Source organism: Flavobacterium weaverense (assembly GCF_003688495.1).
In the GTDB taxonomy this organism is placed as follows: domain Bacteria; phylum Bacteroidota; class Bacteroidia; order Flavobacteriales; family Flavobacteriaceae; genus Flavobacterium; species Flavobacterium weaverense.
On sequence record NZ_REFH01000010.1, the window covers coordinates 230687 to 461372 of the forward strand.

The 230686-nt window shown below is 32.4% G+C and carries 201 protein-coding genes, 2 tRNA genes and 1 riboswitch (1 of these 204 only partly in view); of the genes, 75 read left to right on the forward strand and 128 right to left on the reverse strand.

Translation table 11 applies throughout. From position 1 onward, the window contains the following. Positions 1 to 173: 173 nt before the first annotated feature. The 9 genes from BC961_RS10875 (at position 174) to mtaB (ending at position 9245) form a co-directional block, all read left to right on the forward strand. Entirely contained in the window at positions 174 to 755 is a 582-nt protein-coding gene (locus BC961_RS10875) for a nucleotide exchange factor GrpE (RefSeq protein WP_121925883.1), read from the forward strand. 57 nt (positions 756 to 812) lie between these two features. Then, entirely contained in the window at positions 813 to 1931 is a 1119-nt protein-coding gene (gene dnaJ, locus BC961_RS10880) for a molecular chaperone DnaJ (RefSeq protein ID WP_121925884.1), read from the forward strand. 135 nt (positions 1932 to 2066) lie between these two features. Continuing rightward, positions 2067 to 2990 (forward strand): ABC transporter ATP-binding protein, encoded by a 924-nt coding sequence (locus BC961_RS10885; RefSeq protein WP_121925885.1) that lies wholly within the window; start codon positions 2067 to 2069, stop codon positions 2988 to 2990. A gap of 55 nt (positions 2991 to 3045) precedes the next feature. Then, positions 3046 to 4362 (forward strand): ABC transporter permease, encoded by a 1317-nt coding sequence (locus BC961_RS10890; RefSeq protein ID WP_121925886.1) that lies wholly within the window; start codon positions 3046 to 3048, stop codon positions 4360 to 4362. A 220-nt stretch (positions 4363 to 4582) separates the two neighbouring features. Further along, a complete protein-coding gene (locus tag BC961_RS10895) occupies positions 4583 to 5746 on the forward strand; it encodes a sigma-54-dependent transcriptional regulator (RefSeq protein ID WP_121925887.1) in 1164 nt (387 codons plus the stop codon). A 223-nt stretch (positions 5747 to 5969) separates the two neighbouring features. After that, the gene (locus tag BC961_RS10900; RefSeq protein WP_121925888.1) at positions 5970 to 6674 is read left to right on the forward strand and encodes a DEAD/DEAH box helicase; all 705 of its coding nucleotides are present in this window, start codon (positions 5970 to 5972) and stop codon (positions 6672 to 6674) included. A gap of 24 nt (positions 6675 to 6698) precedes the next feature. Further along, positions 6699 to 6917: a DUF2007 domain-containing protein gene (locus BC961_RS10905; RefSeq protein ID WP_121925889.1), complete on the forward strand. Its 219-nt coding sequence runs from the start codon at positions 6699 to 6701 to the stop codon at positions 6915 to 6917. 29 nt (positions 6918 to 6946) lie between these two features. Then, positions 6947 to 7750 carry a Cof-type HAD-IIB family hydrolase gene (locus BC961_RS10910; RefSeq protein ID WP_121925890.1) on the forward strand — a complete coding sequence of 268 codons (804 nt, stop codon included), beginning with the start codon at positions 6947 to 6949 and terminating at the stop codon, positions 7748 to 7750. Positions 7751 to 7916: 166 nt separating this feature from the next. Further along, positions 7917 to 9245, forward strand: coding sequence for a tRNA (N(6)-L-threonylcarbamoyladenosine(37)-C(2))-methylthiotransferase MtaB (mtaB, locus tag BC961_RS10915; RefSeq protein ID WP_121925891.1), 1329 nt, complete (start codon positions 7917 to 7919; stop codon positions 9243 to 9245). Positions 9246 to 9357: 112 nt separating this feature from the next. Here the strand turns inward: mtaB and BC961_RS10920 are convergent, their stop codons facing one another. Then, a complete protein-coding gene (locus BC961_RS10920) occupies positions 9358 to 10074 on the reverse strand; it encodes a 3-ketoacyl-ACP reductase (protein WP_121925892.1) in 717 nt (238 codons plus the stop codon). Between the two features lie 235 nt (positions 10075 to 10309). On the opposite strand from BC961_RS10920, the gene BC961_RS10925 reads away from it, so the two are divergent. Further along, positions 10310 to 11176: a L,D-transpeptidase gene (locus BC961_RS10925; protein WP_121925893.1), complete on the forward strand. Its 867-nt coding sequence runs from the start codon at positions 10310 to 10312 to the stop codon at positions 11174 to 11176. 103 nt (positions 11177 to 11279) lie between these two features. On the opposite strand, the gene BC961_RS10930 is transcribed toward BC961_RS10925, so the two are convergent. The 5 genes from BC961_RS10930 to BC961_RS10950 form a co-directional block, all read right to left on the reverse strand. Continuing rightward, positions 11280 to 11558 carry a DUF2805 domain-containing protein gene (locus BC961_RS10930; protein ID WP_121925894.1) on the reverse strand — a complete coding sequence of 93 codons (279 nt, stop codon included), beginning with the start codon at positions 11556 to 11558 and terminating at the stop codon, positions 11280 to 11282. A 127-nt stretch (positions 11559 to 11685) separates the two neighbouring features. Beyond that, positions 11686 to 12504, reverse strand: a complete 819-nt coding sequence (locus BC961_RS10935) for a sterol desaturase family protein (protein WP_121925895.1) — start codon at positions 12502 to 12504, stop codon at positions 11686 to 11688. A gap of 46 nt (positions 12505 to 12550) precedes the next feature. Next, complete coding sequence (locus BC961_RS10940) at positions 12551 to 13159, reverse strand: alpha-ketoglutarate-dependent dioxygenase AlkB family protein (RefSeq protein WP_121925896.1); 609 nt, start codon at positions 13157 to 13159, stop codon at positions 12551 to 12553. A gap of 4 nt (positions 13160 to 13163) precedes the next feature. Beyond that, on the reverse strand, positions 13164 to 13517 hold the full coding sequence (locus BC961_RS10945; protein ID WP_121925897.1) for a DoxX family protein: 354 nt from the start codon (positions 13515 to 13517) through the stop codon (positions 13164 to 13166). A 64-nt stretch (positions 13518 to 13581) separates the two neighbouring features. Next, complete coding sequence (locus tag BC961_RS10950; RefSeq protein WP_121925898.1) at positions 13582 to 14493, reverse strand: EamA family transporter; 912 nt, start codon at positions 14491 to 14493, stop codon at positions 13582 to 13584. A gap of 239 nt (positions 14494 to 14732) precedes the next feature. Here BC961_RS10950 and BC961_RS10955 point away from each other — a divergent pair, with 239 nt between their 5' ends. Then, complete coding sequence (locus BC961_RS10955; RefSeq protein WP_121926126.1) at positions 14733 to 16841, forward strand: TonB-dependent receptor domain-containing protein; 2109 nt, start codon at positions 14733 to 14735, stop codon at positions 16839 to 16841. A 123-nt stretch (positions 16842 to 16964) separates the two neighbouring features. Here the strand turns inward: BC961_RS10955 and BC961_RS10960 are convergent, their stop codons facing one another. The 12 genes from BC961_RS10960 to htpG form a co-directional block, all read right to left on the reverse strand. Further along, the gene (locus BC961_RS10960; RefSeq protein ID WP_121925899.1) at positions 16965 to 18131 is read right to left on the reverse strand and encodes a DUF1501 domain-containing protein; all 1167 of its coding nucleotides are present in this window, start codon (positions 18129 to 18131) and stop codon (positions 16965 to 16967) included. Positions 18132 to 18147: 16 nt separating this feature from the next. After that, on the reverse strand, positions 18148 to 19536 hold the full coding sequence (locus BC961_RS10965) for a DUF1800 domain-containing protein (protein ID WP_121925900.1): 1389 nt from the start codon (positions 19534 to 19536) through the stop codon (positions 18148 to 18150). A gap of 233 nt (positions 19537 to 19769) precedes the next feature. Next, positions 19770 to 20381 carry an SOUL family heme-binding protein gene (locus BC961_RS10970; protein WP_121925901.1) on the reverse strand — a complete coding sequence of 204 codons (612 nt, stop codon included), beginning with the start codon at positions 20379 to 20381 and terminating at the stop codon, positions 19770 to 19772. A gap of 103 nt (positions 20382 to 20484) precedes the next feature. After that, positions 20485 to 21078: a hypothetical protein gene (locus tag BC961_RS10975; protein WP_121925902.1), complete on the reverse strand. Its 594-nt coding sequence runs from the start codon at positions 21076 to 21078 to the stop codon at positions 20485 to 20487. A 323-nt stretch (positions 21079 to 21401) separates the two neighbouring features. Beyond that, the gene (locus BC961_RS10980) at positions 21402 to 22658 is read right to left on the reverse strand and encodes a WG repeat-containing protein (protein WP_121925903.1); all 1257 of its coding nucleotides are present in this window, start codon (positions 22656 to 22658) and stop codon (positions 21402 to 21404) included. 77 nt (positions 22659 to 22735) lie between these two features. After that, the gene (locus tag BC961_RS10985; protein ID WP_121925904.1) at positions 22736 to 22951 is read right to left on the reverse strand and encodes an FUSC family protein; all 216 of its coding nucleotides are present in this window, start codon (positions 22949 to 22951) and stop codon (positions 22736 to 22738) included. 127 nt (positions 22952 to 23078) lie between these two features. After that, entirely contained in the window at positions 23079 to 23618 is a 540-nt protein-coding gene (locus BC961_RS10990) for a lipocalin family protein (protein WP_121925905.1), read from the reverse strand. A gap of 413 nt (positions 23619 to 24031) precedes the next feature. Further along, positions 24032 to 24697, reverse strand: a complete 666-nt coding sequence (locus tag BC961_RS14960; protein ID WP_121925906.1) for a CPBP family glutamic-type intramembrane protease — start codon at positions 24695 to 24697, stop codon at positions 24032 to 24034. A 346-nt stretch (positions 24698 to 25043) separates the two neighbouring features. Further along, positions 25044 to 25598, reverse strand: a complete 555-nt coding sequence (locus BC961_RS11000; RefSeq protein WP_121925907.1) for an REP-associated tyrosine transposase — start codon at positions 25596 to 25598, stop codon at positions 25044 to 25046. A 247-nt stretch (positions 25599 to 25845) separates the two neighbouring features. Further along, on the reverse strand, positions 25846 to 27072 hold the full coding sequence (locus BC961_RS11005) for an epoxide hydrolase family protein (RefSeq protein WP_245980897.1): 1227 nt from the start codon (positions 27070 to 27072) through the stop codon (positions 25846 to 25848). A gap of 69 nt (positions 27073 to 27141) precedes the next feature. After that, the gene (locus BC961_RS11010) at positions 27142 to 27891 is read right to left on the reverse strand and encodes a helix-turn-helix transcriptional regulator (protein WP_317126968.1); all 750 of its coding nucleotides are present in this window, start codon (positions 27889 to 27891) and stop codon (positions 27142 to 27144) included. A gap of 326 nt (positions 27892 to 28217) precedes the next feature. Beyond that, on the reverse strand, positions 28218 to 30119 hold the full coding sequence (gene htpG, locus BC961_RS11015) for a molecular chaperone HtpG (protein WP_121925908.1): 1902 nt from the start codon (positions 30117 to 30119) through the stop codon (positions 28218 to 28220). A gap of 180 nt (positions 30120 to 30299) precedes the next feature. Between htpG and BC961_RS11020 the strand changes: the two genes are divergently transcribed. From BC961_RS11020 to BC961_RS11030, 3 genes are all read left to right on the forward strand, one after another. After that, positions 30300 to 30776 (forward strand): lipocalin family protein, encoded by a 477-nt coding sequence (locus tag BC961_RS11020; protein WP_121925909.1) that lies wholly within the window; start codon positions 30300 to 30302, stop codon positions 30774 to 30776. 17 nt (positions 30777 to 30793) lie between these two features. Next, positions 30794 to 31486, forward strand: a complete 693-nt coding sequence (locus BC961_RS11025) for an OmpA family protein (RefSeq protein WP_121925910.1) — start codon at positions 30794 to 30796, stop codon at positions 31484 to 31486. A gap of 767 nt (positions 31487 to 32253) precedes the next feature. After that, a complete protein-coding gene (locus BC961_RS11030) occupies positions 32254 to 33201 on the forward strand; it encodes an ABC transporter ATP-binding protein (RefSeq protein WP_121926129.1) in 948 nt (315 codons plus the stop codon). A 213-nt stretch (positions 33202 to 33414) separates the two neighbouring features. Here BC961_RS11030 and BC961_RS11035 read toward each other — a convergent pair whose 3' ends face one another. Beyond that, positions 33415 to 35826 carry an alpha/beta hydrolase family protein gene (locus tag BC961_RS11035; protein ID WP_121925911.1) on the reverse strand — a complete coding sequence of 804 codons (2412 nt, stop codon included), beginning with the start codon at positions 35824 to 35826 and terminating at the stop codon, positions 33415 to 33417. A 324-nt stretch (positions 35827 to 36150) separates the two neighbouring features. Here BC961_RS11035 and BC961_RS11040 point away from each other — a divergent pair, with 324 nt between their 5' ends. Further along, positions 36151 to 37158 (forward strand): 3-oxoacyl-ACP synthase III family protein, encoded by a 1008-nt coding sequence (locus tag BC961_RS11040; protein ID WP_121925912.1) that lies wholly within the window; start codon positions 36151 to 36153, stop codon positions 37156 to 37158. A gap of 103 nt (positions 37159 to 37261) precedes the next feature. On the opposite strand, the gene BC961_RS11045 is transcribed toward BC961_RS11040, so the two are convergent. Beyond that, the gene (locus BC961_RS11045; protein WP_121925913.1) at positions 37262 to 39670 is read right to left on the reverse strand and encodes a TonB-dependent receptor domain-containing protein; all 2409 of its coding nucleotides are present in this window, start codon (positions 39668 to 39670) and stop codon (positions 37262 to 37264) included. Between the two features lie 281 nt (positions 39671 to 39951). After that, positions 39952 to 44238 carry a T9SS type B sorting domain-containing protein gene (locus BC961_RS11050; protein WP_121925914.1) on the reverse strand — a complete coding sequence of 1429 codons (4287 nt, stop codon included), beginning with the start codon at positions 44236 to 44238 and terminating at the stop codon, positions 39952 to 39954. A 203-nt stretch (positions 44239 to 44441) separates the two neighbouring features. Between BC961_RS11050 and argS the strand changes: the two genes are divergently transcribed. The 4 genes from argS to BC961_RS11070 all read left to right on the forward strand — a co-directional run bounded on the left by argS (position 44442) and on the right by BC961_RS11070 (position 50094). Further along, positions 44442 to 46220: an arginine--tRNA ligase gene (argS, locus tag BC961_RS11055; protein ID WP_121925915.1), complete on the forward strand. Its 1779-nt coding sequence runs from the start codon at positions 44442 to 44444 to the stop codon at positions 46218 to 46220. Between the two features lie 329 nt (positions 46221 to 46549). After that, positions 46550 to 47899, forward strand: a complete 1350-nt coding sequence (gene ffh, locus BC961_RS11060) for a signal recognition particle protein (RefSeq protein WP_121925916.1) — start codon at positions 46550 to 46552, stop codon at positions 47897 to 47899. A 153-nt stretch (positions 47900 to 48052) separates the two neighbouring features. Further along, the gene (locus BC961_RS11065) at positions 48053 to 48934 is read left to right on the forward strand and encodes a bifunctional 5,10-methylenetetrahydrofolate dehydrogenase/5,10-methenyltetrahydrofolate cyclohydrolase (RefSeq protein WP_121925917.1); all 882 of its coding nucleotides are present in this window, start codon (positions 48053 to 48055) and stop codon (positions 48932 to 48934) included. 233 nt (positions 48935 to 49167) lie between these two features. After that, positions 49168 to 50094 (forward strand): magnesium transporter CorA family protein, encoded by a 927-nt coding sequence (locus BC961_RS11070; RefSeq protein WP_121925918.1) that lies wholly within the window; start codon positions 49168 to 49170, stop codon positions 50092 to 50094. Positions 50095 to 50141: 47 nt separating this feature from the next. Here the strand turns inward: BC961_RS11070 and rluF are convergent, their stop codons facing one another. The 4 genes from rluF to BC961_RS11090 all read right to left on the reverse strand — a co-directional run bounded on the left by rluF (position 50142) and on the right by BC961_RS11090 (position 53876). Beyond that, entirely contained in the window at positions 50142 to 50954 is an 813-nt protein-coding gene (gene rluF / locus BC961_RS11075; protein ID WP_121925919.1) for a 23S rRNA pseudouridine(2604) synthase RluF, read from the reverse strand. A gap of 162 nt (positions 50955 to 51116) precedes the next feature. Further along, on the reverse strand, positions 51117 to 51959 hold the full coding sequence (locus BC961_RS11080; RefSeq protein WP_121925920.1) for an alpha/beta fold hydrolase: 843 nt from the start codon (positions 51957 to 51959) through the stop codon (positions 51117 to 51119). Between the two features lie 39 nt (positions 51960 to 51998). Beyond that, a complete protein-coding gene (locus tag BC961_RS11085; RefSeq protein WP_121925921.1) occupies positions 51999 to 52778 on the reverse strand; it encodes a zinc ribbon domain-containing protein in 780 nt (259 codons plus the stop codon). Between the two features lie 3 nt (positions 52779 to 52781). Next, complete coding sequence (locus BC961_RS11090) at positions 52782 to 53876, reverse strand: Nif3-like dinuclear metal center hexameric protein (RefSeq protein ID WP_121925922.1); 1095 nt, start codon at positions 53874 to 53876, stop codon at positions 52782 to 52784. Positions 53877 to 54313: 437 nt separating this feature from the next. On the opposite strand from BC961_RS11090, the gene lpxK reads away from it, so the two are divergent. Beyond that, entirely contained in the window at positions 54314 to 55351 is a 1038-nt protein-coding gene (gene lpxK, locus BC961_RS11095; RefSeq protein WP_121925923.1) for a tetraacyldisaccharide 4'-kinase, read from the forward strand. After that, complete coding sequence (locus BC961_RS11100) at positions 55323 to 56135, forward strand: purine-nucleoside phosphorylase (protein ID WP_121925924.1); 813 nt, start codon at positions 55323 to 55325, stop codon at positions 56133 to 56135. The genes lpxK and BC961_RS11100 overlap by 29 nt, the downstream gene beginning before the upstream one ends. A 4-nt stretch (positions 56136 to 56139) precedes the next feature. Here BC961_RS11100 and BC961_RS11105 read toward each other — a convergent pair whose 3' ends face one another. From BC961_RS11105 to recF, 13 genes are all read right to left on the reverse strand, one after another. After that, positions 56140 to 58305 (reverse strand): tetratricopeptide repeat-containing hybrid sensor histidine kinase/response regulator, encoded by a 2166-nt coding sequence (locus BC961_RS11105; RefSeq protein ID WP_121925925.1) that lies wholly within the window; start codon positions 58303 to 58305, stop codon positions 56140 to 56142. A gap of 18 nt (positions 58306 to 58323) precedes the next feature. Next, positions 58324 to 59337 carry a type I glyceraldehyde-3-phosphate dehydrogenase gene (gap, locus tag BC961_RS11110; protein WP_121925926.1) on the reverse strand — a complete coding sequence of 338 codons (1014 nt, stop codon included), beginning with the start codon at positions 59335 to 59337 and terminating at the stop codon, positions 58324 to 58326. Between the two features lie 35 nt (positions 59338 to 59372). Next, positions 59373 to 60242 carry a lipoyl synthase gene (gene lipA, locus BC961_RS11115; RefSeq protein WP_121925927.1) on the reverse strand — a complete coding sequence of 290 codons (870 nt, stop codon included), beginning with the start codon at positions 60240 to 60242 and terminating at the stop codon, positions 59373 to 59375. A 275-nt stretch (positions 60243 to 60517) separates the two neighbouring features. Then, positions 60518 to 61339: an energy transducer TonB gene (locus BC961_RS11120; protein WP_121925928.1), complete on the reverse strand. Its 822-nt coding sequence runs from the start codon at positions 61337 to 61339 to the stop codon at positions 60518 to 60520. Between the two features lie 423 nt (positions 61340 to 61762). Then, on the reverse strand, positions 61763 to 62314 hold the full coding sequence (locus BC961_RS11125) for an RNA polymerase sigma factor (protein ID WP_121925929.1): 552 nt from the start codon (positions 62312 to 62314) through the stop codon (positions 61763 to 61765). Beyond that, positions 62305 to 63411: a glycosyltransferase gene (locus BC961_RS11130; RefSeq protein ID WP_121925930.1), complete on the reverse strand. Its 1107-nt coding sequence runs from the start codon at positions 63409 to 63411 to the stop codon at positions 62305 to 62307. Before BC961_RS11130 ends, BC961_RS11125 begins: the two co-directional genes overlap by 10 nt. Before the next feature lie 99 nt (positions 63412 to 63510). Further along, positions 63511 to 64125, reverse strand: coding sequence for an FMN-binding negative transcriptional regulator (locus BC961_RS11135; RefSeq protein WP_121925931.1), 615 nt, complete (start codon positions 64123 to 64125; stop codon positions 63511 to 63513). Positions 64126 to 64195: 70 nt separating this feature from the next. Continuing rightward, positions 64196 to 65209, reverse strand: coding sequence for a UDP-N-acetylmuramate dehydrogenase (gene murB / locus BC961_RS11140; protein WP_121925932.1), 1014 nt, complete (start codon positions 65207 to 65209; stop codon positions 64196 to 64198). A gap of 124 nt (positions 65210 to 65333) precedes the next feature. Then, on the reverse strand, positions 65334 to 66395 hold the full coding sequence (locus tag BC961_RS11145) for a glycosyltransferase (RefSeq protein WP_121925933.1): 1062 nt from the start codon (positions 66393 to 66395) through the stop codon (positions 65334 to 65336). 2 nt (positions 66396 to 66397) lie between these two features. Continuing rightward, positions 66398 to 67069 (reverse strand): DUF2461 domain-containing protein, encoded by a 672-nt coding sequence (locus BC961_RS11150; RefSeq protein ID WP_121925934.1) that lies wholly within the window; start codon positions 67067 to 67069, stop codon positions 66398 to 66400. A 6-nt stretch (positions 67070 to 67075) separates the two neighbouring features. Continuing rightward, positions 67076 to 67774, reverse strand: coding sequence for a thioredoxin domain-containing protein (locus BC961_RS11155; RefSeq protein WP_121925935.1), 699 nt, complete (start codon positions 67772 to 67774; stop codon positions 67076 to 67078). 170 nt (positions 67775 to 67944) lie between these two features. Further along, the gene (locus tag BC961_RS11160) at positions 67945 to 68655 is read right to left on the reverse strand and encodes a thioredoxin domain-containing protein (protein ID WP_121925936.1); all 711 of its coding nucleotides are present in this window, start codon (positions 68653 to 68655) and stop codon (positions 67945 to 67947) included. Between the two features lie 22 nt (positions 68656 to 68677). Then, positions 68678 to 69757 carry a DNA replication/repair protein RecF gene (recF, locus tag BC961_RS11165; protein WP_121925937.1) on the reverse strand — a complete coding sequence of 360 codons (1080 nt, stop codon included), beginning with the start codon at positions 69755 to 69757 and terminating at the stop codon, positions 68678 to 68680. A gap of 232 nt (positions 69758 to 69989) precedes the next feature. On the opposite strand from recF, the gene BC961_RS11175 reads away from it, so the two are divergent. The 6 genes from BC961_RS11175 to BC961_RS11200 all read left to right on the forward strand — a co-directional run bounded on the left by BC961_RS11175 (position 69990) and on the right by BC961_RS11200 (position 76244). After that, a complete protein-coding gene (locus BC961_RS11175; RefSeq protein WP_121925939.1) occupies positions 69990 to 70766 on the forward strand; it encodes a tetratricopeptide repeat protein in 777 nt (258 codons plus the stop codon). Between the two features lie 126 nt (positions 70767 to 70892). Then, positions 70893 to 71468 carry a 6,7-dimethyl-8-ribityllumazine synthase gene (ribH, locus tag BC961_RS11180; RefSeq protein ID WP_121925940.1) on the forward strand — a complete coding sequence of 192 codons (576 nt, stop codon included), beginning with the start codon at positions 70893 to 70895 and terminating at the stop codon, positions 71466 to 71468. 165 nt (positions 71469 to 71633) lie between these two features. Further along, on the forward strand, positions 71634 to 73475 hold the full coding sequence (gene mutL, locus BC961_RS11185; RefSeq protein WP_121925941.1) for a DNA mismatch repair endonuclease MutL: 1842 nt from the start codon (positions 71634 to 71636) through the stop codon (positions 73473 to 73475). After that, positions 73472 to 74218: a rhomboid family intramembrane serine protease gene (locus BC961_RS11190; RefSeq protein WP_121925942.1), complete on the forward strand. Its 747-nt coding sequence runs from the start codon at positions 73472 to 73474 to the stop codon at positions 74216 to 74218. Before mutL ends, BC961_RS11190 begins: the two co-directional genes overlap by 4 nt. Positions 74219 to 74238: 20 nt before the next feature. Then, positions 74239 to 75108 (forward strand): rhomboid family intramembrane serine protease, encoded by an 870-nt coding sequence (locus BC961_RS11195; RefSeq protein WP_121925943.1) that lies wholly within the window; start codon positions 74239 to 74241, stop codon positions 75106 to 75108. Positions 75109 to 75197: 89 nt separating this feature from the next. Further along, positions 75198 to 76244, forward strand: coding sequence for an endonuclease/exonuclease/phosphatase family protein (locus BC961_RS11200; RefSeq protein WP_121925944.1), 1047 nt, complete (start codon positions 75198 to 75200; stop codon positions 76242 to 76244). A 168-nt stretch (positions 76245 to 76412) separates the two neighbouring features. On the opposite strand, the gene BC961_RS11205 is transcribed toward BC961_RS11200, so the two are convergent. From BC961_RS11205 to BC961_RS11250, 10 genes are all read right to left on the reverse strand, one after another. After that, positions 76413 to 77039, reverse strand: coding sequence for a WbqC family protein (locus BC961_RS11205; protein WP_121925945.1), 627 nt, complete (start codon positions 77037 to 77039; stop codon positions 76413 to 76415). A 75-nt stretch (positions 77040 to 77114) separates the two neighbouring features. Continuing rightward, complete coding sequence (gene lepB / locus BC961_RS11210; protein WP_121925946.1) at positions 77115 to 78668, reverse strand: signal peptidase I; 1554 nt, start codon at positions 78666 to 78668, stop codon at positions 77115 to 77117. Positions 78669 to 78777: 109 nt separating this feature from the next. Next, complete coding sequence (dapB, locus tag BC961_RS11215) at positions 78778 to 79476, reverse strand: 4-hydroxy-tetrahydrodipicolinate reductase (protein WP_121925947.1); 699 nt, start codon at positions 79474 to 79476, stop codon at positions 78778 to 78780. A gap of 248 nt (positions 79477 to 79724) precedes the next feature. Continuing rightward, a complete protein-coding gene (locus tag BC961_RS11220; RefSeq protein WP_121925948.1) occupies positions 79725 to 80285 on the reverse strand; it encodes a DUF5683 domain-containing protein in 561 nt (186 codons plus the stop codon). Beyond that, positions 80285 to 81184 (reverse strand): ParB/RepB/Spo0J family partition protein, encoded by a 900-nt coding sequence (locus BC961_RS11225; protein WP_121925949.1) that lies wholly within the window; start codon positions 81182 to 81184, stop codon positions 80285 to 80287. The genes BC961_RS11220 and BC961_RS11225 overlap by 1 nt, the downstream gene beginning before the upstream one ends. A gap of 4 nt (positions 81185 to 81188) precedes the next feature. Beyond that, positions 81189 to 81956, reverse strand: a complete 768-nt coding sequence (locus tag BC961_RS11230) for a ParA family protein (RefSeq protein ID WP_121925950.1) — start codon at positions 81954 to 81956, stop codon at positions 81189 to 81191. A 636-nt stretch (positions 81957 to 82592) separates the two neighbouring features. Continuing rightward, positions 82593 to 82841 carry a GIY-YIG nuclease family protein gene (locus tag BC961_RS11235; protein WP_245980899.1) on the reverse strand — a complete coding sequence of 83 codons (249 nt, stop codon included), beginning with the start codon at positions 82839 to 82841 and terminating at the stop codon, positions 82593 to 82595. A 159-nt stretch (positions 82842 to 83000) separates the two neighbouring features. Next, complete coding sequence (locus BC961_RS11240) at positions 83001 to 83210, reverse strand: GIY-YIG nuclease family protein (protein ID WP_245980900.1); 210 nt, start codon at positions 83208 to 83210, stop codon at positions 83001 to 83003. 120 nt (positions 83211 to 83330) lie between these two features. Continuing rightward, positions 83331 to 83579, reverse strand: coding sequence for a GIY-YIG nuclease family protein (locus BC961_RS11245; protein WP_245980903.1), 249 nt, complete (start codon positions 83577 to 83579; stop codon positions 83331 to 83333). A 47-nt stretch (positions 83580 to 83626) separates the two neighbouring features. Beyond that, positions 83627 to 83701, reverse strand: a tRNA-Pro gene (locus BC961_RS11250). Positions 83702 to 83860: 159 nt separating this feature from the next. On the opposite strand from BC961_RS11250, the gene trxB reads away from it, so the two are divergent. After that, positions 83861 to 84808 carry a thioredoxin-disulfide reductase gene (gene trxB, locus BC961_RS11255; RefSeq protein WP_121925954.1) on the forward strand — a complete coding sequence of 316 codons (948 nt, stop codon included), beginning with the start codon at positions 83861 to 83863 and terminating at the stop codon, positions 84806 to 84808. A gap of 164 nt (positions 84809 to 84972) precedes the next feature. Here the strand turns inward: trxB and BC961_RS11260 are convergent, their stop codons facing one another. The 5 genes from BC961_RS11260 to BC961_RS11280 form a co-directional block, all read right to left on the reverse strand. Beyond that, positions 84973 to 85806: a GIN domain-containing protein gene (locus tag BC961_RS11260; RefSeq protein ID WP_121925955.1), complete on the reverse strand. Its 834-nt coding sequence runs from the start codon at positions 85804 to 85806 to the stop codon at positions 84973 to 84975. An 81-nt stretch (positions 85807 to 85887) separates the two neighbouring features. Next, the gene (locus tag BC961_RS11265; protein WP_121925956.1) at positions 85888 to 86628 is read right to left on the reverse strand and encodes a head GIN domain-containing protein; all 741 of its coding nucleotides are present in this window, start codon (positions 86626 to 86628) and stop codon (positions 85888 to 85890) included. A 2-nt stretch (positions 86629 to 86630) separates the two neighbouring features. Next, a complete protein-coding gene (locus BC961_RS11270; RefSeq protein ID WP_121925957.1) occupies positions 86631 to 88361 on the reverse strand; it encodes a PspC domain-containing protein in 1731 nt (576 codons plus the stop codon). A 2-nt stretch (positions 88362 to 88363) separates the two neighbouring features. Further along, positions 88364 to 88696 carry a PadR family transcriptional regulator gene (locus BC961_RS11275; protein ID WP_091255259.1) on the reverse strand — a complete coding sequence of 111 codons (333 nt, stop codon included), beginning with the start codon at positions 88694 to 88696 and terminating at the stop codon, positions 88364 to 88366. Positions 88697 to 88920: 224 nt separating this feature from the next. Continuing rightward, complete coding sequence (locus BC961_RS11280; protein WP_121925958.1) at positions 88921 to 89376, reverse strand: DUF4870 domain-containing protein; 456 nt, start codon at positions 89374 to 89376, stop codon at positions 88921 to 88923. Positions 89377 to 89570: 194 nt separating this feature from the next. Between BC961_RS11280 and BC961_RS11285 the strand changes: the two genes are divergently transcribed. Next, entirely contained in the window at positions 89571 to 90023 is a 453-nt protein-coding gene (locus BC961_RS11285; RefSeq protein WP_121925959.1) for a DUF4442 domain-containing protein, read from the forward strand. 88 nt (positions 90024 to 90111) lie between these two features. Here the strand turns inward: BC961_RS11285 and BC961_RS11290 are convergent, their stop codons facing one another. The 5 genes from BC961_RS11290 to BC961_RS11310 form a co-directional block, all read right to left on the reverse strand. Continuing rightward, entirely contained in the window at positions 90112 to 90333 is a 222-nt protein-coding gene (locus tag BC961_RS11290) for a hypothetical protein (protein ID WP_121925960.1), read from the reverse strand. A 316-nt stretch (positions 90334 to 90649) separates the two neighbouring features. Then, a complete protein-coding gene (nagB, locus tag BC961_RS11295) occupies positions 90650 to 92578 on the reverse strand; it encodes a glucosamine-6-phosphate deaminase (protein ID WP_121925961.1) in 1929 nt (642 codons plus the stop codon). Between the two features lie 37 nt (positions 92579 to 92615). Beyond that, positions 92616 to 93998 (reverse strand): sugar MFS transporter, encoded by a 1383-nt coding sequence (locus tag BC961_RS11300; protein WP_245980904.1) that lies wholly within the window; start codon positions 93996 to 93998, stop codon positions 92616 to 92618. A gap of 76 nt (positions 93999 to 94074) precedes the next feature. Then, complete coding sequence (locus tag BC961_RS11305) at positions 94075 to 94950, reverse strand: sugar phosphate nucleotidyltransferase (RefSeq protein WP_121925962.1); 876 nt, start codon at positions 94948 to 94950, stop codon at positions 94075 to 94077. Between the two features lie 26 nt (positions 94951 to 94976). After that, positions 94977 to 96053: a GHMP family kinase ATP-binding protein gene (locus BC961_RS11310; protein WP_121925963.1), complete on the reverse strand. Its 1077-nt coding sequence runs from the start codon at positions 96051 to 96053 to the stop codon at positions 94977 to 94979. A 559-nt stretch (positions 96054 to 96612) separates the two neighbouring features. Here BC961_RS11310 and BC961_RS11315 point away from each other — a divergent pair. Beyond that, entirely contained in the window at positions 96613 to 97653 is a 1041-nt protein-coding gene (locus BC961_RS11315; RefSeq protein WP_121925964.1) for a LacI family DNA-binding transcriptional regulator, read from the forward strand. Positions 97654 to 98186: 533 nt separating this feature from the next. On the opposite strand, the gene BC961_RS11325 is transcribed toward BC961_RS11315, so the two are convergent. Beyond that, complete coding sequence (locus tag BC961_RS11325) at positions 98187 to 98648, reverse strand: Lrp/AsnC family transcriptional regulator (RefSeq protein ID WP_121925966.1); 462 nt, start codon at positions 98646 to 98648, stop codon at positions 98187 to 98189. A 492-nt stretch (positions 98649 to 99140) separates the two neighbouring features. Here BC961_RS11325 and BC961_RS11330 point away from each other — a divergent pair, with 492 nt between their 5' ends. The 6 genes from BC961_RS11330 to BC961_RS11355 all read left to right on the forward strand — a co-directional run bounded on the left by BC961_RS11330 (position 99141) and on the right by BC961_RS11355 (position 113994). Continuing rightward, the gene (locus BC961_RS11330) at positions 99141 to 102257 is read left to right on the forward strand and encodes a SusC/RagA family TonB-linked outer membrane protein (RefSeq protein WP_245980906.1); all 3117 of its coding nucleotides are present in this window, start codon (positions 99141 to 99143) and stop codon (positions 102255 to 102257) included. Between the two features lie 9 nt (positions 102258 to 102266). Further along, complete coding sequence (locus tag BC961_RS11335; protein WP_121925967.1) at positions 102267 to 103964, forward strand: RagB/SusD family nutrient uptake outer membrane protein; 1698 nt, start codon at positions 102267 to 102269, stop codon at positions 103962 to 103964. A gap of 90 nt (positions 103965 to 104054) precedes the next feature. After that, positions 104055 to 105386, forward strand: a complete 1332-nt coding sequence (locus BC961_RS11340; RefSeq protein WP_121925968.1) for a DUF3472 domain-containing protein — start codon at positions 104055 to 104057, stop codon at positions 105384 to 105386. A gap of 136 nt (positions 105387 to 105522) precedes the next feature. Continuing rightward, positions 105523 to 106839, forward strand: coding sequence for a Gfo/Idh/MocA family protein (locus BC961_RS11345; RefSeq protein ID WP_394345448.1), 1317 nt, complete (start codon positions 105523 to 105525; stop codon positions 106837 to 106839). A gap of 257 nt (positions 106840 to 107096) precedes the next feature. Further along, positions 107097 to 112982, forward strand: a complete 5886-nt coding sequence (locus BC961_RS11350) for a PKD domain-containing protein (RefSeq protein WP_170151312.1) — start codon at positions 107097 to 107099, stop codon at positions 112980 to 112982. Between the two features lie 7 nt (positions 112983 to 112989). Continuing rightward, positions 112990 to 113994 (forward strand): PorP/SprF family type IX secretion system membrane protein, encoded by a 1005-nt coding sequence (locus tag BC961_RS11355; RefSeq protein ID WP_121925971.1) that lies wholly within the window; start codon positions 112990 to 112992, stop codon positions 113992 to 113994. A 323-nt stretch (positions 113995 to 114317) separates the two neighbouring features. On the opposite strand, the gene BC961_RS11360 is transcribed toward BC961_RS11355, so the two are convergent. The 6 genes from BC961_RS11360 to BC961_RS14735 all read right to left on the reverse strand — a co-directional run bounded on the left by BC961_RS11360 (position 114318) and on the right by BC961_RS14735 (position 123583). Beyond that, the gene (locus tag BC961_RS11360; RefSeq protein ID WP_121925972.1) at positions 114318 to 115856 is read right to left on the reverse strand and encodes a Fic family protein; all 1539 of its coding nucleotides are present in this window, start codon (positions 115854 to 115856) and stop codon (positions 114318 to 114320) included. A gap of 423 nt (positions 115857 to 116279) precedes the next feature. Then, the gene (locus tag BC961_RS11365) at positions 116280 to 116771 is read right to left on the reverse strand and encodes a hypothetical protein (protein ID WP_121925973.1); all 492 of its coding nucleotides are present in this window, start codon (positions 116769 to 116771) and stop codon (positions 116280 to 116282) included. Positions 116772 to 117243: 472 nt separating this feature from the next. Further along, positions 117244 to 118782, reverse strand: coding sequence for a Fic family protein (locus tag BC961_RS11370; RefSeq protein WP_121925974.1), 1539 nt, complete (start codon positions 118780 to 118782; stop codon positions 117244 to 117246). A gap of 326 nt (positions 118783 to 119108) precedes the next feature. Beyond that, a complete protein-coding gene (locus tag BC961_RS11375) occupies positions 119109 to 120377 on the reverse strand; it encodes a hypothetical protein (protein ID WP_121925975.1) in 1269 nt (422 codons plus the stop codon). Between the two features lie 304 nt (positions 120378 to 120681). Continuing rightward, on the reverse strand, positions 120682 to 122856 hold the full coding sequence (locus tag BC961_RS11380) for an ATP-binding protein (RefSeq protein ID WP_121925976.1): 2175 nt from the start codon (positions 122854 to 122856) through the stop codon (positions 120682 to 120684). A gap of 193 nt (positions 122857 to 123049) precedes the next feature. Further along, on the reverse strand, positions 123050 to 123583 hold the full coding sequence (locus tag BC961_RS14735) for a hypothetical protein (RefSeq protein WP_170151313.1): 534 nt from the start codon (positions 123581 to 123583) through the stop codon (positions 123050 to 123052). Positions 123584 to 123681: 98 nt separating this feature from the next. On the opposite strand from BC961_RS14735, the gene BC961_RS14840 reads away from it, so the two are divergent. Next, a complete protein-coding gene (locus BC961_RS14840; RefSeq protein WP_245980909.1) occupies positions 123682 to 124200 on the forward strand; it encodes a hypothetical protein in 519 nt (172 codons plus the stop codon). Next, entirely contained in the window at positions 124166 to 124687 is a 522-nt protein-coding gene (locus tag BC961_RS14845) for a helix-turn-helix transcriptional regulator (protein ID WP_245980911.1), read from the forward strand. The genes BC961_RS14840 and BC961_RS14845 overlap by 35 nt, the downstream gene beginning before the upstream one ends. A 43-nt stretch (positions 124688 to 124730) precedes the next feature. Here BC961_RS14845 and BC961_RS11395 read toward each other — a convergent pair whose 3' ends face one another. The 12 genes from BC961_RS11395 to BC961_RS11450 all read right to left on the reverse strand — a co-directional run bounded on the left by BC961_RS11395 (position 124731) and on the right by BC961_RS11450 (position 137975). Next, positions 124731 to 128183, reverse strand: a complete 3453-nt coding sequence (locus tag BC961_RS11395) for a DEAD/DEAH box helicase family protein (RefSeq protein ID WP_121925977.1) — start codon at positions 128181 to 128183, stop codon at positions 124731 to 124733. Positions 128184 to 128220: 37 nt separating this feature from the next. Continuing rightward, positions 128221 to 128583, reverse strand: coding sequence for a Fic family protein (locus BC961_RS11400; RefSeq protein ID WP_121925978.1), 363 nt, complete (start codon positions 128581 to 128583; stop codon positions 128221 to 128223). Positions 128584 to 128647: 64 nt separating this feature from the next. Next, the gene (locus BC961_RS11405; RefSeq protein ID WP_121925979.1) at positions 128648 to 129142 is read right to left on the reverse strand and encodes a type II toxin-antitoxin system death-on-curing family toxin; all 495 of its coding nucleotides are present in this window, start codon (positions 129140 to 129142) and stop codon (positions 128648 to 128650) included. A 2-nt stretch (positions 129143 to 129144) separates the two neighbouring features. Then, positions 129145 to 130197, reverse strand: a complete 1053-nt coding sequence (locus BC961_RS11410) for a DNA-binding protein (protein WP_121925980.1) — start codon at positions 130195 to 130197, stop codon at positions 129145 to 129147. Between the two features lie 179 nt (positions 130198 to 130376). Then, positions 130377 to 130793, reverse strand: coding sequence for a hypothetical protein (locus BC961_RS11415; protein ID WP_121925981.1), 417 nt, complete (start codon positions 130791 to 130793; stop codon positions 130377 to 130379). 375 nt (positions 130794 to 131168) lie between these two features. Then, positions 131169 to 131714 (reverse strand): hypothetical protein, encoded by a 546-nt coding sequence (locus BC961_RS11420; RefSeq protein WP_121925982.1) that lies wholly within the window; start codon positions 131712 to 131714, stop codon positions 131169 to 131171. Between the two features lie 11 nt (positions 131715 to 131725). Continuing rightward, complete coding sequence (locus BC961_RS11425; protein WP_121925983.1) at positions 131726 to 132889, reverse strand: restriction endonuclease subunit S; 1164 nt, start codon at positions 132887 to 132889, stop codon at positions 131726 to 131728. Continuing rightward, positions 132889 to 134442, reverse strand: coding sequence for a class I SAM-dependent DNA methyltransferase (locus tag BC961_RS11430; RefSeq protein WP_121925984.1), 1554 nt, complete (start codon positions 134440 to 134442; stop codon positions 132889 to 132891). The genes BC961_RS11425 and BC961_RS11430 overlap by 1 nt, the downstream gene beginning before the upstream one ends. 394 nt (positions 134443 to 134836) lie before the next feature. Then, entirely contained in the window at positions 134837 to 136111 is a 1275-nt protein-coding gene (locus BC961_RS11435) for a relaxase/mobilization nuclease domain-containing protein (protein WP_121925985.1), read from the reverse strand. Beyond that, complete coding sequence (locus tag BC961_RS11440) at positions 136096 to 136491, reverse strand: plasmid mobilization protein (RefSeq protein WP_211331318.1); 396 nt, start codon at positions 136489 to 136491, stop codon at positions 136096 to 136098. Before BC961_RS11440 ends, BC961_RS11435 begins: the two co-directional genes overlap by 16 nt. A 678-nt stretch (positions 136492 to 137169) precedes the next feature. Beyond that, positions 137170 to 137427: a hypothetical protein gene (locus tag BC961_RS11445; protein WP_121925986.1), complete on the reverse strand. Its 258-nt coding sequence runs from the start codon at positions 137425 to 137427 to the stop codon at positions 137170 to 137172. 131 nt (positions 137428 to 137558) lie between these two features. After that, the gene (locus BC961_RS11450) at positions 137559 to 137975 is read right to left on the reverse strand and encodes a helix-turn-helix domain-containing protein (RefSeq protein ID WP_121925987.1); all 417 of its coding nucleotides are present in this window, start codon (positions 137973 to 137975) and stop codon (positions 137559 to 137561) included. Between the two features lie 171 nt (positions 137976 to 138146). Here BC961_RS11450 and BC961_RS11455 point away from each other — a divergent pair, with 171 nt between their 5' ends. From BC961_RS11455 to BC961_RS11475, 5 genes are all read left to right on the forward strand, one after another. Then, the gene (locus BC961_RS11455) at positions 138147 to 138998 is read left to right on the forward strand and encodes a hypothetical protein (RefSeq protein ID WP_121925988.1); all 852 of its coding nucleotides are present in this window, start codon (positions 138147 to 138149) and stop codon (positions 138996 to 138998) included. Between the two features lie 11 nt (positions 138999 to 139009). After that, positions 139010 to 139849 carry a hypothetical protein gene (locus tag BC961_RS11460; protein WP_121925989.1) on the forward strand — a complete coding sequence of 280 codons (840 nt, stop codon included), beginning with the start codon at positions 139010 to 139012 and terminating at the stop codon, positions 139847 to 139849. 97 nt (positions 139850 to 139946) lie between these two features. After that, positions 139947 to 140291, forward strand: coding sequence for a hypothetical protein (locus BC961_RS11465; protein ID WP_121925990.1), 345 nt, complete (start codon positions 139947 to 139949; stop codon positions 140289 to 140291). 162 nt (positions 140292 to 140453) lie between these two features. Next, on the forward strand, positions 140454 to 140957 hold the full coding sequence (locus BC961_RS11470; protein WP_121925991.1) for a hypothetical protein: 504 nt from the start codon (positions 140454 to 140456) through the stop codon (positions 140955 to 140957). Further along, complete coding sequence (locus BC961_RS11475) at positions 140954 to 142219, forward strand: tyrosine-type recombinase/integrase (RefSeq protein ID WP_121925992.1); 1266 nt, start codon at positions 140954 to 140956, stop codon at positions 142217 to 142219. Before BC961_RS11470 ends, BC961_RS11475 begins: the two co-directional genes overlap by 4 nt. A 97-nt stretch (positions 142220 to 142316) precedes the next feature. Here the strand turns inward: BC961_RS11475 and BC961_RS11480 are convergent. Continuing rightward, positions 142317 to 142390: transfer RNA gene (locus tag BC961_RS11480), tRNA-Met, on the reverse strand. 152 nt (positions 142391 to 142542) lie between these two features. Here BC961_RS11480 and BC961_RS11485 point away from each other — a divergent pair. Further along, positions 142543 to 142935 (forward strand): START-like domain-containing protein, encoded by a 393-nt coding sequence (locus tag BC961_RS11485; protein ID WP_121926133.1) that lies wholly within the window; start codon positions 142543 to 142545, stop codon positions 142933 to 142935. A gap of 54 nt (positions 142936 to 142989) precedes the next feature. Further along, positions 142990 to 143829 (forward strand): aminotransferase class IV, encoded by an 840-nt coding sequence (locus BC961_RS11490; RefSeq protein ID WP_121925993.1) that lies wholly within the window; start codon positions 142990 to 142992, stop codon positions 143827 to 143829. Here the strand turns inward: BC961_RS11490 and BC961_RS11495 are convergent. From BC961_RS11495 to BC961_RS11515, 5 genes are all read right to left on the reverse strand, one after another. Beyond that, entirely contained in the window at positions 143826 to 144386 is a 561-nt protein-coding gene (locus tag BC961_RS11495) for a YqgE/AlgH family protein (RefSeq protein WP_121925994.1), read from the reverse strand. The genes BC961_RS11490 and BC961_RS11495 overlap by 4 nt on opposite strands. 118 nt (positions 144387 to 144504) lie before the next feature. Then, the gene (locus BC961_RS11500) at positions 144505 to 144777 is read right to left on the reverse strand and encodes an HU family DNA-binding protein (RefSeq protein WP_026706853.1); all 273 of its coding nucleotides are present in this window, start codon (positions 144775 to 144777) and stop codon (positions 144505 to 144507) included. Between the two features lie 178 nt (positions 144778 to 144955). Then, the gene (gene fmt / locus BC961_RS11505) at positions 144956 to 145903 is read right to left on the reverse strand and encodes a methionyl-tRNA formyltransferase (RefSeq protein WP_121925995.1); all 948 of its coding nucleotides are present in this window, start codon (positions 145901 to 145903) and stop codon (positions 144956 to 144958) included. Continuing rightward, positions 145903 to 147798, reverse strand: coding sequence for a RecQ family ATP-dependent DNA helicase (locus tag BC961_RS11510; RefSeq protein WP_121925996.1), 1896 nt, complete (start codon positions 147796 to 147798; stop codon positions 145903 to 145905). The genes fmt and BC961_RS11510 overlap by 1 nt, the downstream gene beginning before the upstream one ends. 60 nt (positions 147799 to 147858) lie before the next feature. Beyond that, positions 147859 to 148398: an AAA family ATPase gene (locus BC961_RS11515; RefSeq protein ID WP_121926134.1), complete on the reverse strand. Its 540-nt coding sequence runs from the start codon at positions 148396 to 148398 to the stop codon at positions 147859 to 147861. 146 nt (positions 148399 to 148544) lie between these two features. On the opposite strand from BC961_RS11515, the gene BC961_RS11520 reads away from it, so the two are divergent. The 4 genes from BC961_RS11520 (at position 148545) to BC961_RS11535 (ending at position 152008) form a co-directional block, all read left to right on the forward strand. Continuing rightward, positions 148545 to 148829 (forward strand): DUF493 family protein, encoded by a 285-nt coding sequence (locus BC961_RS11520; RefSeq protein ID WP_121925997.1) that lies wholly within the window; start codon positions 148545 to 148547, stop codon positions 148827 to 148829. A gap of 88 nt (positions 148830 to 148917) precedes the next feature. After that, positions 148918 to 149643: a DUF4290 domain-containing protein gene (locus BC961_RS11525; RefSeq protein ID WP_121925998.1), complete on the forward strand. Its 726-nt coding sequence runs from the start codon at positions 148918 to 148920 to the stop codon at positions 149641 to 149643. Positions 149644 to 149720: 77 nt separating this feature from the next. After that, complete coding sequence (murA, locus tag BC961_RS11530; protein ID WP_121925999.1) at positions 149721 to 151031, forward strand: UDP-N-acetylglucosamine 1-carboxyvinyltransferase; 1311 nt, start codon at positions 149721 to 149723, stop codon at positions 151029 to 151031. Positions 151032 to 151138: 107 nt separating this feature from the next. Beyond that, a complete protein-coding gene (locus BC961_RS11535; protein WP_121926000.1) occupies positions 151139 to 152008 on the forward strand; it encodes a cation diffusion facilitator family transporter in 870 nt (289 codons plus the stop codon). Positions 152009 to 152199: 191 nt separating this feature from the next. On the opposite strand, the gene BC961_RS11540 is transcribed toward BC961_RS11535, so the two are convergent. From BC961_RS11540 to BC961_RS11550, 3 genes are all read right to left on the reverse strand, one after another. After that, complete coding sequence (locus BC961_RS11540) at positions 152200 to 154680, reverse strand: DUF5686 and carboxypeptidase regulatory-like domain-containing protein (RefSeq protein ID WP_121926001.1); 2481 nt, start codon at positions 154678 to 154680, stop codon at positions 152200 to 152202. A gap of 95 nt (positions 154681 to 154775) precedes the next feature. After that, on the reverse strand, positions 154776 to 155189 hold the full coding sequence (locus BC961_RS11545) for a type II 3-dehydroquinate dehydratase (protein WP_121926002.1): 414 nt from the start codon (positions 155187 to 155189) through the stop codon (positions 154776 to 154778). A gap of 75 nt (positions 155190 to 155264) precedes the next feature. Beyond that, complete coding sequence (locus BC961_RS11550; RefSeq protein WP_121926003.1) at positions 155265 to 155828, reverse strand: porin family protein; 564 nt, start codon at positions 155826 to 155828, stop codon at positions 155265 to 155267. 600 nt (positions 155829 to 156428) lie between these two features. On the opposite strand from BC961_RS11550, the gene BC961_RS11555 reads away from it, so the two are divergent. The 3 genes from BC961_RS11555 to BC961_RS11565 all read left to right on the forward strand — a co-directional run bounded on the left by BC961_RS11555 (position 156429) and on the right by BC961_RS11565 (position 159733). After that, positions 156429 to 157061, forward strand: a complete 633-nt coding sequence (locus BC961_RS11555; RefSeq protein ID WP_121926004.1) for an outer membrane beta-barrel protein — start codon at positions 156429 to 156431, stop codon at positions 157059 to 157061. 75 nt (positions 157062 to 157136) lie between these two features. Further along, positions 157137 to 158033 (forward strand): site-specific tyrosine recombinase, encoded by an 897-nt coding sequence (locus BC961_RS11560; RefSeq protein WP_121926005.1) that lies wholly within the window; start codon positions 157137 to 157139, stop codon positions 158031 to 158033. 179 nt (positions 158034 to 158212) lie between these two features. Then, a complete protein-coding gene (locus tag BC961_RS11565) occupies positions 158213 to 159733 on the forward strand; it encodes a PAS domain-containing sensor histidine kinase (protein WP_121926006.1) in 1521 nt (506 codons plus the stop codon). Between the two features lie 116 nt (positions 159734 to 159849). Here BC961_RS11565 and rny read toward each other — a convergent pair whose 3' ends face one another. The 3 genes from rny to BC961_RS11580 all read right to left on the reverse strand — a co-directional run bounded on the left by rny (position 159850) and on the right by BC961_RS11580 (position 162213). Further along, the gene (gene rny, locus BC961_RS11570; RefSeq protein WP_121926007.1) at positions 159850 to 161412 is read right to left on the reverse strand and encodes a ribonuclease Y; all 1563 of its coding nucleotides are present in this window, start codon (positions 161410 to 161412) and stop codon (positions 159850 to 159852) included. Between the two features lie 208 nt (positions 161413 to 161620). Further along, a complete protein-coding gene (locus BC961_RS11575; protein ID WP_121926008.1) occupies positions 161621 to 161914 on the reverse strand; it encodes a cell division protein ZapA in 294 nt (97 codons plus the stop codon). A gap of 8 nt (positions 161915 to 161922) precedes the next feature. Further along, positions 161923 to 162213: a hypothetical protein gene (locus BC961_RS11580; protein WP_121926009.1), complete on the reverse strand. Its 291-nt coding sequence runs from the start codon at positions 162211 to 162213 to the stop codon at positions 161923 to 161925. 175 nt (positions 162214 to 162388) lie between these two features. On the opposite strand from BC961_RS11580, the gene BC961_RS11585 reads away from it, so the two are divergent. From BC961_RS11585 to BC961_RS11595, 3 genes are all read left to right on the forward strand, one after another. Continuing rightward, the gene (locus tag BC961_RS11585; RefSeq protein ID WP_121926010.1) at positions 162389 to 164086 is read left to right on the forward strand and encodes a M23 family metallopeptidase; all 1698 of its coding nucleotides are present in this window, start codon (positions 162389 to 162391) and stop codon (positions 164084 to 164086) included. Positions 164087 to 164092: 6 nt separating this feature from the next. Next, positions 164093 to 166561 (forward strand): TonB-dependent receptor, encoded by a 2469-nt coding sequence (locus BC961_RS11590; protein ID WP_245980914.1) that lies wholly within the window; start codon positions 164093 to 164095, stop codon positions 166559 to 166561. A gap of 118 nt (positions 166562 to 166679) precedes the next feature. Continuing rightward, positions 166680 to 167402, forward strand: a complete 723-nt coding sequence (locus BC961_RS11595) for a hypothetical protein (protein WP_121926012.1) — start codon at positions 166680 to 166682, stop codon at positions 167400 to 167402. A 9-nt stretch (positions 167403 to 167411) separates the two neighbouring features. Here the strand turns inward: BC961_RS11595 and BC961_RS11600 are convergent, their stop codons facing one another. The 5 genes from BC961_RS11600 to BC961_RS11620 form a co-directional block, all read right to left on the reverse strand. After that, the gene (locus tag BC961_RS11600) at positions 167412 to 168113 is read right to left on the reverse strand and encodes a hypothetical protein (protein ID WP_121926013.1); all 702 of its coding nucleotides are present in this window, start codon (positions 168111 to 168113) and stop codon (positions 167412 to 167414) included. A 40-nt stretch (positions 168114 to 168153) separates the two neighbouring features. After that, a complete protein-coding gene (locus BC961_RS11605) occupies positions 168154 to 170022 on the reverse strand; it encodes an ABC transporter ATP-binding protein (protein ID WP_121926014.1) in 1869 nt (622 codons plus the stop codon). 75 nt (positions 170023 to 170097) lie between these two features. After that, on the reverse strand, positions 170098 to 171825 hold the full coding sequence (locus tag BC961_RS11610) for a phospho-sugar mutase (RefSeq protein ID WP_121926015.1): 1728 nt from the start codon (positions 171823 to 171825) through the stop codon (positions 170098 to 170100). 359 nt (positions 171826 to 172184) lie between these two features. Beyond that, on the reverse strand, positions 172185 to 173144 hold the full coding sequence (locus tag BC961_RS11615; protein ID WP_121926016.1) for a glycosyltransferase family 2 protein: 960 nt from the start codon (positions 173142 to 173144) through the stop codon (positions 172185 to 172187). A gap of 4 nt (positions 173145 to 173148) precedes the next feature. Beyond that, the gene (locus tag BC961_RS11620; protein ID WP_121926017.1) at positions 173149 to 173691 is read right to left on the reverse strand and encodes a DUF4199 domain-containing protein; all 543 of its coding nucleotides are present in this window, start codon (positions 173689 to 173691) and stop codon (positions 173149 to 173151) included. A gap of 240 nt (positions 173692 to 173931) precedes the next feature. Between BC961_RS11620 and BC961_RS11625 the strand changes: the two genes are divergently transcribed. The 3 genes from BC961_RS11625 to BC961_RS11635 all read left to right on the forward strand — a co-directional run bounded on the left by BC961_RS11625 (position 173932) and on the right by BC961_RS11635 (position 177302). After that, entirely contained in the window at positions 173932 to 174183 is a 252-nt protein-coding gene (locus tag BC961_RS11625; protein ID WP_121926018.1) for a type B 50S ribosomal protein L31, read from the forward strand. 177 nt (positions 174184 to 174360) lie between these two features. Then, on the forward strand, positions 174361 to 175536 hold the full coding sequence (locus tag BC961_RS11630) for a GlmU family protein (protein WP_121926019.1): 1176 nt from the start codon (positions 174361 to 174363) through the stop codon (positions 175534 to 175536). A 302-nt stretch (positions 175537 to 175838) separates the two neighbouring features. Then, positions 175839 to 177302 (forward strand): alanine/glycine:cation symporter family protein, encoded by a 1464-nt coding sequence (locus BC961_RS11635; RefSeq protein ID WP_121926020.1) that lies wholly within the window; start codon positions 175839 to 175841, stop codon positions 177300 to 177302. Positions 177303 to 177518: 216 nt separating this feature from the next. On the opposite strand, the gene BC961_RS11640 is transcribed toward BC961_RS11635, so the two are convergent. Further along, a complete protein-coding gene (locus BC961_RS11640) occupies positions 177519 to 178052 on the reverse strand; it encodes a murein L,D-transpeptidase catalytic domain-containing protein (protein ID WP_121926021.1) in 534 nt (177 codons plus the stop codon). A gap of 338 nt (positions 178053 to 178390) precedes the next feature. On the opposite strand from BC961_RS11640, the gene BC961_RS11645 reads away from it, so the two are divergent. After that, positions 178391 to 180025 carry an ABC-F family ATP-binding cassette domain-containing protein gene (locus BC961_RS11645; protein WP_121926135.1) on the forward strand — a complete coding sequence of 545 codons (1635 nt, stop codon included), beginning with the start codon at positions 178391 to 178393 and terminating at the stop codon, positions 180023 to 180025. 57 nt (positions 180026 to 180082) lie between these two features. On the opposite strand, the gene BC961_RS11650 is transcribed toward BC961_RS11645, so the two are convergent. Together BC961_RS11650 and BC961_RS11655 are read right to left on the reverse strand one after the other, a co-directional pair. After that, positions 180083 to 180385: a GNAT family N-acetyltransferase gene (locus BC961_RS11650; protein ID WP_245980916.1), complete on the reverse strand. Its 303-nt coding sequence runs from the start codon at positions 180383 to 180385 to the stop codon at positions 180083 to 180085. 11 nt (positions 180386 to 180396) lie between these two features. Next, a complete protein-coding gene (locus tag BC961_RS11655; RefSeq protein ID WP_121926022.1) occupies positions 180397 to 181113 on the reverse strand; it encodes a pirin family protein in 717 nt (238 codons plus the stop codon). Between the two features lie 112 nt (positions 181114 to 181225). On the opposite strand from BC961_RS11655, the gene BC961_RS11660 reads away from it, so the two are divergent. Beyond that, a complete protein-coding gene (locus BC961_RS11660) occupies positions 181226 to 181939 on the forward strand; it encodes an alpha/beta hydrolase family protein (RefSeq protein WP_121926023.1) in 714 nt (237 codons plus the stop codon). Further along, complete coding sequence (locus BC961_RS11665; RefSeq protein ID WP_170151314.1) at positions 181920 to 182816, forward strand: lytic transglycosylase domain-containing protein; 897 nt, start codon at positions 181920 to 181922, stop codon at positions 182814 to 182816. The genes BC961_RS11660 and BC961_RS11665 overlap by 20 nt, the downstream gene beginning before the upstream one ends. A gap of 52 nt (positions 182817 to 182868) precedes the next feature. On the opposite strand, the gene BC961_RS11670 is transcribed toward BC961_RS11665, so the two are convergent. Continuing rightward, positions 182869 to 183384, reverse strand: coding sequence for a DUF2892 domain-containing protein (locus BC961_RS11670; protein ID WP_121926025.1), 516 nt, complete (start codon positions 183382 to 183384; stop codon positions 182869 to 182871). A 162-nt stretch (positions 183385 to 183546) separates the two neighbouring features. Between BC961_RS11670 and rpmH the strand changes: the two genes are divergently transcribed. Further along, positions 183547 to 183708, forward strand: a complete 162-nt coding sequence (gene rpmH, locus BC961_RS11675) for a 50S ribosomal protein L34 (RefSeq protein WP_007136275.1) — start codon at positions 183547 to 183549, stop codon at positions 183706 to 183708. A gap of 157 nt (positions 183709 to 183865) precedes the next feature. Further along, entirely contained in the window at positions 183866 to 186718 is a 2853-nt protein-coding gene (gene carB, locus BC961_RS11680) for a carbamoyl-phosphate synthase large subunit (protein WP_121926026.1), read from the forward strand. Between the two features lie 51 nt (positions 186719 to 186769). Here the strand turns inward: carB and BC961_RS14740 are convergent, their stop codons facing one another. From BC961_RS14740 to BC961_RS11735, 12 genes are all read right to left on the reverse strand, one after another. Beyond that, positions 186770 to 186916: a hypothetical protein gene (locus tag BC961_RS14740; protein ID WP_170151315.1), complete on the reverse strand. Its 147-nt coding sequence runs from the start codon at positions 186914 to 186916 to the stop codon at positions 186770 to 186772. Beyond that, positions 186903 to 187487: a zeta toxin family protein gene (locus tag BC961_RS11685; RefSeq protein WP_121926027.1), complete on the reverse strand. Its 585-nt coding sequence runs from the start codon at positions 187485 to 187487 to the stop codon at positions 186903 to 186905. Before BC961_RS11685 ends, BC961_RS14740 begins: the two co-directional genes overlap by 14 nt. A 649-nt stretch (positions 187488 to 188136) precedes the next feature. Further along, the gene (locus BC961_RS11690) at positions 188137 to 188745 is read right to left on the reverse strand and encodes a YkgJ family cysteine cluster protein (protein ID WP_121926028.1); all 609 of its coding nucleotides are present in this window, start codon (positions 188743 to 188745) and stop codon (positions 188137 to 188139) included. Between the two features lie 229 nt (positions 188746 to 188974). Further along, complete coding sequence (locus BC961_RS11695) at positions 188975 to 189502, reverse strand: hypothetical protein (RefSeq protein ID WP_121926029.1); 528 nt, start codon at positions 189500 to 189502, stop codon at positions 188975 to 188977. A gap of 85 nt (positions 189503 to 189587) precedes the next feature. Next, positions 189588 to 190694: a hypothetical protein gene (locus BC961_RS11700; protein WP_121926030.1), complete on the reverse strand. Its 1107-nt coding sequence runs from the start codon at positions 190692 to 190694 to the stop codon at positions 189588 to 189590. Further along, the gene (gene drmB / locus BC961_RS11705; RefSeq protein WP_121926031.1) at positions 190691 to 192784 is read right to left on the reverse strand and encodes a DUF1998 domain-containing protein; all 2094 of its coding nucleotides are present in this window, start codon (positions 192782 to 192784) and stop codon (positions 190691 to 190693) included. The genes BC961_RS11700 and drmB overlap by 4 nt, the downstream gene beginning before the upstream one ends. A 4-nt stretch (positions 192785 to 192788) precedes the next feature. Beyond that, positions 192789 to 197072 carry a helicase-related protein gene (locus BC961_RS11710; RefSeq protein ID WP_121926032.1) on the reverse strand — a complete coding sequence of 1428 codons (4284 nt, stop codon included), beginning with the start codon at positions 197070 to 197072 and terminating at the stop codon, positions 192789 to 192791. Beyond that, the gene (locus BC961_RS11715; protein ID WP_121926033.1) at positions 197072 to 199426 is read right to left on the reverse strand and encodes a hypothetical protein; all 2355 of its coding nucleotides are present in this window, start codon (positions 199424 to 199426) and stop codon (positions 197072 to 197074) included. The genes BC961_RS11710 and BC961_RS11715 overlap by 1 nt, the downstream gene beginning before the upstream one ends. Beyond that, positions 199417 to 201084, reverse strand: coding sequence for an NERD domain-containing protein (locus tag BC961_RS11720; RefSeq protein ID WP_121926034.1), 1668 nt, complete (start codon positions 201082 to 201084; stop codon positions 199417 to 199419). The genes BC961_RS11715 and BC961_RS11720 overlap by 10 nt, the downstream gene beginning before the upstream one ends. Before the next feature lie 5 nt (positions 201085 to 201089). Beyond that, positions 201090 to 202793, reverse strand: a complete 1704-nt coding sequence (locus BC961_RS11725; protein ID WP_121926035.1) for a DNA cytosine methyltransferase — start codon at positions 202791 to 202793, stop codon at positions 201090 to 201092. Between the two features lie 539 nt (positions 202794 to 203332). Further along, complete coding sequence (locus BC961_RS11730) at positions 203333 to 204202, reverse strand: DUF808 domain-containing protein (RefSeq protein WP_121926036.1); 870 nt, start codon at positions 204200 to 204202, stop codon at positions 203333 to 203335. A 3-nt stretch (positions 204203 to 204205) separates the two neighbouring features. Next, positions 204206 to 205099, reverse strand: a complete 894-nt coding sequence (locus BC961_RS11735; RefSeq protein WP_121926137.1) for a dienelactone hydrolase family protein — start codon at positions 205097 to 205099, stop codon at positions 204206 to 204208. Positions 205100 to 205692: 593 nt separating this feature from the next. Between BC961_RS11735 and BC961_RS11740 the strand changes: the two genes are divergently transcribed. The 6 genes from BC961_RS11740 (at position 205693) to BC961_RS11765 (ending at position 211495) form a co-directional block, all read left to right on the forward strand. Next, positions 205693 to 206589 (forward strand): MerR family transcriptional regulator, encoded by an 897-nt coding sequence (locus BC961_RS11740; RefSeq protein WP_121926138.1) that lies wholly within the window; start codon positions 205693 to 205695, stop codon positions 206587 to 206589. A 36-nt stretch (positions 206590 to 206625) separates the two neighbouring features. Next, positions 206626 to 208095: a phytoene desaturase family protein gene (locus tag BC961_RS11745; RefSeq protein ID WP_121926037.1), complete on the forward strand. Its 1470-nt coding sequence runs from the start codon at positions 206626 to 206628 to the stop codon at positions 208093 to 208095. 1 nt (position 208096) lies between these two features. Beyond that, positions 208097 to 208939: a phytoene/squalene synthase family protein gene (locus BC961_RS11750; RefSeq protein WP_121926038.1), complete on the forward strand. Its 843-nt coding sequence runs from the start codon at positions 208097 to 208099 to the stop codon at positions 208937 to 208939. 45 nt (positions 208940 to 208984) lie between these two features. Then, positions 208985 to 209425, forward strand: coding sequence for a sterol desaturase family protein (locus tag BC961_RS11755; protein WP_121926039.1), 441 nt, complete (start codon positions 208985 to 208987; stop codon positions 209423 to 209425). A gap of 313 nt (positions 209426 to 209738) precedes the next feature. Next, on the forward strand, positions 209739 to 210200 hold the full coding sequence (locus tag BC961_RS11760) for an SRPBCC family protein (RefSeq protein ID WP_121926040.1): 462 nt from the start codon (positions 209739 to 209741) through the stop codon (positions 210198 to 210200). Further along, positions 210200 to 211495 (forward strand): cryptochrome/photolyase family protein, encoded by a 1296-nt coding sequence (locus tag BC961_RS11765; protein WP_121926041.1) that lies wholly within the window; start codon positions 210200 to 210202, stop codon positions 211493 to 211495. Before BC961_RS11760 ends, BC961_RS11765 begins: the two co-directional genes overlap by 1 nt. A gap of 467 nt (positions 211496 to 211962) precedes the next feature. Here BC961_RS11765 and BC961_RS11770 read toward each other — a convergent pair whose 3' ends face one another. From BC961_RS11770 to BC961_RS11810, 9 genes are all read right to left on the reverse strand, one after another. After that, positions 211963 to 213381 carry an SDR family oxidoreductase gene (locus BC961_RS11770; RefSeq protein WP_121926042.1) on the reverse strand — a complete coding sequence of 473 codons (1419 nt, stop codon included), beginning with the start codon at positions 213379 to 213381 and terminating at the stop codon, positions 211963 to 211965. A 244-nt stretch (positions 213382 to 213625) separates the two neighbouring features. Then, positions 213626 to 214225, reverse strand: a complete 600-nt coding sequence (folE, locus tag BC961_RS11775; RefSeq protein ID WP_121926043.1) for a GTP cyclohydrolase I FolE — start codon at positions 214223 to 214225, stop codon at positions 213626 to 213628. Positions 214226 to 214266: 41 nt separating this feature from the next. Then, positions 214267 to 214950: an SDR family NAD(P)-dependent oxidoreductase gene (locus BC961_RS11780; RefSeq protein ID WP_121926044.1), complete on the reverse strand. Its 684-nt coding sequence runs from the start codon at positions 214948 to 214950 to the stop codon at positions 214267 to 214269. A gap of 46 nt (positions 214951 to 214996) precedes the next feature. Further along, positions 214997 to 215281 carry a TIGR03643 family protein gene (locus BC961_RS11785; RefSeq protein WP_121926045.1) on the reverse strand — a complete coding sequence of 95 codons (285 nt, stop codon included), beginning with the start codon at positions 215279 to 215281 and terminating at the stop codon, positions 214997 to 214999. A 39-nt stretch (positions 215282 to 215320) separates the two neighbouring features. After that, positions 215321 to 216805 carry a cryptochrome/deoxyribodipyrimidine photo-lyase family protein gene (locus tag BC961_RS11790; protein ID WP_121926046.1) on the reverse strand — a complete coding sequence of 495 codons (1485 nt, stop codon included), beginning with the start codon at positions 216803 to 216805 and terminating at the stop codon, positions 215321 to 215323. 6 nt (positions 216806 to 216811) lie between these two features. Next, entirely contained in the window at positions 216812 to 218116 is a 1305-nt protein-coding gene (locus BC961_RS11795) for a DASH family cryptochrome (RefSeq protein ID WP_121926047.1), read from the reverse strand. Then, a complete protein-coding gene (locus tag BC961_RS11800) occupies positions 218092 to 218226 on the reverse strand; it encodes a DUF2256 domain-containing protein (RefSeq protein ID WP_121926048.1) in 135 nt (44 codons plus the stop codon). Before BC961_RS11800 ends, BC961_RS11795 begins: the two co-directional genes overlap by 25 nt. Further along, a complete protein-coding gene (locus BC961_RS11805) occupies positions 218226 to 219533 on the reverse strand; it encodes an ABC1 kinase family protein (RefSeq protein WP_121926049.1) in 1308 nt (435 codons plus the stop codon). Before BC961_RS11805 ends, BC961_RS11800 begins: the two co-directional genes overlap by 1 nt. After that, entirely contained in the window at positions 219533 to 220192 is a 660-nt protein-coding gene (locus tag BC961_RS11810; protein WP_121926050.1) for a TetR family transcriptional regulator C-terminal domain-containing protein, read from the reverse strand. The genes BC961_RS11805 and BC961_RS11810 overlap by 1 nt, the downstream gene beginning before the upstream one ends. A 117-nt stretch (positions 220193 to 220309) precedes the next feature. Between BC961_RS11810 and BC961_RS11815 the strand changes: the two genes are divergently transcribed. Further along, complete coding sequence (locus tag BC961_RS11815) at positions 220310 to 221224, forward strand: TIGR01777 family oxidoreductase (protein ID WP_121926051.1); 915 nt, start codon at positions 220310 to 220312, stop codon at positions 221222 to 221224. A 2-nt stretch (positions 221225 to 221226) separates the two neighbouring features. On the opposite strand, the gene BC961_RS14850 is transcribed toward BC961_RS11815, so the two are convergent. The 5 genes from BC961_RS14850 to rmuC all read right to left on the reverse strand — a co-directional run bounded on the left by BC961_RS14850 (position 221227) and on the right by rmuC (position 224218). After that, the gene (locus tag BC961_RS14850; protein ID WP_317126973.1) at positions 221227 to 221478 is read right to left on the reverse strand and encodes a YceI family protein; all 252 of its coding nucleotides are present in this window, start codon (positions 221476 to 221478) and stop codon (positions 221227 to 221229) included. 3 nt (positions 221479 to 221481) lie between these two features. Further along, positions 221482 to 221766: a hypothetical protein gene (locus BC961_RS14855; protein ID WP_245980919.1), complete on the reverse strand. Its 285-nt coding sequence runs from the start codon at positions 221764 to 221766 to the stop codon at positions 221482 to 221484. Positions 221767 to 221926: 160 nt separating this feature from the next. Then, positions 221927 to 222475 carry an acyl-CoA thioesterase gene (locus BC961_RS11825; RefSeq protein ID WP_121926052.1) on the reverse strand — a complete coding sequence of 183 codons (549 nt, stop codon included), beginning with the start codon at positions 222473 to 222475 and terminating at the stop codon, positions 221927 to 221929. Then, positions 222476 to 222841 carry a 6-phosphogluconate dehydrogenase gene (locus BC961_RS11830; protein ID WP_121926053.1) on the reverse strand — a complete coding sequence of 122 codons (366 nt, stop codon included), beginning with the start codon at positions 222839 to 222841 and terminating at the stop codon, positions 222476 to 222478. It abuts the gene before it with no gap. 6 nt (positions 222842 to 222847) lie between these two features. After that, entirely contained in the window at positions 222848 to 224218 is a 1371-nt protein-coding gene (rmuC, locus tag BC961_RS11835) for a DNA recombination protein RmuC (protein ID WP_121926054.1), read from the reverse strand. A gap of 214 nt (positions 224219 to 224432) precedes the next feature. Between rmuC and BC961_RS11840 the strand changes: the two genes are divergently transcribed. Further along, positions 224433 to 224672, forward strand: a complete 240-nt coding sequence (locus BC961_RS11840; RefSeq protein WP_121926055.1) for a ribbon-helix-helix domain-containing protein — start codon at positions 224433 to 224435, stop codon at positions 224670 to 224672. Further along, on the forward strand, positions 224665 to 224940 hold the full coding sequence (locus BC961_RS11845) for a type II toxin-antitoxin system RelE/ParE family toxin (RefSeq protein WP_121926056.1): 276 nt from the start codon (positions 224665 to 224667) through the stop codon (positions 224938 to 224940). Before BC961_RS11840 ends, BC961_RS11845 begins: the two co-directional genes overlap by 8 nt. Positions 224941 to 225170: 230 nt before the next feature. On the opposite strand, the gene BC961_RS11850 is transcribed toward BC961_RS11845, so the two are convergent. Continuing rightward, positions 225171 to 225545 carry a hypothetical protein gene (locus tag BC961_RS11850; RefSeq protein WP_121926057.1) on the reverse strand — a complete coding sequence of 125 codons (375 nt, stop codon included), beginning with the start codon at positions 225543 to 225545 and terminating at the stop codon, positions 225171 to 225173. 172 nt (positions 225546 to 225717) lie between these two features. On the opposite strand from BC961_RS11850, the gene BC961_RS11855 reads away from it, so the two are divergent. Both BC961_RS11855 and BC961_RS11860 read left to right on the forward strand, forming a co-directional pair. Next, positions 225718 to 226284: a pseudouridine synthase gene (locus BC961_RS11855; RefSeq protein ID WP_121926058.1), complete on the forward strand. Its 567-nt coding sequence runs from the start codon at positions 225718 to 225720 to the stop codon at positions 226282 to 226284. An 80-nt stretch (positions 226285 to 226364) separates the two neighbouring features. After that, positions 226365 to 226820 carry a tRNA (cytidine(34)-2'-O)-methyltransferase gene (locus tag BC961_RS11860; RefSeq protein ID WP_121926059.1) on the forward strand — a complete coding sequence of 152 codons (456 nt, stop codon included), beginning with the start codon at positions 226365 to 226367 and terminating at the stop codon, positions 226818 to 226820. Between the two features lies 1 nt (position 226821). Here BC961_RS11860 and BC961_RS11865 read toward each other — a convergent pair whose 3' ends face one another. From BC961_RS11865 to BC961_RS11875, 3 genes are read right to left on the reverse strand one after another with little or no spacing between them, the layout of a single operon-like run. Next, a complete protein-coding gene (locus tag BC961_RS11865) occupies positions 226822 to 227604 on the reverse strand; it encodes an ABC transporter ATP-binding protein (protein ID WP_121926060.1) in 783 nt (260 codons plus the stop codon). Continuing rightward, positions 227604 to 228635, reverse strand: a complete 1032-nt coding sequence (locus BC961_RS11870; protein WP_121926061.1) for an iron ABC transporter permease — start codon at positions 228633 to 228635, stop codon at positions 227604 to 227606. Before BC961_RS11870 ends, BC961_RS11865 begins: the two co-directional genes overlap by 1 nt. 1 nt (position 228636) lies before the next feature. Continuing rightward, positions 228637 to 229773, reverse strand: a complete 1137-nt coding sequence (locus tag BC961_RS11875; RefSeq protein ID WP_121926062.1) for an ABC transporter substrate-binding protein — start codon at positions 229771 to 229773, stop codon at positions 228637 to 228639. Between the two features lie 319 nt (positions 229774 to 230092). Further along, positions 230093 to 230291: riboswitch (cobalamin riboswitch) on the forward strand. Positions 230292 to 230321: 30 nt separating this feature from the next. Here BC961_RS11875 and BC961_RS11880 point away from each other — a divergent pair. Further along, positions 230322 to 230686: the 5' end (the start) of a TonB-dependent receptor plug domain-containing protein gene (locus tag BC961_RS11880; RefSeq protein ID WP_121926063.1), read on the forward strand. Its footprint extends 1471 nt past the window's final position; 365 of the gene's 1836 nt are visible here — the first part of the coding sequence; its start codon is at positions 230322 to 230324; its stop codon lies off the right edge, out of view.

The following is a 230686-nucleotide window of genomic DNA, read 5'->3' on the forward strand; positions in this document are numbered from 1 at the left end:
AAAACTAACTTTTACAAAAATATAAAAACAAGGTATAGATAGTCTTAAAATAATCTTAAAATTTACTTTAATTAACCGTCTTACTTCCTAAAAAGTCAAAATTCTAAAAAGATGACAATTTGACATTTTAAAACAATTGGCAGTACTTTTGCAATCCATGGAAAAGATTAACCATGAAGTTTAAGAATTTTTTTAAAAATACAAGTAATATGACTACTGAAAATACAGAAATCGATCAAGAATTAGAGGAGACAACATTAGATAATACTAATGCTGGTGAGGAGCAAGTTGTTGTTGAAGAATTAAGCTTAGAAGAGCAATTAACTCAAGACTTAGCGAAAGAGAAAGATAAATATTTACGATTATTTGCTGAATTTGAAAATTACAAACGAAGAACTACTAAAGAACGTATTGAGTTGTTCAAAACGGCTAATCAAGAAGTGCTATTAGCATTGTTACCAATCTTAGACGATTTTGACAGAGCAATTACTGAAATTAGCAAAACTGATGACGGACCTTTATTAGAAGGTGTAGCGCTTATTAATGAGAAATTAAAAACGACTTTAGTATCTAAAGGTTTAGAGCAAGTTGATGTGAAAGCTGGAGATGCATTTGATGCTGACTTTGCTGAAGCAATTACTCAAATTCCTGCTCCATCTGAAAAGATGAAAGGTAAAATTGTTGATGTTCTTGAAAAAGGATATAAGTTAGGAGACAAAATTATTCGTTTCCCAAAAGTTGTTATAGGTCAGTAATTCGTCAATTTAGAGTCGTAGATAGGTACGTCTTTACGTTTGCAAGAAAATATAAAAATGAAAAAAGATTTTTACGAAATTTTAGGCATTACAAAAAGTGCTGATGCTGGCGAAATTAAAAAAGCATATAGAAAGCAAGCTATAGCGCATCACCCTGACAAAAATCCTGGAGACAAATCGGCAGAGGAAAAATTTAAATTAGCCGCTGAAGCTTATGAAGTTTTAAGCGATCCTCAGAAAAAAGCGAAATATGATCAATATGGTCATCAAGCTTTTGATGGTTCTGGTGGTTTTGGTGGCGGCGGTGGTCATGGAGGCATGAACATGGACGATATCTTTAGTCAGTTCGGTGATATTTTCGGAGGCGGTTTTGGCGGCTTCGGAGGTGGCGGCGGAGGCGGTGTTCGTCGTGCTAAAGGAAGTAATCTTCGTATAAAAGTAAAATTAACGCTTGAAGAAATTGCTAATGGCGTTGAGAAAAAAGTTAAAGTAAAACGTAAAGTACAAGCACCTGGTGTGAGTTATAAAACGTGTTCTACTTGTAATGGCCAAGGGCAAGTGATGCGTGTAACTAATACTATTTTAGGTCGTATGCAATCAGCTTCTACATGTCCTACTTGTAGTGGTTCAGGTCAAATATTAGATAAAAAGCCAGCAAACGCTGATTCTCAAGGAATGATTCTTGAAGATGAAACGGTTTCTATTAAAATACCTGCTGGGGTTGTTGATGGAATGCAATTGAAAGTTTCAAGCAAAGGAAATGATGCACCAGGAAACAGTATTCCAGGTGATTTAATTGTTGCTATAGAAGAATTAGAACATGAATTCTTGAAACGTGAAGGAGAGAATTTACACTATGATTTATATATCAGTTTTGCTGAAGCAGTTCTTGGTATTTCTAAGGATATCGAAGCTATCAACGGTAAGGTTCGAATTAAGTTAGAAGAAGGAATTCAGTCTGGTAAAATTCTTAGATTAAAAGGAAAAGGAATTCCTAGTATTAATGGTTACGGCAATGGAGATTTACTAGTTCATGTAAATGTTTGGACGCCTAAGACATTAAATAAAGAGCAAAAACAATTTTTTGAAAATGCTTTAACGGATGATAATTTTATTCCAAATCCAGAGAAAACAGACAAATCATTTTTTGAGAAAGTAAAAGATATGTTTTCATAGATAGCTCTGCAAATTATTGTATTGCTGTTATTATACTAAAACCCATCCTTAATTAAATAAGGATGGGTTTTTTGTGTCATAATCATAAGTATTTCGGCAGTAATTATTTACTTTTACAGCAATTAAAAATAAAGCATGAGTAATATACTTGAGGTTAATAAAGTAGTAAAGCGCTATGGCGATTATGTAGCACTTAATGAAGTTACATTAGCTGTCCCTAAAGGAAGTATCTACGGACTTTTAGGTCCAAACGGTGCAGGAAAAACTTCCCTTATCCGAATTATAAACCAAATTACCTTGCCAGATAGTGGCCAAATTTTATTAGATGGTGAAAAGTTGCAACCCAAGCATGTACAATATATAGGATATCTTCCAGAAGAAAGGGGATTGTATAATACTATGAAAGTAGGAGAGCAATGTTTGTATTTAGCGCAAATGAAAGGACTTTCAAAAGCTGAAGCTAAAAAACAACTTGAATATTGGTTCGATAGATTAGAAATTCAAGGTTGGTGGAATAAAAAAATCCAAGAATTATCTAAAGGAATGGCGCAAAAAATTCAATTTGTCGTTTGTGTTCTCCACAAGCCAAAATTGTTGATTTTTGACGAGCCCTTTTCTGGTTTTGATCCAGTGAATGCAAATATTATAAAAGATGAAATATTAAAACTTCGTGAAGATGGAGCTACTATTATTTTCTCTACACACCGTATGGAAAGCGTCGAGGAACTTTGTGATCATATCGCATTAATCCATAAGTCAAATAAGTTGATTGAAGGAAAGCTAAATGATGTAAAAAGAAAATTCAAAACGAATAGTTATGAAGTTGGAATTTTATCAGATAATGTGGAAGGATTAATGTATGACATCACGCAAAAATTCACAGTTAGACCAGCTAATTTTAAATCTTTAAATGATTCTTTAAAGTTGGAAATCCAATTAGGAAATGCATCTCCTAACGATTTGCTAAGTTTGTTAACTAAAAGAGGTCAAGTGAATCACTTTGTAGAAAAAATACCAACAGTCAACGACATTTTCATCCAAACTGTTAGCGATAAATAAACCTTACTATTGTGATTTTAAGTCTAAAATCATTAATCTAAAATCATACATATAAATGAGCATAATTTCATTAATCATAAAAAGAGAATTTATTTCGAAAGTTCGCAATAAATCTTTTATAGTTATGACTTTCTTAAGTCCGTTACTGTTTGTTGCGTTAGCAGGTTTTGTGGGCTATTTGAGTTCGATGAAAGCAGATACAAAACAAATTGCCATTCACGATGAATCGGGATTATTTGTAAAAGAGTTTACGTCTAAGAATAAAAAAGACGCCGATTATAAATACCTAGATTTATCGCTAGTCGATTTGCAGTATTTGAAGGATAGTATTACTAATGAAAGTTACGAAGGGCTTTTATATATTCCAAAATCAACTAACTCAAAAGAATTAGAAAATAGTATTCAGTTCATTTCAAACGATAGTCCAAGTATTTCTTTTACGCAGAAAATTCAAAACATCATCGAAGCTAAATTGACAAAGACTAATCTTGTTAATGCAAATTTAGATACTTTAGTCATAAATAAAGCGCAAGCAAATGTCAATATTAACTTGACTAAAGCTTCTGGAGAAGAAAGTGTTAAAGGACTCAATGAGATCAAAATCGGAATTGGTGGCGCATTTGGTTATTTGATTATGATGTTTATCATCATTTACGGTAACATGGTAATGCGCAGTGTAATAGAGGAAAAAACAAGCAGAATTGTAGAGATTATTATTTCTTCGGTGAAACCATTCCAGTTAATGATTGGGAAAATTATCGGAACATCGTTAGCAGGTTTGCTACAATTCTTTATTTGGGCAGCAATTGGTTTGTTATTAATGTTTGCGGCTTCTGCATTTTTTGGTGTAAATGTTGGTCCAACAGCCCGAATATCACCTGAGTTAATGGATGCAGCTCAACAGGAAATGGCTGGCACAGTCCAAATGTATATCAAGGAATTATGGAATTTACCTATTGCTAGTATTTTAATTGGTTTTGTAGTTTATTTCATTGGCGGTTACTTTCTTTACAGTTCATTTTATGCTGCCATTGGTGCCGCGGTTGACAATCAAACCGATTCGCAACAGTTTTTATTACCTATTATGATGCCGCTAATATTAGCCGTTTATATCGGTTTTTTCACCGTTATCAATGATCCACACGGCACAGTCGCAGTGATTTTTTCAATGATTCCGTTGACTTCACCTATTGTAATGCTTATGCGAATTCCGTTTGGCGTACCTTTGTGGCAAATCGCAATTTCAGTAACACTGTTATTTGCTAGCTTTTTTGCTGTAGTTTGGTTTGCAGCAAAAATATACAGAATAGGAATCTTGATGTATGGTAAAAAACCAAGTTGGATGGAATTATACAAATGGTTGAAATATTAAAATCCCAATTATTTGAGTTTCCACAAAAAAATAATTAATTTTAAGGAGCTATTTCCCGATTTACATTACAATCTTTTATTACTCGCTAGGGCGAATTATATAAGGATTTTCATTTCAATCGGGGCTAGGGCATATTATTTGCAAATTGATATAAGGTTTTAAGACAAAATCGAAATTATAAGCCAAAGTAAATTTTAAGCCATTAAAAAAAAGTAAAAACATGCCGAAAATATTAATAATAGAAGACGAAGCTGCAATACGTAGAGTTTTAAATAAAATTCTTTCTGAAGAAAATGATACCTATCAAGTAGAAGAAGCAGAAGATGGTTTAATAGGTTTTGAGAAAATAAAAAATAACGATTACGATCTTGTTTTATGTGATATCAAAATGCCTAAAATGGACGGTGTTGAGGTTCTAGAAGCAGTAAAGAAAATCAAACCTGAAATCCCTATGGTTATGATTTCTGGTCACGGTGATATGGAAACTGCAATAAATACAATGCGTTTAGGTGCTTTTGATTATATATCAAAACCACCAGATTTAAACCGTTTATTGAATACAGTTCGAAATGCTTTAGACAAAAAACAACTCGTAGTAGAGAACAAAATCTTAAAGAAAAAGGTTAGTAAAAACTACGAAATGATTGGCGAAAGCGAAGCTATTAATCATATTAAAGTAATGATTGATAAAGTAGCAGAAACGGAAGCTAGAGTTCTTATAACGGGTCCAAATGGAACTGGTAAAGAATTAGTTGCGCATCAGTTACACGAAAAAAGTGTGCGCGCTAATTTTCCTTTAATCGAAGTAAATTGTGCTGCTATTCCGTCAGAATTAATAGAAAGTGAATTGTTTGGTCATGTAAAAGGAGCTTTTACATCAGCGGTGAAAGATCGTGCTGGAAAATTTGAAGCAGCAGATAAAGGAACTATTTTCTTAGATGAAATTGGTGATATGAGCCTTTCAGCTCAAGCTAAAGTGTTACGAGCTCTACAAGAAAGCATGATTACTAGAGTAGGAGCAGATAAAGATATAAAAGTCGATGTACGAGTAGTTGCGGCTACTAATAAAGATTTAAAAGTGGAAATTGCGGAAGGTCGTTTCCGTGAGGATTTGTACCATCGATTAGCAGTGATACTAATAAAAGTTCCTGCTTTAAATGAAAGACGTGATGATATTCCAATGTTGATTAGTCACTTTGCAAATAAAATCGCTACTGAACAAGGAAATGCAGTGAAGAAGTTTTCAGCGGCAGCTATAAACCTATTGCAAGCATATGACTGGACAGGAAACATTCGTGAACTGCGAAATGTAGTCGAACGATTAATTATTCTTGGAGGAACAGAAATCTCAGAGAATGATGTAAAGTTGTTTGCTAGTAAATAGATTTTCTTTTCAGCGGTAACATTTATGATAAAATTTAAAAACGCTGCCATCGTATTAATAATGCTTCTTGTATTATTTTTAGGATTTAAACTTTTTAGATTTTTTCAAATCGATAGTTGTTTAGATGCCGAGTTAAAATGGGATTATGAAAAAAACGAGTGTGTTACTTAATTTAAAGAGTTCCATTCGAATAAATATTGAATAAGCTTTAAGCTATAGAAAAATGAAATTAAAAAAAATAAACGAAAAGCTACAAGAAGCTTTAATTGAGAATGGTTTAACTGAAGCTAATGAGCTGCAGCAGGAAACGTTCTCGACGATAAAAAGTGGTGCAGACTGTCTAATTATCTCTGAAGCAGGAAGTGGAAAAACTACTACAATTGTTCTGAATGTTATTCAGCAATTAGCTAAAGAGACGGAAGAGTCACCACGCGCTTTAATCATTGTAGAAGATAAAGCAAAGGTTTTAGAAATGGAAGCGCTTTTTGAAAAATACGGCAAGCATACCGAGCTACAAGTTTATGGAGTGCACGACAAAGGAGATATGGAGTACGACAAAAATTATATTTCTACAGGAGTAGACGTATTGATTGGTACACCAAATAAATTAAACGATATGTTCACTACAGCAGGTTTTAATGTGAACCGTTTAAAAATGTTTATTGTAGATGATCCAGATCCTATGTTGAAATTGCGCCATGAAACTAAAATTATGCGTCTTTCAAATAGTATTAGTAAAACGCAAAGAATTGTTTTTGCTAATCAGATCACAGAAAGAATAGAGATTTTAATTGAAAAAATGTTGGTTGAACCTTTCATTTTTGAAATGGATGAAGAGGATGAAGATGAAGATGATGAAGACGAAGAAATTCAAGACGAGGATAAAGACGACATTGTTGACGAATCTGATTTAGAAGAAAAGAATTAGTACTAATAAATAAAAAACAATATCATGGGATTAATGAAAGTATTTTCAGGAAGCGAAATTCTTGCTATGGCTCTACAAGAAAAAATTGAAGCAATAGGTGTAGATGTTGTAGCTAAAAATAATATACAATCTGCTCGATTGGGTGGTTTTGGAAATTCAGATTTAGCAGTAGAATTATTTGTTCAAGAAACAGAATTTGCAAAAGTAAATCCAGTAATTGAAGAGTTTAGAATGAGTATCTAAACTCAAATTTTAATTGCTAAAAGAATTAAATGAAATATAAAATGCTGGTACTGGACATGGATGATACCTTGTTGACAGATGACCATAAAATTTCAGATGAGAATAAAGAGATGCTTTTTAAAGCTCAAGAGTTAGGTGTTTACGTTGTTTTGGCTTCTGGTAGACCTACTTTAGCAATGATTAATTTCGCTAAGGAATTAAAATTAGATCAAAATAATTCTTACATGCTGTCTTTTAACGGTGCAGTCGTTACTGACTTGAAGGAAGATAAAGTGCTGTTTGAACAAACTCTGACGCAACAACAAATTCATGAATTGTATGATTACAGTGTAGCAAGCAAAACACATATCATTACTTATATTGATGGTAAAATTGTCAGCGAAACGGATTCAGAATATATAGCAATTGAAAAAAATATAACAGGATTACAACATAATAAAGTTCCTAATTTTAAGCAAGCGGTTACTTCATCGGCAGTAAAATGCATATTATTAGAGGAACCGAGTTATCTGAAAAAGGTTGAAACCGACCTAAAATTAGCGATGCCTCATTTGAGTGTTTCTATGTCAAAGCCATTTTTCTTAGAAGTGGCACCAAACGGAATTGATAAAGCGGCGAGTGTAAAATTTCTAGCAGATAGATTAAATATTCTTCAAAGTGAAATTATCGCTGTTGGCAATGCTGGTAACGATTTATCGATGATTGAATATGCAGGACTAGGAGTTTGGGTTGATAATGTTGATTCAGATTTAAGACATATTGCTGATGTTATTGTTGCCTCAAATAATAATCATGGAGTTGCTGAAGTAGTGAGAAGATTTATATTGAATTGAGAATGTATTCAAAATAACTTATAATCCGATATTTATTCTATAAAGTAGTCTAAGTATCGGATTTCCTTATTAATAAATATTGCACTGCTTCGATTTAGTGGATTATAGTTTGTAAATTTGCACACTTAAATTTTTTGACAACGATTTCATTAGTTTAAGAGTTATTATGGAAAATAGAAAAAAAGTTGCTTTTTATACGCTGGGTTGCAAATTAAACTTTTCAGAAACATCAACTATTGCGCGCTCTATTGAGGATGAAGGATTTGACCGTGTAGATTTTGAAGAAGTTGCTGATATGTATGTGATAAACACATGTTCAGTTACTGAAAACGCAGATAAACAATTCAAGCAGATTGTAAAGAAAGCAATGAAATTAAATAACAAAGCTTTTGTTGCTGCAGTAGGTTGTTACGCCCAACTAAAACCTGAGGAATTAGCTGCTGTTGACGGTGTGGATCTAGTTCTGGGTGCCACTGAAAAATTTAAAATTACTGATTACATTAATGATTTGTCCAAGAATGATATGGGCGAAGTACATTCTTGCGAAATTTCAGAAGCTGACTTTTATGTAGGAAGTTATTCCATTGGTGATAGAACTCGTGCATTTTTAAAAGTGCAAGATGGATGTGATTATAAATGTACCTATTGCACCATTCCATTAGCAAGAGGAATTTCTAGAAGTGATGAATTACAAAATGTGTTGAAAAACGCTAAAGACATTTCTGATCAAAATATAAAGGAAATTGTTCTTACAGGAGTAAATATTGGAGATTACGGAAAAGGAGAGTTTGGTAATAAAAAACACGAGCATACTTTTCTTGAGTTAGTGCAGGAATTAGACAAAGTAGAAGGAATTGAACGTTTGCGAATTTCTTCTATAGAACCGAACTTATTAAAAAACGAAACCATTGAATTTGTATCAAAAAGTAGAACTTTTGTACCTCATTTTCATATTCCTTTACAATCAGGCAGCAATGCTATTTTAAAGTTGATGAAGCGTCGTTATCTGCGCGAAATTTATACTGAGCGAGTAAATAAGATACGTGAAGTTATGCCACATGCCTGCATTGGAGTGGATGTAATTGTTGGTTTTCCTGGCGAGACTGATGAACACTTTTTAGAGACTTACAATTTCTTGAACGAAATGGATATTTCCTACTTACATGTTTTTACATATTCAGAAAGAGACAATACAGAAGCTGCTACAATGGAAGGAATTGTTCCCGCTAATGTTCGTGCAAAGAGAAGTAAAATGATGCGTGGATTATCAGTTAAAAAACGTCGTGCATTTTATGAAAGCCAATTAGGAAGTAATAGAACAGTGCTTTTTGAAAGCGAAAATAAAGAAGGATATATTCACGGGTTTACCGAAAATTACGTAAAAGTAAAAACACCATGGAACCCAGAATTAGTGAATACATTACATGAAATCAATCTGACTAAAATTGATGAAGATGGAAGTGTTAGAATGGAATTTATTTCAGCCTTAATTTAAATCCTATTCTCGGTCATCTTCAAAAGAAGTTTGGTTATTATGAAAAATTAAAATATAAAAACAACAAAACCCCTTTTTTATGAGGGGTTTTGTTGTTTAGGAGGTAATGTAATTATGGATTAGTAGACCAAATACTGCTATTTTTAATAAATACTCTTCTGTTTAATTTCAACTGCGCGATAATTAACTCCGCCATATCTTCAGCTTGCATTACTTTATCTGGATTACCATCAGTAAGATTTAATTCCTTAGCCATGTTTGTAGCAACTGTACTTGGCGTCAATGCGGTAACACGTATGTTGTATTTGCGCACTTCTTGCATCAACGAGTCAGTCAATCCTAAAACTGCAAATTTAGATGCGCTATACGCACTAGTCATTGCGTTTCCATTAAGTCCTGCAGTTGACGAAATATTAATGATATCACCCACTTGTCTTTCAATCATATTAGGTAATACTGCACGCGTTACATAATAAGTTCCCATTAAATTTATCTTGATAATATTTTCCCAAGCTGCTGGTTCTAATTCTAAGAATTTGCCAAAGGCAGCAATTCCTGCATTATTAATTAGAATATCAATTGTTTTAAACTCAGTTAAAGCTTGCTCCACAGCCGAATTCACTGAATCTATATCAGCAACATCAGCTATTACAGTAAGAGACTTTACACCTAATGCATTCACTTCTTTTGCTACTTCATCTAAATCAGATTGTGTTCTCGACATTAAAATTACATTAACGCCTTCTTTCGCTAATGCAAGCGCTACTGCTTTACCAATTCCTTTTCCAGCGCCTGTTATAAGGGCATTTTTATTTTTTAAATCGTTCATTTTGATAGTTTTTGTACTGTGATTAGCAAAGTTAAAACATTAGATTTTTTAATTGACTTTAAAAAAGTAAAATGGCATACTATTAACATTTGTATAAAGTGACCGAAGTTAGTGATTTTGTTAGGTATGAATTAGACAAGAAAAGGTATTAATTGTGTAATGTTTTATCTGTGTAAATAGCTCATTTTTGTAAAATCAAAGTTTTAATTTTATAGTAACAAAAAGAATATCGATTATGAAAAAAATAGCCCTTCTTCTAACATTTAGCACGGCGCTTTTAATATTTTCTTGTAAACAACAAGAAAAAACGGACTCTACAGTAGAAACTGTTCCTGTTAAAGAAAGAAACGAACCTAAAAATAGATCATTCCATTTAGAAAGTGCTAAAGAGTGGTTAGCAAAAAACAGCAGTGACAGCACTAATTTTAATATTGCTTATGCTGTCAATAGAACTGATGCTGCCAATTTTAGAAAAATGGATTCAGTTGTTATTCCAGATGATATGACTGGAGACATCGAGTTTTATTTACCATTTCCAGTATCTGTGCCAGCATTAAAAGAAATCAATAAAATTGTTTTCTTCTCGTATCCTACGCAAACATTTGCGGCTTATGAAAAAGGGGAATTGATTTATACTGGTCCTACTAATATGGGGAGAGAAAAAGATAAAACTCCAACGGGACTGTTTTTTACAAACTGGAAAGCGGAGGAAACAACAAGTACTTTTGACGATGAGTGGGAACTTCGTTGGAACTTTAATATTGAAAACAAATTGGGTGTAGGATGGCATCAATATACATTACCTGGTTATCCAGCTTCTCACTCTTGTTTGAGATTGCAAGAAAAAGATGCACGTAAATTATATGAATGGGCTGAGCAATGGGAATTAGCAAATCCTGAAACTGTGAAAGTAAAAGGTACACCAGTGATAGTTTTTGGTGCTTATGATTTTAAAGCTCCTAAACCTTGGTTAAAATTAGTAAAGGATGCTAATGCATTAGTTATTACTGAAAGTGAAATTGAAAGTGCAACCGCTCCTTTTATGCAAAGTATTTTAAAAGAACAGAAAGTAAGACAAGATTTTCAAAAAGTCGAAAAATAATATTTAAATTGGTTTATTAAAAAATCCAATCTCTGAAGTAAAATTCAAAGATTGGATTTTTTTATTTAAATAAAAAAACTCCTGTAGTACGGGAGTTATAAAACTAGTCTAGTTTATTTTTTATATAATATTTACCGTCCAAATCTTCGTCAAAATCATCAATTTTAACTGGTTTTGGTTTTGGTTTATTTGCCACTGCTTTTTTTCTCCACATTTCGAATTTTTCTGCTGGCATCTTCTTTTTCATGATTTCCAGAATTTCTTTTTCGGCCAGACCAAATTCTTTTTTTATAGTTTCAAAAGGATTCTTTTCTTCTAAAGCCATTGTAACAAGTTTTTCTGTTTGCTCCCAGTTCAATTCTTTTCGGTTACTCTTTTTCATCACGTGAAAATTAATTCAAATAAGTTGTTAATGATTAATAAATTACATTTCTAATTTGGTACCAATATTAAGAAAAATTTACTTAGATTTTATCAAAAGATCTGTTTTTTTATACAATTTCGTTTATTTATTTAATTGGCTGTTTTTGAAAAGGTATTTTCAATAAATTTTTTAAGTCATTGTGCTGCTTTGCGTTGGGATGCGTGTCTATTCCATACACGATTTCCTCGTTAGGTAATTTCATAAAAGTGCCAAACAAGCGATCCCAAATAGAAAATATATTTCCATAATTACTATCGGTGTAGGGCAAAACGTGATGATGATGTACTTTATGCATGTCTGGTGAAACGATAATATAACTTAAAAGCGTGTCTAATTTTTTTGGTAGTGAGATATTAGCGTGGTTAAATTGTGTCGCAATTACAGATAAAGTTTGGTAAAGAAACACCATCCACATCGGTGTTCCAATAATTAAAACTCCTAATGCTGTAAATGTAAATCGAATAATACTTTCCCCAGGATGGTGTCTATTGGCCGTTGTAGTGTCAATCCAAGTATCAGTATGATGAATAAGGTGGAAGCGCCATAAAACCTTCACTTTGTGCTCCACTAAATGAACCAAGTAAGCTCCAATTAAATCGAGTAAAAGTAGTCCCACAAGCGCATAAAGCCAAATCGACATTTCAGGAAGCCACTGCAAGATGCCAAAATTATTGGAAATAGTCCAATCTGCTGTTTTTAATAAAATAAAAGCCAAGAAAAAATTAACTATGATAGTAGTTCCCGTCAAGAAAATATTTATTCCTGCGTGATGCCATTTCTTATAATTAAATTTAAAGAGTGGAAAGGCATTTTCGATTAGCCAAAATATGGTAATTCCACTCACTAGGATTAGACTTCTATGAGAGGAGGATATTGTAGAAAAATATGAAATGATATCATTCATGAATAAAAGTACTAATATCAAATATAATAAATTTTGAATACAAATATTACTTTATAAGTCTGAACGTGAGGTTTATTCGGGATTCAATAGGCTTCGCCGTTTTGGGAATTTGATGTTTCCAGAAATGTTGAGTTGTTCCTTTCATCAGCAGTAAACTACCATGTTGCAAAACAATACTTCTTTTTTGCTCTTTGTCAGTATTGTGTTTTAACTGGAAAACACGTTCAGCACCAAAACTTACCGATGCAATTGTTGGATTTATACCTAATTCTTTTTCGTTATCAGCATGCCAGCCATTACTGTCTTTGCCATTGCGATAATAATTAAGTAAGACAGTACTAAATTCATTTTTGGAAACATTTTCAACTGCTGTTTTTATCTTTTGCAAAAGCAAATTCCATGGATGAGGTTGCATTTTAATATTGGAATAGGAATAGTTCAGACCTTCATTTCCATACAAAGCGGTTAGTCGCGGTTGTGGGTGAACCTTGCCATAAACTCTAATTTGATCCTGCTGCCACAAAACATCTTTTTGTAATTCAGCAAACATTAAATTGGCAGATGTTTTATCGAAAAATTCAGGATAGTAAATTATGTCAGCATCAGCTAATCCTAGAAATAAAGGTTCTTGTGAGGATTCGAATAATGAACTCATTGGTCTACGTATATTGATAAGCCCAGTAGATTAAAGCTATCTGTAAAGGCATTCGCAAAAGTAAAACCCATTTTGGCAATCCCATTCGAGCTTTTTCGTCAAAATACATATAAATGTGTGCTGGAAAAATTGCAATCAACAAAGCGATCACTCCCCATGCAGCATAATTAGAAACGGCAGGAATGCATAATCCAATGCCTAATAGTATCTCGGCAACTCCACTTATCGCATTTAACGCTTTTGGATTTGGGAAATAGGGCGGAATAATTTTGATATAAAGACGAGGATTTCTAAAATGATTGATTCCTGCGATTACATAGATAAACGCCATCACATATATATGCCAATGTAATTCCATACTAAATTTGTTTCTTACGAATTTATGAAAAAATCAATGACTTCAATTGTGTTTTTTTAAAGTTTTAATGGGTATTTGCTGAAACTCCTTTTCTGAAATTAACATTCATGATTACTATAGCAACTATAATTAATAGAATTCCAAACCATTGTAGCGGTTCTACATTTTCATTTAGTAGAGTGTAAGCCATCATTACTGAAACCGGAAGCTCTAATGCTGATACAATACTTCCCAGTCCAATACCAGTCAGTGGAAAGCCTGCATTTAAAAGCATAGGTGGAATAATAGTTCCAAAAAGAGCCATAATAATTCCCCACTTAATAAAAATATCATAGTTGAACGGAGTAACTTGTGTAAACAAAGCAAAAGTAAAAACAATTACTGCACCTCCTAAAATCATATATAGACTGCGCTGTGCAGAGGAAATATTAACTGCGACACGATTTGCTGTAAACATAGTGGTCGTGAATGAGGCTGCCGCCAAAAAGCCCCACATAATTCCGCGCCAATCCAGTTGAACCTCGTTATTAATCAGATTAGTTGCAAGTGCCGTTCCAATTAAAACAATAACCACTGAAACTATTTTTTGTGTCGAAGGGATTTTTTTCTCTAAAATCATTTCTAACAAAACTCCCATCCAAACCGTTTGCATCAGTAAGACAATACCAATTGATACGGGAATGTATTTAACAGCCAAATAATAAAAAAGACTGGTCGTTCCTAATGAAGTTCCTGCCAACATTAAATGAACAATATTCTTTTTTGTAGCTTTTATTGCTGTGTTTTTATTTTTTACCTTTTGAAATAGATTCAAAATAAATATCCCAATAATCCCATATATAAATTGCGAAGTAGTTACTTCGGCAGTTGTAAACCCTTCGCCATAAGCTATTTTTACAAAAGTAGCTAGCATTCCGTAGCTCGTTGCTCCTATGGCAACTAAGAAAACTCCTTTTAATACGCTGTTCTTTGTCATTTTTTTAAATTTTAAAAAGCGGGCAAAGATAGGCTTTAGTTACAAGGTAAGCGTGATTAATCCTTAGTTTATATCCTGCAACTACAATTCTATTTTAAATTCTTACTAAAAATAGCACGCCAATTATACTAAAACAACTGAAGCAATTATTAGCAAAGTTGTATTTCATTAATAATAAGCTGTTTTAAATGTAACAATTAGTCCTAACAAGAGTCTATATAGGTAGTAAAACTCAAATGATGAAAAATAATTTCTTTTTAGTCCTATTTCTTTTAGGAGGTCTTTTTACAATAACAGCTCAAGAAACGCCTGCAAAAGCAGTAGAGTTAAACGAAGTATCTATCGTGAAAGTCAAAAAAGCTGTAGAACAAAAAGCAGACCGTACCATATTTGATTTTGCAAATCAACCTAGTTTGAACTCCGGTTCTGTGTTAGAAGGAATTAAAAAGTTACCCGGTCTTATCGCTTCTGATATTGCAGGAATGATGTATCAAGGGAAGCAACTAGATGTTTATTTAGATGGAAGACCATTGAACATTACTACAAATGAACTAAATTCATTTCTAGAAGGAATGCCAGCAAATGCGATTGAAAAAATCGAAATTATAACGCAACCAGGTGCTGAATTTCCAGCAACTTCAGGTGGCGCGATTATGAATATTATTACTAATGCAAACGCTAAAAAATATTTGAGTGCTACTTATACTAATAGCACTAATGTAACGAGTTACGATCGCTTAAGATGGCGCGTAAATAATAGTTTACTGTTGAGTGCTAAAAATAAATATTTTGGTTGGCAGCTAAATCTAGGTCAAAGTTATTATGAGAGCACTTTATTTACTTCATTGACCAAAAATGAGAATAATGCAAGCTCAATACTTTCTGCTACAAATGCTGATCGAATAGGAAGAACTAATTTTGTAAAGTCAGCTTTGACTTTTGACTTAGGCAAAGATCGCTTGTTGCTTAACTATGATTTGAACTATAGTAATAATAGCAGTAACACCATAGGAAATGGAGTTGGTTTTACTACAAATGATGATTCATTTACAGACGGTTTACGTCAAGATTTTGTTGTAACGTACCAAAAAAAGTTTGATGATAAGGCAAAGAAATTAGAATTTAAGTTCAATTTTAAAGACAGTCAAAATGACTTTATACTAAACTCAAGAATTAACAATACTTCTATATTAGATAACGCATCTGATCAGAAATTATACAATGCCAAGGTTGATTATTCACAACCAATCGCATTTTCTGATGAAGGGAAATTAAGTTTCGGCGCTCTGTACGAATCGCTACTTTTTGAAGCTCAAAATATGAATGTTGTTAATTTGGATTATCAACGACAAACTATCGCCGCTTATGGTGAATTACAAACTAAATTTAAAAAATTTAATTTTATTGTTGGTGGTAGAGCAGAAGATTATAACATCAGTGGAAAAACAAATACCGCTGCATTAATTCCTTTTAAACAGTTTCGTTTTTTTCCAAATGCAAGCGCGCAATATAACTTTGATGATGCTATTTATTTTAATGTTAACTATAATAAGAAAATTAGTTTACCTAGCACAACTTCTTTAAATCCAAATAATACGAACTATCAAAATCCAAATGTAGATTACACTGGAAACCCGAATTTACAGCCTACTATTTTCGATAACTACGAAGTTAAATTAAGTGCTTTTGATTACGCATTTATTGGATATAATGTGAGTTCTGCTAAAAACCAGGTGGTAAATAGAGTTTTATTGACAAACGACGTTGTTGTTAATACTAGTGTGAATGTACCAGAAATCAAGGTTCATAACTTTAATATTGGAATGCCTATTCCTTATATGTTGTTTACGGAAGGACTGAAAGAAACTATGAAAATGAATGTTAATCCTGATACAATGAACTTTCTATATGTTTATACAGCATATCAATATCACCAAATTCCAGATATAAAAACCAATGGTTTCTGGATGTTTAATTTGATGTCACAAATTGTATTACCAAAAGAAATTAAGTTTATTGCCAACTTCAATTATATGTTTCCAAAAGGGAATTATTTCTATTTTATTGTAGAAAAACCAATGAGAAATACAGTTGATTTAACCTTTTCAAAAAAGTTTTTCAAAGGACAAGTTTCGCTATCTGTTAGTGCTGATGATATTTTCAATTCTAATCGCACCGTTGTAAGTTCATACAACACGCCTTTACTATTATCTAATAAAAGTGATTCGCGTCGTTTTGGATTTAGTGTAAATTATAAAATTCCAACTAAAAATAAGTTAGCGAAAGAAGATCCAAGTTTACTAAACAAAGAAAAGAAAGAAGAGAGCGAAGGAACATTGAATCAGTAATTTTTATTTAAGATCTGTAATTAACGATTTTTGATTTCTGATGTGAGAATCTCGATAAGTAAATAATTTATTTTCGAACACAAAATCTGAAATCAAAAATCGTTAATCTGTAATCAAAAATCTCTAAAATAGTCCTTTTAAAGCTTTGTTTTGAATTCCTATTGTAGTGTAATCAAAGTCTAATTTGTCTTTCAGTAAACTGGCGTAAACACTTCTAAAATCTGTTTCATACTTTAAATCTCCTTGATCTAAATCAGAGAGATTAGGATTATTTCCAATAATTTTTCCTTTGTTTCTTCCGCCAATAACGAACATAGGTGCGGCAGTTCCGTGATCTGTTCCGTTTCCATTGTCTTTTACTCGTCGTCCAAATTCTGAAAACACCACAACCGTTACATTTTGCATCAACGAAGCCTTTTTTAAATCAGTATAAAAACTGAAAAGCGCATCATTCAATTCCGTTAATTTATTATTTTGAATTCCCAGTTGATTATCGTGTGTGTCAAATCCATTGAGCGATGTATAATAGACTTTTGAATTTAGATTTCCTTTTATTAATCGGGCAATCCAAGCTAAATTTGTAGACAAACCTGTTTTTGGGTAACTAATTTCTGATGTCGACTTTGTCAATGCCTTCTGAATTTCATCAGAACCTTCTGTTACTGAATTGGCGATTTTTCGAACAAAATCTAAGTGGGGATTTGAAGATAAAGTGCCAGCTTCCTCTTTTTGATTTTTAGTTTTAAAAATATTTGGATTCTTAACAGTAATAGAATTAGGTTCTAGACCTTTTAAAGCTAGATTGTCAATGTTATCTAAGTTGATTCCAGCGGTAGGTTGATGCTCTTTACATTGTAAATCGAGATAGCGACCCAGCCAACCTTCATTGATATATTGATTAGAAGCTGATGCGGTTTGCCAAATTTCTTGACTTCGAAAATGAGAGCGATTTGGCTCTGGATATCCTACATTTTGAATCACCGATAAATCTCCATTTTGCTGCATCTCTGCAAAACCTTTTAAAGCAGGGTGAAAAGCCATGCCTTGATTTTTCCCTACCACATCATTTTTAGACAAAGCTATTTTTGGACGCAAGTCATAATATAGCGGATTATCAAAAGGAACAAACGTGTTTAATCCATCGTTTCCTCCACTGAGTTGGACAAAAACAACACATTGATCGCCAATAATTGTACTTTTTTGCGAACCAAATGCATGTAGAAAATCAGGCAATAGTAGTGCTCCACCAGTAAATGTACCCGTAAGTGTCAAAAAGTTTCTTCTGTTCATTGTCAAGAATTTTAAATTAAATCAATTGATACTCTGGCAATTTTACCATTGCGTTTACTAATCGCATAACAACTTGGTCTGCATTTACGGCTTTTGGATTGAAATCATATTTTATAATCGTTTCAAAGTCTTTTTGAGTGGCTTCATCAACATTATAAAGTAGGCGCTCTTTTAATTCAGCAATAATTTGTTTGTTATTTCCGCTGTTTTTCCACTCAATTTTAGCACTATTTATTTTGCGATTGTTGTCATTCATTTCCTCTTTCGATTTAATCGCTTTTCTATTCACGCCACGTCCACTGCAAAGCAAGTCGGCAACAGTATTTCGTTGCAAATAAACTTGTGAGGTCAACCAAGAATTACCACCTATCCAACCTTTTACATTTGGTTGATTGTATAAATCCATTCCTTGTTCTTTTAAAAAAGATACAATCGTTTTAGGATTAACATTTTCAATATTTAATTCTGAGACTAATTGTAAAGTATATTCGAGAGGATTTTTAATTTTTGAACCTGCATTATTTTTTGTGAATTCTTCAGTAAAAATTTTGGTCAGTAAAGGTTTGATTTCAAAATCTATTTCTCTGAAATAGTCACCGTAATATTTAACTAAGGCATCTTGTGGCGTGTCGTAAATAAACCAAGCCAAGATTTTTCGGGTGATCAAATAAGGAATTTCTTTTTGTTCGAAAATAATATCAACTAGATCATCTGACTTAAAGTTTCCAGTTTTTCCAAAGTAAGTTTTCGAATCATTATCTTCTAATGCGCGACGGTATTTAGCTCCGTCTTCACCAATTCCTAAACCAGCAAGAGCTTTAGCGCCGTTTTTAATATCAGCTTCGGTATAATTTCCAATTCCAAGAGTAAATAATTCTAATAACTCCCGACTCAAATTCTCATTGTTTTTGCCTTTTTTATTATCGGTGTTATCCAAATAGCGAACCATGGCATTGCTCTTTAAGATTTTTTTAGTCAACTCTCGAAAATTACCAAATGCATTTTCTTCAAGTATTTGCTGGTGTTGATAAATGTAATAATTGACTTTTACTTTTTGAAAAGTAGCCACATAATGGTTATGCCAAAAACAAGTCATTTTCTCTCGAAGCGGAAATTCTTCCGTTCTCATTTTTTCAATCCAAGATGTTTTCATATCCAATGAAACCTTTGCTTCTGCAATTCGAAGTTTCTTTCGCGCTTCAATTCCATCAGTTTTATATTGTATTCGGAGTTGTTTGAAATCGTCAACAGTTTTAGGGCTATTTGCAAGGAAATCAGGAATTTCATTTTTTACTTTCGAAGCAAAAGACTTTTCAAGGAATTTTGTCAAACCCAAATCTGAAATAGCCTTTGCTTCTTTACTTGAAAAACCGAGGCGTAATGACCAAAGTATGTTATTGTCCATAATATTGCGAGTTGGGTTAAAACTATTGATAAGACTGTAATAGGATTAAAAGGTTTAACGCTCGTTTTTAAAAATAAAAAATCCTGTAAAAGAGATTCTACAAGACAATATCTTACTATTTAAAAAATGATTTTAAACTGATGTAATTCTAGTAATTACTGCTTCATTGCAATTTGTGTGGCGTCTGAATTGGACAGATCAAAGAACAATAACTTTGTGTGCGTACGAATTTTTTATGACTTGAAATTATCTGCGGTGCTTTTCTCTAGCTCTACAATAATTTCATTTTTTCGATTGAAGACTTCAAAAGGTGGATTATAGCCTAAGAAGTAAAATCTATTGGTATATTTAATTCCTTCAACTTCAAGAGCTTCGATTAACTTTTGCTTATTAATTGCTATTTTTTGATCATCAGCCCAACCTCCAAAGGTGATTGCAGCAACAGTTTTAGCTGGTTCATCCCGGAATTCGATTTGGGATTCATTAGGTTGCGGAAGCGTTTCTTTTTTAAATTTTTTAGGAACCATAAACATCATGGTAGTTGAATCTCCTAATGACATTGCTACAGGTGAAGTCATTGCGATTTTTTCCTTCTCTTTATTTCCACCAAAAATATATCCCGCTAACACTGAAAATCCTTTACTAGAGGATTCTTTATATTTATTCCCCGACATTTTAACAGCCGTAAATAATGTTGCTTCGTAATTGCGCACTTCAAAATTGCTGTATTTTTTTACAACTTTATAAGAATAAGTTTCAATGTTTTGTTGGCCGCTAATGGCGAATATTTGAACTGCGACAAACACAACAGCAGTAATTCCCAGAATAATATAAAGTATTTTCATCGTCTTAATTTTAATCCTAAGTTAAGATAAAAAAACAAATGTGTTAAAGTAGATGCTGGATTGTCAATTCAAAATGGGATTTATAAAATAGTGAGCGAACAAATTAATTTAGGATTTTGAAATCAAAAGCTAATTTTTTATTCTGGATCAAAGTACGCCAATCGATAAAAAACAAGCAAAATAACATAAAGAATCCAAGCATAAAGCTAGCAATAGACTGCCACGAAAAAATGTTGTCAATAATGTCTTGTTGATTTTCAGCAGCAAATTTACCTAGGTGTAAAGCGATGGTATCACTAGTGAATTTCCCAATTAAAAAAGGAATAATAATATAAATGGGTTTAATTTTTGAAATTCCAGCCCCTAAAAAGAGAGGCGTCGTAGGAAGTGGTAACAATGAATACGCAAGCACTACTAAAGCTCCTTTCCATTTGTTCTCATTCATTTTATCACCAAGAAATTTAATGTCTTCATTTTTAGAAGCTTTTAAAAGCTTATTTGCCATTAACGGAGCATAGAGAAGCAGAATATAGCGACCGATCACGGAACCTAAAACTCCAATAACAATTACAGCCCAAACATTTAAACTAAAAAGGATTTGGAAAAAGACCATTATGGTAAACGCTGGTGCAAACGGAAAAGGCACTATGTCAAATAATAACGCACCTAGGAAAACTAAAAGATAATGCCACCACATAGATTTGGGATTTTTTGCTACGCTAAATTAACAAGAATGCTAATTTTTACGTTTTGGGGATGAGGGTCAAAACTACAATTTAAATACGTGTAATGCTGAAATACTTTTCTTGTGTAATTTTGCCTATTGATAAAGTCTTTTTTAAAGGAATTATATCCTAAATGCAAGTAGTAGTACTTTGTTTAAAGTAGTAATGAAAACAATATTTATGCGTTGTCAGAATCTGGAATTAGAAACATTTGATTGTAAGTTACGTAAACGAATTCCATTTGGTACTACGATTAGAAAAGATGAACTGTAATAATATTAAAAGTGAACTAATTTTAATTGCCAATTGTCACTGGACTTTCCTCGTAATTTAATAGGGCTATAACTTCCTCTTTATCATTAATTAGTAATTTCTTACCGTCTAGTTCAACTATAAAATTATTGTTATAAGCAACCATTACATTGTCGTATTTGTTTTGAATCACAATGTTTCCCTTTTTATCAATCAATCCCCATTTATCAGTGGTGTAATGCCCACCTGATGAAACTTTTCGCTTTCCATAGGCTGCAAAACCATCGTGGAAAGACACCATCACGCCAACGAATTTAAAATCAATACTGGTTTCACCTTTTTTATTGATAAAACCCCACCTCCCATCTTTTAAAACTGGAGCTAAACCTTCGCTGAATGGTCTAGCCGCGTCGTAAATTAAATCAATTACAATTTGGCCATTTATGTTCGTAAAACCAAATTTTCCATCTTTCTCCAAAAGCATTAATCCGTCGTTGAAACCTTCAAAATCACTTCTGTATTCCGGTTTTAGCAGTACAATTCCGTATTTATTAGCGATGCCTTTTTTTCTGTTTTCGATTAATCGAACTTCATCAAGTGACGTATAAATATGGTCGTAAACTGGATTTAAAAGCACTTTACCGCTTAAATTCATCAGACCCATTTTAGGATTACCTTTTTCACTAAAAGAAAATGAATATCCGTTTTTTACACTGCCTAAATAAGTATAAATAAATGGTGCAATAACATTATCCTTAAGGTCTATCAGACCATAATTACCATTACTTTGTGCTGCAACAAAACCATTTTCAATATCGCCAAGATTATCATATTTATTAGGAATGATTACTTTGCCACTTTTATTAATTAGACCGTATAATCCGTTGTTTTTAAACTTTAAAAAAGCAGAATCATTATTTTCAAAATAAAGTTCTTCATATTGTGGTATAATTTTATACTTTCCCTTTTGATCTATCAGGCCATATTTCCCATCAATTTGGACTGCTGCAACTCCGTTCATTACTTTAGATGCCTGATCGTATATAAAAGGTAGGACGATTGCACCCTTCTTATCAATATATCCAAATTTCCCACTTTTTTCAACTAAAAATAACCCTTCAGAAAACTCTCCAATGTAAGAATAGGTTTCGTTACTAATCGGTTTACCATCTTGGTTTAAAATGTAGAGTTTTTCATCCGTACCAGCAATATAATATTTGAAGTCATTTTTTTGAGCAAAAGCTATTGGTGCTGAAATGTACAGTGTAAATAATAAAGCTGCTTTAAGAATTTTATTCATGGTCGGGATTTATTTTAATTGCTGGCTAAAATTACTTATACGCTAGAATTGTACGTATAAAAAGCAGTGAAAATATATTATTTTTTAACTATTTTTCTTCTTCTAATCAACAGATAAACAAAGAATAGTGGAAAAAAGGTAAAAAATCCAAGTCCATTTTTTACAGTGCTGTAAATTGAAATCCCAACAAGAAGTCCAATTAGAACTGCGTTAAAAATAGTACTTGGATGTACATCTTTTTTCTCATTTATTAGATCTTCGTTATGGTTTTTTGACAGCCTATTGTCGTTCATTTATTTCTATATTTTATTGGTTAATTGTATTTAAATTTGCTTAAAAATATCTTACAGAACATCTAAAAAAAATCAACTGCAGAGTTAGCCAATTTCCACAATTGAATGAGATTATTGTATGTTAATCTTACTTTTGTTTATCATGTTTTACCCAAATAAGATCTTTTATATTGTATCCGATATTCTCGGCAATTTTTAAGTAATCTTTTTTAATATTCTCCGGAATAGTATTTTCTCGAGATAAAATCCATAGATACTTTGTACTCTTTCCTGCAACTAAGGCATACTTGTACTCTTTATCAATTGCGATTACATTATAACCAGCGTAAAATGGACCAAAGAAAGATACTTTTAGCATTGCAATATCTTCGTTACCAACAAATTTAGCCTTTCCAATCGCTTGTGTCCACTTGTCTTTTTTTATATTGTATCCTTTATTTTCGACTTTAATTGTCCCATCTTCCCTTAGAGAATATTCTGCTGTTGTATTATTTAGATTCTTCTCAAACATAAAATCTAATCTAGCGATTTCATACCATTTTCCGAGATATTTCTCTTTATTAAATGGCTTCACTGCTGTTGCATTTTCAGGAATTGTTTTGCAAGAATAAATTGTTGCAACGAATAAAAAAAGTGTTCCTAAATAAATTATTTTTTTTGTTTGCATGTCTGTATCGTTATGTTTTTATAGTGATGTGGGAGAGGGATTTACTTAGATTTTGCTTTTAACATTCATCCTGAATCCACGCTAATTGCGTTTTCTATGCTAAGATAGAATTTCTTTGTGAAATTTAAACTTGCTACAATCGAAAACTATGCTATCTATACTTTAAGTTGCTAGCGAGCGCACCGCTCGTGCCCGTAAAATAAGTAATACTTTTATTTTTATTGAAAAAGCTACCCTCCATTTGCCACAATAATTTACAAAAGCTTCTTGCCGATGTTGGTTCGTACTAGAAGGATGGTCGCACTAGCATTAGTTTTTTACTATGGTCGCTATATCAAGACAAAATATGATAGAAATCGTTAATCCTGCAGAAATCAAATTCGCGCTAAAGTGTTATTAACTGTAGTTTTTTATTACATTAATTTGTAAACCCAAATGATCAAAAGAGGTATGGAATTATTGATCAAATGAAAAAAGTAAGAATGCCAAATATTATATTTTTTGGCTATATAGCATAGAAATACGCCAGCAATAATTTTTTCAGAGATTGGTAGTAAGTTCACCCATAGAAAATTGTCGTAATTTAATAAATGTATGCAACCAAAAAATATAGAGGAAATCAAAATGATAATTATTGTATTTGCATCAATAAAATTCAACATTTCTTGATATAATTTTTTGTTAAAAAATACTGAAAGCCCCAAAACAGTCAACACTATTAAAACATGGGTAATTTTGCTATCCTGTTTAATAAATGAAGTCAAAAAAAATATCATTGACACAAAACTCATTATAAAAATTAATCGAGATTTATATTGTAAAAATCCTCTAAATACTAATTCTTCAATTAATGGAATGAGAAATATAATTGGAAAAATTTTTGATGAATTAAATTCATTTAAATCACTTTCGTCGATAAAAGATTCTTGAGTAATCAATGACTTTAAATATCCCGCAAAAAAGCTCAAGATTGTTAGTAGTAGAAATAAAGTAAAATCTTTTCTGAAAAATCCAGTAAATTTTTGATGAGGATTTTTTAAAAAGTATAAAAAATCGTTTTTCATTGGATAAGTTGACATTGTTTTTTTTTTCTATTTTTTTAATTAAAATGCTGCTAGCGAACCGTATCTCGGCGAGTTTCATGCAGCATCTATAACTTACCATTTTGTATCGTAACAATGATAATATAAATAGCGGTAATCCCATTAAAACTCTGACCGCGCAAAACTATCTATTCACAACGATAGCTTCACAACGATAGCGCGGATTTGCAATCCGTGCCCATAGCGATGTTCTAATAGTCCTTTAGCAATAATAAAAGCTGACCGCGGCGATAATTTACTCACAACGATAGCGCGGATTTGCAATCCGTGCCCACAGCGATTTCTACTATAATATTATCAATAACAAAACTCTTACTTTTAATTAAAATAATTCTAATAAAACAACTTCTAAATCATTGTCTAATCTGGCGTAATTTCTCGCTGAACTGAAAAAATAATCTTCAGCTAACAAAACAATCTTATCCTTTACAGGATTATTATGTATGTAATTTAATTTTTGTTTTATAAACCAATTCGATTCGACTATTTCTGCATGATATCCATCTTGCCAAATCTTATAATGCTGTTCCCTTTTGAGATGTGCACATGCTTTTTCAAAATAATCTAGCATCCATTCTCTTCTACTCTCGGGCTCATCGATAATTGTCTGAATAATCTTTTTTGACGTAAATTTTTTAAAATCACGCATAACATCCGATAATATAAAACCATTTGTTGCCTTACAAAGCAAATTAATGTGACTACTCATAATGCAATATGCATAAATTTCTAATCCTTTATTTGTTTGGCAATGCTGCAAAGCATTTATAATGACATATTTTTGATTTAGTCTGGTAAATACATCAACCCAACCTACAGTTGTGATGGTTATAAAAAAAGCTTCCTCTGTTGTTGTTGCTTTGTATTTTGTTGACATTTTTATTTCTATAGTTTGCCTTAGTTTGTGGGCACGGATTGCAAATCCGCGCTATCCGCGTGTTGATATATCCGCGCGGTCTGGTAATGTTACTTGATTTCTTTGCTAGCTTGCTGATATCAATGTTTATTTAATTTCTTTAGTTTGTGGGCACGGATTACAAATCCGCGCTATCAGCGTGTTGATATATCCGCGCGGTCGGGGTTTTTCAAGCCCAACGAACCCTTAGCTGTTAGCTGTAGTACCTTTACTTCAAATTTGTGTCATCATAAAAAAATGTTCTTAATTCATTTGCCCATAATTCTGGTTGCTCCATCGCTGCAAAATGGCCACCTTTTTCCATTTTGTGAAAAGAAGTTACATTCGCCATATGTTCCGCCCATTCTTTTGGTATTGGTGCTTCGGCAGGGAAAATACTTACACCTGTCGGGGTTTCCACTCGTTGTTGAGAACGTAGACCTCCAGACCAAGCTGTTTTGCTATCTTCGGCATAAGTTCTGATAGAGGAATTAATGGTTTGTGTTAGCCAATAAATCATTATATTCGTTAGTAATTCATCTTTTGTAAAACTGTTTTCAATATTTCCTTTATTATCACTCCAAGCATTAAATTTTTCAACAATCCAAGACGCTAAACCTACTGGCGAATCATTAAGCCCGTAACCTAAAGTTTGCGGTTTTGTTGATTGAATCATATTGTATGCACCTTCTGAGTACCACCAGTTTTGGATAAATTTCCCAAAATCTTGTACTGGCTTTGACATTGTTGACCAATTTTCTTTTCCTGTCGGATAACCAACATCTGTTAGATGAATTGCGGTAACCAAGTGTGGAAATTGATTGGCTAAAGATTTAGTAATTGGCGTTCCTAAATCTCCACCTGCTGCTACAAATGTTTTATAACCTAATACATCCGTCATTAATTTCGACCAAATAACTGCAGTTTGGTCTGTATTTAAAGCAACCTTTTCCGAAAATCCAAAGCCTGGAATTGAAGGAATGATCACATCAAAAGATTCATCAGCATTTCCACCAAAATTGGCTGGGTCTGTAAGCATAGGAATTATTTTGTAAAACCTAAAAAAGTTATCAGGCCAGCCGTGCGTGAGTATAAGCGGTTTAGGGTTTTTCCCTTTCCCTTTTACATAAATAAAATGGATATCTATTCCATCAATTGAGGTTTTATATTGAGGAAATTTGTTAAGCAATGCTTCTTGTTTACGCCAGTCGTAATTATTTTGCCAATAATCTACCAACTCGTGAAGATATGTTGGATTTGTGCCATAATTCCAATTGGCGTTTTTGGGTTCGTCTGTCCATCTTGTTTGTTTCAATCTGGTTTTAAGGTCTGCAAGTACATTGTCTGCAATGTTGATTTTAAAAGGTTCCATTTTGTAAGATTTTGAATTTTGTGCAATTAAATTTTGTGATGTTCCAACAATGATTAAGAACAAAAACAAGGATAGTTTTTTCATTTTCTACTTTTTATTACACAAAGGTATCTCGAGGTTGCGACAAGGGTATGTCAGAGGTTAAAATAAAAACTACAAATATTTTTCTACAAATTGTTTCATTGTAATTTGATGCGGTTCAAATTTATCATTCACGAGAAAAAGTCGAGTAATCTTATCAATACGAAACACTCTGAAATCGTTTCTTAATCTACAAAAAGCGGCTAAAAGCCAATTATCTTCTGGATTATGATAAAATGAAAAGGGCTCTATTATTCGTTCCGATTCTTTTCCGTCCAAAGTTTCGTAAAATATTTTTACACATTGTTGATTAACCAATGCCATTTGTAAATCAATAAGACAAGAACTTTTAGTTATATTTTCAAAATTTTTACCGATAAAAAGCTTTTCCGATAGTATTTCTGCTTTTTCTTTATTGTAAAGTTTTAAAACTGCTTTTATCTTTGATATTGCAGAGGAAAATTCATTTTTCAAAGAATCATCATACATTCTCAACACAATTTGCTCTAATGTAATTAAAGATAATGCTTCTCTTTCGGTAAACATTACTGGTGGAATTTTGTAGCCATCCATTAAAAAATAACCTTTTCCTTCTTCAGTTAAAATAGGAATTCCTGCTTCTTCCAAAGCCCGTATGTCCCGATATATTGTTCTTACACTAATATCAAATTTATCTGAAAGTTCTGTTGCAGTAATCAAACGTTTTGTTTGTAAATGAGTTAAAATTGCGGTCAATCTCGAAAGCCTTTTTATATTATTGTCGCTCATTGAAATATTGGAAGTATTTTGTTCGGTAAGGTCCCGTGGTATTACAGCTAACATGTATATATGCGAAACAAACATTCGTAAATACACCTAATTTTGGTGTGATATCCGAAAGTTTGTTTCGCTTTATTTAAACCAAATATATTAAAATTTTCTTACAAATTTTCAATTTATTTATAAGTGCTTATAAGAACAAGACGCTCTAGCTTAGCCCCGATAGCAGCAAAAATCCTTTGCTTTGGCGATAGCCAAAAGCAAAGATTGCAGTAAATAGCGGGAGAAAACTTCTTATAAAAACCATTCGAACTGCTCCAAAAAAAAAAGACCCGCAAGTTTGCACTCGCAGGTCTTAGCTCCCCTCTTTCGAGGGGTTAGGGGAGGATTTATTTAATCATCTCAAAACTTCTTTTTACAAAAGCCGTAAGCGCTTCTCCTTTTAGAAGGTTTTGTGATAATTTAGCTAAGTCAAGGGCTTGTTTGATTAAGCTTTCTTGAGCTGCTGCGTCCTTATTGTTTAAAATGTTAGTCGCTAATTCAGAGTTCGTATTTACCACTAAATTGTACATTTCTGGCATATTACCCATTCCAAACATTCCGCCACCACCGGATTGACTCATTTCTTTCATTCTACGCATGAATTCTGGTTGCGTGATGATAAATGGTGATGCGTTGCTGTCTAAAGCTTCTAGTTGCACGGAGTACGTTTGTTTAGGAACGATAGCTTCTAGAACCGTTTTCAAGTTTGTTTGCTCTTCTTCAGATAATTTAGAAATAGCAGTTTCCTCTTTTTTGATTAAGTTATCAATATGATCTGAATCGACACGGATAAAAGTCATATTGCTGTTATCACCTTCAATTTTTTGAATCAAGTGAGAGATAATAGGAGAATCTAATAATAAAACTTCGTATCCTTTTTCTTTTGCTGTTTCGATATAAGAGTGTTGCGCTTCCTTATTTCCAGCGTATAACACTACTAGTTTACCGTCTTTATCTGTCTGATTAGCGGCAAGATTTGTTTTTAATTCTTCCAATGTATAGAATTTATCATCTACTGTTGGGTATAAAACAAAAGCGCCTGCTTTTTCATAGAATTTATCTTCAGAAAGCATTCCGTATTCTAGAACGATTTTGATGTCATTCCATTTTTGTTCAAAATCAGCACGGTTTTCAGTAAACAATGATTTCAATTTATCGGCTACTTTACGAGTAATGTAGTTTGAAATTTTCTTAACCGCAGCATCCGCTTGCAATCCAGAACGAGACACGTTTAATGGAATGTCTGGTGAATCAACAACACCTTTAAGCATCATTAAAAATTCAGGAACAATTCCTTCTACGTTATCCGTTACATATACCTGATTTTGGTACAATTGGATTTTGTCTTTCTGAATTTGTAAATCAGAACCTAATTTTGGGAAGTATAAAATACCAGTTAAGTTAAAAGGATAATCAACATTCAAGTGAATGTGGAATAATGGCTCTTCAAACTGCATTGGATACAACTCATGATAGAAACTTTTGTAATCCTCAGGAGTTAATTCACTTGGTTGTTTTGTCCAAGCTGGATTTGGATTGTTGATGATATTGTCAACTTCTATTTCAGTAAAAGTTTTGTCTTTATCTTCTTCAGCAACTTCTTCACCCTTTTTTTGCTCAATTTTTTCTGTCTTAGTTCCAAATTTAATTGGAATAGGCATGAACTTATTGTATTTATTTAGTAAACCGCTAATTTTAGATTCTTCTAAGAATTCTAGCGAATCTTCAGCGATATGCAAAATGATCTCCGTTCCACGAGTAGTTTTGTCAGCTGGTTCCAATGTGAATTCTGGGCTACCATCGCAAGTCCAGTGTGCAGCTGGTTCGTCTTTGAAAGATTTAGTGATAATTTCAACTTTTTCAGCAACCATAAAAGCCGAGTAGAATCCAAGACCAAAGTGGCCAATAATTCCAGAATCTTTAGCAGAATCTTTGTATTTATCGAGGAACTCTTCAGCTCCAGAAAAAGCAACTTGGTTGATGTATTTTTCTACTTCGTCAGCGGTCATTCCTAAACCTTGATCGATGATGTGTAATTTCTTTCCTTCTTTGTCGATTTTTACTTCGATAATAGGATTACCATATTCCACTTTAGCTTCGCCAATGCTTGTTAAGTGTTTTAGTTTTAAAGTTGCATCAGTACCATTCGAAATTAATTCTCGCAAGAAAATTTCATGATCACTGTATAAGAATTTCTTGATTAAGGGAAAGATGTTTTCAACTGAAACATTAATTTTACCTGTTGTCATATTATGAGTTTTTAAGTTTGTTTTATAGCCTTCTATTCTTTCAAATAGAGTACCAAATATAAAGGAAGTGACAAATTGTCGTAGGCGTTAATTTTGATAAAAAATAATATAATTGTGAAACATATTAATCGCAATCAGATGTATCTTTGTGTAAGTATTAATTCATTAAAATTTAGAGAAATGAAAAAAGTAATTTTATTATGCACATTAGCAGTTTTAATGTTTGCATGTAAGTCAACTTCAGCTACGAGTACAAATACAGATACTAAGGCGCAGGTTGCAATGAAAGGAAACTGGGAAATTACTTCGGTAACATATCCAGGATCACAATATATTAAGGTAGAAACTTTCCAACTAGCGGATTCAGATTGTTTCGTAGGAAGTAAGTGGAAATTTATTTCCAATAATAACAAAGGAAATATGGCTTTGACAAAAGCTAATTGTGTTGCTTTCAGTTCACCAATTACTTGGTTCGTTAACAAAAACGGACAATTCGTTCTTAAAGTTTTAGATGCAGGAGAGAAAGCTAGAAAAGTAAAAGATGGTTACATTTTATCTTTAGCAAATCAAACACAAACTTCTTTCCAATTGGTTGACAAAATCGACGTTGGAGGAAAAATGACTGACGTAGTGTATCAGTTTCAAAAAGTTAATTAATTTAAAAAGATAGAGATATGAAAAAGATTTCAGTAGTTGCAATTGCAACGATAATGGTTATAGGTTCAATGTTTACTAGTTGTGAAGCGGTTAAAAATACTAACCAAACACAAAGAGGAGCAGGAATAGGAGCTGTTGCAGGTGCCGTTCTAGGTGGTGTTTTAGGAAACAACGTAGGTAAAGGTGGTAAAGGTGCAATGGGTGCTGTTTTAGGAGGAGTTATTGGTGGAGTTGCCGGTGGAGTTATTGGTAACAAAATGGATAAACAAGCGAGACAAATTGATGAAGTTCTTCCTGGTGCTGAAGTAGTGCGTGTAGGAGAAGGAATTAAATTAGTTTTGAATGAAAATGCTGTTCGTTTTGATACAAACAAATCTTCATTGACTGCTGCTGCGAAAGCGAACTTAGATAAATTAGTTCCTGTTTTTGCTGAATATCCAGATACTAATATTACTATCTACGGATATACTGACAATACTGGTAGAGCAGAATACAATTTGAAACTTTCAGGAGAAAGAGCTGCTGCAGTTAAAAATTATTTAAACAGTAAAGGAGTTTCTTCTAGTAGATTTCAAGTTACTGGTTTAGGAATTGCCGACCCAATTGCTTCAAATGAAACATTAGAAGGCAGAAGCCAAAACCGTCGTGTTGAATTTGCTATTACAGCAAACGAAAAAATGATTAAAGACGCGGAAGCTGAAGGGAAATAGTAATCCAGTAATTACTACATAAAAAAAGGCTGTTTCTTTGCGAAACGGCCTTTTTTTATGAAATATAGTATGTTCATCACATTTTAAACCATTAAGAACATGAAGCTTCATTAAGGCTTAACTACCTTAACTTTTTTAATGGTTTAATGTTTTTAAGGTATGGTTTTTTTTGTTTCTAAAGGTCAACAATAAGATCATTACTCAATTTTTTATGATGATTTAGATATTCTATTTTCTAGCTATTAAATGAATCACAAACCCAAATGAATCACAAACCCAAATAAATCGTGGTATAATGAAATTTTGTGAAACGGCCTTCTTTATATCTATAATAAGCGGAATACATTTTAAACCATTAAGAGAATTAAGTTCATGAAGACTTAACTAACTTAAAATTTCTTAATGGTTCAATTTTTTTAAGGTGTGATTTTTTTTGTTTCTAAAGGTTAACAATAACAAGATCAATTAAGCTTTTATGATGATTTAGATCTTCTTTTTTCTAGCTATTAAATGAATCACAAACTCAAACAAATCGTGGTGTAAACAAATTTTGTGAAACGGCCTTTTTTTATGATTTATAGTAAGCTCATTACATTTTAAACCATTAAGTTCATTAACACTTAACTAACTTAAATTTCTTAATGGTTCAATATATTTTATGATGATTTAGATACTCTTTTTTCTAGCTATTAAATGAATCATAAACCCAAACAAATCGTGGTGTAAACAAACTAAACATTGTAAATTTGCACCTTTAAATAATGATGATGCTCGAGATAAAAAATATATCCTTCGCTTATACTGAAACGCCCGTTCTTGAAGAAGTTAGTTTTACTATTGATAAAGGTAAAAACACAGCAATTATTGGCGAAAGCGGTTGTGGTAAAAGTACTTTGCTAAAATTAATCTACGGACTTTACGATCTAAATAGTGGAGCGATCACTTATAACGATAAACCTATTTTAGGACCAAAACACAATCTTGTTCCAGGAGAAGATTACATAAAATACTTAGCACAAGATTTTGATCTAATGCCATACATAACCGTTGAGGAAAATGTGGGTAAGTTCTTGTCGAATATGTATCCTGAAGATAAGAAAGTGCGCGTTCAAGAATTATTAGATATGGTTGAAATGACCGCTTTTGCAAAAGTAAAAGCTAAGTTTTTAAGTGGTGGACAACAACAAAGAGTAGCACTGGCGAGAGTTTTAGCATTAGAACCAGAAATTTTACTATTAGATGAACCTTTTAGCCAAATTGATACTTTTCGAAAAAACTCCTTGCGTAGAAATTTATTTAAATACTTAAAACATAAAGGAGTTACTTGTATTATAGCAACTCACGATAGCACAGATGCTTTATCTTTCTCTGATGAAACAATAGTAGTGCAAAATGGAAGAGTAGTCGCTAAAGGGCCTTCAAAAACTTTATACGAAAACCCAACTACAAAATATATCGCCTCTCTTTTTGGGGAAGTGAACGAGTTGCGATTAACGCAATTAATTGACGTAGAACCAGAAGAGGACCAACTGCTTTTATTATATCCACATCAACTGAAAGTAGTTGAAAATGGAATGATGCAAGTGGTGGTGAAACAGTGTTATTTTAAAGGCAGTCATTACTTAGTAAAAGCTGCATTCGAACGAAGAGCTATATTCTTTGAACACGATTCTGAACTAGAATTAAATCAGGAAGTATTCTTGATGCTAGCTTAAAAAAACAAACCCCGAAAATCGTTAGACTTTCGGGGTTTTCTATTTATTGTTGGTAAACTTTTTTTACCGCAGATTCGCAGATCTTAATTTTACCAATCATTTGTAGCTAGGGCATAAAGACTTGAATTTATTGGATTACCAATCACCCCTAAAAACTTTGTGACTTCGTGACTTTTTGGCTACAAAACGTTTTTTTTATCATCAATAATTAAATTAATTCTTCAAGTACTTTTCTAAGAACTGATCTTGTTCCCATAATAAGTGAAGGATATTCTCTTTAGCTGCATAACCATGCGACTCTTTTGGTAAAATTACCATTCTCGCAGGAGCGCCAAGACCTTTCAATGCTTGGAAATAACGTTCTGTTTGTAAAGTAAATGTTCCAGGATTGTTGTCTGCTTCACCGTGAACTAAAAGCATTGGTGTTTTCATTTTGTCTGCATTCATAAACGGTGACATCGTGTTGTACACTAATGGAGTTTCCCAGTAGTTACGTTGCTCACTTTGGAATCCAAAAGGAGTCAATGTTCTATTATAAGCACCACTTCTAGCAATTCCGCAAGTGAATAAGTTAGAATGTGTTAACAAGTTAGCAGTCATAAACGCACCATAAGAGTGACCACCTACAGCTACTTTCTTTCTATTGATATATCCTAATGCGTCAACTGCATTAATAGCTGCCTCTGCATTATCAACTAACTGTGTGATGAAATTATCATTTGGTTCAGTAGTTCCTTCACCAATAATAGGGAAAGCTGCATCATCAAGAACTACATAACCTTTAGTTACCCAGAAAATGAATGAACCGTAACTTGGGAATGTAAACTCATTTGGATTCTGAGTTACTTGACCTGCTGAATTTTTGTCTTTGTATTCTGCTGGATAAGCCCAAATCAATAGTGGCATTTTCTCTTTCTTAGCTTTATCATATCCTACCGGTAAATATAAAGTTCCAGATAATTCAACACCATCTTTACGCTTGTATTTAATTACTTCTTTACTAACATTTTTAATGCTTTCGAAAGGATTTTTGAAGCTTGTGATTGGCGTTAATTTATTTTTTTGTTTGATATTTCTAATGTAGTAATTAGGATATTCATTTTTAGATTGGATTTGGACTAATACAGTTCCTTTCTTAAAATCTTCAATCTCAATTATATCTTCTTTTTTATCTGTGTACGTTGATGTATAAAGACGTTTTGCTTTTAATGTTTTCAAATTATACTCTGAAATAAAAGGGAATTGTCCGTTTTTAGTGAATCCGTCACCTAGTAAAAAAGCGTTGTCATTTTCAATCGCTAAAACGTATCTGTTGTATTCGTTTTTTCTTGTTTCGAAATTTCCAGGATTTGAGTAAGCATCTTGAGAATTTCTATCAAAAAGTACTTTTGGAGCTTGACTCGCATCAGATGGATTGATTAAATACGTTTTTGTGTTACGAGTATCGTACCATTCATCAGTTGCAATAGCAATATTATCATTACCCCAAATCATTCTGCTGTAACGCTGTGGCGTTTTTAGCATTGAAGTAGCAGCCGTATTAAAAGGTGCGTTCCAAAGAAAAACTTCGTCTCTAAATTCTACTTTATTTGCTGGATCTCCACCATCTAAAGCTTCTGCGTAAACTAATGTCGCTGGTTTGTCAGCTCTCCAGCTCATGTTTCTTTTTCCTTTTCGAACTGCCATAAAGCCTTTAGGAATAATCTCCGTAAGCGGAACTTCGTTAACAACTTTCACTTCTGTTCCATTATTATCATAAACTGTAGATTTTATTGGAAAACGGCTCAAAGGAACTATGTATGAAAATGGTTTTTGAATAGTGTTGACCATCAAGTATTTTCCATCAGGCGAAAAACTCTCTCCTGCATACATATCAGCCTTCATGAACAAGGTTGCTGTTCCGTTCAAGTTAACTTTGTATAATTCGGATGTCATGATGTTTTCAAAATTAGCCTCATCATTTTTGTTTTTCAACATATCTGGATAAGTTCTATTTTGAGATTTTTCTCCATCTGCGTTCGAAATTATCGGACCTGTTGGTAAATCATTTTTCGAATCTAAAAGTGCTGCTCTATTCTTTGGTAACATTTTAACCAAAATAGTTTCGTTATCGTTCAGCCAGCTAAATGGACTTCCAATATTTGCATTTACATTCGCTTCTGTTAATTTCATGGCTTTCGCCGAAACAACATCTATAACCCAAAGTTCAACTCCTTTTACTGCAGTATTAGAAAAACTAATTTTTTTGTCATTTGGAGACCAAGACAAATTACTGATTTTAGCATTTTCAGGCAATCCCGAAACTTGAACTTCTTTTTTGTCGCTTACTTTACGTAACTTTAAATTATTAATGTAAGTGACTGTACTTGAAATATTTGTAGTAGGATTAATTCGCAATCCCCCTAAACGCAATTCGTCTTGATTTAAATCATCTAGCGACTTGTAAGTATTTCTGTAAGATAATAGTAAATACTCTTTTTTGGTATCCATAGAAACCGAAGGAGCTCTCTCGTAATCAGCAAGCTCTAGTATTGATTTAGATGGTTTTTGGTAATTTAGATTTTCTTGTGCAAAGGTTGTTAAACTCAGTCCAAGAAAAAGGAAGAAAGGAATTTTTAACTTCATAATTTGAGTAATTTTAAATTAATGGTTGCAATATTTGTTCGAAAATAATTGAATGTAATTAGATTTCGAAATAAATATAGCTATTTAACTTTTGAACAACCTATAGATTTAGATTATTCGATACATTAGTAGCTTTTTTTTCGATTTTTATTTGAACCAAGTCGCTGAAAATCACTGAAAAAATCATAAACTTGTATAATAATACTATTTTAAGTTTGCGGCAAAAGTGTTTTACTATGTAATCAATAAATAGTGCCTACTTTTTAGCTTAAATTTTAAAGTATGTTTTAAATTTGCAATCTTATTTTAATAAAACCGTATAATATGTATCATTCAAAAATAACAGGATTAGGATTTTATGTTCCCGATAACGTAGTTACAAATGACGATTTATCGAAAGTCATTGACACTAATGACGAATGGATTCAGGAGAGAACGGGTATTCAGGAGCGAAGACATATCATACCTGGTGAAGATACAACGACTTCGATGGGAGTTAAGGCAGCTGAAATTGCGATTAAGCGCTCCGGCGTTGCTAAAGAGGATATTGACTTTATTGTATTTGCGACTTTAAGTCCAGATTACTATTTTCCAGGACCTGGAGTTTTAGTGCAAAGAGATTTAGGTTTAAAAACCATTGGTGCATTAGATGTTAGAAATCAATGTTCTGGTTTTATTTATGCATTGTCTGTTGCAGATCAGTATATAAAAACAGGGATGTATAAAAACATCTTGGTTATCGGTTCAGAAGTGCATTCATCTGGATTGGATATGACATCTCGCGGTAGAGGGGTTTCGGTAATTTTTGGTGATGGAGCTGGAGCAGCCTTGTTAAGTCGCGAGGAAGATTTAACGAAAGGAATTCTATCTACACATTTACATTCTGAAGGACAACATGCAGAAGAATTGATTCTTAAAGCCCCAGGAATGGGTGGTCGTTGGGTTTCAGATATTTTGGCTGATAATGATCCAGAGGATGAAAGTTACTATCCGCACATGAATGGACAGTTTGTGTTTAAGAACGCTGTAGTACGTTTCAGTGAAGTAATCAATGAAGGTTTAAAAGCAAATAATCTTGAAGTATCAGATATCGATATGTTGATTCCGCATCAAGCTAATTTGAGGATTTCTCAGTTTATCCAAAATAAATTCAAATTGAGAGACGACCAAGTATTTAATAATATTCAAAAATACGGTAATACAACTGCAGCATCTATTCCTATCGCTTTAACTGAGGCGTGGGAACAAGGTAAAATTAAACCAGGAGATACAGTAGTTTTAGCTGCTTTTGGTAGTGGATTTACTTGGGCTAGTGCAATTATTAAGTGGTAAAATAAAGTACTAAAATAGTTGTAATACAAAAAACCCGGAGTTGGCATACTCCGGGTTTTTCTTTGGAAACAAAATATTAAAACTAACTCTACAAAATTATTTTTTAGAACAGTCCGCCACCAACTTGCTTAGTGTTGTTGTCTCTTTGTTTACGCTGTAAACTTTTATTTTTTCCTGCACCAAACATGTAGTTAAAACCAACATATACAGACTGGCTTTCCCATTTGAATTGTCCTACTTGAGGATAAGGATTGTCACCACTAAAGCCTGCTTTCATGGTGTCAAAAATATCATTGAAGCGAATGCTTACTGTTGCTTTGTCTTTTAGGAAAGAATAACGACCACCTGCATCAATCTTATACATTTCTTTTCCATTAAACTGCACGCCGTCAACGCCTGATCTATAAAATCCAAATAATAAGAAACGCAGATTTTTAGTTGCTTTAAAATTGCTATTGAAACGAGCATTGAAAGCTGATGATTCAACTTCTTTTTTTACAAGATCAAATGAATTTGTACCGGAGTTAAAAACAGAAATTAATCCTTTTTGAGTGATACTAGAAAAATCTACTGCTGGCTGAATATCCCACCAGCTATTGATTTTATAATTTAACGATGCTTCAAAACCGTAAGATTGGTTGTTATCAAAGTTATCGAAACTTAAAATTTGTTGGTCTAAATTTTGAGGATCGGGATAGATAATTCTATTAATTTCGTTATTGATTTTTCGAACAAATACACCTGTAGTAATAGATCCTTTCGTTATTGTTTTAGTATAATTTAATTCAACCGAATTAGTGAATTGTGGTTCTAATTCTGGATTTCCAATAGAGGTAATTCTTGGCGTACTAAATTCTCTAATCGGTTTAGTTTGCTCTAAACTAGGTCTATCAACGCGACGGCTAAAACTTATTTGGAATTGGTCTTTCTCACTAGGTGAATATGTCATCGATGCCGATGGATAAACCGTAATATAGTCGTCTTTGAATGCAGTAGCATTATTTAGTTTTGCATCTACTTTATAGCTTTCTAAACGTGCGCCTAACTGATAACCAATTTTGCTAAACTTTTGTCCGAAGGTTAAATAAGCAGAATGGATGTCTAAATCATAGTTGTAGTTAGAGTTTGATAGCGCGCTGCTGCTTGTGAGATAATTGTTTTCAGTTCGCACAATTCTAGTTTCTGCACCTATTTCTAATTTGCTTTTTTCATTCAAAGGATTCACATAGTCTAAATTGACAGTAGAGTTTTTTCTGCTATCGATAATGTCGTCTCTGTACGCATTAGTAGGGAATGTTGGGTTGCTAAATGTGGTTAGAAAATTAGCATTTTGAGTACCTGAATAAATACTGTGGTTAATTTCTAAATCCAGCGTTTCACCTTCTTTTTTTGTTAAATGTTTGAATGCTAAATTGTAAGTTCCATCTGCGCTTGTTCCTTTATATTTTGAAGTTTGAAACAGATTGTTTATCGTATTAGGATTGCTAATGGTAACATCTACTCGGCCGTCTCCAATAAGTTTATTTTGATTCGTATAAACCGATAATGTATTTTTATCATTGATATAATAATCCATTCCAATTTTGTACAAATGTGATTTGTCATTATTTTTAATGTCAAGTGACTGTTTAGAAAGGTCATCTAATCGAAGAATACTACCTTCATTAAATTTTTCACCAAAGTTATTTCCGTACGTTCCAAAGAAGTTTACTTTACCAGTTCTATAATTCATATTTGTTGAACTATTTATTTTTGGTTTTTTAGCGAAAGTGATGCCGGTGTTTATACTTGCATTAAAGCCATCATTTGCATTTTTATGTAACACAATGTTGATGATACCAGACATTCCTTCGGGATTGTATTTAGCACTTGGGTTTGTAATTAACTCAATTTTTTTAATTGAGGTCGAAGGTATTTGCTTTAGTAACTGCGAAGCTTCAATATTGCTAGGACGTCCATCCACTAGGATTCTAACGTTTTCATTACCACGCAAAGATATTTTTCCGTCTTGATCAACATTTACTGATGGAATATTACTCATTATCTCTGAAGCTGTGGCTCCAGCAGTGGTAAGGTCTTTACCCACGTTAATAATTTTTCTATCAATTTTCTGTTCGATTGTCGAACGTTCACTGATGATTGATACACCTTTTAATTCAATCGCATCTTCTTCAATCGCAATTGTATTTAAGTTGATGATGTTTTTCTCAGATAAGTTAACCGACTTTAGGATTGTTTTGTATCCAATGAATTGAATTTCGACAACGAATTCTTTTAAAGCTAGATTTTTGATTTGGAAAGTTCCGTTGTCTGCTGTAATTCCGCCCGTAACGACTTTGTTATTTTCTTTGATAACAACATTTACATACGGTAAAGGTTCGTTAGTTTTCTTGTCAATTACTTTACCGGAAATACTTCCGCTGTTTTCGGAAAGAGTTGGCTTGACTGAAGTTTGTGCTTGCAACGAAAATAATGTTGCAATAAAGCATAGTAATGTTAATTTGATTTTCATGATTGATTGTTATTTAGTTTGATTGATGATGCAAATATAAAACAATATTTTTAATATTATGTATAACAAAGTACTATTTAATGCATAATAATGTAATTTTTGTTTTAAAGTATTTATTTTACTCGATTGCAGTAAAAAAAAAAACTCATTTGGCGATATTATGATTTGTTTAATAGACAACTTTAGTGGCGTTTTGTTACAGTATTTATTGATTAATTAATTTTTTATGCAAAAAAAAGGACTTTCAATTAAGAAAGTCCTTCAATTAAGTTGTTTGATAATTACCGTTTTAACGAGAAATGTGATTTGTATTCTTTGCGTATATTATTCTCAGTGTAGCTTAGAGAAAACCAGTAATCATCGGCAGGAAGTGGATATCCATTTAAAGTTCCATCCCAACCAGGACTATTTTTTACAAGTTCTTTTATCAACTTTCCGTAGCGATCAAAAATGAACAATTTATAATTTTCTTCTTCAGGAAGTCCTTTAATTTGCCAAGTGTCATTGAATCCATCTCCATTAGGAGTAAAATATTTTGGACTATTAACAAGTGTAATTTCCAGAGGAATGGTGAACGTTCCACAATTTCCATCTCCAACACTTATTTCGTGTATTCCGGAACTCACATTGTCAAATATATTGCTTATTTGTGGTGAGCCTCCATCTAACGAATAGAGAAAGTTACTCCCGTCTCCTATAAATGGAGTAGCAATAATTGTTATCGACTGACTATTTGTAAACCATCCGCTAGTGGTAAACGTCACATCAATAGGTCGTGCAGATTCTATCACTGTAAAAGGAAAAATCTCAGAAGTACAACCAAAAATAGAAAGGTCAGTAACAACAAGCGTATAATTTCCGGGAATCGCAGCTGAAAAGTTTTCATCTGTACTTACAATATTTCCGTCTTCACTTTTCCATTCAAATGAATATCGTGGTGCTGTAAAACCACTTTTGATGTTGGCGTTAGTGATAATTCCAGTATCAACATCAATACAAATTGCTGGAATAGTAAGATTTGGTTTTGGTTTATCTGTGATTGTAATACTAATTGGTGTTTCTGAGGGACAAGTTACGGTTGAATTCAGGCCTGATTCAGCATACGCATAAATAGTGGTGGAACTTATAATTACGTCACCAGGAAATTTTTCAGTGTTGCTGCTTATAGCTCCGCCTGAATTTGTAAAGTACCTTGTGACTGGAAAAATATATGGTGGTAATTCATATGATTCGCATCTTGTTACCGGAGCGATAGGATTAAGTATAGGACTATTATATATGGTAACTGTAAACGAATCTTCGGCAGTACAATTTACTCTATTATTATTTTCTACGTAAACGTAAAGTGTTGTAGTGGTTGTGATGGGTGAATAAGGTGGCGATAATTTGGTTCCAGATCCATAAGGTCCGCCAGTTGCAGTGTAATAATCTCCCATTCCAACTATTGCTGGTAAATCAAAACTTTCACAAGAAGACTGGTCTGGGATGTCATTTACAAAAGTGACTAAAATATCAATACTATATTCTGAAACACAAGTATTTGGTGCAGTTGCAGCAGCATATACGTAAACTGTTTTTGATGAGGTGATTACGGTTCCAGGTGATAAAATTGGATTTGTGGCAGATGGTCCACCTGCAAATTCATAATACTCTCCATTGGTCAAATCATCTAAAATATAATTATCGCCGCAACGTATTACTTCAACAGGTTTAGAATCGACAGCTGGTGAATTATTGATAGTTATTTGGAATTCTTCTTGAACATAACAAGGACCTGTAGCGAGTTTGTCATAAAAATACATTTTTTGCGAAGTAGTTATTGCAGATCCCACGGGAAGCAATCGTCCAGTTCCAAGCGATCCTGTAAAGTAATTTCCTGAGTGCGCGACTGCTGGTAAATAGTACACATCACATTGCGGACCCGTATCTGGTATTATTGGTAAAGGAGGAATGTTTACTGTAACGGTAAAGTCTAATGAATCTGTACAAGTTTGCCCCGAAATATAATACCAAAGTGTTGTTGATGCATTAATTGATGTCCCAGCTGGAACTTGTGATCCTCCACCTGCCGCCGCTGTTCGATATTCACCAACTCTTAACGCAGGCAATATATATGCTGAGCAAGAATTCACATCTGTGGGACGTGAAATACTTGATAAATTAATAAAAATTTTAAATGATTTTTCTGAGAAACAATTGGTTGGAGATGTAGCAGTTTCTTTATAAACATATATTGTAGTTGTTGTAGTTATTACTGTTCCTGCCGCTAAAATAGATCCAGTTTTATTTGGACCGCTATAGTAAACACCTCCATTATTATCTACAGGTAAAGTGTAAGAAATGCATCCAAACTGATTGTCATAGTTAGGTAATACAGTAAAGGGAATTATAGTAATGTCAAAAGCTCTTTCTTCTATACAAGATGGAGTAACGGTGGTATCTTCAAACCAGACATAAAACCTGTTTATACCAGCAGAGTTAATTACAGTGCCTGAATTAATAGGGATATTGCCCGAAGTTGAAGGTCCGCCAGCTTGTTTATAATATCTTCCGTATGGTAAAGCCGGTAGTATATATTGTGTGCAAAAAGTTTTAGAAACAGGTGTAATGTCATCTAAATCGATAATAGTTATGTTAAAAGAATCTTGGTTAGTACAAACTCCCGACTGATTAAAAACATATAAACTATTCGTGGTTGCAGTTATGACATCTCCTGCAAAAAGTTGCGTTCCAGTACCATTACTTCCTGTCCAATATTGCGATCCTGAAGTAGTTAATGCGGTAAGTCTATAAGAGTTACAGACAAATACATCACTAAAAATGTCTACTGCAGGTAAAGGATTTACGATTAGTTTAAAACTGCCGACTGTAAAACAACTACCATCTGAAATATTTTGTAAACGCGCCCACAAAGTTGTATTAGCAGATGGAAATTGATTTCCAGCATTCAATTTAACTATTTTATTATTATTGTTTGCTCCAGCAGCAGAGGAGTGGAAAGTCAATATGGTATAAAGTGGACTTTGTGTTCCTAAAATTAAATTAATTTGGGATGTTAAATTAAAATTTGCTTTCAATGGAGTTTCAGTTAAATTTCGAGAACACAATTCTAAATCAGGTAGATTATTTGGAATTTGAGGAGAAGGGGTAACTAACAATTGAAATGCTCTAATTTCGAAACATAAAGTCATTGGATTTTGTATTCTAGCGTAAATTACTTTTCCACTTTGTGATAGTGTAAGCGTTTGTGTCAATGGAATTGGGCCGGTATTGCTCATCGCAAACGTGTTACTATTGTGATAGGAAATAAGCGTCGAAGTTGGTAAATCATCTAATACTCCAGTAGCAGTTTGAGCCTGATTTATTCCCGCCATAATAATCGCTGAATTTTTACTTAAATCAAAATTATAAAATGGTGTTCCAGTATCGCATAGATAGATATTAGGAACGGTAGCGATAATTCCTATTTTAGGATAAATTTCAATTGTAATTTCGTCGGTTACTTCGATGCAAGTCGGTTCTTTATAGGCGACACTATAAATATGAATTCCAGAACTTACTATTGGTGTGATGTTATTTAAATCTAATGTTTGAGCTGTTTGTGGAGGCGAAAATGCTACTCCATCTTTTTTCCAAATAAAAGTTGTTCCCGGACTTAATCCGTTTGCTCTTAAGATGGGTAAAGTACTCCCCGGACAAATTGCAGAACCATTTGCTGAAGTGTAATCAAGTCCCAATATATTTTGCCCAATATTAAAAGTATTTCCTTCTAAAAATATAGCAGAATCGTAGCCTGTATTATTCCCACCATCAGCAATAACAAGCTTAATTCTATACACATGATTGACATTCAGGCCATTTGCTGATGCGAGCATTTTGATGGTTTGACCATTGAAATTTGTTGCAGTACCAAATCCAGTACCGTTGAATTTACCAAAATAACTAGGATTTGCAGAAGGACAATTGGAGTTATATTTAGAATCTCGTATTGTTTCGACAGATATAGGAATAGTTGTGCTAGGGATTACTGCTAGATTTACATTAGTATTTCCAGCAGTGACATCCTTCAACAAAAATGCAAATGCGTCAGAAAAATTACATTGTGATGTGCCGTACTCTTCTGATGAAAACAGAAATGAAAAATTAAAATCGGGAGTTTTTGGTTGGAAATCAAACTCAATATAACTCGCATTTATCGAATTGATCGTTATACCGGATTGCGAAAGTAAATTAGCTTCTAAGTCTGCATCACCTAACCAACTTGCTATTCCATCACTTAAAATAGAAGTATTGGGACCTGGAATTTTATTTACGTCTCCTGTGCTTAAAACAACACCATTTGCAAAAGGAAATGCAGGATTTGTATTTTCGAAATAACCTACACCGTTGGAAGAGTTGTAGTTAGTTCCTGTCCTTGATTTGACATTCGTACCCACTACACAAGGGGAATTAATAAGTACTTTATTTACTAATTGTTCAGGAGTATAATTTGTTGTGTTGACAGTTATTGATTGGGAATAACCGCTATAAAAAACAAATAACAATAAAGAAATAATTGTTTTTTTCATCTCTCATTTTGTTAGTTTTGTGGAACCAAAATTGCGAAAACTGAAATTGAAGGTAAAAGATACGGAAATTTTGTCTTAAGTCGATATATTGAACTAAACTAGTTGCAATATTTTAATTTAGAAATGCTTTTAAAAGGTAATTGACTAACTTTTATAGTCATTATAAGGAATTAGAATTATATTTGCACTCTTAAAATTATATCATGACATTACCACAGATTCTTACGCCCTCGATTCAAAAAGCTGTAAATGCTTTATTTGATGTTGCTATCGATAAAGTCGAATTTCAAACAACGCGGAAAGAATTTGAAGGAGATATAACAATGGTTATTTTTCCCTTATTAAAATTAGTGAAAAGCAATCCTGTTGAGTTAGGAAATAAAATTGGAAACTATTTAGTTGAAAATCTGGCTGAGGTTAGTCGTTTCAACGTCGTTTCTGGATTTTTAAATATTGTTGTTTCAGATCAATATTATTTGGATTTCTTCGGCAAAATTAAAGATGTTGAGTCTTTTGGTTTCGTAGCTCCTGATCCAAATGAAAAAGCGGTTATGGTGGAATATTCTTCGCCAAATACAAATAAACCACTCCATTTAGGTCACGTTAGAAATAATCTATTAGGATATTCAGTTGCTGAAATTATAAAGGCATCTGGTAAAAAAGTATATAAAACTCAAGTCATCAATGACAGAGGAATTCATATTTGTAAATCAATGTTGGCGTGGCAGAAATTCGGCAACGGACAAACTCCAGAATCAACAGGTTTAAAAGGAGATAAATTAGTTGGTAACTACTATGTTGCTTTCGATAAAGCGTACAAAGTTGAAATAGCGCAACTGATGGACGCAGGTAAAACCGAAGAAGAAGCTAAAAAGCAAGCACCAATCATTGTACAGGCACAAGAGATGTTACTAAAATGGGAAGCGGGAGATGATGAAGTGATCAAGCTTTGGAAAATGATGAACCAATGGGTTTATGATGGTTTTGCTATTAGCTACAAGAATCTAGGTGTAGATTTTGACACGTATTATTATGAAAGTAACACTTATTTATTAGGAAAAGATGTTGTTCAAATAGGTTTAGATAAAGGTGTTTTCGAAAAAGATCCTGACGGTTCCGTGTGGATTGATTTAACAGAAGAAGGTCTTGATCGCAAAATTGTTTTGCGTTCTGACGGAACTGCCGTTTACATGACTCAAGATATTGGAACAGCAATACAACGTGTTAAAGATTTTCCTGATGTAGGCGGAATGGTTTATACTGTAGGAAATGAGCAAGATTATCACTTTAAAGTGTTATTCTTAATCTTGAAAAAATTAGGTTTTGATTGGTCTAAGAACTTATTCCATTTGTCTTACGGAATGGTAGATTTACCATCTGGGAAAATGAAAAGTCGTGAAGGAACAGTTGTCGATGCTGATGATTTGATGCAAGAAATGACCGATACTGCTCAAAAAATTGCTGAAGACTTAGGTAAATTAGATACCTATTCAGTTGAAGAAAAAGCTAAATTATACAACACTATAGGTCTGGGAGCTTTGAAATACTATATTTTAAAAGTAGATCCTAAAAAACGAATATTGTTTAATCCTGAGGAATCTGTTGATTTTGCAGGAAATACTGGTCCGTTTATTCAATATACATATGCTCGAATTCAATCGATCATTCGTAAAGCTAATTTTGATTTTTCAAATAAATCTCAGATAGAAACGCTTCACGAAAAGGAAAAAGCATTAGTGAAACAATTAGAGTTGTTTCCTGAAGTGATTCAAAATGCAGCACAACACCATAGTCCAGCTTTATTAGCTAATTATACGTATGATTTAGTTCGTGAATATAACTCATTCTATCAAGCAGTTCCTATTTTAGGCGAGGAAGATTTAGAGAAGAAAATATTCAGAGTACAACTCTCTAAAAAAGTAGCCGATGTAATTGCATCTTCATTCAAATTACTAGGAATAAATGTTCCAGATAGAATGTAAAACAGTCTATAGATTTTTAAAAAACGATTTCGTAATGAGGTCGTTTTTTTTTGTTTATGATTGTAACTAACGATAGCTAATATTGCTTTCTTGCTAGCTATTGACATAGGAATAATTGAGAAAATAACTTTCTAAATTCACGAATTCGAGTACCTAAGAATTTTGCTAAAATAATGGTTAGTTAAAAATTCTTAAAAATGCTATTAAAGAATTACTGTTATAACTAAAAGCTCTACGATTTTAGGTAAAAATGCTATCCAATTAAGTACTATTCTAATTGCCTAATTATCTAATTAGTTTATCTTTGCATTTCTAAATAAATCAATACTATGTTCGATAATTTAAGCGATAAACTAGATAAAGCCTTTCATATACTTAAAGGTCACGGAAAAATCACCGAAGTAAATGTAGCCGAAACGCTAAAAGAAGTTCGTAGAGCCTTGCTTGACGCCGATGTTAACTTTAAAATTGCTAAAGATTTTACTACTAAAGTAAAAGAAAAAGCAATAGGACAAGATGTATTAACAACACTTCAGCCAGGTCAATTATTAGTAAAGTTAGTTAAAGATGAATTAACCGAATTAATGGGTGGTGATGTTGTTGGAATTAATCTTTCAGGAAATCCTACAGTAATCTTGATGTCTGGTCTACAAGGATCAGGGAAAACTACTTTCTCTGGAAAACTAGCTAATTATCTTCTTACTAAAAAGAATAAAAAACCGTTATTAGTTGCTTGTGATATCTACCGTCCAGCAGCAATCCAGCAATTATATGTTGTAGGAGATTCAATAGGGGTTGAGGTTTACTCAGAACCAGAAAATAAAAATCCTGTTGAAATTGCTGAAAACGCGATTAAGCATGCTAAGGCAAATGGTTTTAATGTTGTAATTGTAGATACAGCAGGTCGTTTAGCGGTTGACGAGGAAATGATGAATGAAATTGAGCGCGTACACAAAGCGATACAACCTCATGAGACATTATTTGTAGTTGATGCAATGACAGGTCAAGATGCTGTAAATACCGCAAAAACATTCAACGAAAGATTAAATTTTGACGGTGTAATTTTAACTAAATTAGATGGTGATACTCGTGGTGGAGCTGCGATTTCAATTAAATCTGTAGTTAATAAACCAATTAAATTTGTCGGTACTGGTGAAAAGATGGATGCTATTGATGTATTCTATCCTATTCGTATGGCCGAAAGAATTTTAGGGATGGGTGATGTTGTGTCTTTAGTTGAAAGAGCTCAAGAGCAATTTGACGAAGATGAAGCGAGAAAAATCCAAAAGAAAATTGCTAAAAATGAATTCGGTTTTGACGATTTCCTTTCTCAAATACAGCAAGTAAAGAAAATGGGTAATATGAAAGACTTGGTTGGAATGATACCAGGTGCTTCAAAAGCCATGAAAGATGTAGAAATAGAAGATGATGCTTTCAAACATATTGAAGCAATTATTCATTCAATGACTCCGATCGAAAGAAGTAAACCCGCTTTAATCGATGTCAAAAGAAAAGCTAGAATTGCAAAAGGTTCTGGAACAAAAATCGAACAGGTCAATCAATTGATGAAGCAGTTTGAGCAGATGAGTAAGATGATGAAAATGATGCAAGGTCCAGGAGGAAAGAACTTGATGAAAATGATGGGCGGAATGAAAGGCGGAATGCCAGGAATGAAATAATATTTTTGAGGTTTAAAGATTCAAACTACTTGAAGCTTTAAACCTCAATTTTTTAATAAAACAATTACAACAAATACTCAGTTACTATTTTTTGTTTCGAATTTCAAAATGAATTTTTAACTGAAAAATAGTAAGCTCTAAATTAAAATAAAAATGCAACTACTAGACGGAAAAAAAACAGCGGAAGATATTAAAAGTGAAATCGCTGTTGAAGTACAAAAAATGAAAGATAAAGGCGAGAAAGTGCCGCATTTAGCAGCCTTAATTGTTGGAAATGATGGAGCTAGTTTAACTTACGTGGGAAGTAAAGTAAAGGCTTGTGAAAGAGTAGGATTTGAGTCTACTTTAGTTAAAATGCCTAGTACGACTACGGAAATTGAATTGCTTAAAAAAATAAAAGAATTAAACGAGAACGACAACATTGATGGCTTCATCGTTCAATTGCCTTTGCCAGAACAAATTGATGAGCAAAAAGTATTGATGGCAGTGGACCCAAGTAAAGATGTGGATGGATTTCATCCAGAGAATTTTGGAAAAATGGCATTAGACATGACGACTTTTATTCCAGCAACTCCTTTTGGAATTCTAGAGTTATTAGAAAGATATGAAGTAGAAACTAAAGGTAAACATACTGTTGTTATAGGTCGCAGTCATATTGTGGGAAGGCCAATGAGTATTTTAATGGGAAGAAAAGGGTTTCCTGGAAATTCAACGGTAACTTTGACACACAGTTACACTAAAAATATTGAGGAAATTACAATTCAAGCAGATATTATAATAACGGCTTTAGGAGTGCCTAATTACTTAAAAGCGAATATGGTTAAAGAAGGTGTTGTTGTGATCGATGTAGGTATTACGCGCGTTCCTGATGAGACTCACGCTAAGGGATACGTAATTACTGGTGATGTTGATTTTGATGAGGTAAGTAAAAAAGCTTCATTTATCACTCCAGTTCCTGGTGGAGTAGGACCTATGACTATTGCAATGCTATTGAAAAACACACTTTTAGCAAGAGAAATGAAGAGAAATAAATAAAATTATATTTTAAATTTAATGAAGAGCCTTAAATGAAAGTTTAAGGCTTTTTTGGTCTTAATAAAATAATAAAAAGATAAATAGGGTGATGCTTAAATAAAATTTAAATAATACTTTTGCACCACTTAAAAAAAACAGCCTTTAAAATGGACGACTATTATTCGGAAATGTTGAACTAATGTAGCACTTGATAAAATATCAAGAGGCTATATATGAACCTATAGAATTTTGATATGAGAGCTTTTTACAAAAACAATAACGGATTAATGTCCATTAACGAATGGATTCCAAACTGCTGGATAAATATTGAATGTCCAACTGAAGCAGAAAAAAAATACGTACTTGAAGATTTAGAAGTTCCCGAAGCTTTTTATAATGATATTGAAGATATTGATGAACGACCACGAATCGAAATCGAGAATGGTTGGACCTTAATTATCATGCGTATTCCAGTTAAAAGTAACGATGTTAAATTACCTTTCCACACCATTCCTGTTGGTATTATTTTTAAAGACGCGATTTGCTTGACGATTAGTTTTCATAAAACGGAAATGTTATCAGATTTTGTAACCTACACTAAGCGTAAGAACATCGATATCAAGGATAATTTTGACTTAGTTTTGAAATTGTTATTGTCATCTAGTGTTTGGTTTTTAAAATACTTAAAACAAGTAAATCAAAAAATTAAATTAGCCGAAGACAATTTGGAGAAATCCATAAAAAATGAAGAGCTACAAGCTTTACTCCAAATTGAAAAGTGCTTGGTCTTTTTTATGACTTCGTTAAAAGGGAATGATATTCTTTTACATCGAATCAAGAATATTAAATCTCAACGTGAATTTTTTGATTTTGATTTGCTGGAAGATGTTGAAATTGAATTGCGCCAAGCTCAAGAAACCACAAATATTTACAGTGATATCTTAACGGGAACGATGGATGCATACGCTTCTGTGATTTCAAATAATATGAATACAATAATGAAACAAATGACTTCAATATCGATCATACTAATGATTCCAACATTGATTGCCAGTTTATATGGGATGAATGTGCCTAATTCATTAGAGGATAATAAATACGGCATGTGGATTTTGATTGCAGTTTCGATTTTGCTTTCAGCTTCTGGAGTGTTTTTATTTAAAAGAAAAAGATGGTTTTAAGCCTATAAAAAAAGCGTTTCAATACTGTTGAAACGCTTTTTTATTTTTTAATAATCTCCTTTATTTTTAAACCTAGGGTCCTCTCTTTTTATGAATTCTGTTCTTCTTCTTGGCTTTTCCTCTTCTGGTATACTTCCTTCTTCAGTTTTGATTGATGGTTCAATTAGTTGATTCATTTCTATGATTTCGGCATCGGTAAGATCACGATAACGACCTACAGGAATATCAAGTGAAATATTGATAATTCTAATACGTTTAAGAGCTGTAACTTCATATCCAAGATATTCGGTCATTCTCCTAATTTGGCGATTTAAACCTTGTGTCAAAATGATTTTAAAAATAAATTTACTAATTTGTTCAACCTTGCATTTTTTAGTAATAGTATCTAATATTGGAACTCCATTACCCATTCTTTCTATAAAGCGATCAGTGATAGGTTTATTTACGGTTACCGTATATTCTTTTTCGTGATTATTTCTTGCTCGCAATATCTTGTTTACAATATCACCGTCATTAGTCATGAAAATTAATCCTTCACTTGCTTTGTCTAATCTTCCAATAGGAAATATGCGCTTTGGATAATTGATGTAATCTACAATGTTATGGCGAACCTCTAAATTTGTGGTGCATTCAATACCAACTGGCTTATTAAAAGCGAGATAGACCGGTTTTTCATTTTTCTCTCTAATTAATTTGCCGTCTATACGAACTTCGTCACTCGGTGAAACTTTAGTTCCTAATTCTGGTACGATTCCATTAATGGTTACGCGACCTTCTTCAATTATTTTATCCGCTTCACGACGAGAGCAATATCCAGTTTCTCCTATGAATTTATTAAGGCGTTTTAGATTTTCTTCCATATTGCAAAAGTAAGCAATTTGATAATTAGATATTGTGAAATTTAGAAAATAGAAGTGCTTAAGTTTTTAAGATATAAAACAAAGTGAGCTATCATTGGAAGTTGATATCACAATAAATAAATAATGTTTGGTAGAAAACAGGGTACAAAAATCTGAGGCAAATCAATCAAATAAAAACTGACTTACTTTTTTATAAAGTTGGTCATCATGCATGCTGTGCCCTAATCCTTTAGTTTCAATAAAAACAGCATTTTTCCATGCACTTTTAATTTTTTGTGACTCTTCAAATCGAACTATTTCATCGTCAAAGTCGTGTGCAATTAGTCCTTTAATATTTAGTTTTGAGGCAAATACTTTACCTGAAAATTGGTCTAAGCTAAGTTTGAAATTATCTAAATAATAGGCTTCTAAAGATTTAAAAATTCTTTTGTTTAAGCTTAGAAGGTTGATGTAATTATTAAGAATAATATTGAAGTCGCTAGGTGATCCCAAAACAACCATTTTTTCCAAGATGTCGTTTTGGTAAACGGATTGATAATAGAGACACGCTTTTCCTCCAAGAGAATGCCCTATTAAATACTGTGGTTTAAATTTTTTAACAGCGATATTAATAAAAGCTGCATACTGAGGAATATTAAATTCTTTTCCACTTGATAAGCCGTGAGCAGGCGCATCTATCGCAATTATTGTACTTCCTGATTTTTGTAGATAAGGAAGCATTGTTTCCCAGCGTGAGGCGTTACTTTCCCATCCGTGTACTAAAAGAATGGTATTTTTATTTCCTTTCCAAGTGTAAGTTTGGATCGAATCTCCATCGAGGTGGAATGTTTCAGCTTCGGCTTTTGAGAGTATTTCTGGTAGTTTGTCTTTATGAAGTTTGCCGTCTCTTGGTTCACTGAAAAGAGCGTAAGCTAATCGCGATGCTTTCTTTGGAAATACAAAACTTAAAGTGTTAATGTAAACTCCAATAGACTTAGTGAAAAGAAAGTAAATTAATTTTTTCATAAAAAAAAAGTCCCGATGTGAATCGGGACTTAAATATAATTAAAACTTAGCAAATAATTGATCCATTTTTTCTTTTTCTTCTTCAGCTAGAACGCTGTCTACTAGTATTCTTCCAGAGTGCTCATCAGTAATGATTTTCTTTCTAGAGGCAATTTCAACTTGCGTTTGTGGTGGAATAGTGAAGAATGATCCTGCAGAAGCACCTCTTTCGATAGATACAACAGCTAAACCATTACGAACACTTGTTCTAATTCTAGTGTATGCTTTCAACAATCTTTCTTCAATTAAAGCTTGGTATTCTGCTGATTTCTCAGATAAGAAAGCCTCTTCTTTTGCAGTTTCAGCCATGATAGCGTCTAACTCTGATTTTTTATGCTTTAAGTGATTTGATTTTGCTTCTAATCTTTCTTTTGAGCTAGCAATAACTTCTTTCTTATGCTCCATTGAAGCTTTCATTTCTTTAATTTGCTTCTCAGATAATTGAATTTCTAATTCTTGAAATTCAATCTCTTTTGTCAACGAATTAAATTCTCTGTTATTACGAACAGTTTCTTGCTGCTTAGTATATTTTTTGATAGATTCTTTATGATCCTCAATTGCATTCTTTTTAACTTTAATAAGATCCTCGACAACTTCAAGTTCTCCTTTCAATTTTTCAGAACGCGTACTTAAACCAGCCACTTCATCTTCTAAGTCTTCCACTTCTAAAGGAAGTTCTCCTCTTACATTTCTGATTTCGTCAATTCTGGAGTCAATAAGTTGTAAATCGTAAATCGCTCTTAACTTGTCCTCAACACTTAATTCTTTCGTATTCGTCATATTCTATAAGTACTTAACTGGATTTGAATTTTCTTCTGATAAAATAACGGCAAAATTAAGGATTTTTTTTCGAAGATACTCTACAATATAATTTTTTGTATAGCGTTCGCTTTCAAAATGTCCAATATCTGCTAATAAAAGTTGATTTTCGACTTGATAGAACTCATGATACTTCAAATCAGCTGTCAAATAGACATCTGCTCCAGCTTGTATTGCGTTATTTATTGCAAAACTTCCCGCTCCTCCAAGGACTGCTATTTTTTTTACTTCTTTTCCAAGAAAGTTTGAATGCCGAATTCCATCTGCCATCATTTTTTCTTTTACAAATAATAGAAAATCACGCTCATTCATTGGGTTTTGTAGTTCACCTATCATTCCCATTCCAATATTTTGATGCTCATTTTTTAACTCATAAATCTCATAAGCTACTTCTTCATATACATGGTTTTCAAAAAGAGCTTTTAAAATTTTATTTTCTAAATGTTTTTCGAAAGTAACTTCTATTTTTATTTCTTCACCCTCAACAAATTCAAATTTTTTCCCTAATTGCGGGTTACTATTTTCATTGCCCATAAAAGTCCCGATGCCTTTTGAATTGAAACTGCAGTCTTCGTAATTACCAATGTTTCCTGCTCCTGCATTAAAAAGTGCATTTCGAACTTTTCCTGCATTTTCAGGTATTGTGAACGTCACTAATTTTCTGATGAAATTTTGTTTAGGAATTAGAACTTTAGTATTAATTAGTCCAAGGGCATCACAGAAAATTTTATTGACGCCGTATTGATGATTGTCTAAAGCAGTATGCACAGCATAAATTGCAATGTCATTTTTAATGGCTTTGACAACTGCTCGCTCTACATAATTCTTTCCAGTTATTTTTTTTAGTCCACTAAATAAAATAGGGTGGAAGCAAACCACTAGATTGCATTTTTTGGCTATTGCTTCGTCAATTACATTTTCTAATGCGTCGTGGCAGACTAATACTCCAGTTGCGTCGGTATTTTTATCACCTACTAGTAATCCAACATTGTCAAAATCCTCAGCATAAGCTAGAGGAGCCATTTCTTCAAGTACAGACAGAATTTCTTTTATTTTCATTTTATATCAATTCAATGCGGTTGTATTTTCTTTAACTCTCAATTTTAAAGTTGCAGTTTTCGAGAAAAAATAAATCAAAAAAGCTATTGTTAATTTATGGCGCCATTTGTATACTTTACTTTAGAATTGGAAATTTTCTAAGGCAGGAGATAAGATTCACTTTTTATGATTTGTAAATTTTCTCATTTTTTTTGTTTTAAGAATGCACCCTTTTACTTCTCCGATATTTTAAAACTTTACCAAATTTAGTATTTCATCTATGCGTTATGATTCAATTATTTTTGTTTAAATTTCTTATAATGCTTAAATAGATTTAGCTTGTGATAATTGGTATTTTTTTAACGTAGCCTTTAAATCAATCAGTCCAAATATAAATCATTTGATGAAATAAAGAGGTTTAAATTCGCCAATTCATAGCAAATTGTTACTTTCGTAACATGAATTTGATTAGAAAAATACTTTTTCCATTCGCCATCATGTATGGTCTGATAACGAGCTTTCGTAATTTTCTTTTTGATAAAGGGATATTGAAATCATATTCTTTTGATTTACCAATTATTGCTGTCGGAAACCTAAGCGTTGGTGGTACAGGAAAAACTCCTCAAATAGAGTATTTAATTCGGTTGCTTTCAAAAAATTATAAAGTTGCCACTTTAAGTAGGGGTTACAAAAGAGAATCTAAAGGATTCATTTTAGCGGATGAAAGCTCAAATGCTAAGATTCTTGGAGATGAACCTTTTCAATTTTTCGAAAAATTTAAAAACATTCAGGTTGCAGTTGATGCCGATAGGAAAAATGGTATTGAACAATTGCTATCGCAAAATAGTAAGCCAGAAGTTATTTTGTTAGACGATGCTTACCAACATAGAAAAGTAAAAGCCGGCTTTTATATTTTGCTTACAACTTATGGTGATTTATATATAGATGACTTTATATTACCTACTGGAAATCTTCGTGAAAGTAGAAGCGGAGTTTCTAGAGCTAATGTAATTATTGTTACAAAATGTCCTTCTACATTATCACTTGAAAATCAGGACGCTATTAGAAAGAAGTTAAAACTCTCGGCAGAGCAAGAATTATACTTTACTTTTATTGATTATGATGATTTTATTTATGGTGAAGGCCAGAAGATTCCTCTTAGTGAGTTGCGATCATCTTCGAAGCTATTGATTGCAGGAATTGCAAAGCCTAAACCATTTTTTGAGCACTTGAAAGAGAGTAGTGATGTTTGTATGTCTTTTCCTGATCATCACAACTTTACTGATAAAGACTTGGAAGGAATTAAAATTGCAGCTAAGAATAATAAGATCATTACCACTGAGAAAGATTATGTAAGATTGAAAGGAAGTTTACCTGACAATCAGCTTTTTTACTTACCAATACAAAGCAAATTCGTACTCAGCACTGAAAATTCAATTAGTAATTTTGATAAAACAATTATAAATTATGTGGGAACAAGTTCAAGAAACCGTTAGTTACATTAAAGATAAAATTAATTTCACACCAGAATATGGTGTAATTTTAGGTTCAGGATTAGGCAGTTTTACTGACGAAATGAAAGTAGAATTTACTTTGCCTTATAATGAAATTCCAAACTTCCCCGTGTCAACCGTACAAGGGCATAAGGGAGCTTTAGTTTTTGGAACAATTGGTTCTAAAAACGTAGTTGCAATGCAAGGTAGATTTCATTTCTATGAAGGCTATTCGATGACTGAAGTTACTTTTCCAGTGCGTGTTATGAAATTTCTAGGAGTTCAAAAACTAGTAGTTTCAAACGCTTCAGGTGGAGTAAATCCTAGTTACAAAGTAGGATCGATTGTTATGATTACTGATCATATCAATATGACGCCTGAGCATCCATTACGCGGTAAAAATGACGAGCGTTTTGGACCCAGATTTGTAAATATGAGTGAGCCTTATTCTCGAAAAATGATTGCTAAAGTGACTGAAATTGCACAAAATCAAAACATAGAAGTTCACGAGGGAATTTATTTAGGGTTGCAAGGTCCTACGTTTGAAACCTTGGCAGAATATAAAATGGTAAAAATTCTTGGTGCCGATTGCGTAGGGATGTCAACTGTTCCAGAAGTAATTGTAGCTCGTCACATGGATGTAGAAACGTTCGGAATTTCGGTGATAACTGATATGGGCGATGAGGAAAGTATTGGAACTATTTCTCATGACGAAGTATTAGAAGCTGCGAAAGGAGCAGAGCCAAAAGTTCGAACTTTAATAAGAGAATTAATCTTGAATTATTAGTCTATTAAATGTGTAGCGCAATTGTAGTGTAGAAATCCTCTGGGACAAATGGTTTAGTTATTACTTCATTCATCCCAAAGGATAGAAGCATTTCGCGATTTTCATGAAGCGATATAGCAGTAAGCGCAATTATTGGAGTTGTTTTATCAAATACACGGATATTTTCAGTTGCTACAGTTCCATTTATTCCAGGTAAGTGAACATCCATTAGAATTAAATCATATTTTGTTGTTCGTACCGTTTCAATTGCATCTTCGCCGTTGTCAATGATTTCACATATTATTTTTTTATTCTGAAGCATTTTACGCGTTATCATCTGGTTGATTTTATTATCCTCCACCACCAAAATTCTTTTATTTTCGAGTTTTGAATCGTAATTTATTTTTTTGATTGGTTTAAGTTCTATTGGCTTTTCGCTTATTTCAAATTCTAACTTAAAGGAAAAAGTTGAGCCTTCTCCAACAATACTAGTCAGTTTTATTTTTCCACCAAGAATCTTAATTAATTTTTTTACAATAGTTAAGCCCAAGCCTGTTCCACCATATTTGCGATTCACTTCTATCGATCCTTGAGAGAAACTATCAAAAACGCTGACTAACTTGTCCTCAGGAATTCCTATACCTGTATCAGTAATTTCAAAGTAAAGTTTTGCTTTTTTATCTTCTAGCGTGTCAAGATTAGCTGTTAATTTGATTTCACCGTTTTTAGTGAACTTTAATGCATTGTTAATTAAGTTTAGAATAATCTGTGACAGTTTTGTGGGATCACCAATGAGATAGTCTGGAATAGCCTCGTCGATGTCAAGAATTAAGTTGTTGCTATTGGCTATAGCCAATTCTTTAAGTGAATTTTTAATTCCTAATAAAAGTTGTTTTAAATTGAAAGTCGTTTGCTCCACTTCTACATGATGAGACTCAATTTTATTAATTTCTAGTATTTCGTTAATAAATTTCGTCAAGTAATCCCCTGAAAATTTTAGAGATGACAAATAATCTAATTGGTTTTTTTTAGGATTTTCTTGTAGTAACAAATGCGCAATACCATTTATAGCATTTAAGGGTGTCCTGAGTTCGTGACTCACCGTTGAAAGAAATTCGGAGCGCGCCTTTGACGCTTTCTCTGCTTTATCCTTAGCAATTTCTAGCTCATTGTTTTTTTCTAATAATAATAAGTTTGACTGATTTCTAATGATATTATTCTTATACAAAGAGAGGCTTAGCAAAGAGAGGATCGAAATTAGAGCTATCGCTAATATGCTGATTAATTTAGAAAATTTATTGGTTTTTTCTTGTTCTCTAATTTCATTATTCGCTTGAATAATTTCTTTTAAACGCTCTGATTCTTTAAATTTAGTGTAATCATCAATGCCCAATCTTCTATTATTTCTAATTGAAATACGCTCTTTTATATTTAGATGCTGCTTTAAATAGGAATAAGCAGTGCTTTTATCTAAAGTTTTGTCATACACAGTACTTAATGCGAACAGAATATTAGAGCGTTGATCCAGATTATCTATCGTCGCATTTAGTTCAAGTGCTTTATTGAGATAATTTAGAGCTAAATTGTTTTTATTTCTTTGATTTTCAATACAACCCGTTTGAAAGAGTGCTTCTACTTTAGTATTTATTAAAAAAGGATTATCAGGTTTTGCAATAATAGACGCAAACACAGATTGTGCTAAATCTAAATTGTCTTTGGCTTTATAAACGAGTCCGTTTTGAAGTTTTAATAAATCTGCTTCATCTTTACCTTTGATTTTATTTAGGACTGACTTTGCTTTATTGAATTGTAATACTGCCAGGTCTTCATTTTCTTTTGCCATATAGCACAAACCTAAAACGTAGTAAGTAGCTACTTGCTTTGCGTCTGGTTTTAAATCTTTGAACAGAACACTACTTTTTGACAAAGATTCAATTGCATCGTCATACTTATTTAGATCATAGTAAAGTTTGCCTAAATTGTAATGCTGTGTGGATTGCTCTTTAATATTTCCTTTAGCTTCTGCGTCAAGTATTGCTTTTTGGGCTTTTTGAAGAGCATCTTTGTAATTGTTGTTGTGAACTTCGGGATATAACGAGCTAGTGTAAAAAGCGAATGTATCTGTCTTCTCGACGTGTTGAGAATACAGGACTGTGTTTAAAAAAAGCAAATAAACTAATAGCCACTTCACTTGTTACTAATTTTAGTATTAACTGTTTCTCACGCTCGTCAAAAGAATTAGATCAATTATTCTAGAAGAATATCCTATTTCATTGTCATACCAACCAACAACTTTTACCATTTTGTCAATAACTGAAGTCAGCTGTGCATCAAATATACACGAATTTCTATTGCCAATTACATCTACTGAAACAATTGGGTCCTCGGTGTAGTCTAAAATTCCTTTTAATGTGGTTTTAGCAGCAATTTTAAAAGCTTCGTTTATTTCTTCAATGGTGACAGCTCTTTTAACGTTGAAAGTTATATCTGTCAGTGAACCATCTGGAACGGGAACTCTAATTCCGCAACCTCCAATTTTACCTTCAAAATCTGGAAAAATTTTAGTTAAAGCTTTTGCGGCTCCAGTAGTTGTAGGCACAATAGATTGACTCGCACCTCTTGCTCTGCGTAGATCTTTATGAGGTTGATCGTGCAGGCTCTGGTCTGTTGTAAAAGAGTGAATAGTGGTAATATAAGCTTGCTCAATTCCACAAAGTTCGTTAATGACCTTTATCATTGGTGCTGCGTTATTAGTAGTGCAGCTAGCATTTGATATAATTGTTTCAGTGCCATCTAAAATATCTTCATTGACACCTAATACAACTGTTTTTATAGATTCTACTTCTGAGGGAGCAGAAAGTATTACTTTTTTGGCTCCAGCCAAAATATGAGAATTTAAATCTTCAAAAGTTTTATACTTGCCTGTCGATTCAATAACATAATCGATTGCTAAACTTTTCCAGTCTAAATTCGAAATTTTCTTTTCATGAAAAAATAGAAAGTGTTTTCCATCAATAATAAGCCCTTGTTCATCACTAGTTACGTCAAATGGAAGTACGCCGTGAATGCTGTCGTATTTAACTAAATGAGCCATCGTTTTTGTATCAGCAATGTCATTTATAGCCACTACTTCAATATTTGTATGATTGAGTAAAAGACGAAATAAATTACGTCCAATTCGTCCAAAACCATTTATAGCGATTCTTGTTTTTAAATTTTCCACAGTATTTAGTTCGCCGTCTACGCGGTATTAATCACTTATAAAATATGTTTTTGTGCTTTGTAAGAAGAACGAACCAAAGGTCCACTTTCTACGTGACGGAAACCAAGTTCTAGTCCAAATGCTTCGTATTTTGCAAATTGTTCAGGTGTTATGAATTCCTTAACTGGTAAATGTTTCTTACTAGGTTGTAAGTACTGACCTATTGTTACAACATCTACGTTTGCATTGCGAAGATCACGCATCGTTTGATAGACTTCATCTTCTTGCTCGCCTAAACCTAACATTATACCAGATTTTGTTCTTTTAATTCCTTTTTCTTTCAAGTATCTCAAAACTTCTAGACTGCGATCGTACTTTGCTTGTATACGTACTTCACGAGTTAATCTACGAACAGTTTCTACGTTATGAGAAACAACTTCAGGATTAGCTTCTACAATTCTATCGATGTTTCTTTGCATTCCTTGAAAATCTGGAATCAAAGTTTCTAAAGTCGTATTCGGATTCATTCTTCGAATTGCCTTTACAGTTTCAATCCAAATAATAGAACCTCCGTCCTTCAAATCATCTCTATCTACACTAGTAATTACTGCGTGTTTGATATTCATGATTTTAATAGAACGTGCCACTTTTTCAGGTTCATCCCAGTCAACCGTTTCAGGTCTTCCTGTTTTTACACCACAAAAACCGCAAGAGCGTGTGCAAACATTACCTAAAATCATGAAAGTTGCAGTTCCTTCACCCCAGCATTCACCCATATTAGGGCAACTTCCCGAAGTACATATTGTATTAAGACTATATTTATCAACTAAGCCACGAAGCTCTGTGTATTTTTGGCCAATAGGGAGTTTCACCTTCAACCATTTCGGTTTTCCAACCGGTAAAGTATTTTCTAAAACAGTTTCCATATATCAATTTTCAAAACGCAAAGATAACGATTGTAGTTTAGTTGTAGATTTCTTTAACTGTTTATTTAAAGCAATAGCAATTCAAATATTTGGAGCACTAATCTTGGTTTTTAAAAGTACACTTGTCCTGCTTTCACCTTTATCTCTTCGCTGCGCTGCGAGGATATCGGTTCAATCAGGGCTATGAGAGAACTTTTTTTAGTCTTAAAGATTATTTGTTAAAAACTAATAAGTAGAAAAGCAGCACTTTTCGATACTGCTTATCTGCTTATTCACTATTCTGTTTTTATCGTTATGGGAAGATTGTAAGAAGTGCGGACTGCTTTACCGTCAATCATTCCTGGAGACCATTTGGTCCTCAAAGATTTTAATACTCGGATAGCTTCTTTACCTAAACCAAATCCAGGATCTCTTTTCACTTGAATGTCAGTCATACTTCCATCTCTTTCGATTACAAAAGAAACGTAAATTCGGATTGTATTGTTATTGTCTATTTCAGGTTTTTCAAAATTATTTCCAACATATGAATAGAATTTATTTATTCCTCCGGGAAACTCAGGAAGTTTGTCTAATGCAACAGTTGAAACGATCTTGTTTCCTAAATCTATAGTAGCCGAAGTATTTGCACCATTTTCTGAACCTGGCGTAGCGTTAATGCCTGCAATTCCACTTCCAGAATTTAGTGTTTCTGTCGTACTTACGTTGTCAGTATTTTTTGCAATGTCTTGTACTGCTTGATCTGCTGTTACAATTGTAGGATTTACAAGTTGGTCGCTTTTCGTTTGAATTGTTGCAACTTTAGTTTTTACTGCCGGTACTGATTTTTTGATTTCTAACTTATTAGGAGCAATAGCAGAGACTTGCACTATTGTATTTAAGAAATCAGTTGCAACCGCTTCTTCATCCACGCTTGGATTATAGTAGCTAACAATTCTAGGAATAGTTACAGCTACGGCTAGAAATAGCACGCCTATAAATAATGCTCGTAAAGAAGTTTTTGTACTCTCTTGGCGGAGTTTGTACGCTCCATAATCTTTGTTTCTATTCTCAAAAACAAGATTCGCCCAACTAGTTTCGTAGATGCTTAATTTTGACATAATTGATGGATTTAATGGTTAAGTAACATTTAAATCATAAGCAGTTAAAGTATTAAAAAGAAACATTTACTAATGTAATCAATTATGTAAATTTAGCAACAAAGTTTTTAATTATTGAAAATTTATTTATATAATTAACTTTTTAATTAACTTATTTTTATCTATTTTGTTGTTTTTAGAACAATAACACATTAGTAGAGCAAGAGATGAAGTTATTGTAGCCTACAATGATTTCGATTTATATTATTTTGGGAAAACTAAATCTTGATAAATTTAAATATCTCTGTAAATATTAGATTGTAATCGTGCTAAAATAATTGTGAATTAAAACAAGTGATTTGAATAAATCCAGAAGTCAAAGGAGTGTTGGAGACAATAATTTAGTTTGTATGAATCTAGATTTTAGCAAAAGTGTAAAAGAAATTATTTCTTTTTCTGAATAATTTCTGCCAATAATTTTTTTGCACGAAGTAGCTTAACTTTTACGTTGCTGAGTGGTTCGTCAATTTTACTAGCAATCTCTTGATAACTCATTTCTTGAAAATAACGGAGTTGAATTACTTCTTGATAATGTGGTTTTAACTCTTTTATGTATTGGAGTAATCGCGAGAGATTTTGTTCTGTAATTAGCATATCCTCTGCAGAGGGAGTAGTGTCTGCGATATTGTATGCTTGATGATCCTCTTCATCTGTAATTTCGACAAAGAGACTAGCTTTTCTTTTTCGTAATAAATCGATATGTACATTTTTCGCAATAGCGATAAGCCAAGTGTTAAACTGGAATTCAGAATTGTAAGAAGCTATTTTATCGAAAGCTTTTGAGAATGTTTCGATTGTAATATCTTCAGCGTTAGTTTCATTTTCAGTACGTTTCAGCATAAAACCGTAAACTTCGTTCCAGTAATGGTTTAATAGAAAAGTGAAAGCGATTTGGTCACCTTGTTTTGCTTTTTCTATTTGTTTTTTTATTTCCAATGTACTGGTTTTGAGAAGATATTTGTAATAAATATATTAATTTGGGTAAATATCAATACGATTTCGATTATTGGATACCAATATACAACATCTTTTTCCTTTAATTTCCCAGCTGAAAATCCTATTACAATCCAGGTAATTAGATAACGCAATGCTATTAAACTTACTACTATAATCCACTGAAATTGAAATGCAAGTAAAATTATTGGCAATATTAAAAACAGAAGTTGTGAAAAATAGAAAAGGCCTAATTGAATTTTATCAAATGATTTATAGTAGTTGGCAGTAGCAACATGCCTTCTTTTTTGTACTATCCATTCTTTGTAACTTGTTTTTGGCTTTGAAAGTGTCAAACTTTCTGGCGTATAAGCAATTGTAGTGTTCTTAGCATTTGCCGCTTGGTTTACGAAAAGATCATCGTCTCCAGAGCGAATTTGCATATGTTCTATAAATCCATTTACATTAAAAAACTCTTCTTTTTTGTAAGCTAAGTTCCTTCCGACACCCATGTAGGGATGGCCTGATTTAGCCCATGAAAAATATTGGATTGCCGTTAGTAATGTTTCAAATCTAATAATTTTATTCAAAAATGAATTGGCTATTTTTTCATATTTACCATAACCCAAAACAATCGTTTTTTGCATTGTAAATTGCGAACTCATAGCTGTGATCCATTCTTTGGAAGTTGGGTAGCAATCCGCATCAGTGAATAATAAATACTCTTTCTTGGCTGCTTTAATACCTAAAGTCAAAGCATATTTTTTATTTCCCCAAAAAGCTTCATTATTCTCAACGCGCACTAAACGAATATTAGGATATTGTTTTTCAAAACCTTCAAATAGGTGCAAAGTATTATCGCTTGAAGCATCGTCAATCAAGACAATTTCAAAATCGGGGTAGTTTTGTTCTGCTAATAAAGGGATGAAATTTGCAACATTTTCTTCCTCATTTTTTGCACAAACAATAACAGAAATCGAGATTCTTTTTGGTGTAATTTTTTGGGCCTTAGCGAATGCAAATTTCGAAAAAACACCTAGATAGTACAGAATTTGAATCGCAACAATAAATATAAAAAAGTAAAGAATAATAATAAGCATCAGAGTTTAGTGTAATTTTAAATACTAAATTTTAAGAAAGTGCAAAGGTATGAAATACAATCATGAATTGTAAACTATAAATTTAGGAAATTGAATAAATTACATTGGACATTTTTTCATCTCAGCAGCGGTAGCAATAGCTTCTGGTAATTCAGTTTTCTCCAATTCAGATATAATTGTATTATAATTTTTGGCATCACGATTTTGTGACATCTTGCGCGTGGCTTGAATTTCGGTAATTTCTATTTCAAATGCAACAACGCCGCGACTTTGCATCATCGTTTTCTCTGATAAATTTTCAATACGAACGGGATTTTCAGATTTCATCTCGTATTTATTCGTCAAATTTTTCAATGACTGTATAATGGCATCGCCTTCAATAATTTTAATTTTACCATACACATGAACTGCAATGTAATTCCAAGTCGGTACATTTTCGTGATCGTACCAAGAAGAGGAAATATAGGAATGAGGTCCTGAAAACACAGCTAATACTTGATCGTTTTCTTTAAATCCTTCCCATTGTAAATTCTCTTTCGAAATATGTCCTTCTAAAATTGTTTTCCCATCATCTCTTGTTTGTAACAACAAAGGAATGTGAGTAGCCCATAATTTACCATTCGTTTGGTTTACCAAAATACCAAAACCATGATCGTTTAGAAATTTTTTTATTTCTTCTTGATTTTCGTTTTTATAAATATCAGGAGTATACATGTTGAGTTTTATATTAATTTGAGGAAATACTATTTTTAGTTGCCGAATTAATGTGTCAAAAATCGCTGCATTAAATCACATTTACTTCCGCTTCAATTCGAATTCCAAATTTTTCAAAGATTGTATTTTGAATATCTTTTGAAATATTTAGAATTTCTTGTCCGGTTGCATTTCCATAATTAACTAAAACTAGCGCTTGATTTTTATGAATTCCAGCATCTCCAAATCTCTTTCCTTTGAAACCAGCTTGTTCAATTAACCAACCTGCGGGTACTTTGACTTCGGTTTCAGAGATGTCGTAATATTTCATTTCAGGAAACCTTTTATGAATAGCATTAAACTCAGATTTTAATACAATTGGATTTTTAAAAAAACTTCCGCTGTTCCCTAATTCTTTTGGATCTGGTAGTTTGCTTTGACGAATAGTAATAACAGCGTTACTTATGTCATTTAAAGTTGGTTCGACGATATTATTTTTATTTAATTCTCCAGCAATATCTCCATAAGAAATATTGATTTTGTGGTTTTTCTTAGTGAGTTTGAAAACAACAGAAGCAATTATATACTTATCTTTTTGCTCATTTTTAAAAACACTTTCTCGATATCCAAACTGACATTCTGCTTTACTGAATTCTTTAAGTTGTTGGTTTTCTATATCTACTGCTTTGCAAGAAATAAAGGTGTCTTTTATTTCAGTACCATAAGCGCCTATGTTTTGTACCGGAGTGGTTCCTACATTTCCGGGAATAAGTGACATGTTCTCTAAGCCACCAAAATTTTGACTAATTGTCCAAAGTACGAATTCATGCCAATTTTCACCAGCTTGACTTTCAACCCAAACAAAATCCTCATCTTCATCTATAATTTTCTTCCCTTTTAAATCGATATGAATGACTAAAGCGTCAATATCTTTGGTTAAAAGCATATTACTTCCACCACCTAAAACGAATTTTTTCTCTAATTTATTTTGATGTAAAACTTGTGTTAATTCATCGATGGAATGCACTGCGATAAACTTTTTTGCTTTTGCCTCAATGCCAAAAGTATTATGTTTTTTTAAAGAATATTGATCTTGTATTTCCATAAAATAAGTGGATTTATTAAATTCTAATTTCAAAAATAATAATTAAAATTTAGTGGAATAGGTTTTTAGTAAAACTACAGTTTAACTGTTTTAAATATTTATAAAAAATATTGATTAAAGAGCTTTAATCAATAGCATTAATTAATTGGTGATATTTATCGGAAATGATTTTCATATGTGTGTTATAATTTACATGCTCTTCTATAAAAATTCGATTTTTCCGTGCTGCTTCCCGTCTGTATTCAGGGTTATTAAAAGACCATATTAGCTCCTCGGCTAATTGCTTGTCATTATCTATAGTTACTAGTTGACCATTTTGACGATGATTTATCCAACTCCTATTTCCTGGAATGTCACTGACGATTGGATAACAACCACAAGCCATTGCTTCAAACAGTGAGGCAGATACTCCTTCAGTTATTGGCATACTGATGTAAAAGTTAGATTCTTGTAATAACTTTGGTAATTCGGTATTAGCAATTCGACCCGTGAATTTTACTTTATTAGCGATTTGAAGTTCTTTTGCTAAATCCTTCAATGCATTTAGTTGACTTCCGTCTCCAACAATTGTCAATGAAAAATCTATTCCTTTTTCATTCAAAACCGCAAATGATTTTAGGATAGTTACATGACGGTATTCTGTTAATAAAGACCGCGTTACGATTGCATGAATTTTTTCTGGTGTAGCAGTATTTTTATTTTCAAATTTATTTAAATCAATACCTTTTGGCAAAACTAGAACTTTACTCATATCTACCTTATTCTCAATCATTGATTCTGTCATCACTGGACCCCATGCATGAATTAAATCTGCTTTAGTAAAAGCATAATTTTGAATTATTTTCTTTAGTGGTAAACTAATAGATTTTTCTGGCCACAAGTCCGTTCTGCCTTGCTGTGCAATTGCTATTGGTTTTATGCCGCTCATTGCTGCGAGAAAACCATAACTAGTAGTTCGCTCCGCAATGACCATATTTGGTTTTTCGAGTTTAATTAGAGATTTAATTTTAGATATCGCAAATAAAAATTCCCAAACGCGTTTGATTCTATTTTTGCTATTGTCGCTGGGCGTTTTTAATTCCCACGTAATGATTTCGAAATCACCAAATTCCTCAAGTCCATTCATCCAAGTAATTGCATCGGCTCTGTAGGACTCGCCAAGAAAAAGTATTTTCTTTTTCATTATAATTATTCAGACGTTAAAGCACGATTTATAAAATCGTTCAACGGTTTCAAGGCTATTAATTTCTTACTCATTACCGCCACAAAGTCCTTTTTAGCGACTGCAGAAAGATCGATTGCCTGAGATGACTCAAAACTTTTTAATTTAAGTAGCTCAATTGCGGGATGTTCTTTTTCGTAACCTCTTGGTGGATTTTTTAGGGTGTTTTTTTCATTGCGATCAAAATCCTTAAATTCTTTTTTAAAATTTTTCTCTTCAAGAATTTCTTCTAAGTCTTCATGAAAATAGGCAATCTCTTTTCTCATTTTCTTTAAGTCCTCAGATTCGGGACAGTAGAGACCGCCGGCGATAAAACTTGCACCTTTCTCTAAATGAATATAATATCCAGACCTATTTTGGCCTTTTGCTCCAGATGAGAACCAAAAACCCAAATGTGATTTGTAAGGTGTTTTATCTTTTGAAAACCGAATGTCACGGTTTATTCTGAAAGTGCAGTTCTTAACTTCTTGCATTTCAAGTGATGCGTCAAGTGGTTTCAAAGCATCTAATAAATCAGATGCTAATTGATAGTAATCTTTTTTAAAAGCTTCGTAGCGCTTTTTATTTTCTAAAAACCAATCTCGATTGTTATTCGCTTTTAAATCATCTAGAAATTGTAGTGTTTCTTTTGAAAGCATAGTGCGCTACTGTATTTGTTTTCTTAAGTCTTCTTCACTAATATATCCAGAATGTTGCCATTTTTTTTCACCTTTATTATATAAAAACATTGTAGGAAGTTCGCTGATTTTCATCGCATCCATTAATGTTTTATTTTTATCGGCATCTAATCTAATTAATTCAAATTCGTCATTATTCTCTTTTTGCATTTTCGCAATATAAGGTGCCATTTTTTTACAAGGAGCACACCATTCAGCGTAAAAATTCACAAGAATTTTTTTGTCTGAATTTATTAACTTATTATACCCGTCAACTGTAAGGCCAATAGTTCTTCCAGTTGGTTTTGACATTCCTGCTGCGTCCCATTTTAGAATTCCACCTTGTAATTCGTAGATTTTTGTGAATCCTAACTCTTCAAGTTTGCTTGCAGCGCTTTTACTTCTGCCACCACTTTTACAATAAACAAAAACAGGTTTTGTTTTGTCTAATTTTTCTGCTCCTGAAACAAAACTATCTCCAAGCCAGTTCACATTTACAGCGTTGTCAATATGTGCTGTCGAAAATTCTTCTGGAGTTCGCACATCTAAAATTTGTGCATCTGGAGTTGCTTCCATTTTTTCAGCAAAAGATTTTACATCGATCGTTTGAGTTTCTTTTGTTGTTTGTCCATTACATGACAAGATAAAAAACGATATAATTACGAGTATTTTTGGATTAAATTTCACGATATTTTGATTTAAAATTGTTTAGGCTAAATTAGTTAATTTTTTAAGTTTTAGAATCTTAAAAATTACTAAATTAAAGTTATATGTTGGTAACTGTAAAAGGATCGGTTCTTTATTTTCTTGAAGTGGAAGCAGTTTAAAGCAAAGTACTAAACTACTCTTATTTTTTACTACTGTATTAAGGAGTGAAATTGCTTTTTCAATTCTTCTTTAGTGACAAGACCGCCATGCTGCCACACTATATTTTTAGTTTTATATAAGATGAAGTAAGGAACTATTTCAATGTTCATTTCTTGAATTAAAGTTTTATTTTCTTCTGTATCTATATTAATAATAATAAGATTTTTACTGAACTCTTTTTGCAATTCAGTTAGATATGGCGTCATCTGCTCACAAGGATCACATGATTTCTCTGAAAAGTTAATTAGTATATTTTTATCGCCATTTAATAAGGAATTGAATTGTTGATTTGACATTCCGATTCGCTTATCTGTAGTTTTATTATAAATTGAAGACTTCCAAGAATTAAAACCACCTTTAAGTAAATAGATGTTTTTGAAGCCTAATGAATGTGCATTTTTTGCTGCGTCTTCGATTGTAATTCCGTCATTATCATAAATGAATAATGATTTAAGTTTGTCAAATTCTTGTAAATTGTGAGCAAATTTTTTACCGTTCCACTGCACATAAACTGCGTTACTAATATTTTCGGTCGCGAACTCATTCGGTGATCTAATGTCTATAATCTGAGGCTGTGATATCGCTGTAGTCTTATCATGAAATTCTTTCGCCTCAAGCGTGATAATAGTGCTTTGAGCTTTTTCTTTACAGGAGAAAGTTATAGATATGAGTACTAAAAAATAAAAGACAGTTAGTTTCATTGAATGTTTACTTTATTTTGACTTACAAATTAAAAATTTTATACGTCTGCTGTGTTAATTTAAGAATTGTCTCTGTTCGTTCTGGATGAGTATCTGAAATAAATAGTTGGCCAAAAGTGTCGCTGTTTACCATTTCTATTATTTTGGCAACACGGCTTTCATCAAGCTTATCAAAAATATCGTCAAATAGTAGAATAGGTTTTACACCACTTTGTTTCTTTAAAAATTCAAATTGAGCTAGTTTTAAAGCAATTAAATAGGTCTTTTGCTGTCCTTGGGATCCAAATTTCTTTATCGGATGATTATCAATCTCAAATGCTAAATCGTCTTTATGAATTCCAACACTTGTATAATGCAACGCACGATCTTTATTGATATTTTCTTGCAAAAGAGTGAGTAAATCTTTTTCGAATAAGTGACTTTCGTAAACCAATTGCACTGTTTCTTGTGAACCAGTGATAGCTTGATGATGCTTGTTGAAAATGGGAATAAACTGTTCAATAAATTCTTTCCTTTTTTCGAAAATATAGTTTCCGAAACCATTTAGTTGCTCGTTGTAAATAGAAAGCGTGTCATTCTCAAATACATGATTTAAAGCAAAATATTTAAGTAAAGCATTTCGCTGGCTTATTACTTTTTGGTATTGGATGAGTTGCTGCAGATAATGCGAATCTAATTGCGAAATAACACTGTCCATGAACTTCCTCCTCGTTTCGCTTCCTTCGACAATTAAATCTCTGTCAGCTGGAGATATAATAACTAAAGGTATAAATCCAATATGATCTGAAAATTTTTCATACGATTTACCATTTCGCTTTAGGATTTTTTTTTGTCCTTTTTTCAAACTGCAAACGATTTGTTCGCTGCGGTCATTTTTCTCAAATTCAGCATCAATCACAAAAAATTCCTCTCCATGCTTAATGTTTTGAACGGCAAGCGGGTTAAAATAGCTTTTCCCGTACGACAAATGATAAATTGCGTCAAGGACATTTGTCTTTCCAATGCCGTTTTTACCAACGAAACAATTTATTTTGGCATCAAAATCAAAATTTGCTTCGGAAAAATTTTTATAATTGAAGAGTGAAATATTTTTTAAATACATGGGTAAGGCTTACTGGTATTGAGAACTTTGCTGTTTTTAAATGGATTTTTCAAAGAGGGTGCAAATTATTGAAAATTATCGATAAAACGCCCATTTGTCTCCGTTTCATTGGTAATTATTTTGCCTTTAGTAGTAAAGAATCACATAAAGCGTTTTTTTTAAATATTAAAGCATTTTTCTTGTGTGGGTATGAATTAAAATTTTATTTTTGCGCTTCACTAAATTATAAAAAATGGCAACGTACAATAAACGAGGATATAAAGCACCAAAAGAAAAAGAAGTAAAGGATGATGCAGTTACCGCAACTGTAATTGATGAAAAAGATAGCACAACTGCTGAAGTTTTCTCAAAATTAGACGAAACTGCTTCATTGACTGAAAACTGGGTAGCTAAAAACCAAAAAATCATTATTGGATTAGTTGCAGCTGCAGCTATATTTACTATTGGATATTTGGCATATCAACGTTTTATTGCTTCACCTAAACAAGATGAAGCTGCTAATGAAATGTTTTTAGCACAGCAAAATTTTCAAAAAGCAACTGATGGTGTAGCTAGTGATTCATTATACAAATTGTCATTGAATGGATCAGAAGGTAAATTTGGATTTTTGAAAATCGCAGATGAATATTCTGGAACTGATGCTGGGAATTTAGCTAATTATTATGCGGGTATTGCTTACTTAAATACTGGAAAATATACAGAAGCTATTGACTATTTGAACAAATTCAATTCTGATGATATTGTTTTAGGAGCTTTGGCAAAAGGAGCTATTGGAGATGCTTATTCTGAAAAAAATCAACCAAAAGAAGCTTTAGATAATTACGTTAAAGCGGCTAATATGAATAAAAATGATTTTACTTCTCCACGTTTCTTATTGAAAGCGGGTAAGGTAGCTTTAGCTTTAGGAAATAAAGCTGATGCATTAAAATATTTTCAAGATATCAAAGATAATTACGATGGTTCTCCTGAAGCGTCTACGATTGACGTTTTAATTGGGTCAGCACAGTAAATATAAGTTAGCAATTTAAAGTTGAAGGTTAGAGGGTACTAGTTAGTTGGATTTTTTCTAAATAACTTGTAATTTCTAACCTTCTCTTGTATCTTTAACTTTTAAATTCTAAAATCTAATCTCAAGATGGCTACTGTAAATAAAAATTTATCAGAGTACGATAAAAGCTCACTCCCAAACGCAAAAGATTTCCGATTTGGAATTGTAGTAGCGGAGTGGAATGAAAATATAACCGAAGGACTTTGTAAAGGTGCAATCGAAGCACTTTTAGAAAACCAAGTTCCAGCACACCAAATTATTCGATGGAATGTTCCTGGTAGTTTCGAATTAATCTATGGTTCGAAGAAAATGTTACAAACTCAGAACGTTGATGCCGTTATTGCAATAGGATGTGTAATTCAGGGTCAAACAAAGCATTTTGATTTCGTTTGCGAAGGAGTAACACAAGGAATTAAAGATTTGAATGTTCAAACAGATATTCCCGTTATTTTTTGTGTCCTAACAGACAATACGATGCAACAATCGATTGATAGAAGTGGTGGAGTACATGGTAACAAAGGCACAGAGGCAGCAATAGCTGCTATTAAAATGGCTTTTATCCGTCAACAAGCTTCATTAACTCATCAAATAGACAATCAGCACTTATTGTCGTCTGGTGCTTTACAAATTGAGGAAGCGGCACCCTTAGAATTAAAAGAATAAATCGTAAAAAAGTCAATAAGATATTGAACCTATACTGTTTTAAATAGTATAGGTTTTTTGTTTTATTTATGACTAAACAAGCTACTATTCCGGCAGGAAATTCATTAAATTTGCATTCCTTGATTTCAAAAAATAAAATCAAAAACTTTAAATCTAAATTCTTTAATGTCAAGTATTATTCAATTACTTCCTGATCATGTTGCGAATCAAATTGCTGCTGGAGAGGTAGTTCAAAGACCTGCCTCGGTAGTTAAAGAACTTCTTGAAAATGCAGTTGATGCTAGGGCGACAGATATCAAGTTAATTATAAAAGACGCTGGAAAAGCGTTGGTGCAAGTTATCGACAATGGTTTAGGAATGAGTGTGACTGATGCTCGTTTATGTTTTGAACGTCATGCAACCTCTAAAATACGTCAAGCCGAAGATTTATTTTCATTACATACTAAAGGTTTTCGTGGAGAGGCTTTAGCTTCTATTGCTGCGATTGCCCATGTGGAAATGAAAACCAAGCAAGATCAAGAAGAGTTAGGAACGCACCTTGTTGTGGAAGGAAGTAAATTTATTTCGCAAGAAGTAGCAGTTTTACCTAAAGGAACTTCGTTTGCCGTAAAAAATCTATTTTTTAATATTCCTGCACGTCGCAATTTTCTAAAGTCAGATACCGTTGAGTACCGACACGTAGTTGATGAATTTCAACGCGTAGCATTGGCACACCCAAAAATACATTTTACGTTCTATCATAACGGTAGCGAAATGTTTAATTTGCCTCCTGCGACTCTACGTCAGAGAATTGTCAATGTGTTTTCAGGTAAAACTAATGAAAAACTAATACCTGTTCAAGAGGAAACCGATATCATTACAATTGAAGGATTTGTTAGCAAACCGGAATTTGCTAAAAAAAGCAGAGGAGAACAGTTTTTCTTTGTTAATGATCGCTTTATAAAAAGTGGTTATTTACATCATGCAGTTATGGCCGCTTATGATGGGATTTTGAAAGATGGTACGCAGCCTAGTTATTTTTTAAATTTAACTTTGCCTCCACATACAATTGATATTAATATTCATCCAACTAAAACAGAAATTAAGTTTGATGATGAGCAAGCTTTATATGCTATTTTGAGAGCGTCGATTAAGCATGGTTTAGGTCAATTTAACGTCTCGCCTGTTTTAGACTTCGATCGTGATTCAAATTTAGATACGCCTTACCATTACAAAGATTTAGATGGTGCTACTCCAACTATTCAAGTAGACGGTAGTTTTAATCCGTTCTCTGAAGAAAAACCTAGCAAGCAATTTTCAACGTATAGAAAGCAAGAATCCACAGCAAACTGGGAGAGTTTATATGTAGGGCTAAAGCAAGAACCGCAGGAAATTGATCATCTCACTTTTGAAAATGAAGAAATGACCTCTTCTTTATTTCATGATGAAGAGATTGAGCAGTCTGTTCATAAAACCTATCAAATTCATAAAAAGTATATTATATCTTCGATAAAGTCAGGGATGGTGATTGTAGACCAGCAGCGTGCACATCAGCGTGTTTTATACGAGCAATTTCTTATCAATATGACTGTTCATCAAGCGTCTAGTCAGCAGTTGCTTTTTCCATTAAATTTATTTTACTCCACAAGTGAAATGGAGTTAATCGCTGGATTACAACTTTCGTTGATGAATACTGGATTTGTTTTTGAAGAGAACAATAAAGATCATATTGTAATTTCAGGTATTCCAGTTAATGTCACTGAGAGTGAAGTTTCCATTATTTTTGAGCAATTATTAAGTGATTTACAAGATGGAATCCCCGAAAGTAGTTTTAGTCAAAATGATACGATTGCCAAGTCAATGGCTAAAAGTTTAGCTGTAAAAACTGGAACGCACTTAACAGAAAAAGAACAGGAAAATTTAGTAAATGGTCTCTTTGCTTGTAAAGATCCAAATGTTTCCCCATTTCAAAAACCCACTTTCATCACAATGCGTGTGGAAGATTTAGATAAAAAATTTATAATATGAGAAACGTAACTGAAACCGTTAAACAATTAATTATTATTAACGTATTGTTTTTTGTGGGCACTTTAGCTTTAGGTGATGTAGCCTATAAATATTTAGCTTTATATTTTCCTGAAAATCCTAGTTTTGAATTGTGGCAAATAATTTCGCATATGTTTATGCACGGTGGTTATATGCATATTTTCTTTAATATGTTTGCCTTATATTCTTTTGGTTCAGCGTTAGAAAGCATTTGGGGAAGCAAAAAGTTTCTATTTTTCTATATCTCCTGTGGATTGGGTGCGGCTTTAATGCACACTGGCGTGAATTATTATTTTTTCCAAGATGGCTTGAGCACACTTCTAGCGAATGGATTCCAAAAACTAGATATTCTACAGCTTCTAAATGAAGGTAAAATTAATACAGGTTGGCAAGAAGTTTTAACGACTTCTGAGTTTAAAAATTTCACTAGTGCTTACTTAGGAACAGCGGTAGGAGCATCAGGTGCTATTTATGGAACTATAGTTGCTTTTGCCTTCATGTTTCCTAACGCAGAACTTGCTTTGATGTTTATTCCTGTGCCAATTAAAGCTAAATATTTTGTTCCCGGAATAGTTCTAGTCGATTTATATTTAGGAATCTCTGGTCAATCTATTTTTGGCGGTGGAGGAATTGCCCATTTTGCTCACGTTGGTGGTGCCTTGTTTGGATTTATTATAATGTGGTACTGGAAGAAAAATCAGTTCAACCAAAATCGCTGGAATTAATTCTAAAATTTAATTAGGTAATGAATATAATTGACGACTTAAAATTGCAGTATAAAGCAGGAGGAATAGTTATTAAACTAATTTTCTGGAACGCTGGGTTATTTATAATTCCTTGGCTTGTTTTTACGCTTTTGTCATTTGTAGGATTGAATATTGATTATATGCAATTTGTGAGTTTGTCTTCAAATCCTGAAAATTTGGTTTGGAAGCCATGGTCGCTTTTTACCTATGCTTTTTTTCACGCTGGAATTATGCATATTCTTTTCAATTTGATTGTTTTGAATTTTGCAGGTCGGTTGTTTATGACTTACTTCACAGGTAAGCAATTACTAGGTTTGTATTTGTTAAGTGCTATTTTTGCAGGGATTGTATATGTTTTAGTCTTTTATGTTTTAAATATTAGCGCACCTATCGTTGGTGCTTCAGCAGCTATTATGGCAATTTTAGTAGCAACAGCTACGTATCATCCTTTAATGGAACTTCGTTTATTTATTATAGGCAATGTTAAGTTATGGCATGTTACTGCTTTCATTATAATTGTTGATTTAATGCAATTGCGATCTGAAAATATGGGAGGACATATATCGCATCTTGCAGGAGCTTTTTTTGGATTTATCTTCATAAAATTGCTACAAAATGGAACCGATTTAAGTAAAATCGTAACTGCAGTCTTAGATTTTTTCGTAAATATATTTCGAAAGAAGGAGGGAACTCCTTTTAAGAAAGTACATAAGAATTATAGCAAACCAATTGGGAAGCCCACTTCTAAAATAATCACCAAAGATAAGTCACAACAACAAATTGATGAAATTCTGGATAAAATTAGTCAGTCTGGGTACGACAGTCTTACTAAGGAAGAAAAAGAATTCTTGTTTAAAGTTGGTAAATAGCTCGTCTAGTCCAAACAATTGTTGGAAATTGCGCTTGTAAACTTTTATAGCTAGTTTTATGTATTCTTAAAATCAAAAAAATATACGAAATGAAAAATTTGTCATGGTTTAATAAAGGAATGTTTTTTTTTAATATTGTCCTTACTCTTGTGACTTTCATTGCTTATGTTCTACCATTCTTAGCGCCAAAATCTTTTCCTCTGTTATCGGTTTTGACATTGTTTATGCCGCTATTTTTCGTTTTAAACGCTATGTTTTTTATTTACTGGGCATTTCAATTTAAAAAACAATTGATTGTATCCGGCTTAGTTTTACTGCTAGGAATAACTTTTATTAATAAGTTCTATAAATTTTCTACTCCTCCATTTTCTGTCGAAGAGAAAGATTTTACAGTAATGAGTTATAACGTGCGCTTGTTGAATGTTTTTAAATGGATAGATAGAGATGACGTCCCAGCTGATATTTTGGGTTTTATAAATGATAAAAACCCTGATATTTTGTGCATTCAGGAATATGCTGCTTCCGCTAAGATTGATTTAAAAGTTTATCCACATCGTTATATTTTTACGACCGGAAATCAGATAAAAACGGGACAAGCCATATTTTCCAAATTCCCTATAATTGATCAAGGAAATATTGTTTTTCCAAACTCTAATAATAATGTCGTTTTTGCAGATATCAAAAAAGGAAAGGATATTATCCGTGTTTATAATATGCACTTGCAATCAATCAAAATCTCTCCTGACGTCAATGAAATTGATGAAAATATAGATGTTATTAATCAGCAAAAATCACAGAAACTTTTTAGACGGATTAGCAAAGCTTTTAAACAACAGCAGCAACAAGCAGAAATCTTTAGAGAGCATAAAAACGAATGCAAGTATCCCATTATTATTTGTGGAGACATGAATAATAGTGCTTTCTCGTACGTTTACAGAAGTATTAAAGGGAAGATGAAAGATGCATTCGAAGAAGCAGGAACGGGCTTTGGTGCAACTTATAAATTTAGATATTATCCGGCGAGAATTGACTACATATTTGCTGATGATAAAATGACAGTTAAAAGTTTTGAAAGCTTTCCTGATTTTGTCAATTCAGATCATTTTCCTATAATGACTCGGTTATCGTACGAATAAATATGTTGTTAATTTCAATACTTTTTTGCGTGAGGGATTGAAGTGAAGCTCTTTTTATTGGAGTGATGTTTATCACTTTAATAAAAAAGCGGGAACAAAAAGCCCGACCCAAATTTGTGAGGAGGAATGACGAAGCAATATTTAGGGTCACGCCTAAATAAAATTTGCCTATTTTATAATTAAGGTTTGCTCTTTTAAATAGTCCATCGCGTATTTACCTTCATTAAAAAGCAAATCTAAAACACTCAGATTATTTATAAAACCATATTTATCATCAAATACTTGAGTGTAATTTTGAAATGTGGAATTGTCTTTTTTTCCTTCTACTAAATTTCGTAAATCAATAACAGAATTATCCCCGATTTCATGAAAGTATTCGAGAGTTTTGCCAAAGTCTACTTTCATTCGCATGCATTTTAGCACAATTTCAAGTACCTCAAAATTGAGGTCAAGTAGGAATATATACTTTCGATCAAAAATGGGACGAAGGTCATCTTCAAAAAATTCGAAAAACGGCGAACTTCTATATGCGGTTTCTAAAGATTTAAAATGCTGTTTTTGCCAATCAAATTCTGGCTCAATTTTAATATCCTTAGTTTTTTGTCTGTTTTCTTTCGAATGTTTTATGGGAATATTTAATAGCTGAATTCCATTAGGACTGTAAATGTAGGTGCGGTTGCGATTAGTTTGCTTTTGGAAATTATCCTCTACTTCAAAAGTTACATTTTCAGATTGCGCTATAGCCACAAAATGACTTATTGATGGGAAATAGGTAGGGTGCAATAGCGTATTCATTTTTTTATTAAATTTTAAAGTTTAAAGTTCGAGGAAATAATTTGAGTTACTGCCTCAAACTTTAAATTCTAGTAACTAAACTTTAGACTCTTTTCGTTTTTTCCAAAAGTATTCTCCAACGAAGAAAATTACTAATCCAAGAAGAAATAGCTTAAAATAAGATTGTGGTTGACCTTCGCCGCTCACCGTAGTGAACACTCTGTCCCAACGTATTTTATTTATTCCTTTACCATTTGGATCAATACTTAGCCAAATAAAAACTGGTTTACCTACAATATGATTTTCAGGGACGAATCCCCAATAACGACTGTCCTCAGAGTTGTGACGATTATCTCCCATCATCCAGTAATAATTTTGAGCAAAAGTATAACTATTTACTACCTCACCGTTAATTCTAATTTCTGATCCGGTAACTTTCAATTCATTATTCTCGTAATCAGTTATTATCGCTTTATACAATGGTAATGTTTCCATTGTTAAAGCCACCGTTTTTCCTTGTTGAGGGACATATATTGGACCATAATTATCTTTATTCCACTTATTAATATGAGGAAAAACGCCGTTATCAGCAGTTTTAGATATTTGTCTTACAACGGCTGTAATGCCAGGTGTGTTTTCGAATTTTAAAGCTCCAGCTTCAGTTAACGCACTTAAAATTAGTGTGTCTCTTTTAGTGTCATCAGTAAAAAATGCCGGATCTGTGATGTCTAAATCTTTAAACAAATATTCTAAATTCACAGGAGTTTTTCCGTCAAAAGCAATTTTATATGAAAATTGTGGTTTTGCACGCTCTGGTAATTGCAATATTTTACCATCTATATATACAATTCCATCTTTGATTGATAGACTGTCACCAGGAATTCCAACACATCTTTTAACATAATTTGACTTTTTATCTACAGGTTTGTAAGCGCGTCTTTTTGATGTGTCAAAAAATTTGTAAACGGTATCGACAGGCCAGTTAAAAACTACAATATCAGTGCGGTCAATATTTTGAATTCCGGGCAATCTCATGTAAGGAAGTTGCGGATAGGTCAAATAAGATTTTAATTTTGTCAATGGAATCGAGTCGTGGACCATTGGCAAAGCAATAGTTGTCATAGGAACACGCGCTCCATAATTCATTTTACTCACAAATAAAAAGTCACCAACAAGTAATGATTTTTCAAGTGAAGAAGTTGGTATAGTATACGGCTGAATTAAATAAGTATGTACTATTGTAGCAACAATAACTGCAAACAGTAGGGAACTGATTGTGTCAGCTGTTTTGCTTTGAGGTGTTAGACTTCTATCTGCTATATATTCTAATTTTTGAGTATAGTTTACATAATAAATGTAAAAGCCAAGCGTAGCGATTCCTAAGAAGGTATCTAAGGCAGATCTTTTTCCAAAACTGCGTAAGGTTTCAACCCAAACTACTGGAAAAATGATTAAATTTATTATCGGAAGGAATAATAAAATAGTCCACCAAGTAGGTCGTTTTATAATCTTCATTAAAACAATCGCGTTGTAGACAGGTACAGCTGCTTCCCAACGTTTTCTTCCTGCACTTTCATATAGTTTCCATGTTCCTAAAAAATGTACGATTTGAACAAGTAGAAAAAATATAAACCACTGATATACTGACATAATATGCTATTTTGATTTTGATATTTGCCAATCTTATTATTTTGGCAGTCTTTTCTTTTATTAATTTATTCTTGGATTTAGAAACTCTAATTTCTGTTCTAAATCGTTTTTAAAGCTCGAGTACGTCTTTCATTGTGAAAACACCTTCTTTGCCCACAATCCATTCAGCAGCAATTACGGCACCAAGAGCAAAACCCTCACGATTGTGCGCGGTATGCTTGATTTCTATTGCATCAACAGCTGAATTGTACGTTACGCTGTGTGTACCTGGTACAGTACCTATTCTTTTGGTTTCGATATGTATTTCATTTGCAGTTGCGTTTTCCAAAGTCCATTCATTGTATGAGCTATTTTCAATAATACCTTTTGCAAGTGAAATCGCAGTTCCGCTGGGCGCGTCAAGTTTTTGAGTGTGATGAATTTCTTCCATTCCAACGGAGTAGGAATCAAATTTAGACATGATTTTTGCTAAATACTCATTGATTTCAAAAAATATATTTACTCCTAAGCTAAAATTAGAACTAGATATAAACGCCCCTTTTTTATCGGTACACAATTGAACCATTTCTTCGTAATCCTCTAACCATCCTGTTGTACCTGAAATTACTGGCACATTAGCGTGAAAACAACTTGAGATGTTTGAAACTGCCGCAGATGGAACACTAAAATCGATAGCGACGTCAGCATTAGAAAGACCTTCGAAGGTGTTGTTTTCGTCTTTTTTCAAAACGATTTCATGACCTCTTTCAATCGCAATTCTTTCAATCACTTGTCCCATTTTTCCGTATCCTAAAAGCGCAATTTTCATTCTTTTATTTTTTTTAATTTTTGTGTAATTTGATATGACTTAAAGTAAAAACGCTTTAAAGATTCCATTATAATATTCGAACAAAAATTATTCATTCAAAACTTTTTCAATCTTCAGTAATTAAAATAATTTACTACTGTAATTAAAACTAAATCTACTTTCATTAAAAATTATAACTTTCTAATTTTATTCAGAAATTTAATAACGGACATAATTTCTATTACTAATCCATCTTTATAAGCACTAAACTAAAAGCTATAGTTAAGCGTTAGTCCCACATTTGTTTTGAATGTTACATCGTTAGGATAAAGTACTGGTCTTACTGATAAATTCTCATCAACATTAAATTGGATTAAAGCCGCGTCTACGTTTGCGTCAATAATGTTCAGAGCATAAAAAGCAATTGTAACTAAGGCTGATAAATCACGATTTCTTTGATAGAACTTTTGCCCAGCGATTAATCTATTGTTGTCTAGAAAAGCCAAGTCATCCGTCACATAGCCCTCAAGTCTACTCTTGTAAGCATCTCTATACTGATGGTATTTTTTATTATTATCCACATAAAAATAGATACTTGTTCCTAAAGCCCCGTAAACTAAAGGTATTTTCCAATATTTCTTATTATATGCTTGTCCAAGACCAGGTAATACCGCTGAAAAAAACGCAGCTTTGGCAGGAGTCAATGGATCAATATCTTTAGACTTTAATGTGTCTTTAGCAACTAGAACTCCCTCGGTCTTCGCTTGAGCAAAAACAGTTGCGGTTCCAGTTGTAAGAAAGAATAGAACTATGAATATAATCTTACTCACTACTCGTTAATTAATTTAATGATTCTGTTGAAGTCTTCTTCAGAATGGAATGGAATTGTAATTTTTCCTTTGCCATTTCCAGCGACTTTTACATCCACTTTTGTGCCAAAGTAATTTGTAAACTTACTTTTTTGAGATTCGCCTATTTCAAATGAAGCAGCTTTTGTTTTACTTACTGGCTTTGGTTTTAAGCTTTCTTGGTAATTTTTAACAAGTGCTTCTGTGTCGCGAACCGAAAGATTTTGACTAACAATTTTTTGATAGATATCAGTTTGTATGTCTTGGTCTTCAATGTTTATAATTGCACGACCGTGACCCATACTGATAAAACCGTCGCGAATCCCTGTTTGAATAATTGGATCTAGTTTTAAAAGGCGTAAATAATTTGCAATTGTAGATCGTTTTTTACCAACACGCTCACTCATTTGCTCCTGTGTCAATTGAATTTCGTCAATCAATCGCTGGTATGAAAGTGCAATCTCGATAGGATCTAAATCATGACGCTGAATGTTTTCCACAAGTGCCATTACGAGCGACTCATTGTCATTAGCAATTCTGATGTATGCGGGAACGGTTTTTAATCCAACTAAAGTTGAAGCACGAAGACGTCGTTCACCAGAGATTAATTGGTATTTATTAAAATCTAATTTTCTAACAGTAATAGGTTGGATTACACCTAATTCCTTGATCGAAGTAGCTAACTCTCTCAATGATTCCTCATTGAAATTACTTCTAGGTTGAAATGGATTTATTTCAATAGCTTCAATTTCAAGCTCAATAATATTACCTACAACTTTATCTGCATTTTTATCATCTACAGATTTGATATCGTTTTCAGGATCTTTTAGTAATGCCGATAAACCTCTTCCTAAGGCTTGTTTTTTTATTGCTTTTGCCATAAAACTATTTGCTGTTTTTCTTGATAACTTCCTGAGCTAAGTGGAGGTAATTAGTTGCGCCTTTGCTAGTTGCATCATAATTGATAATGCTTTCGCCAAAACTTGGTGCTTCGCTTAATTTCACATTTCTTTGAATAATTGTGTCAAAAACCATATCGTTAAAATGCTTTTGAACCTCTTCAACCACTTGATTCGATAAACGTAATCTAGAGTCAAACATGGTTAAAAGTAATCCTTCAATATCTAAGTCTGGATTGTGTATTTTTTGGATACTTTTTATCGTATTTAATAATTTTCCTAAACCTTCTAAGGCAAAATATTCACATTGAATTGGAATAATAACGGAATCGGCTGCAGTAAGAGCATTCAATGTTAATAGTCCTAGTGATGGTGCACAATCAATAATGATAAAGTCATAGTCATCTTTCACGCTTTCTAATGCTTGTTTAAGCATATATTCACGATTTTCTTTATCGACTAATTCTATTTCAATGGCAACAAGATCGATATGTGAAGGAATAACATCAACGTTTATAGCGGAACATTTGATTATAGCCTCTTTAGGAGTGTTACTATGTTCCAGAATTTGATACGTACCAATGACAACAGACTCAACGTCAATTCCCAATCCAGAACTGGCATTTGCCTGTGGATCAGCATCAATAAGAAGTACTTTTTTTTCTAAAACGCCTAATGAAGCGGCAAGATTAACTGATGTTGTAGTCTTTCCAACGCCTCCTTTTTGATTAGCAATCGCAATGATTTTGCCCATTTATTTTTGTAAATTTTGAACCGTAAAAATACAATTATTTATGGTTTCTAAAAATCTATTTTGCAAACATTTCTTAATGTCTGATTCCTTGCTGATTGATGATTTTTAATTCTATCGACGATTAATTTTTAAAGGAGCTATTCCAGCTATACACTTCAAGTTCTCGCGCTGATTCCTGTTTTTTCTAAAGCCTTAAAAGGAGCTCGCTCCGGTCGCTCTTTTCTGTCAAGAAAAAATGGAATGTGATCGAAGCTTTTCGCTACGATCTGGGCTAGGAATTGAGTGATAATTCTAAGTACTTTAGTATTTTGGAGTTTTTATGACTCTCGAACATAGATTCAATCAGAAATACCAAAATTCAGGTTTGTCTAAATCTTTAAACATAATGTAGTTAACTAATAAGAAGACTTATACTATAGATTAAATGCATGTAATTGCTATGGATTAAAAGTATGTAAAGATTGCACAGAAATCAGAAAGTATCTTCGCTGCGTCTCAAGTTCAAGTTTTAGGTCTAAAAATAGGGGTACAAAAAAAGCCGAACATTGCTGTTCGGCTTTTTGTCGGGGTGGCAGGATTCGAACCTGCGGCCTTCCCGCCATTGCGGGACGCTGTAGCTGAGTTTTTGGTTGAACTTTATAATAATCTAATATCTTCTAAATATCTTTTGGCTCCTCTTTTTTTAATTTTTGTTTCTAATTTCACTGCTTGAGAACGATCAACCAATTCAATTTTATAAATTAATTCCCAAGGTTTTCCATATTTCGTTGATAGACTCAAACCAGCGTTATGTCTATATAATCTGTTTTCTAGATTATCTGTTTGCCCAGTGTAGAATTTTAAAGAAGTATTACTAAAAAGGATATAAACCACATACATATGCATTAAATTATCATTACAAAAAAAGCCGAACATTGCTGTTCGGCTTTTTGTCGGGGTGGCAAGATTCGAACCTGCGGCCTTCCCGCCATTGCGGGACGCAATAGGTGAGTGTTACGTTGAATTTTATAAGAATTTAATATCTTCTAAATATCTTTTAGCTCCTCATTTTTTAATTTTAGTTTCTAATTGCACCGCGTGCGAACGATCAACCAATCCAATTTTATAAATTAGTTCCCAAGGTTTTCCATATTTAGTTGATAGACTCAAACCAGCGTTATGTCTGTGTAATCTGTTTTCTAGATTATCAGTTTGCCTTGTGTAGAATTTTAAAGAAGTTCTACTAAAAAGGATATAAACCACATACATATGCATTAAATTATCATTACAAAAAAAGCCGAACATTGCTGTTCGGCTTTTTGTCGGGGTGGCAGGATTCGAACCCTTGGTCTTCCCGCCATTGCGGGACGCAATGGGTGGGTGTTTCGTTGAATTTTATAAGAATTTAATATCTTCTAAATATCTTTTAGCTCCTCTTTTTTTAATTTTACTTTCTAATTGCAAGGCGTGCGAACGATCAACCAATTCAATTTTATAAATTAATTCCCAAGGTTTTCCATATTTAGTTGATAGACTCAAACCAGCGTTATGTCTGTGTAATCTGTTTTCTAGATTATCAGTTTGCCCTGTGTAGAATTTTAAAGAAGTTCTACTAAAAAGGATATAAACCACATACATATGCATTAAATTATCATTACAAAAAAAGCCGAACATTGCTGTTCGGCTTTTTGTCGGGGTGGCAGGATTCGAACCTGCGGCCTCCTGCTCCCAAAGCAGGCGCGATAACCGAGCTACGCTACACCCCGTAATCGGGTGCAAATGTAAAACTTTTTTTTTGTTTCACAAGGAATAATACTAAATTGATTGTGATTATTTGAAAATAGCTAAATGTGATTGTTTTTTGAGCTTAATTTTTAATAAAAAACATACATTTGCAGCACTAAAAATTATAATACAATCGTACTATGTCTGATACAATCGAAAAATTAAAATGTCTTATTATAGGTTCTGGTCCCGCAGGTTATACTGCTGCAATTTATGCTGCTAGAGCTAACATGTTTCCGGTTTTATATCAAGGAATGCAACCTGGAGGCCAACTAACCACAACCAATGAAGTGGAGAACTGGCCAGGTAATCCTGAAGGAATAACTGGACCTGAAATGATGGTTGGACTTCAAGCACAAGCAGAGCGTTTTGGTACTGATGTGCGTGACGGTTGGGCTACCAAAGTTGATTTTTCAGGAGATATTTTTAAAGTATGGATTAATGGAGAGAAAGAATTACACTGTGAATCAGTAATTATTTCGACAGGAGCTTCAGCTAAATATTTAGGTTTACCTTCTGAACAACATTACTTGAAAATGGGTGGTGGTGTTTCTGCTTGTGCAGTTTGCGATGGCTTTTTCTACAGAAATCAAGAAGTAGTAATTGTAGGTGCAGGAGATTCAGCATGTGAAGAAGCACATTATTTATCTAAGCTTTGTAAAAAAGTAACGATGCTAGTGCGTAGTGAAAAATTTAGAGCTTCTAAAATTATGGAAGCGCGTGTTCGTAAAACGGAAAATATTACGATCTTAATGAATCACGATACGATTGAAGTTTTAGGAGACGAGCAAGTAGTAACAGGTGTAAAAGCTTTAAATAAAACTACTAACGAAACTTTTGAGATTCCAGCAACTGGTTTCTTCGTAGCTATTGGGCACAAACCAAATACAGATATTTTTAAAGAATATATTTCACTGGATGAAACAGGTTATATTATTAATACTCCTGGAAGCTCGAAAACTAATGTAGAAGGTGTATTTGTAGCAGGAGATGCTGCAGATCACGTTTATCGTCAGGCGATTACCGCTGCAGGTACTGGTTGTATGGCTGCTCTAGATGCTGAAAGATATTTAGCTGCAAAGGAGTAATCTTCATATCATATAAGTAAATAAAAAGTCCCAATTTTTTAAAATTGGGACTTTTTATTTATAGCTAATCTTCATTTACGTAGATATTTGGAATGAGTTTAAGATATTCAAATTAAAGTAAATATAACTTCGATCCTAATTTTAACCTCTTTGTAAAAGAGGCTCTATTTCAGCTTCTTGATCAATTTAGCTTCATCAGCAAATTTGCGCATCTCTATTTTAGGATTACCTAAAAGTTGGATTTCTGATTTATTAGTAGCGTCGATTATTACCTCTTTTTCGACAAATAAGCTACAGTTGGTATAACTTTCGGTTTTTATTTCAGCGTTTTTTGTGACAAATTTGTTAGCGGTCAACGCTGAGTTATTATCAAGTCTCACTAATGTGCTTGTTGCATTTCCTTCTATTGAAGCAGTTGTTTTTTGATATTGATCTATTTTTAAAATAGAAGTACTGATTAACGCTTTTAAAGTTGCGTTTTTATTTAATTCAACTGTAGTATTATCTGATTTTAGATTGAGCTCTGTTTTCGTTTTGTCGCCTGCTTGAAGTAAAAAATCTTTGGTATTAGCATTAACAAATAATTTCGAGGCATCTTGCGCCTTTATAGTTACTGAGTTCAATAATAGTTCTTGAATTGCATTAATTGAAGACTCATTTTTTGAAGTAATTAGGTTTAAATTATCAGTATAAGTGACTCTTACAATCATTTTTTTGTAATTGCTAGCATGTTTAGTAGTGAAAATTCGTAATGTATTATCATATTGATCAATCGAAATAATATCCTGTAAATTTTCGTCGGCTTCAATTTTTAATTCTGCTCGTTCGCCTCTTTCTAAGTGAATTTCAAGATTGTCCTCCACAATAAGAGCAGTAAATTTATTTATTTCTCTACGCTCTGTGGTTACTGTTTTTGACCCTTTTATTTTTTCCTTCTTTTGTGCGAAAGTTAGCGTTGTAAAAAAAACGAGTAGGAGTATGGTGCTGTATTTTTTCATGATAATAACAATTAGCGGAATTACAAATATAGAAAAATCATCCACTTTTGGTGGATGATTTTTCTATAATACTAAATAATGTTATTTTCTACTTACGCTTCCGCCAGAACTGACATGTTTTTGAATCGTTTTAGGTTGGACTTCATAAGTAATGCTTCCACCACTAGATGCTTCTGCAACTAAATTTACAATTGGGTAAACAGTAATACTTGCTCCACTTGATACATCAGCATCGACTTCGTTTGCTAGGAGCGCTTTTGCTATAATTTCACTTCCACTAGAGGCATTAGTTTTCAGCTTTAAAGCTTTTCCATTAATAGTAATACTACTTCCACTGCTTGTATCACAGCTGATATTTTCTGATTCAATGGAGATGTTAATAGATCCAGCACTTGAAGAACTCAATCGGATACTTTCTCCCTTAAGAACATTTTTGCTTGTGATTGTTGAGTTAGTTGTAGACTCTAATTCTTCAACTATAGGCATTTTAACAGTTATCTTTTTCGAAGTCATGTCCATGAAAGAGTTCTTATCACTTGAAATAACGAGCGTTCCATTTTCGATCTCCGTCTTAATATGCTTTTGAAAATTATCGTCAGCTTCTACTATTATTTCGATTTTATCTCCTTGTTCAATAATTACTTCTAGAGAATTGTTGACTTCAATACTTTTAAAATCACCATCAATGGTTCTTTTTTCGATTGTGACATTTCCGCTTCCTTTTATTGCGTTTAAACTTAATGATTGGTTACAAGATGCAAAAAGTACAGCAGCTAGAGTAACTAAAATAAATTTTGTGATTAACGTGATTATTTTTAGCATGACTAATTTGTTTTAATGATTATACCATCTTTGTTTATCGTCAATCCTTTAAACTTCTTTGTACTATTTTTTACAGTATCACCTTTTACTGTAACACCATTTTCATTGATTGTAATTGAAGTTTGAGTGCTGTCGTTATCCGTTGTTATTTCGTACTCATCAGTTTGTTTATCACTACAGTTGATGCATTTTATTTTATTATCTTCAACTCTGTAAATTTCAGTTGTGGAGTCTGAGTTCCATAAAAAATAATCTCCATCTGTGCGATCGTAGCTCGTCATCGAAGCATCTGGTTTCAACAAAGTACCTTTTGGTAGATATAAAGTGATTTCAATTTCCTGATCTCTATACTTGTTTTTCAAATCAGTTAGTAAGAAATTGTCTAAAGTCAAATGACTTCCTTCAATGCTGTAACTATATTTGATTTGTCCCGCTCTGTTTTTTGCTTCAGATAATGATTTACCTTTCGCTTCCTTCTCAATTTGAATGTAAGCTACTTTTTCATCTGTTCTTTCAATTCTCAAACTTACTTGATTCGAATAAATAACATCCGTTCCTGTTGAATCTTGAGTAATCATAAAATTATTACGATCTCTAATATTTTTTGCAAAGTAGTCACTGTGCTTAAACTTGATAAAAAGTGTATCTGTAGCTTGTAAATTAATATTTTCTTTTTTAACAACTCTTCCATCAACTGCAAAGGCACTGGCTTGTTTTACACCAATAGAAATCAATAGTGCTATCGAAATGATCCAAAGAGCTAGAAGAGTGTATTTTGCAACATTTCCAACCGACTTTAAACTTGGAGACACTAATTTAAAACCTAAAAGCATCAAAAAGAAATTAGGAATAGCTACTGCTGTGAAAAGTAATAATCCAAAAACCCAGATAGGATAATCTGTAAAATTTCCAGATTCTATAAATTGATGAAACGGAAAGTTGCTAAAATTTGTTGAACCTAATGTTAATGCTCCTACTAAGAAAACAATGATCATTGCTAAACCAGCAAGAATTAAAATTATACCTAGAAATTTTGCGAAGATTTTAAAAACGGTAGTGATAAAATCTCCAAAAGAGTTTCCCAATTTATCAGCGCCACTTCTAATTTGATTTCCGTATTTGTCGTAATCAACATTTTTTAGTTTGTCAGAAACATTTTCAAACTCTTCTCTTACTTTTTTTTCAATATTCGAAATCGTCACAGGTTCTCCAGTCATCTCAAGTTTCTCAGTCGTAGTAATAGCCTCAGGAGTTACAATCCAAAGAATGATATATGCTAAAATTCCAGTTCCAAAACCTGCAAAAACTAATAATATTAGAACTATTCTTATCCAAACAGCATCAATACCAAAATAGTATCCCAATCCTGAAGCAACGCCACCTATCATACCTTTTTCCTTGTCACGATATAATTTTTTAGTGCTTCTTGAAGTAGTGTTATTGTAAGTAGGTCCCGCAGTAGCTTCATCTTCGATGATGTAATCTTCAGGCTGTCCCATAACCGCTATAACTTCATCTACATCTTTTAATCCTATTACGTGTTTATCGCTTTTTTGCTTTTCGAAAAGTAATTCTGAAACACGCATTTCAATATCTTTTATTATTTCGTCATGACCTGAAGAGTTAGATATAGAGCGTTTTATGGCATCAAAGTAACGAGTCAGTTTTTGGAATGCATCTTCATCGATGTGAAAGAACATTCCACCTAAGTTTATATTTACAGTTTTGTTCATGACTATTGTTTTTGGTTGGTTATAAGGTTTACAGCATCAGACAATTCAGTCCAAGTGCTATTTAGTTCGTTTAAAAATGTTTGTCCTATTTCGGTTAGACCGTAGTATTTTCTAGGTGGTCCTGATGTAGATTCTTCCCAACGGTAGTTTAGCAAACCGTCGTTTTTGAGTCTTGTGAGCAGCGGATAAATTGTGCCTTCCACCACTAGTAATTTTGCGTTTTTTAAAGTGTCTAATATCTCAGATGTGTATGCATCTTTTTCTTTCAATACTGATAAGATGCAAAACTCGAGAACACCTTTGCGCATCTGGGCTTTTGTGTTTTCAATGTTCATAATTCGTTTGTTTTGTTTTTGTGTTGATTAAACTGTTCTCTTTTTGATTGATGTGCCAGTCTGATTACCTGGCGTGCTGATGATTTTGATTTTCTTGGAGCTAATTCCCGCTTTACATTGCAATCTTTTTTTTGCCGCGGCTAAAAAAAAAAGGATTTTCATTGCAATCTGGGCTAGGGTATTCGTGTTATTTCATGTCTCGAATTCTAATTTCGTTTTTCTATTTATTTTATAAACGGAATTGTTATTGGGTATTTAAAGTATTCTCCATTTGATGTTTTGATTCCTGCATAAATAATTAGAAAAAACTCTGCCACTTTCAACATTCCAAATATTAGAAGACTTGTTAGGCCAAGAGTTAATAATCCAATATTATCATGCAAATTGAAATTTGACATATTAAAACTATTCTCATTAATAATTGTTGTGAACGGAATATTATTGAAAATTGAAATTAGAAAACAAGGAATGGCGATCATAATTAACAAAATGGAATATAAGAATAGACTTAATTGAAAATTTAAAACTTGCTTTCCATTATGATTTACAAATTCTGATTTGTCTTTTTTAGAACTCCAAAGTAGTATTGGAAAGATATAATTCCCAAATGGAATAAAATATTGTGTTAATGAAATTAAGTGTGTAAAAGCTGCGATGTTTTTGTCAGTTGTTGATTCCATGATTTTTTGATTTTGATGATGATTGAAACTTTTTTAGAATACTAATTGGCCTACCTAGTAATTTCTTATGCAAATATATATCTAAAAGACAGTATCTTGTTTCGCATAGTACCTAAAATTAACATAAAATTAACAAATGTATTTTATATGTACGCATACTATTTTTTTGTATTTTAGCAAAAAAACCACTGATAATGAAACTTACCGTATCAAAACTTAATAATTTTTTGTTGTTTAAATTACCTTCTGCATTTATCTGTGGAGTACGAGTAAAGGAGATTAACGAAAACAAATGTGTAGTTTCTGTCAAACATAGATGGATTAATCAAAACCCTTTCAATTCCATGTATTTTGCAGTACAAGCAATGGCTGCAGAGCTTGCGACTGGTGCATTAGTAATGTTCCAAATCCAAAAAAGCGGTAAAAAAATTTCTATGTTGGTTGCGAATAATAAAGGTAATTTTACTAAAAAAGCGACTGGAAGAATAACTTTCGTTTGTAACGACGGACATTTAATAGAAAAAGCGATTCAAGAAACTCTAGCAACAGGAGAGGGTCAAACATTCTGGATGAAGTCCATAGGAACAGATGAAAAAGGAATTCAAGTATCTGAAATGGATTTTGAATGGAGCGTAAGAGCAAAATAAATAATTACCATTAAAAGCTATAAATACAAAATGCCTCTGAAATCTCAGAGGCATTTTTTGAATTTAATACAAAAAGTAAGTACTAAAATTAGCATTTCTTACCTGAACCGGAATCACATTTTTTTCCTTCTGCTTTGCATTTTGCTTGACATTTTGCTACTTCAGCTGCAGTCATTTCCTTTGATTTGGAGTCTTTTTTAACACAACAAGACTCTTTTTTCGCTTTATCTTTACTACTAGTCTTTACCTCTTGCGCACTCGTATTGATAGTTAAGAATGCAATTGCTAAAAATGTCACTATTTTCTTCATGGATTATATTTTTAAAACTTTAATTTATTTTTTCTACTGTTAGTTAGTATTCAAATATATACAATATTGTAAATCAATTTTATAAATCTTAATATTATTTGCTTAAAGCAAAATTATATAAGTTAAAGTTGAATTTACGCTTCCATTACTTTTTAAATAATTGTAAGCATGTTAATGAGTTTGATTTAACCCAGTTAAAATTAGAAGTATTGTTAGGGGAAAAAACTTCTCGATTAAGAGAGGTTTTTAATCAACAAGCCCTAAAATCGAAATCACTTTCTACTTTAGGGCTTGTTATAAACTATAATTTAAATCTTTAGTAATGCCATCTCACAAATGCTTCCATTGCTGCATAATTTGAAAGTCCAAGTTGGATGTATAATTCAGCAGTTTCTTTATTTCGATCTTCGGCTCTTTGCCAAAACTCTCTAGCATCAGATCCTTGGAATACTACACCATCTTTTTGAGATTGATGTTTAAAAATTCCATGTCTTTTATCCAATACTTGATCAGGACTCATTGGTACTGCCATTTCAACCTCATCAATTCCCCATTCTTGCCAAGCACCTCTGTACAACCAAACCCAGCAATCTTTCATAAAGTCTTTTGATTTTAGATTTTTCACAGCGCTGAAAATAGCATCTAAACAAACTTTGTGTGTTCCGTGCGGATCTGCTAAATCTCCAGCAGCATAAATTTGGTGTGGTTTTATTTTTTCAATTAAGTCCATCGTTAATTGAATATCTTCTGGACCTAAAGGTTTTTTCTCAATTTTTCCAGTCTCGTAAAACGGAAGTTCCATAAAATGAATTTGGTCATCAGTTAGTCCTACGAAGTTACTTGTAGAACGCGCTTCTCCTTTTCGAATCAATCCTTTTAGATATCGCACTTCAGGAATGTCTATTTCGCTATTCCTTTTGTTTTTTAGAAATTCTATTGCTTTTTGATAAATAGTATCAGCTTCTGGGCTTTTTATTCCAAATTTATCATTGTAATCACATACAAAACGTGCAAAACGCAGCGCTTCATCATCAGCGACAGCAATGTTTCCGGAAGTTTGGTAGGCAACGTGCACTTCATGACCTTGCTGCTGCAAACGCATAAATGTTCCGCCCATACTTATAATGTCATCATCTGGATGTGGACTAAAGATAAGGACTCTTTTACGAGCTGGTTCTGCTCGTTCTGGACGATTGGAATCATCAGCATTTGGTTTTCCGCCTGGCCAACCTGTAATGGTATTCTGTAAATTATTAAAAATTTTAATGTTGATATCGTAAGCTGGACCAGAATCTGCAAGTAGATCGCTCATCCCATTTTCGATGTAATCAGCGTCTGTTAGCATTAAAATTGGTTTTTTAAGATCAAGAGCTAATCCTAAAACGGCCTTACGAGTCAATTTTTCAGTCCATTCAATTTTGTCAACTAACCACGGTCTATTAATTCTTGTCAATTTCGAACCTGCTTCTTTATCTAAAACAAAAACGGCATTGTTGTGCTCTTGTAAGAATGAAGCAGGAACTTGATTTGTAACTGCTCCTTCAACTGAAGATTCAACAATATTTGCTTTCCCTTCTCCCCAAGCCATTAAAATGACTTGCTTAGCTTCCATTATTTTTTTAACACCTAATGTGATAGCGGTACGAGGCGTATTATTCAATCCAGAAAAATCTTTACTTGCAGCTACTCTTGTAATATGATCTAAAGCAACTAATCTTGTTTTAGAGTTTTGAAGTGAACCTGATTCGTTGAAACCGATGTGTCCGTTTCCTCCAATTCCTAATATTTGTAAATCGATTCCACCTAGAGCTTCAATTTTTTCTTCATAACTAGCACAATAATCTGCGATTTGCTCTTTTGATAAAGTTCCATCAGGAATATTATAATTTTCAGGTAAAATATCTACGTGATTTAGTAATAATTCCTTCATGAATCGAACGTAACTATTAATAGAATCTGGTTCCATTGGATAGTATTCATCAAGATTAAAAGTGATTACATTTTTAAAGCTCAGTCCATCTTCTTTATGCATGCGAACTAATTCAGCGTACAAACCCTTTGGCGAAGACCCAGTTGCTAATCCTAGGACGCAAGGTTGATTTTTTTCTTGTTTTGACTTAATAACTGCTGCAATTTGTTTTGCCACAGCTTTAGACGCATAAGATGAATTTTCGAAAACGATGGTATCGATATTTTCAAATCTTTTTTCAAAATCAGTAGCCTTGTCGATATTACTTTTTAACATTATCTGTTTTATTTAGAAATTATGGTATTATTTTTTATTATTTTCTTGACCAGCTTCTATATTTATGTCCTTTAATCGCAAAGAAAAGAATCATAAAATAGGCAGGTAAAAGCATTACGTAAGCAAGTTGGTTTCCGCTTTTGGCAGTTGCGGTGATTCCTGCTTCTTCATTTGAAACATTTATCATTTCAGCGAGATAGCCGTAAAATAATGGGAAAACAGCTCCTCCAATAATACCCATTACTAAAATAGCACCTGCTATTTTTGTGTAGCCACCAAGATCTTGAAGTGCCAATGGCCAAATAGCCGGCCAACACAATGCGTTAGCAAGTCCCATTAATGCAACAAGTATAATTACTAATGGCATCGCTGGTAAAAATGGTAATTGAATCATTATCGAAGCATCAATATAAACAATTAATAAAACTAAAATAATTCCTAAAATTCCTGAAGCTTTAAGTGCAGTAACTTGTGAAACATATTTTGGTATTAATGAAATTCCCAAAAGATATCCAATCACCATCGCAGTCATAGTAAAGGAAGTAAGTTTTAAATATAAATCTCCATTTTCTCCATAAACTCCTAATTGCTTACCAAATTTTCCTATTGTGTCTCCTGCAATAACTTCAGCTGCAACGTAAAGTATCAAAGTGATTACTCCTAAAACTAATTGCGGAAACTTAAAAGCATTAGCCATTTGTTTCCAAATATTTTGTTTTGAAACATTACCATCTTGATCTAAATCTATTTCTGGCAAAGGCGATAAACGAATTATTCCCGCTAAAATTAATATTACAATTCCCATGTAGATATAAGGAGTTTGTAATTGTAAAGCTAATGCGTCAAGAGCTTGAGCTTTTGTCTCAGCATCAAGTGCAGCAATTTTATCTGCTGTGTAGTCCTTCATGTTTGACAAAACCAGTGCAGTCAGTGCTAATGGCGCGATAAAACCTGCTAATTTATTGGCAAGTCCTAAAATACTAATTCTCGCAGCTGCACTTTCTCGTGGCCCAATTACGACAACGTAAGGATTTGCAGCTGTTTGTAAAATTGCTAATCCAGTTCCCATAACAAATAGTGCAACTAAGAAAAATAAAAATGTTCTTGTTTCAGCAGCAGGATAAAACATAAAAGCACCTATCGCAATAACAATTAAGCCTAATGAGACTCCATTTTTATAACCTACTTTTTCGATTACCCAAGATGATGGGATTGCCATAACAAAGTACGCGATGTAAAAAGCAAAAGCAACAAAGTAAGCTTGAGACTCCGTTAACTCACACGCTAATTCAAAAAACGGAATTAGCGGTCCGTTTAACCAAGTTACAAAACCTAAAATGAAAAACAATAAGGTTAAAATAACCATCGGAATCAATACACTGCCTTGTTCTTTACCTGCAGTACTTTTAATTTGGGTCATATTTTATATTTTTAGCAATGATGAAAATTATATTTCGATTGTTTGGAATCAACTCTACTTTATAGACGAGCTTATTTTAGTTTTCCCAGTTTAATTCAGGATAATGCTTCTTTAAATATTCTTTTACTTCAGCAATATCTTCTTTTGCCGTTAAATCTGGTACATGTTCAGAAAAAGGAATTCCTAATGCGCTGTCTGGATTATCTTTTAGAGAGTTTAAAAGAACTGTTGGAAGTTCTTTCTCATCTCTCTCGGGATGAACGGGACAATTTTTAAGATAAGGGTAAAGTAGTTCGCCATTAAATTTAAAAGCGTTCATACTCACTCTTAATTTTCCTTCACTGTCTTTATATTCTTCCAGAACATCAGCCGAAGGTTTTTCAAGAATGTCTAATAAAAATCCTTCCTTATTAAGTTTTGCGATTGCAAAACGGGAAATGCGCTCTAGTGGAAATTCCATAGCGTCTCTATCGTAACTGATAAATGCATTTGGACAATCAGTTTCCCTTAATGCTAATAAAGCATCGGTTGAATATAAGTTATCACTGTTGCAAACAGAGTATGATTGCGAATTTAATTCTGGATATTGTTCAACAGCTTGATATAACGCATCAGCTGTTCCAAATGGTTTTACTCGACCTTCAGGAATGTATTGAGTTGCAAAAGAAATATTAAGGCCATGAAAATCATTATTTTTAGTTTCATTACCATAAAACTCCTTAAATAAATCGCCCTGCTCTCCAATAATGATGTAAATATTTTTATATCCTGCTCTTTTTGCATTCAATAAAAGATAATCTAATAATGGTCGGCCATTTGGTCCAACACCTATTAAACCTTTACTTCTCTCGTTAGCTTGTGCAATTTCTTCAGCAGATAAGTTTTCTAATCCAACTTGTTTTTTCATTCTTGATGAAGCTCCACCAGCTAAAATCACTAAATTAGTATGCATAATTATTTTTTTAAATTTTAATATATTTATTCGATTCTCGATCCTGGATCGACAGTTACTGCGTACGCTTCGACTGCACCAGCTGCAAGTAAAGCTTCAACTATAGGAGCTTCTTTACCCGGTTCTGCCATTACAACAATGCTTCCGCCGCCGCCTGAACCAACAATTTTTGCACCATAAGCACCAGCTTTCAATGACGCATTAATCATATCGTCAATTCTTGGAACAGTTATTTTTAGTAAATCTCTCAACACCTCGTGATGCTGATTCATTAATGATCCTATTTTCTTTAAGTCAAGAGCTGGTTTTTGAAATTCAATTAAAGCCATTTTTGTATAATGGTGATTTTTAATAGCTGCTTCAAAGAAAGGAATTAAGCGATCCGGCAAATAGTTAAGATACTTGTCTAAATCTTCGATTTCTGTAGTATTTAAATCAAATTCAGGAAAATGCTCTTTAATTGTGCCAATTGCCATCAGTGCATTTCCTTTTAAATCGCCAATTAATCCAATTGTCTCCTTTGGAACTCCAGAAACACCTGTTATTAAGCCTCCTAATTCTGTACCGATTACTGTAAAAGAAAAAGGATCTCTAGTATCAATGTGAACGATGTTTCCAACACCAATACTGTAATGATCCATCATACCTCCAGGTTCACCATGTTCAACCACTTCAGAAAGATACCCCATTTTAGAAATAAACTCGGGAGTGATTTCCTCGTTAGCGCCAAATGCATGTACCAAGAAATTAATCCAAGCAAGCAATAATGCAGATGAACTTGAGGTTCCTGAATTTATAGGGATATTTCCAGTTACTGTAATGTCATAACCAAAATCTGGCACACAACCATTTCTTCTCAGGACGCGTAGTGAAGAGGCAAAATAATCGCGTGGTGCTAAATCAGTGAATATTTCGTTGATATCGATTATTCGCACTTGATTGATATCGACCATATTTATTTTAAATACTCCCGTATCGTTCTGCTTTGCTGTCAGTTTTATACTTCTGCTGATTGCACAAGCAATAACTGGTAATCCAAGATAATCTTGATGATCTCCAAAAAGACATGTTCTGCCGGGTGCTAATGAGATTATTTCTTTCACTTTAAATATGTTAAAAATATTATTAAACGGTTGTAAAAACTAGGTTTATCTACTATTAATATAAGTCTTTTGTCGAAAAAATTACTACTTTAATAGCTTTGAACTACGAAACTATATATTTTATTTAATAAAAACAAATGAATTAATAAAAAATGTGTTCGAACACATTTTTTATTAAGAATTGCCCTTATTGGATTATTATTGATTAATGATATATTTGATTTTGTTTTCATCTCACAAGAACCTTTCAGTTAAAATTTTTGCTTACTTATTGAAAATTTTGAAAAAAAACGCCTTTCTTTTTTTCGAAAATAAATATTGTTTCTTGAATCAAAATTCAGATTTTAAAAAGATACTTCGGTATTTAAACTTTGAGATCTTAATATGGAAAGCATAATTTTTTTAAAAACGTAATCTACTCTTATCTTTAAAAATAAAAGTAGGAAGATAGTAATTTTTGTGACAACATTTAATTTTCTTAAAATTTTAGATGGAGGTGAGCAAATAGAAATTAAAAATCAAAACGGTTTCATACAAAGTTTTTATATATTTGTCGATTATGGATAAAAAACTTACAATTAAAGATATTGCTGCATTGGCTGGGGTTTCTAAAGGCACAGTAGATCGAGTGTTGCATAAAAGAGGTAAGGTATCTCAAAAAGCTTTTGATAGTGTAAATGCTGTTTTAAGTGAAATAGATTATCAGCCCAATTTAATTGCTCGAAATTTAAAAAATAATAAGATCTATTCTATTGCTGTAGTTCTTCCTAATCCTAGTTTCGATTCATACTGGCTTCCTTGTGTTAAAGGAATCGATGAAGCAATTAAAGAATTCAAAGCCTTTAATTTGTCTATAAAATGTCATTATTTTGATCCTGAAAGTACTGAATCATTTGTTGAAGTTAATAATACAGTTTTAGCGCTTGCACCAGATGCTGTTTTATTAGCTCCCTTATTTTATAAAGAAGCGCTACTAGCTATAGGTTTGTATCAGGAAAAAGAAATAATTGTAAGTACATTTAATAATCAGCTGCAAACCGACCAAAACTTAAATTTTGTTGGTCAAGACTTATATAGAAGTGGTCGAGTGGCAGCCAAATTACTACATTCGATATCAAGAATTGGGAAAGTTGCGATTATACATATTAACGAGAGATATAAGAACGCCGTTCACATGCAGGAAAAAGAACGGGGCTTTAGAAAATACTGTTTTGAAAGTGGTATAGAAGATTCTAACATAGTTACTTTGAAACTAAAAAATCCAAATATAGAATCTACTTTTAGAAAGTTTATTGATGAAAACCCAACTATTGAAGGTGTTTTTATAACTACCTCCAAGGCATATCAAATAGCAGAAATTATAGATGATTTAAACCGCAGTGATATAGCAATAATTGGTTATGACTTAATTCAAGAAAATATATCTTATTTAAATCGCGGTGTGATCGATTTCTTAATTCATCAAAATCCGAAGCGCCAGGCTTATCTTGGCTTAGCAGAATTAGTCGATCACTTTATTTTTGGTAAAGAAATTCCAGCAGTCACTTTACTACCGCTTGATATAGTAAATTCGGAAAATGCATTTTTTTATTTAACTTAATATTTAGTTACTTCTTTTTTTTAATAGATATAAAGTCAGATGTCCCTTTTTGAGATTTGGATGCTTCCAAATATTTTATATTTTGTTAGATTGCAGTTTTAGAATAATTCATAAAATAATTCATTTTGAAATTGCAGTAATCCTAATTTAAAATGATATAATATAAAAAGCGCTTATTCTAAATTCGTCCTCTCTGTTTACCTTATATAAGGATAGATCTATGTTTAAGCGCAGATGATTAAAACCCCAACATCGAAAAGGAACGAAAGACATTAGATCTTCAATAAAGTTAGATTTAATCGTTGTTAGTTCACACCATTTACTTTCATTTTTATTTTTAAATAAATCATTATTATTTTTAAAAAAAAATCGCATTCAAAAATCTTCTCATTATTATTTAAAGGTACTTTTTTTATTTCATGGTGATTTTAACTTCTAGTGTCGCCAACGGAAGGAAATTTAATGTGATTTTATGATATTTGATTCCATGACAGCTATTTTTAATACAATTTTAAAAAAAGTCTATCCTAATATTAGATATCATATTCCGTAGTGTGCATGATCTCTTTTAGTACAAAGTAACTTTCTAATACCCCAATGTTATCAATTTTTGAAAGCTTAGATCTTATAAATTCATGATAAGCATCAAGGCTTTCTAAATTTATCTTTAAAAAAAAATCAACTTTCCCGGCCATATGATAGCATTCTTGAACTTCCTTAATTGCTTTAATTTGACTGTCAAATTTATCAATAAATCCTTCATTATGATATCGTAAGGAAACCATACAAATTGCGGTAATCGGCTTGTTAACTAACTTTTTATCAATTAAAGCTACATATTTTTTTATGTATCCTTTTCGTTCTAAATATTTAATTCTTTCATATACAGGCGATGTGGTTAAATGCAGTGATTCAGCAATATCTTTAGTGGTTTTTTTTGAATCTTCCTGTAAAATCCTTAATATTTTGATATCTATTTCGTCTAGTCTTTCCATATCCAGTTAAAATTGCTTTATGTTAAGTGTTTCATTACGTCTTAAAGCAAAAATATCTAAATTATTTCAATTTAAAGGATAAAAAACTTATTTTATTAACTTTTGAAGTTTAAATTTTTGCATTTTAATTAATAGGGATATATTTACCCTTATTATATTTTTTAAGATAGACGAAGCGTTTAACACAAATTGTAAGAGATTGTTAAGATCTACTTTGAGATTGCTACTTTAAATTAATTTCCTCGGAGTAATTGTGCAACTTTATTTTTATAAGAAAAAAAGTATCTATTTTTTATTTTTTGTGCTCGTACACAGTTTTTTATTTATTCGATATTGTAAATATTAATAGATAATAACGATGGAAATTGGAGCGAAGTTTTCATGAATTTTATAGTAATATCAACCACCAGGACGTAATAATCTCTACGCAAGTAGTACGAATTATTATAGATTAAAAAAAGAGAATTTATTAACCAAAAACGATTAACAAGTATGAATTTATTAAAAAAAAGTAAACCTATCAATTTATGGGGAATTGCATTTAAGCAAAGCGCTGTTAGGTTAACGAGTCTTTCTTTATTGACTATGGCCATCCCATTTTCAGCTATTTCAGCTGAAAATAAAATGTATGGAAAAGAAATTAATATGGATAACAACCACTTAATTTCAAATAGGAACAATGAGTTAAATGTCAAATTTGAGCAAGCTCAAAGGAGGGTAAGTGGTACCGTATTTGATAAAAATGGTGAGACATTGCCCGGAGCTAACATTATTGCAAAAGGAACTAAAATTTCAACTCAAACAAATGTTGATGGTTCGTTCACACTTGATATTCCTAACGATGTAAATTTGCTAGTTATTTCATTTTTAGGCATGGAGGATCAGGAAGTAACGGTTAAGAATACTCCAATGAAGATCGTCTTGAACGAAACAGGGCAGAAATTAGAGGAGGTTGTTGTTATGGGATACAGCCGTGTAAAAAAAGAAAGTTTAACAGGCTCCTTACAGACTTTAGATAATAAAAAATTAGTAGATGCAACAACGTCCTCTGTCGAAAACTTATTAGCAGGTAAGGCTACAGGAGTTTCTGTGAACACAGGTTCAGGACAACCAGGTGGAACGGCTAAAATTGTTATTCGTGGGAAGAGTACTGTGAACGGAAGTACAGATCCTTTATGGGTTGTTGATGGTGTAATTGTAGGATCAGGTTCAAGTAATGTTAATCCATCTGATATTGAAACGATGACTGTTCTTAAAGATGCCGCTTCTACAGCTGTTTATGGGTCTCAAGGAGCTAATGGTGTTATTGTCGTAACTACTAAAAACGGTAAAAACGGTAAAGCAGTTATAAATTTTTCTTCAAAAATGGCTGCAACAACGCTCAGCACTGGTAATTTTAAAATAATGAACAGTGCTGAATTATATGATTTGTACGATTCGTTTTCTAATAAAACTCAATTTTCTACTAATTCTTGGTGGACTCCCGCATTAAGAGATCAAAACTTTGACTGGTGGGATAATGCAACAAGAACTGGACTAGTAAGAGATAACAACTTATCAATAAGTGGAGGTGGTGAAAACTTTAAAACTTATGTTTCATTAGGAGTATATGATGAAAAAGGAGCGGTTAAAGGCTATGATTTTAATCGTTATAATTTATTGCTTAAAATAAATTATAAATTGAATGACTGGTTAACAATTCGTCCACAGGTAAATGCAACAAGAAAAGATGTATTAGATAAGCAACATTCTGTTGGCGCAATGTATGGTAATATGCCGTGGGATAGTCCGTATCTAGCAGATGGTTCATTAGTAGGTAATTCACCAAATCCAACATGGGTAAACACTACAGGTTCTAATTATTTGTACGATTTGCAGTGGAATTATGGAGAGTCTCAAACTTATGACATAAGAAGTAACTTTGATTTTGATGTTAAACTTACAGATTGGTTAACATTTACTTCTACTAATAATTATATTTTTTCTACCGGAGAATCTATGTATTATTCAGATCCACGTTCTTCAAGCGGATTAGCAGTGCAAGGAAGAATTCAGCAAGATGCTTCATCTTATAATAGAGCGTACACAAATCAACTTTTCAAATTTAATAAATCTTTTGGAAAGCATTCTCTCAACTCAATCGCTGGATATGAATGGAATGAATATAATTCGAAATATACTAGTGGAATTGCAACTGGAATTGCACCTGGTTTTATTGTAACAGATGTAGCTTCTGTACCGGAAAAAGTTAAAGGAAATAGATCACAATGGGCTGTTCAGTCATTATTAACAAATACCAATTATTCATATGATAATCGTTATTTAGGACAGTTTTCAATTAGAAGAGATGGTGCTTCAAACTTTGGTCCAAATGCACAATACGGAAATTTCTTTTCGGTAAGTGGTGGATGGAATGTACATAATGAAGAGTTTTTTAAAGCTGATTACATTACGAATTTAAAACTTAGAGCTAGTTATGGTTCTGTAGGGAATCGACCTAATAGCTTGTATCCTCATCAAGCATTATATTCTTTAACTACTGGATACAATGAAAATCCAGGAGCACTCATCTCTCAAATATCTAATCCAGATTTAAGTTGGGAAAAAACATTTACCACTGGATTAGGATTGGACATTTCTTTCTTAAAAAGATATAATTTAACATTAGATTATTATGATAAAGATACATCTGATTTACTTTATCAAGTTCCATTACCGGGTGTGATTGGAGTTACAAGTATTTGGAAAAATGTAGGAGCAGTTAATAATAAAGGTTTTGAAGCCACTGTTTCAGCGGATTTAATTGATAGTGATAATTTAAAATGGTCAGTTGAAGCCAATATAGGATTCAATAAAAACAAGGTTTCAAGCTTATATGGAACAAGAAGTCAAATAATAGTAGGTGATGGGAGTGGTATTGCTGGATCAGCTTCTAAATTATTAAAACCTGGTTTAGATGTAGATTCATGGTATTTGCCAGAATGGGCAGGAGTAGATGCACAAACTGGAAAGCCACAGTGGTTTGAAACGAATGCAGCGGGCGAACGTGTTAAGACGTTTAGTTATAGTGAAGCAGCTAAAGATCCCATTGTGATAGGAGCTTATACACCTGATTTCTTTGGAGGCTTTTCTACAAATCTTGTTTATCGCGATTTTGATTTATCAGCTGTTTTTAGTTACTCCGTAGGAGGTGAGATTTATAATTATGCGAGAGCTGAGTTTGACTCAGACGGAGCTTATACAGATCGTAATCAAATGAATTTACAAAGTGGCTGGAGTAGATGGGAGAAACCTGGAGACATCGCTACGCATCCTCAGGTATCTTACAATAACTCCAGTAACTCAAACAAATCATCATCTCGTTTTCTTGAAAATGGATCTTACTTGAAAATGAGGAATATAACTTTAGGATATAATTTACCTGCTATCAAGGCACTGAATTCAACAAGTATTAGATTGTTCATGTCTGCAGAAAATGTATTTACAATTTCAGATTTTTCTGGAGTTGATCCTGAAATTCCACCAGCAAATGGACAGATTACGGGAGTAGCTACATCAGTTTATCCTCAAACTCGTAGAATTGTATTAGGACTTAATGTTTCACTTTAAACAAAAATCATGAAAAAAATATTTATATTAATACTATCCGTTTCATTCCTAACTTCATGTGAGTTGGATAGAGAACCCTTTAATTCGTACACTGAAGATAAAATCCTTGCAGATAAAGAGGCTTCAGTTGATGTGCTTCTAAATGGTTGTTACGCACAGTTAAAAGGTTGGTCAGATATAATGCATCGAATTGGTGAATACCCTGGTGATAATATTATGATTAGAGGTACTTCTACTGATTCATTTTACTCCTTTATATCCTACCAGCATATTCCTAATAATGATAGATTATCTGTTTTCTGGAACAATAGTTATAAAATTATATCCCAATCAAGTGACTTAATAAAAATTATTAAAGAAGGAGAAAGTAGTCAAATCGATCAGAAATTAGGTGAGGCGTACTATTTAAGAGGAATGATTTATTTTTACTTGAGTCGTGCTTATGGAAGACCATATTATGATTCTCCTGAATCTAATTTAGGAGTTCCTGTCGTAAACGGTATGCCGGATGATATTGATAATTTGCAACTTCCAGATCGTGCTACCGTGAAAGCGACTTATGAGCAAGCTATTAGTGACTTAAAAAAAGGAGAAGCATTGATGACGGAAAATAGAAATGCTGCTTACGCTACAAAAGAAGCTGCTCAAGCCATGCTTTCAAGAATTTACTTGTACATGAGTGGTACTTACGCAAATCCAAATCAACAATATGTTGATCTTTCAATTGAGTATTCAAATAAAGTGATTTCTAGTGGAAGATATAATTTATTGAGTAGGTCAGATTTCATGAAATACAATACCTATGCTCCAGATGATGCAGCACAGAAAGAGACAATTTTTGCAGTGAAGCGTGTAGCTTCAGAGTTCTCGGGATTTGATCACTTTTATGGAATAGGTGGGATGTATGCTAATATTCAAGGTCAAGGTTGGGGCGAAATGTATGCAAGTGGTGAGTATTTAGATTTATTGCGTAAAGCAGGTAAAAAAAATGATGCACGTTGGGCATTTATTGATCCTCAATATGTAACTAATGCTACAAATAATAAAACTCAAGCCTTTCGATTTATTTACGATTTAAAAGATAATGGCGGCGTACAAATGGGTTTTAATTATTTGCAACAACCGCTAGAAACAAATAGCGATGGTTCTTTTTTTATCACCATATCGAATGTAAAATATAATTTAACAGTAGTAGATGCAGCTGAAAACAAATATTCAATTAATTATGAAGGTAAAACATATGTAGGAGAGAAAGATTTTATGATGCTATTGAATCGTGTGTATCCAATGTATTATATAACAAAAGCCTCTTTACAAAATAATGATTCTCATTTAAACTCTCCTATTATTTCTAGGTTAGGAGAAATTTACATGAACTTAGCTGAGGCTTATGCTAAAAAAGGAGACTATCAAAATGCAAAAATTAATCTAAATCTAATTAGAGAAAGATCAATTATTGGCGGTGGTTATACAGCTTTGACAGCTACTAATGCTTCGACATTAATAGATGAAGAACGTCAATTAGAGTTGGCTTTTGAAGCTCACAGAGGTTATGATGTTTATAGAAATGGTCAAACGATGACGCGTCGTTATCCAGGTCCACATACACCGATGGTTGATTATCCAGCAACTAGTTTAAGAGTGGTACAATATATTCCACAATCTGAAATTAATGCGTATCCTGGTACCTTAACCCAAAATCCGTAACACATACTATTTATTGATAATCCCTCTATTGAATTAGGGGGATTATTAAAATACTTAGTGAATTTTGTAATAATTTATTTTTAATATAGAATGAAATACTTTAAATTCATTTGTTTTTATTTATTACTTGCATTAGCCGCATGCGCTACTAGCAATGAATACTTGGTAAAGAAAGATAATGATAGCAAGCAAAAAGCACAAATATCAATACCTTTAGCGGGTAACGCGTATAGTTCGAAACGTAGTGAAGGAAACAGAACGATTACAGATAATGGTATAGAGAATTGGACCAATCCACAGGAATATTTCACTGTTTATTTCAGAGTTTCTAAACCAGGTAAATTCGAAATTTCAATTGCCGATTCTGTCCTTATTACTGGAAAATCTGAACTAGAATTTTCAATTAACAATATATCTAAAAGAATAAAATTAGACTCATCTTCTGCAAAAAAAGCAATTGTTGTGGGAACTTGGGAAATTAAAAGTGAAGGTTATATAGCAGTCGTAATTAAAGGATTAAATAAAACTGAAAAAAGCTTTCCCGCTATAAATCGTTTAGTAGTTAGCAGTGCTAAATTTGATGGTAAAATTTCATACGTCCCTAACAATGAAGGAGGTTTTTATCATTGGGGTAGGCGTGGAGCATCAGTTCACTTAAATTATCAAGTACCAGACACAGTAAATGCCGAATGGTATTACAATGAATTGACTGTGCCTGTAGGGCAAGATAAAATAGGTTCTTATTTTATGGCTAATGGTTTTGGCGAAGGTTATTTTGGAATTCAAGTTAATTCAGCTACAGAACGAAGAGTTTTGTTTTCTGTATGGAGTCCTTTTACTACGGATGACCCTAAAAGTATTCCTGAGTCTCATAAAATAAAATTATTAAAAAAAGGGGTGAATGTCACAACGGGAGAATTTGGTAATGAAGGTTCAGGCGGTCAAAGTTATTTTAAATATAATTGGATAGCGGGAAATACTTATAAGTTTCTATTAAGGGGTAAACCAGAAGGTAATAATTCAACAACGTATACGGCTTATTTTTTTGCTCCTGAAACTAGCGAATGGAAATTGATAGCAAGTTTCAGTCGTCCGCAAACGAATACCTATTTAAAGCGTTTTCATTCGTTTTTAGAAAATTTTATTCCAGAACAAGGTGATTTGTCTCGAATGGTCGAATTCAATAATCAATGGTTTTGTGACGAGAAAGGAAATTGGAATGAACTGAATACGGCTCGATTTTCTGCTGATAATACGGCAGAGCAAGGTTACAGAATGGATTATTCAGGAGGTACAAAGAAAGATGCTTTTTATTTAAAAAACGGTGGTTTTTACAATGAATTCACAATTAAAGGTAGTTTATTCACAAGACCGCTCACGAATAGAAAGCCAAATATTGATTTCAATACATTACCTCAGTAAAGGTTTTGATAGATAAATATAAAAAATAATGCGCATAAAGCGCCGTAATAAAAATTACAAACTAAATTAATTAAACATGAGAAGTAGTATTTCTAAATTTTTACTAATAGCGTGTCTATTTGTAGGATGGGCTAATATGTCTGCCCAAATGATTAAAACCCCAACACCGAAACGTGCTAAAGGACAAACAGATGTTTTGCGTTTAGCAATTGATCCAATACCTACAGTTCGCGTAGCATTTATTGGTTTGGGTATGCGTGGTCCAGGTGCTGTTGAGCGCATGACACATATTCCAGGTGTCGAAATTGTAGCACTTTGTGATTTATTAGAAGACAGAGCAAAATCAGCTAATAAAATTTTAGAAAAGGCTGGTTTACCTAAAGCTCAAGAGTTTTTTGGTGAAGAAGGATGGCGTCAAGTTACTAAGCTGCCTAATGTGGATCTTATATATATTGCAACAGATTGGAAACACCATGCAGAAATGGGAGTTCAAGCAATGAAAGATGGTAAAAACGTAGCCATCGAGGTTCCTGGAGCGATGACAATGAAGGAGATTTGGGATTTGGTAAACACTTCTGAAAAAACTCGTAAGCACTGTATGATGTTAGAAAACTGTGTGTACGATTTCTTCGAATTAACTACATTAAATATGGCTCAACAAGGTTTGTTTGGAGAAATTCTTCATGCTGAAGGAGCTTATATTCACGGTTTGCAACCATTTTGGGGAGCATACCAAGGGAATTGGAGAATGGATTACAACAAGAAACATCGTGGAGATGTTTACGCGACACACGGAATGGGACCTGCTTGTCAAGCATTAAACATTCACCGTGGTGACAAAATGAACTACTTGGTTTCTATGGATACTAAGGCAGTTGGAAATCCGGCGTACATTAAAGAAAAAACGGGTGAAGATGTGAAAGACTTTAGAAATGGTGATCACACTATGACAATGATTCGTACCGAAAAAGGAAAAACTATTCAAATCCAACATGATGTAACTTCACCTCGTCCTTATAGCCGCATGTATCAATTGAGTGGAACTAAAGGTTTTGCTAATAAATACCCAACAGAAGGTTATGCATTAGATTCAAAAGCTATCGGAAACGATGTAGCGCCGAATCACGAAAATTTAAATGCGCATAGTTTTGTTCCGGCAGAGGTAAAAAAAGCATTGATGGAAAAATACAAGCATCCTATCGTTAAAGGTATTGAAGAAAAAGCGAAAAAAGTAGGTGGACACGGTGGTATGGATTTTATCATGGATTACCGTTTAATTTATTGTTTACAAAATGGATTGCCATTAGATATGGATGTTTACGATCTAGCAGAATGGTCTTGTCTAGCACCATTAACTGAGAAATCTCTTGATAATAATTCTGCACCAGTTGAAATCCCAGATTTCACACGTGGTGGTTGGAATAAATTGAAAAGTCTAGAATTTGCTCAATAATATTGTGAATGAATATTTAAAAAAAACCTGCTTTTTAGCAGGTTTTTTCGTATTTATTAATGGAATTGATTATTATTCTATTCATTTGACTATAAAAATACGACTACGAAATAATTGTTAATGAAATTAACATATTAAGAATAAAAGTGTGAAAGAAATCATAAAATTAATTAAGACTAATACTCTATATTTGGCAAATCTATCTTTTTCCAAATAAGGGAATTAGGTTAATATATATTAGTCTTAAAAATATGATTATGAAAAAACTTTACTCAATTGTATTTTTATTTGTTTTACTATTGTCAATTAACCCGTTAAGTGCAAAAGTTTCAAATGTTAGTTATATAGATCCTGGAAAAGATTTAGACAGCCTTGCAGTTGTATTAGCACCGCCTTCAGCGACTATTGAAGCTAACGCAACATCAGTTTGTCAAAATGCAACAAGTACAACAGTTACTTTGACTGGTAATGGAGGAACTGCTCCTTACACGTTTACATATACTATTAATGGTGTTTTGCAAACAGCAGTAACAACAGGTACTAATGGTTCAATAATTATACCTGTTACAACGACTAGTGCTGGAACGTTTAATTATGTTTTGGAAAGTGTAACAGACTCTTCAGCTATACCCCAAATTATTACTGGTTTAGGACAGACATCTAGAATCATTGTTAACCCTCAAGCTAATGCTAATATGAGTGGAACGGGATCAGGCTCAAGTTTTGGTGGAACGGCAGTTTTTAGACAATGTAATAATTTCGCATCTATATTTACCTTTACAAATACATCATTAACCTCGCCTTCAAATACAAACTACACAATAAGTTGGGGCGATGGCTCTCCTGATTTTAATGGGACAACATGGTCAATTATGACGCACACATATTCGGTGGGTTTATGGAATATGGTCTACACTGTAAAAAGTAGCAACGGATGTGATGTTGTTAAAAATTACATAGTTTTTGTTGGTTCAAATCCAGCAGTGTCATTAGGAAATCCAGGAAATACAGATATATGTAATGCAGAGTCATTAACTTTTCCAATAACTGGAACTGATAATAATCCACCTGGAACAATATATACAGTTACATTTAATGACGGTTCAGCACCTAGAATTTTTAATCATCCACCACCACCAAATGTTACCCATACATTTGTGAAATCATCTTGTGGTACGACAAGTTCTGATGGGAGTAATTCATATCCAAATTCATTCTCTGCAAATATTGTGGCAACAAATCCGTGTAGTACATCTTCTGTAGGAGTTGTTCCTATTTACGTTTCTGAAAATCCAAAAGCTGATTTTAGTGGAACACTTACAGGGTGTATTAATAAACAAATTTGTTTTACAAATACATCATTAGGTAATCAGGTTATTAGTAATACCTGCTCAAGTGCAATGATCGTGTGGTCTATATTTCCTTCAAATGGTTATACATTAATTGGAGGTAGCTCGCTAGGTAATGATTTTTCATCAGCAGATTCAAGTTTGTGGTTGTCAGGTTCAAATAACTTATGTGTAAATTTTACTTTACCTGGAACATATACTATAACTATCAAAACCGGAAATAGATGTGGATTTGATATCAAAACCAAAACAATCTGCATCGAACCTCCTTTGGCACCCAATTTCAAATTAAATACAGCTTCGGGTTGTATTGCAAACGGTAGTGGTAGTGCACTCTCTGTTGTGGCTACTAATACTACTCCTTTAATTGTTAGTAGTTGTACTCCTCCCACCTATGTTTGGAGCGTAACTTATGCATCTGCTTATTGTGGAACAAGTATAGCTCCAATAGCGAATCAAACTACCACAGATGCTTCTTATAATTTTACCGAGCCAGGAACTTATACTATAAAACTAACTGCTACGAATTCCTGTGGGGATTTTGTTACTACAAAAACGGTTACGGTAAAAAAGCCTCCAATAATTTCTGCAATAAATGGAATACTTTCAAATTATTGCGGTACTGCAACAATTAACCCTACTGCAATAATTAATTCTTGCACTCCATTAACAGGAACACTTACCTATGATTGGAGTTTTTCTGGAGGATTACCTGCCTCTTCAACTGATGAAAATCCTACTGCAATTAGTTATGCTATTTCTGGTACGCATACAGTTGCTTTAATTGTTAAAAACGAATGTGGATATTCAGTTAATTTCACAAAAGACTTTACAATCAGCGATGTTCCTACTTTAACTATAGCTCCTTTAGTTCAAAATATTTGCTCAGGAACAGCTAGTTCGGCAATTAACTTAACCTCTAGTTTGACTGGAACCACTTACAGTTGGACCGGAACAGCAACATCAGGAATAACTGGTTTTGTTCCTTCGGGTATAACAAATACAATTCCATCACAAACTATAGTAAATACTCGTGCAACAGCCGGAACGGTAACTTATGTTATTACACCAACATTAAATGGATGTGCTGGAACAGCAGTAAACTATGTTATTACAATAAATCCAGGACCTAGTATAGTAACACAACCTACTTCAAGCACATTATGTATTGGCGGAACTCCAGCAATTCTTAGCATAGCTTTAAATAATTCTTCTGGGGCGCCAACGTATCAGTGGTATTCTAATACTTTAAATAACACAACAACTGGAACTGCAATATCTGGGGAGACAAACCCTGCTTATTCACCTCTTGCTTCTGCAATTGGTAAGACTTATTATTACTGCATTATTACTTTGACTTCTGGTGGTTGTTCTAGTTTAACATCGGCTACTGCTTCGCTTACTGTAGTAAATTCGGCAAATATAATCACTCAGCCTTTAGTAAGTCAAAATCTATGTGTTGGAGCTACTATAAATAATCCATTAGCAGTATCTTATTCAGGGGGGACAGGAACACCGTCATATCAATGGTTTATAAATACAACTAATTCAAATACTGGTGGAACTTCAATTTCGGGGGCGACAAATTCGACTTATACTCCCCCAATTTTTACCTTGGCAAGTTCGTATTTTTATTATGTTACAATAACTTTTAGTGGAACAAGTTGTGGAAACATTACTAGTTCAGTTGCTGAAATAATTATAGATAATGATCCAACAATTACAACACAACCTTTAAACTCCCAAACCGTTTGTAAAAATGCAACAGCTACTGATTTATCCGTTACAATGTCTGGAGGAAGTGGAACATATTCCTATCAATGGTATAGTAATTTGACAAATAATGCAACGGGAGGAACTATAATAATCGGTGCTATAAGTAGTATTTATTCCCCGCTAACGACAACTGTAGGAACAAAATATTATTATGTAATTACTCAAAATGGATTTGCAGGATGCGCAGTTACTAGTGCAACTGCTTTAGTTACAACTGCAGCGGCACCAATTTTCACAGCGCAACCTGTGTCGAGTACAATCTGTTTGGGACAATCAACTCAACCATTAAGTGTTGCTTATACTAATGGTACGGGAACTGCTCAATATCAATGGTACATTAATACTTCAAATTCTAATGTTGGAGGAACTTCAATAGCTTCTGCTAATGGGGCTACATTTCAACCTTTAACTGCTGTCATTGGAACAAACTATTATTATTGTATCGTGACTTTTCCTTCGTTAGTGGCGGGATGCGGAGTTATAACTTCTAATGTTGCTCAAATAATAGTAAGTCCAAAAGCTTCCATTACATCTGAAATTGCAACAATATGTAGTGGTGCTACATTTACAATAGTACCTACTAATACTTCTGGAAATATTGTGCCAACTGGAACTACTTATACTTGGTCAAACCCCACAATTATTCCAAGCGGATCTGTTACTGGTGTATCCGCAGCCACAGCAGCACAAAATGTTATCAGTCAGACTTTAACAAACAGTACAACTTCAGTGGCAACGGTAGTTTATACCGTTATGCCTACCACAGGTTCATGTGTAGGAACCGCATTTACAATTATGGTTACAGTAAACCCGGCAACAAATCCTAATGCTGTAAAAACAGATAGCACTTGTTTTGGGGTAAATAATGGTTCTATAACTACTAGCAGCACTGGTGGAATTACTTTTTCTACAGGAGCTCCTTATTTGTTTTCGTGGTCGGGGCCAAATAGTTTTACGTCAACAGATCCTTCGATAAGCGCTCTTGCTCCTGGACTTTATACACTTTCAATCAATGATGCTGGGGGATGTCCTGTTGTAAACGTTTACACTATAAATGGACCAGCACCTATTACAATAACAACTGACACTACAGCAAATATTTCTTGTTTTGGAAGTGCAAACGGAGCAATTGCAATAACTGCCCAAGGTGGAGTAGGGAACTACAGCTATACATGGACAAAAGATGGAAATCCTTATGCTGGTGCAGATGACATTTCAAATCTTAGTGCAGGAAATTATGTAGTAACCGTTTCCGATGCCAACAGCTGCACTCCAGTAACCGCTAGTTTTTCAATAACTGAACCTCCTATTTTAGTAGTTTCGTTAGTGAGTAAAAATAATATAGAGTGCTATGGTGCATCAAGTGGATCCATCGATATTGATGCTACAGGAGGGACTTTTGCTATTGATTATAAGTATTTGTGGTCTGGGCCAAATGGTTTTGCAAGTACAAATCAAAATTTGACTAATCTCAAATCAGGTACTTATAATTTAACCGTAACAGATGATTTAGGATGTAACAAAAATTTATCAGTTAATCTAACCCAGTCAACAGAAATATTGATTAATGCGGTTACCACAGCAATAGTATGTTACGGAGATGATGATGCAACAATAGCGGTTACTATTTCTGGTGGAAATGCGCCTTACCAAGTTCAATGGGCTAATTTAGCAGTTGGTTTGAATCAAAATAATTTAGCTCCTGGCGATTACACCATTACTGTGACTGATGATTCTGGATGTACAAAATCTAAGATAATTAATATACCAAGCCCTCCTATTTTTACCGTAAACCCACTTGTCACCCAAATTTCTTGCTTTGGAGCAAATGATGGAAGTATAAAGTTAAATTTAGCAGGAGGAAAACCCACTTTAAAATTAGTGTGGAGTGATGGTAGTTTATCAGGCACTACTCGAAATAATCTTAAAGCTGGAACTTATACGGCTACGATAATTGATGGAACTCCTTGCGAAATAGTAAGAACCTTTATCATAATTGAACCGCAAAAATTAGTTTTAGATGCAAACTTAACTAACGCCCTAGATTGTAATGATGCTAATAGTGGAGCAATCAACTTGCTAGTTTCTGGGGGAACTCCTCCTTTCACATACTCCTGGTCAAATGGCTCAATCACTGAGGATTTAAATACTATTCCAGCTGGTAATTATTTAGTAACTGTAAAAGATGCTAGAAATTGCACGGCTTCTGCAAGCTACGTTATATTGCGACCAGCTCCAATCGTTGTGAAAGTTGAAACTGTAACTAATTTTGATTGTGTAACTAAAGTAGTTAACCAATCATTTATCGCCAAAACTACTGGTGGAATTCCTCCTTATCAATTTGTATGGTCAAGCGGAACTGTTAGTGGACCAAATAATGAAAACATGGAAACCTCTCAAAATGGATTAATTGTTCTGAATGCTATAGATTCTAGGGGATGTAGCGCTACGTATACTTTTAACGTTGCGATTCCTGAGTTGGGAACGCCATCGTTTAATTCAAATTCAATTGCTTACAAAACATATGGATTTTATTCAATCGAAGATCCCATTCAGTTTTTTAATACTGCAACTGGAGATTATACTAATGTTTCTTGGGATTTTGGAGATGGTACTTTTTCGAATGAAGAAAATCCAATTCATAGCTATAAAAAAGAAGCCTCTTATGTCGTGCGTCAAACTGTAACTTACCCTTTTGGATGCGTATACAATAGTAATGTCACTTTAATAATAGATAAAGGCTACAAATTAATTCCTCCAACAGCTTTTACGCCTAATGATGATGGTTTTAACGATTACTATGCTCCTGAATTTTTGGGACTAAACGAAATCCAATTTGCTGTTTATGATACATGGGGAGCACTAATTTATTCAGAATTAGGGGATAATATTAGAGGATGGGATGGTAAAATAAACAATAAAGAAGCTGAGAATGGTAATTATTACTATAAAATAAGTGGTAAAACATTTTATGGAAAAATGATAAAGGATCAAGGTGCATTTGTACTCATAAAATAAAATAGAAATGAAATTTAAAATACTATTAGCGATATTTTCTTGCCTCTTTTTCTCAGAAGTAAAAGCGCAGGACCCCATCTTTACGCAATACTTTTTAATCCCAGAAACACTTAACCCCGGTTTTTCTGGATTTTTAGAAACTACATATGCAGGTGTAATACACAGATCACAATGGCCAGATTTAGAGTTGAAAATTAATACTGATTACGCTTTCATTAATACATGGAGCGAAAAGGCTAATAGTGGTGTGGGTTTTAGTATTCTAAATCACAGGGAGAATAACACAAAATATAGCTTTACTCAGTTCAATGTTAATTATGCTTATCGAGTTACACTAAATGAAAATTGGTTTTTTAGACCTGCAATCGAGATCGGATTTGGTACAAAATCTTTCGGTTTTAGTAATTTATTATTAGGGGACCAGATTAATATTGGATCAGGGATTATAAATCCTACCACCATTGATCCAACGTTGATAAATGATAGATTCAATTTTTTTGACTTTACAGCTGGAATGGTTGTGAACAATGAAAACTCTTGGTTTGGACTTTCATTAAAACATCTTAATAAACCTAACATCTCGTTTGTAGCCGATAAAAATATCCCGCTAAATATGTTTTTGTCTGCAAGCGCAGGATATCAATTTCTAGTCGTTGATTATTTAGATGTAGCGTTTTTTCCATACGAAACGAAATTCCTCCTTACTGCAAATTATATGAATCAGGGAGAGTATAATCGCTTAGACCTTGGATCCTCAATAATGTTTAGAAATGTATTTTTTGGTTTATCAGCGGCAACAAATCCAGGGACAAAAGCGAAAGATAGTCATCTTGTAACTTCATTGAATGTTTTTGCAGGACTACAATACGAACATTTAAAATTTGGTTTGTCTCACGACTTTAGTACGTCAAAAATTGGAAAGACAGGTGGGATCTACGAATTGTCTTTGACTTATCAATTTGATCTGAATGTTAAGTGTTTTGGTTGCCCAAATTATGTAACGGAATACTAACTAATTATGTCTAAGATGTTATAATTTTCTAGAAGTGCTTTTGACGTTTTTTTACTAAATAAAAAACCATTAAACAGTTGATGTTTAAGGGTTTATGCGTAGCGAAGACGGGAGTTGAACCCGTGACATCAGGGTTATTAATCCCAGATTTATCTTACTAAAATACGTAAGCACCTGTAAATCAATATTTATATTTTCAATAATCTTGTTTTAAACTTGTTTTTTATTGTTTTCGTCACTCCTTTTCGTCACTCATTCTTTTTTGTTGATATATTACATTACAAAGAAAGTTAAAGTCAGTTTTATTGCGTTAGTGAACAAAGTTAGTTATCAAAAATTGAAATGTAATTTTCTTCAATTTCCTTTATCTCAATTTCAGATAGGACACTGAACTCTTTTTCTAAAGCTCTTTTTGAAAGTTTTCCATTATTTTGTTCTAAAAAGCGAATGAGCAAGGCAACTGTTTTGTCGGGCATCTGAAAAATATCATCCAAATATTTTTTCATAGCATCGTATTTTTGTAAATAGTTTACCTCAGTAGGGATTACATTTACAATAGTATCATTGACACAATCAAATAAGAATTCTGCTTGTTTAGTTGCGTCAAAATAGCGGTAATAATCAATCGTTTCATTCAAAACTTCTACATTATTCGACTTTGTAGTTTTCCATTCTATAAAGTCTAATAATGGATGTGAAAAGGATTCTAATACTATTCTATAATAGTCAATATGATTTAAAATAGAAGCCGAAACAGGGAAGATTATTCCTTGTTGTGCAAATTGCATTTTGGTTAAAATATGATGTATTAAATAACGGTGTATTCTGCCGTTACCATCCACATATGGATGTATAAAAACAAATCCAAAAGCTATTTTTGCAGCAGCTAAAACGGCATTGAATCCTGTTTCTTCAACAATTTTGTAAGTTGCAAGTATTCCGTCTATTAATTTTTCTAGATCTTCCCATTTTGCTGAAATATGATCTGGTATAGGTTCTCCGCTGGTTCTGTCATGTTCTCCTACAAAGCCACCTTCATCTCTAAAACCCATTTTTAGGAAACGGCTATTTTCTATTACTATTTGCTGTAGTCGCAATAGTTCTTCTTTGTCTAGGGGTTTTGAACCTGCTTGACCTATAGCTTTTCCCCATCTAGTTGCTCTAGTATTGGTAGGAACTTCTCCCTCTATGGTAAAGGATGCTTTGGAATCTTTTAATAATAAAGATGCTGATGCGCGTTGTAATACGTCTTTTCGAATAGCATTTAAAAATATATTGTTTTTACCTGAAAGATTTTCAACTATATAATTGTTTAACTTAGGGGTTTTGAATATTAACGGACAAAAATCAACCGTGCCAGGCAAATTGTTTTTTATACGATGTCTGCTGGAATTTACACTTATGGATAAAGCAAATTGTAGATCTTCATCAACTAAAGTAACAAAATTGCCTTTATTCAAATCTTGAATATCCAAAGTCTGACCAGTAAGCCATTCATATAAAAACCATATTTTACGGCTGTATTGTCCTAATGGTTCTAATTGTACTAATGAAGTTATTGCTTCTTTTGATAGTTTTTCAAATAGTTTTTTAAAGAATAATAAATTTATTCCTTCGTATTTTAAAGCAAATACTAACTGTTTATAGAGTGTATCTTCCGGTTCATGACGTGAGGTAAGTACTTGCCAATGATCAGTTTCATATTGACGTTTTTTAGTACTTATTAATGATAAACGAGCAGGTAATGGTATAGGCAAACCAAATGCTTCCATCAAAGCACCATAACCCACTAAAGTTCCTTCTTCGGGTGTTTTGTAGCCGTGAAAAACACTTATCTTAAGTGAAAAATGATTAATATCCATGTGTATTTGTGAAAAATGATTACTCAAAAGTAAGTGAAATATACTTATACTTGGTGAAAATCACTTATTTTTTCTCAAATTAAAGACAATACACATATTTTTAGAGTTTTAATTCTATTAAATGAGAATAATTGGAGTCAATCTCATTTATATTCTTGTGATAATAAAATATATTAAACTTTTTTGCCGACACCAAGACAGGCAAAAATACATATTAATAATTAAACTCAGTATATATAATTACCCTACAACGACTCAAGAGGAAAGGCTACCAATCATTGAAGGATGTTTTCATTCAACTTAACCCATTACTTTGCGAACCGCCCTATACGAGACCCTTACGTACGGTGGCGTGAGAGGCGCACTCTGTTCCATTAGGGGCGGAGCCGTCTACTCGATTATATGCTTGAGCTTTTTTATATTTTAATTATCTTGAAAAATTAATTCCTTATATCTTAAAAACTTTTTTCCAAATAACGAAAAAACTGATTTTTCGACAATTTCGAATTTTCGTAACGCAAAGTTGTTTATATATTCCAAAATATCATTTTTCATGTCCTGAAGTTTTGTTTCTGGTGTGCCGCCATAATAGTCTAACCAATCGCTATGAATTTTTTTTTGATTCTCTTTGTTAATTACAGTATATTCCCAATTTATATTTACATGATCTCCTAAATTCTTTTCGACTTCATCATTTGGAAATATCATTATAATTTTAATCAAATCATTAATTTCAAGGATTAGTTCATTGTAATCTTTTTGCGACTCAATCCTATAATTCATTTTCACTGCATATTTAACTAAATCGTTGAATGTCATTTTTTTCTGTTTCGCTAACTTTCTGAATTCGCCACGGTTCTTCAGCTCTTGCACATAACGGCAGTCTGTGAAAAAACTTCCGTTTTGTTCTTTCAAAAATAGTCAAATAATTTTAGTAAAAGGAAGAAAAGTTGTATATTTAATAATGCAACACATCACAGGAATACCGTGCTTAAGAAGCCTGAATAGTAATATTCCTGAGGTTTGTAAGGTGTATTGTTCACATTATTAATGTGATAACACGTTCGTTATTTTATATTAGTCACTCCGATTCGTCATGGAGTGAGGAAATTTCATTAAATAAAAAACCCTTAAACAATTGATGTTTAAGGGTTTATGTGTAGCGAAGACGGGAGTTGAACCCGTGACCTCAGGGTTATGAAAATTGCTATTTTTTCTACATTTACCCTAACTTTGCCATTTTATAGAACTTTATCGAATCTTGAATGCTTCGATTTTTGTTTTTTTTCTGACTATTCCTCACTCTTTTTCCTCACTCTTTTTTTTGTGGATATATTAACATTATAAAGATAGTTAAAGCTCGTTTTATCTAGTGTAGTAAACAAAGTTAGTTATAAAAAATTGAAATGTAATTTTCTTCAATTTCCTTTATCTCAATTTCAGATAGGACATTAAATTCTTTTTCTAGAGCTCTTTTTGAAAGTGTTCCATTATTTTGTTCTAAAAAGCGAATGAGCAAGGCAACTGTTTTGTCGGGCATCTGAAATACATCATCTAAATATTTTTTCATAGCATCGTATTTCTGTAGATAGTTTACCTCAATAGGGATTACATTTACAATAGTATCGTTAACACAATCAAATAAGAACTCTGCTTGTTTTGTTGCGTCAAAATAGCTGTAATAATCAATCGTTTCATTCAAAACTTCTATATTGTTCGACTTTGTAGTTTTCCATTCTATAAAGTCTAACAATGGATGTGAATAGGATTCTAATACTATTCTATAATCATCAATATGATTTAAAATGGAAGCAGAAACGGGGAAGATTATTCCTTGTTGTGCAAATTGCATTTTGTTTAAAATATGATGTATTATATATCGGTGTATTCTTCCGTTGCCATCTACAAAAGGATGAATAAAAACAAATCCAAAAGCTATTTTTGCAGCTGTCAAAAGAGCATTAAAGCCAGTTTCTTCAATGTTTTTATAAGTTGCAATTAATCCTTCCATCAATTTTTCAACATCTTGCCATTTTGCTGAAATATGATCTGGCATTGGTTCTCCTCTAACTCGGTCATGTTCCCCCACAAAGCCCCCTTCGTCCCTATAACCCATTTTTAGGAAACGACTATTTTCTATCACTATTTGTTGTAATCGCAATAGTTCTTCTTTTTCTAATGGTTTTGAACCTGCTTGACCTATGGCTTTTCCCCACCTAATTGCTCTATTATTAGTAGGAGTTTCTCCTTCTATGGTAAAAGATGCTTTGGAATCCTGTAGCAATAAAAATGCTGATGCTCGTTGTAGGACATCTTTGCGAATTTCGTTTAAATAAATATTTTTTTTACGGGAAAGATCATCAGCTATATAATCATTCAACTTTTGAGTTTTAAATATTAGCGGACAAAAATTAACATTACCAGGCAAGTTGTTTTTTATACGATGTCGGCTGGAATTTGTACTTATAGGCAAAGCAAATTGTATATCTTCATCAATTAGGGTAACGAAATTTCCTTTATTTAAATCTGGAATTGGAAGTGATTTCCCCATAAGCCATTCGTATAAAAACCAAACTTTACGGCTGTATTGTCCTTGCGGTTCTATTTGAACCAATGAAGTTATTGTTTCTTCTGATAGTTGTTCAAATAGTTTTTTAAAAAACAATAAATTTATTCCTTCGTATTTTAAAGCAAATACCAATTGTTTGTAAAGTGTGTCTTCTGGTTCGTGACGAGAAGTAAGCACTTGCCAATGATCAGTTTTATATTGACGTTTTTTAGTACTTATCAATGATAAACGATTAGGTAATGGCATAGCCAAAGCTAAAGCTTCTATTAAAGCGCCATAACCTACCAGTATTCCTTCTTCAGGTACTTTACGACCGTGAAAAATACTTATTCTCAGTGAAAATTGATTATTATTCATTCCTATTGGTGAAAATTAATTATTCAAAAATAAGTGAAAAATACTTATGCCTGGTGAAAAGAACTTGTTTTTTTATCAATTTAGAGAAAAACACTTATTGTGATGGATTTAATCATATGAAATGAGTAAAAACAAAATTTTAGCAACTGAATGTATGTTTAAGGGTTTGTTTGTGTAGCCATAACGGGGCAATTCTCGAACCATTTTATAGAAGATTTGAATAAGTTAAATAAAAATCTTTAATGCAATGTATATTCTAATGATCTTTATTGTCAGTTGCAACTAATGAAATAGCAGTTGATTTATAGCCTTGTTACGCTTAGCTTTTATTCTGGAAACTCATTTACAATTTCGGTATTTTCGCTATAGTTGGTAAACCAGTTTAATTCTTTGATATTTTTTTGTATAATTTCTTCGTCCTCTTTACTGAACTCTTCATAGTTTTTATATATGTGATAAGTAAAATGAGGGATTTTATTTATTCCAATTAGTATAAAGGTTTCGTGTTTATATTTATAGTAATATGCGAAAGTTTCAAATATGATATCGAAAAGCTTTCTTAATTGTACTATATCGGATTCATCTAAATAGTTAAAAAGAACAATACCTAATTTTCCATGATCCAAAAATCTTCTATGTAAAACTCTGTTATTATTTTGTTTTATCCTGTTATAAAATTCAAAAAACTTATTTCCAATCGCCCTTCTTTGTAAGCGGTTTAGTGATAACAATTCTTTTGCAATTAATTCTTTTAAAGGATACTCATTATTGAGTACTTCATTTTGAACAAATCCATCGACAAAGTAGCTAATAGTATCAGCCTTATCTTTCCTAATGGTTTTATACGAAAATTTGAATTCATCCCATGAACCCGAAATATCTAACAATGCACTATCATATTTATCTTTAGTTAACGTATCCGGAAAATTCCTTGTGTTTTTAAAAAAATATGATAGTAAATCCTTTTCGGAGCCAATTATAGTAATTGATTGATTTAGATTTTTATTTAAGTGTAAGTAATCTGCTTTAGCGAATTCATTTGCAAATTTTGAATTTAGAATTTTTGTATTTTTATACTTAAATAAATTTTCTCTTTTTTCTAAATAATCTATAAAGTCTGGAATAGTATCAAGTTCACAAATTATCGTTCTAAATGTATCTTTATCAAAAATTGTAATAAAATCATTTTCTTTTGTTGTCCGAGTTATATCATAAAAGTCTAAGCCTTCTCCTAGGTTTATAATTATTTTGAAAATTTTTGATATGCTCAGTTTAGGAAAAATTTCGATAGTTCTATCTGGATGTTTGATCTTTAATTCAGTTGAGTTAAATAAGATTTTATGTGCCCCTTTAATTTGCCTAACAGCTTTTTCTATAGTTTTATTGAGATACCTATCATAGTTACCTTTAAACTCATAGTTTTTAACAGAACATATAATACAAACATTGTCGAATATAATTAATAAATCGCAGATTTCTTTTTTATTCCCATTTTCAAATTTTGGACTAGGATAACACCAATACTTTAAAAATGATTTGAATGCTAATTCATTTACAAAATCCTCACCTATATTTCCTTTTATATTGCTATCCATAAAATTACCTATGCCAAAGGTTTATAAAAAAAGTAGGGTCGCGAAACCCTACTTTCTAAAATAATCTGTACTGGCCTGGATAAGACCTACAATGTTGAATTACATTTTCTAAACGGCCGAAGCGCATTCTCAAATAAGCTCTTACAAAAATTGGTCTATGACCAGCACACGCTATACAATTTTTCATAGTTTGATGATTTAAATTAATAAAATCATTTACTTAAATCACTATGAGTTGTTTAGTATTACAAAAATAGGTTATTTAACTTGTTATGTCCAAACGTAAATAATAAAATAATTGGCCTTAGTTTAATTCTTTTATATCCTTATATAAATCGATTAAATGATAAACAGACATGTCTATTAAAGGCTCATACATAAACGCATTAATATGGATATTTTCTGGTGTCATTAAATTCACTTTGTCAATAATTTTTAAGTTTTTGCTTTCGGGATATTTTACTTTATATTGCGAGGATAATTCTCTTGTTTGATGTGCTTTTATTTTGGTTAAATCAGATTCAGGTAAAGATTTTATAAGATACTGTTCAGTTTTCAATCTGCAAGCAACTGCCAGTACAATTTTATTTTCCAATAAAATTTCGTTTATACCATCTTCATTTTCGATCGAGTCGGCAGTTGAAAAAATGAAGTCTAAAATTTTTTCATCACCGTTGAAAGCAATTTCAATGTCGTCTAGCTTTTTGATACGATTTTTAAAGATAGCAAAAACTTTATGTAAATTAATAGTCTCCGAATCTTCTTTTTGGTGCAAGCAACTAGTTAGTGTCAGGCAGTCTTCTGATTTCGACGAATCGGTGTACTCAATCAAATTTCTAACAAACGCTATTAAACTGATAAAAACTTTAGGCTCCTTATGATTCTTTAAATATTCTTTGAAAAGGTCATTCATATAAAGTCCCTTTTCTAAATTAATAGATCTATCATAATTTCTGGTTGCCATGTAGGTATACTTATACAATGCAAGTCTTGAAGAAAGAGTTCTGTAAAAGTCAAAATTATGTGTTAGTATAATTGATTTAAACTTTTCAGAAAAATGTAAATCCCTAATATATTCAATTATAGCATATTTGTTTTTGTAATCAAAAGAATCTGCTATATCGTCAAAAATTAATAAGGTTATTTCATCAGAAATTCTCCTTGATTCAATCTCAAATAAAAATTGTAAAATAAAATAGGCTCTTTGTTCTCCTTTACTAAGTATTTTTAATAAATTTTCTTTAGTCTGTTTCGAAGGCTCTTCATCCCTATCCTTATAAATAAATTCTAGATTTGCAGCTTCTTGTTTAAGAATAACATTATGATGGTTTCCTATTCTAATTTCAAATGGTACGTAAAATCGGTTATTGAACTTCTGAATAATATCACTCCACAAGGAAAGTTCTTTATTTGCTTCATTTATAATTGATTCTAATTTTTGCTTTTGTTTATTATAGAGTATAGTTAGTGACTCAGCTTCGCTCTTGATCTCAGATAAGAAACTTGTCCATACCTTTTGTTTAAAACCATTGTAGTCTTTTAAGTTTACTAAAAGAGAATTGTCTTTTTCAATTACTTTTTTGAATGCTCTCAAATCAGTGTTTGCGCCAATGGCTTTGTCAACTTTTTCAAAAGAGGCTTTTAGTTTTTCATCTGCTAGAATTTTCTCAACTTCCTCTTCGAATAATTTTTTTAATTCAGCGGAGTCATTAATTTCCGTACCATCTTCTAAAACAAACTTATGACCCGCTTCAAAATATGAATTATCCTCAATAGATTTTAACATTTCACTAGCTTGATAAGTACCAAAATTATTACTGCCCGTAAGTTTAAATAGCTTTGAATTGGACAATATTTCATTATAATTCTTAATGTAGCTATCAAGCAATTCTTCATTTTTGATTAGGAAATTTTTCACTGTTCCTTTTGAGTCAAATACGCTATTATATTTAAATGAAATCTTGGGTGCATCATCTAGCAGGTCATGTACATGATTTGACAAAACTTCAAAGAAGTTATTATTGTCATCATCATCATTGAATGTCCCAATATATTCTCCCTCGCAGTCTGAACTTTGTGATATGGCTTTAAGCTTTTTTAGAAGTTCTGTTTTCGCTGTATTTAGTTCTGAATAGATAAAGTCATACTCTTCTTTGAGCTCTTTACGTGCAATAAATGATGTTATTTTCTGTGTTGCATCAAAAGAATTATCTTCTGCATTTACTACCAAAATAGTATTATGGTTGATTTCTTCACCGTCTGCTAAAATTTCAAATTTTGACTTCTTAGTGTGTACTCGGTCTTTCGGTTGATTTTTTTTATCATTTTTAGCAATCAGATCTAACGTTTTCGCAAAAGAGGTCTTCATCGTGCCATTTGGGGCATATATTAAGTAAGAATTTGAGCTACTAAAGTCAAATTCGTGCTGTAATTTTCCAATGCCAAAGCAGTTTTCGAAATCAATGGATAAAACTTTCATATTTATATTTTTTTTAAATAGGGTATTGATAATAGAATAATTGAAATGCTATTCACAACATGCGTATATTTGAAAGTCTATTCCTAATATATTATAAAAATAGACTTTCTTTTGGCTATAATACAATCTTTATAGTTGGAAGTTATTTACAAAAACGGGAAGCTGCTTGTTTAAAAGCTTTTTCCAATAGTTTCTATTTTATATATTTTACTAATTCTGCTTTGAAGGCATTATATTCTTCTTGAGTTTTTAACCCAAGATCTAATTTGTCTTTTGCTTCCTTTAATGCCTTTAATGCTTCATTGCTGGTCATCCCAAAGGATATAATTTCTCCAGTCTCAATTGCATTTTCAACCATAATCGAATAGTTTGATAAACCTGTAATGCCTTTTGTTCTAAAAGCAACGGAATATCCAGCTCTTTTATTTCCTGTAACGAATATCCTTTTGATTTCGCTTTCTTGTCCACTGGCTTGCACTAAAAGAGGAGTAATTGGCAATAAAAAACCATCACCTTCCGTAATAAAAGCAAATGTCTTATTAGATGAAGGTACGCCTATTTTTATTCGATCCCCAATTTTATAAAGTGATCCATCCTTACTAATATAAGTAGTGAATTCACCTCTGCTTGATGATGCCAAATCACTAAATTTAATTTCCTGGCCAAATACATTTCCATTAAACATAAAAGTCAAAATCCCTGCGATAATCATAATTTTCTTGTACATACTGTGTTCTTTTTAAATTAGATTACAAATTTATTTTCTAGTGGTGCAGTCTATTTGCATCGTTTGTATTTATATTTACTTCATCAAACTTTATAGCCATGGCCGTCAATAAAAATGCACTTATTCGTTTTCACGCTTTAGACAAATGCTTTAGTAATTTTGGGAAACAATTTTATTTAGAAGATTTGTTAGCGTATTGTAATGCTGCTTTGTACGAGTTGAATCCGAATGCGGAAGGCATAAAAAAACGTCAGCTTTTTGAAGACATTAAGTTTATGGAAAGTAGTCAGGGATGGTCTGTGCCGCTAGAACGAATAAAAGAAGGGAGGAAAGTGTATTATCGCTATGAAACGCACGATTTTTCTATTAACAAGCAACCCATGAATGAAGTGGAGGCCGAAAAATTGAAAGCTGCTTTGTTGGTTTTGTCCCGTTTTAAAGGGATGCCACAGTTTGAATGGGTAAATGAATTGATTTTGAAATTACAAGAAGCATTTAAACTGCAATCGCATGATCGAGAAATCATCAATTTTGATGCTAATGAATATCTAAAAAACATTCATTTTCTGGGTGATTTGTTTAATGCCATACTTTACAAAAAAAGTATTACGAGTTGACTATCAATCTTTTAAAAGCGAGGCTGTAACTAGTTTTGAAATTCATCCGTATTATCTAAAACAGTATAACAATCGTTGGTTTTTGATAGGCAATAGAGTTGAATTTATGAATTTGACTAATCTGGCTTTGGATAGAATTGTTTCTTTTACTGAAGTTGATAAAATATATGAGATGACTGTTATTGATTTTAATGAGCATTTTGATGATGTCATAGGTGTTTCTATTCCTCAAGATGGTACGGCTACAAAAATCACCCTGCATGCTGCAATAGATTTAGCTCCATACATTATAACCAAACCCATACACGGATCACAGAAAAACATCACCAATGATGAAACTGGTTTTACTTTTTCGATAGCCGTAATTCCAAATTATGAATTGGAAAAATTAATTTTGTCTTTTGGAGAAGGTTTAAAAGTAATGGCTCCCGATTCTTTTAAAGCAATTATCAAACAACGATTGCAAACGAGTTTAGCTAATTATTAGCTTCGACCTCGCTCAGCCTCACAACAGCAATAGTTACCTTAGATTAAGCAAACCCAGCATTCTCATTTACCTGATTAAGGACTTTAATGATTTTAAACACTTTATCCTCTTCAGGAAAAATACCAAAAATACCGTCACCGTGATTTTCATTGAAAGGTGCCTGCGTTAATAAGCTCTTTTCGATTGTTCCGTTTTGGTTGAGGTAGGTGATCATTTTTTGAATAAATGTAATTTGATTGGCATTCAAATTCCCTTTAGAAATAAAATTGGCAAACAATTGATTGGAGACTTCTATGTCTAAGCCAATGATATTTCGAACGAACTTTCCTAAAGGCTGTTCGCCATATTCTTTGGTAAAACGATCTTTACTTTCTAAGGCCTCTTTTAATAAAAAATCTTCCAATACTTCTAATTCGTTTTCAGTAATGGGTGAATTTTTGTACAATTTATCAATAACCAAATGGGATTTGTTTTTTCTAATAAAGGCTTCTACACGGTCTTTATAGCTTTGTAAACTTGTGTATGTTGCCATTATATCAACTTCTTGCACACTATCTAAATCGAGTTCGTCTGTAAAAGACGTGTATATAGGATCAAGTTTCTTTTCATCTTTTAGAAACTGTAGTAACTCACGAATCTCTTGACGAATCTCCTCTAACTGTTGTTCATTAACGGTACTCCAAAATTGTTCGTTTTGTATTTTTTTAATGGTCGTAATTTTGGATTGTACGGCCGGGATATTTCGTTTGGTAAACAACATATTTGCTATGGTGAATATGTTTTCTATATGTTTTACCTGGGCTTTGTTTCCGGTAATTAATGCCAATTGTAGTTTATAAACCAACAAGTCAAACCGTTTGGCAAACTCATCTTTATCCTTGTTGTAATCTACTAAATGAGATAAGTTATTTTGAATGTTGAGGATATCGCCTTGAATAAGATTATTCCAACGTTCCCTATTTTTATATTCTTTAACATATCTCCAATGTTTGCGCACTTCAAAACGACTGTCATCTAAATGATCTACCAATTGATGTAAATCGTCTGTAAATTGGATTTGGATATTATCTTGCTCAGCTGTTGGATCTTCTAACAAGCGAACTGCCATCACAATTTTAAGTTTTGTATTAAAAGTTTGTTGCGATAATGAAAGACTCGTTTTCTGTGTTTCGCCATCTGGATTATCACCGAAATATTCAAAATTTCCACAGAAATCAAAGAGTAGGAAATATTCTTTGTCTTTTCCTGGTTCGAAAATATCAGGGCATAAGCGCGTTCCACGCCCAATCATTTGCCAGTATTTTGAAAACGATTTTACCTCTTTGAAAAAAACTAAATTCAATACACGTGGTGCATCCACACCGGTATCCATCATGTCAACAGATACGGCTATTTGTGGGTCTTTTTCATCTCCTTTGTCAAAACAGAATTTCTCCAGAAGGTCTTGTGCTTTTTCTTCGTAGTTGTCAATTACTCTTAAAAAGTTCCCTCCATACTGCGGATAATTTTTATTGAAACGCTCCTCGATAAACACGGCATGTTTATGGTTTTTAGCAAAAACAATCGTTTTACCTATTTTGTCACCACCAGCTACTTTCTGACCATTAGTCATTAAATAATCTAGTACTTTATCAATGGTATCATTATTATACAGCCAAGTATTGATTTGGTTTTTATTTACATTTACTACCTCATTTTCATCGCCAAATTGCACACCGAAAATTTCTCTGAATCTTGTTTTATCAGCTTCAGAAAGATCCTCATAAACAATTCCTTCTCTAGGGAATTTGAGCGGTATCTTAAAGGCATGTGGTGGTTTTAGAAAATTATCTGCTACAGCTTTATTTAGCTCGTAAGCATAGGTTGGGTTATCATCTTCAATTTCGAATAGAGAGTAAGTATTATGGTCAATGTCCTTTTTTGGAGTTGCTGTTAATCCTAGTAGGATACTATCAAAATAAGAGAAAATGGATTGATATTTTGAATATACTGACCTGTGGGCTTCATCAATGATAATGACATCAAAATGGCCTACTCCATAAAACCGTTCATCCTCGTTTTTAAGGTTGTCAATTTTATTCAAGATTGTCTTGTAGGTAGAGAACACTACTCTAGTACCATTATCCTCTTTTTCTTTGGTTAAATCAATTGCCGACAAATGGGGTAAATGTTCTTTAAACGCATTTTTGGCTTGGGTTACTAGGGCTGTTCTGTCAGCTAAAAACAATATTTTCTTTGCCCAATTGCATTTGGTAAACATATCTACCATTGCCGCAGCGGTTCTTGTTTTTCCGCTGCCTGTCGCCATTACCAATAACGCTTTTCTACTTTTCCCTTTTAGCCGATTTTGGTGATTTGTCACCATACTTTCGGCTACCCTTTGTATCGCTTCCAGTTGGTAGTACCTTCCCGCAATATCGGTATTGACTCTAAACTCTCGCAAATCTGTACGATTGAATCGTCTTTCTATTAAAAGTTGTAGCTCTTCTTTGGTATAAAAGCCTTGCACTTTTCTATCTGGGTAAAAAGTATCGTCCCAAAGATGGGTTTCAAAACCATTACTGTAAAAAATAACAGGACGCTGCCCTGTACTTTTTTCTAAACAATCCGCATATAAACTGGCTTGATGTTTTCCTTTTGCGGCACTGTGGATTGTGCTTTTGGCTTCGACCACTGCTAATGGTAGCCCATTGTCTCCCCACAATACATAATCTACAAAACCTTTGCCTGATGGATTGGTGGTTAAGGGCATTCCGATTACTTCAAATTCGATTTCTCGGCCTTCACGAAAATTATCCCAACCGGCTTCTCTTAATAATAAATTGATTAGAATAAGTCGTGTGTTGTGTTCCGAAGTTAATTCCGGAATGGCCTGTTCTACTGTTGTTTCTTGAAAACGAACTTCTTTACGCTCGGCAATGAGTTGTAATTGCTCTTCTAATTGCTTGCGCAAGGAATCATTTTCTTCGGCTAGTTTTTCTTGTAGTTTTAGTGCTTTCTGTGCTTCTGCACGTTCTTGTTCTAGCTTTTCGGCTAGTGCTTGGAGTTGTTTGGTGTTTTTATCGTTAGTGTCTCCGTAGGGAATTACTCCTTCCTCAAAAGCTGGAATATTGGGATTGTTTTCGCTGTAATATTTACTTAGAAAAGTCAAAAAACGAAAACTATTTTTTAACGATTGTAAGGCATCTAAGGCTTTTACGGTTTTGCCATGTGCTGCATTATTACCATTCAGGCGTATGATATCTAGTTCCATCAACATACTTGGTTTAAGTATGTTTTTGAAACTTTCATTGTGGAGTAGGGCTCCTAATTTAGTATCATACGGCAGTTCTAGATCTTCATCGTTTTTGTATAACCAAAACATCGTTTTTTCCAAAGTACTTCTACACAACAATGCAGCGTACCGTGGTGCCGTAAAGGTGTGCTTTTCGGCTTCTACAATCTCTCGGTAGATTTCTGGAAATTCTTGATGTAGAAAGGTAAAATTGCTTTGCATAAACGTATCTTAATAGAGCTAAAGTACTACATTATTTTCAATTTCCTTGAACGATCAATTTATGGAGTATTTCTCCTTGAATACTACGTTTGTATTTTTGGTCTTGATGTGTTGGTATTTCTGGGATAGTCATTTCTATCCATCCTAGTTTTACTAAAGGATCTAAATATTTTTCTCTATTTCTGGAGTGATTTGAGAGGTTTATGTGTTCGAGAATTTCCACTCTCTTTTTTGGTTCGTCTAAAATATTCAGAATAGTCAGAGCTTTATCATTAAGATCATTTTCTATAATTTGAACAGCTTGGTCACTAGCTTGGTCACTAAGTTTTGCTAAGATGTTCTCCCGAACCCCTGTTCCCTTGCTATCAATGGATTTAGCTTGGTCACTAGCTTGGGTCACTAAGTGTGTTTAAAAAGTGACTAAGCTCCTCCAAATTGTTGAAAGAGTCATTCTGATTGATAAATTATAAAAATTGGTAATAATTATCAAGCCCAAAATTCAGCTCGACTGTTTCCTCATTTTTAACTATAAGCTGTAAAGCATTAACTATTTTTAGTTTTAATTCTTCGCTGTAATCTTCATCATTAATTATTGAATAAATAATCTCTAAGAGTAAATTTTTATCGATAATATTGTCAGCCACTGTTACTGCAATATTTTCCATTTCCATTACAAACTTATTAGAAAACACGTCCAAATCATTGACTATTAAAAAGAACAAACCTAAAGCGATAGAAGTTCTTTTATTTCCATCATTGAAGCCATGATTTTTATTGAAAGAGAAGACTAAATGCGTTAATTTTTCTTCAAAAGTTGGATAATAATCATCATTTTGCATATGATATAATGGACTATCTATATTTCCAAAAATTTTTATTCCTGGATTCCCACCTGAAATTTCAATTATTTTATCATGCGTTTTGATAGCATATTCTGAAGTAAAATATTCTAGATCCATGATTATCTGTTTTTTAATCGTTTGAAAACCTCTTTATTTTCTTCTAATCGTGCTTCCAATGACTTGCTTTTTTCGCCTAAAAATTTATCGAAATCTTCGGCACTTACGGCATTTACATATTCTTTAAGTTTTTCATGAAGCGCATCGCGGAATACCATATCACGACTTGCCATTAAGCTTCGTGCTTTTTCTCTTAATGGATTGTAAACAGCTTGTGTTAATTCTTCAAATTCTTTGAATAAAAGATGTGCTTCAGAAAGTGATAATTTCAAACCTTTACTGCTATACTTCTTTTTTAAAAAATCTGCGAAGCCATTTTCGTAACTGGAAATTAGATCTAGGACTTCTGAATACATAGTGTTCCTAATGCTTTCTTTGGTGTTTAATTTTAATATTTGACGGTATTCTTTGGCGTTCTCTTTAAATATACTTTTGTATATCTTATCTGTCAGTTGTGCATATTTAAATTTGTTTTCGGTAATGTAGGTATCTAAAGCATTTGTAAATTCCTGGCGATAGTTGTACTCTCTAATAGCACTAGGTACAAACTCTTCTTCTCGTTGGTTGATATATTTGGTATTTCCGCCCAATTTTTTGTTTAATACATCAATCACAATATCTAGTATTGCAGAACGGAGTTCTTTGGCTTTATCAGAATTACTGAGCAACATTCCTAAATTTAAAAATGCTTTATAGGTAAAAATTCCAAGACTAGGTGCTTTACTGATAAGATCAGTGTTTTCGGGACTTTCGGTTATGTCTCCGACATTGGTGTCGGGGACATTTTCTAGTACAGTTTCTTTAAATTTCTTTAATCGAAGTCCTGCGAATACCTCATAACCACTTTGTATAAATTCTTCTTTGTGATCTTCTAAAATGCGTTCAATTGTGCGTACATCAACCTCAAAGTATTGAGCTACTTGTTGCTTAGTAAAGCGGTATTTTTCTTCAAATTTTATTCCGTAAAAACCAATATTTTTATATACCTCTTGTATTGCTAGGTTATTGTTGAGTATATTTTTTCTATCTATGGACGAATTATTTAAATCTTTCATTTTTTACTTTTTTGAATTGTCGGTAATACATCGAATTATTTAGCTCGTTTCAACCTTTGTCTTTTAGTACGGTGATTTCAAATTTAGCTTTTTTAACTACACTAACCCTCTCTTAAACGCTTTTTGCAATAAACTTTGAAACAATTGCTGGCTTTTTAGATTCCTAGTAGGGTTATCTATTAAGACTTTCCAATTTTCACTATTCTTTCTGCCATCTCAACAATATCTTTTATTGAAAAATTTTCAATTTTATTTTCTGGTAATTTTTGATTCTGATTTCTTCTTCTCAAAGGGTCTTTGTGAATTTCTTCTAAAGCTACTTTCATGTAATGAATGTATTCGCCTTTATCTTCTGAAGAATCTTTTTTGAGCTGTTCAGAGAAACCTACAATTGATTTAGCTAAAACCATTTTATACGCATAATCCTCAATAATGTTTTTTTGTTTGACATATTGATTGGCACAAAATATTGCTCCTATGATAGGAAAGGGAATCAAAGCTATGCGTCCAATTATGATGTGTAATTTGTCTGTCAAATCAGTTAACATCCACACTCCTAAACTAATACCAATAATTATGAATAAGAAAGCACCCAAAATCCAGAATAAAGAAAAGTACCATTTTTTAGCATTTACTAATTGCGTACTAAATGAAGCACTAATACCTTCGGCTGTTTTGTAATTTAATGCCGTTTTTGCTTTGTCAATTAACTCTTTAGCTTCTTCTAAAATCGTTATTCTTTCCGTATTATAATTAGCTAATTTTTGTTTATTTTCTTCTGTAAGTTGTTGTAATTCTCCAATACGGTTGTCTCTTTCTTGAACTTTTAAAGCAAAGGAATTTATGATTTTCTCATTGTTTTTGGCTTCGTTGTAACTTTCAACTATTCCTTCTAAGTTTTCATCAGCCAGTTCTTTTACTTTATCAAGTGCAGTATTTATGGTTTTTAACTTTTCAGAATTACTTACTGTTTATGTTTTAACCTCTTCAACCTCCGCAATTTTTTCTTCCAGTTCTTTGAACTTTTTAGTTATGGCATCTAATTTTTCTTCGACTGAAGTATTTGAATTGCTTGCCTCTTCTTTTATTTCATTTATAAAAATTAATGCTGCTTTAAACTGATTTGTTTGTTCTAAAAGTTCTCTATTTATATCTTGGAAGTGCTCCCATCTCTCTTTATTGTTGCGAACATTGTATTTTCTTAATTCTATTTTTAGACTGTCGATGAATTTAAACAGCGTTTGTGGTGATTCAATATAAGAAAGTATATTTGTCATATGATTTATTATACTGTTTCTTTCCTCTAGTGTCGAGACTTGAATAAAAATATTATGAGATTTTAAGAAATAGGAAACATCTATCAATATAGCATCAAGCCCCAAATAAATACTTTTCCCATTGTATTCATTTTCATTACCAAATTTAGTGTTGTTGAATTGTGAAGAATCAAATGAATTTAATTTTTCTTTGATTTGGTCTCTTAATTTTTGGATTTGTAATACTGATTGTGTTTCCATAGTATTTTTTTTTAATTCAACTCTCCCTTAAACGCTTGCTGCAATAATCCTTGAAACAACTGTTCACTTTTCTCCAAAGCTTCTTGTGCTTGTTGTTTTTGGGCTTCGATTGCTTGTACACGTTCTGCAAATTGGTTTTGGAGGGTGATAGGTGGTAACATAAAGTCTAACTGTTTTAGTATTGCTAAATTTATATTTTTTTGTGCCGCCATTGGTGCTTTCTCCTCAATCATAACTTGTAAAAAAGACATCCAGTTTTGAACATAAATGTTATTTGTTTTTACGTTTGGAACAAAACCAACAACACTGTCTGGAAAACAGGCTTCAAATGTTAAAATTCCAGTCTGAGCAATATTTGCAGCAATCGTAATACATAGAGTTTCTTTTGGCCATAATTTACTTTGTTTTAATCCAAATTCAGAGTAAGTTGATTTGAAACGAGTGATATATCCACCAGAACGGGCAACATCCCCAGTTTGTATTAAAGGATAAGGACCATTTAATAATTCGGGAGCATTGCGTGGTCTATGTTTTGATTTTCCTCGGTCTAACTTTCCAACTTCAGAAAATTGTGTTATTTCCCATTTTTTGCTATTATGAACTGGATCCCCAAACATCTCCAAAAATAAACTTTGCGTTAGCGCATCGTATTTCTCGATGAGTTGTCTGTTGTATTGACGCAATTCATCAGCTTTGTCGAGAATGGCGACTATTTTTTGTTGGGTTGGGAGTGGAGGAAGTGGGATTTCGAGTTCTTTTACGATACCTAATGATATATTAGCTAACGCTGCTCCAACTGCTCTATCTAATAATTGCTCCTTAATAGTAGTAAACCAAAATCTTAAATATTTTATATCTAATTTACTTTTACCGAGAATATTAATACCTAAAATTGCTTGATTTGTCGTTAAATCAATTTTAGTAATAGCAGTTTTTCCAACGGAGCCATACATTGCTAATAGTAGAGTTCCCGATTTAAAGAATCTATTGTTAATTGATTTCAAGGCTTCTATAGAAATATGTTCTTCCGTATATGATATGTAACCATCCTTAGTTTTTTCTAAATCACTAATTTTTGCCCATGGAATATCTCCAACGTAATATTCTAATTTCTTTCGTGAGGGAGTTCCACCACTTTGCATAAAACAAAGTTCTTTTAATGTTACTTTCTCCATTACCTTAACATTTTTTCTAAATCAAGAATCGCTTGTTGTCTTTTGCTATCAATCGCTTTGATATCGGCCATTAGTGTAGCGGGTTTTTCATAGACTACATTGTCATAGACTACTTCTTTGTAACGGTTAATGCTCAGGTCATAATCATTGGCAACAATATCAGCTTTAGGGACAAGGAATGATTTTTGAGTACGGTCTTGGTGGTTGTCCGCTGTTTGCTGTGTATTAATAACCGCCCATTCTGATAGAATTGAAGCAATATCGCTTTTCCCGTTTAGCTCGACTGCAACGCTGTCAGGATTATTGAAAGATTGCTCTAATTGCTCTTCGGTGATTAAAGGGTTGCGTTTATCATCTAAGCTAAAACCATCGGCTTGCATGTCATAAAACCAAACGTTCTCAGTACCACCTGAGTTGGTTTTCGTAAAGAATAGAATAGCGGTACTGACTCCGGCATAAGGTTTGAAAACACCGCTTGGCATAGAGATTATGGCTTGTAATTGCTGGTTCTCTATCAGTTCCTTCCGAATACTTTTGTGTGCGGCACTGCTACCAAATAATACACCATCGGGCACAATCACTGCTGCTCGTCCGCCCAGTTTGAGTTGGCGTAATATCAATGCCAGGAATAATAATTCCGTTTTTTTGGTTTTGGTCACCGCCAGTAAACTGCTTTCCACCTCATCATAATCTAATGCGCCTTTAAAAGGGGGATTGGCTAAAATTAAGGAATACTGACTACTAATGGCACCGCTTTCGCTCAAAGCGCTGTTACCAATAAGCGTTGGGTTTTCCATGCCGTGCAATTGCAAGTTCATGGACGAAATACGCATCATCGATGGATCTATTTCAATTCCGTTGAACATATTCTTGTTGTAATGATTCCGGAAGCTTTCTTCCATAAACCAATCTTCGTGTTTCTCGTGTATGTATTGTGAGGCGGCTACCAAGAAACCCGCAGTTCCGCAAGATGGGTCACAAATTGTATCGTCTTTTTTGGGTTGGGTCATTTCAACCATCATGCGAATGATGTGACGCGGGGTACGGAATTGTCCGTTGGTTCCCGCTTCGGCAATTTTACCTAACATGTACTCGTACAAATCACCTTTGGTATCACGATTGTTAAGTGGTAATTTATCAATTTGCTGTACCACACGGTCTAGTAATTTAGCCGTAGGAATCATAAAAGTTGCGCCTTTGATGTATTCCGTAAAAGCACCACCGTCTTTACCTAGGGTTTTCATAAAGTCAAAAACAGTCACGTCATTCAAATGCCTTTGCGGACGTGTGAATAGTTCAAACATTACTTCAGGATCTTTATCCTTGAAGCTGCTCCAACGCAATTCTTTTTGCTCTGGTGTATAAATAGCTTTATCGGTGGTAACACCAAGCATGTTGGCGCGTTTCTCGATCAGGAGTTGTTTGTCGTCTAGTTGTTTTAAGAAAATCAAATAGGTAAATTGTTCAATTACCGTAAGTGGGTTTGATATTCCGCCTGTCCAGAAGTCGTTCCAGATTTTGTCTATTTGAGATTTTATTTCGCCTGTGATCATTATATAGGGGTATCGTTATTCATTAATAAATTGGGAACTATTCACGTTATTGTAGTATCAAACGACAAACCTAAGGTGTTCGAGTGCAGACAATGTGCATAGTTCGTTATTTTTGTTCAAATATACTTTTTAAACTTCATAAGATAGCTTTAAAAAAGAGGGAGATTATGAGTTTTTCCTAAGGTGTCGAAAATAATTTCGAGCAGAATGTGTAAAACCATAAAGGATATATCTTTTTTTAAATTAAATAAATTAAGTTTTGGCATTAAATTTATTTTTTTGCCAAAACTTAATTATTATTTTGTACCGCTTGCGCAGTGAAATTTGCCCATTATAGTAGTTTTTAGAATGTTTAGGATTGGGCTACGATATCCTTTTTGAATTAAATGTTTTTTCAATTATCTGACAGTCCCTTTCTTTTTTTCTTTCTTCTTCTATTTTTCAGTTGGTTTGGCAAATAATCTGTAGCATATTCTGCCTGAATGAGCATATCTAATACTTTTACCAAATCAGGAATAGTGAGTGAATCTTTTTGCTGTTGAAGGTGATACAATAATGATTCCTTAGAGGGAAGTTTTTCATGACTCTGATTTCTTTTTTCGTCACCAGTTATTTTTAATCCGCAACGTTCTTGAATCGCCTTTGCACTGTATTCTTTCCCTAAACTACTACCATTAAAAACACTTTTAGTCTTGTGGTCAACATAGGTAATACCATAAAGTAGGCCTTCTGCACTTTTTCGAAACACAGTATGGATTCCTTCTTTTTCCAAATATTTTGCCAGTTGGTTTGTTGACATTGTTCGCTCCTTTAGTAGTACAATATCAATTGCGTTTTTTAGCCGTATTTTGTCCGTTATTCTTCTAACTTCATTACGTTTAAATTTTTCTTCTAGAAATTTTAAAGTTGGTTTACTATAAAAATCACTTGCTTTAATTGGAACGCCAATTGGTTTGCCTTGTTCATCCAGAATTCGGTACACCAATCCATTTGTTAAAAATATTTTTGAATTCTCGCTGCCTCGATCAGCCATTACATTATACTGTTTTAGAACTGCATTTAGTTCAGGAATACTTGCGTACTTGTATTGGTTGAGAACTGCATTCAAAACGTTGGATATGGCCTTCTTTGTTTCCATGCGGCCATACTGAATCTTGCCAACAGTAATAGGTTGCAATATAAATTCCTCTTTCTTTTTTCTTCCTTCCGCTTTAACGAGTCCAAAGAGTTCTTCAATTTCTTTACGGGCAGGTTCGGATTTCCGTATTCCCAAATGATGTAAATCAATCCGCTTACCATTCCTCTCAATATTTATGGTTACAACGTGTAGGTGAGGGTGTCCTGCATCGCGATGTTGGTATACTAAATATGGTTGTTTTCCAAAACCGATTTTCTCCATATAACTATTGGCAATAGCTATTAGCTTTTCTTTGGGATGATTTTCTGACGGATCAAAATTTAGGGAAATATGTACACTATTCCGTTTTGCATTTTCGTTTAATTCTATTTGTTTTATAAAACGATTTAGCTTTAAAGCATCACTCATTTTGTCAACATCGACAGGATAGTTTCCTGCCGAGATACACTCAGCTACTCCAACTTTAACTTTGTTCTCATTGTAGTTAAAAATACTGCGGATTGAATGACTAGTTTTTATGATTGTAACCATTTGTCCGAAATTTTTTGAATGTGTTTTTTGATTTCTTCTACTTTGTTGAAAAGGATTTTTTTATCCAGATCAAAGCTAATTATCCATTTCCTGAATTCAGGAATCTGCTGCAAAGTGTGTAGTTTTTTTACAGCCTGATTAATATTGGTTCCAATGGCGTTCAGCTCATTGTGGAGTACTATAGTTTCTTCCATAAAATCGTCCAGCGATTGGTTGCGATAGGTAGTTACAATTGACTTATCGAAAAGGTGCTTTCGGACGTAGTCACTTAATTTTCGGCACGTACTGGCTTTCCATTTGCGTTCAATTCTTGCATATTCTTCGGGAGTTAGTCGTAGCCCGATTATGCGTGTCCTGTTTGAATTTTCGGCTTCCATCATCTATCATTTTCATTGTTTTCAAACTCTTTTCATCCTTTCAGTGTCACTGCCCACGAGTTCCGAGTGTGGGGCAGCAAGATCCGGTTGTTTAACAACCGTTCATCTTGCCAATTGCAGGAACGTTGCAATTTTTTAGCTTTTTAAAGGATTAAGTCTAATTTAAAGCGAATGCTCGAAATAAACAATCATAGCTATATTTCGGCTAGGATAGCACTTCGATAAATGAAAGGAGATAGCAGTACTTGAATCAGTCAGACTGCCCGTAAATTTTTCAAAAGAAAAAGAAAAAAAAGAAAGCAGTAAAAAATTGGATATACATCAAACGGAGTGCTATAAGTCCCGAAGGGTGGCACAGCGAAGAATGAGTGGTGACATTATGGGCTCGCAGTTGATGAATGTCCAATACCTTGGCTGAACTTTTTATGATTTTTTATCGAGATATTTTTAACGTCTTTAAGATATATTAAAGCTGTAGGAATATTTATTTAAGAGGTCTTTGAAAGTGTACGCTCCCTTGTGCCAATATAGAAGAAAAATGTTCCTAAATAATTATTAGATCTTGAATAATGGAGCGTACTTTTTCAAAAGAATATATTTTAATTAATGTTCAAAATTCTGACTGTTTTCAGGAAGGTTTTTGAACATGATTTGAAAAAGATTACAGCAGTCTAAAATCATTTATTCTTTTACTTTAATTAACGAAACGGTGTCGGCAAGATCATGTTCTGTAATATAATCTAAAACAAAAATTTCAACCTCTTTTTTATTGTCGGGAGAAGTGGAAAATGAGTTAAGATAATACGCTGTATTTTCATCTTCAATATGAATAATCTCAGTGTAACCTTTCGAAATTAAAGTGCCTTTTAATTTCAAAACTTTAAGCTCACTTTTATTATCAATTTCTTTTTTAACTCTTAGCTTAATAGTTTTATCCATGGGGTTATTCTTTATTGATGCGCAATCGTAAAATATTGTGAAGTTTTTTTAGATTTACTGTCTATTATACAAACAAAAAAGAGACTTGTTACTGTCTCTTCTTGGAATTAATTATATCTTTTATAAAAGGATTATTTAGCCTTCAATAATTTTTCCAAATACTCAACCTTATCTTTTTCGGCTTGAACCAAACGTTCGTAAAGTTTTTTATTTTCGTCATAAGATTCGATCAACTTTTCTATTGGATTAAAATTGAAGATAGGAGCGAAGGCACCTTGGCCATTACTAGCACTGTTATCGTAAAAATTATTGAAATAATTAATCACATTTTCTTCTGAAAAAGTTTTAATTGCTTCTACAGTTACACCAAGTGCCTTTGCAACTTCTTCAAGTTTTTCGTTGTCTACAGTTTCACTTGCTTCTATATTAGAAACTGACTGTTGACTTATGCCAATTGCAATAGCCAATGCTTCTTGTTTCATTCCTCGTAATTCTCTGATTCGGCTGATATTTCTGCCTATATGTTTTGGTTTTGTTGCTGTGTTCATAGTCCAAAGATATTTAAAATTCTGTCAAAAAAAATGCATTGGTAAAAAACAAGATTGCTTTAGTAAGATACAATTCCCATTAGTTCGGTACGGTACAATCTATTGCTTACTTGCTGTGTATTAAACAAAAATACAATTTTTCGGACTAGTATTAACTAAAAAATTAAAATTATGAAAGCAGTTGACAACGCAGGATTAAAGACAGTTAAGAACATTATTATTGAAAGTATCAGTACAAGTGGTGTTTACTGTTTTGGAGAGAGAAAGAAAAGCCAATCGGTTTTAAATCCTTTTTTAGAAAATAGTTCTAAAAAGGAAAGAAACACCCATTTTTATTTATTGGTTTTAACTGATCAATATATAATTAAAACTGTCTCTGATATTTGTGATGTTGTAAAAAACAAAACAAAAGGTCGCTATACAGTAACGATGTTACTTCATAAAGGGAAATCGGGTAATTACCTCACACCGCATCAAACATTTTTTTATCATGAGGTTTTAACCAAAGGTTATAAAGTGTATGAGCGTGAAAACATGCCTCCGAATATAGTCTTTAATGAGGTTCCAAAGCGTAATGTCGATTATATCCGATCCTATTGGAAAAATAGAAATATAATTGCTGACAATTTTATAAATAGTCAGAACCAAATTGACTTTTTGGAAAGTGCAGAGGTTCACGAAGCTATGATTCATATTGCTGTAGAACAAATCTGTCTAGGACTAATCAACGTATTTTTAGGATATCATCCCAATCATTTTTCACTAGCTTATTTATTTGAAATCTGTGAAATATTCACGCCACTTGTATCTGAAATATTTCCACAAACTACTGTTGAAGATAAAAGACTCTTTGATTTATTAAAAACACATCCAGGTTCACTTCGATGGTTTAAATTGAAAAATTCAAGTAGAATAGATACTGAGCTTCTAGCGAATAGAGGCAAGCTATTCCATGAAAGAGCTTGTGAACTTGTAGAAGCCGAGTTGGAGCGTATTGAGAATCTATATAATAAAGAACTCTAAAAATTTGAACTATGTACCACAATATTTTAACTCAGAAAGACTATCCAAATTATAGTCAATTAAAGAAAATGACCAAACTTTTAATTAAGCTTATTGAGACAGAGGCCATTTATTTCTCACGCCATCTTGAAGAGAAAATCAACATAGGTATTATCACGGTTCTTGTCAGTGAAAATAATCCGCATAATTGGGAAGATATTTACGAGTACGGCTCGAAATTTTTTAAAGCCTATCCTGAGTTTTCATTTCGAGTTTTTAATGCAGATTGGGTAAAGGAGTCGCTCAGAGGTGGAAATATTTTTTTTATCATGCATTGTAGTGAACACGAATTGGTTTACAGTATTGATGAAAGTAGCAGTGTTGTCGTCCTCAAAAAAATAAATGCCAAACGGCTTATAAAGGAGGCTAAAGATACGTTTCGCTTTGATTTTAAAGAGAGTGTGGTTATTGGGCGGGATCGAAACTTTCATTTAAGATGTGAAAATTATACTATGGCAGCTTATAATATACATCATGAAATGCGCTCAATTTTTGTATTTGCCACATGGTTTCTGACGGGAGAATGGATAGGCGAGCACAGTCTAGTAAAACTTCAAAAAGACTTGAGTAAGTTTTCCAGCACTGTAGGCAAGACATTTGACCCAAATAAAGAAGAGGAGTGGTTTGTCTTAGAACAACTGGAAAATGCTCGTGCTTCAATCCAATTCAACGCAGAAATCGAACCAATCAGTAAGAAAACCGTGGAAGTAGCATTTGCAAAAGTGGATTGGGCTGAAAAAGAAGTTCGAAGATTATTTGAGGAACGTATTAAAATAACAAAACAAAAGATTAAAGATCATGGAAGTAAATAAGATTAAAAACTAGAATGAAATACATCATATGTTTATAAAAGATCCCTATACCCTACTACAACGAAATGTTTAGAAATATTATTTAATCAATATAACTATGGAAACGAATGACATAAAAACATTGAAGGAATTGCGCAAACTGTCGGGAAGAAGTTTTAAGACTCTTAGATCAAACCATCATAAGAAAGGTTTATATAGTGTTGACTTAGTTGTGGAAGGATATCTGGATTTACTTTTTACTGTTGCTAATTTAATAAAGGTCTCCATTTTAGCTCTTGATTCAGATGAAACATGTTCTAAACAAGTACCGGTTCCACCAACTAATATAAAGAATATGTTAGAGATAGCGCTTCAACTATTACCTTATGAAGAAGCAGAATTTTTAGACAAATCAAAGGAATTGCTTTTAAAGGAAAATCAGGATATTATTCCTGAGAATTAAAATTTGGAGGGTAGATTACTCTTTTATTGTCTCCGATCCTCACCATATTTCAACTATGATTTAGACAAAAAACAATTCTATCTTTGAAGGAAGTGTGATTTATGACTAATTAGTGAAAGACTCTCAAGACGTTCTTTTACTTTTAAAAAAAGGAGATGCGTGATGAAAAATGAAGAGGAAAATGAAAAAAGAAGAATCACTGTAGAGAAAGCTTTGGAGTTGTTTCATAGGGAGAATGAGAGTTTAACTCTTGAAGTCGATAAAAAATCATTTTACAATGCTAAAAAAAATAATGAAAATAATCAAAGTAAGTCAAGCAATTTGTCAATTTTAACAATTCGAGAAGTTGCTCTGAAATTAAAGTTAATTAATAGCGAAGCAGCTAAAAAATGGATAGAAAAAAGAGGAATCAGAATTCATAAATTTTCTAAACAAAATATTGTTTACGAAATCGAAGTGATCTGTGAAATTGATAAACCTTTTGTAAAATCTTTAAGGTTAAAATACCCATTAAGATGGAAAAAAATATACAGAAATCTGGTTAAAGATAAGAATGTGTATGAACTATTGGTTTTACAACTAGAAGGAGAGTTAGATTACGTTCCAACCACTAAGGTGAAAAGGAATATAGAGGATGAGAAACTATATAATGATTTAATGAAATGAATAAGTTAGTATTACCAAAGAAAAAATATAAAGGAATTAAGATTTATTGTAGAATATGTAAAGTAGATAATCCGAAATGTAATCATTTTGAAAGCTTTACGTATAGAGTAAGAGTTCATATCCCAGGAACTCAAAAGAGTGTCAAGTCTAAAATATTAAACTCAAAGATTTATAGTGATGCGGTAATTGAAGCTATCAATTTTGAAAAGCACTTAATAACCAATAATTATCAAACAATAGTAGCTGATTCGGCAGAAGGAAATGATTATTCTGTTATTGATTCCATAATAAAGTATAATCAATATTTAAATGGTGAAAGCGAATATGCTCAATTTAAAAAGAGTGTTACTAATGAACACCGTAAAGAATTAATACGATTTTGTAAATATTTTGCTAAGACATTAAAGAAAAATAAAAACATTGAGTTGACTAGAATTAAAGATGTTAGTAGGCAAGATGTATCAAATTTTTATTCTTGGGCTGATAATCATTATAATCCGAAAACATTTAATAAATGTTTGAATGGAGTCAAAGGTTTCTTTGATTTTCTCATAGATATTGAAGAAATTGAAATGAAGAATCCTTTTAGAAAGTATTCTCGGAAACAGATACAAAAAACAAATATTGATTCTGTCACCAGAGAAGAGTTTATTAAAATTCTTGAGGCAGTTGATACATTTAGTCCTTTTGTAGTTCTTGGGGGCAGAGGAGAGCGGAAAAACATGTTTAAACCGTATTTGAAAGATGGTTTTAGATTGTTTTTGTTAACTGGTGGAAGGCGAGAAGAAATTGTAGATCTGCGCTGGAGTCATATTTATGTATCTGTTAGTGGAGTAAAATTCTTTAGAATCCAAAATTTAAAAGTGGAGCGAAACCTCAATGTTGATGGATTGTATAAATACATTCCAATAAATTCTGATTTGTTTGACTTACTGGTGGAGATGGGTTATCATGAAAAAAAGCAAACTGACGATTATATTTTATTACCTGAAAGAAAAGTCAAATCAAAAACAATTATGGATTCAATTTCAAAATCTTTTACACATTACAAAAATGGCGCGGGCATTGAAAAAGATATTAGTTTGAAAAGTTTAAGGAAAACATACATTACATGGGTGCATCAAGTAATGCAAAAAGAAACAGGGTTACTAACTTCACATTCGACTACAAAAGTATTGGAATCGTATTATATAGATCCTCAAATTTTATCGGTAGTTGAAAGGGGAGCTGTCGAAATAAAGATATTTGGACATAATTCCTGACTCTAATTCCTCACTCCTAATATTTTGATATACTTTTTTACTTGATTGAAAGCACAAAAAAACCCTTAAACAGCTGTTGTTTAAGGGTTTGTTTTTGTAGCGAAGACGGGAGTTGAACCCGTGACCTCAGGGTTATGAATCCTGCGCTCTAACCGACTGAGCTACCTCGCCAAATACTCAAGGTTTGTTGGCCTTGAATGCGGGTGCAAATATATAAATTATATTAAAGATTGCAAACATATTTTAAAGAAAAAATATATTTTTGTAAATGCTTTCTTTTTGTAGTTATATTCTATATATTTCGGAAAAATTAAATGCAGCTCATGGATCAGAAAGTACGTTACGAAATCGAGTTTCCTATAAATTCTTCGCCTCAATTATTGTATCAATATATATCGACTCCATCAGGTTTGTCTGAATGGTTTGCCGATAATGTGAATTCTCGTGGTGAGTTCTTTACTTTTATTTGGGATGACTCAGAAGAGAAGGCAAGACTTGCTTCTAAAAAAACGGGCGAAAAAGTGAAATTCAAATGGGTTGATGATAAAGGAAAAGATACTGAATACTTTTTTGAACTACACATTTTAGTTGATGAACTTACTAAAGACGTCTCATTAATGGTAGTGGACTTCGCTGAAAAAGATGAAGTAGACGAAGCAACTTTATTGTGGGAAAATCAAATTTCTGATTTGAAACATCTAATAGGTTCGGTTTAGTAAAATCATATTTTATAACATATATTTGCCCTAAATTTTATTTAGGGCTTTTTTATGATCAATTTTAATGGAACTATCGTGTCTGAGGACGCTAATTTACTGACTCAAAATCGTGCTTTTTTATATGGTGATGGAGTTTTTGAAACGGTTAAAGTATTAAATAATAAAGTACTTTTCTTGGAGGATCATTACTTTAGATTAATGTCTTCGATGAGAGTTGTTCGTATGGAAATTCCAATGAATTTTACTATGGAATATCTCGAAGAGCAAATACTTTCAACTGTAAATGAAAATTCAATAGCGCATTCTTCTCGTGCGCGCATAACAGTATATAGAAATGATGGCGGTTATTACTTACCCAAAATTAATACCGTCTCTTTCATAATTAGCGCTGTTGGTTTAGAAAAGCAGTTGTATTCTTTTGAGAAAATCACTTATGAAGTAGATTTATACAAAGACTTTTATATTACTAAGCAGCTACTTTCTTCTATAAAAACTACTAATAAAATAATTAATATTACAGGAAGTATATTTGCAGATGAGAATGGTCTTGACAACTGCATATTATTAAACGACAGTAAGAACGTTGTCGAAGCTTTACAAGGTAACATTTTTATGATATTGGGTCATAAATTGATTACGCCACCAGTGTCCGAAGGTTGTTTAAATGGTGTAATGAGAAAGCAAATTCTTAGTTTAGCAAACAAAATAGCAAACTTGGAAGTGGTTGAAGAAATTATTTCTCCATTTGATCTTCAAAAAGCTGATGAGTTATTTATTACGAATGTAATTAAAGGAATACAACCAATTACTCAGTATCGTAAAAAGAGCTTTGCGACGACTAGATCGGCTGAAATTTTAGAAAAACTTAACGAAATGATTGGAACTATTTAGTTTAAATAAGGATTTTCTGGTGCGTTTAACCAAATTAAGTAATCGCCACCAAGTTCTTTAATTTGATCTTTCCAAAAATGAGTTGCTGATTTCCCAATTATTTTATTTTCGTAGCTGTTAGAATTAATGATCCAAGAGTGACTTTCCATTTCGCTCTCTAATTGTTTTTCCTCCCAACCAGTATATCCTAAAAAGAAGCGGATATTATCATTGCTTATTTCTCCTCTATTGATGAGGTCTTTAGTGGATTCAAAATCACCTCCCCAGTAAATACCATTAGATATTTCAATACTATTGGGAATTAAATCTGGAATGTTGTGAATAAAGTACAAGTTATCCTGTTCTACAGGACCACCATTGTATATTTTAAAACGGGCGTGGATTTCTGGAATTAAATCCTGAATGGTGTACTTTAAAGGTTTGTTTATAATAAAACCTACGGAACCTTCTTCATTATAGTCCGCTAATAAAATTACGGATCTGTTAAATGCTAAATCCCCTATTATAGTGGGCTCTGCTATAAGCAAATATCCTTTTTTTAATTTATCTTTAATCATTAGACTGGATTTTTTAATAAATTTAAGTTTTTTATTATAATACTGCCAAATAAAATCGATAAAAAGTATAAAAAAACCTTCCAGTTGGAAGGTTTTGATTATATACAAGAGAATAGAATTAGTTTACCGCACCTTCTAATTCAGCACCTGCTTTAAATTTCACTACATTTTTAGCAGCGATTTGGATAGTTTTACCTGTTTGAGGATTTCTACCATCTCTAGCAGCTCTAGCAGAAACAGACCAAGATCCGAAACCTACTAAAGATACTCTTCCACCTTTTTTCAAAGTCTCTCCTACGTTTCCTAAAAATGACTCTAAAGCTAATTTTGCTGCAGCTTTTGTAATTCCTGCATCAGCAGCGATAGCATCGATTAATTCTGATTTGTTCATAATAAATAGTTATTAATTGTTGGTTATACAAATTGTTAATACACAAATTTAGTAGGAAATACGTTCCTTGCAAGTGTTTTATGTTAATTTAATTTATTTTGTTGATAACTTAATTTTTTTGTTGATAAATGATTAGTTTTTTAACCTTTAACTTCTATTACCCCCGCATTTGTTGATGTTAATGCACATTAGCTTCCTCTGAAAATTTAATTCCATTTAGTAATTCGGCTGTGCTCATTTTTTTCTTTCCAGGAAATTGTAGCTGAAATATTTGAATAAATCCATCCTTTACAGCAACTTTCATTTCCTTTTTTGTGCAAATTAAACTACCGGTTTTATAATCGTGAGATTCAGAAATCATCTTTGACTCATAAATTTTCACATTCCATTCTTCTGTTTTATCTGTAAAAAAACTCCAAGCTGCAGGATAAGGACTTAGGCCTCTAATCAAATTATGTATCTCTACACCTGATTTATTCCAATCAATTTTGCAATTATCCTTATTGAGTTTGTATGCCGTTTTTATATGGGAATCATCTTTTTGAATAATGGTGGTTAAATTTCCTTTTTCAATCATCCTTAAGGTCTCAATAACTGTTTCACTACCCAAATTCATTAAGCGATCGTGTAAGTGTCCTGCATTTTCATCTTCATCAATTGCAATCTGCGAACTCAAAATCATCGCGCCCGTATCAATTTTATCATCTATAAAAAACGTAGTTACTCCAGTTTTGGCTTCTCCATTTATAAGAGCCCAATTTATCGGCGCAGCACCACGATAATTTGGCAATAAAGAGGCATGTAGATTAAAAGTTCCGAGTGTAGGCATTTCCCAAACTACTTTAGGTAACATTCTAAATGCGACTACAATTTGTAAATTAGCATTAAGAGCGTTTAATTCTAATAAAAAAGCTTCATCTTTTAAATTCACTGGTTGTAATAAATTAAGATTATTTGCTAGTGCGTAATCTTTTACCGCAGAGTATTTTATCTTTTGTCCGCGTCCTGCTGGTTTATCTGCAGCCGTGATGACACCTACAATTTCATAATTATTCTTAATTATAGTATCTAGGATCCCTACAGCAAATTCAGGTGTTCCCATAAAAACAATTCGTAATTTTTCCATTATGATTTTAAAGTATATTTATTATTTGGTTTAACCAAAATTATTTCATTTTCTAATAATTCTTGTAGAACAAAGATAACGTCGTCCGGACTACTTCTCGTTTTATTTTGAATATCCCTTGAGTTTAAATCATCTTCGTCAAGCAGCTTTATTATCTCTTTCGAAAGAAGTTTAGTGTCTTTCTTTTTAATTTTTTTAGTAATGCAAAACGAGCAGATACCACAATCTACGCTTGTCTCCTCGCCAAAATAATTAAGAATTAGCCTGCTTTTACATATTGATTTTTCGCTTACGTAATTTACTACAGCTTTCAGCTGTTCTTTTTTTAACTGATTTTGGTTTTCTAAATGTTTAGAGACCCGACTTATTGTCCGTTCGTCTTCGCGTACTTCATTAAATAGTATTGTAGCGTCATTATTTTTCGAATGATAATCTATAATTTCTTTCTCTTTTAATTTATGTAAAACAGCTAAAATTTCTGATTCCTTGTGACTAGATTTTTTAGAAATTAATTGCAAGTTAAAGGCTGTTTGCATCTCGTAAATTCCAGGATAGGTTCTTAATATTGCTAAAATAATTTCTTCATCGTTATGATTTAAACTCATGTAGCGCATAACTTCTTTAGAGGGAATGAGAAACTGCAGTGTTATCTTTTCTGAAAATTCTTGAGATAGCGTGATAATACCTTGCCGATCTAGAAATTGTAAAGCGTTGTACGTTTTTAAGGTTGGGAATTCATATTTTAAACAAAATCGATGTAAATTAAAATTAAATTTCTCGTTAATTCCTTCACCGTATGCGATTTGGAAATAATTATTCAACTTGACATACATCAAATTTAGGAATTTTTTATCGGGCAGTATTTTTATAAATTGATTTTCGGCTTGTGTAATATCAGATGGATTTGTCAACAAGAGCGCAAATGCTCTTTCTCCATTTCGACCTGCTCTTCCAGCTTCTTGATAATAGTTTTCCATGTTTTCTGGAAGCTGTATATGAATCACAGTTTTTACATTGGCTTTATCAATCCCCATCCCAAAAGCATTTGTAGCAACAATAACTTGGACTTTTTCATCCATCCACGCCTCCATATTTTTATCCTTTTCTTTGGACGAAAGTCCTCCATGATAATAAGTAGCATTAAATCCTAAAGAATTTAATTGAGAAGAAATTTCTAGACAGGATTTGCGATTTCGAACATAGATTATAGAAGGTTGTGGATTTTTTTTCAGAATTTGTTCAATTCTAAAAAGTTTATCTTCTACTTCAAAAACCATATAAGCGATATTTTCCCTTGCAAATGATTTCTCAAAAACATGAGGTTCATGCAATCCTAATTCAGTGATAATATCTATTTTAACGCTTGGCGTTGCTGTTGCGGTCAAAGCCAAAAAAGGTATAGTAGGAAAATGTTTTTTTAATTCAGAAATCTTTAAATAAGCTGGACGAAAATCATGTCCCCATTGCGATACACAATGCGCTTCATCGATGGTAATTAAATTAATTGGGAGGTTTTTTATCCGTTCTAAAATCCAATCAGACTGCAGTCTTTCAGGTGAAACATAGAGAAATTTATAATTGCCAAATTGGCAATTGTCGAGTAAATCTATCATTTCTTCAGAGCGAATGCCGCCCGTTAGAGCAATAGCTTTGATATTTCGTTTTTGTAAATTAGCGACTTGATCTTTCATTAGAGCTACTAATGGCGAAATCACTAAGCAAATGCCATCTTTCATTAAAGCTGGAATCTGAAAACAAACGGATTTACCACCACCTGTTGGCATTACTGCAAAAGTATCGTGGCCGCCTAAAACTGAAGTAATAATTTCTTTTTGTAGGGATCTAAATTTGTCGTGTTTCCAATATTTCTGGAGTAGCGCAACTGCTTCTGGCATAGTTAACAAGTTTCATTAGATTGAAAAATATCTCCAAAAAATAAATTCTAAACCGGTATTTTATTTAGAAATTTCCTCTAATATAAAAAGAATTCTGTTATCCATAGTATCTTTTGGAACTTCTATCAATTCGTAACCGTAATTATGATACGTTTCTATAAGATGAGAATTGATTAATTTCGCTTGCTCGAAGTTTTCATAACGTGCATCATCACTGATGTAGATTTCCTCCCAGGGTGGAAGAATAAATATTTTTGCGTACTTGTGTTCCTTGCATGCATTATCAAAAGTAGATGGATAACTATCGCCTATGTAGTGCATATATGCTAGAACATCTGGAATTCCACGATCAATGAAAACTACTTCATGTGGTTCATTTGTAGCACTTTCGAATTGTTTTTTTCTTCCTTCTAACAATAGTTCGCTAAATAAAAGAGGTTTTTCAAGGAACAATTGCTCTATTCCTTGCTTTTTTGCTTCTAAAGTTACTTCCCGCGAAATTTCTGGATAACAACAATGGCCTTTTGCGACCAATCCATCGATGATAGTCGTTTTACCTGTTCCTGGACCGCCAATGATAACTATGATTTTTGTTTGCACCTTTAAAAAATAAGGCGCAAATTTACTTAAACTTATTGGGATTTGAAAAAATGATTGCTTTTTAAATACGATTAGGCAAAAAATCATAATTCAGCAATCGTAATTTACTAATGAAACCGTATATTTGCCCTTATTTAAGATAGAAAATGGATAACAAGACTAAAGAATTCTATGATAGATTAAAAGTAGAGTTGGATATGAGTAATACATGGCCAAGCATATACTTGTTTAAATTTATTGTACCTACAGTAGATGATAATATAGCGCGTGTTGAAGCTGCATTTGATTGTATGGGAGCCGTTATCAATACTAGAAAATCTAAAACCGGAAAATTCACTAGCATATCCATCGATGTTACGATGAAAGATTCTCAAGAAATAGTAGATAAATACCTCGAAGTTTCTACAATTGAAGGTATTGTTTCCCTTTAAATAAAAAATATAATTTTAAATGACAAGCTGAAATGATTCTAAATCAAGAGGTTAATTGTCGGCTAAATTTAAAAATATAAATTCAAATATGAATTCAAAATATATTAAAGAAAATTCAAACGATGTGGTGCATCATTTGGAATACAATGCAGAGCGATCTCATTTAATTATTCCTGAATATGGCCGCCATTTACAAAAACTAATAGATCAAGCAACAAAAATTGAAGATGATGTAGAGCGCAATAAAGCTGCAAAATACATTATTCAAGTTATGGGAAGTTTGAACCCGCATTTACGTGATGTTCTAGATTTTCAGCACAAATTATGGGATCAGCTTTTTGTTATGTCTGATTTTAAATTGGTAGCTGATTCTCCTTATCCAATTCCCTCTCGTGAAGTATTACAGTTGAAACCTGACATGCTTCCTTATCCACAAAATTTTCCTAAATACAGGTTTTATGGTAACAACATAAAATACATGATTGATGTGGCAAATAAATGGGAAGATGGCGATATGAAAAGTGCATTAGTAAAAGTAATTGCTAATCACATGAAGAAATCATATTTGAGTTGGAATAAAGACACCGTTAAGGATGATGTCATTTTTGAACATTTATATGAACTTTCAGATGGTAAATTAAATTTGCTTCAAAGTGAAGAGGAGTTATTAAATACTACCGATTTACTAAGAACGAATAAACGAGTTTCGAATAAAATTCTACCGATAGGCCAACCCAAAATTCTTAGCAATAAGAATCCAAAAAGCGGAAAGCCAAATCCAGCGCATAAAAATCAAAATAGAAAACCTTTGTAAAACAGTTATTTTTTAAGGATGTTGCTCATAGTACAAGCAATTTAATCATAAATAATAACCAATAATATAAATAGAAGATGGGAATTTTTAAAATAGAAGGAGGCATTAGTCTTAAAGGTGAAATCACGCCACAAGGAGCTAAAAACGAAGCATTACAAATTTTGTGTGCTGTTCTTTTAACACCTGAAAAAGTGATTATCAACAATATTCCTGATATTATTGACATTAATAAACTAATTACGCTTCTTGGAAATTTGGGTGTAAAAATTCAAAAAAACGGTCATGGATCGTACACTTTTCAAGCAGACGAAGTAAATATTGACTATTTAGAAACCGAAGCTTTTAAGAAAGAAGGTGGTTCATTACGGGGTTCGATCATGATTGTTGGTCCCTTATTAGCTCGCTTTGGAAAAGGATATATCCCAAAACCAGGTGGAGATAAAATAGGCCGAAGAAGATTAGATACGCATTTTGAAGGTTTTATAAATCTTGGAGCTAAATTCCGTTACAATAGAGAAGATCATTTTTACGGTGTTGAAGCAAATGAAGGTTTAACTGGTGCTGATATGTTACTTGACGAAGCGTCAGTTACTGGTACTGCTAATATTGTTATGGCTGCTGTTTTAGCTAAGGGCGTAACAACTGTTTACAATGCTGCTTGCGAACCATATTTGCAACAGTTGTGTAAAATGCTAAACTCTATGGGTGCTAAAATCTCAGGAGTTGGTTCTAACTTATTAACGATTGAAGGAGTTACAACTTTAGGCGGGTGCGAACACCGAATTCTTCCTGATATGATTGAAATAGGAAGTTGGATAGGTCTAGCTGCTATGACAAAATCTGAAATTACCATTAAAAATGTTAGTTGGGATAATTTAGGATTAATTCCTACTACGTTTAGAAAACTTGGTATCACTTTAGAACGTCGAGGAGACGATATTTATATTCCTGCTCACGTGGATGGATATGAAGTGAAAACTGATATTGATGGTTCTATACTTACAATTTCTGATGCACCTTGGCCTGGATTTACTCCAGATTTACTGAGTATCGTTCTTGTAGTTGCAACTCAAGCAAAAGGTGATGTTTTAATTCACCAAAAAATGTTTGAAAGCAGATTGTTTTTTGTTGACAAACTGATTGATATGGGCGCGAAGATCATGTTATGTGATCCGCATCGTGCTGTGGTTATGGGGCATGATTTTAAATCACAACTTAAAGCTACAACAATGTCATCTCCTGATATTCGTGCTGGAATTTCTTTATTGATCGCTGCGCTTTCTGCAAAAGGAACAAGTACAATTCAAAATATTGAGCAAATTGATAGAGGTTACGAAGCTATAGACGAACGATTGAGAGCTATAGGAGCCAAAATAGTAAGGGAGTAAATACGCTCTTCAATAAAAAATATCGTTTAAGTGAACCAAACAGGATTTTAAATTCAATTGGGTTTACTTAAACGATTTTATTTTTAATGTAATTTATAAAAGATAGAATGTCAATCGAAAAAACAGCAATACGAGCAACTTATTTTAGTATTATCGGAAATACGTGTATGGCTATTGTAAAAGGCTTAGCTGGTTTTTTTGGAAATTCTTATGCTCTGATTGCAGATGCAATAGAATCTACTACTGATATTTTTGCTTCATTTTTAGTTCTGTTTGGTATTAAATATTCGAACAGACCTGCAGATGAAAATCATCCTTATGGTCACGGAAGGGCAGAGCCATTAATTACTTTTCTTGTAGTGGGTTTTCTAATTACGTCTGCGACAATAATTGCTTATGAAAGTATTATTAATATTCAAACTCCACATCAGCTCCCTAAACCTTGGACTTTAATTGTTTTAGGCGCCATAATTATATGGAAAGAATATTCGTATCGAGTGGTGATGAAGAAAAGTTTAGAAACAAATAGTTCATCGTTGAAAGCAGACGCTTGGCATCATCGTAGCGATGCGATCACTTCTGTAGCAGCATTTATTGGTATTTCAATCGCTCTTTTTTTAGGTGATGGTTATGAAGCAGCTGATGATTGGGCAGCACTTTTTGCATCTGGATTCATATTGTATAATAGTTACAAAATTTTTCGTCCCGCTTTAGGCGAAATTATGGATGAGAATTTACATGATGATTTAATTGCGCAAATAAGAGTCGTTTCTTTAAAAGTCGATGGGATTTTAGACACTGAAAAATGCTTTATTAGAAAAGCAGGGATGCAATATCACGTTGATTTGCATGCTACAGTGGATTCAAAGATTTCAGTAAAAGAAGGACATGATCTTGCACATAAATTGAAGGACACTTTGAGGGAGACAATACCGGAGCTTGGACATGTTTTGATTCATGTAGAGCCAAATGAGTAGATTTAAATCTCAAAAACTAAAGAGTATTGTAAAATTAATAATTTCTCGTTTAGTCTTTTTGTAGTTAAAAAATATCTTTATTTTTAAAATTAAGTGTAGTTATAAATGATGAATAAATGTATTATTACATTTCTGTCTCATTGATGCTATTCTATTTATTTACTTTCCTCAAGATAGGTTTTGGAATAAAATTATTCTAAAATATTTAAAAATTTTAATCCAAAGACTACTCCGTCACCTTGAAAACCATTTTGGTACGATCGAACATAATCAACTCGTAACATTTTAAATTTACCAAATCCTAAATTGTCTAATCCAATTGTCGCTTCAGTATATGGTTTATTTTCTGGTGTAGAAAGCGAATGGAAACCTAAGTTTAATGTAGATTTTAATTTATTAAGTAATGGAATTTTGTTCATAATATAACCTTTATCGTTGTACTCACCATGCAATTCAAAATAGGAATTATTTGTACTGTTAGAGTAGTAAGGAAGCAAGTTAAAGACATTCAAATAACGCTCTGTTTGTCCTACATGAGTTTGATTACCATTGAAATGTTTATAGTCGATAAAAGAGATGTTTTCTGCATTTAGAAACTTTCCAGCTTTTATATTGATACCTAAAACACCCTTATTACTTAATTTTAAATCATACGTAACTCTCGTACTGAAATGATCAAATTCGTATTTCTTTTCATTTGATGCGAATGCTTTCTCATACGCTATATAAAGAGTGGGATATTTTTCATTTGGAATATTAAATTTACCATCTGGTCTAGAAGAATATGTATTTCCAAAATGTATTCTAGCGTTTATCGTTGCTTTGGTTAAATGATGTGTGTCGAAAGCTGGAGTTATAAAGTCGTTTGGAGCTAAAGGATTATTCGATGTGTACAAATCATTCTTACTAAAAAATGAATAGTCAGTATTATTAGATAGTGGTTTACGCTGCTGATATTCTAACTTACCGTTTATATTTACTCCATTGGCAACATCTTGGCTATAGCCAATGCCTGCTGCTTCTAAATTATACAATTTCATGAAATTATTCTTAAAAGCCAGAGAACTAACAGTATTGACTATTTCACTAATAGGGTTAGTAGCATTAAACTGCTTGACTGTGCTTCCACCTGAAATATACAAAGTGGCATAATTTTGATTATTGAAACGATGCAAAAATTGCCCCGTAGCACGTAGTCGATCTTCTGCGATTCCATAATTAAATTTGGTGCTAATAGAAGTGTAAGCTCCTTTTTTTTCTAAATTTTTTCTGTTAATATATTTGAAGCCAGAATCGAAATTGTAACCTTGAACAGTATTAAAACTAAATGATCCTAAATTTAGCAGTCCTTCATAACTAAGACTGTATTTCTCTTGGCTATCTTTAAACGTGTATCCCATAACTAACTTTAGTATTTTGAATCTATTACCTTTTTTATCTATTGAATCAAGATATTTTTCAGAATTTCTAACTTTATAAATACTGTCTTTTCTACTATAATCGGTGTTCTCTTCTACAGTCAAAGGAATTGGTCGATTGCTATTCCAGAAAAGACTATCCTTTTTATTTGAATCAATTTCGATACGAGTAATTTCGCTCGAAAATGTTTTTGGAATGAATGCCTTGATAAATTCATAATTACTGTAGACGTAATTAAATTTTCCAGTGAATCCTATACCAAATGCTCCAGCTTCAATATCAAGACTTTGAGTGTTTTTTGCCCAAATTTTATTATTGCGATTATAGCTAAAGTTCTGTTTTATGGTCATTTGGTCAACAAATTCTTCTTTCATTCTGTACCCTTTTATATTTAAGTCTACAGCATAAATTGCCCATGAATCTTCAACTATGTATATGTAACCCTCAAAAACGGGTTCACTATCTCGCTTTGCAATAACTCTAATCTTGTTGATCATAGTGTTATTCTCGTCAAAAAAGGTCCCTTCTAACTTGTAATTATAATAATTGAATGCATTAGTAGCGATTGGAGAAATCATTTTTATACCAAATTCAACGGTATTGTCATAGAAATCGTAGAAGGAAGATCGGGCAGTATTGTAGCTGTATCCATTATCTCTACCGCTAACTTTTGAGGCTGTGACTATTTCTTTTAAATTGTTAGGCTTCTCAAAGGATATTTTCGAAAAAGTTTCAGAGAGTGAAATAATTCCTGTTCCTGTTGAATCTAGTGCGCCATTTAAATCACCAATTTTTTGACCTAATATTTGCTTGGGTGCATTTTTTAATTTGAAAATCCCTCTAGAATAAAAATCAGCGTTAAATCTGTTAGTTTTCTCTGTATTTTGTTTTCTACTAGCAATTGCATTTTTTATGATCGCAAGAGCGGGATTAATTTTCTTATTTATCACTACCTCATTAAGTGAGAAACTTTCCTCAATCATTTTGATGTCTAGTGTATAAGGAAGCTTATCAATTTTTATTTTTTGCGTTTTAAAACCTAAATATTGAAAGATTACTGTAGCGTTTTCTTTTCCTTTTAAATTGAACTCAAAATATCCTTGCTCGTTTGTACTGGTACCATTGTAGGTGTCTTGTTGAAGAATGGTTACAAAAGGAAGTGGATTTCCTTTTTCATCTGAAACGGTTCCTTTTATTTGTGCAGTGCTTATAATCGAAAAGAAAAATAATAGTAATAAGTAGTTTGTTTTCATGAAAGTTATTTCTCTCACAAAAATAGAAGAAGTTTAAAAATAGCGTATTAATTATTTGTTAAACATTTACAGTAGAGATTTATATGCTCATGATCTTACAAATACGATTGTATTGCTAATTCGTAGCTTTTTAATCCAAAGCCCAGAATTACACCTTTAGCATTTCCTGAAATATAGGATTGGTGTCTAAAGCTTTCACGTGAAAATGTATTGGAAATATGTACTTCAACTACAGTAGTAGTAATTGCTTTGATTGCATCACCTATTCCTATAGAAGTGTGTGTGTAAGCGCCAGCATTAAGTATTATTCCATCGTATGAAAATCCAAATTCTTGTATCTTCCCTATTAACTCTCCTTCGATATTACTTTGATAGTACGATAAATCTATGGTTGGAAATTGAATTTGTAAAGTGGTAAAATACTCTTCGAAAGTTAGGCTACCGTAAACTTCTGGTTCGCGTTTTCCTAAAAGATTTAAATTTGGTCCGTTGATGATAATAATTTTCATAATTCCTTTTTTGTAAAAATAAAAAAACCGTTCTAATTTATAGAACGGTTTTGAAAAATTTAATTTTTATATTTTTTAGAATTTAAATCCTGCAGAAACTTGAACTACAGAGTTTTTAACTTGTGCTTCTTTAGATGCGTCTGTTAAACCCAAAACGTAACGACCTTGTAAAAAGAAATTATCAGTGATATTAAAACTTAATCCGCCTGCTAATCCAAAATCAAAAGTCTCTGCATTTTTTGCATCAAATTTATTTTTCTCACTCAATAAAATAGAAGCTTGAGGTCCTAGGTCTAAACTAACCGCTTTACCTAAGCTTATTTTAGCCATAACGGGAATAGACAAATAACCTAACTCATTCTCAAATTCCTCTACTGCGTTTTTATAAGATGCACCTACAGTTGAGTATAGCAATTCAGGTTGGATTGCAAAACCTTCCGTTAATTTTATTTCAGCTATCAAACCTCCGTGGTAGCTTGTAATCGCATCAGTTTTGTAATTAGTGCTGTTTACTCTGATTTCACTTCCAGTTTGATTTGCAAAATTTAAACCACCTTTAAAACCAAAACGTACTGACTGCGCTTGCATAGTTGCTGAACCTACTAATAGAACTACTGCTGCTAGAATTACTCTTTTCATAATTTTTAATTTAATGTTTATTAATACTTGAAATGGGTCTTTTATTAAACTACTTAGTTTAATAATTATTGTTTACTAATTAACATCCTCCATTTCAAGAACTGTTCCAATAAATCATAATATGACCAAGTTTAACGTGTCATGTAACTTATAATTAATTTGAATCTAGTTTATTATTTGATAACTCTTTGCTTTTAAGTATTTTGGACGATTTTTACTTAAATATTCGAGAACTATTTTAGATGTGTTTATTTTTATATTTTTTTCGAATAAATAATTTATTTACTCCTAAGTGGTAATAGTGACGGTATTTAAAGGGATATTAATGCCACTGATGTCCCAATTTTACACATAATTTGTATTTTTTCTGCCTTAACAATGCTCCTATGAAAATCCTTATAATTCAGTCAAAAAAGACTTTTTTTACGTAATTAAATTTAGAATAGTATTGTATCAAGCTGTCCAACAAATAGTTACTTTACCTTTTTATATTTATAATTTTTTACTGACAAAAAGAGCTAATATTATTGGGTAAAAGCGATTAAAATTAGATTGTTTAGGTCTATATTTGCACTTTTAATTTTTAAAAATAATAAAAGAATGAAAAATTTAATTTTTACAGCTGCAGCTGTACTAGCATTTGGTTTTGCTAACGCTCAAAGCGAAAATGATTCAGCAAAAACTTTCGGATTTGCAGAGAATGACATCTTTGTTGAAGGTAATTTAGGTTTTACTTCTACGGATAACAAAAACACAAACGCAAAAACAAATTCTGTACAATTTTCTCCAAAAGTTAGTTACTTCATTAGTGATAATGTAGCAATTGGTGTTCAAGTAGGAGTTGGTAGCGCTAAAGGTGAATTAAACGGAGTTGATGTTTCAAAAAGTTCTAGTTTTAATGCTGGAGTATTTGGACGTTATTACTTCCTAGAATTAGGAAAAAGATTTAAAACTTACGGTAGTGCTAACATTGATTTTGGAAGTGCAAAATCAGGTTTAGGAAATGCTGAAGTTAAATCTAATGGTACAGCAGTTGGAGTAGGTTTAGGTCTTAACTACTTCGTAACAGAAAGAATCGTATTGAACTTTGGTTTAAGAAACATTTTAAGCTACAATACTTCTAAAGTTGATGCTCCAGGAGCTAAAAGTTCTTCGAACTTTGGTTTTGACTTAAATGGAAATGTTGCTAATCCATTCGCTGCAGGAAGCTTTGGTGTTGGATACAGATTCTAATTTTATTAGATATCAATTTAAAACCTCTCATTTTGAGAGGTTTTTTTTTGCTTAAAAAGTTGTTACTTTGTATTGATGGAGTGGAATTCGTATATAAAAAGTTATCAGTCATATTTGAAAATTGAGCGTGGACTTTCGGTCAACACGATTGATAATTATTCCTATGATATCGAGCGTCTACTTTTACATTTAACCCAAAATAAGATAGAAATATCTCCAATCAATATATCAGAAGAGTGTTTGCAGCAATTTATTTATAGCGTTTCGAAGGAAGTAAATCCGCGCTCGCAATCGAGAATAATCTCTGGACTTAAAAGCTTTTTTAACTACTTAATATTTGAAGATTATCGAAAAGACAACCCACTAGATCTTATTGATACGCCCAAAACAGGTAGAAAACTCCCAGATACTTTATCTGTAGCGGAAATTGACCAACTTATTGACGCAATTGAATTAACATCCAATGAAGGAGAGCGAAATCGAGCAATGCTTGAAACACTCTATGGTTGTGGATTGAGAGTTTCAGAATTAATCACTTTAAAAAATTCTGATTTATTCTTTGACGAAGGATTTATCAAAATTACTGGAAAAGGAAATAAACAGCGTTTTGTTCCTATAAGTGATATAACTCAAAAGTACATTCAAATATATAGAGAAACAGTTCGAAACCATGTTTCTATACAAAAAGGATTTGAAGACACCTTATTCCTAAATAGGCGGGGACGACAGTTAACGCGCGCTATGATTTTTACAATCATAAAAAACTTAGCTGTAAAAATAAATTTAAACAAAACAATAAGCCCACACACCTTCCGTCATTCTTTTGCTACGCATCTACTAGAAAACGGAGCAGATTTGCGTTCTATCCAATTAATGTTAGGACATGAATCAATTACCACTACTGAAATTTATGTACATCTTGATAGGAAATTTTTGACAGAAGTTTTAAATTCCTTTCATCCTAGAAAGTAGTTATTTAATATACTTATTTATCATACTCGTCGTGAATTTTTATTCATCAAAACGTAGTAATAATTCTAATCAAATATTCCAAAATTTGTTTAAAAAGATAAGAATTTATTCATATTTTAGCACATAAATAAAAAATTATTGAGTAAATTGTGATACAATAATACCTTATCTAAAGCGCTATGATTTCGAACTTTATTAATAACGGAAATTGCCAAGAGGTAAATGAATTTTACAGTAAACTGTTTGAGGAAATTCCTGATTTAATATTTGAATTTGTGATCACTCCTGACAACACCTACCTGTTTCCTTTAGTAAGTAAATCAGTAAATGAGCTTTTCGAATTATCCTCTAATAATTTTAATGATAGTGATAAATTTCTTGTCTACGAAAGAATATTTGAAGCGGATCGAATTCCATTTTTTGATTCTTTGGTAGAAGCAAAACGTAAACTTGAAAGATGGGAATATGAATTCCGTGTATCACTTCCTAAAAAAGGGATGCGATGGTTAAAAGTTTCATCAAAACCGGAGCTTTATCCTGATGGGAACATTGCCTTTTACGGAAGAATTTCTGATGTGACAGAAATCAAGAAGCAACAGTTACAGGTGAAAATTTCTGAAGAACGCTTTAAGTTTGCTTTGGAAGCATCAACTGCTGGTGTTTGGGATTGGGATGTCGTCAACAATACCGTTTTCTATTCTTCACAATCAATGAAAATTTTAGAGCAAGCTTCATTGGATGTTTTTGATACTCCTGAACGATGGGATCAAATTGTACATGAAGATGATTTAAAAAAATATTACTCAGATATTGAAGAGCATTTTGCTAATAAAACTCCTTATTACGAAAACCAGCATCGAGTATTAACATCGAGCGGAAATTACAAATGGATTTTAGATAGAGGTAAAGTTATTGAGCGTGATGATAATGGGAAACCACTGCGCGTAATTGGAACTCATACTGATATATCTGCTCAGAAAGAAAGAGAGTTGGAATTAGTAAAAACAATGGAATTATACAGTAAACAAAATAGCAGACTTTTAAATTTTTCGCACATAGTTTCTCATAATTTAAATACGCAAGCTGGAAATATTCAATCTATACTAGATTTTATAGAAGCTGATGATGATTCAGAGAGTACTAAAGAAATGCTGTTTGATTTGCGAACTGTTTCGAATGATTTGAATGAAACAATCGAAAATTTGACGCAGCTTGTGCTGATTCAAAGTAATTCTAATATTCCAATCAAATCTCTAAATTTAAAACATTATTTAAATAAGACTTTAGATTTGATAAAGAATGTCAAAAACTATGATCAAGTAACCATCATAAATGATATCGATTCAGAAACCTATGTAGATTTTAATCCGGCGTATTTAGAGAGCGTATTACTAAACTTTACGACAAACGCTATTAAGTATTCCTGTGTTGAACGTGGCGTGAGTATTAAATATTCATTTTCGATCGAAGATGGTAAAAAAACATTGTCAATTTCTGATAATGGCCTTGGAATAGATTTAGAAAAGCATGGTAGCTCACTTTTCGGAATGTATAAAACGTTTCACAAACACGATGATGCTAGAGGATTAGGTTTACATCTTACAAAGAATCAAATCGAATCGATGAATGGTACTGTCGCTGTTGAAAGTGAAGTAGGCGTAGGTTCAACCTTTAAAGTAGTGTTTAAAGACATCTTATAGGAATCATAGTAATTATTCTGCATCGTAAATTTAAGTACAAGAAACGCCTTCTAATAATAAAGCAAAAAAAAACTTCTCAGCAATGAGAAGTTTTTTTTAAAACTATTTTGTAATTTTTATTTAGCGATATTAACTGCTCTCGTTTCACGAATAACAGTAACTTTTACTTGCCCAGGATAAGTCATTTCTGTTTGGATTTTTTGAGAGATGTCAAATGATAGGGAAGCAGCATTTTCATCTGATACTTTCTCACTTTCTACAATAACACGTAATTCTCTACCTGCTTGAATAGCATAGGCATTCTTAACTCCGTTAAACCCGTAAGCAACTTCTTCAAGGTCTTTAAGACGTTGAATGTAAGAATCTAATACTTGTCTTCTAGCTCCAGGTCGCGCGCCTGAAATAGCATCACAAACTTGTACGATAGGAGATAATAAAGATTTCATTTCTATCTCATCGTGGTGCGCTCCAATAGCGTTACAAACTTCTTCTTTTTCACCAAATTTTTCAGCCCATTGCATACCTAACAATGCATGAGGTAAATCACTTTCAGCATCTGGTACTTTTCCGATATCGTGTAATAAACCTGCTCTTTTAGCTAATTTTACATTTAAGCCAAGCTCAGCAGCCATAATTCCACACAGTTTTGAAACTTCACGAGAGTGTTGTAGTAAATTCTGTCCATAAGACGAACGGTATTTCATACGACCTACTACTTTAATCAATTCAGGATGTAATCCATGTATTCCTAGATCGATAACAGTACGTTTACCAACTTCAATAATTTCGTCATCAATTTGTTTAGCAGTTTTAGCAACTACTTCTTCAATACGTGCAGGGTGAATACGACCATCAGTAACTAATTTATGTAAGGCTAAACGAGCGATTTCTCTTCGTACTGGATCAAAACAAGAAAGGATAATTGCTTCAGGTGTGTCATCTACAATAATTTCTACCCCTGTAGCAGCTTCAAGCGCGCGTATATTTCTACCTTCACGACCAATGATTCTACCTTTTACATCATCCGATTCAATGTTAAATACAGATACACAGTTTTCAACTGCTTCTTCTGTTCCAACTCTCTGTATCGTATTGATAATGATTTTCTTTGCTTCTTGCTGAGCTGTTAGCTTAGCTTCTTCAATCGTGTCTTGTATGTGTGCCATTGCAGAACTTTTAGCTTCTGCTTTTAGCCCGTCTACCAACTGATTTTTAGCTTCCTCTGCAGATAATCCTGAGATTACTTCTAACTGTTGTAATTGGCTTTTATGTAAACGGTCAACTTCTGATTGTTTCTTGTCTAAACTTTCAATCTTAGTGCTGTATTCTAAAGTTTTAGATTCAAAATCATCATTCACTTTTTTAGCCTTCGATAATTCATTTGAAATTTGAGATTCTTTATCTCGAACTCTTTTTTCTATTTCAGCAACTTTCTTATCACGTGATAAAATCACTTGTTCATGTTCTGATTTTAATTCGATAAATTTTTCTTTTGCTTGAAGAATTTTATCTTTTTTTATGTTTTCTGCTTCGAGATTAGCATCTTTCAAAATTGAAGCTGCTTCTTTCTTAGAATTTTTTATTAAGTTAGAAATATTGCTTTTTTCTATTAATTTGGCTATCCCAAAACCCGCTGCAATACCTATAATACCTGAGATTACGATCGTTAATATGTCCATGTTTGTTAAAATTTATATATAAAAAAAGCCTACATTAATTGCTTGAATAAACTCGAAAAGACAAGTTTTGAGCTAACTCACTGTTCAAGTTTCCTCGCCGAAGCGTGGCATGCTTTAGTAGTGATGATTTGCTCATTCTAAATTGTTAGTGTTGAGTTTACCAATTGTGAACTAATGTAGGCAGTATCTTAGTTTTTGTAAAGAACGTTTATTTGTCGAGATATTGATCTAAAACAGCATTGATTTTTTTAATTCTCTCGATGGTTGCTTCACCGTCAATAGCATTATCAATTTGTTTTTGTTCTGTTTGCGAAGCAAATTGTAGGGCACACATCGCCAATACATCTTGTTTATCACGTACGGCGTAATTTTCTTCAAATTGCTTAATCATTTTATCAATTTTTTTAGAAGCGCTTCTAAGCCCTTCTTCTTGAGAGGGATCTACCGTTAAAGGATAAACCCGGTCTGCTATCGATATTTTAATTTTAAGCTTTTCGTCCATATCTTATCTTAATCTGATAGTTGTGCTATACAATAATCTATTTCGCGAATTAATGAATTTATTTTAAGCTTTGTATCTCTTTTATTATCGTCACTGCCTAATAATGAACTGGCTATTTTGAGTGTTTCATACTGTGATTTCAATGACTGAATCTCTTCAGATTGAGTTTGTATTATCGATGCAGTATTTATTAATTCACTTTTTAAATCTTGATTATTTTTCTCTAAACTTTTCATTTTAATGAAAAGTTTTTCGACTTTATTTTCAAGAGTATCAATAATTTCTGCAATTACACTCATTATATATCTTATTCATTACATAATCATACAAAGTTAGTATTCCTTTTTAATTTTGCAATATTTTATTATTTTTTTTGTCTTAATTTAGATAATTATCAGTAGCGCAAATAGTTATAAACATTTTTTTTTACTGCAATTCTGATTAGTTTTTTTATCTTAGCAAAAATGTAAAACAATGAAATTTTCAGTACTTTTTTTATTTTTTAGCTTCTCAGTTTTTGCTCAGGTCGAATATCCAAAAGATTACTTTAGATCGCCTTTAGATATCCCAATGCAATTGTCTGGAAACTTTGGGGAATTGAGACCCAATCATTTTCACGCTGGTTTCGATTTAAAAACGCAGCAAAGAGAAGGTTTAAATGTCTATGCTGTAGCAGATGGATATGTTTCCCGAATTAAAATTTCAACTTTTGGTAACGGCAAGGCGATTTACATCAATCATCCCAATGGATATACTTCGGTGTACGGTCATTTAAAAACGGCTAATGGTGATATAGAAAAGTATATTAAGAATACACATTATAAGGAAAAGAGTTTTGAGATTGAAATGTTTTTCAAACCAGATGAGATGACTGTAAAAAAGGGTCAGATTATTGGATTTTCAGGTAATACTGGATCATCTGAAGGTCCACATCTTCACTTTGAATTTAGGGATTCAAAAACGGAGTATGTTATCAATCCGATGCTTTTTGGTTATGATAAATTTATAAAGGATACCAAGAAACCTACTGTTTCTGGTGTTTACGTTTATCCTCTTAATGCTAAAACAACAGTAAACCGAGCGAAGCGACCATTAATGCTTAATCTCTCTTTGCAAAAAGATGGTACCTATCTTTCTGAAAAGGTGGTTTCTAATGGAGCGATTGGTTTTGGTGTTTCAACTTATGATACTGACGATGTTTCGTTCAATAACAACGGAGTTTATAAAGTGCAGTCGTTTTTCAACGGAAAACCTAATTTTGGTTATGACTTTAATACGTACTCTTTTGACGAAATGCGTTACATCAATGCTCTAGTAGATTATTCGAGATATAAAAAATTACAACAGCGTGTTCAGAAACTGTACATGAAAACCCCATATAATTTAAGTATTATTAAAGCAGATAGTAATAATGGAGTTTTGCAAGTTTCACCAAATGTTACATCGCTTTATCGTATAGAAGTTTCAGATTTTTTTGGTAACAAAAGAACTATTTCTATTCCCATTCAATATGACCTGTTAACTACTATTATAGGTTCAGAACCTGTTCAGTCTAATTATTTTATTAAAGCGAACAAAGACAGCAATTTTGCACTTGGCAATATGTCCGTATTTTTCCCTGCGGGAACTTTCTACGAAGATTTCGAATTTAACTTTGCAATTAAGAATGATACCTTGGTTCTTCACGATGATACTGTTCCAGCTCATTCTAATTTTACGATTACTATTGAAGATTTAAAATCTACAGAAGCTCAGAAAGAGAAAATGTTTATTGGAAGAATTGACGGTAAGAAGATAAACTATAACTCGACGTATAGAAAAGGAAATACGTTTAACACTAAGTCTAGAATTTTAGGAAACTATGCTTTAGTAAGCGATAATATAGCGCCTAGAATAAGTATTGCCACTCCTGTCGAAGGAAAGTGGATTAGCTCTCAAAAAACAATTCAAGTTTCTATATCCGATGAATTGTCTGGTATAAAATCGTATAATGGATATTTAAATGGAAAATGGATTCTTATGGAATACGATAATAAAACAAGAAAACTAACTCATTTTTTTGAAGACGGAATTGTTGCTGATGGAGCTAACGAATTAAAAGTTGTAGTAACTGACAATGTAGGAAATTCAACTACCTTTGAGACTCGTTTTTTTAGAAATCACAAAAAGTAATATCATTTGAGTGCAATCAAATTCTTTTCTGTATATGTTTTATTCCTGTTGAGTTTGAATTTGTCGGCTCAGACTGCTCGAATTAAAGGTGTTATTTTAGATAAAAATAGCGAGCCGGTAGAAAACGTAAATGTTTCGTATCTCAATATGGCAACGCAATCTAATAAAAACGGCTTTTATGATTTAAAGGTCCCTGCAAATCAAAAAATAACTCTAGTTTTTACGCATGTTTCTTTGAAAAAGATTTCCGTTAGTTTTGTTTTAAGTGCTAATGAAAACAAGGAATTTAATCCCGTTATGAGTGATCAACAAGAACAAATGGGAGAAGTAATTGTTTCATCAAATAATAAAAAAGTGGTTACTGGTGTAACGACCATAGAGCCTGAAATGATGCGCAAAATCCCAGGTGCGAATGCAGGAATCGAAAATATTTTAAAAACACTGCCGGGAGTAAATTCAAATAATGAATTGAGTACACAATATGCCGTACGTGGTGGTAACTATGATGAAAATCTGGTTTATGTTAATGAAATTGAGGTTTATCGTCCCTTTTTAATTCGTTCTGGGCAACAAGAAGGTCTTAGTTTTACAAATACTGATTTAGTTCAAAATGTAGATTTCTCAGCTGGAGGTTTCCAAGCCAAGTTTGGAGATAAATTATCTTCCGTTTTGGACATAACGTATAGAAAGCCGACAAATTTTGGAGCAGGGATAGAAGCGAGTTTTCTTGGCGGAAGCCTGTATGTAGATGCCGTTTCTAAAGATAAAAAATGGTCTGCTGTCACTGGTGCTCGTTATCGCAACAACAGTCTTTTAGTTAAAAGTCAAGAAACACAAACGAATTTTACGCCTTCGTTTGCAGATATTCAAACGAATATAAATTACACTGCTTCACCCAAATGGCAATGGAGTTTTTTAGGTAATATTTCACAAAACAAATACCAATACCGACCTTTAACACGACAGACTCGGTTTGGAACTATAGATAACCCGATGCTGCTAACTGTTTTTTACGAAGGACAAGAAAAAGATAAGTACGATACTTATTTTGGAGCATTAAAAACAACATTTAACGCAACAGATAATTTTACTTTAAAGTTCATAGGTTCGATATTTCACACTTTGGAACAAGAGTATTTTGATATTTTTGCACAGTACCGAATTGGCGAAGTGGATTCTAGTATTGGGTCGCAAAATTTTGGAGATGTTGCGTATACAAGCGGAATAGGATCACAATTGAATCATGCTCGAAATGACTTAGACGCATTAATTGTCAATACGGAGATTAAAGGATTTCATGACTGGAAGGAAAGTCAATTAGAGTGGGGAATTAAATACACTCGAGAGTCGATCAGAGATCGAATTATAGAATGGGAGGTAATTGATTCGGCTGGATTTTCAGTAAATCCACCAATTCTTAATTTGCCTAAAAATGATCAACCTTATAATCCATATGTTGGTCCTCTTTTACCATATCAAAATGTGCGAGCAACTAATTTTAATTCGATCAATAGATTTTCAGGTTATTTTCAATGGAGTTTGAAATCTACTGTTGGTTCAACTGAAGTTTCGTATAATGCAGGAATTCGTGCACACAACTGGGAAGTTCAAGGGGAAACTCTGCAAGGGAAGTCACAAACTACCTTCAGCCCAAGAGCACAATTTGCAGTAAAACCAAATTGGGAAAAAGATATGGTTTTTAGAATATCGGGAGGATTATATCATCAGCCGCCATTTTATAGAGAGTTACGAAATGCAGAAGCGGTCGTTCAACCAGATACTAAAGCACAACAATCAGTACATTTTGTTGTTGGTAATGATTATAGTTTTAAGATGTGGACTCGTCCATTTAAATTAGTATCTGAAATTTATTATAAGTCACTCACTGACGTAAATACGTACACTATTGATAACGTTCGCATTCGCTATGCAGCTAATAATAATGCAAAAGCATATGCACAGGGATTAGATGTTAGACTTAATGGCGAATTTGTTCCTGGAACTGAATCATGGATAAGTTTTGGTTATTTAAAGACAGAGGAAAACAGTAATGAAAAAGGATATGTTTCACGACCTACTGATCAACGCTTGAAATTTGGGTTGTTGTTTCAAGATTATATGCCAAATATTCCAAGCTTGAAATTGTACTTGAATTTGGTTTACAACACAGGATTGCCAGGTGGTTCACCATCGTATGCAGATTCTTATTTGTACCAAAACCGATTGAATGATTATCGTCGTGTGGACGTTGGATTTTTTAAGGTGCTTATTGATAGTAAAATGGGAAAAAGAAAGAGTGATTGGTTAAATAATTTTAAAGAACTGGCAGTGGGATTAGAAATATTTAATCTATTTAATAACCAAAATGCAATTACAAATACGTGGGTGAGAGATGTTTATTCGAAAAATCAATATGCAATTCCTAATTATATGACCACGCGTGTTTTTAATGTGAAATTAACGGCTAAATTGTAGTCAAGCAAAATCTCAGTTTTAAAGAGATTTTCAGGTTTATTGAATTCGTTAAATCAGCGCTAATAACGGTTACCGTTTTTTAAAAATGCTTACATTTGAATTTTAATAGTATTACAATATGAAAAAACTACATATAACACTCATAGGAATTACAGTTTTGCTTTTTAGTAGTTGCAAAGAAGAAGTTGAAAAACCAAAAGTAACTTATGATCAAACAATTAAGACAAAAGAATCTATAAGAGCTGATTCTTCGCAAATACAAATTGCTGATTTACCTATTCAAATGGATGGAACGGATTATTTATTGCATCCTGTAGCTGACTTAAGTATTCGTGAAAAAGGAATTAAGGCGCGTTATGGCTCTTCAAATGTGAATGATTTAAGTTTTACTATTTCTAATTATGGTGAGTTTGAAATAACAGGTTATTTGCAGAATATAAAGTTTCAAAAAATTGATTCGGATTCAATTCATAAATTAACTGACAAACCAGTTTTAATACAAACAGCTACTTATTTAAAGTCGGTTGCTGATCGAACGAACAGTCAAGTCATGGTTTACACCATGTTTGATATGGATACTAATAAAGATGGAAGATTAGATACAAGTGATATCAAAGCTCTGTATTTAAGCGAAATTAGTGGCGATAGATTTACCAAGATTTCAACTGATTATCAAGAGTTAATCGACTGGAAATTGATTACTTCTAGAAATCGATTATATTACAGAACTGTTGAGGATACGAATAAAAACGGCGAATTTGATAAGAAGGATGCTGTCAATTATTATTATATCGACTTGTCAAATAAAGAATGGAAGATAATTAGTTACGAACCCGTTTAAGCTCTATTCTTAAATTAAAATATCACTTTCTAAATCTGATTTTTCGATTGTGAAATCGAAGTCAAGCTTTTTTACTAATTGGATAACTAAATTTTTATACCAATTCTCTGATTTTGGATGAATGTATATTTTTTCGATTAGCTCATCAATGTTTACATTTATTTTAAGTCCTTCATTAATTTTTATTGCGCTATCGCCAATGTCTGTAATGATGCGGACTTCACCTTCATATTGAAAACTTTTTCGTTTGAATAAGAAAGGAAAGAACATATCATCAAATGGAATGTGTTCTTTTTTGTAATCAATATAATTTACTTCGCCTATATATTGCTTAAAATTTGCTTCTTGAGCAAGGGATTTTTGCAATCTTCCTATTGTGGATTGAATAGCTAATCCTTCACTATTTTGAGTGAATATTTGCCACATAGCAAACGATTCATATTCATTAATGTGCCAACTGCTAATAGCCACTTTTTCTCGATGACTTTTATAAAACTTTAAGAACCCAGGATTATCGATGGAAAGTTTTTTAATTTCTTCAAAAGTAGGTTCGCTAAAAGTTCCCTCGTACTGATCTTCAAATTTATCCGATCGAGACATAAATAGCTTTTGCGACATCAATAAATCCAAAAATTTTGACAGATCAAGGTACTTCCATATAATAGTATTGGGATCCTCAGGTAGTTTTATGTTTGGATTATGAATGTACATTTCAATCTGTTTTTATAAAAGGTGCTTTACCAGTAAGTTATTACTCAAAGGATTGCATGGATACTAATTTATTATAATTTCCATTAAGTGCTATTAGTTCGTCATGCTTACCTTGTTCGACTATTCTTCCTTTCTTCATCACTACAATTAAATCAGCTTTTTGAATAGTTGAAAGACGATGCGCAATGACTATCGACGTTCTATTCTGCATCATGTTTTCAAGTGCTATTTGAACAAATTTCTCACTCTCAGTATCTAAAGCTGATGTAGCTTCATCTAATATCATTATAGGAGGGTTTTTCAAAACAGCTCTTGCGATAGATAAACGTTGTTTTTGCCCTCCGGAAAGTTTGTTTCCACTGTCGCCAATGTTTGTATGTATACCTAGAGGTAAATCTTTTACAAACTCATAAGCATTCGCAATTTTCAATGCTTCCATGATTTCATGATCTGTCGCATCGTGTTTACCTAGAGCAATATTTGCTTTAATAGTGTCATTAAATAGAATGCTGTCTTGGGTAACAAGACCCATTAAATCACGAAGAGATCGTAAATTCATATCTTTAATGTCTATACCATCGATACAAATTGTCCCTTCGTTTACATCGTAAAATCGAGTTAGTAAATTAGCAATTGTACTTTTACCGCTACCAGATTGTCCCACGAGAGCAACGGTTTGTCCCTTTTTTACTTCTAAAGAAAAATCTTTCAAAACACTTTCTTCCTCGTATTTAAAGTTGACGTTTTTGATTACTATATTGCTATCAAATGTGTCTTTCTTAATGGCATTTACTTTGCTAGTAATTGAATTTTCTTGGTCTAAAATTTCTAAAACGCGCTCTGCTGCGGCATTACCGCGCTTTACCGCATAAGAAGCTTTAGATATTGATTTTGCTGGAGTTAGAATGTTGTAAGCAAGTCCCATATAAGCAATAAAAGAAGCTCCATTAAGTGTCTTTTCAATTAAAACCATGTGTCCACCATACCACAATAGAATAGCGATAACCATTATTCCCATAAATTCACTCGCTGGTGAAGCTAGATTTTGACGATTTCCTATGCTATTTGATAAATTGAAAAAGCGCTGAGTTGATTCTTGAAAAACTTTGTAAAAATGATTTTCAGAATTATATCCTTTTACAACTTTAAGTCCGCCCAATGTTTCCTCAATAGTTGATAAAAAGATTCCTTGTTCTTGTTGTGCCTTTGTCGATTGCTTTTTTAATTGTTTTCCAATTAATGATATAATATAACCAGAAACGGGAATAAAAATAAAAACAAATAATGTCAGTTTTACACTGATCGAAAGCATTGCAATGATGGTGAAGATAATTGTTAATGGTTCCTTGACGATGAGTTCAAGAATCGATAAGAACGAAGTTTGAACCTCGTTTACATCTGCAGAAATTCTAGAAATAACGTCTCCCTTTCTTTTTTCTGAAAAGAATGCTAATGGCAAGTTGATTGTTTTTTTATACATCGCATTTCGCATATCCTTCAAAATACCGTTTCTTAAAAAGGTAATGAAAAACATTGCGAGATAATCAAATAGGTTCTTGAGTAAAAATATCGAAATTATTACTCCCACCATTATTGACAACGTATATCCTACACCGTTTGCTGCAGTAGTAGTTGTAATATAGTAGCTCAAAGAATTTTCTAAGAATAGTTTAGTGCTTTCAAAATACGTTTTTACATCCTCAAAAAAATGATTAGTACTTACATATCCATTGTACAATGGTAGAACTGTATTTTTCTTTGTTTGGTCAAATAAAACCTGCATCATTGGTATCAGCGCCATGAAAGACAAAGTACTAAATAGGGCATAGAGAACGTTAAAAAAAATATTTAAGTAAGCATATCTTTTATAAGGAACTATAAAGGGGAAAATTTTCTTAAAATTACTCATTATGTTTTTTTTACCATCAAGACCCGACCGGTTTTAAAGCGGGTCGGGTCTCTCAGAAAAATTATTGTATTGTAATTAACTCAATTGCATCGCTGCAATAATGTTTTTTATTTTATTGTCTAAGATGTTTTCTACTTCTTTAAAATCTTCGACATCTTCTAATTCTGTGTTTACACTGATGTAGAATTTTATCTTAGGTTCTGTACCACTTGGTCTCGCACAAATTTTAGAGCCATCTTCCAAATAGTAAATCAATACATTTGATTTTGGAATATCTAAAGTTGTAACTTCCTCATCCAATAAGTTTGTAGCAGTTGAAGACTGATAATCCTCTAACATAATAACACGTTGGCCATTTATTTCTTTTAAAGGATTTTCTCTCATGTCAATCATCATCTGACTGATTTCTTGCAAACCGTCCATTCCTTTTTTAGTCAATGAAACTAAATGTTCTTTATAAAATCCATTATCTACATAAAGTTTTAATAACTCTTTGTAAACTGTGCTTCCTTTTGCTTTAGCTTGAGCGGCCATTTCGCAAATTAATAAAGTAGCAGCAACTGCATCCTTATCACGAACGGCATCACCTACCATAAATCCAAAACTCTCTTCTCCACCACCTATAAATTCAAGTTCTGGAAAGTCTTTTATCATTTTTGCAATCCATTTAAAACCTGTTAATCCGATCTTGCATTCTACACCATAGCTAGTTGCTAACTCCATCATCATAGGAGTAGAGACAATTGTAGAACCTACGAATTGCTTCCCATTTATTTTGTCTTGCTTTTTCCATTGTTCTAATAGAAAAGCAGTCATTAATATCATGGTTTGGTTTCCATTCAATAAAGTCATTTCACCTTCGTTGTTTCGAACAGCAACTCCTAATCGGTCGCAGTCAGGATCAGTACCAATCACGATATCTGAGTTTGTTTTTTCAGCTAATGCTGTAGCCATAGCTAATGCTTCTGGTTCTTCAGGATTAGGTGATTTAACTGTTGGGAAATCTCCATTAGGGACTGCTTGTTCAGGAACAATGTGAACATTTGTGTAACCTGCCTGAGCTAAAACATCAGGGACTAATGTTATTGATGTACCGTGTAACGATGTAAAAACAATTTTTAAATTTTGTTTGGCTTCAGCCGAAGTATTAAAACTTGCATTTTCGATTGAAGACTTTATAAATGCTTTATCAACTTCTGTATCAATATAATGAATCAAACTTTCATTAGCTGTAAATTTAATTTCGTTATAATTTAAATTTTCTATAGTAGCAATTATACCTTCATCTTCTGGAGGAACAATTTGTCCACCATCTTCCCAATACACTTTGTAACCATTGTATTCGGGTGGATTATGAGAAGCAGTAAGCACAATTCCAGCTTGACAACCTAAATGTCTAACCGCAAAAGACAGCTCGGGAGTAGGACGTAAATCAGAAAATAGATAAACTGAAATTCCATTAGCGCTAAAAACATCAGCAACTAATTTAGCTAGCGATTTGCTGTTGTGACGACAATCAAAAGCTATTGCAACCTTTAAATCTTTGTTAGGGAATACTTGGCGCATGTAATTAGAAAGGCCTTGTGTACTCTTTCCAAGAGTATATTTATTAATGCGATTGTTACCAACGCCCATCACACCGCGCATTCCGCCTGTACCAAATTCTAAATTTTTATAAAAACTTTCCTCTAACTCTGCAGGAGATGTAGTCATCAATTCCTTAATTGCAACGTGAGTTTCGTTATCAAATGTTGGTGTTAACCATTCATTTACAGCGTCTAATATGTTTTGTTTGATCTCCATTTTGAGTGATTTTGTATTATTTATCTAAAAAAGAACATTTCTGATTTCGAGAATTTAATCCGTTAAACTCAACTAAAAAAATTGGTTTTAGTTGCATTAGATCTTCTTTGTCAGCAAATCTAATTTCTAAATTATTTTGTTATTCTTCTAATTATCTAGCGCACCTCATATAATTAATCGCGAAATAAGTTTTTCATATTCTTGAAATCTTGTTTGCTCGAAAAATTACAGCTAAAAATGTATTATATTCAATATTTTATAAGATAAATGGGTAAGTCAAGCGTATTGTTGTTTTATATTTAAGTTTTGCATCAATTTTAGTTGCGAATGTTGATTCAATTTTAAATCAGAATTCTAATTTACAAAAAATTCACTTCGCTCGACACTTTATAACGTTCTTCGTTGTTTTTAGTGCGCAAAATTATCTCGCCAAGAAAACCAGCAAGAAATAATTGTGTCCCTAAAACCATTGAAGTCAGTGCGATGTAGAACCACGGATTGTTAGTTACTAATGTATAGCGCATGTCATTATACATATGATACAATTTTGCAACACCAATAAAACCTGCAACTATAAAACCGATAATAAACATCAGCGATCCTATGGCGCCAAATAAGTGCATAGGTCGTTTGCCAAAGCGAGAAAGAAACCAAATGGTAATTAAATCAAGGAAACCATTAACAAATCGTTCCATACCAAATTTAGTCTCACCATATTTTCTAGCTTGATGTTGGACTACTTTTTCACCAATTTTTCCAAAACCTGCATTTTTTGCTAAAACAGGAATATAACGGTGCATTTCCCCAGAAACTTCGATGTTCTTAACAACGATATTTTTATATGCTTTTAGACCACAGTTAAAATCATTCAATTCTACTCCTGATGTTTTTCTAGCAGCCCAATTAAATAATTTTGAAGGCAGATTTTTAGCAACTACTGAATCGTATCGTTTCTTTTTCCAACCAGAGACTAAATCATATTTGCCTTTGACAATCATTTCGTACAGTCCAGGAATTTCTTCAGGGCTATCTTGTAAATCCGCATCCATAGTAATGATGACGTCACCTTGCGCTTTAGCAAATCCAGCATGTAGAGCTTGAGATTTTCCAAAGTTTTTCATAAAACGAACTCCTTTAACAGCAGTGTTTTCTTGTGCAAAACTTTCAATAATGGACCACGAATCATCAGTACTACCGTCGTCTAAAAAAATAATTTCATAGCTATAATTATTTTCTTGCATCACTTTAATAATCCAAGTGTACAATTCTTTAAGTGATTCCTCTTCGTTGAGAAGTGGTATGAGTATGGATAAATTCATTAAATTAAAGACTTTGAGGATTTTCGTTTTTTAGAATCGCACCTACAATTAGAGAGTAAATTAAACCAAAAAATGAATACATTGCCAGCGTGACAGGGAATACTATAAATGGATTCATGAATTTTTTTATCATACTTAAACCCATTTCTAATTGCTCACTAGTCATGTTAGGCGTTTGCTTAGTCATTTCACTTTTAGAAATTGAAAGCATTTCCTCTATAAATTCTGGAAATAATAAGTTGAAAATTACTGTAAAAATAGCGTAAACTAAGGCCGCTATAAAAGCGATTGAAACTCCTGTTTTTAGACATTCGCCAAAAGTGATAAAGCCATTATTGATATTTTTTTTGTAATTATAACATCCTAAGTAAATAAATATTAATGGAAGTATTAAATAATTAGCAATATTAACCACTACACCAGCACTAGTGCCTACGAGAGTTTTCATACCAATAGCATACATAATAACAAATTCTAGAACCATGATTACACCAAATAAAACGCCATATAGGAGTCCGGATTTTGCAGGGGATATTTTCTCTTCCATAATACTATTAAATTTTTAAGCCACAAATATAGCAATTCCCAATATATAGAGGTGTAAAAATCTATTTTTACGATTATATAAAAAAAGTGAAGCAAAGAGTTGAATATTGAAAAATAATTGTAAATTTGCAAACTCAAAATAATATTGTAAAACAAAAAGTTGTAATGAGTTTATACCTTTTCTGTTAGAGGAAAAGCTTCAAAACAAGTTATAACCAACAAATAAAAAAAGATTAACAAGATGAAAAAAGGAACGCACCCAGAAAATTACAGATTAGTTGCATTTAAAGACATGTCGAATGACGAAATCTTTATCACTAAATCTACTGCAGATACTAGAGAAACAATTACTCACGATGGTGTTGAATACCCAGTAGTGAAAATGGAGATTTCTAGAACTTCTCACCCTTTTTACACAGGTAAATCTAAACTTATTGATACTGCAGGACGTATTGATAAATTTAAAACTAAATATGCTAAGCACGCTAAATAATTATAGCTTGTTTTTAAATATACTGAAGCCACGTTTTATAAACGTGGCTTTTTTGGTTCAATTATTTAATATAATTGTCTAATTTTTATTTAAAATTAAGTTAAAAAATGCATTATTATGATTAATTTCGCGTTTAAAAAACAATACTATATTAAAACCAACAAATAACTTCTTTTTATGAATTATATCCTTTTTGACGGTCCTGCACGAAATGCATTATTGCCTTTCACTTTTACACGTCCAGTTGCTGACATCCTTGTAGGGATAATGACGATTCGTCAAAAATGGGAGATGCGTTTGGGTTCGACCACAACAACTTTGACAGAGGAATATTTATCGGATAAATTTCCAATGGTCGAGTTAGAACAAAACGTAATGATTAATGCTTCTTTTCTTCCTAATGATGTTTTGGCGGAAATGGTAGGTAACTTAGAATCCAATCAAGCTATCTTCAAAGGAGACGAAGTCATTGCTTTTTATACTAATGATGAGCAAGAAGAAGTAGATTTTGATACTTATGACATTATCGAATTCCATGACGAGTGTATTACAATTAAAGACACATGGGATATTTTTTCGAAAAATAACCTAGCAATCGAAGAGGATTTCAAATATATAACAGAAGGTAGAAAATCACAAGCTATTCCAAGAAGCGTAAATGTTATCGCTGCTGACAATATATTTATTGAAGAAGGAGCTAAGTTAGAATTTGTTACTCTTAATGCTTCAACTGGTCCTATATATATAGGTAAAGATGCAGAGATAATGGAAGGTTCGATGATTAGAGGTCCTTTTGCTTTATGCGATAACGCATCAGTTAAGATGGGTTCAAAAGTATATGGCGCTACTACAGTTGGTCCGCACTCTAGAATAGGTGGTGAAGTTAAAAATACAGTGATTTTCGCACATTCTAATAAAGGTCATGAAGGTTATTTAGGTGACTCAGTTATTGGGGAATGGTGTAATATGGGTGCTGACACTAATAATTCAAATTTAAAGAATAACTACGAAGAAGTAAAACTTTGGAGTTATGAAACAGAGGGTTTTGCAAAAACAGGATTGCAATTTTGTGGATTGATGATGGGTGATCACAGTAAATGCGGAATTAATACAATGTTCAACACAGGTACTGTCGTTGGGGTGAGTGCTAATGTTTTTGGAACCGGATTCCCGCGTAACTTTATACCAAGTTTTTCTTGGGGTGGAGCTGCTGGTTTTACTACATACATAACTAAAAAAGCATTTGAAACGGCGCGCTTAGTAATGGGACGTAGAGAAATAGAGTTTGATGAAAGAGAAGCTGCTATTTTAGAACATGTTTTTGAAGAAAGTAAAAAGTGGAGGAAAGATTAATTTCTTTAATCTAAACCAATATATACTAAAAAACTGCCTCATTGATTGTAATGAGGCAGTTTTTTTATGTCTTTCAGTTTTGGAATAAAATTTCGTTATATGAAAATTTATTGTTAATAATGGTCTTATATAGTAATAAATCTAATTTTTATTAACAGTTGATTTTTAGCCAATTAATGTTTTTTTAATTTTTATAATACTAATAGTTAGTTTTTTTTGTAAGTATGTTTTAGTTTTATCAAAAATTAGTAATAAAACTATTGTTTTGTTGGTTTTATGATAATTATAAATGAAATAAATATATGGAGAATTTTGTTGGTGTCGTAAACGACATTGTTTGGAGTAATGCTTTAATTGTTTTGTGCTTAGGAACGGGTCTTTATTTTTCTTTACGTACGCGCTTTTTACAAGTGCGACATTTTAGAGAGATGTTTCGTTTATTATTTGATGGAAAAAGCACAGAATCGGGCGTTTCTTCTTTTCAAGCATTATCAATGTCATTAGCAGGTAGAGTAGGGACAGGAAATATAGCGGGAGTTGCAACAGCGATTGCCTTTGGTGGACCTGGTGCAATGTTTTGGATGTGGTTAGTTGCCTTTTTAGGAGCAAGTACAGCATTTATTGAAGCTACTTTAGCCCAAATTTATAAAGAGAAACATTTAGGACAGTTTCGTGGTGGACCAGCATTTTATATTGAACGCGGATTAGGTATAAAATGGTTTGGCGTTTTATTTGCAATCGTTTCCGTAATTTCTGCGGGTGTTTTATTGCCTGGTGTTCAAGCCAATTCAGTAGCTGATGGAATAAAAAATGCATTTAATTTAGATACATGGATTACTGGTCTTGGAGTAGTTTTAATATTTGCAGCAATTGTTTTTGGTGGTGTTAAGAGAATTGCAAAATTCACTGAATATATTGTTCCCTTTATGGCAATTGGTTACATGTTAATAGCTGTAGTTATCATTGCATTTGATATTCAAAACTTACCTAATGTTGTGCTATTAGTTTTTAAAAGTGCATTTAACATGGAAGCAGGTTTTGGAGCTGTATTTGGTTTAGCAGTTCAATGGGGTGTAAAGAGAGGAATTTATTCTAATGAAGCAGGACAAGGAACGGCTCCGCATATTGCTGCTGCGGCAAATGTATCGCATCCAGCCAAACAAGGTTTAGTACAATCATTCTCTGTTTATATTGATACTTTATTAGTTTGTTCGGCTACTGGATTTATGTTGTTGATGACTGGAAAATATAACGTTTATAATCCAGCGTATGGCGCAGGCGATACAGCTGAATTTTTATATGCTGGTGCTCAGAATATTGCTGTAGGACCAGGTTTTACTCAAAGTGCTATGGATAGTGTTTTTCCAGGTTTTGGATCGTACTTTGTTGCCATTGCATTATTCTTCTTTGCCTTCACAACAATTTTAGCGTATTACTACATTGCAGAAACTAATATTTCATATTTGACTAGAAAATTTGAATCGCCAGTTTTTAATTATGTTCTTAAAATAATTATGATGCTAGTTATTATGTATGGTTCCGTTAATCAAGCAAAATTAGCGTGGGATATTGGCGATATTGGCGTTGGATTAATGGCTTGGTTTAATATCATTGCAATTCTCTTGCTACAGAAACCTGCTTTAGCTGCTTTAAAAGATTATGAAAAGCAAAAGAAACAAGGTTTAGATCCTACTTTCAATCCTGATGATATAGGAGTTAGCAATGCTCATATTTGGCACACGATAAATAACAACAAGCAATTGTAAACACACAATTGCTTCTAAATCAAAAAGCTTCTTACGCAGATATAAATCTGTTTAAGAAGCTTTTTTTATTTTAATGGAATCGTATATAAAGTTGAAAGTACAAACGCCGTTGTTGCACTAAATATTTATTTCTACTAACTAAACTTTATTTGATTACGGCAATTTTAATTTGTTGTTTTAAAGTAATTTATCTGCTAAGAGAGAAATCTTAAACTCTTACTGATAAGCATAAATTAGCGAACCATTTTTAATCAAATCGATTAGTGCATTTGAATCTTTGTCTGGAACAGAAAAGCAACCTAAGCTGAATTTACTATACATTTTTCTAGAAGAGTGTACTACTATATTTCTTTTAAGCGCATTAGAGTTTTTGTCTTCTTCTAATCCGTTAAGTCTTAAAGAATAGCCCCATGTGCCATTATATGTTTGCATGGTAACGTAACAACCTAATGAAGTGGCGTTACTGCCTACTACATTACTAAAAGAGCTCGGAGTTTGTCCGGTACCAGAACCAAAACCGTGGTCAACATTACTTGTTAAAAGTATTTTACTATTTTTTACATCAACAACATAAAGTCTTGCTTCATCTATTGATTTTGAAAAATCAATCAACGTAATAATACTTTTATTTTTAGCTTTAGAACCCCATTTTGTTCCAATTTCACTCGCTTTTTTTAAAATTTCTTCATTGCCTTGTGCGACCATTGAATGTAAAGCACCTAATAAAATCAATGTTAGTATTTTTTTCATGAACTTCTGGTTAAGATTTCAAACCCTTATGGAGTGGGTTTTTTGTTGTGGTATTGGTATTGTTCATTATACTTTTGTCGCTTTAACACTGAACAAGCGGCAATTAATATCAGTCCGATAGAACAGGGATAATACTTCTTTAAACAACTGTCTATCAATTACAAAACTAATAAAATATATTATTAATGTTACATAATTTTAATTTATTTTTATATTATTTTACGATTAAAATGTTGTAGCGTTATCAATTGCTCAATAACTGAATTAATCTATATTTGCATTTTTAAAAAATGACGCTGATTCAACGACGATTAGCAAATAAACAACTTGATATAATAATGATTACAGTTAACGATATTTCCGTGCAATTTGGTGGAACAATTCTTTTTAGTGATGTTTCTTTTGCAATTAATGAAAATGATAAAATTGCCCTCATGGGTAAGAATGGAGCTGGAAAATCTACGCTGCTTAAAATAATCGCAGGTCAAAGCAAACCATCAACTGGAAATATATCAGCACCAAAAGATGCTATCGTTGCTTATTTGCCTCAGCATTTGTTGACTACTGATGGCGCAACTGTGATGGAAGAGACTTCTAAAGCTTTTGGAGAAATCTTCTCTATGAAAGCTGAAATAGATGACATTAACGAACAGCTGACAATTCGTACGGATTACGAAAGTGATGCGTACATGAAATTGATTGAAAGAGTTTCTGATCTTAGCGAGAAATTTTACGCTATCGAAGAAGTGAATTACGAAGCGGAAGTCGAAAAAATATTAATCGGTTTAGGATTTGTTAGAGAAGATTTTGGTCGTCAAACTTCTGAGTTTTCAGGCGGTTGGAGAATGCGAATTGAGTTGGCAAAAATCCTTTTACAAAAACCAGACTTAATATTATTAGATGAGCCTACGAATCACATGGACATTGAAAGTATTCAGTGGCTTGAGGATTTCTTAATAAATTCAGCTAAAGCGGTTGTCGTAATTTCGCACGATAGAGCTTTTGTTGATAATATTACTAATCGTACTATCGAAGTGACGATGGGACGTATTTATGATTACAAAGCGAAGTATTCTCACTATTTAGAATTGAGAAAAGACCGCAGAATGCATCAGCAAAAAGCATACGACGAGCAACAGCGCATGATTGCTGATAACAGAACTTTTATTGATCGTTTTAAAGGAACTTTTTCTAAAACGGATGCAGTTCAATCGCGTGTTAAAATGTTAGAGAAATTGGTTATTGTACAAGTTGACGAAGTTGATACATCAGCATTAAAATTAAAATTTCCTGCTGCAGTTCGTTCTGGTCAATATCCAGTAATTGTAAAAGATTTATCTAAAACCTACGGCAAACATGTTGTTTTCAAAGATGCAAATATTGTTATTGAAAGAGGAGAGAAAGTAGCTTTCGTCGGAAAAAATGGAGAGGGAAAATCGACAATGATTAAAGCCATTATGAAACAAATCGAAATCGATGGCGGAAGTCTCGAAATTGGTCATAATGCTCAAATTGGCTATTTTGCTCAAAATCAAGCTTCGTTATTAAATGAAAACGCTACCATTTTTGAAACTATAGATGATATTGCTGTTGGTGATGTTCGAACAAAAATCAAAGATATTTTAGGTGCTTTTATGTTTCATGGTGACGATGTGACTAAGAAAGTAAAAGTTCTTTCTGGTGGAGAAAAAACACGTTTGGCAATGATAAAACTATTGTTAGAACCAGTAAACTTGCTAATTCTGGATGAACCTTCAAATCACTTAGATATGAAGACTAAAGATATTATTAAAGATGCTTTGCGCGACTTTGACGGAACTTTAATCTTAGTGTCCCACGATAGAGATTTTCTTGATGGTTTAGCAACTAAGGTTTTTGAATTTGGCAATAAAAGAGTAGTGGAGCACTTTGAAGATATAGCTGGTTTCTTAGCGCACAAGAAAATGGATAGTATGACGGAAATTGATAAATAATCGATTTTATTATATTAAAAGAAAGAGGCTGTATTTTACGATACAGCCTCTTCTTCTTTACAATCTAATTCCCGGAGGAAGCAACTCTTTATACACTGGGTTTTTCTTGAAAAACACCACTATTTTTGGAAGAATAGGAACTACTTTAAATTTTCTTTCTAAAGCGATTTCCATAATATTCTTTAAAAAATTACAGATAAACTCTTCATTTTCATACGATTCTGGAACGTTGATTTTCGTTAAAAATATCTTTTTCTCTTGAAAAGAATACTCTACTGAAACTAATCCTTCTTCAACCGTAGTTTCAAATTGTCGTGCAAAAGTGTTGTCTTTAATTTCGATAGTGATTAATCCATCCATGATAATTAACTCTAATTCATTGGTACTTCGACCAAAAGTATTTTTGATTTGGTTATAATCTCGATTTCAAAATTTTCAAAATCTGTTATTCCCATGGCATCTCTTGCCTTTAAAACTTGATTATTTATTTGTATTTCGCCTTCGATTAAAAATAAATAGACACCATTTTTAGGGATTATAACTGTATAATTTGAAGTGGTATTTCTTTCAAAAATTCCTAAATGTAAAAAGGTTTTCTGGTAAACCCAAAGTGCATTCCCATCATTCATATCGTTTGGCGAAACAATATTTACAAAGGTATTGATTTGATTTTCAATATCAAATGATTTTTGGTCGTATCTTGGTGTAGCATTTTCTCTACTTGGAAAAATCCAAAGTTGCAGTGTTTTTGCTCGTTCTTCTTTGCTTGCATTCATTTCAGAATGTTCTACACCCGATCCGGCACTCATTACTTGCACTTCACCAAATCGAATTACTCCTTCGTTGCCCATGCTATCTCTATGTTCCAAGCCTCCTTCAAGCGGAATAGTGATAATTTCCATATTGGCGTGACCATGTGTTCCAAAGCCAGTTCCACCAGCAATAGTGTCATCATTTAAAACGCGAAGCATTCCGAACTGCATTCGGTCCGAATTGTAATAATTCCCAAAGGAAAACGAAAAATTAGCGTTTAACCAACCGAAATTAGCGGTACCTCTAGTATTTGATTCTATAAATTGTGTTCTCATAAATTAATGGTAATAAAGATAGAAGAGCCGTGATTTTGAATAAAAAAAATTAATTTTATACAAAATTCGAGATTAAAAATCAGAATATTGTTATAAAATCGTTAAAACACTTATGAGTAAAATACCCGTTTATATGATGCCAGGATTGGCTGCTAGCACCGCTATTTTTGAAAGAATTGTTCTTCCAGAGGCTGATTTTGAAATTCATTTACTAGAGTGGGAAATCCCATTAAAGAGTGAATCTTTACCCGAATACGCTAAAAGAATGGTAGAGAAAATTAAACATCCCAATCCAGTGTTGATAGGCGTGTCTTTTGGAGGTATTTTAGTTCAAGAAATGGCTCGATTTATAAAGGTTAGAAAAGTGATTATTATTTCTAGCGCTAAAAGTAATCTAGAATTTCCACGCAGATTTAAACTTGGTAAAACCACAAAAGCATACAAATTAATTCCTATGAGCTTGCTGTTGAATATTGAGAATTTAGCAAAGTTCTCTTTTGGTGCAACTATTAATAAACGAATCAAGCTTTATGAAAAGTTTCTTTCGGTTCGTGATATTGGATATTTAGAATGGGCAGTGGAGCAAATTATACTGTGGGATCGAACAGTAATTGATGAAAGTGTAATTCATATTCATGGAGATGCGGATGATATTTTCCCTATCAATTATATAAGTAATTGCATTGTTGTAAAAGGAGGGACGCATATTATGATATTGAACAAATACAAGTGGTTGAATGAAAACTTACCTGCGATAATAATGGGTACATGGAAGGACGAAGAGGATAAAAATCAAATAATAAAAGATGATGAAACAAATTCATAAAATACTGCTACTTACGGCCGTTGTTCTTGTAAGTGGGATCTTTATTTACGCGAGCACCTATACTGTCAAAGATAAAAGTGCTGCGGTAGAAAATGAAAGCCCTTTTCCCTCAAAACTAGATTTTGCTGGTGAGAACACACCACTACAATTAGATGATGTAAGAGAACGATTTGATCGTGAATTGTTGGTAAACGTAAATTTACATGCATCGACGATTTTAGCCATAAAAAGAGCACATCGTGCGTTTCCAATTATTGAACCTATTTTAAAGAAAAATGGGATTCCAGATGATTTTAAATATCTAGCAGTTATTGAAAGTGGATTAGTAAATGCAGTTTCATCGGCTGGTGCGAGAGGGATTTGGCAATTTATGCCAGAAACGGCCAAAGAGCACGGTATGGAAGTAAATGACAATGTTGATCAGCGCTACGATCTGGCAAAATCTACTCAAGCAGCTTGTAGTTATTTGCTAAATGCCAAAGCAAAATTAGGAAGTTGGACTTTGGCTGCAGCCTCATACAATGGAGGAATGGTAGGTGTAAATAAAAAAATTGCGATTCAGAAAGTTTCTAATTATTATGATTTGCTGTTAACAGAAGAAACGTATCGCTATGTATTCAGAATTTTAGCTTTAAAGGAAATTATGAATAATCCGGTGAAATACGGGTATACTATTGCAAAAGATGAAATGTATAGTGGTTTACCAACACGCAAAATCGAAGTGGATAGTTCCATAAGTGATTTGGCTGATTTCGCTAAAGCGCAAGGGATTAATTATAAAATATTAAAAATTCACAACCCGTGGCTTCGGGAAACAAAATTGATTAATGCAGAAGGTAAAAAATACCAAATCGAAATTCCAGTAAAAGGATATTGATTGGGTGAAAATGAAAAGGGCCAAATGTGTATCATTTGGCCCTTATTTAAATTTAGATCTTTTTCATCTGATCTTTCATCATTACAATTTGCTCTTTCAACATGCCTTGCTTGTCAAGTCTTTTAGCTTCATTCAATAAAGTTGTCGCTTCTAACTTTCTTCTTCGTGACATTGCTACACCTGCTAGGTTTAATTTGGCTACAGCCAAATCCATATCCATTGATAATCCTAGTTCGATTGCTTTTTTGAAATATTTCTCTGCTTGGTTGATATTGGTTTGAGAAAGCATGATACCATGTAAATAATTAAAATAGCCTTGTTGTTTTTTCACCAATGCTGTATCTGGATTTTTGATGTAGGCTAGCCATTTTTTAGCACCTTCAAAATCTTGTTTTCTTAGTTTTAAGAACGCTAATAAGATGAATTCATTTTTGAAGTAAAGGAAAATAGGAATTGCACTTAATAATATAAGGAAAATTCCGTTACCAATATTACTTTCAGTAAATTGCCAAAAGCCAGTAGCAATGATAAGTCCGGCGATAATAAGTTTAATATTTCTGTGAAACATAGTGTGATTATTTTAAGATCACAAATATAGTAAAATGAATTGAAAATATTTTTACAAAACTACTTGTGAGGAAAAAAAGTCTTTGTATATTTGCACTCGGATTTCGGGTAACAGGTATCCGAATTAAGAAAGATATAAATAAGTTTTTAAAGATACAAAGCAATGAGCAAAAGAACGTTTCAACCATCGAAAAGAAAAAGAAGAAATAAGCACGGATTTATGGACAGAATGGCTTCTGCGAATGGAAGAAAAGTTCTTGCTAGAAGAAGAGCTAAAGGAAGACATAAATTGACTGTATCTTGCGAACCAAGACACAAAAAATAATGTTTGTATAAACATAAATAAGGCGTTACTTTCTTTAGTATCGCCTTTTTTTATACCTAATCGGTACTTAAAGCCTAGGAGTCAGCGCTTAAAGCAGTAAATTGACACCGCTTTATCTGTTCAAAATATAACTACACAACACAATAATTACAATAAAATGCCAAAAGATACATCCATAAAATCAGTTTTAATAATAGGCTCAGGTCCTATTGTTATTGGTCAAGCATGCGAATTTGATTACGCAGGATCACAATCTGCTCGTTCTATTCGTGAAGAAGGAATTGAAGTTATTTTAATAAATTCGAATCCAGCAACGATTATGACCGACCCATCTATGGCCGATCATATTTACTTGAAGCCATTAACGACTAAGTCGATTATTGAAATTTTGAAAGAGCATCCTCAAATCGATTCTGTTTTGCCTACAATGGGTGGACAAACTGCTTTGAACTTGTGTCTGGAAGCAGATGAAAAAGGGATTTGGAAGGATTTTGGTGTAAAAATGATTGGTGTTGATGTAAACGCAATCAATATTACTGAAGACAGAGAGCAGTTTAAACAATTGCTTAAAAAAATAAATGTACCGTCTGCACCTGCAGAAATATGTACATCTTACCTTAGAGGTAAGGAAATTGCACAAGAATTTGGATTTCCATTAGTAATTCGTCCTTCATTTACACTTGGTGGAACTGGAGCTGCGATTGTATATAAGAAAGAAGATTTTGACGAACTTTTAACTAGAGGTTTAGAAGCATCACCTATTCATGAGGTTTTGATTGATAAAGCTTTGATGGGTTGGAAAGAATATGAGTTGGAATTGTTAAGAGATAAAAACGACAACGTAGTTATTATCTGTTCGATCGAAAATATGGATCCTATGGGAATTCATACTGGAGATTCAATCACGGTTGCACCAGCAATGACTTTATCGGATACTACTTTCCAAAAAATGCGTGATTATGCGATCTTGATGATGCGTAGCATCGGAAACTTTGCAGGAGGTTGTAACGTGCAGTTTGCCGTTTCGCCAGACGATAAAGAAGATATTGTAGCAATCGAGATTAACCCTCGTGTTTCTCGTTCTTCGGCTTTAGCCTCGAAAGCGACTGGTTATCCAATTGCAAAAATTGCTTCTAAACTAGCTTTAGGATATAATTTAGATGAATTGCAAAATCAGATTACTAAATCAACTTCGGCATTATTCGAACCAACTTTAGATTATGTGATTGTGAAAATTCCACGTTGGAACTTTGATAAATTTGAAGGTGCTGATAGAACTTTAGGGCTTCAAATGAAATCAGTAGGTGAGGTAATGGGAATTGGACGTTCGTTCCAAGAAGCATTGCACAAAGCTACTCAATCATTAGAAATTAAAAGAAATGGTCTAGGAGCTGATGGAAAAGGATATACAAACTACGAACAAATTATCGAGAAACTGACTTATGCGAGTTGGGATCGTGTTTTTGTGATTTATGATGCGATTGCGATGGGAATTCCATTGAGCCGTATTCACGAAATCACTAAAATCGATATGTGGTTCTTGAAACAATATGAAGAGCTTTACACTTTAGAGAAAGAAATTTCTAATTATAAAGTGGATACTTTGCCAAAAGAATTATTGCTAGAAGCCAAACAAAAAGGTTTTGCTGACAGACAAATTGCGCACATGATGGCTTGTCTAGAAAGCGAAGTACACAGTTTGCGTGATGTAATGAATGTGAATCGTGTATTTAAATTAGTAGATACTTGTGCAGCTGAATTTAAAGCAAAAACACCGTATTACTATTCAACTTTTGAAGCTGAAATAGAAAAAGCTGACGGAACGCGCTACGTGGATAACGAAAGTGTAGTTTCAGATAAAAAGAAAATCATTGTTCTTGGATCAGGTCCAAACAGAATTGGTCAAGGAATCGAATTTGATTATTCTTGCGTTCATGGTGTGCTTGCCGCTAAAGAATGTGGTTACGAAACGATAATGATCAACTGTAATCCAGAAACAGTTTCGACTGATTTTGATACAGCAGATAAATTGTACTTCGAGCCTGTTTATTGGGAACATATTTACGACATTATACAGCATGAAAAACCAGAAGGTGTAATCGTGCAACTTGGTGGTCAAACTGCTCTTAAATTAGCGGAAAAACTATCAAAATACGGTATAAAAATTATAGGAACTAGCTTCGATGCTTTAGATTTAGCTGAAGATAGAGGACGTTTTTCTGAATTATTAACCGAATTAAAAATTCCTTTCCCACAGTTTGGAATTGCTGAAACGGCTGATGAAGCTTCTGCATTAGCAGATACTTTAGACTTTCCTCTATTGATTCGTCCTTCTTATGTGTTGGGTGGTCAAGGAATGAAAATTGTAATCAACAAACAAGAACTAGAGGAGCACGTTATCAATTTATTGAAAACTATTCCAGGGAATAAATTACTATTAGACCACTATCTTGATGGTGCTATTGAAGCAGAAGCAGATGCAATTTGCGACGGTGAAAATGTGTACATCATAGGAATTATGGAGCACATTGAACCTTGTGGAGTACACTCTGGAGATAGTAACGCGACTTTGCCTCCTTTTAACTTAGGAGAATTTGTAATGCAGCAAATAAAAGATCATACGCATAAAATTGCTCTAGCATTAAAAACGGTTGGTTTAATCAACATTCAGTTTGCGATTAAAGATGACACCGTTTATATTATTGAAGCAAATCCTAGAGCGTCTCGTACGGTTCCTTTTATCGCAAAAGCATACGGTGAGCCTTATGTGAATTATGCAACTAAAGTAATGTTAGGTCACAATAAAGTAACTGATTTCAAATTCAATCCACAATTGAAAGGATATGCAATTAAGCAACCGGTTTTCTCTTTCAGTAAGTTCCACAATGTAAACAAAGCATTAGGACCAGAAATGAAATCAACAGGAGAAAGCATTTTATTTATCGATGACTTAAAAGACGATCAGTTCTACGAATTGTACTCTAGAAGAAAAATGTATTTAAGTAAGTAATACTTAGATTATATATATCGAAAAAGCCCCGTCTGGGGCTTTTTGCATTTATTATGGTTTTACTCTAACTATTTTATTATCCTTAAGAATGACTAGTTCACTATTTGATTTCTTTTTGAACTCGATTAATTTTTCATATACTTTGCTCATTCCATCAATTATTTTTTGTTGGTTCAGCGATCTTTTATATTCTTTCATTCCAATTTTTTTTTAAGTTATTGAATTTAATAGGACTTAAAATTTTCATTTCACTATCGAGAGATTTTTCAGCAATTAACTCCGGTACTCCAAATGAATTATCAAAAATAAGTACTTCGTCTGCAATATCAACATAAATTTCAAAAAGATTTTTAATACCGTTTTTATATCTTCTTTTTATAACGTCTGTATCGATGTTGTGACCACCTTCCAGAACTCGTGTTCTGACTCTTTCAATTGCTAGATCTACATTTTCTAACCAAAAAAACAAAAGAGTTACGTTATAGTTGTGCTTTTTTGCCTTTATAATTTTTCCTCTATAGCTTTTAGTAGCTAGAGTGGTTTCAAAAGCAAATGATTTTTCTGCATCTAGTAGTTCGTTGATTCTTTTTATCATTATTCTTCCGGCTTCAAAGGCAACTTTCTCAGGTTGAAAAGGAGATAAACCTTTGGCTATTTCATCAGCGTTTACAAATTCTTTACAGCTTAAGATATCAGGTAAAATTGTAAACGAGGCAGTTGTTTTGCCCGCTCCATTACAACCTGCTATGACGTAAAGTTTCTTGTTCATTTATCAAAGATAATTCATTTTGAGTTCTGATTAATGAATCAATTTTTATTAAAAAAATCAACAGGAGAAAGCATCTTGCTTATTGATGAATTAAAAGACGATCAGTTCTACGAATTGTACTCGATAAGAAAAATGTATTTGAGTAAGTAATACTTGGATTAAATATATTGAAAAAGCCCCGTTTGGGGCTTTTTTTGCGGGGTGAAACTATTTGATTTTGTTTTTATGGCGTATTCTAGAGTATTTTTAATCAAATAATTATTTAGAAATACTAGAACTATTTCAGGTATTTCGACTAAAGAATAGAATTTAATTTACAGGCAAACATCACCACTTAGTTTGTCACGCTGGAAGCGTCTCCACAAATATGAGCTACTTTATTGTGAAGGTTCTAACAAGGAAAATAACACCATGATTTGTTATGAACAATTAACTAATTTATCTTTTGTATTTTTACATTCTCTAATTTTTATTCACAAATTGCACAACCGTGTGATAGGGAACTGACGAAGTAATTTTCACTGAGATTGCAGTGAGAGTTTGTAAATTATGTTTTTTTCCGTCTAATTATAATACTATTTTAAATTTTTAACCATTAAGTGATTTGAGTAAAATTAAGACTTAACTAAACTTAACTTTCTTAGTGGTTTTAAGCACTATTTCCTAAACCATTTGGTAATGGTCGGTAGGCGTAATAATGCAAGACTTCTTCTATGGCTGTTGCCAAAGCTTGGTTTATAGGAAGTAGAGTAGTAGCGAGTCTATTGTCTATTTGTGACAATTGCATGTAGTAATCTGTAAATACAGGAACATAAAGTCCTTTACTAATCGCTTCCTCAGTGTTGGTGTAGTTTTCTTGCTGTCCTTCTTTTATTATTTTGCATGTGGCTAAATGGAGTTGGCCATATTTATCTTTACTCGCTGCATATCCAAAAAGTCTACAAATTAAACCTCTATGTCTATAGTCGCTACAACTTCCCATACTTCTATCAATAAAAGAATGAGGGCGGTATAAATGGCAGTTGGAATCTGATTTTTGTTGGAGTTGGAGCAACATATCTTCGGCTTCTCCATTTAAAAATAAATGAAATGCCCAAGGCAAAAACTCTAATGGCGATGCATCGATTTCTGGAGTAGAACAACACTTGCCGCATCCAGCAACACAATGTAAATGGGTTTCTGACTGGAATACTGCAATTTCTTTTTCAAGACGGTCGAATAATTCTTCAACCAATCGAACCTTGTGCTCTATAGCCATTATTTTCTTTGTAAGGTAGTTTATTCTAATCCCTTACAGATAAAATGAGGTTTTTTGTGATAATTTTATTTATGTTGGTTTTGTTTAAGTGCAGTAAATTTATTTATTATAAATTGTATTAGATTCTTTTCACCTAAAAATAATTTATATAATCCATTACCAATATCAGGAAATCCAACATTTTTATTTAAGTCGTCATGCCTATTGATTAATTTATCATTTGTTTTACTTAGATGTGTTTTAGAAGCACTCCATATATTAAAATCATCGTATTACCTGATTTAATTTTGTGTAATTTTCTTATACAAGCAATGATATCTTTATAATTTCTTGAATTAATTTCTTTTAATTTATTTTTAAAGAAAATTTCATCAAGAATTTCCAGGTTGCTCTTAAAATTATTGGTTTCAATAAGAGATTTTATCGACTTAGCATCTGCAACTTCTCCTGACTTTAATTTTGAAATATATTCTTTTATGATACTGAAATTATATGATTCACTTTTTTCAACTATAGTAAAACCCTCCTTTGTTAAAAGATCAAATGCTGGTTTGTTTGGACCACCAGAAAATTCATCAGCATGTAACTCTTTTCCAGTTGCATATCTATTTGCAATACTTATAACTAATTTAGGAGGGTAGTCTTTACCTTTATAAATTAAATCATAAGTGCTAGAAGCTCTACCTTTTCTTATTTTTGGATTAGCTTCAATTTCTTTAATCGCATCTAGAATATGTTCTTTTTCAATTTTGTCCATCTAATTTTATTTATATGTAATATTATAAATAATTATCTAATAATTTATTAATCTAAAATGTTCAAAATACATTGGAGATACTAATTCAATAAGTTCTCATTTCAAAAAAATAATTAATACGAATAAAATAATTAATTAATTTTTGACTATCATTTATACATTGCAAATAATTTTCATGAAAATAATCTATGTCATTACTATTTGGAATGTATTCATTTGAAAATCTATTCTTAATAATTTCAAAAATCAATTTTTGAATTGATTCATCTGAATCAAAATATTTCTTAAAAAGCTCTTTATTAGAAAGTTTATCATAATTAACTAAATACTTACATGATTGTTCTAGTAATAAATTAAATTCATTCAACTTTTTCCCATATCCTGGCACTTTTGAGTTTCTTAAAGTGAATTCGTTTTCTAAAAATGGAGGTAAATTAATATTAAAAAGTAAAGAGTCAAGTATCTGATATAATTCATTCAAAACTATTTTTAAATTTATTTTCAAATTTAGAAGTTCTTTTTTTAAAGTTAAAATCAAATCATTTAATAATACAATACCTTTTATCTCATTATAAGGATTTGAATATTTTGTTTTCCAAAATTTAGCGTAATGAAATAATACTAGCGTAATTTCAGATTCTGAATTATTTTCAATTAATTTCAATCCTATCCATTCGGTTAGTTTTCTTACTATTGGATTTTGGTTAACACTTTCTATAAACCAATCGTTGTTTGTTAAGTTTAATTGTTCAGTTAAAATTATTTTCGTTAAATCTTCATTATTTTTTAATGGATTTAAAATTAAAAATTTATCTTGGAAATCAATAGGTTTGTTTTTAATTAATTGTTCACCAAGTACAGATAGTAATTGTTTATTAGAATCTTCAAAGTAAATTGAGTTTAAAATTGATGAAAATTCAAAATCTTTTAATAAATCTATAACTTCTAAATAATCTCTTGTTTTATTTTGCAGCTCATTTTGAGATGAAGTAAATAAGTTAAAATCTTCACTATTTAAATTTAAATTTTCAAGTTCTTCTTCAGAGCTTTTTAAATACTCTTTTAATCTTTTTAAGGTATCTTTTTTTAAATATGTATTATAATGAAATATCTTTTGCTCTAAAGACATTCCTCTCATATCGCTATGAAACTTGATTTTAATGAAATTCTCATTTTTAGAAAAAAAACTCATTTTATTAATTCTTTAAAGAAACCGTTATTTTCATCTACTAAAATTCTTCTATCTAAATAAATGTTTCGGTGCTCACAAGATGTTTCACTTACAAGACTACATGAAAAGCATGAAGCGAAATTTAATTCAAATAAACCTTGACCATCTGATTCCCAGCATAATGGATCACTATTGCAAATAGTTGATCTTTTCATAGCGCTTAAAATGAGGTTTTTGATATTATCTGGTCTTGTCTGAGCAATCAGTCCTCCCATACTTCCTTCAGCTCCTTCAGCTGTGTATATCATGCAACCATACATTTTGTACTTTTCATCATTTGAGACATAAATTCTTTCGGATAAAGATGCTGTTGGATAACCACATTTGAATTCTAATTCTCGCATAATTAAATGAGCAAAAGTATGTACTAGATATAACTGCCAATTATTCTCTAATCCATATTTAATAGCACCTTCTGAAAAAGTATCGCTCTTTTGATTTAATTCATATAAATTTTCGTTTAATGATTCTATTCCTTTGGAATTTGAAAATTCATTAATTAGTTCTTCATTAAAAGAAAAAAAGATTCCCTCACCGTAATTTTCAACTACCGGATATACTTGAACACTATCAGGTTTAGAGCTAAAAATATTTTTCGAGCTAATATTGTCGGCATCAGAATCTACAGGAACAACTCGTGAAAAATCAAGTTGAGCGGAAGTAATTTTCATATTATCTATTCTAAGTATTCTTGAAAAATACTTCTCTAAGTTTGAACCACTAATGTTTGCAGTTACATCTTTTACTTTTAAATGCTCAACTTTATCAACATTTATTTCATCTTCATCTTTTAATGCTAAAGCTTTATATTCTTCGAAGCGATATCGTATATCTTTTTCAGAATCCTGAATCTCTTGAACTAATGAATTGTTTTGACTTTCTTCTATTAAGGAAGTCATTATGCTCTTTAACCTCATGGCTTCGTCTAAATTTTCATTATCCATAGCTAATTCGAACTCTTTTTTAAGCGTATTTAATTTTAAGGTATTATCATCTAAAAACAATTCGTCAGGCATATATATACTAGAAAGCATTCTAGAATAGTATAAATTATTTCCTGTTGTTAAGGCTACCTTCATCGCTTTCGTTGATGAACAATTTTCTAATGGAGGCATTTTAGACCTTGAGTTAGAATTACCAGAATGATATTTAAGTTCACCATTATTAGATGTTATGGCTTCCCATGGTTTGTGCCCTGGGCATTTAATTTTCACACTCATCAATCCTTTTAATGAGGTTTGTTTACCACAGCTTTCACATTTTAGCCATTTTCCATCAAAACCTGATGCGTTGGCTGTGCTTGAAGTAATTTTAATTATGGAAGTACTTGAATCTTCTGTACCACAACATGGTTGTGATTTAAATAATTCAATAGGTTTTTCAGAATTTATTTCCATAGGAGAATCGTTCCTCCATCTTAAAAATTTTGACCATGGGAAATCACTGATATGGCCATGATCACAAATTAGGACAATATTATCTTGAGTTAAATTTGATATACTATTTTCAGTATTATATTTTGGAGGAAAGAATTTTGCTCCATATTTATCATCATTTTTCTTATTTTTACACCATTCATTATACCATTCTTTGTAAAACTTGTAGTGTTTACTTTTGTCGAAAAATACTTTTGGCATAAAAGAACTATTAATTGCTAATTCATTTCCACTATTTTTAATTTTATTAGAAAAATCTTGAACAGCGATATCAGGAATAAGAACTAAATATTTTAATTCAGTTAACCCTTTTCTATTTATCAAAGACTCAAGTAATCTGGCGTCATTTGAAATACCTATATTGCCGTTTCTCTCTAGTTTTGCTTGTTTTACTACATAATCCTTTATATTCTTTTCTTTTACTCCTGTATCAACTGCATCCTTTTGAATATCCAGTATTTTTTTTAAAAACCCCCATTCTTCGATACATGAAACAATGATACTACCATATGCAGTATGTACAATTGAACCAGGGCCACCATAAGCTGATAAAAGTTTAAATTTACTTATTGCTTCATTTGCCTGTGTATTATCAAAATATTGTTTTGCTGCCATAATTTTATTGTTGAACAGTTTTTATTACTACTGAAGGGTCAATTTCTCTTAGTGAATAACCTACCTTCCAGTGATCAGGATAATTATTGTCACTTAATCTAATAAATAAAGAATTCAAATTCATATCTTTTTTATAAAAGGATAATTCAGGAATAGGCTCACTTCCTTGTAATCTTGTAAACCAATTATTTAAAAGTCTTGCAACTTTATTATTTAAATCTATCAACTCTTCCTCAGAAATAATACCATCAACACTTGATATTACATTTTGAGTTCTTGATTTTAAATAATTGTCTAGTTTAATTGCATTGGTTTCAATTTCAATAATTTGATTAGTAATTATCTCTTTGATTTGATTAATTTTAATATCGGTAATATTACTCGCATCTGCATTGTTCATTAGCATCAAAGTTTCATCATGTCTAATCATAACTGATAAAAACATTGCTAAGTATCTTTCCATTGCTTTACTTGCAAATGGGGTAACTGAAATTGGTTCTACATAACTGTAAAATTTCTCGTGAAATTCTTTAAATTTTTGATAGTGTGAAATGTCTCTAGATCTAAATGGATGATGAACAGTAAATACAATTCCTTCTTTACTTCTTGCAACCCTACTTGAAGCTTGGATATATTCTGCAATATTTCTTGGCATTGAACTTATTATCATAGTATTGAATCTTGATACATCAATTCCAACTGAAATCATATTTGTAGATATCACAAACTCTGGAGGATTATTAGAATTTAATTTTAATGTATTATCTTCATTTGAAATTAGATTCCATTTTTTTTCAATGTTTGACAGATTAGACTTTACATCTTCACCTGTCAATCTTCCTGTAAGTTCTGAATAATCAATGTTACTTTCGTTTCTAATTAGTTTATCTAAAAAGCTCCATAAGACAGTGTTTTTTGTTACAAAATTTACATCTCCAGGTAAATAATGACTTAATTGTGATTGTGTCTTACCAACATCTTTTAGACTATTAAAATAAGATAAAACAGTATGATAATAATCAAACACATCTTTATGCTCGTTTATTAACTCTGGTTTTTCAAATATTTCATCATTAGTATAACACTCCTTAAGGTATTTTAATCTATGCGTAAGTGAAATTGATGCTATCCTTAATTGCATCCAAACTTGTGTTTTTCCAACAGGTAAAATCCCTAGATATTTTCGATTTGAAATATATTTTTCATCATTATTTTCATCGATGTATCTTTCATAATATGCAAAAAATGAATCGTCCGATACTATTCCTTGTTTTGGAAATATTTCAGATCGTCTATTAAAAAGAGCAAATATTTGTTTATCTGTATTTCTTGTAGTTGCTGTAGATGTAACTATTTTAGGTTTTATACCATTTTCTGTACATAAGTAATCTATACTTTTTTCAAAAAGCCCCACAGCTGACCCTAAAGGGCCAAGTAATAGATGTAACTCATCCTGTATTATTAGTTCTGGTGGTAAAGTATCATGATTGTATCCTTTTCCAAATAATCTCCTAGAATCTTTATTTCTTTCAGAAGTATTTGTGGATACATTATTTGCTAAAGCAGCAAATTTATCTACCGTTCCAAAAAGTAGCGTAGGCGGAAATTTATAAATGTCCTCATCAAATAATCTCAGAGGCAGGCTAAAATCATCGTGAGGTCTATTTCTTCCTCTGCCTTTAAAAGTGCATGATGAGTTATTACAACAAATATTTAATTGATCATCTACTCCATAAACCATTTTTCCTTTTGGACTTGAGGTAGCAACATTATTTAATTCTTTTTCAATAAATAAATCACTACCACACCATGGACATTCAGTAAATGGCAAATTTGTACTCACTTTTTTACCAACTTGAATACAATCTCCTATTTTTTGAAGTTCTTTCTCCATGCTCGTATCATTTGAATTACCGGTTTCTTTCCATTGATTTGGCAATGAGCCAGAACCAACAAATAAACCAATTGTAATTCTCGAAACACCTAGACTATAAGAATTAGGTATTGAAAAACTATCTTTACGAATTGCTTCTAATGCGCAAATTAACATCGTTGCTCTTTGAAACTGTTGCAATGTTAACAACCTCAATGTATAACGCATTAAAACGGTTGTTCCAGTACCTCTTTCACCATTGGTAAAACGTCTATATCCAATAACGAATGCAATTATCCCTAAATAGGCTTCTGTTTTACCCCCTCCAGTTGGAAACCAAACTAAATCTGCTATCTCATTTCTTTCAGGCCAACCATTGGAAAATATGTTTTCAACAGTTTTGTCGTCCAGATCTGGTCTAACAAATGCATCAATGTTTAGTAGAATAAAAGTAATTTGAAATGAACGCCATTTATAATCATTTCCTCCAAGATTTATATTTTTATAAAATTCTTCTGTATTTGAAGTAGGAGTAAAAGGTTTCTTAATACTATGATGTAATTGCATAAACATAGCTGTATTCATTAGCCTGAATGCAGCCATTGCTTTCGAATCATTACTAAGTAATTTAATGTTCCTTACTAATCTTATATAATCTTTATCACAAGCTAATAGTTGTTTCTTTAAGAGTTCCTTTTCTTCTCCTTTAAGTAAATTTTCATTATTAAGATTCTTTTGTTTCTCTTCAATCCATATTTTGTATTCATTCACAAAATCTTTTAAACCCTCTAAAACATCACTATCCGTAACGTCGGATAAAGTTGAAAGGTATCGCATAGATAAAATAGAATCATTTTCAATTCTTGAAACTATTTTTCCATTAACAATTTTACTTGGTTTAAAATCTACTTTTGGCGTTTCTTGCTCTGGAAGAAATTCTGTTATTATAAACTTACATTTGTTAACATTACCCCAATTTACAGATGTGTTGTATCCTTCACCAAAGTCATGGAAATTTCTGTATAGTAACTTATTAAAGTTATCTTCTTCATCAAAATCTAATAATTGAGGAGGATTATATTGCTTTAGTGTATTTTCTTTAATCTCGTCAACTTTTAATTGAATACCAAAATATGCCTTTAAGTTTGCTTCATCTTTTTTGTTTAATTGAGGAGGCTCATTTTCCTTAAGAATAATATTTGCCTTATTAATCAATAATATTTTAACAAATATTTCTTCATATTTACGAATATATTGTACCGAATATATTAAATCTGAAACCTCTTTAATGTTATTATCAATAACTTGATTATTTAATCTAAATATTTTACTGGTTCCATCATGTTTTGGTAAAGAGATTAAAATGTTTTCAAAAGTTTTTGCCTCCCAAATTGGAGAAGAATTTCTTGGTTTATATACAGATTTTAAATCCGTTACATAATTTTTTAACTGATTGAATATTTCAATTTCCTTTATAAGTTTTTTATAATATGAATAATTAGATAAATCTTCTTTTAGCTTACTTTTAATATGATTAATTATGCTGTTATCATAAAGTGAAGCTACATTTTTATATTCATTACCGCTATAATTTATTGATTCTGAAATTGAATAAAACTGCAAATCATAATCACCTTTAATACCATAATATATAACACCATTTTTTTGTTTTAGTTCGACTATTTCTGTTTTGAAAATATCACCTATAGTTTTTAAAAGAGTTGCTTGGAAATAATTATTTAAATGAATATAATCTACATCATAAATATTATTCTTATTAATTTCTTGATTAAGACATATAAAAAGGTTGTTATTTTTTCTAATTGATGTAAATAAGGGTTTAAAGTAATTCTCAATTGCAATTTCAATTTCATTATCATATTCAGAAACTAAACAAGATAGTTTACTGCTGAAACATTCCTTTTTATTTATATTATGATATTTTCTAAATGAAACACTCACGGTCAAATCATCTTGCAAATTAGTTTCTTTACCTACAACAAATGAGAGACCAAATGAATTGGGATAGTTCTGCTGTTTACTAACTAAACTTTCCTCAGTATTGTCAATATTTCTATCATCATCTCCACCCTTTTCTATATCCTCTGTATCTGGATTTTCTCCATCAATATCCGATTCTGAAAATTTCTCTTTGAGTTGTGTTTCCGTTCCTTTTGATACCCTTGTTTCAGGAAAAAGAATTGCAGAACTATATTGATAAGCTGGAACCTCAGCTAAAATCTCACTCTTGTTATCAATTGCATTTATATTTTTGACTTTAAAGTCAATTCCGTTGAATTCACTTGTATCCCATTTCTCTAAAAAGAAAAAACGGTTGTTAAAAGCACCAGGTCCAATTATCTGCTCACGAACAAATAACTCAAGACTTTTTCTTTTTTTTCTAAAATCATTCATCAATTTAAAATTTTTATTTCTTTTACTTCTTGAAAATTTATTTCATTTGTCATAGAAGATAGAATTGATTTTGCTATTTCTTTTGTGTTAATTTCTTCATCGTTTTCGAATATTGAAATATTATTTTCAATATATATAGAAGCTTTTGATATTAAATCTGGGTTTTCAATTTCATTTAAATAATTATTTTGCAAACACAAATCATATATTTGTTTGTATATTTTTTTTATTTCATTCAAATGTTTTCTTCCATAATGGGCAACCCATGCTTGAAACATATCATTTGAATTAATTCCTAAAAATTCGCAAATAATTTTCCAGTGCTCTTTCTTCTTTGGAAGAATAAATTTATCCAAACTAAAGTCATTTGAATTAATTACATATTTTTGGTTAAAATATTTACTATGGATATATTCTAAGCCTAATTTCTCTAGCGTATTATAGACTTTGTCATACTTTGATAATTGTATTTGAAATTCGATTACTGTATCAGGTACTTTACTTAATTTGTCTACTAATTTATCCCTACTTATTGCGGAACTGACTTCTCTTTGTACTATAAAATCATCACCAATATTTAATTGAGAAATACAACTTGAAATAAGAGTATTTTTTCTAATTAAAATAGTAGTATTTCCTTTTTCAACATATTCTATACCTTGAATGGTATGTATTAAATACTCCTTGTTATCACTTTCTTTTTTTACTTTGTTATTGAACTCGATTTCTTCATCATTATAAAAAATAATATCCTCACCTTCAATATTTACATTTTCAATTTCAATTTCAATATTCTCTTGCTTGTATTTCTTTCTGTAATTTATTATATCTTTTTTTATATTTTGAATTAATTCTAACTTTGATTTTTGATATTTTTCTTTGTTATTAAAAAATTGAGAATCAATATCTTCTCTAATAGAATTCAATAATGGCTCGTACTGATAATTTAAAATATGGTATTTTATCCAAGGCTGATAATTAAAATATATGAAATCAGGAATTATTACATTAAAATCAGATTTTTTTGAAAGTATATTGACTAGATTAATAATGTTAAAGGCATCTAATAATAATATATTTTTTTCATTGAGGTAGTAATCAATTTCGTTTTTATCAATAAAAAGTACCCTACTATTTAAATCATGTAAATAGTGTTTAAATGAATTTAATGATTTCTCTAGTTTTTTCTTTCGAGTCCCTTTTATATCAGGTAACAATAGTACTGGTTTTTTTATGTCATTAATTAATTGTTTACCCCAGTCCAATTCATGTAATAAATAAATTATTTTTTTTATTTCATTAATTATTGGTTTTTCCGCAACAATAGGATAGTCAATTTTAAACATTTCAAACCAGTCCTCTTTTGGGAGTGATGGATTAATGAACAAAAACCAATATTTTGGGAATGGATTAGTAAATTTATTAAATTCATATTCATTCCAATGGACTTTAAAACTACTTAAAATTTCAAATATTTCTAAATTATGATTAGTCTCAAATATTTTAAAATCAGGAATTAATACAGGTAAGTTAGTATTGTTAGGTTTAATCTCCTCTGGTAATAAAATAATATCATGCTCTTGTAAATTATTGTAACAGAAGCGAGAATTAATATTTAAATCAAATTTCTTTTTTCCAATATTTGACAGGTAATCATGAATATTTTTGTGATAAGGATACTTTAGTGTAATAAGATTTACAATGTCTTGTTTGCAAGTTTCATCTTCATATTCAATAACTTCTTCTAAAGACATATCAGAATTATATTTTAAAGTATTAAAAAGAATATACTCATAATGTCTAATTTGTTCTCCAGTATGAATTGATAGACATAAATCAAAATTAAAATCAATTAAAATTGGATGATTTATCAATCTTTGATTACTTATGTTTTTAAATAATTTAAATGTATTATTTGTGATACGCCAATGGGAATTTTCAATTTGTTCTTTACGAAATATTGGCAAAAATCTATTTGTTCCAACTATTATATTATCTGACCATATCAAGAAATTACCAGACTTTTTCACAAAGTCAATTGTTGATTTTCCAGAACTAAAATTATTCCTTTTTGTATTATAATCAAAGATGTTTAAGAGACAAGTACCTTCAAGATTCGAAACTGGATTCTTTTTTAAAAGTCTATAGGTAAGTGAAAATAGACGAACGTAATCGTAAATTATATTTAATAACTTTTCATCATAACTAGGTAAGTAAAGAGTTAATTTTTCTTGGCTTGATATCAAAAAATTATAATACCATTTACCAATCACTTCCAGAATATAAGGTCTATTATCTTGAATTTCTAAAGTCTCAAGAACCACATCATGAATTTTATTAAATATTACTTCCATAATATAATTTTAAGCGAATTCATTGCTCTAGTTGCTCCAATATAATTTTGAACTTTGGTACTGTCATTTAATTCCTTAGTAATTAAATAAACCGATTCGTTTTCTAAACCTCTGTATTTAATGGGACTGCTATATCTAACTTTATTTGAAGAAATATTAATGTTGGCTTCTGTTAATTCTTCAATATCTCTATAAAAGAATTCACTTACTATTTTTGTAAAATCTTCAATTAAATTGCTATGTATTAGTATGATTTTTTCCGAACTTGTAAAATTTACATCATTTAAAATAAAGCTAAATAATTCTAACTTTTGCTTTAAATCATCAACACAAATCAAGCTGCTTTTATACTTGTTTTTTATTTTTCCATATTCATTATACAATAAGCAATTTGAAATTTCTCCTATTTCTATATTTTGGGCGCAACGATAATTCTCATCAAAATAATAGTGTGTATATCCAATTTCAATAAAGAAATCTGTATACCAAGCTAATTCCTTCAGATTAGATGCAATTGCTTGATCAGGGTCATATAAAACTAAAATCTTAGGTTTGCCTAATTTTGAATTTAATTTCTCGATGAAATCATATAATCCTTTATCAAAGTATTCCTGTGCCTCATCAAATATTAAAAAATCTATATCCGATGCAACACTTTCTTGCGTTACTACATCCGAAAATATTCTAAAATTTATGTTGTTAGGGTCTAATTGATAATCATTAAGGATAATATGTTCTAATTTGGATCTAATTAATTTATTTGCGCAATAAACAATGCCTTTTTGTTGTTTTAATAATTTTTCAGCTAAAAACTTTATTGCCAGTGCCGTTTTTCCAGTACCAGGAGCTCCTTGTATTATAACATTTTTGTTGCGACTTAAACCTTTTAAAACTTCATAGTTTTCTTTTAAAATTAATTCAGTATTTATTCTATCAGGATTATAACCGTAAGTGGTTTGAGTTGGGAAAAGTTCAGATTTTAATCGTTTTAATTCTTTTGAACTCAAATCAGGATATTGCTCGTAAGCTTTTTTTGAAATAGCTTCGGCACTTAAATTAGGGAATAGTTCCCTTACCGTTCTAATTCTTGCTTTTCTTCCTAATTCGTTAATAAACTTGAAAAAAATATTTTGAATTGCTCTTTCATCCAAACCAGTAATATCTGCTTTTGAAAAGAATATATCTCTATAACCAATTAACTGAGGACTTTTTAAAATGAAACCAGCTTCGTGTGGAAGAACTACTGCTCGGTAAACAAAAACAGAAGAGTCAATCAGTTTTTTAAAAGTATGGACATATTCTTTAGCTTGAGTAAATGGATTTTGAGTTTCATATTCTTTACCTTCACCTGAAGAGAAATAGCAATCATTTTCGTCAACTCTTAGACCGCCACCTTTTACTTCAATTATTAACAAACCTTGTTTAGAAAGTAAAAGAAAATCAACTTGCCCTTCAACTTTTCTTTTGCTAGACGGATGAGTTGATAAATTATAGTTATGCTTAAAATACCAAATTTCATCCTCAACAAATTTATTTTTATTAAAGGAAAGAAATTGTTCATATAACCAAAGTTCACCAAATAGGGTATATCCATCTTGATTAATAATGATAGCTTCTAAATTTTTTTTAGCATAATTATCAATAAAATGTATTGGCATATTTTTTAGTTTGAATTAGCAATAGTTGCTATTTTATTAATAGCATATAAAGCAAAAAGTTGTTTTGTTGGCACTGTCTTTTTAAGAAAAATAGTAGTGTTAATTTGGACAAAGTTTGGTTCATCAATTATAGTTTTTTCTATAATATTACCTACTTCATCAACAAGACGAGTTGGTTCCAAAAAATCTCCAATGGACTTTTGTAATTCAAACATTTCTTGAAGTTTGTTAGCACTACCTATTTTTTCAGAAAACCCGTTATTTATGACTTCTAAAAATTTAGCCCCGCCTTTAAATTTTAAAATAATAGACTCAAGTTTTTTAAAATATTCATCCTCTATGTGCTGAATAGGAAATCCTTTTCCAGTGCCATATTGTATTGACGTTCTCCATTTTCCATCAGCTTTATTATTTTTTTCAATATTGTAATTTGAAAGTGTAACTGTCAGATTTCCTTCTTTTACTGGTTGCCATCTACATCTTGCATTTTTATTTTTTATTGGTGGATTATCAAATGTTTTTCTGGAATAATTATTTAAATTTAATACATTTTTTAAATTAGGAGCATTACTTATAATTAATTTAAATTCCTGTTTAATACCTAGAGCACTTAATACAGTTGATGCAAACGCTCTACTAACTGAAGTACAAACTGCATTACCCACTAAACGCCATTTAGCATTTTCAGAGCCAACGAACTGATAAGTAATTGGAAATCCCATAATTATTGCAGCTTCTCTAACTGTTGGGAGTCTATATTCCCCATCACCAATTCTATCAATTTCAGATTTGTAAATTATAGATTCTCGTGAATTGGCTATTTTAGTGGCAGTTATCGTTCTGCTTGGATTAATTTCATTTTCAGGGAATGACATTTTACCCATAAAAGGATGGTTAGTTTTCCAGTGTTTAGAAAATCTCCATTCTGCTTCATACACACCTGTGTCATAGAAATGATCCGTAATTTTGTCTTGTTCAAGTTGAATAGGATATTGAATATCCTCAATCAATGCTTTACTCTCTTTTTCAAAAGGAGAAGGGAAATTTCTGTTAATTAGACTAATTGAATTGTAAAGAGGTAAATTTAGTTGTGACTCTTTTTTTTGATGAGTTGGCTGAGGTACAATTAACTTTTTCTTTTTAATAATTTCACCTGAGATAACCCTTTTTCTTGATTGAATTGAACCGTAATCTGCTGAATTTATAACTGAAGTATTATCAAATAAATCAATTGCAATTTTTAATGGACTAATTCTGTGTTTATTTGCCCATTCAGTTAATTCTAAATCTTTAAATGTATATTGAGTTTGTAAGTATCTTTTAGAATTAACTACATTTTCCATAAACCAAGCTTTCAAAACGGAATTAGGTTGATGTTTCTTTACTGCAACTATTCTTAAAAATGTTTCAGTTAATTCAACACCTAGAGATTTATCTGCAGTACCCGATTTATTTGAACTTGAAAAGCTTACGCAGGGTGGACTACCAATTATTATGTCAGTGTCAGGAAGGTTTTCTATTTCTTCAATTGATTTCTTGAAATCTAAAATATTTTTTACTTGACATTCTAAATTAAAATTATGATTAAATGTATCAATAGCGGGTTTCCAATGATCATAACCATGTTTGATTTCAAATCCTTTTTGTTTGAAACCTTCGGAAAAGCCACCTGCTCCGCAAAAAAAATCTAATACTGTTAAATTATTCATTTTTAATTATTGTAATTTTATTAAAGCAAATTTTGTGCTTCTTAATTTATGAATTATAAACTATGAATAGTTTAGATTAATATAATTTATATTTGCAATGATGATTATACTATATACCGTTTATTTTTTATTATAAATAGCTATATCTTTTCTTTTAGATACTGGACTAAGTTATAAGAAAAAAAAATAATTATTTACAATAATACACAATCCTTTTGAAAGAAAAATACGTAAAACCGTAAAAGAGTAAATATTTACAATATTATTTTTTAATACTTAATTTAAATTTACATAAATAATTTCTCAACCGCTTCTTTCAGGCCGTTAATGATAAACTAAATCCTCATTTCACCACAATTTTGCGTTAGGGATTATCTCATTGGTTAATATTTAATATCGGAATTCGATGAATTTCATTTAAAGTGAAAATCCTTTTGTTTTTGACAAAAAACAAAAGATTGTAGTGGAAAGCCCGGCCGCGGCAGCGGAAACGCCCAAAATGAAAGTATGCTTTGGAAAGAGATTTTAGAAATAGGTAATTATTTGGTTTTAATCTTAGACCAAAGGTACATTAGCGCTTTGACAAAGGCGAATGAAAGTATTGCGCCAACTATTCCTGCGAGAAATTCGCCTACAAACTGCGGTAAGCTTTGCACTAAATGATGCACGTATTCTATTTTGTGTACAAATATTCCGCCAGCTACTGATATTAAAGCGATTGTTCCTACAAAGGCTAGACCTTTAATAACTAATGGAAGTAAACGGATTAATTGTTTTCCTATATACTTAGCAGTTTTAGAATCTTTTTTAAGTAATACCATTCCAAAATCGTCCATGCGGACAATAGCAGCTACGATTCCGTAAACTCCTACGGTGGCGAGTAAGGCTACAAAGGTTACAACCATTACTTGGGTGGCAATGGGTTTTCCTTCTACACTTCCTAATGCTATGATCACGATTTCGACTGATAGTATGAAGTCGGTTACGATGGCTGCTTTTACTTTTTGCTTTTCTAGAACTAAAACTTCTTCGGGTGTTAGCTCTGCGGCATCAGTAATTTTTTCAGCATGATCGTGCGGTACAATGTACTCGTATATTTTTTCGGCTCCTTCATAGGCGAGATAAACGGCACCCAAAATAAGTACAACAGTAATTAGCCATGGTACGAAATAGCTTAATAGAAAAGCAAGTGGTAGAATTATTAACTTATTTAAAAATGAGCCTTTAGTGATGGCCCATAATACTGGTATTTCTCTAGAGGAAACAAAACCAGATGCTTTTTCGGCATTTACGGCTAAATCATCGCCAAGTATTCCAGCCGTTTTCTTAGTAGCGATCTTGCTCATTAATACCACATCATCCATAAGTGCAGCGATATCATCTAGTAATGCAAAAATTCCTGAAGCCATAATTTATTTCTTATTTAGTTTTTCTTTGAAAAAATAGATTGTTCGTTGCCATGATAGCGTAGCAGCTGCTTCGTCATATCGAGGAGTTGTATTGTTGTGAAAGCCGTGATTGACTGCGGGATAAATAAAAGCAGTATTTTCCACTTTATTTTTATTGAGAATGGTTTCAAATGCGGGCCAACCTTCATTTACTCTTGTATCTAATCCAGCATAATGTAATAGGAGTGGAGTTTTGATATTCTCAGCTTCGTCGGGAGTGGGTTGTCCACCGTAATAAGGTACGGCTGCATTAAGTTCTGTTATTCTGACTGCCATCATTGCAGCAATCCAACCACCAAAGCAGAATCCAACAACGCCAACTTGCCCGTTACAATCCTTATGTGACCTTAAAAAGTTATAAGCTGCGATAAAATCCTCAAGCATTTCTTCGCGAGTTCGCTTTTTTTGTAATTCTCTTCCATCATCATCATTTCCAGGATAACCGCCCAAAGGTGATAGCGCATCAGGGGCCAATGTAATAAATCCTTCCATTGCGGCTCTGCGTCCCACATCTTCAATGTATGGATTGAGTCCGCGGTTTTCATGGACCACAATAATGCCGGGTAATTTCTTATTAGATTTTGCTGGTTGTGATAAAAGTCCTTTGATTGAGCCTCCGCCTTTTGGCGAATTGTATGTAATAAATGCTGATTTCAGTCGGGGATCATCTGATTTTATCAAAATAGAATCCAAATAATTAGGGGTCATGAAACTAAGTAATGACGGAAGCGTTAGCGCACCAACGGCAAACAAGGATAGTTTTTCAACAAATTGTCGTCTCTCTATTTTATTGTGGGCGTAATCATCGTATAAGTCAAATACTTCTTGACTTATATCTTCTTTGGTTAGTTTGTTCATTTCTAATTTTTCAGACACCTAATGTAAGAAAAAAACTTTTTTTGATGCAATACTAATATTGTTAATGTTTTAGTTAAATGATGGCGATGATTAAAAAGTTTTTTAAGAGGGAAAAGAGTGTAGTTTAGGTAAGAGGTATGTAATTGTATTTAGTTTTACAATGTGATTTTTTAGCCACAGATTATTATGATTTAAAGGATTACTTTTTTAATAATTTGAGAATTAGTGGAAGTTGAGAGTATCAGGGTAAGCTAAGTCCATATTTTTATTTTTTAAATACATCTTTATCATTTAACTGTAGTTAGAATGTAAAGCTATTTTAAAGTAGTAAGATTCTTGAAACAGATTATTCTGATTATCATAATTTTAGATTTGGAAATGGTTATTATTGAAGCTTTTGATATCTTACTTTAGCATCTACTCTTATTATTTTTGCAACAGATTAATTTATCTATAAAAAAGTAGGAAATTTTTTTTTTTGGTTTTGTTTAACCTTTTTGGTTTAAAAACGAACTTTTTTGCAAAGTTTAGAGTGTATTGCGAGGTTTGTAATGAAATTTATTTTACATTTGTTTAATAAATTTGAAGTAACGATGAACAATATAAAAAATGTATTCAGCATTAAGGATCTGGAGAACCTTTCGGGGATAAAAGCGCATACGATACGAATCTGGGAAAAGCGATATGATATTTTGCAACCCATGCGTACCGATACGAACATTAGATTATATGATTTGGCCAGCCTACAAAAGCTTTTAAATATCACATTGTTACATGATTATGGATATAAAATATCAAAAATAGCTACTTACCCGCAGGACAAAATACCATCATTAGTACGCGAAATAATTTCGAATAAAACAGCTAAAAGTCATGCGATTAGTGAGCTGAAAATGTCGATGATGAATTTTGATCAGGAGTTATTTTTCAATACATACAACTGGCTTATCGCTGAAAAATCATTCAAAGAAATCTTTCATCAGGTTTTTATTCCATTAATGAACGAATTAGGTCTGTTATGGCAATCTGATACGATTACACCAGCACATGAGCATTTCATAAGTTACCTAATTAAACAAAAATTATTAGTTAATACTGAGAAATTACAAGTACTAAAACCGAGTAAAACGGATAAGGTTTTTGTTCTTTCTTTACCAATGAACGAAATTCACGAATTAGGTTTGATGTATCTAAATTATGAAATTTTGTTACAAGGTTATAAGACGATTTATTTAGGCGAAAGCATGCCAGTCGATAACTTAAAGCATTTAAAAAAGCATTTTGATTCAATTGTTTATGTTTCTTATCTTACAGTTCAACCAGAACGTGATTTACTTGACGGATATATCAATAAAATGTCAGAAGAATTAGTTGATGATACTACAGAATTATGGTATATTGGTAGAATGGTAGAATTTATAAAAAGAGATGGACTTTCAGAGAATATTTCGATTTTTGCCTCTATTGGCGATTTAGTAAATCAAATTTAGTATTTTGTTTAATCTTTTTGTATATTTGCTAAACAAATGAAACATACAATTACAATTATAGGTTCGGGATTTTCAGCAATGGCAGCATCTTGCTATTTGGCTAAAAGCGGACATCAAGTTACCGTTTACGAAAAAAATTCAAGTATTGGTGGTCGTGCCAGACAGTTAAAAAGAGAAGGTTTTACATTTGACATGGGGCCGAGCTGGTACTGGATGCCGGATGTATTCGAACGATTTTTTGCTGATTTTGGAAAGAAAACTACAGATTATTATGAGTTAATAAAGCTGTCACCAGCGTACCGCGTGTATTATGGAATTGATGATTTTATTACTATCGCTGATAATTTAGAAGAAATTATTACTTCATTTGAAGCAATTGAAAATGGTAGTGGAAAGTTATTGAAAAACTTTATGGCTGAAGCCAAAAGTAATTATGATATTGCTATAAAAGAATTAGTGTATCGTCCGGGTGTTTCTCCTCTAGAATTGATTACTCCTGAAACTGCTATGAAAGTAGGACAGTTTTTTAGTAATATCAGTAAGGACGTTAGAAAGAAGTTTAAAAATAAAAGATTAATTCAAATTCTAGAATTTCCGGTTTTATTTCTTGGCGCAAAGCCATCAGATACACCCTCATTTTATAGTTTTATGAATTATGCTGATTTTGGTTTAGGTACTTGGCACCCAAAAACAGGAATGTTTGACGTAGTTCGTGCTATGGAAACATTAGCAAGAGAATTGGGAGTGCAGTTTGTTATGAATGCCAATATTGAAAAGATAATCGTTGAGAATAAAACGGCTAAAGCGATTGTTGTTAATGGAAAAAGAATTGATTCTGATTTAGTGTTAAGTGGTGCAGATTATCAACATACAGAGACTTTATTGGATCAGGAACACAGAGCCTATTCAGAGAAATACTGGGACAGCCGCGTGTTTGCACCTTCGTCATTGTTGTTTTATGTTGGTTTCAACAAAAAAATAGAAAATATATCACATCATGCTTTATTCTTTGATGTTGATTTTTACCAGCATGCAAGAGATATTTATGATGAGCCGCAATGGCCTGCAGAACCTTTGTTTTATGCTAACTTTCCATCGGTAACTGATAAAACTGCTGCTCCTGAAGGAATGGAATCTGGATTTTTTCTAGTGCCATTAGCGCCTGGGATAAATGACACTGAAGCCTTACGTGAAGAATATTTTGATAAGATAATGGATCGTTTTGAGTCGCTGACAAAGCAAAGTGTCAGAAATAATATTATATTTAAACAATCGTTTTGCAAAAATGATTTTGTTTCTGAATACAACTCATACAAAGGGAATGCTTATGGAATGGCGAATACGCTGTTGCAAACTGCATTTTTGAGACCGAAGTTAAAGAGTAAAAAAGTTAAGAATTTATATTTTACGGGACAATTAACTGTTCCAGGACCAGGAGTTCCACCTGCATTAATTTCTGGAAAATTAGTGTCGGAATTAATTAATAAGCAATTTTCAGAGCAATAATATGAAGCAATTATTTGACGATGTATCTTTTAAGTGTAGTAAGCTAGTTACTAAAAACTATAGCACTTCTTTTTCTTTGGCGGTATATATGTTGTCGCCAAGTATTAGAGACGCCATCTATAGCATCTATGGATTTGTTCGTTTTGCGGATGAAATTGTGGATAGTTTTCATGGTTTTGAAAAGGAAGATTTAATTACCGAGTTTGAAGAAGACTATTACAAAGCTTTTGATAGAGGAATTAGTTTGAATCCAATATTGAATTCTTTCCAACAAACAGTTAAGGAATACAACATCACTGACGATTTGATTCAGGCGTTTTTACGTAGTATGAAGTTAGATTTGATAAAGTCAGATTACCACAGCAAAGAAGAATATGATGCGTATATTTACGGGTCGGCTGACGTTGTCGGTTTGATGTGTCTTAAAGTTTTTGTAGCTGGTGACAATGAACGTTATAATCAGCTTAAAGATGAAGCGATGCGTTTAGGTTCAGCATTCCAAAAAGTGAATTTTCTACGTGATTTAAAGGATGATAATTTAGTTTTAAATCGTAATTATTTTCCTGGTGTTGATTTGAATTCATTTGATGAAAATGCGAAAACAGCAATCATTAATGAGATTAATGAAGATTTTAGAGTGGCTTATGAAGGGATTGTAAAATTACCTATCGAAGCAAAATTTGGTGTTTACACTGCTTTTGTATATTACAAAAAACTGCTTAAAAAATTAGAAAACACACCTTGTGAAGAAATAGGAAGCGCAAGAATCAGGGTTTCTAATTATACTAAAGCGGGACTTTTAGCAAGGTCTTTTGTGTCTTACAAATTAAAGTTAGTGCAATAAGCTGTTAGTTTTTTAAAGGAATTTTAAATTAAATAGAGAATAGAAATGATATTTTTTCTGATTTTTTTCGGTACTTTTTTAATAATGGAATGTGTTACTTGGTTAACGCATAAGTACGTAATGCACGGATCAATGTGGTATTTCCACGCAGATCACCACCAACCAAAATATGCCAACGTTTTCGAACGAAATGATGTGTTTTTTGTAATCTTTGCGATTCCTAGTATAGCACTTTTTTACTTTGGTGTAGAAGGAGGATTGAATTATTTATTCTTCATCGGCTTGGGTATAATGTTTTATGGTTTTTGCTATTTTATGATACATGATGTATTAATTCACCAGCGTTTTAAATGGTTCAAGCACACTAACAACAAATATTTAATTGGGCTTAGAAAAGCACACAAAGTACATCACAAGCACTTAGGCAAAGAGCACGGAGAATGCTTCGGGATGCTTTTCGTTCCTTTCAAGTATTATAAAATTTAAACGGTTTTAAGCTAGATATTTTATTACAAATAACAGATGTAGAATTAAGTAATTAATTTTTGATAATTTGTGTAATTTGTGGTTATAAAACATTAAAATCTTTTTCTAATATAGCATCATTTTTATCATGGCGTTACACCGCTTTCACTCTCCGACAAATCGGAAGTGATAGCGGTGTTGGGCTATCCGTTCCCGCTTTTTTATACCTAGCAAAAGCCAATTATACAAAGACCTCCACGTTACCTGCCGTGCTTTAGGCATGGTCCCACACGTGGCTCACAGATTTCATCAACATTTTTCTTAAAAATCAATCATGAAAATTTACAAACAAGAAACCGTTCAGCACGTAAACGCAACAGTAGAGGAATGCTGGGTTTTTTTCTCAAATCCGCAAAATCTACAAAAGATAACTCCTGAAGGAATGGGTTTTCAAATCACAGATTTCGATCATAAATCGATGTATCCAGGACAGATAATTCAATATAAAGTAACGCCACTTTTTGGTATCACATTATCTTGGATGACACTGATTACAAACGTTAAAGAAAATAGTTATTTTATAGATGAGCAGAAGTTTGGGCCTTACAGTTTTTGGCATCACAAGCATTTCTTCGAAGCAACTGCAACAGGTACAAAAATGACTGATGTTGTTCATTATGGTTTACCGCTTGGTTTCATAGGTCGTATTATGAATACATTAGTGGTTAAGAATAAATTAAAATCTATTTTCGAATACCGCGTAACTAAGGTGGACGAAATGTTTAATGGAAAATAATGAGCAAGCAAGAAGTTTCTTTTTTTTGGTTTAGACGTGATTTGCGTTTAGAAGATAACGTAGGTTTGTTTCATTCTTTGCAATCTAAATATCCCGTCATTCCTTTATTTATATTTGACGATGCTATTGTAGAAAGTTTACCTGAGACTGATCCCAGAGTTGGTTTTATTCATGAAAATCTTTCAAAGATTAATGAGAAATTAAAAGAAAGTCAAAGCTCTATTTTAATTAAAAAAGGTAAAACGCTAAACGTTTGGCAAGCACTTTTAGAGGAGTACGACATCAAAGAAGTTTTCTTCAATAAAGATTACGAACCTTACGCAATAAAAAGAGACGTACTCATCAGCGAACTATTAGAAAAAAATAGTGTTCTTTCTAGTTCATTTAAAGACCAAGTAATTTTTGAAGAAAAAGAAATTACAAAAGCTGATGGATTGCCATACACCGTTTATACCCCTTTTAAAAATAAATGGTTAGAGAAGTATAAAACAATGGCCCCTGTTGCTGAATACGACAGTTTAAGCCTTCTGCAGAACTGCTTTAAGCGTAAATTCCATTTCCCTACATTAGAAGATATCGGTTTTAAAGAAAGTAAAATAAAAGTAAGAGATCACAATTTAAAATTTGTTTCTAATTACCAAGACATACGCGATTTTCCAGCATTAGATAAGACTAGTTATTTATCAGCACATTTACGTTTTGGAACAGTAAGCATCCGAAAATTGGTGAATTGGGCATTTCATAAAAACGATGTTTTTTTGAGTGAATTGATTTGGAGAGAATTTTTTATGCAAATCCTTTTTAGTTTTCCAAAAGTAGTTACTCAAAATTTTAAAGCTGCTTATGACGGAATCCAGTGGCGTAATAATGAAGAGGAATTTAAACGTTGGTGCAACGGAACAACAGGATATCCAATGGTTGATGCAGGAATGCGCCAATTAAACGAAACTGGATACATGCACAATAGAGTTCGTATGGTTGTGGCTAGTTTTTTATGCAAGCATTTACTAATTCAATGGCAGTGGGGAGAAGCTTACTTCGCTGAAAAATTACTTGATTACGAAATGTCAGCTAACGTTGGGAATTGGCAATGGGCTGCAGGAACGGGTTGCGATGCTGCACCATATTTTAGAGTATTTAATCCCGAAATCCAACAAAAGAAGTTTGACGAAAAGGGAGTGTACGTTCGTAAATGGATTAAAGAATTCGAATTAGGATACGGAAAACCCATGGTTGAACATGCTATGGCGAGAGACCGCGCAATTGTTACTTATAAGGCTGGAATTATAAAATAATTTTTTTTTGCCATGTAAGTCATTTAAGTTTTTTTGCACAATTAGTAAGTTTATGAAGTAGGGTTTAAGAAAAATAAGTTTTTTTGAACACAGATTACACTGATTTAAAAGATTAACGCAGATTCTTCTTTTGTGTTTTTTTGAACTTATGAGCTGCTTAAATTTATAAAATTAGGAATGTTTCAACAATTGAACTTTATACATCATTAAGAAAGTTAAGTTTCATGTTTACTTTATATTGACTACTAATTAAGTACTACTTCGTGCAATATTCTTCAATGAGACCACATATTATAAGCTAAATTCAATTAATTCGTCAGTTCGCGATCGCCCGGCTATGAGATTAAATTTTTTACACTTCATCAATTTGTGCTAATCTGTGAAATCTGTGTGAAAATTTTTTAATATAAAATTTGTGCCTTCGTGACTTTGCGGCAAATACAATCAACGTGTGGTTAAACTTAAAATTACTTAATTAACTTCGCCAGCATTCCCTTAAAAATAAATCCGTGGAACGGTAAAACAGAATACCAATACAATTTTCCCCAAACTCCCCTAGGTCGGAAAGTAGCAGCTTGATAAAGCGTGTTGTGAATTATTTTAAATTCCAGCCAAGCTTCCCCTGGTAATTTCATTTCAGCAAAAAGAATCAGTTTCCCTTCTTCCTTATTCGCATATAAAACACGCCAAAAGTCCAACGCGTCACCAGAATGAATGTCGTGTCTATTTGTTCTACCTCTTCGAGATCCTACACCACCATACAATTTGTCTATAAATCCCCTTAAACTCCATAACCAGTCACCATAATACCAACCCGTATCTCCACCAATTGACCATATTCTATTAATTGTAAAATCGCGGTCGATGATTTCCATCTTACGACGATCAATAAAACAGTCTTTTTTTGGAACTTTTAGATATGCAGACATATTTTTGCTGAAACGACCACTAACTAACGAGTCTTTCCAACTAGACGCTACCTTATCTTCATCAACTTTTATTAGCGCACGGGCTAGTGCTTGTTCATAAGTCATTGGAGTGACATCGAGTAATTCATTTATTCTGGTGTCATTACAAACGACTTCCACCTTCATGCTGCTCACTAATGCAGATGCGAGGCGATATGATGTTGAGGTTACAAAATACAGCCAGTAAGAAGATAATTTTGGAGTCATTACTGGAACAGTGAAGATCCAGCGCTTTAAATGTTTTGCCTCCGCAAAACCCATTAGCATTTCCTTGTATGTTAAAATATCGGGACCGCCTATATCAAAACTTTGGTTGAAAGTTGCAGGATTTAGTAATGATTTTGATAAAAATTCAAGGACGTCAGGTATAGCAATAGGTTGGCATCTTGTATTTAGCCATTTTGGAGTGACCATAACAGGTAGTTTATTCACAAGATCCCGAATAATATCAAAAGACGCGCTTCCTGAGCCGACAATAATTCCAGCTCTTAAAGTAGTGGTCGCAAACGTTCCAGAGGTCAATATTTCCTCCACTTTTTTACGGGAAGATAAATGCTTAGAAAGGGATGAATCATTTATAATTCCGCTTAAATAAATAACTTGCTTAGCTGTAGTTTCATTTACTCTTTCGACAAAATTCAAAGCAGAATCACTTTCTAGTTCATCAAAATTAGTTGCTGAACCCGACATTGAATGTATTAAGTAATAAGCGGCGTCAATATCTTCTGGAATATTTGAAATCGTTTCCTTGTTGAGAAAATCAACTTCTACTACTGTTATTTTATCTTGCAATTCAGCAGGAGCGTAGAACCTGTTTTTGTCTCTTACACAACATACTATATCATGTCCTTGTTCTATCAATAATGGTAAAAGTCGTTTACCGATATAACCTGTTGCACCTGTTAAGAGAATTTTCATAGTTCAAGTTTGTTTGGATTTTGGACACTAAGGAAATTATGATTGCGAATTATTAAATTTCGCTATAAATTAATTCCCTGTTTATTTAATTTGTAATGCCATGATTAATAAACAGATTTATTTCTACATTTATCACATTTGCCACTTTTTTAAACAAGTATGGAATCTATAAAAGATTCCATACTTGAACAATCAATTAAATCTGTAATTGATTAAAATATATCCTTTACTCTAAGGACTAAATTTAGCTTAATTTATTCGAAACTAAACTAATAAATTCTTTTCTAGTTTTATTTTTCTCAAAAGCTCCTGTAAAAGAAGATGTAGTTGTTACAGAGTTTTGTTTTTGAATTCCGCGCATTTGCATGCACATGTGCTGAGCTTCAATTACAACTGCAACTCCTAGTGGTTGTAACGCCTCTTGGATACAATCTTTAATTTGGTCCGTCAATCTTTCTTGAACTTGCATCCTTCTTGCGAAAGCATCAACAACTCTTGGGATTTTGCTTAAACCTACAATTTTTCCATTTGGAATATATGCTACGTGCGCTTTTCCAAAAAATGGTAACATGTGGTGCTCACACATAGAATATACTTCGATATCTTTCACAACTATCATTTGTCTATGATCTTCAGTAAACATTGCTGATTTCAAAATCTCTAAGGGATCTAATCCGTAACCATGCGTTAGGTATTGCATTGCTTTTGCAACTCTTTCTGGTGTTTTTTCAAGACCTTCTCTATCAACGTCTTCTCCTAATGTACCAATTATTGTTTTATAATTACCAGCTAGTGCCGCAGTAACTTCTGTATCGTATTGTTCTATTTTTTCGTAGCTTTTCATCTCTTATTATTATGGTTATATATTTTACTATTGGGGTTTTATTAGATTTTGAATGTTACGATTCCGTAGTCCATTTCAAAAATTTGTCCTGAAATAGATTTCGCATTTTCAGATATTAAGAAGTTAGCCATACTTGCTACTTCTTCTGGTTTTAAGTATCCTTTCATTGGATGACGTTCTACCATATTTTCTTTCATTCGATCATTCCTTAAAATTCCAGCAGCAAGTGTGGTTTCTGTAATCGTAGGAGCAATCGCATTGATACGAACAACTGAAGCTAACTCAGCACCTAGTGATTTTACTAAACCTTCAATTCCTGCTTTTGCAGTAGCGATACTAGCATGATAGGGCATTCCTAATTTTACCGCAACTGTACTAAATAAAACTATTGATGGATCAGTTCCTTTTTTTAGTGTTGGTAAATACTTTTGGATTGCTTTTACTGCACCAATAACGTTTATTTCAAAGTCAGTTCTGAAATCTTCAATACTTAAACTTCCTATTGGTTTTAAGTTGATAGAACCTGGACAGTAGATTAAGGTATCAATGCTTTCAATTTCCGGCAGTGCATCTTGCAATACATCTAATGAAAAGTGCTTTAAATTAGCATGTTCAATTTCAGGAGCATTGCGGCTAATGTTGTAGACTGCGTTCGTTTCTAATTGTTGTAACAAAATCGCATTACCAATTCCTTTGCTACCACCTATGATTACAATGTTTTTCATATTTTATACCAATCAGTTATTATTCTTATTTTACTTTTAGCGAAGGTTAACGCTTTGAAATTTTATTATTATTAATTTGCCTCTGCATACTACATTTAAAGCGACCTTCTCGAAAATCCCTTAATTTTTCATGCTTTGTTTTTCGGCCTTGAACTCTTTCGCGCCACATTCTAAAACTAGAGGCTTTCATTTCAGTTCGCATCAAGTCGATTACTTCTTGCTCTTTTAAGCCAAACTGCATTAAAATTGCGTCAAAAGTGGTTCGGTCTTCCCAAGCCATTTCTATAATTCGATCTTTGTCAATATCGTTTAGTTCTTTTTTTGTCGTCACGATTTTAAGTTTTATGATTTGTTGTACTTCTATTTTTTACTATTCGCTGTCGCCAATGTCAGACATAGTATGTAATTTTAATATTCGCAGACTTTCCTCTTTTACCATTGGATTTTTCTTCATTTTCCACAAAAAGTCACTTGCAAATTTTCTCGTCCGTTCCATATTTACAATAGGTTTTGGATAATTCACTCCTAATTCGAAATCATTAAACTTTTGATCTAAATAGGTCATTTTGTAAGGTTCATGTACAAATGCTCTAGGTAAATTGTCTAATTCTGGAACCCATTTTTTTATAAATTCTCCGTCTGGATCGTGATCGTAACTATTTTTTATTGGATTATAAATACGTAACATATTGATTCCAGTTTCGCCAGCTTGCATTTGTAATTGCGGAAAGTGAATGCCAGGTTCAAAATCTAAAAACATTTGCGATAGGTGAGATGTAGCATCTTGCCACGGTTGCCACAAGTTATGAGTAAAAAAAGAAACTAGCATAGCTCTCATTCTAAAATTCAGGTAGCCGGTTTCATTTAAACAACGCATACATGCATCAATTAAGGGAAATCCTGTTTGGCCTGTTTTCCATGCTTCTATGTAATTTTCATTTTGTTTCTTCTTAAGAGAATGAAAACCTTTATTAACACTTTCGAATTCCATGATTTCTTCCATTTCAAATTTCTGAATGAAATGTGCTTGCCACGTCAATCGAGATACAAAAGAGTCAATTTGCTTTTTATCAGAACACGTAAGTCGGAATGTCGCTGCCTTTTGTAAAACTTGTCTCGAAGATAAATTTCCCCAAGCAATGTAAGGCGATAATCTGCTGCAGCTTTTTCTAGCAAGTAAAGGTTTTGAAATATTGTAGCTATAGCTGTGATACCGATCATCTAGAAAAGTCTGTAGATATTTCCCAGCCATGGTTGATCCTCCTTTTTGGAAAATAGCATCCGGAATGGTTTCTAAATTTTTCTTATCTAATACATTTTCAAGTTCTATAATTTCGCTATTTTTCAAGAAATCATTTGGGTTTGGATTAAAAACGAATAAAGGATCGTTCATATAATTCTCCCAATTAGTAACCCAATTTGATCTATTACTTAAACCTCTGAAAATTCCATTATTGATATTTTCTACCCAATTGATTTGGTTGTTTTTGCAAAATCTTTTAAAACTTTTGTCCCTTTCGTAGGTAATTTTTAAACCGGTTTCTTGATGAGAAAATACTGTATCAATTTTATAAGTTTCCTCAATAATATTCAACGCCTGAATTACTTCAGATGAAACGGCTAAAACATGTGTGTTAAGCGGTTGCAATTGAGTATTAATATCTATAATCGATTGCTTAATAAAATTCCAATGTCTCGCACTATAATGCGAATCATGCTCTAATGATTTTTCGAAAACATAAAGCAATAAAGTTGGAATACCTGTTTTTGACGCATTAAAAATCGCCTCGTTGTCTTGCAAACGAAGGTCTCTTTTAAACCAAACTACATTGATAATTTTTTTATTTGTGCTCATGTGTTTCTAAAATAATTGTTGTTGCAACCATAACTTCTGAAATTTTGATTCTCCATCATATCGTTCCGCTTGCAATGGAATATTGAACTTTCGATCTCTTGGATCATTGCCCACACCAGATACATACATCCAATTGCCATAATTACTGTGGACATCATAATCTATTAACGTTGACTCAAAGTAAGCAGCTCCAATACGCCAATCTAAAAGTAAATTTTTAGCAAAGTAAGACGCTACATTTTGTCTTCCACGATTGCTCATCCATCCTGTCTGCTTTAATTCTATCATGTTAGCATTTACAAAAGGCTCAGCTGTTGTTCCATTTATCCAAGCGTTAATTGCCGATGGATTTGTTTTCCAATCGTAGTTTTTATCTAAAATGCCTCCGATTTTAAAAATCGATTTGCCATTTTTAAGAGAAACGTATTTGAAATAATCTCTCCAAATTAATTCGAAAATTAACCAATAAGTCGAATCGTTTTTGCCTATTTCTCGTTCGTATTTTAATATTTCCCAATAAATAGTTTTAGCTGAAATACTTCCATTAGCTAACCAAGGAGAAAATTTTGAACTAAAATCTTTACCTATTAAACCATTGCGCGTTAATTTATAAACACCAAGTTTTTTAGTTTCCCAAAAATAGTGTTGAATTCTTTCTAACGCCTGATTTTCGCCACCATGATACGGAAAAGCAGTTCGAGAATCTGTAGCAAAATCACTAAAACCTAATGCCTCCAATGAAGGGATCTCAGTTTCATTTGTTATCAGATTCTCTTCTGCCACTCTATTTACTACAAACTCAGCCCTAACCTTTGTATATTTTTCGCACTTTGTTCTAAATTGTGTAAACACATTTGGAATAAAATTCAATTCAAATGGAACATCGACTGGATGAAATAAAAACTGATTGTAAGTCGATTTAAATTCAATCTCGCTAGAAACTTTAGATTTTACATTTTTTAAAACTTCCATTTCTTCAGTTGTCCATTCTTCCTGAAGATATATTGAAGTAATTTCGTGTGATGCTGTAATCTCAGCAATGCGGTCTTCTGGTTTTTGATTGTAAACCAAAAGAGAAATATTCAGTTTTTGTAAATTCTCCTTAAGTTCCGTAATTGTTTCAATTAAAAACTTAGCTCTGAATTTTTCAGTATTTTTAAATCCGAAAGTTGTCACTTCATAATGTCTGGGATCAAAACAATATACTGCAATAACAGAATCGTTTTCAGCAATTGCATTAGACAATGATTCATTATCATTTACTCTTAAATCGTTTCTAAACCAAACTAACCCTTTTTGTTTCTTTTGCATTTTTCACTACAATATTTGACTTCTTCCCAAACTTTCTCCCATTTCTTCCGCCATGTAAAAGGTCGGTTGCAAACCAAACACATTTTAGTAGGCAGATTTTCCTTTTTCACTATTTATACTTTTCGAATTCGTTCACTGTTATTTTAGCTTTCAAATCAAACATTAAGTTATACAAGCCAAAAAACGTTCTATTCATGTATATGAAGTGTTTCGAACCTCTGTTTCCATTCATTTTTTTCAAATTCGTGTCCTTAGAAAAGCGTTCGCCTAATTGAGCGATACTTTCAAAAAACGTTTCGTCAGAGAAATCAAAAGTTTTATCTTGGAATGGTTTAGTAAATAGAGAAAGCAAATCGTGAAACATTTCAGTGAAATAGGCTATTTCCTCTTTCGAATCATCCGTGCGTAAAATTTCTAATTCAAATAATTTTGCATTAAAGATTTCAGCATTATTAATTACGTTTTTATCTATTAATTCAAAGTAAGGAATATAGAAGTCGGTTGGAATTTTTTTCATGCAACCAAAATCCAGTGCAACTAATTCATTTTTATCGTTTACTAAAAAGTTTCCAGGATGCGGATCAGCATGTACTTTTTTCAAAATATGAATTTGGTACATATAAAAATCCCATAGCGCTTGACCAACTTTATCAGCTACCGCTTGATCTGTGTTTTTCTTAGTGAACTCAGATAAGTGAATTCCTGTCATCCAATCCATTGTGATGATTTTTTCAGAAGAATATTTAGCATAATATTCTGGAAAAACTAAATTTTCAATCTTTTTACAAGCTTCGACAACTTCTTGACTTTGTTCTAGTTCCAATAAATAATTAGTTTCCTCAATTAATTTATCTTCTACTTCTTTAAAGTACTTATCAGAATCTTTTCCTTGTAAGTTGAACATTCTAATAGCTATTGGTTTAACCATTGCTAAATCAGATGAGATACTATTTGCCACGCCTGGATATTGAATTTTGACCGCTAATTTTTTTCCATCTTTCATAGCAACATGGACTTGACCAATGCTTGCTGCATTTACTGAAGTTGCATTGAATTCATCAAATATCTCATAAGGTGTTTTACCAAAGTTGTTTTTGAAAGTCTTCAACACTAAAGGTGCAGATAATGGTGGAACTGAAAATTGAGAAAGTGAAAACTTCTCTACATACGCTTGCGGTAAGAAACTTTTGTCCATACTCAACATTTGCGCAACTTTCAATGCACTTCCCTTTAGGCTTTTCAAACCATCGTAAATATCCTCAGCATTATCTTCGTTGAGTTTATCCCGTGTCAAATCTGAATTGACCATTTTCTCACCGTAATATTTCAAATAATTTACTCCTACTTTTGCACCAGTTTGCACTAGTTTTGTAGCTCTTTCAATTTTTGAAGTTGGTATGTAGTCTATCGTTTTCATTATTTGTTGTATATTTTTTCTTTGAAAATAAATTTTCCAAAGTCGATTAAGCTGTCTATTGGAGCAATGTTCATTAATTCGAAAGTCGCTTTTACTGATTTTTCAATGTAGATGTCTGTTTTTTCAAAAGCAGGTGATGAATCTTCCATCCAGAACTTTAATGTCAATAGCAGTTGAATCCATGAAGTTTCTTGAAATGCTTTCTCTTGAAAATTTTGAAGTTTCTCTTGTTGTGTTCTAAAATCATCTGAAATAATTTCAGTCAAATAATTTTTAAAGCTGTTTCTAAGACCAGATAATTGCATTAATTTTTTCAACTGATTACTCTGCTCTTTTAAAACTAACATCACATAACTTCTGTTTGCCGTTAGGATTTCAAAGAATGTAAAGTAAAAACTTAGCATCTTGCTTCTCATGTCATAAGTTTCATAATCTGCATTTTTAGCAAGAAGTTCTGTAGTCTTTTCGACAAACATTTTGAAAATTTCCTTCTCAATACTTTCTAATGTTCCAAAAAAAGCATAAAATTCAGTTTCAGTAAAATCATTCATTTTCGTGAAATGATAAACAGATTTTGGTTTTTCACTATGCTCCAATACATAATCCATGTACATTGAAACGATTTTGTCTTTTGTTATTGCTGTTTTTTTAGTAGCCATTTTGTGTGTATTTCAAATTAGAGTATAAAGATAATAAATGTTTAACGATATTTTAATAAAGTTAAACAAAATTTAATATAATTTTATAGTATTAAAAATGAGTAGCTTTACGGTATTATGAAAAAGAACGTTTTAATTAGTGGTGGTTCAGGATTTATAGGTAGACATTTGACTGATTTATTGATTAGCAAAGGCTACACAGTTTCAATTCTAAGCAGGTCGGAAAAACAGAATAAAAAAGATATTTTCTATTATAAATGGGACGTCGCGGCTCAGTTTATAGAAGAGGATGCAGTCTTGAAAGCAGATTATATTATTCATCTTGCAGGAGAGAATATCGCTGAGAAGCGTTGGACTGCAAAAAGGAAAGCGGCTATTATTGATAGTAGGGAGAAATCAACGCAACTCCTATATATGGTACTTAAAAAACATTACAAGAAATTGGATGCTTTTATTTCTGCGTCAGCTGTTGGTTACTATGGCGCTGTTAATGGAGAAGAGATTTGTAAAGAAAGTGATGCTCCAGCAAATGACTTCTTGGGTTACGCCTGTCAGAAGTGGGAAGACTCCATTGATTTCATTGAGAATTTAAACATTCGCACGGTAAAAATAAGAACAGGCTTAGTAATGGGTAGAAACGACGGATTCTTGAAGCAATTGATTCCACTATTTAAATATAGATTAGGTTCGGCTTTAGGTTCTGGAAAACAGTATATGCCGTGGATTCATATAGATGATTTATGTGGCATGTATTACCAAGCTATAATTAAGGAAGATATGGCCGGACCATATAATGCTGCTGTATGTGATAATACAAACAATAGTGTTTTTTCTAAAACTTTGGCTCGTGTTTTTGGTTATTCAATATGGTTGCCGAACGTTCCTGAATTTGTATTAAAAATGGCTTTAGGGGAAATGTCAAAAATTGTTTTAACTGGAAGAAGAGTTTCATCTGAAAAGATTGAAGAAACTGGTTTTAATTTTAAATACAAACAATTAGAAGAAGCGCTTAAAGATTGTGTAAAGGATTAGATTTATTTAAGTAAACAGATAATTTGTGTATTTACATTTTTAGAAATTTTGCTTCGAACTAATAAAGGTATTTCAATTTTGAAATCATCCGTATTTAAAGGGAACTCTGACGTAAATTCGATACCTTTTTCGACTTTTCTTAAAGTTCCTTTAACAGACATTTTTTTAGAACGACCATGTAGTGTCATTTTACCATTAATTTGATAAGAGTTTGGTTGAGAAGTAATAGTAGCTAAATTAAATTTTTCGATTATTCCTTAAAATATAGCTTTAGCGTAACGATCACTTTCCATGTAGTTGCTGTTGAAGTGCTGCTCCATTAAGCTTCTTTCAAATTTAAAATCCTTAACCGTAACCCAACAAGTAAACTCGCCCGTTTTTGTAATTAGTACACACCTCGCTTTGTTATTTGTAGCTTTCACTTCTTCGAATAAAGGAATGGATGCTTCAAAATTTACGATGCCATTATTGGACATCATTTTTTCTTGAGCATGTAATGTAAATGAAAGTAATGTTAAAAGTAAAAAAGTAATTTTTTTCATATTAGTCTATGAGTTAATTACTTAAAGTTACAAAAAATAATCCGTATTCAAAACGAAAAGAAAGGCCGCTGCTAGCGCTGAATGTATAAAGATTGTTGTCCTATTATATAAGGTAGAATAGATCGTTGTTATGGGAATGAGCTGAAGTTATTAATGAAACTTATTTTAGCTCTAATTTGATGTTATAATTCTTCAGACTTTCGATCGACTCCTCAGAGCTGTAATCAAATTCCTCTTCGTGAATATTTTGCTCTTTTTTTAATGCAATTTGCTTGATACAATTTATAAAGCGTCTCACATCTTTCTTTTGAGATAAAATTAGTCCTGGAACAGGAATATTTACTCCATCTTTATCTTTCGCAACCATTGTAAAGTAAGAGGAATTGCAATGTTTTATTTGGCCGGTCTGAATGTTTTCAGCTTCTACTCGAATACCAATAATCATGGAGCTTTTACCAACATAGTTAACACTTGCTTTCATAGTAACCAATTCACCGACCTCAATAGGATTCAGGAAATTTACTGTATCTACGGAAGCGGTAACACAATAATTACCTGAAAATTTTGAAGCACAAGCAAAGGCGATCTGATCTAATAAGGATAAGATATAGCCTCCGTGAATTTTACCACTAAAATTGGAATGGCTAGGAAGCATTAATTGTGAAATACTGATATCAGACGAAGAAACAGTTTTAAAAATTGGATTCATTTATTTTATTTTAAATGGAGAATTGACTTTTTTAACAGACGTAATAAAGTAGCGCGTGTCGCCCCACCAAGGAAAAGTTTTATACCGTTCCTTATAACTTACTTGGACATATTGGCCCTCCATATTTTTTAAATCTGTAATTACGTTTTTCTCACTATCTAAAACTGAAAAAGAAAATATTTGAGCTCCTGAAATTCCCTGACTTATTTCGCCTTCCCACGTTTTAAACAGAATTCCTTTATGACTCACTTTTATAAGTTCGCCTGAACGAACGCCTTCGCTATACGATGCATTGTGCAAAAAGCCAAAATAGACTCCGACTACCACTGCACTTATAGCAACTATTATTAATAGAAATTTTTTCATGGATAATTAATTTAATAGATGATTTTCGTCTTTTTCTGCTCGATTTATAATATTTTCAGGAAGTGCTTTTTTAGCTTTAGCACCCATTTTTTTTAATTTTTCAACGCTAGTTATTAAGTTACCTTTTCCATCGACTAATTTATTCATTGCGCCCGTATACTCCGTTTTTGTTTCGTCAATCTTTTTTCCTATCCGAATTAAATCACTCACAAAACCCTCAAATTTATCATATAATGCTCCCGCTTGTCGCGCAATTTCTAATGCATTTTCTTGCTGTTTTTGATTCGTCCACATGCTATCTATAGTTCTCAAAGTGGCTAATAAAGTTGCGGGAGTCACAATTACAATATTTTTTTCGAATGCTTTATTGTATAAACTAGTATCTTCATTCAGCGCCATCGCAAATGCAGGCTCAATGGGAATAAATAAAAGTACAAAATCTTGGCTCTCGATTTGGTATAATTCGTGGTAGTTTTTATTTCCTAATTGCTCGACGTGTCTTTTAATAGATAATACATGTTCTTTCAAATAACCATTCTTTACGATATCATCTTCTTCGTTGATGAATTTTTCATAAGCTGTCAATGAAACTTTCGAATCTACAATCATTTTTTTACCATCTGGTAAATTAATGACTACGTCAGGAAACACGCGATTTCCTTCTGCAGTTGTAAAAGCTTGCTGCACTTCATATTCGCGTCCTTTCTCTAATCCTGATTTTTCAAGCACACGTTCGAGAACTAATTCACCCCAATTACCTTGCATTTTGCTATCGCCTTTCAATGCTTTAGTCAAGTTTATGGTTTCCTTGCTCATTTGAATATTCATTTCGCGTAAACCCAAAATTTGTTGGCGCAATGCAGCATGATAATCAATACTTTCTTTATGTGTGTCTTCTACTTTTTTCTCGAATAACTGAATTTTATCTTGCAGTGGAGTCAAGATATTTTTCATATTCTCTTTGTTTTGCTCTGTAAATTTATTCGATTTTTCTTCCAGAATTTTATTGGCTAAATTTTCGAATTCCTTTGTGAATTTCTCTTGCAGCTTTTCGACTTCTTCTTTTTGTTCTTTGTTGCGTTCCCACAGATTTTCAAAATCAACTTCTTTCTTAGAAAGCTGAATAGCTAGACTGTCTTTCTCCGTTCGGATCGATTCTTTTTCAGAATTGCTGTTTTGTAACTGCTTGTCGAAATTGGCTTTTTCAGCATCAATTTGTTCTTTTAATTGATTGATCTGCGCATTAGCAGCAATCATTTTTTCTTCCAAACTAATTTTTTCCGAAAGGAATCGAGATGAGAATATTAGTTTGCCAAGAAAAATGCCTAGGAGTAGCGCAATGATAAAAACGACTAAAAACGGTAGTATAGTAGACATGAAAAATAGGTTTTGAAAAGTAAAAGTAAGGAATAATATGAATTGTAAGATTTAAAAGGCGTTTAGTGCCGGTGATTGATTTAATAGTTTTTTTTTGGAGCTGATTTCTTCAGCATAAAAGACTCTAATTAGGAAATATTCTGCTTAGGTTTATAATAAATTTTTTAATATTGAATTTATATTGGTGTATATTTACACCACTAATATTTTAATTATGTCAAGACAAAGTATCACATTAGCAGAGAAAAATGATGAATGGTTAAAAAATCAAGTTGCTGAACAAGAGTTTTCGAGTAAAAGTGAAGCTGTGAATTTTTTAATTAAGCAAGCGCGTGAGCGTGAAGAGTATCATGAATACGTTCAAATGAAAATTGATAGAGGTTTAAAAAGCGGATTTAGTACTAAAACTAAAGAAGAGCTTTTAGAACAAATTAGAAGTCGCTTGAATGTATAAGTTTACCCTTTCGTTTGAGGCAGAGGAGGATATTACCAGGATTTTTGAATTTGGTTTGGGAAGATTTGGTTTACTTCAGGCAAATAAGTATTACAGTATGTTATTTGAATGTTTTAACAAAATTGCTTTAAATCCCTTTTTATTTCCAGCAGTATTAAGATATAAAGATGTCGAGCGCTATTGCGTTTGCGGCGTCGACACAATCTATTATAATATTAACGGTGACGAAATTGAAATTGTAACGATAATTGGAAGGCAAGATTATTAAGTAAAATTTATATTAATTAACCTGTCTACAATCAACCGTAGTTGAGTTGAGTTTTCTATTAAAATGGGCTGATTCTAAATTTGCTTGACCTTACTCCAAATATGCTTTAATCCCCTAATTTTAATTCCGTTTCTCCTTTTATTTTAAAATTTTAATATTAAATGTTCCACAAAAAAAAAGCCAATAAGGATTTTCATCTCTATTGGCTTTTTTTGAAAAAAATATAAAAACTATTCGTCTAATTTGATATTGCCTCGATCTTCGTGATTGTCTGGATGAGATGCAGGATAACGATGAGCGGTAATGTCTGAATTTAAATCTTTATTTTCGACAGTTCGCATTTCTTCTTTTTCAGAAGATACAGCCCGACTTAAACTTTCGTTTTCGTTCCAATTTCTCTCTTCGTCAGGAATTGATGCAACACTTCCATCCACATTACGCGCTCTTTGCACAATTTTTTTATTGCCATTAGCGTCAATTTCTACTTCTTCTGTAATATTAGATGTAGCAGAATTGTAATCTTCAGGAATGTTCTCGCCACTAAATCCCTCATTTGTATTCTGCTTATTATTTGTCTTTTTTGAACCTAAATCGTTGCTTTCCATAATGATTAATTTTAATGAATATCATTTTACTTAGGTATAATATTACGAATATTAAGCGGTGAATTTGAATTATTTAACATGTTTTTATGTAGAATGATCTAAATGCAGCTACTTACCATTTCACATTTAGTGAAAACAAAACTATCTTTGCATTTACTAATCGTATCGCTTCATGTCGCATTGTCATTTCATTATTCATAAGCCTTACGGCTATTTAAGTCAGTTTATTTACGAATTAAAAAGGAAAAAGAAACTGCTAGGCGAATTGTATGATTTTCCGAAAGGAACCATGGCTATAGGGCGTCTAGACGAGGACTCCGAGGGATTACTTTTACTTACTACAGATGGAATGATGAGTGAAACGATCAGGAGTAAAAAAGTAGATAAAGAGTATTACGTTCAAGTCGACGGAATCATTACTCAAGCCGCAATAGAACAATTGCAAAAAGGAGTTGAAATTGGATTTAACGGAACTAAGTACATTACGAAGCCTTGTCACGCTAAATTAATTACAGAAATTCCTGCTTTTGGAGCGAGAGGTAAAAAGATACGGGATGAACGACACGGACCAACATCTTGGGCTTCAATTACTGTAAATGAAGGGAAATTTCGTCAAGTTCGCAAAATGACTGCTGCTGTTGGATTTCCTACTTTGCGCTTAGTACGCGTTCGAATAGGAAATGTGCATCTTAATGACTTACAAGCTGGAGAAGTTGTTGTAGTTGACAGTTTTCAATAGCAATAGTAATTTCAGATGAAATAAAAAATCTTCAATCAATCAAGCAACCTCAGAACTTTAATAAAAAATCAAAAATCTAAATGTTAAATATTGTTTTAATAGAACCAGAAATACCTAACAATACTGGAAATATCGGTCGTTTGTGCGTTGGTACTGAAAGTCGGTTGCATCTAGTTCATCCTTTTGGTTTTGTGATTAATGATAAAAACTTGAAGCGTTCCGGACTCGATTATTGGGTGCATCTTGATGTAACTGAATATGAAAATGTAGCGGAATGGAAAGCGCAAATTTCTGATTTATCACGCGTTTTTCTAATGAGTTCGCATGCCGAAAAATCCTATTTAGAAACAGAATTTCAAGATGGTGATTGGTTGGTTTTTGGAAAAGAAAGCAAAGGATTGAGTGCTGAGGTTTTGGAGCAATTTGAGAATCATCTTACGATTCCTATGTCAAATTTAATACGAAGTTTTAATATTGCAAATTCCGTAGCTTTCGTTATTGGTGAAGCCAAAAGGCAAATTATGTTAGATAAGTAGTTTAAACAATTATAAACTTTCCTTTTTCTGGGTCAAAAACAATATGTTCGTCATTAAATAATCTACTAAAACTGCCTTTTGCAATAAAATTACAAGGTTCGTCTTGAATTACAGTTTTTGGTGTCATAATGATCATCTCGTCACTCAATTGTATTGCCATATCGATATCATGTGTCGAAAAAAGAATACATTTATCTGTTTCCTTTGTTAACTTTTTAAGCAATTTAAATAGCGAAACTTTATGTAACAAATCAAGATGCGTCGTTGGTTCGTCCAAAATTATTAAAGGTGTATCTTGAGCTAGCGCTCTTGCAATCAAAACCTTTTGTAATTGACCATCACTTATTTCGAAATGCTTTTTATCAGCTAAATGAGTAATTTGAGTTAACTCCATTGCCTCATTTACCTTAGTAATGTCTTCTGCGGTTAATTTTCCAATCCAGTTCGTGTACGGTTGTCGCCCTAACGCGATCAATTCGAAAACAGTTAAATTGCTAGGTGGTAATTTTTCAGTCAGCACTACACTTAAATTTTTGGCTAATGTTAGAGCATCTAGTTCGTGAATATTAACTTGGTTTAGTAGTACGGTTCCTGATATTGTCTTTTGAATTCCCGTAATCGTTCGTAATAGGGTAGATTTCCCAATTCCGTTGGCGCCTATTAAAGAGATCAACTTTCCTTTTTTCAGAGATAAATCAATATCAGATGCGATTACAGTATTGTGTTTTTTGGAAGTGTAACCAATGGATATTTTGGAAGCTTGTAAAATGATTTCGTTTTTCATTAATTGATCATTTTTTGTTTTCTAATCAAGAGCCAAATTACGATTGGTGCGCCAAAAATACTTGTAACAGCGTTTATTGGCAAGGTAATGTCACTTCCCGGAAGTTGGGAAATACTATCACAAATAAGCATAATTAATGCACCAAATAGGATCGTACTCCAAAATAATATTGTGTGGTTACTCGTTTGGAAAACTAGTTTTGCAATGTGAGGAACTGCTAATCCTACAAATGCAATAGGACCTGCAAAAGCGGTGATGCTTCCAGCCAAAATACTAGTTGCAAATATGATTATCATTCGTGATTTTTTATAGTTCAATCCTAAACTTTTTGCGTAGTTTTCGCCAAGAAGTAAAGCGTTCAAAGGTTTTATGCTTAAAATACTTAATAGTAAACCGCTCACAACGCAACAAGTTAAAATCACAATTGCAGTCCACGATAAATTTCCTAAATTTCCTAATGACCAAAAAGTGAATTTTTGTAATTGTTCTGCAGTGCTGAAATAAGTTAGTGTTCCTACAATTGCACTGGTTAAACTCCCAAACATAAGCCCGACAATTAATATCGCCATAGTATCGCGCAAACGATGTGAAACCGTTAAAACTGCCAGTAAAACTGCAAAACTTCCTAGACTAGATGCCAAAACAATTCCATAAGAAGACAATAAAAATGTCGCTAAAAATGAAGGCATCAGTGCAGCGCCTAAAATAACTATTGCTACTCCTAAACTAGCGCCAGAACTCAGTCCTAAAACGTACGGTCCAGCGAGAGGATTTCTAAATAAAGTTTGCATTAATAAACCACTTATAGATAAGCCCATTCCCACAAGAATAGCTGCTAAAGCTTTAGGCAAGCGATAATTAACAATGATATAATGCCAAGTTTCTTTAGTGGGAGTTCCTCCAATAAGACTATTAAAAACTTCCTTTAAAGGAATGGACACTGATCCTAAACTAATGTTTATTAAGAACAACAAGATAACTCCAAAGGTTAGGAGTACAAAAAGTAAGGAGTTTCGGTTTGAGTTGTTCAATTTATTCTAATTTCTGAAAGAAAAAAAGTTCGTGCTTCGGTAGTAATTCAGGATGAAATATTTTAATTAGATCTTTTAGCACCCAATCTGGGCGTGTTGGCGACCATTCAAAATACACAATTCCTCCTTTTAAACCTTTCTTTACGCTATACGAATATACTTTTTTATTCTTAAAAGAATCAAATTCCTTATAATGTGGATTACTATCCTCCATCTGTTTTAAAGAGGAAAAATCTCCAGGGCTAACCCAGAATTCGGCACTTTTAGCTTGATCTAATACGGTTTCAAATGGCAAAGTTAAACTTCCAGTTCCTTTAGTATTTGACCATAAATAGTTTGATTGTGCGTCTTTCATAAATAGTGCTGCCCAACTTTCGCCTTGTGGAACGTACCATTGCTCTTGATACATCGCTCCGCTTAAAACAGTAGGTTTTGAAAGCGCTTTTTTGGCTAAAGCCAAAGTGCTATTGTATTCTTTTTCGATTTCAGTGAAGATTTCATTTGCTTTATTGTCCAATCCGTATAACGCACCGAAAAACTTGATCCATTCTGCTTTTCCAAGTGGTGATTGCTCGGTCCAGTCGCCATTAAAAATTACTTTTAAACCACTTTTTTGTAAATTGTCAACGGTGGGATTACTATTGCTCAAACCAAAACTAACTATTAAATCCGGTGCCATATCGATAAGCACTTCGGTATTAAGTGATTCATTTTTTCCAACTTCTCTAACTTTCCCAGAATCAATTAATTTTCTTGTTAGTGCAGATGAAATATAATCTGTGTTTGGAAATCCAACTAATGTTTTTTCGACACCTAACATTTCTAAGGCTGGAATGTGAGTAGTTGAGGTTACTACGATCGATTTTAAGGGGATTGGTATGACAGGAAATTGCTTCAAACTATCTGGAATAATTCCGTCTTTTTCTTGTAAAATATAATTGAAATTTTCTTTGGCTCCAGGCCAAGGCTTTGTTATTTTAAGTATCGAAAAACCTTTGTATTTGTAAATTTCAAGTCCTTTAGCGTATAAGATTTCGTTTTTTACTGCAACTGTGTTTTCAGCACTAGTTTCTTTTTTACATTGGACGAATAGCAAAAAGATAAGAAAAAAGTAAATTGTATTTTTAACGAATTTCATAAAGCAATTTTTTTTTACAAAAGTATAGTTTTGTTTCAATAAAAAAACTGCTGTGTGATATTAGGCACTTATTTTCTACTATCGATAGCGTAACTTTGACAAAAAATAAATCATGAGAGACAATTCAAATACCTTCATATATATCGTTGCCGGTGTTATCATATTGCACTTTATAGTTGGTTTCGCTTATTTAGTTTATAAATTAACTAAGAAGGAAGATAAGAGTAAATAAATAGTTTAAATAACTGTTTACTAGAATTTTAAGTGAGTTTAAATTTATAATCCTTGTTCTTTAACCTTACATTGTTTTATTTTTCTACCTTTGCACCCGAATTAAGGTTGTATTTTGTTTTATGCAAAACACATTAAAAGGGAATTAGGTTTAAAACCTAAGCTGTTCCCGCAACTGTACGCTATTAAGCTTGTTGTTATCTACAAAACCACTGTCACGCCTTGCGCGATGGGAAGGTAAACAACAAGACGCAAGCCAGGAGACCTGCCTTATTTCTTAACTAATATCGAACTTTCGGGAAAAAGGTTCAGAAATTATGGCAACTAAAAAATTTCTTCTTTCTTGCATTTTGTTATTTGGTCAACTTATTGTTGCTCAAAATAGTACAGCAGTACCTTTAAATGAAGTTATAGTATCTGATAACCAACTCAAGAATTTTACTGACTCACAATCTGTTCTTAAACTGAACGATTCGATCATTAGTAAAAATCAATCTTCTCTGACTTCACTTTTAAACTACAATTCGGTAATTTATTTTAAAGAAAATGGTTTGGGAATGGTTTCTTCACCGTCTTTCAGAGGAACCACAGCACAGCAAACTGCCGTAATATGGAACGGCATTAATATCAATTCGCAATTATTAGGGCAAACCGACTTCAATACGATTTCGACGAGAGGCTA

Bases quoted from the DNA above. Each gene is read 5' to 3' on its own strand.
- BC961_RS10875 (WP_121925883.1), top strand. From the start codon at position 174: ATGAAGTTTAAGAATTTTTTTAAAAATACAAGTAATATGACTACTGAA.
- dnaJ (WP_121925884.1), top strand. From the start codon at position 813: ATGAAAAAAGATTTTTACGAAATTTTAGGCATTACAAAAAGTGCTGAT.
- BC961_RS10885 (WP_121925885.1), top strand. From the start codon at position 2,067: ATGAGTAATATACTTGAGGTTAATAAAGTAGTAAAGCGCTATGGCGAT.
- BC961_RS10890 (WP_121925886.1), top strand. From the start codon at position 3,046: ATGAGCATAATTTCATTAATCATAAAAAGAGAATTTATTTCGAAAGTT.
- BC961_RS10895 (WP_121925887.1), top strand. From the start codon at position 4,583: ATGCCGAAAATATTAATAATAGAAGACGAAGCTGCAATACGTAGAGTT.
- BC961_RS10900 (WP_121925888.1), top strand. From the start codon at position 5,970: ATGAAATTAAAAAAAATAAACGAAAAGCTACAAGAAGCTTTAATTGAG.
- BC961_RS10905 (WP_121925889.1), top strand. From the start codon at position 6,699: ATGGGATTAATGAAAGTATTTTCAGGAAGCGAAATTCTTGCTATGGCT.
- BC961_RS10910 (WP_121925890.1), top strand. From the start codon at position 6,947: ATGAAATATAAAATGCTGGTACTGGACATGGATGATACCTTGTTGACA.
- mtaB (WP_121925891.1), top strand. From the start codon at position 7,917: ATGGAAAATAGAAAAAAAGTTGCTTTTTATACGCTGGGTTGCAAATTA.
- BC961_RS10920 (WP_121925892.1), bottom strand. From the start codon at position 10,074: ATGAACGATTTAAAAAATAAAAATGCCCTTATAACAGGCGCTGGAAAA.
- BC961_RS10925 (WP_121925893.1), top strand. From the start codon at position 10,310: ATGAAAAAAATAGCCCTTCTTCTAACATTTAGCACGGCGCTTTTAATA.
- BC961_RS10930 (WP_121925894.1), bottom strand. From the start codon at position 11,558: ATGAAAAAGAGTAACCGAAAAGAATTGAACTGGGAGCAAACAGAAAAA.
- BC961_RS10935 (WP_121925895.1), bottom strand. From the start codon at position 12,504: ATGAATGATATCATTTCATATTTTTCTACAATATCCTCCTCTCATAGA.
- BC961_RS10940 (WP_121925896.1), bottom strand. From the start codon at position 13,159: ATGAGTTCATTATTCGAATCCTCACAAGAACCTTTATTTCTAGGATTA.
- BC961_RS10945 (WP_121925897.1), bottom strand. From the start codon at position 13,517: ATGGAATTACATTGGCATATATATGTGATGGCGTTTATCTATGTAATC.
- BC961_RS10950 (WP_121925898.1), bottom strand. From the start codon at position 14,493: ATGACAAAGAACAGCGTATTAAAAGGAGTTTTCTTAGTTGCCATAGGA.
- BC961_RS10955 (WP_121926126.1), top strand. From the start codon at position 14,733: ATGAAAAATAATTTCTTTTTAGTCCTATTTCTTTTAGGAGGTCTTTTT.
- BC961_RS10960 (WP_121925899.1), bottom strand. From the start codon at position 18,131: ATGAACAGAAGAAACTTTTTGACACTTACGGGTACATTTACTGGTGGA.
- BC961_RS10965 (WP_121925900.1), bottom strand. From the start codon at position 19,536: ATGGACAATAACATACTTTGGTCATTACGCCTCGGTTTTTCAAGTAAA.
- BC961_RS10970 (WP_121925901.1), bottom strand. From the start codon at position 20,381: ATGAAAATACTTTATATTATTCTGGGAATTACTGCTGTTGTGTTTGTC.
- BC961_RS10975 (WP_121925902.1), bottom strand. From the start codon at position 21,078: ATGTGGTGGCATTATCTTTTAGTTTTCCTAGGTGCGTTATTATTTGAC.
- BC961_RS10980 (WP_121925903.1), bottom strand. From the start codon at position 22,658: ATGAATAAAATTCTTAAAGCAGCTTTATTATTTACACTGTACATTTCA.
- BC961_RS10985 (WP_121925904.1), bottom strand. From the start codon at position 22,951: ATGAACGACAATAGGCTGTCAAAAAACCATAACGAAGATCTAATAAAT.
- BC961_RS10990 (WP_121925905.1), bottom strand. From the start codon at position 23,618: ATGCAAACAAAAAAAATAATTTATTTAGGAACACTTTTTTTATTCGTT.
- BC961_RS14960 (WP_121925906.1), bottom strand. From the start codon at position 24,697: ATGTCAACTTATCCAATGAAAAACGATTTTTTATACTTTTTAAAAAAT.
- BC961_RS11000 (WP_121925907.1), bottom strand. From the start codon at position 25,598: ATGTCAACAAAATACAAAGCAACAACAACAGAGGAAGCTTTTTTTATA.
- BC961_RS11005 (WP_245980897.1), bottom strand. From the start codon at position 27,072: ATGAAAAAACTATCCTTGTTTTTGTTCTTAATCATTGTTGGAACATCA.
- BC961_RS11010 (WP_317126968.1), bottom strand. From the start codon at position 27,891: ATGTTAGCTGTAATACCACGGGACCTTACCGAACAAAATACTTCCAAT.
- htpG (WP_121925908.1), bottom strand. From the start codon at position 30,119: ATGACAACAGGTAAAATTAATGTTTCAGTTGAAAACATCTTTCCCTTA.
- BC961_RS11020 (WP_121925909.1), top strand. From the start codon at position 30,300: ATGAAAAAAGTAATTTTATTATGCACATTAGCAGTTTTAATGTTTGCA.
- BC961_RS11025 (WP_121925910.1), top strand. From the start codon at position 30,794: ATGAAAAAGATTTCAGTAGTTGCAATTGCAACGATAATGGTTATAGGT.
- BC961_RS11030 (WP_121926129.1), top strand. From the start codon at position 32,254: ATGCTCGAGATAAAAAATATATCCTTCGCTTATACTGAAACGCCCGTT.
- BC961_RS11035 (WP_121925911.1), bottom strand. From the start codon at position 35,826: ATGAAGTTAAAAATTCCTTTCTTCCTTTTTCTTGGACTGAGTTTAACA.
- BC961_RS11040 (WP_121925912.1), top strand. From the start codon at position 36,151: ATGTATCATTCAAAAATAACAGGATTAGGATTTTATGTTCCCGATAAC.
- BC961_RS11045 (WP_121925913.1), bottom strand. From the start codon at position 39,670: ATGAAAATCAAATTAACATTACTATGCTTTATTGCAACATTATTTTCG.
- BC961_RS11050 (WP_121925914.1), bottom strand. From the start codon at position 44,238: ATGAAAAAAACAATTATTTCTTTATTGTTATTTGTTTTTTATAGCGGT.
- argS (WP_121925915.1), top strand. From the start codon at position 44,442: ATGACATTACCACAGATTCTTACGCCCTCGATTCAAAAAGCTGTAAAT.
- ffh (WP_121925916.1), top strand. From the start codon at position 46,550: ATGTTCGATAATTTAAGCGATAAACTAGATAAAGCCTTTCATATACTT.
- BC961_RS11065 (WP_121925917.1), top strand. From the start codon at position 48,053: ATGCAACTACTAGACGGAAAAAAAACAGCGGAAGATATTAAAAGTGAA.
- BC961_RS11070 (WP_121925918.1), top strand. From the start codon at position 49,168: ATGAGAGCTTTTTACAAAAACAATAACGGATTAATGTCCATTAACGAA.
- rluF (WP_121925919.1), bottom strand. From the start codon at position 50,954: ATGGAAGAAAATCTAAAACGCCTTAATAAATTCATAGGAGAAACTGGA.
- BC961_RS11080 (WP_121925920.1), bottom strand. From the start codon at position 51,959: ATGAAAAAATTAATTTACTTTCTTTTCACTAAGTCTATTGGAGTTTAC.
- BC961_RS11085 (WP_121925921.1), bottom strand. From the start codon at position 52,778: ATGACGAATACGAAAGAATTAAGTGTTGAGGACAAGTTAAGAGCGATT.
- BC961_RS11090 (WP_121925922.1), bottom strand. From the start codon at position 53,876: ATGAAAATAAAAGAAATTCTGTCTGTACTTGAAGAAATGGCTCCTCTA.
- lpxK (WP_121925923.1), top strand. From the start codon at position 54,314: ATGAATTTGATTAGAAAAATACTTTTTCCATTCGCCATCATGTATGGT.
- BC961_RS11100 (WP_121925924.1), top strand. From the start codon at position 55,323: ATGTGGGAACAAGTTCAAGAAACCGTTAGTTACATTAAAGATAAAATT.
- lipA (WP_121925927.1), bottom strand. From the start codon at position 60,242: ATGGAAACTGTTTTAGAAAATACTTTACCGGTTGGAAAACCGAAATGG.
- BC961_RS11120 (WP_121925928.1), bottom strand. From the start codon at position 61,339: ATGTCAAAATTAAGCATCTACGAAACTAGTTGGGCGAATCTTGTTTTT.
- BC961_RS11130 (WP_121925930.1), bottom strand. From the start codon at position 63,411: ATGCTTATTATTATTCTTTACTTTTTTATATTTATTGTTGCGATTCAA.
- BC961_RS11135 (WP_121925931.1), bottom strand. From the start codon at position 64,125: ATGTATACTCCTGATATTTATAAAAACGAAAATCAAGAAGAAATAAAA.
- murB (WP_121925932.1), bottom strand. From the start codon at position 65,209: ATGGAAATACAAGATCAATATTCTTTAAAAAAACATAATACTTTTGGC.
- BC961_RS11150 (WP_121925934.1), bottom strand. From the start codon at position 67,069: ATGCTTTCAAAAGAAACACTACAATTTCTAGATGATTTAAAAGCGAAT.
- BC961_RS11160 (WP_121925936.1), bottom strand. From the start codon at position 68,655: ATGAAACTAACTGTCTTTTATTTTTTAGTACTCATATCTATAACTTTC.
- recF (WP_121925937.1), bottom strand. From the start codon at position 69,757: ATGTATTTAAAAAATATTTCACTCTTCAATTATAAAAATTTTTCCGAA.
- BC961_RS11175 (WP_121925939.1), top strand. From the start codon at position 69,990: ATGGCAACGTACAATAAACGAGGATATAAAGCACCAAAAGAAAAAGAA.
- ribH (WP_121925940.1), top strand. From the start codon at position 70,893: ATGGCTACTGTAAATAAAAATTTATCAGAGTACGATAAAAGCTCACTC.
- mutL (WP_121925941.1), top strand. From the start codon at position 71,634: ATGTCAAGTATTATTCAATTACTTCCTGATCATGTTGCGAATCAAATT.
- BC961_RS11190 (WP_121925942.1), top strand. From the start codon at position 73,472: ATGAGAAACGTAACTGAAACCGTTAAACAATTAATTATTATTAACGTA.
- BC961_RS11195 (WP_121925943.1), top strand. From the start codon at position 74,239: ATGAATATAATTGACGACTTAAAATTGCAGTATAAAGCAGGAGGAATA.
- BC961_RS11200 (WP_121925944.1), top strand. From the start codon at position 75,198: ATGAAAAATTTGTCATGGTTTAATAAAGGAATGTTTTTTTTTAATATT.
- BC961_RS11205 (WP_121925945.1), bottom strand. From the start codon at position 77,039: ATGAATACGCTATTGCACCCTACCTATTTCCCATCAATAAGTCATTTT.
- lepB (WP_121925946.1), bottom strand. From the start codon at position 78,668: ATGTCAGTATATCAGTGGTTTATATTTTTTCTACTTGTTCAAATCGTA.
- dapB (WP_121925947.1), bottom strand. From the start codon at position 79,476: ATGAAAATTGCGCTTTTAGGATACGGAAAAATGGGACAAGTGATTGAA.
- BC961_RS11225 (WP_121925949.1), bottom strand. From the start codon at position 81,184: ATGGCAAAAGCAATAAAAAAACAAGCCTTAGGAAGAGGTTTATCGGCA.
- BC961_RS11230 (WP_121925950.1), bottom strand. From the start codon at position 81,956: ATGGGCAAAATCATTGCGATTGCTAATCAAAAAGGAGGCGTTGGAAAG.
- BC961_RS11235 (WP_245980899.1), bottom strand. From the start codon at position 82,841: ATGCATATGTATGTGGTTTATATCCTTTTTAGTAATACTTCTTTAAAA.
- BC961_RS11240 (WP_245980900.1), bottom strand. From the start codon at position 83,210: ATGCATATGTATGTGGTTTATATCCTTTTTAGTAGAACTTCTTTAAAA.
- BC961_RS11245 (WP_245980903.1), bottom strand. From the start codon at position 83,579: ATGCATATGTATGTGGTTTATATCCTTTTTAGTAGAACTTCTTTAAAA.
- trxB (WP_121925954.1), top strand. From the start codon at position 83,861: ATGTCTGATACAATCGAAAAATTAAAATGTCTTATTATAGGTTCTGGT.
- BC961_RS11260 (WP_121925955.1), bottom strand. From the start codon at position 85,806: ATGAAAAAATACAGCACCATACTCCTACTCGTTTTTTTTACAACGCTA.
- BC961_RS11265 (WP_121925956.1), bottom strand. From the start codon at position 86,628: ATGCTAAAAATAATCACGTTAATCACAAAATTTATTTTAGTTACTCTA.
- BC961_RS11270 (WP_121925957.1), bottom strand. From the start codon at position 88,361: ATGAACAAAACTGTAAATATAAACTTAGGTGGAATGTTCTTTCACATC.
- BC961_RS11275 (WP_091255259.1), bottom strand. From the start codon at position 88,696: ATGAACATTGAAAACACAAAAGCCCAGATGCGCAAAGGTGTTCTCGAG.
- BC961_RS11280 (WP_121925958.1), bottom strand. From the start codon at position 89,376: ATGGAATCAACAACTGACAAAAACATCGCAGCTTTTACACACTTAATT.
- BC961_RS11285 (WP_121925959.1), top strand. From the start codon at position 89,571: ATGAAACTTACCGTATCAAAACTTAATAATTTTTTGTTGTTTAAATTA.
- BC961_RS11290 (WP_121925960.1), bottom strand. From the start codon at position 90,333: ATGAAGAAAATAGTGACATTTTTAGCAATTGCATTCTTAACTATCAAT.
- nagB (WP_121925961.1), bottom strand. From the start codon at position 92,578: ATGTTAAAAAGTAATATCGACAAGGCTACTGATTTTGAAAAAAGATTT.
- BC961_RS11300 (WP_245980904.1), bottom strand. From the start codon at position 93,998: ATGACCCAAATTAAAAGTACTGCAGGTAAAGAACAAGGCAGTGTATTG.
- BC961_RS11305 (WP_121925962.1), bottom strand. From the start codon at position 94,950: ATGCATACTAATTTAGTGATTTTAGCTGGTGGAGCTTCATCAAGAATG.
- BC961_RS11315 (WP_121925964.1), top strand. From the start codon at position 96,613: ATGGATAAAAAACTTACAATTAAAGATATTGCTGCATTGGCTGGGGTT.
- BC961_RS11325 (WP_121925966.1), bottom strand. From the start codon at position 98,648: ATGGAAAGACTAGACGAAATAGATATCAAAATATTAAGGATTTTACAG.
- BC961_RS11330 (WP_245980906.1), top strand. From the start codon at position 99,141: ATGAATTTATTAAAAAAAAGTAAACCTATCAATTTATGGGGAATTGCA.
- BC961_RS11335 (WP_121925967.1), top strand. From the start codon at position 102,267: ATGAAAAAAATATTTATATTAATACTATCCGTTTCATTCCTAACTTCA.
- BC961_RS11340 (WP_121925968.1), top strand. From the start codon at position 104,055: ATGAAATACTTTAAATTCATTTGTTTTTATTTATTACTTGCATTAGCC.
- BC961_RS11345 (WP_394345448.1), top strand. From the start codon at position 105,523: ATGTCTGCCCAAATGATTAAAACCCCAACACCGAAACGTGCTAAAGGA.
- BC961_RS11350 (WP_170151312.1), top strand. From the start codon at position 107,097: ATGAAAAAACTTTACTCAATTGTATTTTTATTTGTTTTACTATTGTCA.
- BC961_RS11355 (WP_121925971.1), top strand. From the start codon at position 112,990: ATGAAATTTAAAATACTATTAGCGATATTTTCTTGCCTCTTTTTCTCA.
- BC961_RS11360 (WP_121925972.1), bottom strand. From the start codon at position 115,856: ATGGATATTAATCATTTTTCACTTAAGATAAGTGTTTTTCACGGCTAC.
- BC961_RS11370 (WP_121925974.1), bottom strand. From the start codon at position 118,782: ATGAATAATAATCAATTTTCACTGAGAATAAGTATTTTTCACGGTCGT.
- BC961_RS11375 (WP_121925975.1), bottom strand. From the start codon at position 120,377: ATGGATAGCAATATAAAAGGAAATATAGGTGAGGATTTTGTAAATGAA.
- BC961_RS11380 (WP_121925976.1), bottom strand. From the start codon at position 122,856: ATGAAAGTTTTATCCATTGATTTCGAAAACTGCTTTGGCATTGGAAAA.
- BC961_RS14735 (WP_170151313.1), bottom strand. From the start codon at position 123,583: ATGTACAAGAAAATTATGATTATCGCAGGGATTTTGACTTTTATGTTT.
- BC961_RS14840 (WP_245980909.1), top strand. From the start codon at position 123,682: ATGGCCGTCAATAAAAATGCACTTATTCGTTTTCACGCTTTAGACAAA.
- BC961_RS14845 (WP_245980911.1), top strand. From the start codon at position 124,166: ATGCCATACTTTACAAAAAAAGTATTACGAGTTGACTATCAATCTTTT.
- BC961_RS11395 (WP_121925977.1), bottom strand. From the start codon at position 128,183: ATGCAAAGCAATTTTACCTTTCTACATCAAGAATTTCCAGAAATCTAC.
- BC961_RS11405 (WP_121925979.1), bottom strand. From the start codon at position 129,142: ATGGATCTAGAATATTTTACTTCAGAATATGCTATCAAAACGCATGAT.
- BC961_RS11410 (WP_121925980.1), bottom strand. From the start codon at position 130,197: ATGAAAGATTTAAATAATTCGTCCATAGATAGAAAAAATATACTCAAC.
- BC961_RS11420 (WP_121925982.1), bottom strand. From the start codon at position 131,714: ATGGAAACACAATCAGTATTACAAATCCAAAAATTAAGAGACCAAATC.
- BC961_RS11425 (WP_121925983.1), bottom strand. From the start codon at position 132,889: ATGGAGAAAGTAACATTAAAAGAACTTTGTTTTATGCAAAGTGGTGGA.
- BC961_RS11430 (WP_121925984.1), bottom strand. From the start codon at position 134,442: ATGATCACAGGCGAAATAAAATCTCAAATAGACAAAATCTGGAACGAC.
- BC961_RS11435 (WP_121925985.1), bottom strand. From the start codon at position 136,111: ATGGTTACAATCATAAAAACTAGTCATTCAATCCGCAGTATTTTTAAC.
- BC961_RS11440 (WP_211331318.1), bottom strand. From the start codon at position 136,491: ATGATGGAAGCCGAAAATTCAAACAGGACACGCATAATCGGGCTACGA.
- BC961_RS11445 (WP_121925986.1), bottom strand. From the start codon at position 137,427: ATGGATAAAACTATTAAGCTAAGAGTTAAAAAAGAAATTGATAATAAA.
- BC961_RS11450 (WP_121925987.1), bottom strand. From the start codon at position 137,975: ATGAACACAGCAACAAAACCAAAACATATAGGCAGAAATATCAGCCGA.
- BC961_RS11455 (WP_121925988.1), top strand. From the start codon at position 138,147: ATGAAAGCAGTTGACAACGCAGGATTAAAGACAGTTAAGAACATTATT.
- BC961_RS11460 (WP_121925989.1), top strand. From the start codon at position 139,010: ATGTACCACAATATTTTAACTCAGAAAGACTATCCAAATTATAGTCAA.
- BC961_RS11465 (WP_121925990.1), top strand. From the start codon at position 139,947: ATGGAAACGAATGACATAAAAACATTGAAGGAATTGCGCAAACTGTCG.
- BC961_RS11470 (WP_121925991.1), top strand. From the start codon at position 140,454: ATGAAAAATGAAGAGGAAAATGAAAAAAGAAGAATCACTGTAGAGAAA.
- BC961_RS11475 (WP_121925992.1), top strand. From the start codon at position 140,954: ATGAATAAGTTAGTATTACCAAAGAAAAAATATAAAGGAATTAAGATT.
- BC961_RS11485 (WP_121926133.1), top strand. From the start codon at position 142,543: ATGGATCAGAAAGTACGTTACGAAATCGAGTTTCCTATAAATTCTTCG.
- BC961_RS11490 (WP_121925993.1), top strand. From the start codon at position 142,990: ATGATCAATTTTAATGGAACTATCGTGTCTGAGGACGCTAATTTACTG.
- BC961_RS11495 (WP_121925994.1), bottom strand. From the start codon at position 144,386: ATGATTAAAGATAAATTAAAAAAAGGATATTTGCTTATAGCAGAGCCC.
- BC961_RS11500 (WP_026706853.1), bottom strand. From the start codon at position 144,777: ATGAACAAATCAGAATTAATCGATGCTATCGCTGCTGATGCAGGAATT.
- fmt (WP_121925995.1), bottom strand. From the start codon at position 145,903: ATGGAAAAATTACGAATTGTTTTTATGGGAACACCTGAATTTGCTGTA.
- BC961_RS11510 (WP_121925996.1), bottom strand. From the start codon at position 147,798: ATGCCAGAAGCAGTTGCGCTACTCCAGAAATATTGGAAACACGACAAA.
- BC961_RS11520 (WP_121925997.1), top strand. From the start codon at position 148,545: ATGGATAACAAGACTAAAGAATTCTATGATAGATTAAAAGTAGAGTTG.
- BC961_RS11525 (WP_121925998.1), top strand. From the start codon at position 148,918: ATGAATTCAAAATATATTAAAGAAAATTCAAACGATGTGGTGCATCAT.
- murA (WP_121925999.1), top strand. From the start codon at position 149,721: ATGGGAATTTTTAAAATAGAAGGAGGCATTAGTCTTAAAGGTGAAATC.
- BC961_RS11535 (WP_121926000.1), top strand. From the start codon at position 151,139: ATGTCAATCGAAAAAACAGCAATACGAGCAACTTATTTTAGTATTATC.
- BC961_RS11540 (WP_121926001.1), bottom strand. From the start codon at position 154,680: ATGAAAACAAACTACTTATTACTATTATTTTTCTTTTCGATTATAAGC.
- BC961_RS11545 (WP_121926002.1), bottom strand. From the start codon at position 155,189: ATGAAAATTATTATCATCAACGGACCAAATTTAAATCTTTTAGGAAAA.
- BC961_RS11550 (WP_121926003.1), bottom strand. From the start codon at position 155,828: ATGAAAAGAGTAATTCTAGCAGCAGTAGTTCTATTAGTAGGTTCAGCA.
- BC961_RS11555 (WP_121926004.1), top strand. From the start codon at position 156,429: ATGAAAAATTTAATTTTTACAGCTGCAGCTGTACTAGCATTTGGTTTT.
- BC961_RS11560 (WP_121926005.1), top strand. From the start codon at position 157,137: ATGGAGTGGAATTCGTATATAAAAAGTTATCAGTCATATTTGAAAATT.
- BC961_RS11565 (WP_121926006.1), top strand. From the start codon at position 158,213: ATGATTTCGAACTTTATTAATAACGGAAATTGCCAAGAGGTAAATGAA.
- rny (WP_121926007.1), bottom strand. From the start codon at position 161,412: ATGGACATATTAACGATCGTAATCTCAGGTATTATAGGTATTGCAGCG.
- BC961_RS11575 (WP_121926008.1), bottom strand. From the start codon at position 161,914: ATGGACGAAAAGCTTAAAATTAAAATATCGATAGCAGACCGGGTTTAT.
- BC961_RS11580 (WP_121926009.1), bottom strand. From the start codon at position 162,213: ATGAGTGTAATTGCAGAAATTATTGATACTCTTGAAAATAAAGTCGAA.
- BC961_RS11585 (WP_121926010.1), top strand. From the start codon at position 162,389: ATGAAATTTTCAGTACTTTTTTTATTTTTTAGCTTCTCAGTTTTTGCT.
- BC961_RS11595 (WP_121926012.1), top strand. From the start codon at position 166,680: ATGAAAAAACTACATATAACACTCATAGGAATTACAGTTTTGCTTTTT.
- BC961_RS11600 (WP_121926013.1), bottom strand. From the start codon at position 168,113: ATGTACATTCATAATCCAAACATAAAACTACCTGAGGATCCCAATACT.
- BC961_RS11605 (WP_121926014.1), bottom strand. From the start codon at position 170,022: ATGAGTAATTTTAAGAAAATTTTCCCCTTTATAGTTCCTTATAAAAGA.
- BC961_RS11610 (WP_121926015.1), bottom strand. From the start codon at position 171,825: ATGGAGATCAAACAAAACATATTAGACGCTGTAAATGAATGGTTAACA.
- BC961_RS11615 (WP_121926016.1), bottom strand. From the start codon at position 173,144: ATGAATTTATCCATACTCATACCACTTCTCAACGAAGAGGAATCACTT.
- BC961_RS11620 (WP_121926017.1), bottom strand. From the start codon at position 173,691: ATGGAAGAGAAAATATCCCCTGCAAAATCCGGACTCCTATATGGCGTT.
- BC961_RS11625 (WP_121926018.1), top strand. From the start codon at position 173,932: ATGAAAAAAGGAACGCACCCAGAAAATTACAGATTAGTTGCATTTAAA.
- BC961_RS11630 (WP_121926019.1), top strand. From the start codon at position 174,361: ATGAATTATATCCTTTTTGACGGTCCTGCACGAAATGCATTATTGCCT.
- BC961_RS11635 (WP_121926020.1), top strand. From the start codon at position 175,839: ATGGAGAATTTTGTTGGTGTCGTAAACGACATTGTTTGGAGTAATGCT.
- BC961_RS11640 (WP_121926021.1), bottom strand. From the start codon at position 178,052: ATGAAAAAAATACTAACATTGATTTTATTAGGTGCTTTACATTCAATG.
- BC961_RS11645 (WP_121926135.1), top strand. From the start codon at position 178,391: ATGATTACAGTTAACGATATTTCCGTGCAATTTGGTGGAACAATTCTT.
- BC961_RS11650 (WP_245980916.1), bottom strand. From the start codon at position 180,385: ATGGATGGATTAATCACTATCGAAATTAAAGACAACACTTTTGCACGA.
- BC961_RS11655 (WP_121926022.1), bottom strand. From the start codon at position 181,113: ATGAGAACACAATTTATAGAATCAAATACTAGAGGTACCGCTAATTTC.
- BC961_RS11660 (WP_121926023.1), top strand. From the start codon at position 181,226: ATGAGTAAAATACCCGTTTATATGATGCCAGGATTGGCTGCTAGCACC.
- BC961_RS11665 (WP_170151314.1), top strand. From the start codon at position 181,920: ATGATGAAACAAATTCATAAAATACTGCTACTTACGGCCGTTGTTCTT.
- BC961_RS11670 (WP_121926025.1), bottom strand. From the start codon at position 183,384: ATGTTTCACAGAAATATTAAACTTATTATCGCCGGACTTATCATTGCT.
- rpmH (WP_007136275.1), top strand. From the start codon at position 183,547: ATGAGCAAAAGAACGTTTCAACCATCGAAAAGAAAAAGAAGAAATAAG.
- carB (WP_121926026.1), top strand. From the start codon at position 183,866: ATGCCAAAAGATACATCCATAAAATCAGTTTTAATAATAGGCTCAGGT.
- BC961_RS14740 (WP_170151315.1), bottom strand. From the start codon at position 186,916: ATGAAAGAATATAAAAGATCGCTGAACCAACAAAAAATAATTGATGGA.
- BC961_RS11685 (WP_121926027.1), bottom strand. From the start codon at position 187,487: ATGAACAAGAAACTTTACGTCATAGCAGGTTGTAATGGAGCGGGCAAA.
- BC961_RS11690 (WP_121926028.1), bottom strand. From the start codon at position 188,745: ATGGCTATAGAGCACAAGGTTCGATTGGTTGAAGAATTATTCGACCGT.
- BC961_RS11695 (WP_121926029.1), bottom strand. From the start codon at position 189,502: ATGGACAAAATTGAAAAAGAACATATTCTAGATGCGATTAAAGAAATT.
- BC961_RS11700 (WP_121926030.1), bottom strand. From the start codon at position 190,694: ATGAGTTTTTTTTCTAAAAATGAGAATTTCATTAAAATCAAGTTTCAT.
- drmB (WP_121926031.1), bottom strand. From the start codon at position 192,784: ATGGCAGCAAAACAATATTTTGATAATACACAGGCAAATGAAGCAATA.
- BC961_RS11710 (WP_121926032.1), bottom strand. From the start codon at position 197,072: ATGAATGATTTTAGAAAAAAAAGAAAAAGTCTTGAGTTATTTGTTCGT.
- BC961_RS11715 (WP_121926033.1), bottom strand. From the start codon at position 199,426: ATGGAAGTAATATTTAATAAAATTCATGATGTGGTTCTTGAGACTTTA.
- BC961_RS11720 (WP_121926034.1), bottom strand. From the start codon at position 201,084: ATGCCAATACATTTTATTGATAATTATGCTAAAAAAAATTTAGAAGCT.
- BC961_RS11725 (WP_121926035.1), bottom strand. From the start codon at position 202,793: ATGAATAATTTAACAGTATTAGATTTTTTTTGCGGAGCAGGTGGCTTT.
- BC961_RS11730 (WP_121926036.1), bottom strand. From the start codon at position 204,202: ATGGCTTCAGGAATTTTTGCATTACTAGATGATATCGCTGCACTTATG.
- BC961_RS11735 (WP_121926137.1), bottom strand. From the start codon at position 205,099: ATGAACAAACTAACCAAAGAAGATATAAGTCAAGAAGTATTTGACTTA.
- BC961_RS11740 (WP_121926138.1), top strand. From the start codon at position 205,693: ATGAACAATATAAAAAATGTATTCAGCATTAAGGATCTGGAGAACCTT.
- BC961_RS11745 (WP_121926037.1), top strand. From the start codon at position 206,626: ATGAAACATACAATTACAATTATAGGTTCGGGATTTTCAGCAATGGCA.
- BC961_RS11750 (WP_121926038.1), top strand. From the start codon at position 208,097: ATGAAGCAATTATTTGACGATGTATCTTTTAAGTGTAGTAAGCTAGTT.
- BC961_RS11755 (WP_121926039.1), top strand. From the start codon at position 208,985: ATGATATTTTTTCTGATTTTTTTCGGTACTTTTTTAATAATGGAATGT.
- BC961_RS11760 (WP_121926040.1), top strand. From the start codon at position 209,739: ATGAAAATTTACAAACAAGAAACCGTTCAGCACGTAAACGCAACAGTA.
- BC961_RS11765 (WP_121926041.1), top strand. From the start codon at position 210,200: ATGAGCAAGCAAGAAGTTTCTTTTTTTTGGTTTAGACGTGATTTGCGT.
- BC961_RS11770 (WP_121926042.1), bottom strand. From the start codon at position 213,381: ATGAAAATTCTCTTAACAGGTGCAACAGGTTATATCGGTAAACGACTT.
- folE (WP_121926043.1), bottom strand. From the start codon at position 214,225: ATGAAAAGCTACGAAAAAATAGAACAATACGATACAGAAGTTACTGCG.
- BC961_RS11780 (WP_121926044.1), bottom strand. From the start codon at position 214,950: ATGAAAAACATTGTAATCATAGGTGGTAGCAAAGGAATTGGTAATGCG.
- BC961_RS11790 (WP_121926046.1), bottom strand. From the start codon at position 216,805: ATGAGCACAAATAAAAAAATTATCAATGTAGTTTGGTTTAAAAGAGAC.
- BC961_RS11795 (WP_121926047.1), bottom strand. From the start codon at position 218,116: ATGCAAAAGAAACAAAAAGGGTTAGTTTGGTTTAGAAACGATTTAAGA.
- BC961_RS11805 (WP_121926049.1), bottom strand. From the start codon at position 219,533: ATGAAAACGATAGACTACATACCAACTTCAAAAATTGAAAGAGCTACA.
- BC961_RS11810 (WP_121926050.1), bottom strand. From the start codon at position 220,192: ATGGCTACTAAAAAAACAGCAATAACAAAAGACAAAATCGTTTCAATG.
- BC961_RS11815 (WP_121926051.1), top strand. From the start codon at position 220,310: ATGAAAAAGAACGTTTTAATTAGTGGTGGTTCAGGATTTATAGGTAGA.
- BC961_RS14855 (WP_245980919.1), bottom strand. From the start codon at position 221,766: ATGAAAAAAATTACTTTTTTACTTTTAACATTACTTTCATTTACATTA.
- BC961_RS11825 (WP_121926052.1), bottom strand. From the start codon at position 222,475: ATGAATCCAATTTTTAAAACTGTTTCTTCGTCTGATATCAGTATTTCA.
- BC961_RS11830 (WP_121926053.1), bottom strand. From the start codon at position 222,841: ATGAAAAAATTTCTATTAATAATAGTTGCTATAAGTGCAGTGGTAGTC.
- rmuC (WP_121926054.1), bottom strand. From the start codon at position 224,218: ATGTCTACTATACTACCGTTTTTAGTCGTTTTTATCATTGCGCTACTC.
- BC961_RS11840 (WP_121926055.1), top strand. From the start codon at position 224,433: ATGTCAAGACAAAGTATCACATTAGCAGAGAAAAATGATGAATGGTTA.
- BC961_RS11845 (WP_121926056.1), top strand. From the start codon at position 224,665: ATGTATAAGTTTACCCTTTCGTTTGAGGCAGAGGAGGATATTACCAGG.
- BC961_RS11850 (WP_121926057.1), bottom strand. From the start codon at position 225,545: ATGGAAAGCAACGATTTAGGTTCAAAAAAGACAAATAATAAGCAGAAT.
- BC961_RS11855 (WP_121926058.1), top strand. From the start codon at position 225,718: ATGTCGCATTGTCATTTCATTATTCATAAGCCTTACGGCTATTTAAGT.
- BC961_RS11860 (WP_121926059.1), top strand. From the start codon at position 226,365: ATGTTAAATATTGTTTTAATAGAACCAGAAATACCTAACAATACTGGA.
- BC961_RS11865 (WP_121926060.1), bottom strand. From the start codon at position 227,604: ATGAAAAACGAAATCATTTTACAAGCTTCCAAAATATCCATTGGTTAC.
- BC961_RS11875 (WP_121926062.1), bottom strand. From the start codon at position 229,773: ATGAAATTCGTTAAAAATACAATTTACTTTTTTCTTATCTTTTTGCTA.